Source organism: Ruegeria sp. BG6 (assembly GCF_056538465.1).
This window is the reverse complement of record NZ_JBQFTB010000002.1, coordinates 230,687-453,393: the sequence shown is the minus strand read 5'-3', so window position 1 is coordinate 453,393 and position 222,707 is coordinate 230,687. Positions and strand designations below refer to the sequence as shown.

Annotated in this window: 199 protein-coding genes, 1 tRNA gene and 1 pseudogene (1 of these 201 cut by a window edge); 112 read left to right on the top strand and 89 right to left on the bottom strand. The window is 57.5% G+C overall.

All coding sequences use genetic code 11. The features are described 5' to 3' along the window. The 3 genes from ACR0JW_RS06960 to ACR0JW_RS06950 form a co-directional block, all read right to left on the bottom strand. The coding region (locus tag ACR0JW_RS06960) for an NAD-dependent epimerase/dehydratase family protein (RefSeq protein WP_480713740.1) at positions 1 to 75 on the bottom strand (75 nt) is incomplete at its 3' end. 285 nt (positions 76 to 360) lie between these two features. Beyond that, positions 361 to 1,902, bottom strand: coding sequence for an acetolactate synthase large subunit (locus ACR0JW_RS06955; RefSeq protein WP_170824725.1), 1,542 nt, complete (start codon positions 1,900 to 1,902; stop codon positions 361 to 363). A 208-nt stretch (positions 1,903 to 2,110) separates the two neighbouring features. Beyond that, positions 2,111 to 3,079: a LysR family transcriptional regulator gene (locus tag ACR0JW_RS06950; RefSeq protein ID WP_170682687.1), complete on the bottom strand. Its 969-nt coding sequence runs from the start codon at positions 3,077 to 3,079 to the stop codon at positions 2,111 to 2,113. Between the two features lie 129 nt (positions 3,080 to 3,208). Between ACR0JW_RS06950 and ACR0JW_RS06945 the strand changes: the two genes are divergently transcribed. From ACR0JW_RS06945 to ACR0JW_RS06925, 5 genes are all read left to right on the top strand, one after another. After that, entirely contained in the window at positions 3,209 to 4,216 is a 1,008-nt protein-coding gene (locus ACR0JW_RS06945) for a TAXI family TRAP transporter solute-binding subunit (RefSeq protein WP_170682686.1), read from the top strand. 80 nt (positions 4,217 to 4,296) lie between these two features. Then, a complete protein-coding gene (locus tag ACR0JW_RS06940; protein WP_170824726.1) occupies positions 4,297 to 6,510 on the top strand; it encodes a TRAP transporter fused permease subunit in 2,214 nt (737 codons plus the stop codon). Between the two features lie 4 nt (positions 6,511 to 6,514). Continuing rightward, the gene (locus ACR0JW_RS06935) at positions 6,515 to 7,753 is read left to right on the top strand and encodes an NAD(P)/FAD-dependent oxidoreductase (protein WP_170682684.1); all 1,239 of its coding nucleotides are present in this window, start codon (positions 6,515 to 6,517) and stop codon (positions 7,751 to 7,753) included. Positions 7,754 to 7,781: 28 nt separating this feature from the next. Further along, on the top strand, positions 7,782 to 8,522 hold the full coding sequence (locus ACR0JW_RS06930) for an aspartate/glutamate racemase family protein (RefSeq protein WP_170682683.1): 741 nt from the start codon (positions 7,782 to 7,784) through the stop codon (positions 8,520 to 8,522). 332 nt (positions 8,523 to 8,854) lie between these two features. Then, positions 8,855 to 9,946, top strand: coding sequence for a peptidoglycan-binding domain-containing protein (locus ACR0JW_RS06925; protein ID WP_170682682.1), 1,092 nt, complete (start codon positions 8,855 to 8,857; stop codon positions 9,944 to 9,946). A gap of 591 nt (positions 9,947 to 10,537) precedes the next feature. Here the strand turns inward: ACR0JW_RS06925 and ACR0JW_RS06920 are convergent. Further along, positions 10,538 to 11,014 (bottom strand): Lrp/AsnC family transcriptional regulator, encoded by a 477-nt coding sequence (locus ACR0JW_RS06920; RefSeq protein WP_170682681.1) that lies wholly within the window; start codon positions 11,012 to 11,014, stop codon positions 10,538 to 10,540. 196 nt (positions 11,015 to 11,210) lie between these two features. Here ACR0JW_RS06920 and ACR0JW_RS06915 point away from each other — a divergent pair, with 196 nt between their 5' ends. The 3 genes from ACR0JW_RS06915 (at position 11,211) to ACR0JW_RS06905 (ending at position 16,907) form a co-directional block, all read left to right on the top strand. Beyond that, a complete protein-coding gene (locus ACR0JW_RS06915; protein WP_480713737.1) occupies positions 11,211 to 12,113 on the top strand; it encodes a pyridoxal-phosphate dependent enzyme in 903 nt (300 codons plus the stop codon). Continuing rightward, a complete protein-coding gene (locus tag ACR0JW_RS06910; protein ID WP_480713736.1) occupies positions 12,106 to 13,230 on the top strand; it encodes an amidohydrolase in 1,125 nt (374 codons plus the stop codon). Before ACR0JW_RS06915 ends, ACR0JW_RS06910 begins: the two co-directional genes overlap by 8 nt. A 356-nt stretch (positions 13,231 to 13,586) precedes the next feature. Then, positions 13,587 to 16,907 (top strand): adenylate/guanylate cyclase domain-containing protein, encoded by a 3,321-nt coding sequence (locus ACR0JW_RS06905; protein WP_170682678.1) that lies wholly within the window; start codon positions 13,587 to 13,589, stop codon positions 16,905 to 16,907. A gap of 50 nt (positions 16,908 to 16,957) precedes the next feature. Here ACR0JW_RS06905 and ACR0JW_RS06900 read toward each other — a convergent pair whose 3' ends face one another. The 14 genes from ACR0JW_RS06900 to ACR0JW_RS06835 all read right to left on the bottom strand — a co-directional run bounded on the left by ACR0JW_RS06900 (position 16,958) and on the right by ACR0JW_RS06835 (position 30,988). Beyond that, the gene (locus tag ACR0JW_RS06900; RefSeq protein WP_170682677.1) at positions 16,958 to 17,653 is read right to left on the bottom strand and encodes an RraA family protein; all 696 of its coding nucleotides are present in this window, start codon (positions 17,651 to 17,653) and stop codon (positions 16,958 to 16,960) included. Continuing rightward, on the bottom strand, positions 17,650 to 18,345 hold the full coding sequence (locus tag ACR0JW_RS06895; protein WP_480713735.1) for an alpha/beta fold hydrolase: 696 nt from the start codon (positions 18,343 to 18,345) through the stop codon (positions 17,650 to 17,652). The genes ACR0JW_RS06900 and ACR0JW_RS06895 overlap by 4 nt, the downstream gene beginning before the upstream one ends. Beyond that, complete coding sequence (locus ACR0JW_RS06890) at positions 18,342 to 19,466, bottom strand: cobalamin-independent methionine synthase II family protein (protein WP_170682676.1); 1,125 nt, start codon at positions 19,464 to 19,466, stop codon at positions 18,342 to 18,344. Before ACR0JW_RS06890 ends, ACR0JW_RS06895 begins: the two co-directional genes overlap by 4 nt. Before the next feature lie 102 nt (positions 19,467 to 19,568). Continuing rightward, positions 19,569 to 20,531 (bottom strand): cupin domain-containing protein, encoded by a 963-nt coding sequence (locus ACR0JW_RS06885; RefSeq protein WP_480713734.1) that lies wholly within the window; start codon positions 20,529 to 20,531, stop codon positions 19,569 to 19,571. Positions 20,532 to 20,682: 151 nt separating this feature from the next. Beyond that, positions 20,683 to 21,657: an ester cyclase gene (locus ACR0JW_RS06880; protein ID WP_170682674.1), complete on the bottom strand. Its 975-nt coding sequence runs from the start codon at positions 21,655 to 21,657 to the stop codon at positions 20,683 to 20,685. Continuing rightward, positions 21,654 to 22,673: a LacI family DNA-binding transcriptional regulator gene (locus ACR0JW_RS06875; RefSeq protein ID WP_170682673.1), complete on the bottom strand. Its 1,020-nt coding sequence runs from the start codon at positions 22,671 to 22,673 to the stop codon at positions 21,654 to 21,656. The genes ACR0JW_RS06880 and ACR0JW_RS06875 overlap by 4 nt, the downstream gene beginning before the upstream one ends. Then, positions 22,673 to 23,440: an SDR family NAD(P)-dependent oxidoreductase gene (locus ACR0JW_RS06870; RefSeq protein ID WP_480713733.1), complete on the bottom strand. Its 768-nt coding sequence runs from the start codon at positions 23,438 to 23,440 to the stop codon at positions 22,673 to 22,675. The genes ACR0JW_RS06875 and ACR0JW_RS06870 overlap by 1 nt, the downstream gene beginning before the upstream one ends. A 1-nt stretch (position 23,441) precedes the next feature. Beyond that, positions 23,442 to 24,491 (bottom strand): ester cyclase, encoded by a 1,050-nt coding sequence (locus ACR0JW_RS06865; protein ID WP_170682671.1) that lies wholly within the window; start codon positions 24,489 to 24,491, stop codon positions 23,442 to 23,444. 98 nt (positions 24,492 to 24,589) lie between these two features. Beyond that, complete coding sequence (gene hisD / locus ACR0JW_RS06860) at positions 24,590 to 25,927, bottom strand: histidinol dehydrogenase (RefSeq protein ID WP_480713732.1); 1,338 nt, start codon at positions 25,925 to 25,927, stop codon at positions 24,590 to 24,592. Positions 25,928 to 25,938: 11 nt separating this feature from the next. Then, on the bottom strand, positions 25,939 to 26,469 hold the full coding sequence (locus tag ACR0JW_RS06855; RefSeq protein WP_170682669.1) for an ester cyclase: 531 nt from the start codon (positions 26,467 to 26,469) through the stop codon (positions 25,939 to 25,941). 135 nt (positions 26,470 to 26,604) lie between these two features. Further along, positions 26,605 to 27,486 (bottom strand): carbohydrate ABC transporter permease, encoded by an 882-nt coding sequence (locus ACR0JW_RS06850; protein WP_170463829.1) that lies wholly within the window; start codon positions 27,484 to 27,486, stop codon positions 26,605 to 26,607. A gap of 9 nt (positions 27,487 to 27,495) precedes the next feature. Further along, positions 27,496 to 28,527, bottom strand: a complete 1,032-nt coding sequence (locus ACR0JW_RS06845; protein WP_170611510.1) for a carbohydrate ABC transporter permease — start codon at positions 28,525 to 28,527, stop codon at positions 27,496 to 27,498. 71 nt (positions 28,528 to 28,598) lie between these two features. Further along, the gene (locus ACR0JW_RS06840) at positions 28,599 to 29,843 is read right to left on the bottom strand and encodes an extracellular solute-binding protein (protein WP_170682668.1); all 1,245 of its coding nucleotides are present in this window, start codon (positions 29,841 to 29,843) and stop codon (positions 28,599 to 28,601) included. Positions 29,844 to 29,941: 98 nt separating this feature from the next. Then, entirely contained in the window at positions 29,942 to 30,988 is a 1,047-nt protein-coding gene (locus ACR0JW_RS06835; protein WP_170463835.1) for an ABC transporter ATP-binding protein, read from the bottom strand. A 162-nt stretch (positions 30,989 to 31,150) separates the two neighbouring features. Here ACR0JW_RS06835 and ACR0JW_RS06830 point away from each other — a divergent pair, with 162 nt between their 5' ends. The 5 genes from ACR0JW_RS06830 to ACR0JW_RS06810 all read left to right on the top strand — a co-directional run bounded on the left by ACR0JW_RS06830 (position 31,151) and on the right by ACR0JW_RS06810 (position 34,620). Next, complete coding sequence (locus ACR0JW_RS06830; RefSeq protein WP_170682667.1) at positions 31,151 to 32,152, top strand: ester cyclase; 1,002 nt, start codon at positions 31,151 to 31,153, stop codon at positions 32,150 to 32,152. Next, positions 32,149 to 33,039 (top strand): amidohydrolase family protein, encoded by an 891-nt coding sequence (locus ACR0JW_RS06825; protein WP_170682666.1) that lies wholly within the window; start codon positions 32,149 to 32,151, stop codon positions 33,037 to 33,039. Before ACR0JW_RS06830 ends, ACR0JW_RS06825 begins: the two co-directional genes overlap by 4 nt. Further along, a complete protein-coding gene (locus tag ACR0JW_RS06820; protein ID WP_170682665.1) occupies positions 33,036 to 33,512 on the top strand; it encodes a thioesterase family protein in 477 nt (158 codons plus the stop codon). The genes ACR0JW_RS06825 and ACR0JW_RS06820 overlap by 4 nt, the downstream gene beginning before the upstream one ends. A 382-nt stretch (positions 33,513 to 33,894) precedes the next feature. Continuing rightward, positions 33,895 to 34,236, top strand: coding sequence for an EF-hand domain-containing protein (locus ACR0JW_RS06815; protein ID WP_480713731.1), 342 nt, complete (start codon positions 33,895 to 33,897; stop codon positions 34,234 to 34,236). Between the two features lie 18 nt (positions 34,237 to 34,254). After that, positions 34,255 to 34,620 carry an SPW repeat domain-containing protein gene (locus tag ACR0JW_RS06810; protein ID WP_170682664.1) on the top strand — a complete coding sequence of 122 codons (366 nt, stop codon included), beginning with the start codon at positions 34,255 to 34,257 and terminating at the stop codon, positions 34,618 to 34,620. A 106-nt stretch (positions 34,621 to 34,726) separates the two neighbouring features. Here ACR0JW_RS06810 and ACR0JW_RS06805 read toward each other — a convergent pair whose 3' ends face one another. Next, the gene (locus ACR0JW_RS06805; RefSeq protein ID WP_480713730.1) at positions 34,727 to 34,858 is read right to left on the bottom strand and encodes a hypothetical protein; all 132 of its coding nucleotides are present in this window, start codon (positions 34,856 to 34,858) and stop codon (positions 34,727 to 34,729) included. A gap of 16 nt (positions 34,859 to 34,874) precedes the next feature. On the opposite strand from ACR0JW_RS06805, the gene ACR0JW_RS06800 reads away from it, so the two are divergent. Together ACR0JW_RS06800 and ACR0JW_RS06795 are read left to right on the top strand one after the other, a co-directional pair. Next, positions 34,875 to 35,945, top strand: a complete 1,071-nt coding sequence (locus tag ACR0JW_RS06800; protein ID WP_480713729.1) for a hypothetical protein — start codon at positions 34,875 to 34,877, stop codon at positions 35,943 to 35,945. Positions 35,946 to 35,947: 2 nt separating this feature from the next. Beyond that, the gene (locus ACR0JW_RS06795) at positions 35,948 to 36,511 is read left to right on the top strand and encodes an ABC-type transport auxiliary lipoprotein family protein (protein WP_170611523.1); all 564 of its coding nucleotides are present in this window, start codon (positions 35,948 to 35,950) and stop codon (positions 36,509 to 36,511) included. 182 nt (positions 36,512 to 36,693) lie between these two features. On the opposite strand, the gene ACR0JW_RS06790 is transcribed toward ACR0JW_RS06795, so the two are convergent. From ACR0JW_RS06790 to ACR0JW_RS06775, 4 genes are all read right to left on the bottom strand, one after another. Then, a complete protein-coding gene (locus ACR0JW_RS06790) occupies positions 36,694 to 37,944 on the bottom strand; it encodes an aminotransferase class V-fold PLP-dependent enzyme (protein ID WP_170682661.1) in 1,251 nt (416 codons plus the stop codon). Between the two features lie 211 nt (positions 37,945 to 38,155). Further along, the gene (locus ACR0JW_RS06785) at positions 38,156 to 38,743 is read right to left on the bottom strand and encodes a TetR/AcrR family transcriptional regulator (RefSeq protein ID WP_170682660.1); all 588 of its coding nucleotides are present in this window, start codon (positions 38,741 to 38,743) and stop codon (positions 38,156 to 38,158) included. 304 nt (positions 38,744 to 39,047) lie between these two features. Beyond that, positions 39,048 to 39,569: a DUF2141 domain-containing protein gene (locus tag ACR0JW_RS06780; RefSeq protein ID WP_170682659.1), complete on the bottom strand. Its 522-nt coding sequence runs from the start codon at positions 39,567 to 39,569 to the stop codon at positions 39,048 to 39,050. Positions 39,570 to 39,573: 4 nt separating this feature from the next. Beyond that, on the bottom strand, positions 39,574 to 40,482 hold the full coding sequence (locus ACR0JW_RS06775; protein ID WP_480713728.1) for a sterol desaturase family protein: 909 nt from the start codon (positions 40,480 to 40,482) through the stop codon (positions 39,574 to 39,576). A gap of 238 nt (positions 40,483 to 40,720) precedes the next feature. On the opposite strand from ACR0JW_RS06775, the gene ACR0JW_RS06770 reads away from it, so the two are divergent. Next, a complete protein-coding gene (locus ACR0JW_RS06770; protein ID WP_480713727.1) occupies positions 40,721 to 42,472 on the top strand; it encodes an adenylate/guanylate cyclase domain-containing protein in 1,752 nt (583 codons plus the stop codon). Positions 42,473 to 42,529: 57 nt separating this feature from the next. Here ACR0JW_RS06770 and ACR0JW_RS06765 read toward each other — a convergent pair whose 3' ends face one another. From ACR0JW_RS06765 to ACR0JW_RS06750, 4 genes are read right to left on the bottom strand one after another with little or no spacing between them, the layout of a single operon-like run. Continuing rightward, positions 42,530 to 43,510, bottom strand: coding sequence for a C45 family autoproteolytic acyltransferase/hydrolase (locus ACR0JW_RS06765; protein ID WP_170682656.1), 981 nt, complete (start codon positions 43,508 to 43,510; stop codon positions 42,530 to 42,532). Positions 43,511 to 43,515: 5 nt separating this feature from the next. Continuing rightward, a complete protein-coding gene (locus tag ACR0JW_RS06760; protein WP_170611537.1) occupies positions 43,516 to 44,967 on the bottom strand; it encodes a biotin carboxylase in 1,452 nt (483 codons plus the stop codon). 18 nt (positions 44,968 to 44,985) lie between these two features. After that, positions 44,986 to 47,730: an aminotransferase class I/II-fold pyridoxal phosphate-dependent enzyme gene (locus ACR0JW_RS06755; RefSeq protein ID WP_480713726.1), complete on the bottom strand. Its 2,745-nt coding sequence runs from the start codon at positions 47,728 to 47,730 to the stop codon at positions 44,986 to 44,988. 50 nt (positions 47,731 to 47,780) lie between these two features. Continuing rightward, positions 47,781 to 48,749, bottom strand: a complete 969-nt coding sequence (locus ACR0JW_RS06750; protein WP_170682689.1) for a carbon-nitrogen hydrolase family protein — start codon at positions 48,747 to 48,749, stop codon at positions 47,781 to 47,783. A gap of 479 nt (positions 48,750 to 49,228) precedes the next feature. Here ACR0JW_RS06750 and ACR0JW_RS06745 point away from each other — a divergent pair, with 479 nt between their 5' ends. Beyond that, positions 49,229 to 50,284: a tyrosine-type recombinase/integrase gene (locus tag ACR0JW_RS06745; RefSeq protein WP_170679215.1), complete on the top strand. Its 1,056-nt coding sequence runs from the start codon at positions 49,229 to 49,231 to the stop codon at positions 50,282 to 50,284. Positions 50,285 to 50,347: 63 nt separating this feature from the next. Here ACR0JW_RS06745 and ACR0JW_RS06740 read toward each other — a convergent pair whose 3' ends face one another. Together ACR0JW_RS06740 and ACR0JW_RS06735 are read right to left on the bottom strand one after the other, a co-directional pair. Further along, a complete protein-coding gene (locus ACR0JW_RS06740; protein ID WP_170679211.1) occupies positions 50,348 to 51,454 on the bottom strand; it encodes a ParB N-terminal domain-containing protein in 1,107 nt (368 codons plus the stop codon). Further along, entirely contained in the window at positions 51,451 to 52,758 is a 1,308-nt protein-coding gene (locus ACR0JW_RS06735; protein WP_170611545.1) for an AAA family ATPase, read from the bottom strand. Before ACR0JW_RS06735 ends, ACR0JW_RS06740 begins: the two co-directional genes overlap by 4 nt. A 462-nt stretch (positions 52,759 to 53,220) precedes the next feature. Here ACR0JW_RS06735 and ACR0JW_RS06730 point away from each other — a divergent pair, with 462 nt between their 5' ends. From ACR0JW_RS06730 to ACR0JW_RS06700, 7 genes are all read left to right on the top strand, one after another. Further along, positions 53,221 to 53,904, top strand: coding sequence for a DnaA N-terminal domain-containing protein (locus tag ACR0JW_RS06730; protein ID WP_480713725.1), 684 nt, complete (start codon positions 53,221 to 53,223; stop codon positions 53,902 to 53,904). A 704-nt stretch (positions 53,905 to 54,608) separates the two neighbouring features. Further along, positions 54,609 to 55,700: an ABC transporter ATP-binding protein gene (locus ACR0JW_RS06725; protein ID WP_170611548.1), complete on the top strand. Its 1,092-nt coding sequence runs from the start codon at positions 54,609 to 54,611 to the stop codon at positions 55,698 to 55,700. Next, positions 55,700 to 56,629, top strand: a complete 930-nt coding sequence (locus ACR0JW_RS06720; RefSeq protein WP_170611550.1) for an ABC transporter permease — start codon at positions 55,700 to 55,702, stop codon at positions 56,627 to 56,629. The genes ACR0JW_RS06725 and ACR0JW_RS06720 overlap by 1 nt, the downstream gene beginning before the upstream one ends. 3 nt (positions 56,630 to 56,632) lie before the next feature. After that, positions 56,633 to 57,442, top strand: coding sequence for an ABC transporter permease (locus ACR0JW_RS06715; RefSeq protein WP_170611552.1), 810 nt, complete (start codon positions 56,633 to 56,635; stop codon positions 57,440 to 57,442). A gap of 19 nt (positions 57,443 to 57,461) precedes the next feature. Beyond that, the gene (locus ACR0JW_RS06710; RefSeq protein WP_170679207.1) at positions 57,462 to 58,499 is read left to right on the top strand and encodes an extracellular solute-binding protein; all 1,038 of its coding nucleotides are present in this window, start codon (positions 57,462 to 57,464) and stop codon (positions 58,497 to 58,499) included. A gap of 205 nt (positions 58,500 to 58,704) precedes the next feature. Further along, a complete protein-coding gene (locus ACR0JW_RS06705; protein ID WP_170679205.1) occupies positions 58,705 to 58,941 on the top strand; it encodes a hypothetical protein in 237 nt (78 codons plus the stop codon). Then, complete coding sequence (locus ACR0JW_RS06700; protein WP_170679203.1) at positions 58,938 to 59,300, top strand: cupin domain-containing protein; 363 nt, start codon at positions 58,938 to 58,940, stop codon at positions 59,298 to 59,300. The genes ACR0JW_RS06705 and ACR0JW_RS06700 overlap by 4 nt, the downstream gene beginning before the upstream one ends. Before the next feature lie 17 nt (positions 59,301 to 59,317). Here ACR0JW_RS06700 and ACR0JW_RS06695 read toward each other — a convergent pair whose 3' ends face one another. The 8 genes from ACR0JW_RS06695 to ACR0JW_RS06660 all read right to left on the bottom strand — a co-directional run bounded on the left by ACR0JW_RS06695 (position 59,318) and on the right by ACR0JW_RS06660 (position 66,904). Further along, entirely contained in the window at positions 59,318 to 59,578 is a 261-nt protein-coding gene (locus tag ACR0JW_RS06695; protein WP_170611560.1) for a CBU_0592 family membrane protein, read from the bottom strand. 8 nt (positions 59,579 to 59,586) lie between these two features. After that, complete coding sequence (argE, locus tag ACR0JW_RS06690) at positions 59,587 to 60,735, bottom strand: acetylornithine deacetylase (protein WP_480713724.1); 1,149 nt, start codon at positions 60,733 to 60,735, stop codon at positions 59,587 to 59,589. A 117-nt stretch (positions 60,736 to 60,852) separates the two neighbouring features. Next, entirely contained in the window at positions 60,853 to 61,791 is a 939-nt protein-coding gene (locus ACR0JW_RS06685) for a LysR substrate-binding domain-containing protein (RefSeq protein WP_170679199.1), read from the bottom strand. A gap of 25 nt (positions 61,792 to 61,816) precedes the next feature. Then, positions 61,817 to 63,313, bottom strand: a complete 1,497-nt coding sequence (locus tag ACR0JW_RS06680) for an aldehyde dehydrogenase (protein ID WP_170679197.1) — start codon at positions 63,311 to 63,313, stop codon at positions 61,817 to 61,819. Between the two features lie 15 nt (positions 63,314 to 63,328). Next, the gene (locus tag ACR0JW_RS06675; RefSeq protein WP_170679195.1) at positions 63,329 to 64,003 is read right to left on the bottom strand and encodes a DUF1028 domain-containing protein; all 675 of its coding nucleotides are present in this window, start codon (positions 64,001 to 64,003) and stop codon (positions 63,329 to 63,331) included. Between the two features lie 84 nt (positions 64,004 to 64,087). Further along, on the bottom strand, positions 64,088 to 64,504 hold the full coding sequence (locus ACR0JW_RS06670; RefSeq protein WP_170611570.1) for a RidA family protein: 417 nt from the start codon (positions 64,502 to 64,504) through the stop codon (positions 64,088 to 64,090). 17 nt (positions 64,505 to 64,521) lie between these two features. Next, on the bottom strand, positions 64,522 to 65,799 hold the full coding sequence (locus ACR0JW_RS06665) for a flavin-containing monooxygenase (protein WP_170611572.1): 1,278 nt from the start codon (positions 65,797 to 65,799) through the stop codon (positions 64,522 to 64,524). 301 nt (positions 65,800 to 66,100) lie between these two features. Beyond that, positions 66,101 to 66,904 carry a helix-turn-helix transcriptional regulator gene (locus ACR0JW_RS06660; RefSeq protein WP_480713723.1) on the bottom strand — a complete coding sequence of 268 codons (804 nt, stop codon included), beginning with the start codon at positions 66,902 to 66,904 and terminating at the stop codon, positions 66,101 to 66,103. Between the two features lie 167 nt (positions 66,905 to 67,071). On the opposite strand from ACR0JW_RS06660, the gene ACR0JW_RS06655 reads away from it, so the two are divergent. The 6 genes from ACR0JW_RS06655 (at position 67,072) to ACR0JW_RS06630 (ending at position 73,266) form a co-directional block, all read left to right on the top strand. After that, entirely contained in the window at positions 67,072 to 69,141 is a 2,070-nt protein-coding gene (locus ACR0JW_RS06655) for an oxidoreductase (protein WP_170679192.1), read from the top strand. A 195-nt stretch (positions 69,142 to 69,336) separates the two neighbouring features. Continuing rightward, the gene (locus tag ACR0JW_RS06650; protein ID WP_170679190.1) at positions 69,337 to 69,699 is read left to right on the top strand and encodes a nuclear transport factor 2 family protein; all 363 of its coding nucleotides are present in this window, start codon (positions 69,337 to 69,339) and stop codon (positions 69,697 to 69,699) included. Between the two features lie 343 nt (positions 69,700 to 70,042). Then, positions 70,043 to 71,527: an FAD-binding oxidoreductase gene (locus tag ACR0JW_RS06645; RefSeq protein ID WP_480713722.1), complete on the top strand. Its 1,485-nt coding sequence runs from the start codon at positions 70,043 to 70,045 to the stop codon at positions 71,525 to 71,527. Next, entirely contained in the window at positions 71,524 to 71,934 is a 411-nt protein-coding gene (locus ACR0JW_RS06640) for a DUF4383 domain-containing protein (RefSeq protein ID WP_170824740.1), read from the top strand. Before ACR0JW_RS06645 ends, ACR0JW_RS06640 begins: the two co-directional genes overlap by 4 nt. Beyond that, positions 71,931 to 72,983: a hypothetical protein gene (locus tag ACR0JW_RS06635; RefSeq protein WP_170679184.1), complete on the top strand. Its 1,053-nt coding sequence runs from the start codon at positions 71,931 to 71,933 to the stop codon at positions 72,981 to 72,983. Before ACR0JW_RS06640 ends, ACR0JW_RS06635 begins: the two co-directional genes overlap by 4 nt. Then, positions 72,973 to 73,266 carry a hypothetical protein gene (locus tag ACR0JW_RS06630; RefSeq protein ID WP_170679182.1) on the top strand — a complete coding sequence of 98 codons (294 nt, stop codon included), beginning with the start codon at positions 72,973 to 72,975 and terminating at the stop codon, positions 73,264 to 73,266. Before ACR0JW_RS06635 ends, ACR0JW_RS06630 begins: the two co-directional genes overlap by 11 nt. Before the next feature lie 53 nt (positions 73,267 to 73,319). Here the strand turns inward: ACR0JW_RS06630 and ACR0JW_RS06625 are convergent, their stop codons facing one another. Next, entirely contained in the window at positions 73,320 to 74,360 is a 1,041-nt protein-coding gene (locus ACR0JW_RS06625; protein WP_170824742.1) for a LacI family DNA-binding transcriptional regulator, read from the bottom strand. Positions 74,361 to 74,473: 113 nt separating this feature from the next. On the opposite strand from ACR0JW_RS06625, the gene ACR0JW_RS06620 reads away from it, so the two are divergent. The 10 genes from ACR0JW_RS06620 (at position 74,474) to ACR0JW_RS06575 (ending at position 85,527) form a co-directional block, all read left to right on the top strand. Then, on the top strand, positions 74,474 to 75,985 hold the full coding sequence (locus ACR0JW_RS06620) for a tripartite tricarboxylate transporter permease (RefSeq protein WP_152459976.1): 1,512 nt from the start codon (positions 74,474 to 74,476) through the stop codon (positions 75,983 to 75,985). Continuing rightward, on the top strand, positions 75,982 to 76,437 hold the full coding sequence (locus ACR0JW_RS06615; protein ID WP_170679178.1) for a tripartite tricarboxylate transporter TctB family protein: 456 nt from the start codon (positions 75,982 to 75,984) through the stop codon (positions 76,435 to 76,437). The genes ACR0JW_RS06620 and ACR0JW_RS06615 overlap by 4 nt, the downstream gene beginning before the upstream one ends. Positions 76,438 to 76,480: 43 nt before the next feature. After that, positions 76,481 to 77,440: a tripartite tricarboxylate transporter substrate binding protein gene (locus ACR0JW_RS06610; protein ID WP_170679177.1), complete on the top strand. Its 960-nt coding sequence runs from the start codon at positions 76,481 to 76,483 to the stop codon at positions 77,438 to 77,440. A 60-nt stretch (positions 77,441 to 77,500) separates the two neighbouring features. Next, a complete protein-coding gene (gene sauS / locus ACR0JW_RS06605) occupies positions 77,501 to 78,922 on the top strand; it encodes an acylating sulfoacetaldehyde dehydrogenase (RefSeq protein ID WP_480713721.1) in 1,422 nt (473 codons plus the stop codon). After that, entirely contained in the window at positions 78,919 to 80,430 is a 1,512-nt protein-coding gene (locus tag ACR0JW_RS06600; protein ID WP_480713720.1) for a class I adenylate-forming enzyme family protein, read from the top strand. Before sauS ends, ACR0JW_RS06600 begins: the two co-directional genes overlap by 4 nt. A 736-nt stretch (positions 80,431 to 81,166) precedes the next feature. Continuing rightward, complete coding sequence (locus ACR0JW_RS06595; protein WP_480713719.1) at positions 81,167 to 81,964, top strand: inositol monophosphatase family protein; 798 nt, start codon at positions 81,167 to 81,169, stop codon at positions 81,962 to 81,964. Between the two features lie 4 nt (positions 81,965 to 81,968). Then, a complete protein-coding gene (locus ACR0JW_RS06590) occupies positions 81,969 to 83,669 on the top strand; it encodes a Na/Pi cotransporter family protein (protein ID WP_480713718.1) in 1,701 nt (566 codons plus the stop codon). 333 nt (positions 83,670 to 84,002) lie between these two features. After that, positions 84,003 to 84,830: a DeoR/GlpR family DNA-binding transcription regulator gene (locus ACR0JW_RS06585; protein WP_170619659.1), complete on the top strand. Its 828-nt coding sequence runs from the start codon at positions 84,003 to 84,005 to the stop codon at positions 84,828 to 84,830. A gap of 143 nt (positions 84,831 to 84,973) precedes the next feature. Further along, positions 84,974 to 85,168: an FAD-binding oxidoreductase gene (locus ACR0JW_RS06580; RefSeq protein ID WP_170611600.1), complete on the top strand. Its 195-nt coding sequence runs from the start codon at positions 84,974 to 84,976 to the stop codon at positions 85,166 to 85,168. A 14-nt stretch (positions 85,169 to 85,182) separates the two neighbouring features. Then, entirely contained in the window at positions 85,183 to 85,527 is a 345-nt protein-coding gene (locus tag ACR0JW_RS06575; RefSeq protein WP_170611602.1) for a RidA family protein, read from the top strand. 610 nt (positions 85,528 to 86,137) lie between these two features. On the opposite strand, the gene ACR0JW_RS06570 is transcribed toward ACR0JW_RS06575, so the two are convergent. Next, positions 86,138 to 86,926, bottom strand: coding sequence for a helix-turn-helix transcriptional regulator (locus ACR0JW_RS06570; RefSeq protein WP_480713717.1), 789 nt, complete (start codon positions 86,924 to 86,926; stop codon positions 86,138 to 86,140). Positions 86,927 to 87,017: 91 nt separating this feature from the next. Here ACR0JW_RS06570 and ACR0JW_RS06565 point away from each other — a divergent pair, with 91 nt between their 5' ends. Together ACR0JW_RS06565 and ACR0JW_RS06560 are read left to right on the top strand one after the other, a co-directional pair. Beyond that, a complete protein-coding gene (locus tag ACR0JW_RS06565) occupies positions 87,018 to 87,965 on the top strand; it encodes an ornithine cyclodeaminase family protein (RefSeq protein ID WP_170679165.1) in 948 nt (315 codons plus the stop codon). An 11-nt stretch (positions 87,966 to 87,976) separates the two neighbouring features. Then, on the top strand, positions 87,977 to 89,140 hold the full coding sequence (locus ACR0JW_RS06560; RefSeq protein ID WP_170679163.1) for an aminotransferase: 1,164 nt from the start codon (positions 87,977 to 87,979) through the stop codon (positions 89,138 to 89,140). A 113-nt stretch (positions 89,141 to 89,253) separates the two neighbouring features. Here ACR0JW_RS06560 and ACR0JW_RS06555 read toward each other — a convergent pair whose 3' ends face one another. Next, positions 89,254 to 90,126 (bottom strand): isocitrate lyase/phosphoenolpyruvate mutase family protein, encoded by an 873-nt coding sequence (locus ACR0JW_RS06555; RefSeq protein WP_170679161.1) that lies wholly within the window; start codon positions 90,124 to 90,126, stop codon positions 89,254 to 89,256. A gap of 101 nt (positions 90,127 to 90,227) precedes the next feature. After that, positions 90,228 to 90,899 (bottom strand): IclR family transcriptional regulator, encoded by a 672-nt coding sequence (locus ACR0JW_RS06550; RefSeq protein ID WP_480713716.1) that lies wholly within the window; start codon positions 90,897 to 90,899, stop codon positions 90,228 to 90,230. Positions 90,900 to 90,986: 87 nt separating this feature from the next. On the opposite strand from ACR0JW_RS06550, the gene acnA reads away from it, so the two are divergent. The 6 genes from acnA (at position 90,987) to ACR0JW_RS06520 (ending at position 98,347) form a co-directional block, all read left to right on the top strand. Beyond that, positions 90,987 to 93,575 carry an aconitate hydratase AcnA gene (gene acnA, locus ACR0JW_RS06545; protein WP_480713715.1) on the top strand — a complete coding sequence of 863 codons (2,589 nt, stop codon included), beginning with the start codon at positions 90,987 to 90,989 and terminating at the stop codon, positions 93,573 to 93,575. Then, positions 93,575 to 94,729 carry a PrpF domain-containing protein gene (locus ACR0JW_RS06540; protein WP_170679155.1) on the top strand — a complete coding sequence of 385 codons (1,155 nt, stop codon included), beginning with the start codon at positions 93,575 to 93,577 and terminating at the stop codon, positions 94,727 to 94,729. Before acnA ends, ACR0JW_RS06540 begins: the two co-directional genes overlap by 1 nt. Continuing rightward, entirely contained in the window at positions 94,726 to 95,220 is a 495-nt protein-coding gene (rraA, locus tag ACR0JW_RS06535; RefSeq protein ID WP_170679153.1) for a ribonuclease E activity regulator RraA, read from the top strand. The genes ACR0JW_RS06540 and rraA overlap by 4 nt, the downstream gene beginning before the upstream one ends. Before the next feature lie 36 nt (positions 95,221 to 95,256). Next, positions 95,257 to 96,243, top strand: a complete 987-nt coding sequence (locus ACR0JW_RS06530; protein ID WP_170679151.1) for a tripartite tricarboxylate transporter substrate-binding protein — start codon at positions 95,257 to 95,259, stop codon at positions 96,241 to 96,243. Positions 96,244 to 96,321: 78 nt separating this feature from the next. Next, positions 96,322 to 96,825, top strand: coding sequence for a tripartite tricarboxylate transporter TctB family protein (locus ACR0JW_RS06525; RefSeq protein WP_170679149.1), 504 nt, complete (start codon positions 96,322 to 96,324; stop codon positions 96,823 to 96,825). Position 96,826: 1 nt separating this feature from the next. After that, positions 96,827 to 98,347 (top strand): tripartite tricarboxylate transporter permease, encoded by a 1,521-nt coding sequence (locus ACR0JW_RS06520; protein ID WP_170679147.1) that lies wholly within the window; start codon positions 96,827 to 96,829, stop codon positions 98,345 to 98,347. A gap of 133 nt (positions 98,348 to 98,480) precedes the next feature. Here the strand turns inward: ACR0JW_RS06520 and ACR0JW_RS06515 are convergent, their stop codons facing one another. The 8 genes from ACR0JW_RS06515 to ACR0JW_RS06480 form a co-directional block, all read right to left on the bottom strand. After that, positions 98,481 to 99,044, bottom strand: a complete 564-nt coding sequence (locus tag ACR0JW_RS06515) for a TetR/AcrR family transcriptional regulator (RefSeq protein ID WP_170679145.1) — start codon at positions 99,042 to 99,044, stop codon at positions 98,481 to 98,483. Between the two features lie 5 nt (positions 99,045 to 99,049). Continuing rightward, positions 99,050 to 100,111, bottom strand: coding sequence for a flavin monoamine oxidase family protein (locus ACR0JW_RS06510; protein ID WP_480713714.1), 1,062 nt, complete (start codon positions 100,109 to 100,111; stop codon positions 99,050 to 99,052). 3 nt (positions 100,112 to 100,114) lie between these two features. Then, the gene (locus ACR0JW_RS06505; RefSeq protein ID WP_170679141.1) at positions 100,115 to 100,798 is read right to left on the bottom strand and encodes an SDR family NAD(P)-dependent oxidoreductase; all 684 of its coding nucleotides are present in this window, start codon (positions 100,796 to 100,798) and stop codon (positions 100,115 to 100,117) included. A 3-nt stretch (positions 100,799 to 100,801) separates the two neighbouring features. Further along, positions 100,802 to 101,470: a cupin domain-containing protein gene (locus ACR0JW_RS06500; RefSeq protein WP_170679139.1), complete on the bottom strand. Its 669-nt coding sequence runs from the start codon at positions 101,468 to 101,470 to the stop codon at positions 100,802 to 100,804. A gap of 44 nt (positions 101,471 to 101,514) precedes the next feature. Next, positions 101,515 to 101,844 (bottom strand): thioredoxin domain-containing protein, encoded by a 330-nt coding sequence (locus tag ACR0JW_RS06495; RefSeq protein WP_170679137.1) that lies wholly within the window; start codon positions 101,842 to 101,844, stop codon positions 101,515 to 101,517. A gap of 169 nt (positions 101,845 to 102,013) precedes the next feature. Further along, complete coding sequence (locus tag ACR0JW_RS06490; RefSeq protein ID WP_170679135.1) at positions 102,014 to 103,993, bottom strand: bifunctional 2',3'-cyclic-nucleotide 2'-phosphodiesterase/3'-nucleotidase; 1,980 nt, start codon at positions 103,991 to 103,993, stop codon at positions 102,014 to 102,016. A gap of 486 nt (positions 103,994 to 104,479) precedes the next feature. After that, positions 104,480 to 104,740 carry a hypothetical protein gene (locus tag ACR0JW_RS06485; protein ID WP_170679133.1) on the bottom strand — a complete coding sequence of 87 codons (261 nt, stop codon included), beginning with the start codon at positions 104,738 to 104,740 and terminating at the stop codon, positions 104,480 to 104,482. A gap of 67 nt (positions 104,741 to 104,807) precedes the next feature. After that, the gene (locus ACR0JW_RS06480) at positions 104,808 to 107,204 is read right to left on the bottom strand and encodes a DUF2235 domain-containing protein (RefSeq protein ID WP_480713713.1); all 2,397 of its coding nucleotides are present in this window, start codon (positions 107,202 to 107,204) and stop codon (positions 104,808 to 104,810) included. Positions 107,205 to 107,539: 335 nt separating this feature from the next. Between ACR0JW_RS06480 and ACR0JW_RS06475 the strand changes: the two genes are divergently transcribed. Genes ACR0JW_RS06475 through ACR0JW_RS06450 form a run of 6 tightly spaced genes read left to right on the top strand, consistent with a single transcriptional unit; the run spans position 107,540 to position 116,311 of the window. Continuing rightward, complete coding sequence (locus tag ACR0JW_RS06475) at positions 107,540 to 109,951, top strand: hypothetical protein (protein WP_170824746.1); 2,412 nt, start codon at positions 107,540 to 107,542, stop codon at positions 109,949 to 109,951. Positions 109,952 to 109,960: 9 nt separating this feature from the next. Next, positions 109,961 to 111,817: a GMC family oxidoreductase gene (locus ACR0JW_RS06470; RefSeq protein ID WP_480713712.1), complete on the top strand. Its 1,857-nt coding sequence runs from the start codon at positions 109,961 to 109,963 to the stop codon at positions 111,815 to 111,817. 13 nt (positions 111,818 to 111,830) lie between these two features. Further along, the gene (locus ACR0JW_RS06465; RefSeq protein ID WP_170611651.1) at positions 111,831 to 112,283 is read left to right on the top strand and encodes a hypothetical protein; all 453 of its coding nucleotides are present in this window, start codon (positions 111,831 to 111,833) and stop codon (positions 112,281 to 112,283) included. 21 nt (positions 112,284 to 112,304) lie between these two features. Then, on the top strand, positions 112,305 to 113,606 hold the full coding sequence (locus tag ACR0JW_RS06460; RefSeq protein WP_480713711.1) for a hypothetical protein: 1,302 nt from the start codon (positions 112,305 to 112,307) through the stop codon (positions 113,604 to 113,606). Further along, on the top strand, positions 113,603 to 115,102 hold the full coding sequence (locus tag ACR0JW_RS06455) for a Dyp-type peroxidase (RefSeq protein ID WP_170679123.1): 1,500 nt from the start codon (positions 113,603 to 113,605) through the stop codon (positions 115,100 to 115,102). Before ACR0JW_RS06460 ends, ACR0JW_RS06455 begins: the two co-directional genes overlap by 4 nt. A gap of 9 nt (positions 115,103 to 115,111) precedes the next feature. After that, complete coding sequence (locus ACR0JW_RS06450; RefSeq protein WP_170679121.1) at positions 115,112 to 116,311, top strand: catalase family protein; 1,200 nt, start codon at positions 115,112 to 115,114, stop codon at positions 116,309 to 116,311. A gap of 210 nt (positions 116,312 to 116,521) precedes the next feature. Here ACR0JW_RS06450 and ACR0JW_RS06445 read toward each other — a convergent pair whose 3' ends face one another. After that, the gene (locus tag ACR0JW_RS06445) at positions 116,522 to 117,412 is read right to left on the bottom strand and encodes a LysR substrate-binding domain-containing protein (protein ID WP_170679119.1); all 891 of its coding nucleotides are present in this window, start codon (positions 117,410 to 117,412) and stop codon (positions 116,522 to 116,524) included. On the opposite strand from ACR0JW_RS06445, the gene ACR0JW_RS06440 reads away from it, so the two are divergent. Further along, positions 117,396 to 117,590, top strand: a complete 195-nt coding sequence (locus ACR0JW_RS06440; RefSeq protein WP_170679117.1) for a hypothetical protein — start codon at positions 117,396 to 117,398, stop codon at positions 117,588 to 117,590. The genes ACR0JW_RS06445 and ACR0JW_RS06440 overlap by 17 nt on opposite strands. Here the strand turns inward: ACR0JW_RS06440 and ACR0JW_RS06435 are convergent. Next, positions 117,569 to 118,501 carry a M48 family metalloprotease gene (locus ACR0JW_RS06435; protein ID WP_170679115.1) on the bottom strand — a complete coding sequence of 311 codons (933 nt, stop codon included), beginning with the start codon at positions 118,499 to 118,501 and terminating at the stop codon, positions 117,569 to 117,571. The two genes, ACR0JW_RS06440 and ACR0JW_RS06435, sit on opposite strands and share 22 nt — an antisense overlap. After that, positions 118,495 to 119,106 carry a hypothetical protein gene (locus tag ACR0JW_RS06430; RefSeq protein WP_480713710.1) on the bottom strand — a complete coding sequence of 204 codons (612 nt, stop codon included), beginning with the start codon at positions 119,104 to 119,106 and terminating at the stop codon, positions 118,495 to 118,497. Before ACR0JW_RS06430 ends, ACR0JW_RS06435 begins: the two co-directional genes overlap by 7 nt. Positions 119,107 to 119,475: 369 nt before the next feature. Here ACR0JW_RS06430 and ACR0JW_RS06425 point away from each other — a divergent pair, with 369 nt between their 5' ends. The 4 genes from ACR0JW_RS06425 to ACR0JW_RS06410 all read left to right on the top strand — a co-directional run bounded on the left by ACR0JW_RS06425 (position 119,476) and on the right by ACR0JW_RS06410 (position 124,608). After that, positions 119,476 to 120,726: a sarcosine oxidase subunit beta family protein gene (locus ACR0JW_RS06425; protein WP_170679112.1), complete on the top strand. Its 1,251-nt coding sequence runs from the start codon at positions 119,476 to 119,478 to the stop codon at positions 120,724 to 120,726. A gap of 72 nt (positions 120,727 to 120,798) precedes the next feature. Then, positions 120,799 to 121,086 (top strand): sarcosine oxidase subunit delta, encoded by a 288-nt coding sequence (locus tag ACR0JW_RS06420; RefSeq protein WP_170679110.1) that lies wholly within the window; start codon positions 120,799 to 120,801, stop codon positions 121,084 to 121,086. Then, on the top strand, positions 121,083 to 124,043 hold the full coding sequence (locus ACR0JW_RS06415) for a sarcosine oxidase subunit alpha family protein (RefSeq protein WP_480713709.1): 2,961 nt from the start codon (positions 121,083 to 121,085) through the stop codon (positions 124,041 to 124,043). Before ACR0JW_RS06420 ends, ACR0JW_RS06415 begins: the two co-directional genes overlap by 4 nt. After that, a complete protein-coding gene (locus tag ACR0JW_RS06410; RefSeq protein WP_170679106.1) occupies positions 124,036 to 124,608 on the top strand; it encodes an aminomethyltransferase family protein in 573 nt (190 codons plus the stop codon). Before ACR0JW_RS06415 ends, ACR0JW_RS06410 begins: the two co-directional genes overlap by 8 nt. Before the next feature lie 121 nt (positions 124,609 to 124,729). Here ACR0JW_RS06410 and ACR0JW_RS06405 read toward each other — a convergent pair whose 3' ends face one another. The 7 genes from ACR0JW_RS06405 to ACR0JW_RS06375 all read right to left on the bottom strand — a co-directional run bounded on the left by ACR0JW_RS06405 (position 124,730) and on the right by ACR0JW_RS06375 (position 132,383). Beyond that, the gene (locus tag ACR0JW_RS06405) at positions 124,730 to 126,463 is read right to left on the bottom strand and encodes a thiamine pyrophosphate-binding protein (protein WP_480713708.1); all 1,734 of its coding nucleotides are present in this window, start codon (positions 126,461 to 126,463) and stop codon (positions 124,730 to 124,732) included. Between the two features lie 69 nt (positions 126,464 to 126,532). Then, on the bottom strand, positions 126,533 to 127,657 hold the full coding sequence (locus ACR0JW_RS06400; RefSeq protein WP_480713707.1) for an enolase C-terminal domain-like protein: 1,125 nt from the start codon (positions 127,655 to 127,657) through the stop codon (positions 126,533 to 126,535). 31 nt (positions 127,658 to 127,688) lie between these two features. Continuing rightward, positions 127,689 to 128,123 carry a universal stress protein gene (locus tag ACR0JW_RS06395; RefSeq protein ID WP_170679100.1) on the bottom strand — a complete coding sequence of 145 codons (435 nt, stop codon included), beginning with the start codon at positions 128,121 to 128,123 and terminating at the stop codon, positions 127,689 to 127,691. A 57-nt stretch (positions 128,124 to 128,180) separates the two neighbouring features. Continuing rightward, positions 128,181 to 129,494: a TRAP transporter large permease subunit gene (locus ACR0JW_RS06390; RefSeq protein WP_170611677.1), complete on the bottom strand. Its 1,314-nt coding sequence runs from the start codon at positions 129,492 to 129,494 to the stop codon at positions 128,181 to 128,183. A gap of 5 nt (positions 129,495 to 129,499) precedes the next feature. Further along, positions 129,500 to 130,027, bottom strand: a complete 528-nt coding sequence (locus ACR0JW_RS06385; RefSeq protein WP_480713706.1) for a TRAP transporter small permease — start codon at positions 130,025 to 130,027, stop codon at positions 129,500 to 129,502. A gap of 62 nt (positions 130,028 to 130,089) precedes the next feature. After that, complete coding sequence (locus ACR0JW_RS06380; protein ID WP_170611680.1) at positions 130,090 to 131,070, bottom strand: TRAP transporter substrate-binding protein; 981 nt, start codon at positions 131,068 to 131,070, stop codon at positions 130,090 to 130,092. 62 nt (positions 131,071 to 131,132) lie between these two features. Beyond that, positions 131,133 to 132,383 carry an NAD(P)/FAD-dependent oxidoreductase gene (locus ACR0JW_RS06375; protein ID WP_480713705.1) on the bottom strand — a complete coding sequence of 417 codons (1,251 nt, stop codon included), beginning with the start codon at positions 132,381 to 132,383 and terminating at the stop codon, positions 131,133 to 131,135. 96 nt (positions 132,384 to 132,479) lie between these two features. Between ACR0JW_RS06375 and ACR0JW_RS06370 the strand changes: the two genes are divergently transcribed. Next, complete coding sequence (locus tag ACR0JW_RS06370; RefSeq protein WP_480713704.1) at positions 132,480 to 133,226, top strand: GntR family transcriptional regulator; 747 nt, start codon at positions 132,480 to 132,482, stop codon at positions 133,224 to 133,226. A 52-nt stretch (positions 133,227 to 133,278) separates the two neighbouring features. Here the strand turns inward: ACR0JW_RS06370 and ACR0JW_RS06365 are convergent, their stop codons facing one another. The 4 genes from ACR0JW_RS06365 to ACR0JW_RS06350 form a co-directional block, all read right to left on the bottom strand. After that, on the bottom strand, positions 133,279 to 134,031 hold the full coding sequence (locus ACR0JW_RS06365; protein WP_170679248.1) for an aspartate/glutamate racemase family protein: 753 nt from the start codon (positions 134,029 to 134,031) through the stop codon (positions 133,279 to 133,281). Between the two features lie 85 nt (positions 134,032 to 134,116). Continuing rightward, positions 134,117 to 134,887 carry an enoyl-CoA hydratase-related protein gene (locus ACR0JW_RS06360; protein WP_170679095.1) on the bottom strand — a complete coding sequence of 257 codons (771 nt, stop codon included), beginning with the start codon at positions 134,885 to 134,887 and terminating at the stop codon, positions 134,117 to 134,119. A gap of 2 nt (positions 134,888 to 134,889) precedes the next feature. Then, complete coding sequence (locus tag ACR0JW_RS06355) at positions 134,890 to 136,203, bottom strand: hypothetical protein (RefSeq protein WP_170679093.1); 1,314 nt, start codon at positions 136,201 to 136,203, stop codon at positions 134,890 to 134,892. Next, positions 136,203 to 137,726, bottom strand: coding sequence for an amino acid adenylation domain-containing protein (locus ACR0JW_RS06350; protein WP_480713703.1), 1,524 nt, complete (start codon positions 137,724 to 137,726; stop codon positions 136,203 to 136,205). The genes ACR0JW_RS06355 and ACR0JW_RS06350 overlap by 1 nt, the downstream gene beginning before the upstream one ends. Before the next feature lie 255 nt (positions 137,727 to 137,981). Between ACR0JW_RS06350 and ACR0JW_RS06345 the strand changes: the two genes are divergently transcribed. The 6 genes from ACR0JW_RS06345 to ACR0JW_RS06320 all read left to right on the top strand — a co-directional run bounded on the left by ACR0JW_RS06345 (position 137,982) and on the right by ACR0JW_RS06320 (position 143,040). Further along, positions 137,982 to 138,800, top strand: coding sequence for a DUF6502 family protein (locus tag ACR0JW_RS06345; RefSeq protein ID WP_170679089.1), 819 nt, complete (start codon positions 137,982 to 137,984; stop codon positions 138,798 to 138,800). Positions 138,801 to 138,802: 2 nt separating this feature from the next. Beyond that, on the top strand, positions 138,803 to 139,687 hold the full coding sequence (locus ACR0JW_RS06340) for a DUF5666 domain-containing protein (RefSeq protein ID WP_480713739.1): 885 nt from the start codon (positions 138,803 to 138,805) through the stop codon (positions 139,685 to 139,687). A 103-nt stretch (positions 139,688 to 139,790) separates the two neighbouring features. After that, the gene (locus ACR0JW_RS06335) at positions 139,791 to 140,138 is read left to right on the top strand and encodes a hypothetical protein (protein WP_480713702.1); all 348 of its coding nucleotides are present in this window, start codon (positions 139,791 to 139,793) and stop codon (positions 140,136 to 140,138) included. 99 nt (positions 140,139 to 140,237) lie between these two features. Then, positions 140,238 to 141,437 carry a YcaO-like family protein gene (locus tag ACR0JW_RS06330; RefSeq protein WP_480713701.1) on the top strand — a complete coding sequence of 400 codons (1,200 nt, stop codon included), beginning with the start codon at positions 140,238 to 140,240 and terminating at the stop codon, positions 141,435 to 141,437. 44 nt (positions 141,438 to 141,481) lie between these two features. Beyond that, a complete protein-coding gene (locus tag ACR0JW_RS06325) occupies positions 141,482 to 142,153 on the top strand; it encodes a TfuA-like protein (RefSeq protein ID WP_170679083.1) in 672 nt (223 codons plus the stop codon). Beyond that, the gene (locus ACR0JW_RS06320; protein WP_170611700.1) at positions 142,150 to 143,040 is read left to right on the top strand and encodes a DMT family transporter; all 891 of its coding nucleotides are present in this window, start codon (positions 142,150 to 142,152) and stop codon (positions 143,038 to 143,040) included. The genes ACR0JW_RS06325 and ACR0JW_RS06320 overlap by 4 nt, the downstream gene beginning before the upstream one ends. Positions 143,041 to 143,247: 207 nt before the next feature. Here ACR0JW_RS06320 and ACR0JW_RS06315 read toward each other — a convergent pair whose 3' ends face one another. From ACR0JW_RS06315 to ACR0JW_RS06295, 5 genes are all read right to left on the bottom strand, one after another. After that, the gene (locus tag ACR0JW_RS06315; protein ID WP_170679081.1) at positions 143,248 to 145,692 is read right to left on the bottom strand and encodes an FAD-dependent oxidoreductase; all 2,445 of its coding nucleotides are present in this window, start codon (positions 145,690 to 145,692) and stop codon (positions 143,248 to 143,250) included. 8 nt (positions 145,693 to 145,700) lie between these two features. Then, entirely contained in the window at positions 145,701 to 146,582 is an 882-nt protein-coding gene (locus ACR0JW_RS06310; protein WP_170679079.1) for a choline/ethanolamine kinase family protein, read from the bottom strand. Position 146,583: 1 nt separating this feature from the next. After that, a complete protein-coding gene (locus ACR0JW_RS06305; protein ID WP_170679077.1) occupies positions 146,584 to 148,575 on the bottom strand; it encodes an ABC transporter permease subunit in 1,992 nt (663 codons plus the stop codon). Continuing rightward, on the bottom strand, positions 148,572 to 149,594 hold the full coding sequence (locus ACR0JW_RS06300) for a betaine/proline/choline family ABC transporter ATP-binding protein (protein ID WP_170679075.1): 1,023 nt from the start codon (positions 149,592 to 149,594) through the stop codon (positions 148,572 to 148,574). The genes ACR0JW_RS06305 and ACR0JW_RS06300 overlap by 4 nt, the downstream gene beginning before the upstream one ends. A gap of 78 nt (positions 149,595 to 149,672) precedes the next feature. Next, positions 149,673 to 150,617 (bottom strand): ABC transporter substrate-binding protein, encoded by a 945-nt coding sequence (locus ACR0JW_RS06295; RefSeq protein WP_170679073.1) that lies wholly within the window; start codon positions 150,615 to 150,617, stop codon positions 149,673 to 149,675. Between the two features lie 205 nt (positions 150,618 to 150,822). Here ACR0JW_RS06295 and ACR0JW_RS06290 point away from each other — a divergent pair, with 205 nt between their 5' ends. Beyond that, positions 150,823 to 151,608 (top strand): DeoR/GlpR family DNA-binding transcription regulator, encoded by a 786-nt coding sequence (locus ACR0JW_RS06290; protein ID WP_480713700.1) that lies wholly within the window; start codon positions 150,823 to 150,825, stop codon positions 151,606 to 151,608. 21 nt (positions 151,609 to 151,629) lie between these two features. Here the strand turns inward: ACR0JW_RS06290 and ACR0JW_RS06285 are convergent, their stop codons facing one another. After that, the gene (locus ACR0JW_RS06285; RefSeq protein WP_170679069.1) at positions 151,630 to 152,295 is read right to left on the bottom strand and encodes a GntR family transcriptional regulator; all 666 of its coding nucleotides are present in this window, start codon (positions 152,293 to 152,295) and stop codon (positions 151,630 to 151,632) included. A gap of 128 nt (positions 152,296 to 152,423) precedes the next feature. Here ACR0JW_RS06285 and ACR0JW_RS06280 point away from each other — a divergent pair, with 128 nt between their 5' ends. The 5 genes from ACR0JW_RS06280 (at position 152,424) to ACR0JW_RS06260 (ending at position 156,623) form a co-directional block, all read left to right on the top strand. After that, positions 152,424 to 153,368 (top strand): class II glutamine amidotransferase domain-containing protein, encoded by a 945-nt coding sequence (locus ACR0JW_RS06280; protein WP_170679067.1) that lies wholly within the window; start codon positions 152,424 to 152,426, stop codon positions 153,366 to 153,368. Next, the gene (locus ACR0JW_RS06275) at positions 153,365 to 154,078 is read left to right on the top strand and encodes a GltB/FmdC/FwdC-like GXGXG domain-containing protein (protein WP_170611714.1); all 714 of its coding nucleotides are present in this window, start codon (positions 153,365 to 153,367) and stop codon (positions 154,076 to 154,078) included. The genes ACR0JW_RS06280 and ACR0JW_RS06275 overlap by 4 nt, the downstream gene beginning before the upstream one ends. Next, entirely contained in the window at positions 154,063 to 155,487 is a 1,425-nt protein-coding gene (locus ACR0JW_RS06270; RefSeq protein ID WP_480713699.1) for an FMN-binding glutamate synthase family protein, read from the top strand. The genes ACR0JW_RS06275 and ACR0JW_RS06270 overlap by 16 nt, the downstream gene beginning before the upstream one ends. Next, on the top strand, positions 155,484 to 156,188 hold the full coding sequence (locus ACR0JW_RS06265) for a type 1 glutamine amidotransferase (RefSeq protein WP_480713698.1): 705 nt from the start codon (positions 155,484 to 155,486) through the stop codon (positions 156,186 to 156,188). The genes ACR0JW_RS06270 and ACR0JW_RS06265 overlap by 4 nt, the downstream gene beginning before the upstream one ends. Before the next feature lie 84 nt (positions 156,189 to 156,272). Beyond that, entirely contained in the window at positions 156,273 to 156,623 is a 351-nt protein-coding gene (locus ACR0JW_RS06260) for a hypothetical protein (protein ID WP_170679061.1), read from the top strand. Here the strand turns inward: ACR0JW_RS06260 and ACR0JW_RS06255 are convergent. Continuing rightward, positions 156,620 to 157,759 carry an FAD-dependent oxidoreductase gene (locus tag ACR0JW_RS06255; RefSeq protein WP_480713697.1) on the bottom strand — a complete coding sequence of 380 codons (1,140 nt, stop codon included), beginning with the start codon at positions 157,757 to 157,759 and terminating at the stop codon, positions 156,620 to 156,622. The genes ACR0JW_RS06260 and ACR0JW_RS06255 overlap by 4 nt on opposite strands. A gap of 92 nt (positions 157,760 to 157,851) precedes the next feature. Between ACR0JW_RS06255 and ACR0JW_RS06250 the strand changes: the two genes are divergently transcribed. From ACR0JW_RS06250 to ACR0JW_RS06185, 14 genes are all read left to right on the top strand, one after another. Further along, positions 157,852 to 159,144, top strand: a complete 1,293-nt coding sequence (locus ACR0JW_RS06250) for a glutamine synthetase family protein (RefSeq protein ID WP_170679057.1) — start codon at positions 157,852 to 157,854, stop codon at positions 159,142 to 159,144. After that, positions 159,144 to 159,410: a EutN/CcmL family microcompartment protein gene (locus tag ACR0JW_RS06245; protein ID WP_170611725.1), complete on the top strand. Its 267-nt coding sequence runs from the start codon at positions 159,144 to 159,146 to the stop codon at positions 159,408 to 159,410. Before ACR0JW_RS06250 ends, ACR0JW_RS06245 begins: the two co-directional genes overlap by 1 nt. Before the next feature lie 41 nt (positions 159,411 to 159,451). Next, on the top strand, positions 159,452 to 159,760 hold the full coding sequence (locus ACR0JW_RS06240; protein WP_117869464.1) for a BMC domain-containing protein: 309 nt from the start codon (positions 159,452 to 159,454) through the stop codon (positions 159,758 to 159,760). Positions 159,761 to 159,783: 23 nt separating this feature from the next. Further along, entirely contained in the window at positions 159,784 to 160,968 is a 1,185-nt protein-coding gene (locus ACR0JW_RS06235) for a hypothetical protein (RefSeq protein ID WP_480713696.1), read from the top strand. Beyond that, a complete protein-coding gene (locus ACR0JW_RS06230) occupies positions 160,968 to 162,347 on the top strand; it encodes an aldehyde dehydrogenase family protein (protein ID WP_170679053.1) in 1,380 nt (459 codons plus the stop codon). Before ACR0JW_RS06235 ends, ACR0JW_RS06230 begins: the two co-directional genes overlap by 1 nt. Continuing rightward, positions 162,344 to 162,967 carry a BMC domain-containing protein gene (locus ACR0JW_RS06225; protein ID WP_170611731.1) on the top strand — a complete coding sequence of 208 codons (624 nt, stop codon included), beginning with the start codon at positions 162,344 to 162,346 and terminating at the stop codon, positions 162,965 to 162,967. The genes ACR0JW_RS06230 and ACR0JW_RS06225 overlap by 4 nt, the downstream gene beginning before the upstream one ends. After that, complete coding sequence (locus tag ACR0JW_RS06220; protein ID WP_480713695.1) at positions 162,967 to 164,148, top strand: malate dehydrogenase; 1,182 nt, start codon at positions 162,967 to 162,969, stop codon at positions 164,146 to 164,148. The genes ACR0JW_RS06225 and ACR0JW_RS06220 overlap by 1 nt, the downstream gene beginning before the upstream one ends. Next, complete coding sequence (locus ACR0JW_RS06215; RefSeq protein ID WP_170679049.1) at positions 164,145 to 164,555, top strand: Rid family hydrolase; 411 nt, start codon at positions 164,145 to 164,147, stop codon at positions 164,553 to 164,555. Before ACR0JW_RS06220 ends, ACR0JW_RS06215 begins: the two co-directional genes overlap by 4 nt. A 96-nt stretch (positions 164,556 to 164,651) precedes the next feature. Beyond that, positions 164,652 to 165,932 carry an ABC transporter substrate-binding protein gene (locus ACR0JW_RS06210; protein ID WP_480713694.1) on the top strand — a complete coding sequence of 427 codons (1,281 nt, stop codon included), beginning with the start codon at positions 164,652 to 164,654 and terminating at the stop codon, positions 165,930 to 165,932. A 65-nt stretch (positions 165,933 to 165,997) separates the two neighbouring features. Further along, on the top strand, positions 165,998 to 166,849 hold the full coding sequence (locus tag ACR0JW_RS06205; protein ID WP_170679045.1) for a branched-chain amino acid ABC transporter permease: 852 nt from the start codon (positions 165,998 to 166,000) through the stop codon (positions 166,847 to 166,849). A gap of 2 nt (positions 166,850 to 166,851) precedes the next feature. Next, positions 166,852 to 167,799 carry a branched-chain amino acid ABC transporter permease gene (locus ACR0JW_RS06200; RefSeq protein WP_170679043.1) on the top strand — a complete coding sequence of 316 codons (948 nt, stop codon included), beginning with the start codon at positions 166,852 to 166,854 and terminating at the stop codon, positions 167,797 to 167,799. Next, complete coding sequence (locus tag ACR0JW_RS06195; RefSeq protein ID WP_170679041.1) at positions 167,796 to 168,527, top strand: ATP-binding cassette domain-containing protein; 732 nt, start codon at positions 167,796 to 167,798, stop codon at positions 168,525 to 168,527. The genes ACR0JW_RS06200 and ACR0JW_RS06195 overlap by 4 nt, the downstream gene beginning before the upstream one ends. Further along, on the top strand, positions 168,527 to 169,234 hold the full coding sequence (locus ACR0JW_RS06190) for an ABC transporter ATP-binding protein (RefSeq protein WP_170679039.1): 708 nt from the start codon (positions 168,527 to 168,529) through the stop codon (positions 169,232 to 169,234). The genes ACR0JW_RS06195 and ACR0JW_RS06190 overlap by 1 nt, the downstream gene beginning before the upstream one ends. Before the next feature lie 175 nt (positions 169,235 to 169,409). Continuing rightward, positions 169,410 to 170,243, top strand: a complete 834-nt coding sequence (locus ACR0JW_RS06185; protein WP_170679037.1) for a hypothetical protein — start codon at positions 169,410 to 169,412, stop codon at positions 170,241 to 170,243. Positions 170,244 to 170,284: 41 nt separating this feature from the next. On the opposite strand, the gene ACR0JW_RS06180 is transcribed toward ACR0JW_RS06185, so the two are convergent. Continuing rightward, positions 170,285 to 172,141, bottom strand: a complete 1,857-nt coding sequence (locus ACR0JW_RS06180) for an SLC13 family permease (RefSeq protein WP_170679246.1) — start codon at positions 172,139 to 172,141, stop codon at positions 170,285 to 170,287. A gap of 269 nt (positions 172,142 to 172,410) precedes the next feature. Then, positions 172,411 to 173,295 carry a LysR family transcriptional regulator gene (locus ACR0JW_RS06175; RefSeq protein ID WP_170679035.1) on the bottom strand — a complete coding sequence of 295 codons (885 nt, stop codon included), beginning with the start codon at positions 173,293 to 173,295 and terminating at the stop codon, positions 172,411 to 172,413. A gap of 190 nt (positions 173,296 to 173,485) precedes the next feature. Here ACR0JW_RS06175 and ACR0JW_RS06170 point away from each other — a divergent pair, with 190 nt between their 5' ends. From ACR0JW_RS06170 to ACR0JW_RS06155, 4 genes are all read left to right on the top strand, one after another. After that, positions 173,486 to 174,502: a TRAP transporter substrate-binding protein gene (locus ACR0JW_RS06170; protein ID WP_170611752.1), complete on the top strand. Its 1,017-nt coding sequence runs from the start codon at positions 173,486 to 173,488 to the stop codon at positions 174,500 to 174,502. Between the two features lie 62 nt (positions 174,503 to 174,564). Then, on the top strand, positions 174,565 to 175,128 hold the full coding sequence (locus tag ACR0JW_RS06165; RefSeq protein WP_170611754.1) for a TRAP transporter small permease: 564 nt from the start codon (positions 174,565 to 174,567) through the stop codon (positions 175,126 to 175,128). Continuing rightward, on the top strand, positions 175,128 to 176,468 hold the full coding sequence (locus tag ACR0JW_RS06160; protein ID WP_170611756.1) for a TRAP transporter large permease: 1,341 nt from the start codon (positions 175,128 to 175,130) through the stop codon (positions 176,466 to 176,468). Before ACR0JW_RS06165 ends, ACR0JW_RS06160 begins: the two co-directional genes overlap by 1 nt. A gap of 24 nt (positions 176,469 to 176,492) precedes the next feature. Beyond that, positions 176,493 to 176,981 (top strand): universal stress protein, encoded by a 489-nt coding sequence (locus ACR0JW_RS06155; protein WP_170611758.1) that lies wholly within the window; start codon positions 176,493 to 176,495, stop codon positions 176,979 to 176,981. 113 nt (positions 176,982 to 177,094) lie between these two features. Here the strand turns inward: ACR0JW_RS06155 and ACR0JW_RS06150 are convergent, their stop codons facing one another. After that, complete coding sequence (locus tag ACR0JW_RS06150) at positions 177,095 to 178,609, bottom strand: malonate--CoA ligase (RefSeq protein ID WP_480713693.1); 1,515 nt, start codon at positions 178,607 to 178,609, stop codon at positions 177,095 to 177,097. Between the two features lie 289 nt (positions 178,610 to 178,898). Here ACR0JW_RS06150 and ACR0JW_RS06145 point away from each other — a divergent pair, with 289 nt between their 5' ends. The 8 genes from ACR0JW_RS06145 to ACR0JW_RS06110 all read left to right on the top strand — a co-directional run bounded on the left by ACR0JW_RS06145 (position 178,899) and on the right by ACR0JW_RS06110 (position 186,883). Continuing rightward, entirely contained in the window at positions 178,899 to 179,156 is a 258-nt protein-coding gene (locus tag ACR0JW_RS06145) for a metal-sensing transcriptional repressor (protein ID WP_170611769.1), read from the top strand. 4 nt (positions 179,157 to 179,160) lie between these two features. Further along, positions 179,161 to 180,498, top strand: coding sequence for an MFS transporter (locus tag ACR0JW_RS06140; protein ID WP_170679031.1), 1,338 nt, complete (start codon positions 179,161 to 179,163; stop codon positions 180,496 to 180,498). Between the two features lie 137 nt (positions 180,499 to 180,635). After that, entirely contained in the window at positions 180,636 to 181,688 is a 1,053-nt protein-coding gene (locus ACR0JW_RS06135; protein ID WP_170679029.1) for a dipeptidase, read from the top strand. A gap of 30 nt (positions 181,689 to 181,718) precedes the next feature. After that, complete coding sequence (locus ACR0JW_RS06130; protein WP_170679027.1) at positions 181,719 to 183,314, top strand: ABC transporter substrate-binding protein; 1,596 nt, start codon at positions 181,719 to 181,721, stop codon at positions 183,312 to 183,314. A 44-nt stretch (positions 183,315 to 183,358) separates the two neighbouring features. Then, the gene (locus ACR0JW_RS06125) at positions 183,359 to 184,369 is read left to right on the top strand and encodes an ABC transporter permease (RefSeq protein ID WP_480713692.1); all 1,011 of its coding nucleotides are present in this window, start codon (positions 183,359 to 183,361) and stop codon (positions 184,367 to 184,369) included. Then, positions 184,366 to 185,280, top strand: a complete 915-nt coding sequence (locus ACR0JW_RS06120; protein ID WP_170611779.1) for an ABC transporter permease — start codon at positions 184,366 to 184,368, stop codon at positions 185,278 to 185,280. The genes ACR0JW_RS06125 and ACR0JW_RS06120 overlap by 4 nt, the downstream gene beginning before the upstream one ends. Next, complete coding sequence (locus tag ACR0JW_RS06115) at positions 185,277 to 186,143, top strand: ABC transporter ATP-binding protein (RefSeq protein ID WP_170679022.1); 867 nt, start codon at positions 185,277 to 185,279, stop codon at positions 186,141 to 186,143. Before ACR0JW_RS06120 ends, ACR0JW_RS06115 begins: the two co-directional genes overlap by 4 nt. Further along, positions 186,140 to 186,883 (top strand): ABC transporter ATP-binding protein, encoded by a 744-nt coding sequence (locus ACR0JW_RS06110; RefSeq protein ID WP_170679020.1) that lies wholly within the window; start codon positions 186,140 to 186,142, stop codon positions 186,881 to 186,883. The genes ACR0JW_RS06115 and ACR0JW_RS06110 overlap by 4 nt, the downstream gene beginning before the upstream one ends. Before the next feature lie 36 nt (positions 186,884 to 186,919). On the opposite strand, the gene ACR0JW_RS06105 is transcribed toward ACR0JW_RS06110, so the two are convergent. From ACR0JW_RS06105 to ACR0JW_RS06075, 7 genes are all read right to left on the bottom strand, one after another. Then, positions 186,920 to 187,678, bottom strand: coding sequence for a methyltransferase domain-containing protein (locus ACR0JW_RS06105; protein WP_170679018.1), 759 nt, complete (start codon positions 187,676 to 187,678; stop codon positions 186,920 to 186,922). Continuing rightward, positions 187,675 to 188,295 carry a pimeloyl-ACP methyl esterase BioG family protein gene (locus ACR0JW_RS06100; protein ID WP_170679016.1) on the bottom strand — a complete coding sequence of 207 codons (621 nt, stop codon included), beginning with the start codon at positions 188,293 to 188,295 and terminating at the stop codon, positions 187,675 to 187,677. The genes ACR0JW_RS06105 and ACR0JW_RS06100 overlap by 4 nt, the downstream gene beginning before the upstream one ends. Continuing rightward, complete coding sequence (gene bioA, locus ACR0JW_RS06095; RefSeq protein ID WP_170824759.1) at positions 188,295 to 189,578, bottom strand: adenosylmethionine--8-amino-7-oxononanoate transaminase; 1,284 nt, start codon at positions 189,576 to 189,578, stop codon at positions 188,295 to 188,297. The genes ACR0JW_RS06100 and bioA overlap by 1 nt, the downstream gene beginning before the upstream one ends. Further along, positions 189,575 to 190,195 (bottom strand): dethiobiotin synthase, encoded by a 621-nt coding sequence (gene bioD / locus ACR0JW_RS06090; RefSeq protein WP_170679012.1) that lies wholly within the window; start codon positions 190,193 to 190,195, stop codon positions 189,575 to 189,577. The genes bioA and bioD overlap by 4 nt, the downstream gene beginning before the upstream one ends. Further along, positions 190,192 to 191,325 carry an 8-amino-7-oxononanoate synthase gene (locus tag ACR0JW_RS06085; RefSeq protein WP_170679010.1) on the bottom strand — a complete coding sequence of 378 codons (1,134 nt, stop codon included), beginning with the start codon at positions 191,323 to 191,325 and terminating at the stop codon, positions 190,192 to 190,194. Before ACR0JW_RS06085 ends, bioD begins: the two co-directional genes overlap by 4 nt. Further along, positions 191,322 to 192,302 (bottom strand): biotin synthase BioB, encoded by a 981-nt coding sequence (gene bioB, locus ACR0JW_RS06080; RefSeq protein WP_170611795.1) that lies wholly within the window; start codon positions 192,300 to 192,302, stop codon positions 191,322 to 191,324. Before bioB ends, ACR0JW_RS06085 begins: the two co-directional genes overlap by 4 nt. A 188-nt stretch (positions 192,303 to 192,490) precedes the next feature. Next, the gene (locus ACR0JW_RS06075; protein WP_170679008.1) at positions 192,491 to 194,017 is read right to left on the bottom strand and encodes an ABC-F family ATP-binding cassette domain-containing protein; all 1,527 of its coding nucleotides are present in this window, start codon (positions 194,015 to 194,017) and stop codon (positions 192,491 to 192,493) included. 332 nt (positions 194,018 to 194,349) lie between these two features. Here ACR0JW_RS06075 and nadA point away from each other — a divergent pair, with 332 nt between their 5' ends. From nadA to ACR0JW_RS06045, 6 genes and pseudogenes are all read left to right on the top strand, one after another. After that, complete coding sequence (gene nadA, locus ACR0JW_RS06070) at positions 194,350 to 195,402, top strand: quinolinate synthase NadA (protein ID WP_170679006.1); 1,053 nt, start codon at positions 194,350 to 194,352, stop codon at positions 195,400 to 195,402. A gap of 8 nt (positions 195,403 to 195,410) precedes the next feature. Further along, a complete protein-coding gene (locus ACR0JW_RS06065) occupies positions 195,411 to 196,976 on the top strand; it encodes an L-aspartate oxidase (RefSeq protein WP_170824761.1) in 1,566 nt (521 codons plus the stop codon). Then, complete coding sequence (gene nadC / locus ACR0JW_RS06060) at positions 196,973 to 197,821, top strand: carboxylating nicotinate-nucleotide diphosphorylase (RefSeq protein ID WP_170679002.1); 849 nt, start codon at positions 196,973 to 196,975, stop codon at positions 197,819 to 197,821. Before ACR0JW_RS06065 ends, nadC begins: the two co-directional genes overlap by 4 nt. 183 nt (positions 197,822 to 198,004) lie before the next feature. Next, positions 198,005 to 198,080, top strand: a tRNA-Thr gene (locus ACR0JW_RS06055). A gap of 165 nt (positions 198,081 to 198,245) precedes the next feature. Next, positions 198,246 to 198,398, top strand: a pseudogene (locus ACR0JW_RS06050) (Arm DNA-binding domain-containing protein); the annotation flags it as partial. Positions 198,399 to 198,435: 37 nt separating this feature from the next. Continuing rightward, on the top strand, positions 198,436 to 198,870 hold the full coding sequence (locus tag ACR0JW_RS06045) for a phage integrase central domain-containing protein (RefSeq protein ID WP_480713691.1): 435 nt from the start codon (positions 198,436 to 198,438) through the stop codon (positions 198,868 to 198,870). Between the two features lie 195 nt (positions 198,871 to 199,065). On the opposite strand, the gene ACR0JW_RS06040 is transcribed toward ACR0JW_RS06045, so the two are convergent. Next, positions 199,066 to 200,922, bottom strand: a complete 1,857-nt coding sequence (locus tag ACR0JW_RS06040) for a S8/S53 family peptidase (protein WP_480713690.1) — start codon at positions 200,920 to 200,922, stop codon at positions 199,066 to 199,068. A gap of 216 nt (positions 200,923 to 201,138) precedes the next feature. Beyond that, positions 201,139 to 202,062 carry a phosphatase PAP2 family protein gene (locus ACR0JW_RS06035; RefSeq protein ID WP_480713689.1) on the bottom strand — a complete coding sequence of 308 codons (924 nt, stop codon included), beginning with the start codon at positions 202,060 to 202,062 and terminating at the stop codon, positions 201,139 to 201,141. Between the two features lie 66 nt (positions 202,063 to 202,128). Between ACR0JW_RS06035 and ACR0JW_RS06030 the strand changes: the two genes are divergently transcribed. Next, a complete protein-coding gene (locus ACR0JW_RS06030; RefSeq protein ID WP_480713688.1) occupies positions 202,129 to 202,368 on the top strand; it encodes a hypothetical protein in 240 nt (79 codons plus the stop codon). 317 nt (positions 202,369 to 202,685) lie between these two features. On the opposite strand, the gene ACR0JW_RS06025 is transcribed toward ACR0JW_RS06030, so the two are convergent. After that, positions 202,686 to 204,935, bottom strand: coding sequence for an adenylate/guanylate cyclase domain-containing protein (locus ACR0JW_RS06025; protein ID WP_170678993.1), 2,250 nt, complete (start codon positions 204,933 to 204,935; stop codon positions 202,686 to 202,688). A 1,261-nt stretch (positions 204,936 to 206,196) separates the two neighbouring features. Between ACR0JW_RS06025 and ACR0JW_RS06020 the strand changes: the two genes are divergently transcribed. From ACR0JW_RS06020 to ACR0JW_RS06010, 3 genes are all read left to right on the top strand, one after another. Further along, complete coding sequence (locus ACR0JW_RS06020; protein WP_170678991.1) at positions 206,197 to 207,636, top strand: alanine/glycine:cation symporter family protein; 1,440 nt, start codon at positions 206,197 to 206,199, stop codon at positions 207,634 to 207,636. After that, entirely contained in the window at positions 207,614 to 208,573 is a 960-nt protein-coding gene (locus ACR0JW_RS06015) for a glutaminase (RefSeq protein ID WP_170678990.1), read from the top strand. Before ACR0JW_RS06020 ends, ACR0JW_RS06015 begins: the two co-directional genes overlap by 23 nt. A gap of 266 nt (positions 208,574 to 208,839) precedes the next feature. Next, complete coding sequence (locus ACR0JW_RS06010; RefSeq protein WP_170678987.1) at positions 208,840 to 209,676, top strand: amino acid ABC transporter substrate-binding protein; 837 nt, start codon at positions 208,840 to 208,842, stop codon at positions 209,674 to 209,676. A gap of 559 nt (positions 209,677 to 210,235) precedes the next feature. Here ACR0JW_RS06010 and ACR0JW_RS06005 read toward each other — a convergent pair. The 6 genes from ACR0JW_RS06005 to ACR0JW_RS05980 form a co-directional block, all read right to left on the bottom strand. After that, positions 210,236 to 210,832, bottom strand: a complete 597-nt coding sequence (locus ACR0JW_RS06005; protein ID WP_170678986.1) for a M15 family metallopeptidase — start codon at positions 210,830 to 210,832, stop codon at positions 210,236 to 210,238. Positions 210,833 to 210,930: 98 nt separating this feature from the next. Continuing rightward, the gene (locus tag ACR0JW_RS06000) at positions 210,931 to 212,415 is read right to left on the bottom strand and encodes a caspase family protein (protein ID WP_480713687.1); all 1,485 of its coding nucleotides are present in this window, start codon (positions 212,413 to 212,415) and stop codon (positions 210,931 to 210,933) included. Positions 212,416 to 212,708: 293 nt separating this feature from the next. Further along, positions 212,709 to 214,124, bottom strand: coding sequence for an FAD-binding oxidoreductase (locus tag ACR0JW_RS05995; protein WP_170678983.1), 1,416 nt, complete (start codon positions 214,122 to 214,124; stop codon positions 212,709 to 212,711). 109 nt (positions 214,125 to 214,233) lie between these two features. Further along, entirely contained in the window at positions 214,234 to 214,491 is a 258-nt protein-coding gene (locus ACR0JW_RS05990; protein WP_170617216.1) for a DUF4242 domain-containing protein, read from the bottom strand. 26 nt (positions 214,492 to 214,517) lie between these two features. Beyond that, complete coding sequence (locus ACR0JW_RS05985; protein WP_480713686.1) at positions 214,518 to 218,117, bottom strand: adenylate/guanylate cyclase domain-containing protein; 3,600 nt, start codon at positions 218,115 to 218,117, stop codon at positions 214,518 to 214,520. A gap of 265 nt (positions 218,118 to 218,382) precedes the next feature. Beyond that, complete coding sequence (locus ACR0JW_RS05980) at positions 218,383 to 219,285, bottom strand: LysR substrate-binding domain-containing protein (RefSeq protein WP_170678979.1); 903 nt, start codon at positions 219,283 to 219,285, stop codon at positions 218,383 to 218,385. A 172-nt stretch (positions 219,286 to 219,457) separates the two neighbouring features. Between ACR0JW_RS05980 and ugpB the strand changes: the two genes are divergently transcribed. The 4 genes in view from ugpB to ACR0JW_RS05960 are tightly spaced (at most 60 nt apart) and all read left to right on the top strand, a layout consistent with a single transcriptional unit that may run on beyond the window. After that, complete coding sequence (gene ugpB / locus ACR0JW_RS05975; RefSeq protein WP_170678977.1) at positions 219,458 to 220,768, top strand: sn-glycerol-3-phosphate ABC transporter substrate-binding protein UgpB; 1,311 nt, start codon at positions 219,458 to 219,460, stop codon at positions 220,766 to 220,768. Between the two features lie 60 nt (positions 220,769 to 220,828). Further along, positions 220,829 to 221,710, top strand: a complete 882-nt coding sequence (ugpA, locus tag ACR0JW_RS05970) for a sn-glycerol-3-phosphate ABC transporter permease UgpA (RefSeq protein WP_170617192.1) — start codon at positions 220,829 to 220,831, stop codon at positions 221,708 to 221,710. 20 nt (positions 221,711 to 221,730) lie between these two features. Next, complete coding sequence (gene ugpE, locus ACR0JW_RS05965; RefSeq protein ID WP_170617208.1) at positions 221,731 to 222,567, top strand: sn-glycerol-3-phosphate ABC transporter permease UgpE; 837 nt, start codon at positions 221,731 to 221,733, stop codon at positions 222,565 to 222,567. A gap of 3 nt (positions 222,568 to 222,570) precedes the next feature. Beyond that, positions 222,571 to 222,707 carry the 5' portion of a sn-glycerol-3-phosphate import ATP-binding protein UgpC gene (locus ACR0JW_RS05960; RefSeq protein WP_170678975.1) on the top strand. 919 nt of this gene lie beyond the right edge of the window, so only the first 137 of its 1,056 coding nucleotides appear in the window; its start codon is at positions 222,571 to 222,573; its stop codon lies beyond the right edge, outside the window.

Genomic DNA, 222,707 nt, shown 5'->3' with positions numbered 1-222,707 from the left:
ATGCCCTTGCTGAACAAGTTCAGCGCTCAGCCGCGACCCGATAAAACCCGCGCCCCCCGTGATCAGAATCTTCATTAAGCTATCCACCATGTCTACAGATGGCGCGTCACTAGTTCATTAATACTTCGATTGCAATCGGGGCGCGCATTGCAGCCTGCCGTTCTGCCACGGTGGTTGCAGTATATCTGGCATGTCCCGAGGGGTTTGTTTTTGAGGTTCGAAACCGCTGTTCGCCACCGGTTCTTCTCGCTCTGTTCTACCCTCGCCTAACACGCCTTGGACCCAACAGGGTCAAACACCGCGCTCTAAGGTGTCGTATTCTTATGGCTCTCCCGAGGCGCGGCCACGTATCGGGCACCATCAGACGATCAGCTCGATCAAGAATGGACCGAGTCTTGCGAAACTGGCCTGCATCAGATCGCCAAGCTGGTCCAGATCGGTGGCCACTGCGGCCTCGACCCCCATGCCGTTGGCCAGATTGACCCAGTTCAGATCCGGTTTGCCAAGGTCCAGCATGTCCATCGCCGTAGGGCCCGGCGTTGCACCCACATTGCCGTATTCACCGATCAATATCTGGTACTTGCGGTTCGAGATGATGATCGTCGTGCAGGGCAGCCCTTCGCGCGCCTGTGTCCAGAGCGACTGAAGCGAATACATCGCCGAGCCGTCGGCCTGCAAGCTGATCACCCGGCGTTCACCTTTCGCCGCGATGGCGGCCCCGGTGGCCACCGGCAGACCATCGCCAATGGCCCCGCCGGCCAGATGCAGCCAGTCATGGGCCGGGGCCGCGAAGGTGTGCGGATAGAAAGCCCGTCCATATGACACGCTTTCATCCGAAATGATCGCATTCTCGGGCATCAAAGCGGCAACTGCCTGCGCCAGACCTTCCGGGCTGCAAGCGCCCGAAGGGGCCTCGGGTCGAGGGCCAGGATCAGGGATCGCGACGGCGGGCGCGTTCAGTTCATCCACCAGTGCCTGAAGCGCGGCTTCGGCGTCCTGGTCCGGGCGCGACAGACGAATGAAACGTGCGTCGTCGGCATATTGGGTCGAGGATTTCCCCGGATACGCAAAAAACCCCACCGGAGGTTTGGCACCGACCAGAATGATGGTCTTGAAATTCGCAAGCGTTTCGCGCGCCAGGTCGGTGTCATAGGGCACCCGCACCAACGGCAGACGCCCGCGTCCCCGCGCCAGATGCGGCGTGACGAAATCTGCCATCAGCGCCGCGCCGGTCGCCTGCGCCACCCGCCAGGCCAGGCTCTGCGCCGGGGTCAGCACACCGTGGCCTGCCAGCAGGATCAGGATGTTTTCCTCATCCCTCAGGGCGCGCGCGGCCTGAGCGACAGCCGCGGGGTCGATCCGGGCCGGGGGTGGAACCGGCAGCGGCTGGGCAACCTTGCCGCCCTCATCCCAGCTGGCATCCGAAGGCAGGATCAGTGTGGCGATCTGCCCCGGCATAGTTTTTGCCGCCTGAATGGCACGGGCCGCATCGGCCCCAACCTGATCGGATCGCGAACTGGTATGCACCCAGTTCGACACCGTGCGCGCCATACTGTCCGTGTCGGCCTGCAACGGAGCATCGTGCCTGGCATGATAGGTGGCCTGATCGCCCACGATATTGACTATCCCCGACCGCGCCCTGCGGGCGTTATGCAGGTTGCCCATTCCATTGGCCAATCCCGGACCGCAATGCAGCAAGGTCGAGGCTGGCTTGCGCGCTATCCGGTAATAGCCGTCTGCCATGCCAGTGACGACGTTCTCCTGCAGGCCAAGAACGCAGTGCATCCCCGGGATCTGATCCAGAGCCGCCACGAAATGCATCTCGCTGGTGCCGGGATTGGCAAAACAAGTGTCCACACCCGCCCCTAGAAGTGTTCTGACCAGGCTTTCTGCACCATTCATTCTCGCTCTCACCGTTCGAAAAGTCTCGCCTGCACATCAGCCTAGCGGCCTCAGCGGCCGATCAGAACCCGTTATGTGCCTTCAGTAATGCCTTTCCTAACTCCTGAACATGACAGCTTGTCGCCTGGACCGGCAGAGCACGATGAAGAGAAAACCGGCGTGATCGTCGCAAGGTATCTCGACGCCCGCCTTTGATGATCACGATTATTCAGTCTTGCTTGCCTTCGGTTTCATCAACCCATTCTGCACGGGGATTGGCCCCCACTTCCTCCAGTTTCTTCAAAACTTCGGCTTTCCAGCCTGCCTTGATGTTGAGCGCGAGCTGTGACGCCGGTCGGTGGTCAGGCTGAAGGATCGCGTATTCATATCTGAGCGGGTTTTCGAACGGCAAAAACGCAACCTTCCCCTGAGACAGCCCCAGTTCACGTTCGGTGGCAAAGGTCAGCGGATCAACGATTGTGCAACACTGACCCGAACTTACAAAGGGGATCAACGGAAGAAAGTACTGGCAGGTGACCGTCGGTTTGTAGTTTGCAGATTCGTCCTGAAACTCTTGCCGGATCTTACGCTGGAACGGATGGGTTTCGTGCAACCCGCCCATGGGGATCCCGTCCAGATCAGAAATCGTTATGCTTTTCCGGGACGCCAGAGGGTGCGCGCTGTCTATGGCGCAAAAACAGTCAGCCCGGATGAGTTCGGCTGAATATTGCGGTTTTCTGCCGGCAGAGTGTTCAAAATCAGCGAAACCAAAATCGATATTCTGGGTGCCTGCAAGCTCCATGATCTGGGGCGAACTGCGTGTGGACAGCGTGATGCGTATATTGGGGTTTTCCCCGACCGACTGGCTGATGAACCGCGGGAACAGAAACGCCGAAGGTCCGGGCATTGTGGCGATGTTCAAACTGCCGGAATGCCCTTTGATCAGCCCTTCCATGGTACTGGAAATCGTCGAAAGCCGATCCAAGATACCCGTAGTTTCCGCCAGAAGGTAATGCGCTTCCGGAACCGGCACCAGACGCCGCCCTTTGCGTTCGAACAACGTAAGACCCAAGTTCTTTTCAAGGTTCTTCAATGCCAAGCTGATCGCTGGTTGCGTGCGGTTCAGTTTTTTTGCCGTCTGAGAGATGGAACCGGTTTCCATCACTTCGCGAAATACGGTCAGTTGGGTAAGATTCATGTGAATTATATAAGCCAAATTTAAGTTTTGTGAAATATAACAAATTTGTATTTATGTGAATTCCCTCTACGCTGGCGGGATCAAATTTCGGGCAAACCGAATCCGATGATCCACAACTTGGAGGAAACGATGAGACTATCGAAATGCCTGGCAGGCATCGCTCTGGCTGGCGCGCTGGCCGCACCGGCGCTGGCACAGGACCCGACCTTTTTCCGCATCGGTACCGGCGGGGCTGGCGGAACCTACTTCCCCATCGGCGGCACAATCGCAAACGGGATTTCTGCCCCTCCGGGTACGCGCCCGTGTGAAGAAGGCGGCCAGTGCGGCGTGCCCGGTCTGATCGCGATTGCGCAATCCACCACTGCGTCTGTCTTTAACAATGCGGCCGTTCAAAACGGCGAGTTGGAGGCCGGTCTGGCCGCCGCCGACGTCACGCGCTCGATGTATCTCGGTGAGGGCAAATTCGAAGGCAAACCGCATCCTAACCTGCGCATCGTTGCTAATCTGTTCCCGGAAGACCTGCATCTGGTGCTGCCTGCCGGTCAGACCATCAACGACCTGAGCGATCTGGAAGGCAAGCGTGTTGGTATCGCGCAGGCGGGTTCGGGCACTCAGGTGGCCGTTCTGCAGATGCTGGACGCCTGGGGCGTCAACCGCGACAACATGGACGAGGCCGAGCTGAACAACAGCCAGAGTGCTGAACGTCTGGCCGACGGTCAGCTGGACGCCTATTTCTATGCTGCGGGTTGGCCGGTCGCCGCGATGGTTCAGCTGTCCTCGACCAAAGGCATGAACCTGCATTCCTTCGCGGACGAGGATCTGGCAAAGATCAACGAGATCATCCCGGCCTATATCCCCTCGGCCATTCCGGGCGGCGTGTATGAAGGCATCGACGCCGAGACCAAAACCCCTGCGGTCAGCGCGATGCTGGTTGTATCCTCGGACCTGTCTGAAGATCTGGTCTATCAACTGACCAAGGCCCTGTGGAACGACAACACCCGCAAGCTGCTGGACAACGGCCATGCCAAAGGCAAGCAGATCACACCCGACACGGCGCTGGACGGTGTCGAGGCGCTGGGTGTTCCGCTGCATCCAGGCGCTGAGAAGTTCTACAAAGAAGCCGGGCTTCTTCAGTAATCCGATCTCAGGAAACACAATCATCCGGTGCCCCGCTTGGGGCACCGGGTTCTCGAACTACGCGCAATCAGGGGGCCATCATGTCCGAGACACAGAAACTTGATGACCACGAGCTGACAGCCGAGGAACTGGCTGCCATCGAAGAACAATTCGACGAAGGCGCCGCCGTCCGGCAGGTTACGCCGACGACCGGCAAGGTTCTGCGTGTCGTTGCCCTGATCTTTGCATTCTATGAATTCTTCACGGCCGGGTTCGGCCTTCCAGCTGATCACTGGCACATGGGCATCTACCTGGCCCTGCTGTTCATTCTGGTCTACGCGACAATCCCGATTATCGGGGCCAAAAGCCTCTATGCGCTTAAAGTAAGCCGGTTCCGCATCGGCAACATCCCACTCTACGACCTGGTCTTCATGGCGCTGGGGATCATCGCTGCGCTGTATGTCGGACTCGCATGGCGCGGCATTCCGTTTCTCGGGATCGAGGAACAGACGTTCCGCATGGGCAACCCCAACACGTACGACGTGATTTTGGGCGTAATCATCATCCTGCTGGTTCTGGACATCGCGCGCCGTACTTTGGGCTGGGTGCTGCCGCTGATCATCTGTGTCTTTATCTCATATGCACTGCTTGGGCCTTATTTCCCTGGTCTGCTTCAGCACCCCGGTGTGAACTTCAAAACCTTCGTGTCGTCGATGTACTTCCCACAGGAAGGTATCTACGGCGTCACCCTTTGGGTTGTTTCGACCATCGTGTTCCATTTCGTGCTGTTTGGCGTCATTGCCCAGCGCACAGGGCTGGGACAGCTTTTCATCGACAACGCAACCATTTTGGCGGGCCGTTATACCGGCGGTCCGGCAAAAGTGTCGGTGGTATCCTCGGCGTTCTTCGGCACGATTTCGGGTTCTTCGGTGGCCAACACCGTTTCGACCGGCGCGCTGACAATTCCCAACATGAAGCGCCTGGGATACCCCGGCCATTTTGCAGGCGGGGTCGAGGCCGCGTCCTCGGCCGGTGGCCAGATCACTCCGCCGATCATGGGGGCGGCCGCCTTTATCATGGCCGAGTTCCTCGAGGTTCCCTACACCACCATCGTGATCGCGGCGATCTTCCCGGCCATCCTGCACTATGTCGGCGTCTTTGCCGTCGTGCACCTGATGGCACGCAAGCTGAACCTGAAGGGTCTGGCGAAAGAGCAACTGCCGCAGCTCAAGGCTGTCTGGACCGAAGGATGGGCCAATATCGTGCCCCTGATCGGACTGCTGGTGGTGCTGTTCACGGGCTACACGCCGTTCATGTCCGCCTTTTGCGGTATCTCGCTTGCCGTGATCGCGGGCATGTCGCGCCTGAAGCAACCTCCGACACTGATCTATGCAGCGGCGTTCCTTGCTTTCGTGCTTTGGAAGTTCTCGGAAGGTGGCTTCGATCTAACCATGACGGCTATTCTTTGCGGCCTGTCAATGATCGCTACACTTAACCCCCAGAAACGGATCGAAGTGCCCGAGATGCTGGCCGCGGTCGAACTGGGCGTGAAATACTCGCTGGCCGTGGGGGCCGCTGCCGCCGCTGTCGGAATCGTGGTGGGTGTCATCAATACCACCGGCATCGGGTTCCGCATCGGTTTCATGGTGACGCAGGGCGCGGGCAACCTGGCGGCGGATCTGTACAACATGATCTCGTTCGGCAGTTTCCAACTGTTTGCTATGGAAGACCTGCAGCTGTTCATCTCGCTGGTGTTCATCGCCATCGTCTGCATCCTGATGGGCGCAGGCATCCCGACCACAGCGTTATACATCATGCTGGTTTCGGTCGCACAGCCCGCGCTGGCGCAATTGGGCGTGCCGCCCATCGCCAGCCACCTGTTCGTGCTATACTACGGTGTGGTGTCCGAGATCACGCCGCCGGTCTGCACCTCGGCCTATGCGGCCGCGGCCATTGCCAATTCCAACCCGTTCCGAACCGGGCTGTCCGCCTTTACGCTTGGGCTTGGCAAAGTCATCGCGCCCATGGCCTTTGTCTATGCACCGGTTCTGCTGTTCGTGTCGTCAACCGGGTTCAATCTGTGGGAGTTCACGTACACTGCCGCCAGCTGCATTGCAGGGGTCATCGCCCTGTCCGCCGCGGTGGTGGGATATTGGCTAAAACCTCTGAACATTGCCTCACGCGTCTTGATGACATTGGCAGGCGTTATCTTTGTCGCGCCCAGCCTGACCGCTGATCTGATCGCGCTGGCCGTGGCCTCACCGGTCATTGTCACCCAGATGATCACCCGCGACCGCAGTCATTCCCCGGCATAACAACATGGCGAAAGAAGTCACCATCATCGGCGCTGGCATCGTCGGCATCTGTTGCGCGTTGTCCCTGCAGGAGCGCGGCATTCCCGTCCGGCTTTTGGACAGAAGCGAACCGGGGCAGGAAACCTCGTTCGGAAACGCAGGCGTTGTCTCTCCGTGGTCGATCATTCCACAGGCCGTTCCGGGGATCTGGAAAAAGCTTCCGGCAATGCTGCTGAACCCAAAAAGCGCGCTGTCTGTCCGGCTTTCGTTTTGGCCAAAGATGGTTCCCTGGGGTATGCGCTTTCTGGGTAACTCCGGCGAAAAGACGGTGCGTGAGATCTCGGATGCGATGGAGCTGTTGTGCCGTCCTTCCATTGATCTGTACCGGCGGCATCTGCAGGGCACCGGTCACGAGGATCTGATCACCGACAGCTTCTATGTCCACGCGTTCCGCCATCCGGAACAGGCTAATCTGGATGGGCTGGACTACCTCATTCGGCGGGAAAAGGGCGGCGACCTCGACCGCATCGATGGCGTAGAATTGCGGCGTATCGAACCTGCGCTGAGCCGTGATTTCAAGGCTGCCATTGTGATCAAGGGTCAGGCACGCGTCACATCTCCGGGACGGTTGGCTGCGGTTCTGGCCGACAAGGCCCGAATGCAGGGCGCAGAAATCGTCCAAACCGAGCTAAAAGGGCTGAGCCGTGCGCAGGATGGCGGCTGGCAGCTTGCCACCGCGCAAGGGCTCCTTCATTCCGACAAAGTCGTTCTGGCCGCCGGGGTCTGGTCAGCCGAAATCCTGAAACCCCTTGGCTTGTCGATCCCGCTGGTCGCCGAGCGCGGATATCATGTCGAGTTTCCAACGCCTTCCGCCAGCCTGAACAATTCGGTCATGGATGTGGACGCAAAAGTTGTCGCAAGCTCGATGCAGGGTGGCCTTCGTGTCGCGGGAACAGCCGAGTTCGCAAGCGTCGACGCGCCTGCCGATCCGGGAAAGGAAAAGACACTGACCGCGCAAGCCAAGTCCATAGTTCCGGACCTTGATACAAGCGGCGCAAGGTTCTGGATGGGGCGGCGTCCGTCCTTTCCGGACAGCCTTCCCGCAATCGGACCTTTGAACGGAAAAGATGGTCTCTACACGGCGTTTGGCCATTCCCACTATGGGTTGATGATGGCACCGAAAACCGGCGAGCTTGTGGCCGACATCATCTCCGACCGCAGCCCAAATATCGACTTGGACCCGTTTTCACTGGCCCGGTTTTGAACCTCTGATCCGAAAGGAGCTGACGACCATGCCAATTTACGAAGGCGGCCAGAACATCTGTGGGGCCTCGATAGGCGTTTTATGCCTAGAGAGCTATTTCCCCAAACCTCCGGGTCATATCAAGAACCCGTCCAGCCTGCCGTTTTCGGTGCTGTACGAAATGATAGATGGCGTTACCGTCCCTACCCTGTTGAAAAACCCGACCCCTGAACTGCTGAACCCCTTTATCGCCGGGGCACGGCGCCTTGAGGCCGAGGGTGTACGGGCCATCACCGGCAGTTGCGGTTTTCTGGCGCTCTTTCAAAAGGAACTGGCGGCTGCTGTTTCCGTCCCGGTCTTTGCATCCAGTCTGATACAGGTGCCATTGGCGTTTCACATGACCGGCGCAAATGCCCCAGTGGGCGTGCTGACCGCAGATGCGTCGGCCCTGACACCCAAGCATTTCGAAGGCGTCGGTGCGGCGGGCATCCCGGTCGCGGTACAAGGGTTGGAGGACAGCACCGAATTTGCCGAAGTGATCCTGCGCAACACGCGAACGCGTATGGACACTGATCTGATCGAAGATGAAGTCATGCAAGCGGTTCGCAACCTGAAGCGGCGGGACCCGGGCATCCGGTCATTGGTTCTGGAATGCACCGATCTGCCGCCCTATGCTGCGCGGATTCAGGAAGAACTGCAGCTTCCTGTTTTTGACCTGACAACACTGGCGCAGATGGCGCATTCCGTAAGCACGCGCAGTTCGTATTCAGGGATTATGCCCTGGTCTTGAAGGCCAGAATGCACGCTGTTGGACGTGCCAAAAGGCTCGAGATGGCGACGTTACAAGTGTCGGCTGCTTTCGCCGGCACACAAAAATAGTCGCGCACATCAGGACGGTTTTGATCCTGACAGATGGGCAATACCTGTTTGCGTGTTCGCGGCAGGCCCTCGGAAACAAGTCCGGTCCTGACAGGCTGTCCGACACCGCAATGACACTTGGCCCCGGCAGAGAAGATCGAATTCCGAGTGTCCCACAGAGCGGATTTGCATCGCTGGAAGGGGAACAATCGGCTACTCTGAACGCAAAGCTTCTGAACCTTGGAGACCTTCTTGCGGAGACGAATGCCAAATCTGACGTGCGACAAGACCTCGAAACGACGAGTTTCAACTCTGGCCTATGCCCTGCTGCTTTGGGTTTGCTTTCATGGGGTATCCACCGCTCAGGTTAACGACCCAGCGCAGTTGGCGGTCGCTGCGGATTGCATCCAAAAAACGATCTCAGGAAATCCTCAGATCGACGTTGAGATTGAATTCGAAGTTGGTCCAGCCGGTGACATCGTGGGGCTGCCGGTGATGACCGCGCCGGCGGCTGCCCGGTCCGCGCATCGCCAGTTCTACTTTTTCTTCGCGTCTGCGCTGGAGGGTTGCGCGCCGTTCCGGGATGGCCTTGAGCGCCAGAGTTACAAAGCCAAGTACAGCCAGGGCAACCTGACCATAACCGGTGCGCCAGCCGCACAGTCCGCATTGCTCCAGGAAACCCCGCCTGCGTTGAAACAGCTTCCGCCGCTTAGACCGCTGCCACCGCTGAAACCGGTGCCGGAAAATGGTACAGCTGAATCGGAAACTGCTTTGGCGCTGGACAAACAGGCGATCCGCGACATTCAGGCCCGGCTGAGTGTTCTGGGCCACGATCCGAATGGAATAGACGGTGTCATGGGTCGCGGGACCAGAGGGGCAATTCAGGCATGGCAGGCAAGCCGGGGCTTTCCGGCAACGGGTTACCTTTCAGCCAGCCAAATGGTAGCACTCAGGATCCAGTCGGAAGCGCAATTGCAGTCCTGGCTGGCGTTTCCCGACAACAGCGACCTCTACAACCCTCCGCCCCCGATTCCGATTGGGCCAACGGAAATGTCGGGGAACTGGCGTTTCACAACAACTTGCGGAACCCGCAGCAAAATCGGACAGCAAAAAATAACGGGTGCAATGAAGGTCAGACATGTCGGTGGCGGCAATTACACGGGTCAGGTGAAAACCTCGCAAGGGTTTACTGGGCGATTCAACGGCCGACTGTCGGGGCGTCGAATGTCGGGTGAGATTAACTATGGCTTCCTGCTGGGGCGTGTTCGCAGCAACGGGGTTGTCGCGGACCAAAAACTTGCAATCAGCGGACGCGATTCAAATGGTTGTTCGTTCTATGCGGCAAAAACCAGTTAGTACTGTTTTGACTTGGACTGGTTGCAACCGTCTTCACCAAACCTGACTTGCCTTCCCACACGTTCTCCCACCGTTGGTTGGGTCGCAAAGGCTGTCGTCTGGCACAGACGAAACACGAGAAACCGCGCCTACATTCCGGGATGTCTGGCTGCTGACCCGTGCAGATAAGGGCGGACGCGCATCCCTGGCAGCCATGAAGGAATGGCTGTCGGGTATTCCGTGGTCAAATCCGACATAACAACCGCCGTAGGTCAGCGTTCAGGCCGTCATGTTAGTTTCCCGGTTGAAAGTCTGGAAGTCGCAGGAGTCGCCCAGCCGCACCCCGCCCTTTGCAACGTCGTCCTCCGTGCACTTGGCAAGCAGCGTGTTCGAACCGCCACTGTGCAACAGGGTCGCAAGCCACTCCATTCATCACCCAAAGCAAAACGACGGCGATATGAGCGGCATTTGCGGTGGCTGATCGAAGCCGGCGATGAAAACCGAGTTCGCTCCCGAACTTTGGCGTGACTGACGCTTCCATATGGCTAGAGATTTCAACAAAGGTTGCCCAAGCCTTGCCGTACAGAGAGAACGACTTCACGAGGGCTTTCGTCACTCTGGCCTGTCGCCATCAACCGGAATACCCAATCCAATTTTTTTTCGGCCCATGACCACAGATGTTCGAAAGCGACGGACGTTTGAGTTGTCGAAAAACAGGCGCTTCGTAAGTTCCTGAAAATCATCCATGTCCTTTGCAGTGCAGACCAGACAGAAGTCGGCGTCTCCTGTGATGTAATAGCACTGCTGGACCATGGGCTCGGACTGCACCTGTCGTGAGAACGCGTCTATCTGATCCTGACGTTCGCGCTCCAGTTCAACCATGACAATGAAGCTCATCGCGACGCCAAGTTTTTTAGCGTCAACAATCGCCACTTCGGACAGAATAGCCCCCGAGGTTCTGAGCGCTTTCAGACGCCTTTGTACGGATGCGACAGACAAGCCCGTCTCTGACGCAAGGGCTTCGAGGCCCATCTTTGCATCGGCCTGCATCAGTTGAAGCAGCTTTCGGTCAAACTGATCGAGTTTCACACGACACCTTCATCATTTGGAGAAATTTTCCCGCAAATTTGGCAAATTTGACCATAATAGATCATCATTTATGCGTACAACCCTCTCCATGAAAAACTCAAAGATACTCGACGTCGCAAAACCGCTGGCTCTGCTTGCTGCATGCCCTGCCTACAGACCAAGCCCCTTGGAGACCCGCATTTTCCAGGGAAGACCGATGCTGATCAAGGACGAAACCGGCAGAATGGGCTTGGGCGCGTTCAAAGCCCTCGGCGGTGTTTATGCTGTCGCCAAGCTGATCGAAGCGCGCGTTGGCCACCCCTTAGAAGCAAACGCCTTTCTAGACGATGCGGTAAAGGACATCGCACGCTCGATGACTTTTGTTTGTGCCAGCGCAGGTAATCACGGCATGGCTGTGGCCGCTGGCGCGCGACTGTTTGGAGCAAAGGCCCGCATTCACCTCGCCAAAACGGTGCCCGAGGACTTCGCCATTCGTCTACGGGACAAGGGCGCAGAGGTAGTTCGGTCCGGCGACGACTACGAGGAAAGTGTTGCGGAAGCCATTGCCGATGCCGAGGCAACCGGCGCCATCCACCTCGCCGACGGCTCCTGGCCCGGATACACCGAACCTCCCCGGCTGGTCATGGAAGGATATACCGTCATTGCCGAAGAAATTCGGCAGGCGTTGGAGACCGCCGGAACCTGGCCCAGCCATGTATTTTTGCAGGCTGGCGTTGGCGGTCTGGCCGCAGGGGTCGCTTATATGATCCGGTCCAACTGGCCGGTTCAGCCAAAGATCATAGTCGTCGAACCGAATGCCGCGCCTTGCCTCAAGGAAAGCGCCATGGCGGGTGAGATCGTCACTGTCGAAGGACCCGTGTCAAACATGGGGCGGCTCGATTGCAAGACGCCGTCCATGTTGGCCCTGGATATCCTGAAACAATGCGCCGATGATTGGGTTACGGTCAGCGACCAACAGGCTTTGGACGCCGTAAAACAGGCCCAGGACCTGGGTTTCTCCACGACACCTTCCGGTGCGGCAGGTTTGGCAGCCTGCTTGATGGTTGAAACCGACCTGCCGCTGATCATCCTGTCCGAAGGAAGTGTGGCCGATGCTTGACCTCACCGCATTTCGTCGGGATTTGCATGCCAACCCGGAAACCGGTTTCGATCTTGACCGGACCTCTGGTCAGATCGCAGCAGCGTTGGAAGACGCAGGGCTTGAAGTCACCCGTGGGGTTGGCCGGACTGGTCTCGTCGCGACCCTGCGACGGGGGCCCGATGAAACTGCGATCGGCTTTCGTGCCGATATGGACGCCCTGCCGATACATGAGGCGACAAACTTGCCCTATCGCTCTGAAACGGAAGGCAAGTTTCATGGATGCGGGCACGATGGTCACAGCACCATGCTGCTTGGGGCCGCGCTGGAACTTGCGGCGGATCCATCATTGAAACGGACCATTCACTTCATCTTTCAGCCGGACGAAGAAAACGGAAATGGAGCCGCCGCGATGATCGCGGATGGTTTGTTCGACCGCTTCCCCATGGCCGCAATCTTCGGTCTTCACAACATGCCGGGAATGGAGCTTGGTCATTTCGCGACGCAGGCAGGGCCATTCTGTGCGTTTGAGGATAATTTCGAGATCCGTATTCAGGGTCGGGGCGGGCACGCTTCCATGCCCGAAAAAGGCATCGATCCGATTGTGGTCGGGGCCGCGATTGTGCAGCAGTTGCAATTGATCGTCTCTCGCTCACTTCCAGCCAGCGAACACGCCGTGGTTTCCATCACCGAATTCCTGACGGACGGTGCGCGCAATATCCTGCCCAGCAATGTAACAATGCGCGGGGACTGCCGAGGGTTCACCGGGGATGTGTCTGAAAGCATAGAGCGCAGAATGCGCGCGATTGTGGCCGGTGTCTGCGCAGCGCACGCGGCAGAGGCGCAAGTTGATTACTCGACTTCATTCCGACCACTGGTGAACGACGACAGGGCAACCGATTGTATTTCGGGCGCGGCCCGTGACGTTGGCAGAATAAACGCCAGTTATGGTCGGGTCGGTTTTTCGGAAGACTTTGCCGAGTTTCTTGCACATCGTCCGGGGGCATTCATCCTGATGGGTAACGGGGTTGAGGGGAGCAATGCGATGCCGCTTCACAACCCGTCATATGATTTCAACGATGATGCTATCCGCCATGGAATTGCGTTTTGGACCAACCTTGCACGCCGGGAGTTCTGATACGGAAGCTTGTGTTCAAGCACACGATCTGAACGGCGGCATTGTTACGCCGATCTTATATGGGTGATACGTCAAGCCAATGAAACGCTTCCGGATGAAGCGCAGGCATCCAAGGATTAAGGCAACCATTACAAGGGCCGTCAAAGCGCCCCGCCGAGAAGTTTATGTTGGGCCGGGTAAAAAAGGCGCATCGAAGCCCTTGACCCGTTAACAAAGTGGGCTTCTTCATTGAAAGAATATTTCCTAGGATGTCATCGTAAATTGTACCGAGTGTATTGAAAGCTAAGCTAACAGGGAGATGCCTGTTGTTGGCGCGCAGACATTGCGCCCTGCCACGACGGCAATGAAACCACCGAATGTCCGATATCGCGCTTTGGCTTGAGAAACACGGTTTGACCAAGTATGCCAAGGCCTTTGCCGAGCACGAAGTCGAGCTAAGCGATCTAACCGAATTAACGGACCAGGATCTTGTCACGATCGGACTTCCCCTTGGTCCAAGACGGCGTTTCCTGAAAGCGGTTCGTGTCGATGCAGAGGCCGGGCAAAGCCAGCCCAAGGGTCCTGACGGCCCGACAATCGTGGCCGAACGCCGGCAACTTACCGTAATGTTCATCGATCTGGTCGGGTCAACTGAAATTGCCCAGCGCGTCGATCCCGAAGATCTGGCGGAGATACTTCGGCTTTTCAAGGAAACATGCGCTGCGTCCGTTGCGGCCTTTGACGGCCATATTGCAAGTTATTATGGCGATGGAATCATGGTCTTTTTCGGGTTTCCTCACGCCCATGAAGATGATGCAGAGCGTGCCGTTCGTGCGGGGCTTCGCATTATCCAGGAAGTGCCGGATATCCGCACCCACGCGAAACTGAATGTCAGAATAGGGATAGCGACCGGATTGGTCGTCGTTGGTGATTTGCGCGGCGAAAAAATGTTTGAGGATGGAACCGCCATGGGCGAGACGCCCAATCTGGCCGCCCGTCTGCAGACTATGGCGGACCCGGGAACGCTGATCGTCGCTCCTAGCACGCAACAATTGGCGGGCGACGCTTTCAACTACGTTCTGCGCGGCGCATTCAAACTCAAGGGTTTCGCCAGGGAGGTTGAAGCCTGGCAGGTTACCGGAACGCGGGAAACCGTCAGCCGCTTTTTGGCCTTGGATGACGAGTTGCTCAAGCCTTTGGTCGGCCGCACCGCAGAGTTTGAGACCCTGAACGAAAAGTGGCAGTTGGCCACGAGCGGTAAGGGACAGATTGTGCTGGTGTCAGGCGAGCCTGGAATTGGCAAGTCGCGATTGGTTGAGGAATTACGACAGAGTATCGCGGGGGTGCCGCACACTCAAACTCGATACCAGTGTTCGCCTTACCATTACGCAAGTGCATTTTATCCCCTCATTCGCCAACTCGAAATTGCGGCGGGACTCCGTTCCGACGATTCAAGCGACGTAAAACTCAAAAAAATCTCTGCCGTTCTTGGCGATCAGACTGACCATGCCTTGAAGTTGGCAGCGTCGCTTCTGTCCGTTCCATTTGAAGATCAATTGGGCCCGTTGAATCTGACTCCGCAGCATCTCATGGAGCAGACGCTGGAAATGCTGTTGAGCAATCTGACGGCAGTGGCCGGGGAAAAACCGCTGCTGTTCCTGTTCGAGGATGCGCATTGGATTGATCCGACGACCAAGCTGTTGCTGGATCGGATCGTGGACCGGATTCATGACCTTCCGGTGCTGGTTGTCATGACATTCAGACCCGAGTTCGACCCGGGCTGGGCGCTGCAATCAAATCTTTCGAAAGTGGTTTTGAAACAGTTGGATTTCCATCAGGTCAAGAACATTGTGGATGAAGTCGCCAAAGGCCAGTCGATCTCGGACGAAATGTATGACCTCGTTGCGGCCAGATCCGACGGTGTGCCTCTATACGTGGAAGAAGTAACCAAAGACCTTCTGGAATCCGGCGGTTTGACCGAAGGAACAGACACGTATTCAATGGGTCTAGTTTCTCCGGCGAACTCGGTTCCCAGTGCCTTGCACGATGCGTTGATGGCGCGCCTTGACCGGTTGAGTTCGGCCAAGGAAGTGGCCCAGATCGGAGCTGTCATCGGACCTCAGTTTTCGTATCCGTTGATCGCCAAGGTGGCCCGTATTGAAGATACCGCGTTGCGCGCGGGATTGGAGCTTCTGCTGGATGCAGGGATCGTTACGGTTTCTGATGCCGATGATCATGAAACCTTCAGCTACCGTCACGCGCTTATTCGCGACACCGCCTACAACAGTCTTCTGAAAAGCGAACGCCGTGTTTTGCACGCTCGTGTTGCCCGAAGACTGGAAGACAAGGAGGTTCAAACGGGTGATGCTAGCCCGGAAATTCTGGCACACCACTACACGATGGCGGGCATGAACAAGGAAGCAATCGACTACCGGCATCTTGCGGGCCATCGCGCGGTTCAACGATCTGCCAATATCGAGGCAGGTACACAATTGTCCCTGGCGATTGAGCAGTTGGCGGAACTGAGCCAAAGCACCGACCGGGATCGAAAAGAAATCGAGATACAGGTTCTCAGGGCAGGTGTTTTGCGATCGACGGCTGGTATTGCCGCTGATGAAACCGGTTCTGTCTACTCAAGAATACGCGACCTTTGTGAACGCGTTGAAGAGACAGAACACTTGTTCCCGGTTTTGAACGGTTTGTATTCCTTTCATTTGGTGCGCGCCGAGTATGATTTGGCCAGAAATGTTGCTGGGCAATTGCTGGATCTGGCGCATTCGACTGGCCAGACGCAACATCAAATGGTGGCGCACCGGGCGATGGGCGCGGTGCTGTTCCACATTGGGGAGCTGGACCCGGCCTACGCGCATCTGAGCAAGGCGCTGGAGCTCTACAGCCGGGAACGAGATGGGCATCTGGCGTTTATTTACGGATCGGACCACGCCGCGATTACCTCATGTTTCCTAAGTCTTGCGATCTGGATGCGCGGTGCGCCGGACAAGGCGCTTGAAGTCCAGAAAAAAGCGGTCGCTGCCGCAAAGGACCTTCAGCACGCCCACAGCATCGCGCAGTCGCTGACCTACCTGTGCATGCTTCATCTTCTGCGCCGCGAACCGGAACAGGTTATCGAGGTTACTGATCAACTTGAGCAGCTTTCCTCCAAGCACTCTTTCACATTCATGACTTTGACGGCATCCCTCTGGCGAAGCTGGGTGGATGCCCATGTTTCACCCCAGCCGGAAACGATCCGCGCATTACGCAAGGCGTCAGAAGCATGGTGGGCCAGCGGCGCGGGAAACTACAAGCCGTTCTTTCTTACCTTGATTGCGGAGCTTACGCTGAAATCCGGCGACCGGGAAGGTGCGCTGGACTGCCTTGCCGAAGCACGCAAACACCACGGACTGACCAATGAGGGATGGGCCCAAGCTGAGACGGAACGGGTCTATGCCCTCGCATCTTCAGAGAATGGGGTCGCTGAAAACGAGTTTCGTGTGGCTTTGGAGGTCGCGCGACAACAGAATGCAAAGATGTTCGAACTTCGAACGGCATTGGACTATGTCAAGCACTGCCAAAAATACGGTCGAGCTGGCATTCCCACTTCCGATCTTCGTGCCGTTTTGCAAACGGTCACGGGCGGAGAGCATACAATTGACGTGAGCGATGCCTTGAAATGGCTTGATGAAACAACCGTCGGCTAACGCTCATCTGCTCAAGGTGACACGGACGGATAACCCGTCCCTTGCGCCTCCTAGGTTCGAGAGGCTTCAAACGCCACCCACGCTTTTTCAAAGGCGTTGAAATCGAACCCAGATTGACGCGCGGGCACCAGGATCAGCTTCTCAGTTTCAAGTAACTTGATGATCGCCTGCTCAAGCACGTCCACCACCTCGGGCGGAACCACCAATGCGCCATGCCGGTCTGCATGCACAAGGTCCCCGTCCCTGATTGAAAGTCCGAAGATCGACACCTGCGTTCCAACCTCTTTCACGTGCACGAAACCGTGGCTTGGCCCGACCGAGCCCGCCACAACCGGAAACCCGTCGGGCAAATCGCCGAGGTCGCGCATAACCCCGTTGGTTAATGCGCCACTGATGCCAAAACCCTTGTGGATCGTGGTGTTGATCTCACCCCAATAGGCGCCGATGCAATGCGGGTAATCCGTATCCTCGACCACGGTCACGACCGGACCGGTCCCCGAAGCCATGTGCCGGTAGTAGTCCATCCGGCGCTTTCGGATCACCTCCGGAGCCTCGGTCGGCGGGTTCACGGCGGCAATCTTCGCGGTGCGTGCATATCCCACCATCGCGCCCGCACCGGGATCAGAGCACAACATCGTGCCCCGGGTGAAATCATTGAACCCACGTTTGCCCTGCGCCACTTCGATGGCGTTGCAAACCGTGGGGGTATCGACCTTTTTCAGCAGGTCCAGCAGGGACTTCTTCATATCGCCTCCAGCCAGCGGGTCAGAGCCGCCGTGGTTTGTTGCGGTTGTTCCAAAGTCGGCAGGTGACCAGCCCGTTCGATAACCTCGAGCCGGCTCTGCGGCATCAACGCGTGCATCATTTCGTGCCGCGATACCGGACATAAGGCATCGTCGCGCCCACAAAGAACAAGGGCCTCATCGTTGAAGTTTTGCAGCGTTTCGCTTTGGTCTGGCCGATCTCGCAACGCTTTGGATTGATTGACAAAGACATCGGGACCAAGACCCTCTGCCATATCCATGCAAAGGTTCAGAATTGCAGCTTTGTCCGGGCCATCGGTCAGATAATTGGGTTTCATCTCGTCCGCCATCACGATGCGCAGGTCTCCTCGTTCGACAGCGGCTATCTGCGGACCGCGCCTGGCTTTAACCTCATCCGTTTCGGCCAAATGGTTGGTGTCCATCAGCGCCAGGCCCATCACACGGTCCGGTGCCTGCCGCAGGATTTCCATAGCCACGATACCGCCCATTGAGAGCCCCGCCACAGCAAACCGTTGCGGCGCGCAGGCCAGCACGTCTTTGGCAAGAGCTGCCATCGTGTCACGGCCCCCGATTGGCGCAGTCAGAATTGGAACCCTGCCCGACAAAGCCGCGATTTGGGCGCTGAAAAGTCGCGCGTCACACATCATTCCGGGCAACAGAACAAGCGGTGTCATTTGACCAATGCGGCCCCTTCGGCAAGCGCGCCCAGCTTGGCATAGGCGATGTCCGGGTCGACCGCACCGAAGCCGGCAAAAGTGCCAAAGCCGCAATCCGATCCCGCAATCACCCGGTCGCCCCCTACGATATCCGCAAAGCGTTCAACCCGCTGCGCGATCAGTTCGGGATGTTCGACAAAGTTCGTCGTGGTGTCGACGACGCCCGGCACCAGAATCTTGTCGGCTGGAATTTCGGCTTTGCGGTCACGAAACACGGTCCATTCGTGGGCATGGCGCGGGTTCGAGGTTTCGAACAGCACATAGCGCGACTTTGTCGACATCAGTGTCGAAAACACCTTGTCCATGCCGATATCGCAGCAATGCGGACCTTCGTAATTGCCCCAGCAAATGTGAACACGCACCTTGTCGGCCGGCACATCTTGCAACGCGTGGTTCAGCGCCTCGACATGCATGTTGGCGATTTTCAGGAACTCATCGTCGGACAGATCGGTGAACAGCATATGCCGTGACAGCGCAAGATCGGGGCAATCCAGTTGCAGATCAAGACCGGCACCAACAATGGTTTCGTATTCCGCCTTCATCGCGTCGGCCAGCGCTGCCAGATAGGCCTCGCGCGTTGGGTAAAAGTCGTTTTGCAGGAACAGGGATATCACCCCGGGGCTGGCCGCGTTCATGAAGCCGCGCGCCACCCCGTGTTCGGCCATCGCCGCCTTGAGATTGGCAATATCCTTCTGCAACTCATCCTGGCCTTTTGAACGCACCTCGCCCACACACATGGGCCGGGCATATTGCGGGGTTCCGCCGTCATTCGCCAGCCGCTGCAGAAAGCCCGGAAACATCTTGAGGTCCGCTGGCGCGTTGCGCGGGCTGTCACCGGCAAAGCCGGTGTAGCGGTCCTTGACATAGGTGGCGTACGAGATTTTCGAGGTTTCACCGTCCGATACGATATCAATCCCGGCCGCCGCCTGTTTACGCACGGTTTCGGACACGGCTGCGGTCATGCAGGTGTCAAATTCGGTCTGATCGAACGGCTCCTCCCGCTCGCGTGCGAAGATGAAGTCCACGACCTCCTGACTGCGCGGCAAGCTTCCCACGTGGGTGGTCAATATGCGGGTCATTTGTTCATCTCCCTTCGAAACTCAGTCCCGCGCCGGGACGGGTGCCCGACGCGGGGTTCATTCCGCACGCCCCAACCGGAAGGGGAACGCGCGCTGGCACCATTAAGCACCCGTCCAGGTCGCCCCGGCCGGATCATCGGTTGCAGTGATCCGGTACAGGCCCGCTTCGCCGGTCATCGAAGGCTCGGCGCTGTAGCTTTCGCCGGGCAAGGCCAAGGCAGTGTCGCCGTTCGACAGGGTGGTCTCAACATCGTTGATCCGGATGCGCCAGTGACCGCTTGCGGGCATCAATACGACCGGTTTTTCAGCCACGACCGCCTCGGTCACGGCCGAGCCGCGTGTCAGAAAATCAACCTCGAACCCGGGCTTGTCCTTGATCAGACCCTTTTCGCCGATCACAACCGCCGGCTTGTGCGCCGCCAGTGCCATCAGGTCCCAGTAGCGGGCGACATACTTGCCGATCACCGCGTCGACGGGAACCTCGGGGTACACTTTCAGTTCTTCTTCGGTCAGCAGCGGCATAGGCTGGACGTTGTGCGGCAGGTCCTCGCCCTTCTTGCGGTCGTACAGAACACCGTTATTGCCCAGCATCAAACCGTGTGCCTGCGCGTCCTCGATCACCTGCGGTGCCCAGGTCACGCCGCCACCGGCATCGTCGCCACCCAGCATCGACATGATCATCCCATAGTCCTGGCCCACATTCTCGAAGCCGCGGAAGATGCCCGTCGGGATGTTGAAGATGTCACCTTCCTCGGCGATGAATTCGCCTGCAGTGCCATAACGGCCCCAGAAGAACCGCCACCGGCCTTTGGCAACAAAGAAAACCTCGGCCGTGGTGTGACTGTGCAGCGAGTTGCGGCATTTCGGGGGCTGCCCCGCTGCGCCGATGTTGAACCCGATCTTGTCGGTTATGTGGACGTGCTGGTCCGGGCTTTCGCTGACCCCACCGCCGATGATGGTAAAGTTTTCTTTCTGGTCCGAGCCCGGCGTATGGGCGTCGATAAATGCGGTTTTGCAGGGTTTCAGCTCGCCATAGCGGACAATGCGGCTTTCGATGGTACTCATATCTTTCTTCCTTTTGCGGGGGGTTTGATCGGATCAAACCGTTCCACCCGGCGGGCGATTGTTCAGCCGCCGGGCGCGCAGGCTGGCGCGGTGGGCGTGGTAACGCCGCATCGCCTGCCCGGCATCCAGATTTGAGATACGGCACGGCATGCTAGAGATCGCCAGTTTTCAAAAGAATCTGTTTCCAGATCGATGTTTCGTCAAAAAGGGTGTATTCCCTGCGCAGACCCCAGGGGCCGAACTCGGCCTGGCTGATACCCAGAACAAAGACCTCGGCCCCGGTTGGAACGCCAAAGACGCCCCAGCCGTCGTGCTTGCCGTGCAGCGTCCAACGGATCGCGGCGCGCGGCGGCATCATCGGATCGTCGCGGCCAATCTGATGGTGAATCTTGAATTCTGCATTCGGGAACGAGGCGCGCAGGCCCATCCAGAACCGGTCCACCGGACCCCAGCTATGTCCTGTGGTGCCGCCGGGATATTCCGACAGGACGGCGCGGTCATACTCTGCCTCGATCACACCCATGTCGGCATTCATAATACGGGTCAGAATATCAGCGTATTTCTGACCCCAGTCGTTGTCATTTCCACGCCCTTTGTAAGGGCCGGGCTTGTCGTTTGAGGGCGTGTAGGGTTGCACGCATGCGTCTGGCCCACCTTCACGGGCGATCAGGTCTCGGGCGTATTCCTTGGGATCCCAGCCCATCTGCTGGACAATCGCGCTCTGGTCGCGGATCAGCCATTCGTCGTTGATCTGGTTGTTGATGGCGTGGCAATCGGCCAAAATCCGGTAAACCAGCTTTTTCCCTGTGGCCTTACCGTAAACGCCATCACCCAAATGGGTCGCCGTTGACAGCAACCGGTGCGAGGACAGCATCCCTTCTTCCGGGGTTCCGGACCAGATTACATCCTCGCCCAGAAGCGTACGGTCGGGAAACTCGGCAAGGGTGGCCATCGTGGCGGCGATAACGCCCTGATTGCCAACCACAACCGATCCCGGCGAGCGCACCACGATGTCCGGCGCGTAATAGTGATGCAGCGTGGCAATACCGCGATCCTCCCAGATCTCCTTGGTGATGCCGATGATGTAATCGGGAAAGTCTTTGAATTTGGGATCAAACCCCTTCATGTCTTCCATCCTTCAGGTATGCGGGCCGAGCCGCGAACAATAAGAGGTCCGTCAATCTCGACCCGGCGCGGACTGACATCAGGATCTTCGATTTTGCTGAGCAGAATATCGACGGTCTCAGCGACCATGCGGTTGGCGGGTTGGCGAATGGTGGTCAGGTTGTACGCTGGCCATGACGCCACGGCGACATCGTCATATCCGATGACCGAAACGTCGCCCGGGACATTCAAACCCAACTCGAACCGCAGCGTGTCCATCACGGAAATGGCCATGTGATCGTTGGCGACAAACACCGCATCAGGCGCATCGGAGTTGAACATCTTAAGCGTCGCTTGCCGGGCTTCTTCGGCCACAAAATTCCCGATTTCGCGGTCGTGCAGCGTGACCCCAGCCTCCTTCAAGGCCGCCACGAACCCGGCTTCGCGATCCCTCTGGGTCGAAGCACCTTCCCATCCGGCGATGTAACCGATCTTTTGGTGTCCGCCGGCCAACAGGAATTCGGCGGCCTTTCGTCCTCCGGCCACGTTGTCGGACGTAACTGACGACATGGCAGTATCGTCTTGCGCCCGATTGAACAGCACCATCGGTACGCCTGCGGTTCGGCAGCGGTCGGACAGATCCGACGACAGAGCAACCGAGGCCGCGATGATCCCGTCGACCTGAAAGTCGAGTATTTCCTCGACCACATTGTCGATATTTCCAGCCTGATGCGAGGCCATGAAAATCAGCACGTGGTACCCACGCTCCTGCAGCGTGTTTGTCAGCTTTTCCAGTGCCTCAGGATAGAATTGATTGTTCAGATAGGCGACAACAAGCCCGATGATCCGGCTTTTCCCGGACACCACGGCGCGGGCCAGAACGTTCGGGCGATACCCCAGTTCCTTGGCGGCCTTTCGCACTTTTTCCACGGTTTTCTTTGATGCAGATGCACCAGGGGTGAAGACCCGGCTGACCGCAGACTGGCTGACCCCTGCGAGGCGGGCGACTTCCAGTGATGTAACCTTTTGTGTCGCCATCAGTCCGCCGTCCAACCTCCGTCAACCATCAGCGCCGTGCCGGTCACCAAGGCCGATGCATCCGACGCCAGATAGACCACCGCCCCCATGATGTCCTCAATCTCACCCGGGCGACCCAGCTTGATCTTGTCCAGAATCCAGGTTCGTTTGTCCGGGTCGTCGAACGTGGACCTGGTCAGGTCGGTCATGATGAATGTGGGACAGATGGTGTTGACGCGGATCTTTGCGGACCCGAACTCCAATGCCATCGCCTTGGAAAACCCCTCGACCGCGAATTTCGACGCGCAGTACACGGCGCGTTCGCGGCCCCCGACATGACCCATCTGGCTTGAAATGTTGATCAGCGAACCGGGGCGGCCGGCTTCTAACAACCCTTTGGCAACGGCTTGGGTCAGGAAATAGGCCCCTTTGACATTAACGCCCATGACTGCGTCAAAATCATCAGGTTGCGTGTCCACGGCCTTGCTGTGGCGGGCAAGGCCGGCCGAGTTCAGCAAAATGTCGAAAGGTCCGTTTTGCGCCACGGCCGCGGCAGTGGCTGCAACGTCCGAGACGTCCAGCTCAAGTGTCTTGGCTGACCATCCGCGCGCTGACATCTCATTCGCGATGTCTTGCAACGCGCCAACGCGGCGCGCTGCCAATGTGACCTCAGCACCATGTTCCGCAAGGGCTACAGCGCAAGCCATGCCGATGCCAGATGAGGCGCCGGCGACCAGAGCGCGCTTGCCGCTCAGACTGAAACTTGGGGTGCTGGGGAATTGGGGCATATCAGACCTCGCCGACCGGGAACGGAATTGTGCCCGGAACACGTGCCTTGTTGAACTCGCGCAGGCGGGCAAAGACATCTACGCCCAGTTGGCGGTAGGCGTCCAGCAGATCGACCATCACCCAGTTTTCGCGGATCAGTCCATCCTCGAGCCGCCAGAAATCAAGGCTGCGCATGGTGATACGTTTGCCGGACGGCGCAATTCCCATCCAGCCATCATGCGTGACGGTCTGGATCATGTCCGGCCAACCGGTCACGGCGGCATAATCACCATCGCCAAAGAAGTGATAGGTGATTTCATCGACGTATTTGCCGCGGTCGGGCATACCGTTCAGAAAGGGGATCTGATGCCAGTTGCGGAAACCCGCGATACCACGCCCGGTTCCAATCCCGGCGGGGCCGTACCAGTTCATGCGCGGATGCCAGAACTTCTCCATCTCCATCACTTCGGGTCCACCCTGGCTGGGATGTTTCTTCAGATGGTCCAACATGTCGACGATATGGGCGCATGAGGTGTTTGACTTCGCTTCATCCCACGGACCTGGCACCATCCCGTCCAGCGTCGCTGGGCCGGGAATACAGAACTCCAGCCCCAGTGACGGAGCCATCGGCCAGGCCTTGGCCTGCATCATCACTTCGGGGATGTCCCAGAGCGTCTGGATTTCCACAACCTTGTCGCCTTCGAAGCGGTAGAATTCGTGGAACCGCATATGGGTCAGATGCCCCGTCGGCGGGATGTCCAGCCAGGGGGCGACGAAGGTACCAACGTAGTGGCCGCCACAGCCGACCCAATCATTGCCCTGTTCGGTCCGGCCACCCATCGCGATCCAGTCACGACGCTCCAGATCGGGCATGGATCTCTGCAGCGGCGCATAACAGGTGTCATAGAGTTCCTGCGGTCCGGTTAGGTCACCAAACGGGTGCGGCATGTGAACGATGGCATCCGGAGCGATCACCGCACCCAATGCCGCGCGAACGCCGGTTTCATCGAAGTTGTACATGGCCTCGCGCAGAGGCGCGATCAGGGCCTTGTGGGTAGAGTGTTTGTCCATTGCGAAATCTCGCATTGCTTTTACTGCTTACTTCAGAAATTCCGTGACGCCCGGGCCAACCCCGGGCGCTGGTTTGACAGCGATTTCCGCCGCGCCTGTCAGGAGGCCTCGGCCGTCTCGCGATACACAGCACCCTCGCCATATGGCACGTTGATGCCGCCAAAACGGCGAACGCGGATGTTGCACTGTTCGGCGTGGCCCACAAATCCTTCCAGTATGCAAAGCCGCGAACCATATTCGCCGACCATTGTTGCGGCCTCGTCCGTCAGAACCTTCTGATAGCTGTGGGTTTTCAGAAACTTGCCCACCCATAAGCCACCGGTATATCGACCCGCTTTTTTGGTCGGCAGCGTGTGGTTAGTGCCGATCACCTTGTCGCCATTGGCCACGTTGGTGCGTGGCCCGAGGAACAGCGCGCCGTAGCAGGTCATGTTTTCCAGGAACCAGTCATCGCGGTCGGTCATGACCTGAACATGCTCGGACGCGATGTCATCAGCCACTTGCAGCATCTCGTCATAGGTATCGCAGACGATGACCTCGCCATATTCCTCCCAACTGACCTTGGCGGTGCCGGCGGTCGGCAGGATGCCGAGGATGCGGTCAATCTCGCTCAGCGTGTCTTCGGCCAGTTTGCGCGAGTTGGTGACCAGAACGCAGGGGCTATTATAGCCATGTTCGGCCTGTCCCAGCAGATCGGTGGCGCAAAGCTCGGCATCGGCTGCGGTTTCATCGGCGATGACCATCGTCTCGGTCGGGCCCGCGAAAAGATCGATACCGACGCGGCCAAACAACTGGCGCTTGGCTTCGGCAACAAAGGCATTGCCGGGTCCAACAAGCATGTGAACCGGATCGATGGTTTCCGTACCGATCGCCATGGCGCCAATCGCCTGAATGCCGCCCATGACATAAATCTCATGCGCACCGCCCAGATGCATCGCCGCGATTACGGCCGCGTTCGGCTTACCCTGGAATGGCGGCGTGCAGGCGATGATCCGGGGAACACCCGCAACCTTTGCCGTTGCTACCGACATATGCGCCGAAGCGACCATCGGGAACTTGCCACCGGGCACGTAGCAGCCCACAGACTGCACCGGGATATTCTTGTGCCCCAGAATCACGCCGGGCAGAGTTTCAATCTCGATATCCAGCATCGAGTCGCGCTGCGCCTGTGCGAAATTCATCACCTGCTTCTGGGCGAATTTGATATCGGCCAGTTCACGCTCGGACAAAGACACAATCAGATCGTCGATCTGTTGCTGGCTCAGGCGAAAGCTCTCGGGCGAGTAGTTGTCGAATTTCTCCGATAACTCGCGAACCGCGGCATCGCCTCGGGTTTCGATATCCTTCAGCGTTGCCTCGACAACGGCGCGGGTTTTGGCATCGTCATCGGCCCGATCAGCCTCGGGTTTGCCGCGTTTCAGGTGTTCAATTGCCATTGTCCTAATCCTCAGTTTTCGGGCCGGGGCGGAACCTTCTCTCCCCGGTCAAATGCTTCCCAGCCTTCGCCATTGAACAGATCAACGCCCAGCTGCGCGGCAACGTGTGCAAAATCGACATTCACCCAATTGTCGACGATCTTGCCGTCAACAACTTTCCAGAAGTCCATGTAGCGGATCTCGACCCGCTTGCCGGTGGGGGCGATGCCCAGAAACTCGCCCGAATGTGTCGCCTCCTGCCGGCCAAAGGCTGCGGCCCACTCGCCCATGTACAGCCGGGCCTCGTCGATGCAGGTCTTGTCGGAAAACGCCGCCTGAAACGGGCGCTGCCAGTTTTCCTGAAATTCCTTCAACCCGGTCTTGGTGCCGCAGCCCTGGTTGCCCAGCCAACGGAACCCTTCCGCGAAAAACTCGCCGATATCGTCGATGCGGTGGTCGTTCAAACCGTCGACCATACCCTCGATCACGGCCCGGGTTTGTTCGGTTTTGCTCATGTCCGTGTCGCGTGTCAGCACGGCCTGTTCAGGGCGGGAACCCTTCATGTCTCTATTCCTTATCTGGTTGCCAAGAGGTTTTCTGTGTGGACGGGGAGGGTTAGTCGGCCGTCAGAAAATCCCTTGGCATCCGGTTGAGCGCCGGGTGGCGCGCAATGGCATTATGTCTTGCAGATGCGCTCATCAGCCCTTGACCGCCCCTGCTGTAAGACCGCTGACGATCTGGCGCTGGAAGAACAGGATCAGTACGAACAACGGGGCAGTGGCCGAAACCACGGCTGCGACCGCGTACATGACCTTGCCTTCAACCTGGGTTGTGCCCATGAAGCTGTTGATGGCGGGAATGATGGTCTCGTTCTCTTCACTCAGCAGCATCACGGCCACGGTAAAGTCGTTATAGGCCAGCAGGAAGCTGAACAGGCCTGTGGTGATCACGCCGGGCCACATGACCGGGACAATAACATGCCGGAAGGCCTGAAACCGGGTGCAGCCATCAACCATGGCGCTTTCGTCCATGTCCTTGGGAATGTTCTTGAAGAACGAGTGCAGCATCCACAGGGTAAAGGGCTGGTTGATCGCCACAAGCACGATGATGGTGGTCGGCAGGATGCCCCAGACATTCCACTCGAAGAACCACAGCAGGTAACCCGAGACCAGCGTCATATGCGGCATCGCGCGAAACACCAGCGCTGCCATCAGGATCCAGAACGCATAGCGGAAACCGGACCGCGCCAACGCATACCCCCCCAGCGTTCCGAAGGTCAGCGAGATCAGCACGGTGAAGAAGACCACAATGCCAGTGTTCTTGAAGTTGAACCAGAAATCTTCCAGAACCCACGCCCCGTGATAGCCGGCACCGGTAAAGGCGCTGCCGGTTTGCTCTATCGTGTTGGCCCCAGTCAGGGCGTTCATCCAGTTGGCCTTCGACAAGAAGTCGGCCTGTACCTTGAAGCTGCCCCAGAAGGTCCAGAAGAACGGGAAGGCAGCGATCAGCAGCCAGAGGGCCACGAAACCGTAAGAGAACAGCTTTAGCGGTGTCATGCGGGATTGTGCTTTGGTCGCCATGTCGTGTCCTCAGTGAGATTTACGGGTGAAGTCGCGCCAGGTGCGAACAAGCACCGGAGACATCAGGATGACCGCAAGGATGATGGTTATCAGCGAAGTCGCACCTGCTGAGGCATAGAGCGGATTGCCGCTTTCGCGCAGATCGTTGTAGATGATCCAGCTGAGCGACTGTGCGTGGGCCTCGGCTTTGAAGCTGACGATCGGCTCAAAAACGCGGAAGTTATCCATGATCAGCATGAGCGTCACAAACGAAACCAGCGGCATCAGGTGTGGAACGATCACATGGATCAAGCGCTGCCACTTCGTCGCGCCATCGATCTGTGCCGCTTCCATCGTATCATCGGGGACGGTTTGCAGACCCGCGTAGAAGGTGATGAAACTGAACGGCAGGGTATGCCACACGCCGTAAACCATCAGCATGGTCCATGTCAGAGCCGTCGACGCCTTCAGGCTGAGTGTCGGATCATTGAATATGCGTTGAATGGTGGCGCCGATTACACCATCACCATCGACCATCCAGAACAGGATCAGCGAGCCGACAAGCGGTGTGACAAGAAACGGCAGAAGCGAAATGAAGATCGCAACCCCTTTGAGCGCGCGGGGCAGGTTGTTGACGCCTACGGCAATGGCCAGCCCAAGGGCCAACACCAACGGCGTGACAATAAAGGTATAGGCCAGGGTGAATGTCAGGGCGCTGTAGAACGGCAGGTTATACACCTTAGCCCAAAAATCACCCAGGCTTTCAGAGCTCGCCCACGCTTCTCCGATCTCGGCAAAAGCCAGGTGTGAACGGTTGATGTATGTGCCCAGACCGTTAAACCGACCAAGGGGTTGTTCTGCGCGCAGCTTTGCAGTGGCCTCGGTGTCGACAGTGGTGGTCGGGGTACACCCAAATGGTCCGCAGCTTTCAGAAACCAGCAGAACCTGCTCATGCTCGACAAAGAGCGATTGGACGAAAACCGAGACGATCGGCAGAGCGATGAACAGGATCATCGCGGAAAGCGTGGGCAGAATGAACCAGAAAAAGGTGCGGTGCTTCATGGCGTACGTCCCAGTCTTTAGTCCGGAAAAAGATGAGGGGGGCAGATTGCGCCCCCTCAAGTCGGGGAGTGTTACTTGAGAAAGCCGGCTTCCTTGGCCGACGTCCGGTAGGCGGCTTCGACATCCGCCAACGCCTGTTCAGCGCTTTCGTCACCCTTCAGAAAATCCGCCAGCTCCGCACCAAGTGCCGCATGCAGAAGGCCAATTTGCGGGATCATCGGATAGGGCTTCGCACCACCGCTAACGGTCTCTGCAACCCCTGCTGCAGCCGGTCCGGGCTGGAACCCGTCAAGCAGCCAGACGGCATCATCGTTGTTTGCTGCAACCATTTCCGGGGTCAGGGCGCTGATCAGTGCAGCAAAGGATGCCTCGGCCTCTTCATCCGACACGTTGGATGCGATCGTGATACCGTCCCACCACAGCGTGGCAGATGGGATCGATCCGCCGCCAACGGTTGGTGCAGCCGACAAAACTGTATTCGAGGTCACCTCTTCGGTGGACCCTTCATCATCCAGAATTGGCGCGCCGCGCGAACCCCACATGACGGCCAGAGCCGCCTGACCGGATTCCCAGAGACCCTGCGTTTCGTTTGACGCGTGGGTCAGGTGGTCGGGATGAGCGTATTCCGCCAGAGCCTTCATGACTTCCAGTGCGGCCACGCCTTTTTCGTTGTTGATCGACGGCTCGGCCGAACCGGGTACAAAGAACTCACCGCCATGACCGAGATAGATCATGTTGAACACCTCGGCCAGGTTCCATCCGGTCTGAAGGTTCATTGCGATCGGATGTTCCATGATACCGGCAGCACGGATTTTCTCAGCGGCTTCAAGAACCTCTTCATAGGTGGCCGGGATGCCGTCGAAACCAGCTTGTTCTAGGATATCCTTGCGCGAGAACAGGTGCTGTGAGTTCGCCATGAAGGCCACAGCCATGACATTGCCATCGATGGTGATCAGCAGGTTCGGCGGGATGCTGTCTTTGTATTTTTCGACCAGATCGTTCAGCGGCCGCACCAGACCGTCGTTCATCAGCTGAGTCAACGTCGAGTTGGCCAGGATCACCGATGTATATTCCGACGGGTTCGGGGTCAGAGCGGCGTTCATGATCGAGCGCGCTTCGGTGGTGTGGTTGGTGTTGAATTCAGCCGCTGCCCCACCACAATTGGCTTCGGCGGCTCCCGCGACGGCGTGGATCGCCGGAAAGTCACTGGCCAGAATGCGGATCGATTGCCCCTCGGGGCCGCAATTGGCGGCATAAGCTGCCGAGCTCATCAGGCCCACAAAGGCGGTTGCTGTAGCGATTTTTCTTAGGAACATTTCTGTCTCCCTGTTGTTTTGAGAATTTGAGCGCGAGGCCCGTTCGCGCAAGAAGTTTTGTTGCCGGGGTTCGCCCCGATCATTGAGCAGGGCCGTGTTCAGATCCGGGCGCCGGTCTTGCCATCAAACAGATGGCAGATTTCGGCCGGAACCGAGATTGAAACCATGTCGTCGATCTCTGCCCGGAAATTCTTGTCTGCTTTCACCGAGATGAGGGCACCGCCAACGCGAACCGAAATCATGGTGGCGTCCCCCAGCAATTCCTGCGTGTAGATCGGGGCGTTGATCTGCCCTTGCCCTTCGGCAGCAAGGCCGGCATCTTCGGCCCGGAAGCCTAATGTCAGCGGGCCGTCCGGAGCGTTCAGCCCGGAAATTTCAACGTTTTTGGCCGTGAAGGTGCCGCCACGTGCTTCACCTTCCATCAGGTTCATCGCAGGGTTGCCGATGAAGCTGGCGACAAAAGTGTTGGCCGGAGTGTCGTAAATGTCGGTCGGGCTGCCAACCTGCTGCACCACGCCCTGTTTCATGACCACTACACGATCGGCCAGCGTCATCGCTTCGATCTGGTCGTGGGTCACATAGATCGTGGTCACCGCCAGTTCGTGGCTGAGGTTCTTGATCTGTGCCCGGGTAGACACGCGCAGCTTGGCGTCAAGGTTGGACAGCGGCTCGTCCATCAGGAATACGTTCGGCTCGCGCACGATGGCGCGGGCAAGCGCGACGCGCTGACGCTGACCACCGGACAATTCCGCAGGCTTGCGATGCAGGAAGTCGTCCAGTTCCACCATTGCCGATGCACGGCGTACTTTTTCGTCATGCGTGGACGGGTCGATTCCGCGGACCTTCAGCGGGAACCGGATGTTCTCGTAAACGTTCATGTTCGGGTACAGTGCGTAGGACTGGAACACCATCGCCACGTCACGATCCTTGGGCTCCATGTCGTTCACGCGAGTCCCGTCGATCAGGATGTCGCCCTCGCTGGCATCTTCCAGACCGGCGATCATGCGCATGGTTGTCGTCTTGCCGCAGCCTGACGGGCCAAGAAGAACCAGAAACTCCTTGTCGGAAATCGTCAGGTCAAAATTATCAACCCCCACAAAAGAACCCCAACGCTTTCCAACATTGCGAAGTTGAATTTCGGCCATTCTGCCCTCCCAGCTGGACCTAGCGTGCATACGTTTGCAAAAAGCATAGACAGCAAAAGAAACATCTGGCAAGTTTTTTTTGCATGCGCATGCAAAATCACCCCTTGCCATCCGTGGCATACAGCCCCATCCCAGCGCTTAGAGCACTGAAAGAAATTGAAAATGTCCTACGAAGCCCAAAAAGCCGTCGTCGTCGAGTACTACGAAGCACTCGGCAAGAACGGAGAATCGGCCGCCGCTGACGCGATGTCCGAGTTCTGCGCAGAAGAATACCTGTGGCGCGGATTTCATCCGTTTGATGAATTGCATGGCTCGGACGCAGTGGCACAGAGATTCTGGCAACCGCTAAGGCACAGCCTGCGGCATATGCAGCGCCGGATGGACGTGTTCATGGCCGGCCGAAACGAGATGGACGGATTTTCCTCGGTTTGGGTTGTTTCCATGGGCCATCTGATGGGGCTGTTCGACAATGCCTGGCTGGGCATCACCCCCACAGGCAAGATGGCGTTTCTGCGATATTGCGAGTTCAACAAGGTCGAGAACGGCAAGATCACCGAGACAGCGATGTATTTCGATATTCCTCATCTAATGATGCAGGCCGGGTTGCGGCCATTCCCGCCGCAGACCGCAGCTCAGCTTGTCCAGCCCGGGCCGATGACTCACGACGGTCTGATGTTCAGACCCCAACCCGCCGAGGAAGGAGAACGGACCCTGGCGGCCATCAACGCCATGATTTCCGATCTGGGCCAATGGGATAGCGGTCTCAGCCTTGAGGACGAGCTGCGGCGCACATGGTGCGAAGACATGATCTGGTGGGGTCCGTCCGGTATCGGTGCAACCTACACGATCGAGCGTTACGCACAGCAGCACTCAGGCCCCTTCCGCGCAGGCTTCGCGGACCGGTCGAAAACCAAGCACATTTGTCGGATGGCAGAAGGTTGTTATGGCGGGTTTTTCGGATGGCCGAATTTCACGGCCCGTCCCACCGGCGGGTTTATGGGGATGCCTGCCACCGACAAAGCTGCCGAGTTCCGGGTGATCGACATCTATCGCCGCAAGGGGGATAAACTTGCCGAGAACTGGATTTTCATCGACCTTCTGCATTTCTGGAAACAACAGGGTGTCGACATTCTGGGGCGCATGGCAAGGGTACCGCGAACATGACCGGCTGGATTGACGCGCATCACCACCTTTGGGATCTTACCGCGGTGCATTACCCATGGCTGATGGCGCGCGGGGTGGACAGGTTCTTTGGTGACCCGACACCCATTCAGCGGGATTACCAGTTGACCGAATTTCGCGCAGACGCCGCAGCCTGCGGCATCCGCGCTTCGGTGCATATCCAGGTGGGGGCCGAGAACGGTCTGGACGAAGCCAGATGGGTTCAATCCGTCGCCGACGCCTCCCCGGACTGGCCGATGGCGCAGGTTGTGTACTGTGACCTGACGTCGTCCGATCTGTCCGACCTACTGGACACATTTCAGACCCTGCCGACTGTGCGTGGCGTGCGCCAGATCGTCGGTCGCGCGCCCGGAGAGGACGCGCAAACCGGCACCAATGCTTTGCTGGACGATCCACACTTCCTGGCTGGCTTGCAAGAAGCCGGACAACGAAAGCTCAGCTTCGATCTGCAACTTATTCCTGAATTGATGGAGAAGACCGCCCGCGTTCTTTCGCAGGCGCCGGAGACGCCGATTGCGCTCTGCCATGCCGGATCGCCCCATGACCGCAGCCCAACGGGCCTGAAAGACTGGGCATTACAATTGCGCGTCCTGTCCGACTTACCGCATGTAACCTGCAAGCTGTCCGGTCTGGGCATGTTCGATCACACCTGGACCACCGACAGTATTCACCCCATCGTGGAAGTCTGTCTTGAACAATTCGGACCAGAGCGGGTCATGTTCGGATCGAACTTCCCGGTCGACAAACTCTACAGCGATTACGCGACGCTGGTGCAGGCTTACCGTGATCTGATTCCGGCTGAGGTTCAGGCGGCCGTATTCCATGATACTGCCGCGCGGTTTTATGACCTGAAGGCCCCAACGGCATGATATTCATCTTTGAAACTACCGTGAGGCCCGAGTGGATCGACTACAACGGCCACATGCGGGATGCCTATTACGGGCTGGTCTTCAGCCTTGCCGTCGATGCAATGCAGGATGAGGTCGGCTTTGATGCCGATTATCGCGCGCGCACCGGATGTACGATCTACCTGCTGGAAGATCACAAGTTTTTCCTGCGAGAAGTCAAGGAAGCGGACCGGCTTCGCATTGAAACCCGAGTTCTGGACTGTGATGAAAAACGCTTTCATCTGCACATGAAGATGCTGAACAAAGGTGAGCTATCGGCCGTTTGCGAGTTCATGGAGCTTCACGTCCGGCAAATACCAAGCCCTCATGCTGCACCGATTCCGGCAGACATCCTGCAGCGATTGCAGAAGGCGAAATTGCCAGATCGGGAAGCGGCAGAGCTTGAGTTCCGTTCACGCCCGATGACAACTGGGCGCATCCCCCGATCAACATGACTGCAAAATCAGTAAATCAGCTTGCAGGAAACTGAGGATTGGCGAACGATCCCGATCCTAATGAACGAGCACGCATACCTTCTAACCTTTTAGGTTCAAGGCTGATCCAGCCGGAACGTGAAACTCGCAGTCGATTGTCTGAGAAGCGCCCTGTTCGCAGCTTAGAATCAGGGTCCGTATCAACGGGATCCACGAAGATACAAAGAGCTTGGTTCTCACGACTCATCTATTCGATTATTCGATACTACCCGCGACAAAAATTCGTTTTTCAATACAATGCGCTCGTGCCATATACCCCGTGTAGCGCGAAAGTGCCCACACCAGATCGGACCGCCAATCAACATTTCTCATTTTGTAGTGGAGATCCCGAGCTGAGGAACCGTTGCAATCTGAAACCCGTGGAAATGCCGCCGACACCGGAGCGCTACACCAACCCCAAAATGGGTTTGCTGCCCATATTCTGACGGAGAACAAAATGAGTCGAGTTTCTATTGCTGCTCTGCTCTCATCGCTGCTTGCCCTTCCGGCATTCGCAATGCCCACTGATCTTGATGTCGATGGTGATGGACTGGCGTCATTGGCAGAGCTTCAGACGAAGTATCCTGAAGTGTCAGAAGATCTCTTTCTGGAGATCGACACCGATGCCGACGGCTTCATCAATGACGACGAATTGGTTGCCGCTGTCGACGCCGAACTTCTGCCAGCTTCTGCCGGGGATCAATAAACAACGGTCAACAGGGTCATGAGAAAACCAACCCCGCCCTATAAATGGCTGCCAGCGGCAACCGGTATCTGGTTGGTTCTGTCCCCCTTTGTCCTGTTCAGTCAGGAAACCCTTCTAAGGGGCATGGCTGTTCAAGAATCTGTCGCCTTCATGGCCTTTGGCATTGGTGTCCTGGTCATGTCTGGCGCTGGCGACCGGAGCCACCTTCTCGCACGGGTGGCTCCGGCAGCGGCAATCGGGGTTCTTCTGATCGCTGCGCCCGAGTTGCTGAGCTTCACTGACCATAATGTGGCAGTGGCAAATGCATGGCTGACGGGATCGGCGCTGATCGCGCTCGCCACTTGGGAGGTGCTGGCGAGCCGCAGATTGCGGCCCATCCCGTAAACCGGCGCGGGGCGGACAACTGCCCCGCGTTTTCCCTTTGGCCTAGCCGCCTGATTGCCCCCTCAGCAGAGAAATAACCAGGTCGCCGCTTTCGAACACCGGACCGCTATCCGCGCCCGCGCGTCCTTGTGCTTCCCTTGGCGGCATTCTTTTCCAGAAACTCGATGATCTTGCCCGCAACATCAATGCCAGTTGCCTTTTCCACGCCCTCAAGGCCTGGCGAGGAGTTCACCTCCATGACCACGGCGCCATGATTGGTGCGCCTGAATGCGGTCCTGGCCATACAGCCGACGCGTCTTGGCCTGCCAGATGAAGTTTCACCCGCTGCCGCGCTTGAGTTTCTGAAAACGCGGGCCGATGAGGGGATGCGCGCGCAACTGGCCTCTGCCAGCCTGCTTTCCGGTGGCTTGAAGGTGCAATTTGTCGACAACACCGATGATGATCCGTTCGACTGGAATGAAACCGCCGAAGGGATAACAATCCTGCCTACCACCCAGAGCGAAATCCAGTCGGGGGAAGCCTCGGTCGAGCGTGTTCTGACGCGTATCCAGGCGCTTCCGGTCGAAGAGTTGATGTCCAGTGCCGTCGCGTTTCTTGACACTGCCCGCGCTTTTGTGGCCAGCGACGCGATCCGGGAAACGCCCGAAGACCTGCGTAAGCTGCTGGCGGCGGCCACGGCGGTGGTTGAATCTGACGACGTTCGCTCGGTCGCGGGGAATATCAATAAACTGCTGGATCAGGTCGATGCAATGTTGACCGAACTCAGGACCGAGCAGGTCACACAGCGCCTGCTCGGCGCCGTGGATGCGGCGACAAACGCCATGGAATCCGAGGACACATCCATTGCCGGCCTTCCAGAGCTGTTGTCGAGCCTGAACACTCTGGCTTCACGGGCCAGTGCTTTGCCCCTGGACCAGTTGGTCACCGAACTGACCGGGATTGTCGCAACATTGGATGAGCTCATTCAAACCGAAGGCGTTCAGGACCTGCCTGTGCAACTGAATGCGACACTGGCCGAAGTCAACGCCGCTTTGGTCGATTTGCGCGAGGGTGGCGCGGTCGACAACGTAAACGCAACCCTGACCTCGGCGCGCAATGCCGCCGACGCAATTGCCATCTCGACCAGCGAACTGCCCGCGCTGGCCGAAAGAGCCAGCAAACTGATGGACGAGGCATCTGCCACCATCAGTGGATTCAACAAGGGTGAAGCACTCAGCCGCGATGCACGAGCGGCGCTGCGCGACATTCAGCAGGCGGCCAATGCCCTTGCGGCGCTGCTTCGAACGCTGGAACGCGATCCTAGCATATTGATCAAGGGACGATAGACATGCCGCTACAAAAATTCCTCACGTGCCTGAGCCTGGTGCTGTTGGCGGGCTGCGGCGGGCTGAACGACCGGGTTTCAGTCAATGAACCAACTTTGGAAGGCCGTGTCAGAATAGGCGTTTCATCGCTTGAGATCAAAGAGCCATCGCTGCCCGGTTACGCCGTGGCGGACGAGATTTCGATCGAGGTCGAAGGCGGTCTGCTGGTTACCGAAGGGTCGGTTCTCTGGGCGGACAAACCACCACGCGCGATTGCGCTGGAACTGACCCGTCATCTTACTGGCCTGACCAGAACTCGGATTGCATCCTCACCGTGGCCATTCGAGGAACCGCCTGCAGGAATTCTGGACCTGCGGTTTGAATCCTTCGTGGCACGGGCCGACGGCACCTTTTTTGTCTCAGGGCAGTATTTCCTGGGTCGGCTCGACGGGGGGCGAGAACGTTCGGGGCTGTTTGAGTTGGTTGAGCCAATCGGCGAACCGCTGAACAGCACCAACATCGCCAAGGCCCGGGGACGAGCCGTCGCAAACCTTGCCCGGTTCCTGGCAAGCAATGCACTGAAATAGTCCTTTGGCCGGGCTGTTGCCCATGGGACAAAGGGAACGCGCAAAGGGGTGAAGGCAGCCCAGATACGGGCGTTTTGAGGGCTTCATTCCAGCGCACCGCGCCCCAAACGGGCGCAAACCAGGCCTGCCCCAATCACTGCTGCCCAGGCATGTATTTTCAAAGGGCGTTCCCGCCTGCGGATTCAGGCGGCGATGGATTTCATTGCGCCCAGGAACTGGGCGACTTCGGCAACGCTGTTGTAATGGCACATTGACACGCGCACACAGCTGTCCATGCCAAGCGGAGTCAGGATGTTGCCAGAGTAGTGATCTGCCTTGCGCAGATGCGTTCGGATACCCTGCTCGTTCAGCATTCGCACCACATCGACTGAAGGCACACCCTCGACCCGCAGCGACACCAGACCTTCGCGCGCCGGGTTGTCGATGCCGCCCAGAATGGTCACCTTCTCCATCTCGGCCAGTCCCGGCAGGTTGCCGGTGCCGTGGATCATCGCGTCGGTCAGCGCCTTTTCCTGCGCGTGGATCGCCTCACCCGCGGCAACGAATTTGGCCCGCCGGTCGGTGGCGTCGCTGACCTGCTCGCCCAGCCACTCGAAATAGCTGACCACGTCGGACATGGTGGCGTAAGATCCGGTGTCGCGGGTCCCCATCTCCCAGTTGTCGGCAGGGCCATCCAGCAGGCTGTTATGCGGCAGCGCCGTCAGCCGGTCCGAGATCCAGGCAACCCCATAGCCATGGCGCGAAAACACCTTGTAGGGCGAAATCACATAGCCATCCACACCATAGGCCGTCAGGTCGATCCGGCCATGCGCGGCGTGCTGGATGCCGTCGACGATGATGTAGCATTCGGGCGCAACCGCCCGGATGGCTGCGGCCACGGCCGCCACGTCGACACCCATGCCTGTGACGGGTGAAGTATGAACGATGGTTGCAACCTTGGTGTCGGGTGTGACCTTTGCGGTATAAGCCTCGGCAGTCACGGTACCAGTGGCATTGTCATGCGCGACCAGTACATGGTTCTGCCCGGCGATACGCGCCCAGCGGTCACAGGCGCTGCGGGTGGCCGGGTGTTCCAGGGTCGTACCCAGAACCTGACCTGCGCCGGTGCCCAGACAGGCGTTCATGATCAGGCGGAACAGCAATTCGGTGCCACTTTCGCCCACAAAGAACTGCCCGCCGGGCGCATTCATGAACACGGCCATATCTTCCTTGGCCGTGTTGATCACGCGCACCAGTTCATGGCTGCCCGGGTTGTCACGCCCCTGATTGTCGGGAATGGCCGCATAGTCCTGCGAGGTTTTCACCACCGAGTTCAACGTCAGCGCGCCGCCAGCGTTTTCAAAGAAAATCCGGGGTCCCTGTTGCGGGCAATGGTCGATCTGGGCAAAGCGATCGCGGATCTGCTCAAGCAGCGGTGTGTTGATCTCGGGCATGGGGACTCATTCGTGCAAATTCTTCTGTCTGACATATATTGTTCGCGGGCCCAGTTTTCTCACAAAAAATGAATGGGCAATGCCTTTGCATTTTTTATGCTTCATCGGACGATCAGGTATCGGCAGCCCCGACCAACGAATACGGTGCCTGACTTTGGTAAGCTGGCACCCGAATTCCCGTGAACCTCCCTTTATTTCGATGCTGTCCCTCTCAAGGGCTTCCAAGCGACTGCGCCAACTTCACAGCCCCCAGATAGGCCGATCGACGCCAATCGGGCGGGGGGTTCAGCGCCGACAAGGCATCGGCCGTAAGATAAAGGTCGACGACTCCGTGCGCCACTGTCTGGACATCCTCCGGGTCCGCCGACGGATACTCTTTCTGGACAATTTGGCGGGCAAGCGCGTAGAACTCAGCCATAACACCCGTCAGAATTTGTCTGAGGTCCGGGTACTGTTCCACGACCATAACCAAAGCCTGATAAGCGTTGTTCAGACGTGTATCAGTTTCGCTGTCGTCGCTGAACAGGGCGTCCACAAAGTTCATTAGGCCCGGATAGTCCTGCAAGGCCGTTCGCAAATTCTCCAAAGAGATGCGCTGTTCTTCCACAACATGCAGGGCCAAGGCGCGTACCATCTCATCCCTGTTTCCAAGATGGTGCCGTATCAACGGCCGCTTAAGTCCGGATTCCTCCGCAATTCTCTCAAGCGTTGCGCCCTCAACCCCGAAACGGGCCACCAGCGTCATGAACGCATCCAGCACTTCGGCTTTACGCTGTTTCTGAACCGAGGGACGCCCCATTGGTATTTCTCCGTCTCTTCAATTTCGAACCGGGCGGATCCGTCCAAACAGACCGTCAACTATTCTGAACTGCCCAGTGTCTGGCATACCGGAACTATGCTTTTTCCAGCTATTTTTCATCAAGCGCAAAGCTGGCGTATGCGCATTTTGCCGCCTGCCTTTTGGCATTTGCAAGCCCCGCAGATACCCGAGGAAAGTGAGTAGCGCCCTGACCCGCTGATTGGCAGCCCGACCCCGGGGCAAAGCGGCGTCACCACACCGAAATGCCCCGGTTCGAGACAACCATAACCTACCGGCAGGATGATCAGAACCAACCCGTAAAATACTGATCTGGCCAGTAAAAGAACGCCAGATCCACCGGAATACCCGGGCTGATCAGTGAGTACTCGAATACAGGGTCATCGTAGAGATCATTCAACCCGGAAACCGCATAGCCTTCCGTTGGCGTCCAACTCTCATCGAGACCCATCTGATAGTCACTGTCTTCGTCATGAAAAGCCACCACGCTGTAGTAGTTGTCATTCAGGTCCGGGAAATCGACGCGCTGCGGTTCCGTGCTGGCGGGAAGCGTGACGTAGCCAGCCGCCGAGCTGAAATCAAACGCGTCAAAAGAAGCCGCGTTGTCAAAGGCCATGACAACAAACTGGCCTCTGTCGTTACGAGCACTGTGCAGGTTAATCACCAACCCACTGTCCGAAGACGTACCGGTCGAAGATGCCGATGTCCGGGGGATGTCAGTACCAAATCCCGAGGCCATCCAGGCTCCGCCGACGAACAGGGTTGTTGTTACCAGCGCCGCGACCATTCTCTGTGAATTTGAAGGCATGGCTTTAACCCCGTTTATCGCTTGCCGAAGCGTTGGCGCCTTGTTTTTGGGGTCGCCAGCCCGGCGGACCAAACAGAACCCCCAGCTTGTTTCGGAACCCCGGCATTCGCCAGGCGTCGCCAAAGGCGCGGGCAAAGCCATGAAAAAAGGCTACAAACGGATTGACCGAATTGATCGGCGTAACCAGACCGTAGGTGACCTCTTCTTTTTCTTCTTCGAACGTGCCGAACATGCGGTCCCAGATGATGAAGATTCCGGCGTAATTCTTGTCCAGATACTTGCGGTTGGACCCGTGATGCACACGGTGATGCGACGGCGTGTTCATTATGCATTCAATGGGTTTCCAAAGCTTGCCGATAACTTCGGTGTGCAAAGCGGTCTGGTAGAGTTGCACCAGCAATTCCGCGACCAGGACAACAAATGGATTAAAGCCCAAAAGCACCAGGGGAATATGAAAGAACAAGGGCCAAAACCCATCCAGCGGACCATGCCGGTAGGCTACCGAAATGTTAAAGAAGGGTGAGCTGTGGTGCACCGAATGTGTGGCCCACAAGATGTTTATCCGATGCAGGATACGATGCTCCCAATAATAGGCCAGATCTGCGAGGATCAGCACAATCAGGAACGAAGCCCATGTGGTGGGGATGTCAAAGAACGCATATTGCGACGCCCAGACATAGGCACCGACGTAGAAGCCGGCCATCAAAACAAAAGTGATCGCAAGGAAGAATCCCAGCGTGATGAAGTTGGTGACGGTATCGCCAACCATCTCGAAGGTCAGCTTTTTGCCAATCGCGTAACGTGCAAGTTCAAACACCAGAAATCCGATGGCAAAGACGAAAAACCAGTCGTCGATCATCGTCTCCCAATAGCTGATCTGGAAGTCGCTGACATACGTGTTGAGGAAGTCCATTTAGGTAGATCCTATTAAATTGTCTTTTTTGACAATTAAATAGTTTTAGCCCCGTGTCAAGTGGCCCCCACGCCAACGCTCTATCTTGATGCCGACACAGCCCTATCCATTGCGCTGTCTTGCGATCATGCTCGACATAGGTAATTCCTGAAAGAAACCGTTCGTCAAAACAGACACCTACCCATTACAAGTTTAGCAAATGCCCAAAGCTGGCCAGCAATCAAAAGTCCGAATTGGAATGTCAACGCTTCTGGCGCTGGCCATAGGCGGGTTGGTGGCGCTTTCGGTCAGCGCGGTGCTTCTGGTATCAACCTACGCCAATGTTCAAAACACGACTGAATTGTGGAACACCTCAGCCTCGATGATCGTCGAGGCCATTGAGGACAGGGTCGTTAGCCTGACGACCCCTATCGAGGAACTGGCGAACTCTCTCCAGAAAGATGCAAGTTCGGGCGACGTCGAATTGTCCAACACTGACTTTCTGAAGGCATATTTCAAGGGCGTCGCAGCCTCCGCCCCCTATCTGACGGACCTTGCCGTTGTTTACCCGGACGGCAGCCTCTTTGTGACCAGTCAAATCGCCGATTCAGACGGAATTTCCTTTGTCACCATCACAGAGCCCCCGGTGGATGGGCGATTGCGGTATCTTGAAGATATCAAAAATTATGAGAGCCTGTTCTGGAACGAACCGTTTTTTGAAGAAGGCAGGACGCATATTTCGGCCACCGTACCGGCGTATCGGGACGATGTGTTCCTAGGTGCCATATTTGTGTCTTCAACCGTGCATCATTTCTCGGACATCATCGATGAGTTGGGCAGCAAATTCGGCGCTACCGGTTTCATTCTCTATGGCGACAACCGCGTCCTGGCACATCCGAAGCTGCTGAACCTGTCCGGAAGTTCCTTAAGTCCGGACACGCCTTTGCATTCAATCGCTGCGCTCGATGACGCGGTGATCTCGCAAGTGCTAAAGCAAGACCCCGAGTTTCAGGGGGGCGACAGCTCTTTTGACGGCTACGTAGTGGAGAACGCAACCGGTGAGTACTTGGTTCTGACCAGTACTTTGGATGAGTACGGTTCGGAACCATGGGTCATTGGCCAGTACTCCCCGCTAAGCGATTGGAGCAGTCAATGGACACGCCTCAGCGACGCTGCCTTTGTCAGCATTGGGTTCTTAATAGCGTCAATGATTGCGGCGATTATGCTGGCCAGAAAGCTTTCGGCCCCTATCAAAAAATCAACGGAGGAAGCCATCAAGATCAGCGAACTCAATCTGGATCAGATCGACTATCTTCCCCCCTCTCGCGTTGAGGAGGTAAACCTTCAGGCCGTGGCATTCAACAAGATGCTCGACGGGTTGCGCTGGTTTGAAACCTATCTGCCCCGCACTCTGGTGCGGCAATTGTTGAATTCCGGAGACCCTGATGTTGTCAGGCCTCGCGAGGTCGAGCTGACTGTCATGTTCGCCGACATTGTGGGCTTTACGGCTGCGTCAGAAACGATGACACCGCAGGCCACGGCCGACATGTTGAACAACCATTTCGCGATTTTGAACCGTTGCATCCAGGCCGAAGGTGGAACACTCGACAAGTATATCGGCGACGCCGTGATGGCGTTCTGGGGCGCTCCTCAGGAACAAGTCGACCACGCCGAGCGGGCCTGTCGTGCAGCGGTGGCCATCAAGCACGCCCTGGCTGAGGCGAAAGTTGGCTATGGACTGAAGATTGCGATTCACACCGGTCCGCTCATCGTCGGGAACATCGGAGCGGTCGAGCGGATGAATTACACCGTGATCGGAGATACGGTTAACACCTGCGCGAGGATCGAGACTTTGGCCGGTGATCTTGCAACGGAAGAGCCAACCAACATCCTGGTCAGTGACGCAACTGCGCGACGCCTCAGCGCGTCGTTCCAGCTGGAACATGTCGGCGATTTCCATGTGAAAGGCCGGTCGAAACAGGTGACCGTCTACCGGGTCAATACTGAATAGATGATGGGATCAGTGGTACCGTATTGGAACAGCCCGCCCTGTCCGAACCGCTAGATTTCAAACCGGATCTCGTGGGTAGATGACCTGCAGACTGTCCATGTGAAATTGAGCAATGCTCTTTTTCCATCTCCGGCCCGGCCACAGCAGTTCGGCTGTCAGATCGTGGGGATGGTAGGCTGCGGTGTATAGGGTTCCGAACCCCTGATCGAAAGCCAGCGAATACAGCGGCGGCTTCAGGAAAGACCCGACAAAAACCTCTTTCGTCTCAGGGTGCAAAGTCAGGCGATGCAGCAAGAAACGCTCACGCTCGACAGTGGCGGTAAGACGTGCATGGCTTTTCCATTCCACGCGCTCCTGATGGTTGGTGGAAACAGCCGCATGTGTAAAAAGCGTTGGCCGGTCCGGTGCAAGAAACGCCGTAAAGAACTGCCGGTCCCGGTTCAGGACCGTAACGTTGTAGCTCATGTGACACGGGACCCGTAGCAGAACCTCTTTCGCCTCTTCCAGCGTCGAACACGTCTGCAACAGGTATCGCAGGATCAGGGGAACTCCAAAGCCTTCGCCGACCGCGCGGCGGCCACCGAATGTCAGGGAAACGGTTAGCCCTGCATCATTCATGCCATCCAGCAATCCAAACAAGCCATCCGAGGTGCCCATGACCTGACGCCCGTTCCATCCGGTCTTCAGGAAAATTCCATCAAAGGCCGACGGGTTGTAGTCGTAGTTCCGCACCATCAACGGTTCTGGCCCCTGCCAAATCGCCTGGCTGCACCCCGCCAGATAGCGCGGCGGGCAAAAGAAGCTCAGGAACCGCGCCTCCAGATCGCCGGCGCCAAAGGCCGCGCACAGCATGTCATACGGCTCGAGCATTTCCGGCATATATGTTTTCAGGGCATGGCGGCACTCGGAATATGTCGGGCGAGATGACAACCCTTCGCTTGCCCACCACTTAAGGTAGGCATTTCGATATTCGGAGAAAATCCCGGACAGTTTCTGTCCGGGTTTCTTTTCTTCTACGGCGCGAAAGGTTAGTTTCATGCACTCTACATAATCTTAAACGCCGGATCCTCAAATGCCTGAGCCGATGGCAGCGGACGTGCCGAGAACGCGTTCTTGATGCCATTGATCCAATGCTTCGACTTTGCCGTAAGCTGAAAACCCTTGGTCATCGACCGGCCGCGTGTGACCAGGATGCCCAGATCGGCCCCTTCGTACCGGTAGTCGCCAACATTCGATATCCGCAAAAAGAACGCTTCGTCTTCGCTTTCCACCGCGCGCCGGTGATAGTCGAACCGGTCGAACACCACCCGCCCGTCCGGCAACATCTTGTAGATCCCGGATTCCGGGGCATTGGTGATGATATCGACCGTGTCCTCGGTGTGCTTGATCACCATTTGCGACCAGGAATCGATCATGTCGGGATCGGCCCAGCGCGCGTTCAGCTCTTCGACACCCAGGTTGAACGGCTTTTTCGAGAACTCCAGCAGGTGAAACAGGAACAGCGGCGCATCAGCATGCGCGAAAGCCGCGTGGTTGGTCATCGAGGACGCGCCCGTGATCCGGGGGTTGAGCTCGCCCAACCAGATGTCGCCGGTCTTTTTGTCGATCAGGAAATCCAGTTCGAAATAGCCGCGATATCCTTCCTTGCGAAGTTGTTCGCCAAATTTGAACGTCAGTTCCCGCGCTTTCTCGCGCGTCTTCGGCGGGAACGCAGTCGAGAAAATCTCGTTTCCGCACCAGCCTCCGCGATAGGGGGTCAATTCCTTGAACCCGACGAGTTCCGTCATCAGGGGGCCGACAATCGTGCCTTCGGACGTGGCGCAGGCTTCGATCGCCGAACCCCGGCAATCGATGCGTTTCATGATTTTGATTTCGCCCTGGCCCACGATCTCATGTTCGTGTTTGCGGAAATCAGCCTCGGACTTGATGAAAAAGGTGGTGTGGCCCGAGTCTCCAAACGCACTTTGCAGGACAAGATCATCGCCGAGCCCCGCCTTTTTGCAGACCTTTTTCAACTGGTCATAGCTGTCGACCTTGGACAGCGTGTTGGGAACCGACGGGACACCCGCTTTGTTGCCGACCCGGACAGTTTCGATTTTGTTGTCCATCTTGGTACGCAGCTTCGCCTTGGGGAACCAGACCTCGCCGCCCAGTTCCTTAACCAGTTTTTCCGTCTTTTCGTCGAACATCAGGAAAACGAATTTCGGCTTGCCGCCGCGCGCCTTGACGTAATCGACAACTTCCTTGTGCTGAAGCAGATAGTTGTTGATGTCTTCGATCGACTGAAACTCGTCATGGGGAAGTTCGGAAGGAACCAGAACGTTGGGATGGCGTCCGTCAAAGCAATCCATGTAGCAGATGTACTTGAAATTCTTGACCCATTCATCCAGACCGAGCAGGTTGAAATTGGTCGCCGAGACAAAGTAGATCGGGTCCGAATTCGTGTGAAAGTAACGACGGATTTCCGAAATGTTCTTGAGTACCTTCTTGGGCATTTAACCTCTCCCCTGATATTATTTTTTGACGGACTCCAAGGCCTCTTGGGTAAACACGCGCAGACCCAGGTCTTCGCGGAAACCATGAATTTCACTGACGTCCAGCGCCCGCATGAATGACAGGATTTCCGGACTGATGACCTGACCGGGCACCAGAATCGGGAAGCCTGGCGGATAGGGAATAATGAAACTGGACGAGACAAGCTCTTCACCCGCTTCAAGCCGCGCCATCAGCTTGTCATCGGTCGGAATATAGTCGCAGTTGTCCTCGTCATAAGCGAGGAAAAACGCGGTCCGGATATCTCCTTCGGGCGTATCTGATCCATCCCTGAAGGCATCGTGGAACCGGCTGAAATCCGGCAACGGCGGCACGTCTTCGACCAAAGCCTGGACCCGGTTTTCAAATGACCTGCGTTCCATTTTCGAGGCATCGTCCAGAAGCTCGTCCAGGTCATTGGCAATTTCGACCAGTACTTCGATCAGGTAAGCGACCGAGGATCGGGTTGTCCCGATATTGGTCATGAACAGCACGGTGTTCCGCGACGTCTTGTTGATCTGGATGCCATATTTGTCCATCAGGATCTTGGTCTTGAACGTGTCGCCGTCCCAGCCTGTTCCACCCACGGCCAGCGTTATGCGCGTCGGGTCCAGTACAAATTCGTCCTGGCTCCACATGGTCCATTTGTCGACCCAGCCGTGATCGGGATCGTAATAGGCCTGTACGCCGCTTTCCCGGTATTCTTCCGGGATCATTTCTCCGGCAGTCACCACCTTGAAATACTTCTGCAAAACCGGATGGTCCGAGATGGCGCGCCGGATCGACATGGCTGTCTCGATCTGCTTTTGCACAAATTCGAACCCTTCCAGTTCGACCTGTCGGCGCCCCACGTCCAGGGAAGCGATGATCTGGTAGTTCGGTGAAGTCGAGGTGTGGGTCATGTAGGCCTCGTGGAAAGCCTGCTCCACCTCGCCTTTGAAATCCTGATCGTTGACGTGAATCATCGACCCCTGCCGCAATGACGTCAGAGTCTTGTGGGTCGATTGTGTGGCATAGACGCGGACGCGGGAATCGGGTGGCGGAACCAGCCGGGTCTCGAGCAGCTTTTCATGGCTCGCACCCTCAAGCTTTTCCTGCTGGGCCGCCCAGGCGCTGGCCGCTTCCGGCGTGCGCAGCGTTTGCCGCAAAACGTTGGCCACCCCCATGGCGGTACGCTGGCGGTAGGTCGGGTCAAACCGCGCAAAACCGAACCAGGCTTCGTCCCACAGAAAGATCAGGTCCTTCTTGATGGCCAAACACTCTTCCATGACACGCTGAACGTTGTAGACAACCCCGTCGAAGGTGCAGTTGGTCAACAGCACCATCCGGACGCGATCCAGCTTTCCGGCATCTTTCAGCTTCAACAGGGTGTGCTTGATCTCTTTCAGCGGCACGGCACCGTACATCGAATGTTCGTGCAGCGGATAGCTGTCCATATAAACGACGCTCGCCCCGGCGAGAACCATGCCGTAGTGGTGCGATTTGTGGCAATCCCGGTCGACCAGAACGATGTCGCCGGGTCGAACGACCGACTGAACGACGATCTTGTTGCACGTCGAAGTACCGTTGGTGGCAAAGAACGTGTGTTTCGCCCCAAAAGCGCGGGCGGCCATGTCCTGCGCTTCCTTGATCGGGCCGCGCGGTTCCAGCAGGCTGTCCAACCCGCCCGAGGTCGCGGATGTTTCAGCCAGAAAGATGTTCGACCCGTAGAATGCCCCCATGTCCTGAATCCAGTGCGAACGGCTGATCGATTTGCCGCGGCTGATCGGCATGGCGTGGAAAACACCAGTTGGCTGCTTCGAGTATTCTTTCAGGGCCGAGAAAAACGGGGTTTTGAATCTGCGATCGACGCCGCGAAGGATGTTCAGGTGCAGTTCCTGAAAATCCTCCTGATTGTAAAAGACCCGTCGGCAGCGGCCCAGGTCCAGCCCGGCAATATCTTCGGCAGAACGGTCTGTGACAAGATACGCGTCCAGTTCGGGTCGGATCTTCTCGATAAGCCGACAGGCCTCCGGTCCGTATTCATGCGGGTCAAGACCGTCAACATCCTCGTCCTCGCTGACACGCGTCAGGTACTGATTCAGGATCGGAAGATCGATCTTCGACTTGAGCGACAAGCCCGGCCGGATCACCACGGCCTGAACGTTGTAGTTGAACAGAACCCCGATCAGGGCGTCCTCCAGCGACGGAACAATGACCGGTTCATAAATGAAGGAATCTTCCAGCCGACGCATGCGCAGCAGGTTTTGCCGCAGGAATCTTTCCTGATGTTCAGTAACGTCATCGACGATCAGCACCTCGAAATATGGCCGCCCCAATGCACGGGCTTCTGGCGCAAGCGAGGCTTCGTCTTCATAATCTTCATTGTCTATTTCATCGGAAGACAGCGGAATCGACCGCCGCCTGTAAGCGCCCGACGTCAGCGCCCGCGCAATACGACGAACGCAGATCGACAGATCCTGAACATTGCCATTTTGCAGAAGACGCCGCAGATGCTCGAACGCGTGGATTCCGGGGAACGCCCAGTAAAGCTCGATCGGTTCCAGAACATCAAACAGATGCTCCGCCGTCGCCATCAGCTTCTGGCTCTGGCGTTTTTCCCGGCCATGAAGGGCGAGGCCTTCAGCCGCTTCGCGTAAGGCGCTCCATCGATCAGCCCGAAGTTGCGTGGCGCTGTAATAATCTCGTAGGGACGGCAACTTCTTCTTCTGCGAGTGCAAGTTCAATACCTGCCTCCTTTCTGTCGCGTCCGGATCAGTGCCGCCTCCTGATCCGATTAATCCGAACCTGTCTTTCCGTGTAAGACAGAAAGGTTAGGCGGCGTCAGCAAATCTCTTTCCGCTTCTTCAATCGAAGTTCTGGGGTCGGATGCCAGCAAACCGCGATCCGAGCCCTGCCGGGGAATTTCCAGCGGCCCGAGCGTGTTCAGGTAAGCATCGGCACCACTCGTGCGATCATAAACCGTGAAATCCGCGTCGCGATCCCGGAAGCTCTTGAGAACTTGCCCAAGTCCCTTGAGACCGGTTTCCCGTTGACGCCGCACCTGATCCAGATCGATTTCGATCGGGAACATGTCTTCCTGTCCGGCGGACTGATGCAACACTGTTGCTGATGGGTCGACCACCAGCGAACGACCGACGCCACCGGCCCCCAGGCCATTTACGTCAATGACGTAACACTGAAACTGCGCCGCCGTCGCCCTTGCAATGGCAAGTTCCGCTTCACGGTCAGTGGTCCCGGTCAGGACCGGGTGAAGCAGAACCTCAACACCCTGACTGGTCAGTTGCCGCGTCGTTTCCGGAAACCAAATGTCATAGCAGATGGAAAGGCCGAAGCGCCCGACATTCGGAACATCAAAAACACAGAAATCAGTCCCGGCCGAAATCCCGGCCTCATACGGGCGGAAGGGAAACATCTTCGAATACTTGGCGACAATTTCGCCGTCGGGATTGATGACGACAGACGTGTTCAGAATACGCCCATCTTCGGTTTTTTCGAACATCGACCCGGGGATCAGCCAAATACCGAAGCGGCGCGCATCCTCCTGAAACTGCAATATTGCGTCATTCGGGAACGGCTGCGCGAAACGGTCCAGTGGCCCATAGGGCGCAAGTTCGGAAAACAGAACCATCTGAGTCCATGGAAACCGGGCCATCAGAATTTCAATACGATGGCGCATCGCCTCTACGTTCGAATGAAGCGCTGCGACGTGCATCTGAACGCCGGCGATCGCAAATGGAGTCATATTGGGCATCTCTCCCGAGTAAGCTGTCTGATCACCTTATTTTCAGGTGAACCCCGTTACCAGCCTGTTTTTTTGAGCACCCCAGATTTCTGTCGCAAACTGTTTGATCGCTGGCACTCGTGAACTTAGCCGATGAGTGATTTAGGGAATTGGCAAGGTGACAGTCTGTTCGTGACTTGCGTCCATGCTGGGGTTTGTCGCCAATCTGCCCGCCCCGCCCCGGTCGGAATAGCAGCGCGATGATCGACAATTTTCCGGTCATTCATGTCGTATCACCCGATTGGCAAAATAGTCGTCTCGCTCCAATACATCGGCTTTTGAATAATTGTTGTTCGTATTTCCATCTTCTCATCATATGCGCAAAAGTTATATGTTTTGCTCACTACTCCGAACGCGGTTCCATGTGATCATTTATATCTGATAAGTATCGCTTATCGGATCAATTGAAAAGCGAACTGAATTGACGCAGAATACGCGCTATGAGTACCCCTGCCCCATATCTCCCAGCCTCTTCTCCTGCACTGTCCTCTGCAGATCAGGACGCGCTGACCGATCTCTATGTCCGCGGCACGCCGGAGAACACGTTACGAGCGTACGAGCGTGACCTGGTCTACATCACGGCCTGGAAGGCCGCTCGGATGGGCTCGATCCTCAACTGGCCCGAGAATGAAGAAACCGCCCTCGCCTTCATCCTCGATCATGCCCGGGATCTGAACGACGCGCCGGAAACGGATGTCGCCCGCCAGACGGCAGAAGCGCTGATTGCACAAGGGTTGCGCAAGTCACTGGCCTGCCCGGCCCCCTCAACGCTGGACCGGCGTATCGCCTCCTGGCTGGCCTTCCACCGGATGAAGAACCTTCCCAGCCCGTTTGAGGCGCCGCAGGTGAAGCAAGCGCGGGCCAAGGCACGGCGCGCCGCAGCCCGCCCCCCTGCCCCAAAATCCGCCCACCCCATCACCCGCGATGTGCTCGAGCAACTGTTGGCGACCTGCAGTGGCAGTCGTCGCGATTGCCGCGACCGGGCGATCCTGATGCTGGGCTGGGCCAGCGGCGGACGCCGCCGCTCGGAAATCACCGCGTTGATGCGCGAGGATGTATCCCTCAAGGAATTCGCCAAGAGCGGCGTCATCTGGCTGTCCCTGTTGGAAACCAAAACCACCCAGAAGGGAGAAACCCCCAGACTGGTACTGAAAGGCCGAGCAGCGCAGGCTTTAGTGCACTGGATCGAGGTTGGGCAGATCAAGGACGGCCCCCTCTTCCGCCCGATCTCGAAAGCTGATCGGGTGCTGAACCGCCGCCTTTCCCCCGACGCGGTAGCGCAGATCGTCAAGCATCGTTTGAAGCTGGCCGGTCTGCCCGAAAACTTTGCCTCTGCCCACGGTCTTCGCTCGGGCTTTCTGACCCAGGCCGCATTGGACGGCGCCCCGATTCAGGCGGCCATGCGACTGTCCCTGCACCGCTCAGTCGCGCAGGCGCAGAAGTATTACGACGACGTCGATATCGCAGAAAATCCCGCAACGGACCTTTTGGGTTAAAAAAAGGGGTGCTGGATTTTAGTCCAACACCCCATGGAAGTTTCACATGAGTTCTGTAGATTCTTACCCGTGGGTAAGATCATCCTCCTCTCGCAGGTATTCAATCATCGTTGCAATGGCAGCCTCCAGCCTCGCACGATCAACACGCGTAAAGTCCAGATCGTGCCTGATCTCCAACCGTCCACTCGAGGCCGAACACTTCGCAATCCCCGCGCGGCCAGACACCTGAAACGTCGTCTTCGCCCGGCGCGGCTTTCCGGGACTGTCCGGTTTCGGCCTGGCAACAGGTTCCGAGGCCTGTCCCAGAAACGACCGGAGAATCGCGACCTCTCGTGCGTTGTCCCTGTCGGGTTCGCTCATCAACGCAGTGCTGACTGCGCGGATCAAGCCCGGATCGGAATCAAGCTTGCGCTTCAGTTCGACCCCCACATTTCGCGGGATTTCATTTGGGTGATTCAGAACCTTGTCCAGCCTGGTCAGCAGGCTTGCGAATGCCCGAATATAGCTGCGCTTTGTGTAGCTTGCTGATTTGAAAAGAATCGAAACAGCCTTGTCCACATCCGCACAGTCATTGGCCGGATCCTCTGCGTAGGCCCGGGCCAACGCACCCATTTCCGCAAAGGAGATGTCCTTTCGGATCAGGTTTTCATCCACCATACGCCGATAGCTGCTGTCCAGATCAGCGGCGTCCGAAATGCCGGCCGGAATTTTTGCGTAGATGGAATCGCCGGTTTCTTCCAGCAACAAACGATAAGCAGAAAGGCGGCGCATCCCCTGAATCAGGTCAAATCGCCCGTCCGCGCGACGCTCCAGCCGGATCGGGTTGGAAAGACCGATTTCCCTGATCGACGCCTTCAACTCCTCCAATTCCGGATCCGGACCGGGTTTGCGATCGCGCGTCAGTTTTTCTGTAACGACGTCTGACAGGTCTACACGTTCCGTCACCAGCCCTTCGGCCCGCAGGCTCACCAGCTCATGCGCAAGCCTGTCGTTTTCTGCGCGAATGGCATCCTCGGTTGACTGCTGATCGCGCAGAGCACCAGCATTCTCCGAGATTGCTGCGGCCATCGGACCCCGCCGCTTCTCCAGAACTTGGTCCGGAACCTTACCCACGGGTATGTCTTCCATGGCGGGCATATCAATGTCGAACATTCTGCGTTTGCGGGTCATGCGTCATCCTCCAGCTTATCCCAGGCCGACAGCATGACGCCCCGAAACTCTTCATATACGTTGTCAAAGGTCGATCGTGCGCGGCGCCAGGTTTCCCGGGTCATCTCTCGGTAATCCATCTCGTAGACCGAACTGAGGAAACGACCGGATTGTTCGACTGCGCGGGTCATCTCGACCGGGTGCTCGGCCACGTGTTCCCCGAACACTTTTCGAAATGCGTCGAACATGGCGTGGTGCAGGGCGTTGCCGGGCTCATATCGCGTCAGCAGAAAGCGCAACTCACAGAATGTCTTGGGAAGCCCGATCTTACCCGTGGGTAAAGTTTTGTCGAACCCATAAGCGAGGTCTTCCAGAGCTTCAGCAAGCTGGCCAATGAACGAGGTCGTGGAGTCGTATTCCCAGTAACCCGGGCCGGATGGGACATACAGCATGTCTGCCGCAAACACTGCGTTCATCGACTGGTAGCCAATGGCAGGCGGGCAGTCGAACAGGATCAGGTCGTAAGAGTCATCGGGGATCTGGTCCAGATAACGCGATACTGCCGCAAAGAACGACCATTCCGGATTCAAGTGCCGGTACTGAGCCGAGGCAAACTCGACAAAAGCGGCGTTGGCGCAGGACGGGATGGCGTCGATGCTGGACCAGGACGTCTGCTTGATAAAGTCACCGATCCGCAGATCGCCGAGCCCCATGTCCGTGATCGATGGCGGCAACTCGCGGCGGGGCAGGGCGGTCCCGGATTCGGCGGCGGCGGGGCGGTTGTTCATCCGTTGGGTCTCGCGGATAAGATCACGCGCCATAATGCCCCAGACCGTAAAGTCTTCGGCAACATCCGTCAGGCCCATCGAATGGCTCAGTGTCGCCTGAGGGTCGAAATCCACCACCAGCACCCGGTAGCCATCCAGTGCCGCGGCATGGGCCAGATGCAACGCCACCGTTGACTTGCCCGCGCCACCCTTGAAATTCGCCACAGCGGCACGGATGGCGCGCTTACCGGCCGGGCGGGGCGGCATAAGGGTCTTGCGGTTCACCTTCAACCGCCGACGCAGCTCGTTGACTTCTTCCAGGCTGAACCATCTCTGCCGGCCATCCGGCTCCACCTCACCGCTGGGCAGGGTCGGGTCCGAGGCCAGCTTGCCCCGAAATGTGGATTGGTTGACCTTAAAGATCAGCTCCGACACTTCCCAGCTTGAGAACCGGCGGAGGGTCTTCTCCATCTCAGGGCTAAAGGTCTGCTGGCGAATCCAGCCCTGCAATTTGAGCGACTGATTACGCAATGCATTCAGGTCTTCGTGCGTGTACATGCCTCGGGTCTCGTTTCTTAGGACGTTAAATTTTGTGGTTTTCATATTTACGCTTGATTTGCAGCTTTGGCAAAAGAAATTATGATGGGATGACAATCTTACCCACGGGTAAGAAAACAAGGGCCATCGGCACGTGGGCCGATTCGATTCGCGACGCTGACGAGGGAAGGCGCTCGCCAGGGGGAACGCTCCAGAATTAGGGGGTCACTAAGTTCGGATATACAGCATTTAGGGGGACAAAGCGCCCAAATAAGGGGACAGACAGGGTGTCCCCCATCACCAATACTTCACCAATTTCTTTTCTTTTTTGAATGCTGGATTTGGATCCGCAGCCGCCCAAAACAAGACAGCTCTTGACAGAATCGATGCGCTGGACGCTAATTGGAACATCATCACGAAAAGCGTTGGAAAAGCGCGAGGCGGTAAGCAACCGCGTGAGGCAGATAGAGCGGTGAGGGACAGATGCAGGTTGCAAAACCGGTCGGGCGCAATGCCTCGGCCCTGAAATACGACATTCTGTCGGCGCTGTCCGTCCACGCGCTGTCTGGCGACAAGCATCGCCAGCGCAGTATTCTTCGCATAATGGTTCTGATCACCACCCGCTACAACTGGCGCAACAACGAACTGTCAATCGGGCGCGAGGAAATTGCGCGCCTGTGGTCTGTGGATGAACGGACTGTCAAACGCGAGATGGCCAAGCTGCGCGGCAGGGGGTGGATTTCAGTCAAACGACCGGCAGCACGGGGGCGGGTTGCGGTCTATGAACTGGATCTGAAGCAGATCATGATCGACACCGAAGAGATCTGGCCCACTATTGGCAGGGATTTTCAGGACAGGATGGGGCAGGCCCCTGCCGAAGAAACCAACATCATACCGTTCAAATCCAAACCTCCGGCTCCGGAATCAGGCGACGATGACGTCTGGCGGTCGGTCCAGGCGTTTCTGTATGAACGCGACCCAGAGCTTTGGTCCAGTTGGTTCCAGCATCTGGTCGAGGCTGGCAGGGCAGGGGGGGTGGCCACCCTAATTGCGCCTAGCCGTTTCATGGCGGATTACATTTCGCAAAAATGGACAACCCGCGTTTTGGCCGCGTATGCGTGTGTGGACCCTTCTGTCCGAACTCTGCGGATCGACGCTGCGGAATAAGTCAGCGAGGGCAGGCAAGACCGGCTGATAACCATACGGGTCACCGGCGTCGCCTGTGATTGCGCCAAGCGAAGGTTTTCTGATCATCGCGGTTGCGATGCGGAGCATTTGCGGAAATGTAATCAAAATTGGGTGGTGCGCAAAATGCCTGATTTTTGCGTATTAATATCTGACTGAAGCTGTAACGCATGTTTCCGGAGAAACCAGGAAGTTCCGTCGCACGTGGCCCGTCTCAGCCAACATGGCCAAGTCATGCCGGGCTTTTCTATTTTTTACAGTTGATCCAAATGGCCGGCTTCCGTGACGATACTGCGCGAAGAAAATGTCGGGCGTTGTCTTCAAGGCGATGGCCGCGTGCCCGGTGGTCAACGGTTCCTTGTACCCGTGTGAAAAACGGTCTTGGCCATTTAGCTGGTGTCTTGAGGAACGCTGTGTCGCAATTCGTCTGCCCTGCACGCGATGAGGGTCTTCCGCCCCGGGCTGTACCAATCCAAGCGGCAATCCGAGGTGCATTTCTGGCAGGTGAGGGGCCACGCGAACCACGGGGCAACGACCAGGCATTCCATTGGTAAATGCCTGCGTCGCATCAGGAAACAATAAATGATTAGGTTTAGCCTAATGTTTGGTGAGGAACTCAATTCTTCAGAGGTTTCGCCGCTCCGTATATACCTGTGCCAAATTTCGCGGTGCTTAGGGAGGCGGATGTGTCTGACAGTGGAAATGTCGCGATTGACGTGCGGGATGCGGTCAAGCGCTACGGCGACTTTACGGCGCTGAAGAGGATCTCACTGTCGATCATGGACAATGAGTTCTTTACGCTTCTGGGGCCGTCGGGCTGTGGCAAGACCACTTTGCTGCGGATGATTGCCGGGTTCGAGGATGTGACCGAAGGCGCCATTTTCCTGTATGGCGATGAGATTGAAAACCTGCCACCGAACAAGCGCCCGGTGAATACGGTGTTCCAGAACTATGCGCTGTTTCCGCATATGACCATTCTGGACAACGTAGCTTTTGGGCTTGAGATGCGCGGCGCGTCGAAGTCTCAGGCGCGCACGAAAGCCGGTGAAATGCTGGAACTGGTGCAGCTCAGCCAGTTTTCGGCGCGCAAACCCAGCCAGCTTTCGGGCGGCCAGCAACAGCGGGTCGCGTTGGCGCGTGCATTGGCGCCACAGCCCAAAGTGCTGTTGCTGGACGAGCCGCTATCCGCCCTGGACCTGAAGCTGCGCAAGGCCATGCAGCTTGAACTGAAGCACCTGCAGCGGGAAACCGGGATTACCTTTATTTTCGTGACGCACGATCAGGAAGAAGCGCTGACCATGTCCGATCGCATTGCGGTGATGTCAGCGGGTGAAATGCAGCAACTGGGCGCGCCGACGGATATCTATGAGCGACCGCGCAACATGTTTGTTGCCGATTTCATCGGCGAGACGAACCTGCTGGAAGTATCCGTCGACGGGCTCCGGGACGGTCGCGCGATCTGTCATCTGGGCGGCGGGCACGAATTGACCTGTGATCAGGTCGAAGGTGTCGGGGTGGGGTCTAAGGTTCACATGTCGATCCGGCCCGAGCGTCTGTACATGTCCGACAAACCGGTCGAAAGCGAAAGCCTCAAGGGGCGCGTGAAGGACAACATCTTTGTCGGCACTGACATCACCACGATCGTGGATCTGCAGGACGGACCCGATTTCGTGGTGCGCACGTCGAACTCTGATCGCGGCAACAAGCGCATCTTCGAGCCAGGCACCGAGATGTTCGTCAACATGGAGCTGGGGGCAGCGCGCCTCCTGGTGGACTGATGGCCGCCGGTGCAGCAAGCGGCGGCAGCGCAACGACCGACACCTATAAGGAGGCCCGCACTTGGCTGCTGTTGCCTGCATGGGTGACGCTGAGCATTTTGGTCCTGGCACCTGTGTTCATGATGCTGGTCTACTCGTTCCTGACGAAAGAGTTCCGTGGCGGCGTGATTTGGGAATTTTCGCTGGCCGCTTATGATCAGTTCTTCTTTGACCGTGGTCTGTTCGGGGATGAACCGCCCAAGATCGAATGGACCTACCTCACCATCTTCTGGCGTTCGATCTGGCAGGCGGGCGCGGCGACAGTGCTTAGCCTGGTGATCGGCTTCCCGACGGCCTATTTCATTGCCACCCGGCCTGAAAATATGCGGCCGGTCTGGGTGTTCCTGATCACGATCCCGTACTGGGTGAACCTTCTGATCCGGACCGTGTCGATGAAATTCCTGTTGCGCGACCAGGGTCCGCTGAATGACTTTCTGATCAGCATCGGCCTGATCGACAGCCCCCTGCATATCGTCAATACCAACTTCGCGGTGCAACTGGGCCTGTTCTATTCCTATCTGCCCTTCATGGTGCTGCCGATCTACGCGGCGGTGGAACGCTACAACTTCGCGCTGAGCGAAGCGGCAGCGGATCTGTATGCAACCAAGTGGACGACTTTGCGGCGCATTCTCCTTCCGGCGGTGAAACCCGGTGTGATCGCCGGATGCATCCTTGTTTTCGTTCCCTCGATGGGTTCCTTCCTTGCCCCCGACCTGCTGGGCGGCGCCAAGAACTTTATGATCGGCTCGCTGATCGAGGAACAGTTCAAGGGCAATGCCGGCAACTGGCCGTTTGGCGCGGCTGCGTCGATGATCCTGCTGACCATGGTTCTGATCCTGCTGATGCTGTTTGCACGGCAACAGGCCAAAGCCGAGAAAGCGGAGGGCTGACCGATGGCAAGCAAGCAATTCGACATCAAGTCCTATCGCGGCTTCAAAGGTATCACCCTGTTGTGTCTGATCGTTTTGTATGCGCCGCTGCTGGTCGTGACGATCTACAGCTTCAATGCCTCGCAATCGCTGACAAACTGGGAAGGTCTGTCGCTACGCTGGTATGCGGACGTGTTCACCGGACCGGAAAGCGATAAGTTCAAGCAGGCCGCCAAGAACAGTTTTATCATCGCCATCGTTGCAGCTACGGTGTCGACGTCAATTGCGACACTGGCGGCGACCGGAATGGTCCGGGGCGGCAGGTTCAAACTGCGCACCCTGTCATTCGGCCTGATCAGCCTGCCACTGATGGTGCCCGAGATCGTGACGGCCGTTGCAACCCTGATCTTTTTCAATTCGATCGGATTTGAACGCGGCATCATGACCATCCTGCTGGCTCATATCGCGTTCTGCATTCCCTTTGCCTATTTGCCGATCTCGGCCCGGATGCAGGGGATCGAGGACAGCTATGAACAGGCCGCGCAGGACCTTTATGCCACCAAGCGGCAGGCATTTACCAAGATTCTGCTGCCGCTGATGATGCCCGGTATCATCTCGGGCTTCCTGCTGGCCTTCATCGTCAGCCTGGATGACTTCATCATCACCAACTTTGTCAAAGGCGCGGGTGTTGAAACCCTGCCGACGGCGATCTTCGGTTCGGTCAAACAGGGTCTCAAACCCAATATCATGGCGATTTCGACCATGCTGCTGGCCGTGTCCGTCATCATGGTCACGATCAGCTACTTCGTCAGCAAAACTGACAACACGAAATAACCAACAGAGGGAGAACACAATGAAACATATGATGAAAAGCGGCGTCGCCGCGCTGGCCCTGACTTTGGGCGCAAATGCAGCGGCAGCCGAAGGCGAACTGGTTGTCTATCACTGGTTCGAATACATCCCGCAGGAGCTGATCGACAAATTCTCCGAGGAAACCGGCATCGAGGTGACCATGGACACCTACGATTCAAACGAGGCGATGCTCGCCTCGCTCAAGGCTGGCGGGATCGGAACCTATGACGTTTCGGTGCCGGGCGATTACATGGTGTCGATCATGGCAGGCGAGGGCATGCTGGACACGATCGAAGACGGCGAACTGAAGAACAAGGGCAATATCGAACCCGAATGGGCCGATCCCAGCTTTGACCCCGGCCGCAAACATTCGATCCCGTATCAGTGGGGCTCGACCAGCTTTGCCGTGAACCGCGACGTCTATTCCGGCGACATCCAGACCACCGACATCCTGTTCAACCCGCCGGCCGAGTTGCAGGGGCGGATCAACATGCTGGACAGCCAGGGTGAGGTCATGGCCATGGCGGCGCTGCACATGGGCATCCCGCAGTGTTCCACCGACCGCGAACAGCTCAAGGCGCTGAACGCCATGCTGCAAGAGGCCAAGCAACACTGGTCATCCTTCAACTCGGACACCGCCAAAGAGGTTTTGGTCTCGGGCGATGCGGCGGTCGGCCAGATCTATGACGGGTTCTCGGCCAAGGCGCGCGAGGAAGGCGCAAATGTCGAATATGCCTATCCGACCCAGGGCTATATCGCGTGGATGGACAATGTCGTTCTGCTGAAGGATGCGCCGAACCGTGACAACGCGCTGAAATTCATGGACTTCCTGCTGGAGCCGGAAAACATCGCCGCTGTTACCAACTTTGCCCGCTATAACGCGGGGGTCGCAGGCGTCGAAGAGTTCCTGGATCCCGCGCTCGCGACGCAACCGGAAAAGAACCCGCACGACAAGGTCGGCCCCGGTGTCTTTATCGAGGTTTGTTCGCAGGAAGTTCAGGCCGTCTATGACCAGATCTGGACAAATCTGAAGAAGTAAACTCTCCCCGTGCAATAAGCACCAATTTACCGGGCGGCCTGGTCGCCCGGCCTTTTATTCCATTGGTACTGCGCCGTGGTTGGACGGCAGCAGGAAAAGCGCGCGCTCGGTGGTGATGTCCAGCTTGCGATAGGCGCTTTTTGACCGTGCGCGACGCTGCATCCATGGTGGTGCAGGTTCGGCGCTGCCGTTGGGTGCGGCTGTTGTGCTGACGTCAAAAAAACCCGAAGATCACGTCTATCAGAACCTGATTGTGTGCGGGGACGAGTGGGAGGACGCAGGCGTCAAATCCGTCAGCCGGATCGGCGATTGCGAGGCCCCGTCGGTCTTTGCGGCAGCCGTCCATGCCGGGCACCGCTGGGCGCGGGACCTGGATAGCAGCGAGAGGCCGGTGCCGAAATTTCTGCCGATGCCACTGAGTTTAAAAAGGAGGAAAACATGACCAAACCTATCCGCTTGCTGGCCGATGGCCACCCCGAAACCGGCTTTGTCCCGTCTTCCCTAGTGGCTGACGGTGATTTCACCACCTCGGATAAGACCGAGACCATAAGCAGCTTTTTCGAAAGCCGGGACGAAAAGATTTCGGTAGGGGTATGGGAATGCGCGCCCTGTCGCGAGGATATCGAGGCTTATCCGGTGGATGAGATGATGACCGTGATCTCGGGTTCGGTCACGTTGACCGGATCGGACGGAGTGGCGCAGGTTTTTGGGGCCGGAGACACCTTTTTTGTACCCAAAGGCACGCCCTGTACGTGGGAAATCACGCAGACATTGCGCAAGTTTTACATGATTGCGGAATGACAGGCGCGCGGCGCGGGTTACCGTGCGCCGCGCAAGTTTCGCAAGACCGCCAGAACGGCGATGAAAATGAACATGACCTCGATCACGATTGCGCCCGGATTTGGCCGATGGATCAGGGAAATCATGACCAGTGATCCGCCCAGAATGTTCCAGGCATTGAAGGGTATCTTGTTTGCGGGAAGTACATTGCATGTCGCCAGATAGTAGACGCACACGATAATTGCCGACCCCAACAGGCCGATTCCGTCAACAAGAGTGAGGTCCTGCAGCAATTCCATATTCGATCTCAGTGGCTGATATCGGCCAGGATACGGTCCATCATCGCGTCACAGGCGCTGAGTTGCCCGAGGTCCAGATATTCGTCCGGCTTGTGTCCTTGCCTTTCCATTGATCCCGGCCCGCAAACGACGGTGGGAATGCCCAACTCGCTGAAAAACCCGGCCTCGGTGCCAAACGCGACCTTGGTGGTCGCGTTGCTTTGCGAAAGCTTCAGGGCATAGCCGATGACGGCATCCGTGTCGGGCACGTCCAGACCGGGATAGGCGTTATATTGTTCGACCTCGACGCGCGCCTCGGGGCATAGGTTTTGATACGCCGCACCAACTCTGTGGGCCGCATCCTGTATCTGGTCGAGGATATCTTTGCCGCGGTCCGATGCCAGATGCCGGTATTCAAAAGTCAGCTCGGCGCGATCCGCCACGATGTTCAAAGCCTTGCCGCCGGACATCATGCCGACGTGAAAGGTTGTGTAGGGAATGGAATATTCCGGGTCGATGTTTCCACTTGCGGCATAGGTTTTTTGCAGGGCGCGCAACTCATTCACGAAATCAGTCGCCAGGTGCAGCGCGTTGACGAATTTCGGCGCCAACGCCGAATGACCACTTTGCCCGTGGCAGACAGCCCGCAATGCTGCTTTTCCCTTGTGACCGACAGCGACCTGCATCTCGGTGGGCTCGCCCACAAAGCAGGCGCGGGGTTGACCCAGCATCGGTGCCAGCCGCTCCAGCATGTGCTGAATGCCAACGCAGCCGACTTCTTCGTCATAGGACAATGCAATCCTGAGCGGCTCGCGCAGGTTCGAGGTGCCCGTGCGGTCGGCCAAAGCCATGACCGAGGCCACATAACCCTTCATGTCCGTTGTGCCGCGCCCGTAAAGCCGGTCACCTTCGCGGGTCAGCCGGAAGGGATCCTTGGTCCAGCTTTGCCCTTCGACCGGAACGACATCCGTGTGCGCGGACAGCAAAACGCCATCTCCGTCTGGTCCCTTTTCGGCATAAAGACCGGTTTTTTCCCCACCGGGGTCGGTGATGCGGTGAACAGCAAAACCGCGCGCCTCAAGAAACGCTTCGACATAGCTGGCCAGTTCAAGGTTCGAGTTCTTGCTGACCGTATCGAAGCTGACCAGCTTTTCCAGAATTTCCAGCGAGGACGTCATACGCTTTGTGCCTGTGATTTGGATGAAAATACCCGTGTTGTGCACAGCCTATACGACCTGCAAAAAACATAAATCCGGGATTGGCGAAGCAGAGGTTAGGATAAAACGAAGCTGATATCAGCCCGCTTTCTGATTGCAGAGACCCGGGAGCGTGCCGGACTTCTCGGCTTGTTCACAATGCTGGACAAAGGCCTTCACCGTGTTGGTCTCATTCTCGGCGCGCGCTGTGAGCAACCCAAGATGCATCGGTCTGAGATCCCCTGCCAAAGGAACGAAGATCAGCTTTTTGCCATCGGGCGACAGCACATTCAGGGGGCGGATATTTGCGATCGAAAATCCGAAGCCATTGGCAACCAGGGACCGCATCACGGACATGTCGGCAGTGCGTTCCCCGATATTCGGTTTGATATTGGCATCCCGGAAGAAAGACAGGAAATACTCACCACTGAATGGCAGGTCCAATAACACCATCGGGCTGTCCTGAAGATCGGGAATCGTCAGCTCTGTGTGGTCGGCCAGCGGGTGGCCTTCACCCAGGACAACATATGGCGGCAGCTTGTGAAGGGGCCGGAATTCCAGATCGGCAGGGATATCCAGATCATAGGTCAGCGCGATATCCAGTTCTGCCCGGCGCAACTGGCTGAAGATTTCCGCCTGATTTAGTTCGCGCTGCTCGATGCGAACGTCGGGGTATGTGATCTCGAATTCCCGCCGCAATCCGGGCAGGACGATCTGCGCAAAGGTCATTAGACAACCCACAGAAAGGATGCCCTGAACCTTGCCGGTGATTTCACCTGCCAGCGTCGCCAGAAGTTCGGCCTCGCGCAGAACGAATTCGGTGCGTTCCATGAACTTGTGCCCGGCCTTGGTCAGTGACAGGCCCCGCGCGTGTTCGCGTACGAACAGATTGACACCGAACTCAAGCTCAAGCTGGGTGATCGCCGCCGAGATCGACGGCGACGAGACATTCAGTTTGTCGCTGGCAGCGGCGATGCTGCCTGCCTTTCCAACGGCCACAAAGTATTCCAGCTGCCGCAGCGTGTATCTGAAAGGCAATGGCGCATCCCCGCGTGGTTGCGGATCAAGCCGTGTACTTGATCCACGTGGTCTTCAAAGCAGTATACTTTTCAAGCGAGTGCAATGACAAATCCCGTCCGAAGCCCGATTGTTTCATGCCGCCAAATGGCGTTTGGGCAGACAGAGCGTCAACGGTGTTAACCGAAACGGTACCGACCATCAACTTGTCCGATACCCGGCAGGCACGGCTGAGGTTGTCGGTCCAGACCGAGGCCGCCAGACCGTAGATCGAGTCATTCGCCATGGCGACCGCCTCATCCTCGCTGTCAAAGGGAATGACCGACAGGACGGGACCGAAGATTTCATCGCGGGCCAGAGGGTTGTCGTGGCTCACGTCGTCAAAGATGGTGGGCTGAACAAAGCAGCCCTTGCCGTCGACGGTGACACGCTCGCCACCTGTCACCAGATTAGCCGATTTCTTGCCTTCTTCGACGAAACGGATAATGCCTTGCGTCTGCTTTTCGTCGACGATGGCGCCCATTTTCGAGGCCGGGTCCAGCGGATCGCCCGGTTGGGTTGCCTGCGCCCGTGCGATCAGCTTTTCGACGAAGGCATCCTTGATCGAGCTTTCGACGTACAGCCGCGAGTTAGCCGAGCAGACCTCGCCCTGATTGAAGAATATTCCAAAGGCGGCCATGTTGGCGGCGGTGTCCAGATCCTCGCAATCTGCAAAGACGAGATTGGGGCTTTTGCCGCCGGTTTCCGGCCAGACCTGTTTCAGGTTCGACTGCCCCGAATACTGCATGAACATCTTGCCGATGGCGGTCGAGCCGGTGAAGGCCAGGCAATCCACATCCATATGCAGACCCAGCGCGCGACCGGCCGTCGCGCCAAAGCCCGGCACGACGTTGAAGACCCCGTCCGGGACACCGGCCTCGGCGGCCAGTTCGGCCAGGCGCAATGCCGAAAGTGGCGATTGCTCGGCCGGTTTCAACACAACCGAGTTTCCTGCGGCCAGCGCGGCGGCGGCTTTCCACGTGGCCATGTCCAGTGGGAAGTTCCATGGGGTAACGGCGCCAACGACGCCAAGGGGGACGCGACGGACCAGTGCCAGATCGCCGGGACCGGTGGGGGCAACCTCGTCATAGACCTTGTCGATGGCCTCGGCATACCACTGGAAGAAATGCGCGGACCCCGGTGCGTCGATGGTGGCGGCATCAGTGACCAGCTTGCCCATGTCGAGGCTGTCCAGCAGCGCCATCTCTTCCAGATTGTCCCGGATCAGATCGGCCAGTTTCAGCATCACCGCCTTGCGGTCCCCCGGTGCCATGCGTGACCAACGGCCATCTTCGAACGCAGCGCGTCCCGCGGCCACGGCCCGGTTGACGTCCTCTTCGTCACATTCCGCAACTTTGGTCAGAACCGCGCCGGTGGCCGGATTGACGCTGTCAAAGGTCTTGCCAGAGGCGGCATCGACGAACGAGCCATTGATGAAGGCCTGCCCCCGAAACGACAGACCGGCGGCACGGGCTTTCCAGTCTTCGTGTGAATAGTCCAACATTCTGTCTCTCCCTGATTACTGGTCGCCGGGAACGCCGTAGGACGGCGCCTCGCGCGGGTCGAGTGCGCGCTGGATGTAGGCGTCCAGTTGTGGCCTGTAGATGTCCCAAGCGGTTGCAACAGCCTCGATGGGACAATCCTCGGTCCAGTCGCAGCGCAGATCGGCCACCGGCCAGCTAACTTTGTCGACAATCTTCAGGCCTGCGGAATGCACCGGACCGGCCTCGCCACCCGCAGCAAGTCCCGCGCGCATCGCGGCAATCAGGCGGTCGCCGATATGGCCCGAGGCCGAAAGGAACCCGTCGACGATGGCCTGCGGAATGCCGTCATTGTCCAGCAGGTTCCCGCCCGATGCGACGTTCTCGGCCTGCGCCTGTGTCCAGATACCAAGGCTGTTCGGGCCGGAGTGAATTGCGGTGCGCCCGGCCGTATCTACAGCCAGCACCTGACGGTATTCGATGAATTTTGCGCTGGCCTTCATGGCCTCGATAGCCTCGGGTGCGGTCTTGCCCTGTTCCATCAGGTCCAGCGTCAGCGGACCAAGGCTGGGGTCGGTCACGTTCTGCGTTGCGACCGCCCCAACTCCGGCGCGGGCAAAGGAACAGCGGGCCGCCACGGCGGGCGACGAGGATGAAATCGCTAAGCCGAACATTCCGGTTTCAGCGCAGCGGGCAACCAATGAAAAAGTCATTCAGGTCTCCTTGAATCACAGCAACCGGACCGCGCGTGAGAGCAAGAAAGGGACGCGGTCCGGTCTGTCGACTGATCGAAACGATCAGTCAGGGATAACGGCGGTGCCGTCGATTTCGACCAGCCATTCCGGACGCGCCAGCGCCTGAACCACCAGACCGGTCGAGACCGGATGAACGCCTTTGATGTATTCGCCCATGGTGCGATAGACGGCCTCGCGGTGGCGGACATCGGTGATGTAGACGACGACCTTGACCAGATGCTCCATCGAGCCGCCGCATTCCTCGATCAGCTGCTTGATGTTCTGCATCACCTTGTGGGTCTGCTCGACCGGGTCGTGACTTTCGATGTTGACCGCATCGTCCAGGTTCTGCGGGCACTGGCCACGCAGGTAGACGGTCTTGCCACCCTGAGTCACAACGGCCTGGCAAAGGTCGTTGTCGAGGTTTTGCTCGGGGTAGGTGTCAGAGGTATTGAATTTGCGGATACGTGTATGCGCCATGTCGGGGTCCTGTCTTCTTACTCTGCTGCGGGGGCAATGATGGCTGCTTCGCCGTCATAATCGGCATAGGCCCGCTGGATCGCGATCTGATCGGCAATGTATTTCGCATCGTGCCAGACGCCCCACAGGAAGGTCGAGCCGCGGCGTGACTGCCAGGGCAGGCCAAGGAAATACACGTCCGGTTCAACCGAAACCCCACGCTGATGGATCGGCGCGCCTTTGTTGTCGAAGGCATTGGCCTTGATCCAGCTGAAATCCTGACGGAAGCCCGTGGCCCAGATGATCGTGGTAATGCCTTCCTTGGTGAAATCGACCGAACCGAGCGGATTGGTCAGGCTGTCGGGATCGGCGAAGGCTTCGCGGGCCTCGGGTTCTTCCGGAAGATCAAGGCCGGTGCGGTCCACATAGGCGTCCGCCAAATCCAGCATTTCGTGATAATTGGCATCGCCAGCGGCCACATTGCGCTGCAAATCGTCGGCGAAGCTCAGAACGCCGTTCTCGAAGCTTTTTGTCATGCCAACCAGGGTAACGCCTTCGTTGCCAAGACGACGGAAATCCATTGTGTGCCCGCCATAGGCACCGCTGACCGAGATGGTCACGTGTTCGGTTCCCGGCTTCATCGCGGCCACGTCCCACAGGCCCAGAACGCCCAACCACCAGACGAAATCCCGGCCTCGATAGCGGCGCGGCGGGCGGTCATGCGGTCCGACCGACAGAAACACCTTGCGGCCGGCCCGGTTCAGCTCATCCGCGATCTGTGCGCCGGATGATCCGGCACCGACGACCATCACGGCACCTTCGGCCAACTGGCCGGGGTTCTTGTAGAAAAACGAGTGAATCTGGTCGACACCTTCCGTTTCCGGCACAATCGGCGGGATCACCGGATGCTGGAAAGCGCCCGTAGCGGCAACAATGCGCTTGGCATGGATTTCACCGGCCGAAGTTTCGACACGGAAGCCGCCCTCGCCGGGCATACGCTCGGCCCTGAGCGCCTCGACGCCTTCGCGGATGGGCGCGTTCACCATTTCGGCATATTCGACAAGATAGTTGGCCACCCGGTCTTTCGAGACAAAGGCATCCGGATCGTCGCCCTTGAACAGCAGGCTCGGGAAACGATCGTGCCAGGCCGGGCCGTTGGCGACCAGAGCATCCCAGCGACCGGTACGCCATGCCTCGGCCGTCCGGTTCTTTTCCAGAATGATATGCGGAACATTGTTGTTTCCCAGATGCTCGCTGAGCGCGATACCGGCTTGACCGCCACCAACAACCAGTGTGTCCGTTTTCTCGATGGGCATGTTTCGTTTCCCTTTGACTGTATCTCGGTCCGACACAAATGGCCGGGCAAACTCCTGGCTGAACTGGATAGGGTCTGACAGATGGTTCCTAATATGGAGGCCCTTGTAATCACCGATTTCGGAGGACGGCGTGCAGTCGTCAAAGTGACCATTGTTCGGGCGACGGTCACTTCGCGATTACAGCTTTCCGTGCCGATCCAGCACGCCTTGCGCGTTTCGTGAGGAACGTCCCACAAGTTGGAATTGGGCGAAATTACTGTCTAGCTTACCCCTAGTTAGGTTTTGGCTAATCTGGCAGGATTTACGCTTGTTTTGATTGCAGTTGGCCGTGATCGGACAGGTACGGTGCGATCAGATAAAACAGCTCTCCCTGCGAAGATATCTGGCATTTCCTGTAAAGCTGCTTGCGTATGACTTTGACGGTTTGCGGGCTGATCCCAAGCGTGAGGCCGATGGAAACAGACGAATGCCCCTGCAGGATCAAAAGTGCGATCTCAGCCTGCCTTGCGCTCAAGCTGATCTCGAGTTCCGAAGTCAGCCGGTGACGCAAAAGATCGACGACATCTTCCGGCGTGTCTGAGCCCTGCGGTCTGAGGTCCGACCAGTTCTGCCTGACCAGAGCGTTTACAACTGGGGCCAACTGCCTTGCCTGTTCAAGATCACGGGATGAAAACCGTGATGCGGTGGTCGCATCCCGCCCCAGACAGACGGTTATCGACACGCCCTGCGTCGGAGACGAGAAGAATGCGATCTCGTCGGCGAGCGTGGTGCGTTGATAGTAGGATTTGTAGTACTCGTTGCGATGAAACTGGTCCGGGGCAATGTCGCTTAGTCGGTACATCCCATCTGCCGCGTCTGCCGCGTGCAGGGAATAGAACGGGTCCAGCAGGTAGGCGCCCGTTACATAATGGCTGTTCATACGTTCAAAAACGCGCTTCTCGCTGGCTTGGGTCAGAAAGACCTCTGGTTGTTGGCTTTTGAAAAAAGCGACGATGGTCATGTTATCGATACGCAGGCAGGCGCCGAGCCAGTTTTGCAATCGCCGGGCAAACCCGGTGGTACCTATGGACAGGATTGTGTCTGCCAGAAGCTCTGGCTTGGGCATGTGGTCCACGGCGCTATACCTCTTTGGGGGTATATACCCCCTCGTGATCCGTGATCTACCATGATTGTCGAAATAAGGGGGTATATCCAGCGCGAAATACGCTCTGACCATCAGAATTTCGGCCCGCCACAGGGCAATACCGCCAGATGCCTAAGGGAGATCCAGCAATGCGCGATCCACGCTATGATGTTCTGTTCGAACCGATGAAGATTGGCCCGCTGACCGCCAAGAACCGCTTCTATCAGGTGCCGCACTGCAATGGCGGCGGCTATCGTGATCCTTCGGCTGCTGCTGCGATGCGGGGTATCAAGGCCGAGGGCGGCTGGGGCGTGATCTTTACCGAACAGTGCGAGATGCACCATACCTCGGAGATCACGCCGTTCATCGAATTGCGTTTGTGGGAAGACAAGGACATTCCGCAACTGCGCAAGATGTCCGAGAAAATGAAAGAACATGGCGCGCTGGCCGGGATCCAAATGGCCTATTCGGGCATCAACGGGCCGAACCTTTACACGAAAGAGGTACCGCTGGCACCGACCGCATTGCCGATCCGGACGTTCACCAACGATCCGGTTCAGGCGCGCGCACTGGACAAGCAGGACATCCGGGACCTGCGCCGTTGGTTCGTGAATGCGGCCAAACGGTCGCAGGATGCCGGATTTGACCTGATCTGCCTGTATGGCGCGCACGGGTTCGGGATTTTTCAGCACTTCCTGAGCCGGGCGACCAACCAGCGCAGCGATGAATATGGCGGCTCTCTGGAAAACCGGGCCCGGTTCAGTCAGGAAGTCATCGCTGACATGCGCGACGCTGTGGGCGACAAGATGGCGATCACGCTGCGGGTGTCGCTGGACGAAACCATCGGCGAACTTGGCTTCTCGAACGCCGAGGTGCGCGACTATGTCGAGATGAACAAGGATCTGCCCGATCTCTGGGATCTGGCGCAGGGCACATGGGAAGATTGCTCGGGCCCGTCGCGGTTCAAGGAAGAGGCGGCGCAGGAACATCTTGTGCGCGGCATTCATGAACTGACAGACAAGCCCATCGTCGGGGTAGGGCGGTTCACTTCACCGGATGTGATGGCCAGGATGATCAAGTCCGGAACGCTGGATTTCATCGGCTGCGCCCGCCCATCCATTGCCGACCCGTTCCTGCCGAAGAAGATCGAGGAAGGCCGGATCGACGACATCCGCGAATGCATCGGCTGCAATATCTGCATCACCGGCGACATGACCATGTCGATCAGCCGCTGCACCCAGAACCCGACCTTCATGGAGGAATGGCGCAAGGGCTGGCATCCCGAGAAGATGAACGAAAAGGGCGACAGCTCGAACGTGCTGATTGTTGGCTCTGGTCCTGCGGGACTTGAAGCGGCCTGGGCGCTGTGCCGCCGCGGATACGATGTGGCCGTGGCCGAAGCGCGGGACGTGATCGGTGGACGTGTCACCCGCGAACGCGCGCTGCCGGGGCTCAGCGCCTGGGGGCGTGTCGTGGACCACCGGGAATACCAGTTGCAACAGCGCCCGAACGTGGAGATCTACCGAGAGAGTGAGCTGGATGCCGACAGCATTCTTGAGTTCGGATTCGAAAACGTCTGTATCGCGACCGGATCCACATGGCGTCGCGACGGTGTTGCCCGTCAGCATGTCGTGCCAATGCCGATTGCAGATGGCGCCAAGGTCTATACGCCTGACGACCTGATGGATGGTACGATCCCTTCGGGCCGCGTGGTGGTGTATGACGACGACCACTACTACATGGGCGGCGTGCTGGCCGAGTTGCTGGCCAGAAACGGAGCGCTTGTCACGCTTGTCACGCCGTCAGCCTATGTCAGCGACTGGACGAACAACACGCTGGAACAGATCGCAATCCACCCGCGACTGGTCGAAGCGGGGGTCGAAATCGTGCTCAATCAGGGTGTGGCGGAAATCCACGCCGATCATGTGGTATCGAACTGTGTGTATACGGACCGCACCTGGAAGATCGAAGCCGATGCCGTCGTAATGGTCGCATCCCGGCTTGAGAACAACGGCGTCTACAACGCCCTGAAGGCGAAAGAGACCGATTGGGACGAGGCAGGCATCAAGTCCGTCAAGCTGATCGGAGACGCCAACGCGCCGGGGCCGATTGCATGGGCGACCTATGCCGGGCATCGATACGCACGCGAGCTGGACGGGCCGGATATTGGGGACGCCTTGCCCTTCCGCCGCGAGATCACGGAACTGGCAACGGATTGAGATTGGCGTAGGTTTGTTTGCCGCCACTCATCGGGCGATGGAGGACCTGAGGCAAAGCGACCTAAGCTGAGCCGATTGGCCTTCGTCGCCTTCCGCTTTTCTCGGGGCTTACCCGGTCCTGGCATCGCAGATGTGAAGCGACTCGGGCAACTGTGGTAGTCTGTGATCATCTGCGGGAAAACTCGGGAGGAGAAGATGTCAGTTCTGGACACCGTTAAAGCGCTCGATGCGGCAATCATTGAAGGGATCAACGCAAAGGATGCCGGCAAGGCAACCGCACCCTATGCCGAAGACGGCGCGATCATGCCGCCGGGCGCACCGACCATGTCAGGTCACACCGCGATCCGCGAGTACTGGCAGGCCGCAATCGACGGAGGTCTAAGCAACGTCGTGGCCAACCCGACCGGGGCGCATGTCAGCGGAGATTTTGCCGTCACCATGGGAACATTGACGGGCTCGATGGGAGGGCAGGACCTCTCAGGGAAGTACATTCTCTACTTCCAGAAAGGCAACGACGGCTGGAAGGTTCAGCGCGACATCTGGAACTTCGACGCCTGAACCAAGCAGTGCGGTTATTGTTCGTCACTTGCATGAAGCTGTCGTGATGTTCGTCAGTCGGCTTTGATCACTGGTTCCAAGGCGGCCTGAATATCCGCGCAGAAAGCCGCCACCGGCGGGTTCGAAAACGTGAGAGACCGATGCAGAGTTTCATGTCATCGGGCGGAATGGCGTGTTTCCTTCCAGGCATTTCGCACACGGAAATTGTCACTTGGTTTCATTTCTCTGCGGTGCCTTCCCTGCAGCCATGACTTTGTGAGATAACTCCTCCAAAACACGGTATTAGCTCAGCTGATTTCAGTATTGTTTTGGGTTTCCGCACCGACTGTGGGAGGAAGACATAATGAAGAATTTTACACGCCGTGCCGCGCTGGTCGGTGCCGGTGGTTTGGTGGGATGGGGATTGGCAGGCCTGTTTCGGGCGGAGTTGCCCACCTATGCAGGTGCAAACCGCATCGTCGCGCCGACCGGGGAGAACTACCTGAACGATGCAAGCGGTCTGTCGGCGACGCCGATCCACAAACATCTGCGGATTTCAGAGGGCGATCAGGAACTGGTTGCGGTGATCCGGCGAGAAATGTCACAGGCGCGTGCAGAAAGACGGCCCCTGAACGTCGGCGCGGCGCGTCATTCCATGGGGGGGCAAGCGATCCCGCGTGATGGCACGGCCATGACTTTTGACAATGCACGTATCGAACTGGATACGATCAATCAAAGCTATCGCGCCCATGCAGGCGCGCGGTGGTCGGATGTTATTGCGGCGCTCGACCCCCAGGGATGGTCGCCCAAAGTGATGCAATCCAACAATGACTTCGGCCTCGCCGCGACCTATTCGGTCAATGCGCATGGTTGGCCGGTGCCGTTCGGACCGATGGGATCCACTGTGCGGTCCCTGCGGATGGTGTTGCCGTCCGGCGATCTGGCGACCTGTTCACCAACCGAAAACACCGATCTGTTCAACCTAGCGATGGGGGGATACGGCCTTATCGGAGTCATTGTGGACATGGAGATCGAGATGGTCAGAAATGCCCGGCTGTCTCCGACATTTGATGTGATGGAAACCGGCGAATTTGCCGACCGTTTCAAGGCGGCAATCATGGATCCGGCAGTGACGATGGCCTACGGGCGGCTGAATGTGGAACGCGAGTCGTTCTTTCAAAAGGCGCTGTTGATCACCTATCGCGAGACAGAAGATCAAAACGATCTGCCGGCGGCCTCCGGTTCCGGATGGATGGCCCATGCGGCCAGCCGGATTTATCGCGCCCAGCTTGGCAATGAGACGTTCAAATCCTTCCGCTGGTGGAATGAAACCAGAGTTGGCCCGGCTCTGGGGTCAGGTGAGGTGACGCGCAACTCGCTGATCAATGAACCGGTGGTGACACTGGATGATCGCAACCCCGACCGGACGGACATTTTGCACGAGCATTTCGTCGGGTTTGACGCTTTCGACAGCTTTGTCGAGGCCTGCCGCGAGGTGATCCCGGCCTCGTATCAGGAGTTCCTGAATGTGACCCTTCGGTATGTGGCGCAGGACGATCAGTCCGTGCTGTCCTTTGCCCGTGTGCCGCGGATTGCTGCCGTCATGTCCTTCAGTCAGGAGCTGACCCAACGCGGTGAAGCGGATATGGCGCGCATGACCCGCGCGTTGATTGACCGGATCGTCGGGATCGGTGGGGCCTATTACCTGCCTTACCGCCCGCACGCCAAAATCGATCAGTTGACCGGCGCTTACCCGCGGGCAGAGGAATTTGCGAAAGCAAAGCGGGAACTGGACCCCGATCTGGTGCTGCGCAACAATCTTTGGGATCAGTATCTGGGGCAGTTATGAGCAATCTGCAAAAACTGTGTTTGGGGTATTTCGTGGCGCTCATGATCGCGGCGTCGCTGAACTATATCCCGGGCCTGACGGATGACGATGGGCTGGTTTTTGGCATCTTTGCGCTGGATATCTACGACGATGCACTGCATGTGGCTTCGGCCCTGTGGGCGCTGATCGCGGGGCTACTTTCACATCGGGCGGCGCGGACATTTCTGATCCTGTTCGGGCTGGCCTATCTGGGGGATGGGATATTCGGCATCTTCACCGGCTACGGGTTCCTTGATCTTGGAATATTCACCAACGCATCGCTGGGCACCGATTGGTCGCTGCCGCGGTTCCTTGCGAACCTGCCGCATCTGGCATTGGGCGGAATCGGCGTCTGGGCCGGGTTTCGCGGCGGAGCCGAGCGCGGGTGAGGCGGCTGTGGCGATACTGCAAATGGCTGTTTCTGGTGGTGGTGATCTGCGTTGCGGGATTGCTGTCGCCGATTGCCTATGTGGAAATCATGTGCCGGGGGTCGGGCCAGCCTGCCGCCTATGAGGCGCTGATCGATCCCGCCTTTCACCGACCCGAAACCCGGACCCTGATGACCTATCCGGAATGGCACATCGTTCATGCTTACGAGGATTACGCCACGGTCATCCAATCCGGTGATCCGCATGAGTACGGATATTTTCGCGCTGTCGGAGGGTTCTGGTCTTCGCTTTGCGCGCTGAGTGCTGCTGCAAGTTCCCATGGCGCGGTTGATGGCGCGACCAAGCAAATGGTCTATGTGATCGGGGTCAGTTTTTTCGCCGAATTGCTGCTCAAAGCCGCCTATGAGGAAACCTTTGGCCGGGTTTTCGCGGCGCTGCGCGGACAGACACGGGCGCCTTTGGATGATCTCTCGGCCAGCCAAGCCGCTGGCTATGCCAGGTTTTTGCAGCAGGTTCCGTGGTACAAATGGCGGTTTCGCGAGGATCGGGCTGATTTGAACGAACAGGCCACGGACAATTTGCGGGACCGTGAGCGGCGGATCGCCCTGGGGATCGAATACGGGGTCAAGGCCGCCTATGCGGATGTGATCGCCGATGCGGTGGCGCAGGTGGGTCAGGATGAACCGACCCTGCGGATGATTGTTGAAAATGCGGACCGTTCCCTGCTGGACAAAGAGGAGGGTGTTCATGTTCTGGCGGAGCATCCGCAGGGGATCGAAGTGGAAACTCCCCGATACCGCGCGTTGACCCTTCTGCTGCAACGCTGGGCGCGTGAGGGAGTGGATTTCGTAGAGATCGCAGGGAATGACGGCATCCTGTTCACAGTTCTGTCCGGTGATCCGGACATGGACGGCGCGATCTACAGTCGGTCACGGCAAGGGTCTGGCGATTACCGGCATCTGATGGTGGTGAAGGTTTCCGAATTGGCCGACCGGATCCGTGCATTAGATTTAGGAGAGCAGAAGCTGGAGCATATCCATGACTACTAGGTCTGTCCTGATTGCAATCCCTTCAATGCTGATCGGCTGGCTGGTCGTCATGCTGGTGACGGCCCTGTTGACGGACGAGGCCCCGGCCTATGTCGTCTTGTTCCCGACCGACGGGTTTCTGCAGTCCCTTCCGAACGAAATATCGATGATCTCAGCTTCAGTTGTCAGCGTTACACTCACGTCCGAGCAGGATGGCTTCGTGCCACTATTGTATCGGTCGGGGGCCTGGATAGTGCTGCCTGCGGGATTGACAGGCTGCTTGCCCATGCCGAAGGCAGATTGAGCAAGGCCCGCCTGGGATCACGAGGTCGTCTTGTCTTACTGGGCAAGAACCATTCAAACAGTTCGGGAAAAACGAGTGCTGGCAGTTGTTCCCCTGACAATGCATTCCAGTTCACAGCAGAGTCTGAAAGGCTCTGGTTCATCCGAGGTTATGTAGTCGGTGAACCTTTCACCGGCGAGCTTGCCGATGGTTTCGGCGGGGATTCGAATGGTGGTGAGCCCCGGTTCGACATCTGCGGATCCCTTGAAATCCCCGATACCGATGATCGAGAGGTCATCAGGAACCTTCAAACCTAGGCTCTGGGCCGCAAACAAAGCGCCCTGCGCGATGACGTCATTTCCGCAAAGCAGGGCCGTGGGACGAGAATGTTCCGTCAAAAGCGTCAGGGCGGCCTGTTTGGCCTGAGACACACTGTACGGAGCTTCCGACTCATGCTCGCTCGGGATGGATACACCCATTTCCTCAAGTGCATCATGCACGGCGGACAGCCGGTTTTGCGCACGGTCATTGCCGGTCGTTTTGGGGAAGATCAATCCAATGTCCCGGTGCCCCAAGGCCAGCAGGTGCTCGGTCGCAAGACGTCCTGCCAGTCGATTGTCTGCCCCAACACAGGGAAGGGCGGAATCCTCGGAATAGTTCCAGATCGCAAGCGCCGGGATTTTCTGCTGTTCGATCAGTCGGGCGGTGGCATCGGAATGTTCCAACCCAACCAGTGCCACGCCGTCGACGCGATGTTCCAGCAGCTTGCGAACCATGGCGTATTCCCGATCCAGGTCATACCCGTGCGACGCCAGCAAGAGACTGAAGCCGGCCTTGTCGATTGAATCCGAAAAAGCCTGAATGACTTCGGCAAAAATGGCGTGGTTGATTGTTGGCACCACCAGGCCGATTGTGCCCGACCGTTTTCCATGCATCGTCTGAGCCGCGCGGTTGCGGATGTAGCCCAATCGCTGAACGGCCCGGTTGATCTTTTTCCGAGTCGCAGGGTTGACCAGACTGGGGTGGTTGAAGGTGCGGGAAACGGTCGAGGGTGAAACTTTTGCGGCCTTTGCAACGGCCACGATATCCACCTTATCTTTTTGAAATTTAGCCATAAAACCCTCTCGCATAGTCGATTTTATGAAAACATTTGCAATACTATTTTCATCGCCTAACCTGATTTGTCAACAAAAGTAAAAGTGTGAACCGACGGGTTGGGAGGCCCTGAATGGAATTCATTTACTACTTCGGAGATGTGTTCACGCCGCTCTCGTTCCTGTTGCTTTTGGGTGGCACGATCGGCGGGTTGATCCTTGGGGCGACGCCGGGCCTGTCACCCACGATGGCGGTTGCGTTGCTGATCCCGTTCACCTTCCAGCTTGAGGCCGCGCAGGGCCTGATCCTGCTGGGCGCTGCCTATACCTCGACCGTTGCGGGCGGCGCGGTCAGCGCCATTTTGCTGAAAATCCCCGGAGCGCCTGCCAATATCGCCACGACGCTGGACGGGCACACCATGGCGAAACAGGGACAGGGTGCGCGGGCGCTGCAATTGTCCTTTCTCGCCTCGGCCGTCGGCGGGATATTTGGCGTTTTGCTTCTGATCTTCCTGACCCCGGTTCTGGCGAAATGGGCGCTGGCCTTTGGTCCGTCGCACCTGTTCTGGCTGGCCATTCTGGGTGTCACGGTGATCGGAACGCTGGATTCCGCGTCGGTTGTCAAAGGGTTGCTGTCGGGTTGCATCGGGCTGTGGCTTGCGACCATCGGCTTCGACGACATCATGGGCGCGCAGAGGTTCATTTTTCATCCCGCCTTGGGTGGCGGCATCAACATCATTGCCGCCCTGATCGGACTTTTCGCAATCCCGCAGGTTCTGACGATGTTCGCCAAAGGGCGCCACAATGCCGGAGCCGAGGTCATCGAGGTGCAGCGCCACTCGATAATGGCCGCCTTCCGGGAGTTGTTCAGCCGCACGCGGGCCCTGAGCATCGGCACACTGACAGGTTCGATCATCGGCCTGATCCCGGGTGTCGGTGGGCAGATCGCGGGCCTTGTGGCCTATGACCAGACCAAGAAGTTCTCATCCGAAAAAGACAAGTTCGGGACCGGTCATTCCGAGGGCGTCATTGCCGCGGAATCCGCCAACAATGCCATGGTCGGCCCGTCTCTGGTGCCGCTGCTGACCCTTTCGATCCCCGGAAGCCCCACTGCTGCGGTGCTGCTGGGCGGATTGCTGATCCACGGCATCTTCCCGGGATCAGACCTGTTCGACAACCACCCGGACGTGGCATGGACCTTCATCAACTCGATGCTGATCGGGCAGGTACTGATGTGCATCTTTGGCCTTTACGTTGCCGGTCTTGCAGCCCGTGTCGCGCAGGTGCCGCAATCGGTGATGGCTGCAATCGTCCTGGCGCTGTCCGTTTTCGGAGCATACTCGGTTCAGGGTTCGATGGGTGACGTCTATGTCATGGCCTGTCTGGGGATCGGCATGTTCTTTCTGGAACGGTTCGGTTTTTCCGCCGCGCCACTGGTTTTGGGCCTGATCCTGGGACCCATCGCCGAAGCCAACTTCATTCAGGGCGGAATGATTGCTGACGCCACCGTGGGCAAGGCCGCATACTTCCTGAGTGGCGGGTTGAACCTGTTCCTGATCGCCATTGTGCTGGCCTCGGTCGCTTATTCGGTTTGGATGGAGCTGCGCCACCGTCGCTACACCACCAAAGAGGAGGCACAGGCATGAACCGTTCGCAGCATGTATTCGGATCAGGTCTTGTCTTTGCGGTCGGCCTTTGGGTGACCTGGGTCAGCTACACCCAGCAACCGGCCGAGGCGTTCCTGTTCCCGCGTCTGATCGCAACCGTTTTTGTGGTTCTGGCCGGATGGACGTTCGGCAAGGCAGTCATGGGATTGTCCAAGGTTGGCAACGGCGTCACGCGCACGATGTTTGTCAACATGCTGCCGGGTCTGATCGTGACGCTGATCTACGTGTTCTGGGCGGCCAAGTCGCTGGGTTTTTACACCGCGACAACAATCGCCTTCTTCATTCTGTTGTCGATCTATGACCCGGCGCCGCATTCGGACGTCAAAAGCTGGATCCGGCGCGGGATCATCACGGGCGTCTTCGTGGCAGTGATGTACGGCCTCTTTTCCATGCTTCTCAACGTCTACACGCCAAGGGAAATTCTGTTCTGACCGCGCAAACAGCGGAAGAACCAAATCAGGGAGGAAACGCAAAATGAAACGATTGATAGCCGGGGCGGCTTTGGCCCTTATGAGCCTGACGGGTGCGGCGGCGGCCGAGGACTATCCCGAGCGGCCGATCATGATGATGGTCAGCTACGGGGCTGGCGGCGCGACGGACTTTCAGGCGCGGATCGTGACCATGACCGCCGGAAACGAGGACGCGCTGGGAATGCCCATCGCCATCATCAACAAGCCCGGCGCGGGTGGCCGCGTGGGCTGGAACTGGTTCGCCACACAGGCGGATGCAGACGGCTATACGCTGGCGGCCTACAATGTTCCGCATTTCATCGCCCAGTCGATCAAGGGTGGCGTGGAATACTCGACCGACAGCTTTGAACCCATCGCGAACTGGGGCGCGGACCCGGCGGTATTTGTCGTGGGCGCCGACAGCCCGTTCAACTCGATGGAGGATGTCATTGCCTATGCCAAGGAAAACCCGGGCAAGCTGACGGTATCCGGTGCCGGGTTGTTTGTGGGCCACCACATCGCGGCGCTGCAAATCGACAAGGCAGCCGGAACCAAGATGGCCTATATCCCGACCAAGGGTGGCGGTGCGGCGGCCATGAAGGCCGTGATTGCCGGTGAGGTCATGGGCGGCATCAACAACCTGTCCGATGCATTCCGCGCGCAGGAAGCGGGCAATGTCAAAATTCTGGGTGTCGCCGATCTTGAGCGCAACGCGTTTCTGCCGGATGTTCCAACGATGATGGAACAGGGGCTGGACGTGGACAACTCTTCGGTCAATTTCCGGGGTGTGATGGTGCCAAAAGGAACACCGCCCGAAGTGATCGAGAAGCTGGCCGCGACAGTACCTGAGATGTTTGCCAATTCGCGCGTCGCCAAGAAGATGGAGGCCGGCGGGTCGCCCATGCACATCATGACCCGTGACGAGGTGATCGAGATGTGGGGCCAGCGTCAACAAACACTGAACGAACTGCTGGCCGGTCTCTGACCCGGACATTCTAAAACGGGGCGGAACAGGTCCGCCCCGGTCAATCTATCGAGGACCAAGATGAACGCTCAGGACGGGATTGCCCCCGAAATTGCCGAAGTGGACCGGATCGTCGAACGGGCGCGTGCCGCTCAGTCTGCGTACGAAGCCAGTGGTAGTCAGGCGCTATATGACAAAGCGGCACTTGCAGCGGGATGGGCCATCATGGAACCGGAACGCAACCGGGCCCTTGCCGAACTGGCCGTGGAAACCACCGGCCTGGGTAATGTGCCCGACAAGATCACCAAAAACCACCGCAAGACGCTCGGGTTGCTGCGCGATATAGCCGAAGCCAATACGCACGGAATTGTCAGCGATGATCCGGTAACAGGTATCACCGAGATCGCGCGCGCCATCGGCGTGATTGGTGCGGTTGTGCCGTCGACCAACCCTGCCGCGACGCCGGCCAACAACATCATCAACGCACTCAAGGGTGGCAATGCCATCGTGGTTGCGCCGTCCCCCAAAGGTGTTGCGTCCTGTGAATTGCTGCTTGGCTACATACATGCCGAATTCGACAAGCTTGGGCTTAATCGCGATCTGGTGCAGATGCTGCCTGCGCCCGGGTCAAAGGCCAAGACACAACGGTTGATGGAGGCTGTTGACCGGGTGATCTGCACCGGAAGCCAAAACAACGTTCATCGCGCACAATCCTGCGGTACGCCGGCGGTGGCCGTTGGGGCTGGCAATGTCACGGTGATTGTCGACGAGACTGCCGATCTGCAGGCCGCAGCGGAAAAGACTACCGCTTCGAAATGTTTCGACAACGCGACCTCCTGTTCGTCCGAGAATGCGGTGGTCGTGGTGGATGCAGTCTATGACGCTTTCGTTGCGGCGATGGCAGCCGAGGGTGGTGCCCTGGTCCGTTCCTCGGAAGCAGGTGATATCATCGCCCGGCTCTGGCCCGATGGTCATCTCAGCCGTTCCGTCATCGCGCAGGACGCGGACAAGATGCTTGAAGCGCTGGGCATGGCGGGCAAGGTGCCCGAGGGAACTCGATATCTGGCAGTTGAGACTGACGGGATCGGCCCGGATCATCCCCTTTCCGGAGAAAAGCTTAGCCGGGTACTCGCGCTCTATCGCGCGGCAGATTTCGAAGAGGCCCGGACAATCACCGCCCGCATTCTGGCACATCAGGGGGCAGGGCATTCGATTGGCATTCATACAACGGACGACGCGCGCGCGATCGGGTTGGGCCGGGATCTGCCGACCTGTCGTGTTATCGTAAACCAGGCGCATACCTTTGCCACCGGCGGTAGCTTTACCAACGGGATGCCTTTTTCCCTGTCGATGGGCTGTGGCAGCTGGGGGGGAAACTCCATCGACACAAACCTGCATTGGCGGCATTTCATCCAGACCACCAAAGTCGTGCGTGAAACTCCGCCGCGGGAGCCCGCGCTGGAAGAGATTTTCGGAAAGTACTGGTCGGAGGCCGGGCAATGATCGACCCGCCCAAAGGAACCCTCCGTGACTGGCTGGACAAACGGGCAGCCGAGGGCGGAACCGGTTTCGTTTTTCCGGATGGCGCGAGCGACCTGAGCTGGCCCGAGCTGCGCGAAACAGCGCAAAGAATTGCGGTCATGTTGACCGGGTTAGGTGTCGAAAAAGGAGAGAGCGTCGCCATCCTTTATCCCAATTGCCGCGAAGCGCTGGAGGTCCTTTTCGGCGTCCTTTACGGCGGGTTCCGGGCGACGATGATAAACCTCGTCGCGGGGGACAGCGCGGTGGCCTATGCGCTGGACCACAGCGGTGCGCGCTATGGTTTTGTGCACCCCGAACAGGTGGATTTGTTTGAACGTACGGCCGACCCAGCGAAAATAACCGCGTTGAGAACTTCAGATGCGAAAGATGCCGATGGCGATCTGCACGACCTTTCGCCGGGCGATCACGCGCTTCTGATGTACACGTCCGGAACAACAGGGCGCCCAAAAGGCGTCGTTCACACCCATTCCAGCCTGTTGGCGGGCGGCTGGACCACGGTGGTTGCACATGAGCTGTCCGAAGCTGATCGCGGGTTTTGCGTTCTGCCAATCTACCACATCAACGGCCTGTGCGTGACGGTTATGGGAACGCTTGTCTCTGGCGGATCATTGGCCATGTGTGAACGATTTTCCGCCAGCCGGTTCTGGGAAAACCTTGGGAAGGCCGAGGCGACATGGTTTTCGGTGGTTCCGACCATCATTTCCCACCTGCTGCATTCCGATACAAAACCGGATGCGCCGACCCGCCATCGTGTGCGTTTTGGCCGTTCTGCATCTTCCGCTTTGGCGCCGGACGTGCAGCGTGCGTTTGAAAACCGTTTCGAAATCCCGATTGTCGAGACCATGGGGCTTACGGAAACCGCCGCGCAGATACTGTCCAATCCGTTGCCGCCCGGCATTCGCAAAATCGGATCACCGGGTATCCCTTTTGGAAATGAGGCGGATATTTTTGACAAGAACCTCCGGCCCGTACCACGCGGAGCAGAGGGCGAACTGGTCATACGCGGTCCGAATGTCATGCTGGAATATCTCCAGAACCCTGACGCAACCGCAGGCACATTTACACCCGATGGCTGGCTGCGGACCGGAGACCTCGCCCGTATGGATGAGGATGGCTACGTCTATGTCACCGGCAGGCTGAAGGAACTTATCATCAAAGGGGGCGAAAACATTGCGCCGCGCGAGATTGACGAGGTGCTTTATTCTCATCCCGATGTTGTCGAAGCCGCCGCCTTCGCCCGACCTTGTGCCAGCTATGGTGAGACTGTCGAGGCGGCGGTGAAAATTCGCGAAGGTTCCGCTTTGACGCCACTGGAATTGTCCAGGCTTTGCAATGCTCAGTTGGGCCATTTCAAGTCGCCCGATGAAGTTCATGTTTTGCAGGACCTGCCAAAGGGGCCATCCGGAAAAATCCAGCGAAACAAGATCCTCGAAATGATCAATGAAGAGACCAGCAAAAGGTCTGTTTGACATGCAGGTCGGGTGATCGAGTTTCATGCCGCTATCGGCTAACTCTGTTCCCAGATCGTGCTGCCGGCGCGTGGGTGCCAGCAGATCGGAAAATTCGAGCTCTGAAAAGTAAAACTAGCGCCAGCTCGTAGGCCCACTTTCGACGTAATCTGCGCGGTCACGGCCTGTGAAGCGTTGTTATACCGTTCGCTTTCGGTAATGAGTTGTCCGACCCGGCCAATATGGGGATCGGCTTCGGGTAAAAAGAGCGCTGGATCCTGCGACGTGTCGGTGTGGCCGACGGTGCGGGCGTTGTTTACACCCCATTTTCTACGCAAGCCGTTTCAGCCGGTTGGAAAGAGGCCTGTGCAATCCCCAAAAACCCACACAGTTATCGCGCAAACAAACAAAATCAGTACTTTTCACTTGTGTTGGAGAGAATTTGTGGGTTTATTATGGGGATTGATCGCGAAATGTGGGATTTTGATGCCGCAAATTGGCTATAGTCATAACCTTCAGGAACGGAGGGTTAGCTTGCCCGGATCACTGCAAAGCCATGATTTCTTCGAAGGGTCTGGCATTGTGCGTGGCACAAGATGGTGCGCCGAACAACAGGACCCTATCAACAAGCGGGCAAAGATTGCGGGCCCGGTTGTGAAAAACGTTCCAAGTGGCGTGGGATCGGACCTTCGGCGGGTTCTTTCGCAGTTGTTGTTTCACTAAGCCAAGACTCCAAAAGTAAACAGGACAGAAACGGATGCTGAATCCAAAGAACTCTCAAACGATCGAAACGGCAGAATTGGTGTCACACGCGATGAAGATAGCCGAATTGGCCAACAAGGCGGCACGGGGGTACTTTCGCGGCAGACTTGGTGTTGAGTTCAAGTCCGACGAAAGCCCGGTGACGCAGGCCGACAAGTGTGTCGAGGCGCAGGTTCGGGCCTACCTGGAACAACACTTTCCGGATCACGGCATCTTTGGAGAAGAACATGGGTTTGAAGGGCAGAACCGCCGCGAAGTCTGGATTATTGATCCGATCGACGGCACCCGGTCTTTCCTGTCGGGGCATCCGCTTTTTGGATTTCTGCTTGGGCATCTGATCGATGGTAAGCCGGATATCGGAGTGATCGGCATGCCTGCGATAGATGAGGTTTTCATTGGTGTATCCGGTCAGGGCGCGACAATGAACGGCAAGGAGATCGCGACTTCGAACCAGACGCGGTTGGATCAGTCCATCCTGTTTGTGAACGAAGGGGATAAGATCTATCGTGATCATCCGGCGTTATTCGCCAAGCTGATGCAGTCCGGTCAGACCAGGCGGTTCGCCTATGACTGCTACCCGCACGCGCTTCTTGCGGCGGGGCATGTGGACGCAGTGATAGACTATGATCTGCAACCTTATGACTTTCTGCCAGTGCTGGCGGTGATCGAGGCCGCAGGTGGGGTGATGACGGGCTGGGATGGTAAACCACTCGACCTGAATTCGGATGGTCGGGTGATTTCGGCGGCGACGCTCGAGCTGCATGCGGAAATGCTGGAAATGGTGAACGGATAGGATCATGGCGATTGTAAGCTTCCTCATCAGTCTGGCCGGAGCCACGATGTTGCTGCTTTACGCGGTGCGAATGGTGCGCACCGGGATCGAGCGCAGCTACGGGGCCTCTTTCCAGCGGGTCATGACGGGCCAGCGCAGCTATGTGCAGGCATCAATGGTCGGTCTTGCAATGGCGGTGGTCCTGCAAAGTTCAGCCGCAGTTGCACTGCTGACATCCGGTTTTGCCGCAGGCGGTTTTCTGGCTTTTCCAACCGGTCTCGCGATTGTGCTGGGGGCCGATCTTGGGTCGGCGCTCATTATCCAGGTCCTGTCCTTCAAGTTGGACTGGCTGGTTCCGTTGTTGCTGGCGATTGGCGGGTATCTCTTCGTCAAGACCGAGTCCAAAAAGCCCCGGCAACTGGGTCGCATCCTGATGGGTGTTGCGTTCATTCTGATCTCATTGCGCTTTCTGCGCGAGGCGATGGATCCGATCCGGGACAGTGCTTTTCTGCCTGCCGTCGCAGAATATCTGGCCCGAGATTACATAACCGCATTCTTGGTCGGCGGAGCGCTGGCCTTTGTCATGCATTCATCGGTCGCGGCGATCCTGATGTGTGTGACACTGGTTCAGATTGGCGCAATTCCGTTTGCCGCCGGACTGTCGCTGGTGTTGGGGGCGAATTTCGGCTCGGCCTTCATACCGGTTTGGTTGACCCGGGGGATGGAAATGCCAGCCAGGCGCATTCCGTTCGCCAATCTCGCGTTGCGTGGCAGTTGGGCCGTGGTCACCCTGTTTGCAGCTACTGCGGCTTTGCGTGCGGGTGTTTTGGGAGATCTGCAAGGCGGGCAGATGCTGGTCAATGCGCATCTGGCGTTCAACGCCTCGTTGCTTGTGTTGGCTTTGCCGTTCTGCGGACGTTTGCGTGCTCCGTTCGAACGGCTTTTTCCGGAACCGAAATCAGCCGAGGCGATGGTCCAGCCGGGCCGTCCGACCAGCGCGCTGGATATGCGCGATAGCGGCAGCCCCAGTCAGGCGCTTTCAAGTCTCAAGCGCGAGCTGTTGCGGATGAGCGATCTGGTCGAGTCGATGTTCAGGCCGTCGCTGGAGTTGTACCGCAGCGGTGACAAGGAGCAGATACGTGCTGTTCGGCTGGTGGATGAAGACGTGAACGACTGCTTGTCGGGCATCCGGAAATACGTGGCCGCCATTTCAGCCGAAGAGTTCGGCAGGCAAAACGCCAAGGTGGCCCGGGACCTGATGGAATACGCAATTCGTCTGGAAACCGCAGGCGATGTCGTTGCCAAGCGACTGACCGTTCTGGCCGCCGACATGCGCAAAAAAAGGGCCTCATTCTCGAAAGAGGGATGGTCGGAACTGGTCGAAATGCACGAAGGCATCCTGGCCAATCTGAAATTGGCCTCAAATGTGTTGATCTCGGACGATCTGGAAAGCGCCCGCCTGTTGAGCCTTGAAAAAACCGAGATCAAGCGGGCTGAGCGTGACAGTCGCAAACGCCACCTCAGACGTTTGCAGCATGGCAGCACGGAAAGTTTTGAGACCAGCGACATCCATCTGGAGACATTGCGCGCGTTCCGGGAGTTCAACAGTCACATCGCGGCCGTGGCTTATCCGATCCTGTATCGGAACGGACAATTGCTTGAAACGCGCCTGATCGAAGAAATGCCGCGGATGGAAAAGGATGCGGACACAGAGGCCGATGGATGACAGCACCGGTCGATGGCGGCTTCCGCGCCTTTTGCAGGACCTCAACGACAGCCCCGGCGGAAACGCCATCAATCTCACAAACCTCTTCAAAGCCGCGTTGTGATCTGAAACGGACCCCGCACGTTTGTTTCGGATTCATAGGCGCGTAACAGCGAAACAGAGCCGAACCAAAGGGCGGTCAAGCTGACACTCGACTTGTAGCTAAAGAACAAAGCGAGGCCCGGTGAACGAATTTGTTGGTATATGAGGATGCCCGAACAAAAAGGCGGAAATTGTCACAGAACAATTACTTGCAACGTGGAACTTTAGGCGAAACTGTGGTGAAATTTGATGATGGCTGACGACAGCGAAAACATCCCCCATCGCGGCCGAGAGCTGCTTGATGTGCTGGCGCGGCTGGGAGGCTCGGCGCGCAATACACAGATTGCGCAGGTCATGGACGTTTCGGAAGAAACTGTTCGTCGACTGGTCAAAGGCCTGGCAAAGAAAAACATGGTTGAAAGGGTGCACGGCGGGACCTTTCTGTCGCGTGCGCAGGATACACCAATGTTTTCCGGGGCGCTGGAACTCAACGCGGAAGAAAAGACGCTTATCGCGAAAAAAGTCAGTCAGATTGTCGAGGACGGCATGGTGCTGTTCCTTACGGTGGGGTCAACCATGACGCATGTCGCCGAGCAATTGCGCGACCGGAAAAATTTGACCGTGGTCAGCAATTCGCTGTCGGTTGTCGCATCGCTGGCTGATCACAACGGAACGCGTGCGGTTCTGGCCGGGGGAGAGGTAATTCGATCCGAACGCGGCAGTTTCGGTCGTGCCGCCGAGCAGCTTGCCTGCCAGTACAGCTATGACGCGGTAATTTGTGGCGCGGATGCCCTGTCGCTTTCCGGAGGGGTTCTTGCGCTAAACCCGCTGGAGGCTGAACTGACGCGCGCGTTGCATAACAACACCCGGCGCATGATCGTTGCGGTGGATCACACGAAGTTCGGAGAGAGAGCGGCCAATGTGGCCTGTCGGTTTGACCAGGTCACCGATCTGGTGACCGATGCTGCACCGCCCGAACCTTTTGCCGCGGCTTTGAAGGATGCTGGGGTCAAAATTCACATCACATCTCGCCGGGGTGGCAAAAAGAAGAAGAAAGGTAGCGGTGGCGCGATCACCTGACCTGTTACGCGATCAAAGGAAAACGAAAGCGCGCTTGCCTATGGGAGACAATAACAGACACTCCTGATGTCAGTTGTGGCCGTTGCCGAAAGCGCCGACAGAGATTTGGCAGGCAACGAAGGTGAGCCGGGTTGGAGACCTGCATGCCTGACAACCTGCCGGTCATCGGATCGGCCGCGGATACGCCGCGCGCCTTTCGCGCTTTCAGGATTTCAACGCATGGATTACAGATGGCTCCTGTCGTAGAGCAGGTTCTGGCGGATTTGATGACTGGCGGAGCAGGCCGTTTCAATCTATCGCCCTTCCGCATTGATCGATTTGACCGCAAGGTCCCTTGATGGAGAGATCCGACATGACAATCACCCGTATCGAAACCGGCCAACGCATGAGCAAGGTCGTCAAGCACAATGGTGTTGCCTATCTGTGTGGGCAGACTTCGGATGCGGCCACTGTGGCGGATCAGACCCGCGAAATCCTGGCCAAGGTCGAGGATCTGCTGGCCAAAGCGGGCAGTGACAAGACGCGAGTTCTACAATGCACGATCTGGCTCGCGGACATGGCAGATTTTGCCGAGATGAACGAAGTCTGGGATGCCTGGGTACCGGCGGGCCACGCTCCGGCCCGCGCGTGCGGCGAAGCCAAACTGGCGCGCGATGTTCTGAAGGTCGAGATGATCGTCACCGCTGCCTGCGACTGATTTATCAATCAAACCGTCTTGCCCAGACCATAAGGCATGAAGCGGTCGGTTGCGTTTGTCGTTCTTCGAAAAAGTTCACCGCCTTGGTTCTGGTGAAATGCGTTGGCCGTCAACGGAATAGGTGCCGGTGGGTGAGTGGCTGTTTAATTAAAGATCAATTCGACTCGGTTCTCTGAAGCCTGTATTTCGCCAAATGCGGGCAAAAACAGATCGTGGTCTTATGCAGCCAACCTTTCAAAGAATGTTGGAAAACTGAACCACTCTGCAGTGTATTTTCTTGTGTGTCGGCTAAATTACTCTGATTGACCAGTCCGGCGTGACTGAAACGCGACGCGCCATCCGAATAGGGTACCCTGAGATCATTCAGGTCGAAGTTCGTTTTGAGAATTTATTCACAAATGGCTTGGTTCCAAAATCTGAGTGACAAAAGGCAAGCATTCGAACCTCACGTTCAAGTTTAGAATGCCAAGGGAAGCGGCTGCACCGTGTCTCAAGTCGTCGATCATCCTTTGATCAGTCTCGAAAAAAATGCAGTACCACGGTCCGCGTCAAACCCGGAACTTTCGGTGCAATAACTGACGCTGTGATGGCACTTGAATGCCAATGGCCTTCATTCGTTGAACCCGAGGTTCAAGCCATCGACGAAGGCGTGAAATAGCTGAGATTGAGTGCTGATCCCAAGCTTTGCATACGCATTTCGACGATGTGATTTCACGGTCGGCATCGCTATGTTCAGTGTCTTGCTGATCGAAAGACTTGAATGGCCTTTCAGGATCATCTGGACAACTTCAGCCTCTCGCGCGGTCAGAACGTCACGGCCAAAAGACTCCGGTGAAGGTGATGGACGACCCGACGCTTGCGTCTGCTCTCTGGACAGCCGTAGAAACGCCAGCCGGATCAATGGCAGGACGGATCGCAAAACTTCCAGATCCTGCTGAGGGATACCGTCAGGCGTGGCTTTGCGGGCCAGGCTTACCTCACCCATGATCCCCTGGGGCATGTCGACCAGGACTGAAACTTCCTGCAGACCGAAGGGCCAGCCGGGCGTCCTGAATTTGATCTCTTCGCTCTCATCCGCGATGACATCCGACGTTGTCGCGACCCAGTTATCCGGTGCTAGATCGGCCATCCGGTATACCCCTGCGGCGATACCTGCCCGGATCGCATTGTGCACCGGGTTGAGCAGGTAGGTTCTGGAGACATACAGCTGAACCGCGGCCTTGGACGCTGGATTTGGGTAGCTATCCGCCAGATAAACCGGAGGCCCTGAGGGTCGGTTGAGCACTGCAAATGCCGCCTCGCACGGAAATAGGTATTCGACGGCCCGGATCAGGGCATCGCTTTTTGCCTGCCCGTCGATCACTTCAGAAATGGATTGGCTGAACTCCTTTAACTGCAAATCCGGCCTTCTTCCTACCGTTGTCTCATCCCTTGGGACGATGGTTTTACCATAATGTTACTGATACCGAACTCCGCAAAGGAGTATCAATATGCCGAACCCGCCGATTGTCCTCGATAATACAACGGTTTCAGAACACCTGGGCAAGCTGGATGTGGTCCAAGCGATGCGCACGCTGTTTACCGATCTTGGTGAAGCCCGTGCGGTACAACCACCGCAGACCGTGACCGAGTTTCCGGGGGGCGGCGATTTCATAACCTATCTCGGTGCGCTCGAGGGGGCCGGTGTGTTCGGGGCGAAGTTGTCGCCTTACCTGCCGCGCGCCAATGGACCCATCATCACCGCCTGGACTGTTCTGATGTCCATCGAAGATGGTCAGCCATTGGCGTTGATCGACGCAGGCGTGCTGACCACCGAACGCACGGCCGCCACGACCGCATTGGCGGTGGATGAGCTGGCACCGACGGGCCGCCCGCTGACGCTGGCCATCATCGGAACAGGTCAGGTCGCACAGGCGCATATGCGCCATGTGGCCGGTCTGCGCGACTGGGCAGAGGTGCGCATCTACTCGCCGGGTTTGGGTGAAAACGCAGATACTCAGGCGACATGGAAAATGCTGTGCCCTGACGCCAAGCTGGCCACGAGTTCCAGGCAGGCTATTGCGCAGGCCGATGTTGTCATGCTGTGCACGTCATCGGGTACACCCGTCATTTCCACTGATGATTTGGCGGTCGATGCGCTGGTGACTTCGATCAGCACCAATGTTGCCCGCGCGCATGAAGTTGATCCGACCTTTTTGGCATCCGCGCAGGTCTATTGCGACTACCGGGAAACAACCCCTGATGCGGCAGGCGAGATGCTGATTGCGGTGGAACGACACAACTGGAGCAAGACCGCGATCCTTGGCGATCTTGCGGAACTCTGTACGGGCAGGTGCCCGCGGCCAAAGGCAGGGGCTCCAGCCTTTTTCCGCTCTGTCGGGTTGGGGCTGGAGGACATCGCCGTGGCAAAAGCCGTTTTTGACCAGACTTCAGCCTGAGGAGAGCGCACATGTTCATCGAACCGTTCAAAGTCGAAATCTGGATGAATGAGTGGGAAACCCGCTGTACCTACAATCTTGCCGAAACCTGCGTGGCCAGCATCACGATCGATCAGCTGTTGCAACTGTCCGGACTTAATCAAAACGACTTGTCCGAACTGCTGCCAATGAAAATGACCTACGGTGCGATCGAAGGGTCAATCCGCTTGCGTCAGGCTATTTCAAATCTCTATGACGATCGCAACGTCGAAGATATCACCATTACCCACGGCACGATTGCGGCCAATATGCTGGTGCATAAGGCAGTGGTTTCGCGCGGGGACCGGGTGGTTTCGATTGTGCCGACCTATCAGCAACACTATTCGATCCCCGCCAGTATCGGAGCCGATGTTCAGATTCTGCCACTGCGCGCGGAAGACGCCTTCCTGCCTGATCTGGACCGGTTGCGTGAACTGGTAACACCGGAAACCAGACTGATTGCCCTGACAAACCCCAACAATCCGACGGGTGCGCTGATCGAACGGCCGATGCTGCAGGGCATCGCCGAGATTGCCCGTTCTGTCGGCGCATATGTCCTTTGTGACGAAGTCTATCGCGGCACCGGGCAGGAGGGCGACGGCATGTCGCCTTCAATTGTGGACATCTACGAAAAGGGGATCAGCACGGCGAGTACATCGAAAGCGTTTTCGCTGGCCGGGTTGCGCGTCGGTTGGGTGGTGGCCCCGAAAGAGGTGACCGAGCAGATCCTGATCCACCGTGATTTCGATACGATCTCGGTCGGTATGATCAACGATCACCTTGCTGCTATCGCATTGGAGAACCAGCATAAGGTTCTGGCCCGCAGTCACCGGATCACGCGGGGGAATCTTGCTGTGCTGGACGCATGGATTGCCACGCAGCCGCGCGTTGATTGGGTCAAACCCCGCGCCGGGACAACCGCGATGTTGAAGCTCGACATACCGATCAGCTCACGCGAATTCTGTGTCGAATTGGTGCAGACAACCGGAGTGATGCTGACCCCGGGCGACGCCTTTGACATGGAAGGTTATGTTCGTATCGGTTTTGCCAATGACCCCGATGTGCTGCGGGAGGGTTTGGAAAAACTGTCAGAGTATCTTATAAGCCGCTTTGGTCGCGCCGATGGTGGTTTCGTCGCAGACGTTTCGGAAGAATAAAGCCGGGCTTGGTGGTGCTGGTTTGACTATTGTTGTCCGGATGCAGCCTTTCGCTTGATTGGCAACACACTGGGTCAAAACGCCGATCAGAAACGGCAGGCCGCTATTGCGGATTATTCCGAGTAGCGCATCTCCATCTCGTCGTAATGCGCTTTCTGAACTGCGTTCTGACGGATTTCGAAACTTGCGACGGGTCCGCTTTCGTCCATGCGGCCGTTGGCCTGAAGCATCGACAGCGCGTCGTTCATGCCCTTCAGCGCGCCCTGCAAAGCGACATTGGCATATAGGACCAGGCCAAAACCCATTTCGTCCAGATCAGAGAATTCGATGATTGGAGTTTTGCCGCCAACAACCAGATTGATCAGCTGTGGCGTGCCTGTAAGCCGCTTGGGAATGCTGCGAATATCGTCAAGGCTGCGCGGTGCCTCGATAAAGGTGATGTCCGCCCCGTCTTCGATAAAGGCTTCCGCGCGTTCAATGGCGGCGTCGAACCCTTGGGTCGCACAGGCATCGGTGCGTGCGACAATAAGGAAGTTTGGGTCGTGCCGGGCGTCTGCTGCGGCCTTGATACGGTTGCGCGCCTCTGTCAGATCGACCACATCCTTGCCGGAGAAGTGACCGCAGCGTTTGGGATTAACCTGATCCTCAAGTTGAATGGCGCTGGCGCCGGCGCGTTCCAGCGTGCGCACGGTATGGTGGACGTTCAGGGCATTGCCGAAGCCCGTATCCGCATCAACCACAATGGGCAGTTCGGTGCTGTTGCGGATGGCCGATGTGTGCTGGGCGATCTCGGGCAGCGAGATAAAGCCCAGATCGGGCATGCCCAGATAGGTGTTGGTCAGCCCCGCGCCCGAGATATAGACGGCCTCAAACCCCAACTGGTCGATCACGCGTGCCGCAAGAGCATTGGCTGCGCCGGGCATCAGAACGGCTTTGCCCGTGTTCAGGCGTTCACGGAATGCTTTGTTGATCTCATGGTTCATCATCGGCGCGCTCTCCGGTTCAATGGTCTGCCTGCCTGCCTAGCGAAGCCTGCGGTACGAGGCAAGTTGCTGTGAGTTGCGTTCTGTCAAGTGAAACAGTGCCGTCAGCGTGTGGTCAGACTGCGCGCAAGACTCTCCAGCAGCGGGACCGTATTTGCCCGCGCCTCGGCATCGAATCTGTTGGCCAGACCGGACACTGTCAGGGCGCCGATGAGATCGCCGTTTGCATCAAAAACAGGGGTCGCGACAGAGGAGATGTTGGGATTTGTCTGACCGACCGAACTGACCGTGCCTTTCTTGTTGAACTTGGCCAGGTCACCGACATCCTCGCCCGAGAAATGCCTCAAGACCAGCCCGGAGGCCCCGGTGGACAATTGCAGGCGCATACCTTCCTCAACATGGAATCGCAGCAGGTTAGGGGAATTTTCCCTGTATAAACAGATACGTTCATTGCCCGAGCGGACATAGAACGAGGCGGTTTCCCCCGTTGCTTCAGCCAGGATTTTTAGCGATGGCGCGACGTGTTCGCGCTTGGTGAAATCGCGCCGGAATATCAACCCCAGCCGCCAGACGCTGGGGCCGACACTGAACATACCGTCACTATCGCGCTGGATGAAGCCATAGATCATCATCGAGTTGGTCAGCCGTAGGATCGTGCTTTTGTGCAGGCCTGTCTCTTCGGCCAACTCTGCAAGAGACATGATTGGGCGCTGTGTCGAAAAGGCGCTGAGGATGGACATGGCACGTTCGACGGATTCGGTTCTGTTCGCGGGCATAGCATTCTGCCAGGTGAAACGGGGTTAGATCGATCTTGCTGATATCCAGCCGCAATGTCTAGCTTGTCGGCAAATCAGGAGGCAACCGTGACAATCGCAACCTACAAACCGATCGCCAACACATCTTTTCGGGCCGTGGACTATTGCGGCCTATTGGGCCCCGAATTTCGAAAGCTTCCATACTCTCTAAGGGTTCTGGCGGAAAATGCTGCGCGTCATTCCGAAGGAGGCGCTGCGGCGCTGGATGTGCTCCGGCGCTCTGGCGAGGCTGTGCCGTTCCGTCCTGCACGGCTGTTGTTGCACGACATGCTGGGAATTCCGGCGCTAATCGACATCATGGCCATGCGCAACCGGCTGGAGGAGGTGGGCGGAAATCCGGACATGGTTGATATGAGCCTGCAGGTCGACCTGGTGATCGACCATTCCATGTCGATCAACCATTGGGCGGACAAGTTTGCGCTGGCCAAGAACATGGACCGAGAGTTTGAAGTCAACCGCGAGCGTTTTGCTTTTCTTAAAGCCTGTGAAGCACGGTTCCCCCGACTGCGGGTCATTCCGCCGGGGGGTGGGATTTGCCATCAGGTCAATCTGGAATATCTCGGTCAGACTGTTTTGCCATCCAACGAGACCCCCGATGTTCTGATCCCGGACTCCAGCCTTGGCACTGACAGCCACACGCCGATGATCAACGCGTTGGGGATCATGGGCTGGGGCATTGGAGGGCTTGAGGCCGAAGCGCTGCTGTTCGGTGAGACCACCCCGGTCAATGTGCCCCGCGTCATCGGGCTTGAGGTAACGGGCAACCCGTCCGACGATGTCACCGCCACTGACATTGCGCTGGTCATCGCCGAGAAACTGCGCGCCATCGGCGTGGTCGATACCTTTGTTGAGCTGTTTGGCACCGGTTATTCCGCGCTAAGCGTCGCCGACCGCGCCACCATAGCAAACATGGCGCCGGAATATGGTTCCACTATGGTGTTCTGCCCGGTTGACGAGCGCACAATCGGGTATCTGCGCCAGACCGGCCGCGGTGATAGTGCCACACTGGCCGAGAGCTACTGCAAGGCGCAAAACCTGTGGGTCGATGGCACGGATGCGGCCATTGAATACGAGCAGGTGGTTGAATTGAACCTTGATCAGGTTGGCCGTTCCGTTTCGGGCCCGTCCCGGCCGGAACAGCGGATTGACCTGTCCGCCGCCGCTGAGCGTCTGACTTTTGAGGGCGAAACGGACCGTCGGGTTCCGGTCCCGAATGCCGATCACGACATCGGTGACGGTGATGTGATCATCGCTGCGATCACCAGCTGCACCAACACCGCCAACCCGCGCAACATGGTTCTAGCCGGGCTGGTGGCCCGAAACGCCGTGGCGCGCGGCCTGACCGTCAAGCCACATGTTAAAACTTCGCTGGCTCCGGGTTCGCGGGTGGTGGCCAAATACCTGGCCGAAAGCGGCCTGCAGGCGCCGTTGGACGCCCTCGGGTTCGAAGTTGCGGCGTTTTCCTGTTCGACCTGCAACGGCATGTCGGGACCGCTGCATCCAGATCACGAAGCGGCGATCAAGGACAATGATGTCAAAGGGATCGCGGTCCTTTCCGGGAACAGGAACTTTGCCGGGCGCATTCACCCGCTGGCTTCGCGCAACATGATTGCCTCGCCGCCGCTGGTCGTGGCCTATGCGCTGATGGGTACGATCCATAAGGACATTACGACCGAGCCCCTGGGGGTGGACCGGGACGGCAAGCCGGTGATGCTGAATGATCTGTGGCCCTCGGCGGATGAGGTGACGCGGATTGTCGAGACTTATGTCACACCTGACGAGTTTCGCGACAACTACGCTGCAATTGGAGATGTGAATGACCAGTGGAACGCGATGGAGGTTGGCACCGGAACATATGAATGGGTGCCTTCGACCTATGTCTCATTTCCACCCTTTGTGAAAGGCATTCGCCCCGAGAACGCCGGAATCGAACCGCTGCGCGGCCTGCGTCCGCTGGCCATTCTGGGCGACAGTGTCACGACCGACCATATATCGCCGTCTGGTATCATCACGACCGATTCTGAGGCCGGACAGTTCCTTCAGGCAAAGGGTGTCACCCAACGCGACTTCAACTCGTTCGGGACCCGCCGGGGATGTTCGGATGTGGTTATCCGTTCGACCTTTGCAAATTACCGTCTGCGCAACGAGATGACCCCTGACAAAGAAGGCTCGTGGACCCGGATCGAGCCTGAAGGTGAGGTTACATCGGTCTTCAAGGCGATTGAGACCTATCTGGACCGGGATCAGAAACTGGTGGTGATCGGCGGCAAAGAATATGGCTGCGGTTCTTCCCGGGACACGGCGGCAAAGGCCCCCTGGCTTGCCGGAATACGCGCCGTGATCTGTGAGAGCTTTGAGCGGATCCACCGCTCGAATCTTGTAAACATGGGGATTGCGCCGCTGTGTTTCCCGGAGGGTGTGAACCGCAGGACGCTGCAACTTGATGGATCCGAGACTTTTGACATCGACTTCAGCGATGATCTGACCGACGCCAAACTGACCATCCACAGAAAGGATGGTCGCACGGATACCACGCCGCTGGATCTGCGTCTGTACAATGAAGGTGAGCGCGCAACTTTTGCCGAGGGCGGTCTGCTGCCGCGTGCGTTCCGCGGATTTCTGGCGGGGGCGGCGTGATGGCGGAACGTTTACGGGCCGCGTTTTATCGCGGCGGTACATCCAAGGCTGTAGTGTTCAACGGTGCAGATCTGCCCAGGGACCGGGCCGCGCGCGATCGCATATTTCTGCATGTCCTGGGAAGCCCCGACCCCAACGGGCGCCAGCTGAACGGGATGGGCGGCGGGTTGTCGTCCTTGTCCAAGGTGGTCATCGTCGAGCCTTCGGATCGTGACGATGCGGACGTGGATTATACATTCGTGCAGATCGCCGTGGACGAACCGGTCGCCGATTACGGCTCGGCCTGCGGAAACATGTCCTCCTGCGTCGGCCCTTTCGCGGTTGAGGAAGGCATGGTGCAGGTTGCAGCGGATCAAAGTGAGGTGCTGGTCCGCATATTCAGCACCAATACCAATGGCGTTTATCACGCGCGCTTTCCGGTGCGGGACGGTCAGCCCGTCGAACAGGGCACGCTTGAAATTCCCGGTGTGGCGGGAACCGGGGCGAAAGTGACGATAGATTTCCTTGCACCCGGTGGGGCCGGAACCGGCAAGCTGCTGCCGACGGGCAATGCGCTGGATACGCTTCAGATCCGTGGGGTCGGAGCGCTGGAGGTCTCACTGATCGACGCGGCCAATCCGGTAGTGTTTGTCCGCGCTGCTGATCTGCACAAAACCGCCACCGAACGCCCTCAGGATCTGGATGGTGATCCGGACTTTATGGCTCTGGTCGAAGAAATTCGCGTTGCTGGTGCTGTTGCAATGGGAATGGCTCCGTCGCGCAAGGACGTAAAACGCTCCAGCCCGAAAGTGGCGATGCTCGGTGCGCCCGCTGAGTTCACGGCGCTGGATGGCAGCCTGCACAAAAAGGACAGCCATGACATCAATGTTCGGCTCGTGTCGATGGGCAACTTTCATCGCGCGATTACTCTGACGGGGGCCATGTGCACCGCCGTTGCAGCCCAGATACCGGGCAGTCTGGTGCAAAGAATCGCGCAACCTGAGGGTCAGGAATTACGCATTGGAAACCCATCGGGTGACTTGCCAACCATCGCGGATGTCCGGCCAGGTCCGTCGGGACCCGAGGCAATATCGGCCGGTACTTTCCGCACACAGAGGCGAATTATGGAAGGGGCCGTCCTTTACCCACCCGAATTGATGGAGGAAGCGCATTGACCAGTTTCCAGACCAGCCGACCTACGACGGATCTGAGTGATGCCCATCCGGACAAGGTTCGCCCTGTACTGCAACGGTTCAACGATTACGGTGCAAAACGCAGCTTTTCGGGGCGTATTCATACTGCGGTGACGGCGGAAGATACCCGTCTGATTCAAGAGAAACTCTTTACTTTACAGGGAAATGGCGGTGTCATCGTAGTTGATGGCGGTGGGTCACTCCGAACAGCTATGTTGGGGGACATGATGGCGGAGAGGTTGATCGCCAACGGGTGGGCCGGGATCGTCATCAATGGTGCTGTCCGCGACAGCAAGCGTCTGGCGCAGCTCGACCTTGGCATCAAAGCGCTGGGCGTAACTCCGGTTCGGTCCGCCAAGACAGGGATCGGCGCAATAGACGTTCCGGTTGCCTTTGGCAGCGTGCTCTTCGAGCCCGGAAGTTACATCTACTGCGATGAGGACGGTATCCTGATTGCGAAGGAACCACTTTAAACAAAACAAGGAAATGTCAGCCAATGGGAGGAAATCATGGCAAAATTCAATCTAACCCGCAGGACATTTGCGGCTGCCGCCGTGGCGGCGGTTTCACTTGGCGCGCCGACACTGACGCACGCGGAACAAGTCGTTGAAAGTATCCACTTTCTGATCCCCGGCGGTGCCGGCGGCGGCTGGGATGGTACCGCGCGTGGTACTGGCGAGGCACTGACGGAATCGGGGCTGGTCGGATCGGCCAGCTACGAGAACATGTCAGGCGGCGGCGGTGGCAAAGCCATCGGTTATCTGATCGAAAACGCCGACAGCAACCACGGCACGCTTATGGTCAACTCGACCCCAATCGTGATTCGGTCGTTAACGGGCATCTTCCCGCAGAACTTCCGCGACCTGACCCTTGTGGCCGGGACCATCGGGGATTACGCGGCGCTTGTGGTCGCGGCAGATGGCCCGGTTCAGGACCTGAACGGGTTGATCGAAGCCTTCAACGCCGACCCGAACGGCGTTGCCGTGGGTGGCGGTTCTGTGCCTGGCGGTATGGATCATCTGGTCGCCGCCATGGTTTTTCAGGCGGCTGGTGCTGACCCAGTGGCCATGAAATACGTCCCCTATGACGGCGGCGGTGCGACCATGGCCGGATTGCTGTCGGGTGAGGTACAGGCCGTTTCGACGGGCTTCTCGGAAGCGGTGGAGTTGGCCAAGGCCGGTGAGGTGCGCATAATCGGCGTGACCTCTGACGAGCGTGTGGACGCTTATCCCGATGCTCCGACCATGAAAGAGCAGGGCAATGACACCACGTTCGTCAACTGGCGCGGGTTCTTTGCCGCACCCGGACTGCCGGAAGACAAGCTGGCGATGTATCAGGATGCGTTGACCAAAATGTACGACACGCCGGAATGGGTGGCAGTCCGCGATCGTAACGGTTGGGTCGATATCCACAACAACGGTGATGATTTCCGTACGTTCCTCGAACAACAGGAACAGGAAATCGGTGACCTGATGAAGAAGCTGGGCTTCCTCTGACGCGGCCTGTGACATCCCGAAAAACGGGTGCCCGGCTGTGTGCCGGACACCTCAAACAAGAAAGGGGAGGGGATGGAAATGGCACTGGATCGCTGGATTGCACTTGTCATTCTTCTGATCTGTCTGGCCTATGGCTATGCCGCCTATTTCACCATGGACGACCTGTTGCCGCCAATCATGCGGCGCAGCCCGATCTGGCCGTCGAGCTTTCCCAAAGTGTTGGCCATAGGTGCTATTCTGATGTCGGTGTCCATTATTCTGGGGTTGGAAAAAGCACCTGAGAAACAAGATGCGGCGGACATCAATCTGGCGAAGCTGCATGAATACAAGTTGGGTCAGGCGTTGCTGCTGGTGGCCTTGATGGTCGGTTATGCGCTGCTGCTGCGTCCGCTTGGATTTCTGGTCTCGACCTTCCTCTTTCTCACGGTGGGAAGCTTCATTCTCGGCGAGCGCCGGTACGTGCTGATGGTCATTGTCAGTGCCATTGCCGCGGGGGTGGTCTGGTATCTGGTGGAGGAGATACTTGGCATCTTCCTCAGCCCGTTTCCCGGATTTCTGAACGCGATGGCAAACGGAGGCTGACATGCTTGAAGGACTCATGATGGGCCTCGCGACGGCCTTTACGTTCACAAACATTCTGATGGTGATCGGCGGTTGTCTGATCGGTACCTTCATTGGCATGCTGCCGGGTCTGGGGCCGATGTCGATCATTGCGATCATGATCCCGATCGCGATTACCATCGGCGACCCGTCGGCCGCACTGATCCTGCTGGCTGGCGTCTACTACGGTGCTGTCTTCGGAGGATCGACATCATCGATCCTGATCAACGCGCCAGGGGTGGCCTCGACAGTTGCAACCAGTTTCGATGGCTACCCGCTGGCCCGTTCAGGGCAGGCAGGCAAGGCGCTGACCGTGGCCGCAATCTCGTCCTTTGCCGGGGGCACGATCGGGGCGGTGCTGCTGATGGTCTTTGCGCCGGCTCTGGCCTCGGTGGCACTGCTGTTTCATTCCTCGGAGTATTTCGCGCTGATGGTCGTCGGTCTTTCGGCCATTGCCGCCTTTGCCGGAACGGGGCAGGTCAGCAAAGCGCTGTTGATGACCTTCCTGGGTCTGATCATGGCGACAGTGGGCGAAGGTGTGCTGTTCAACGCGCCGCGCTTCACCATGGGCATCATGGACCTGCAGTCGGGCTTTGGTTTCATCACGCTGGCCATGGCAATGTTTGCTTTGCCGGAAGCGATCTACCTTGTTCTAGACCCCAACCGGTCGAAAACCGGGGATGGCGATAGTGGTGAAATCACGAACCTGAGAATTGACCGCAGCGAGGCGAGAAAGATAGCCCCGGTCATCGGGCGCCAGTCCATTCAAGGGTTCTTCATCGGCGTTCTCCCGGGGGCGGGGGCGACGATTGCCTCTTTCCTTGGCTATGCGGTGGAACGCAACATCGCGCCGAAGGAAGAACAGGAGCGCTTTGGCAAAGGCGAGATCAAAGGTATCGCCGCGCCGGAAAGCGCAAACAACGCCGCCTGTACCGGGTCGTTTGTGCCGCTTCTGACGCTGGGCATTCCCGGGTCGGGTACCACAGCGATCCTTCTTGGAGCACTGATCGCGCTGAATGTCAGCCCCGGACCGCGCCTGATGATCGACGAGCCGCAGATTTTCTGGGCCGTCATCATTTCGATGTATCTTGGAAATCTGGTGCTGCTGATCCTGAACCTGCCACTGATCCCTTATATCGCCAAGGTACTGGCCGTTCCGCGCAACTTCCTGATCCCGTTCATTTTGTTCTTCACGCTCATGGGGGCGTATATCGGGCAGAACAATGCGACCGAATTGCTGATCCTGGTCGGCTTTGGAGTTTGCGCGACGATCCTGCGCTTTGCCGATTATCCTCTGGCACCTCTGTTGATCGGGTTCATTCTTGGACCCTTGCTTGAGAACAACTTTTCGCGCGCGATGCAGCTTTACGATGGCATGAGCTTTATCTGGCAACGACCGATGACTTTGGGTCTTCTGGTTCTGGCCGTGCTGCTGGTGTTGCTGCCAAGCTTCCGCCGCCGGCGCGCGCGCGCGCGGGCCGAAGGGGTCGCGGATGGTGACTGATTTTCAAGTGTTTGTTTGGCCTGCGGGCCAAACAATCCGTCGTTGCTAGTTTGGATCACCGGCAGTGGACGACCGCATCTGGGTGGTTTGATTGAAGCGTTGCCGCGCCCGTGCGATCAGGACCAGGCCCGTGTCAGCATCTCGACTGTAGTATTGCCACTGCGTCATCAAAGGTTTGCGGGCTTTCCTCGGCCCGCGCGGCCAGGTGGGCGCCTTCCAGCAAGGCCAATGCGGCGCGCGCTTCCGCCCCTGGTTCACCAACGCCCGAGATCGACCCATCTGCCTTGCCCAAAGTAAAGACCCCTTCGATCCACAAAACCATCATGCTGCGGAATTCGCGAATTTTATCAGTGACTTCATGTGAAAGGCTTTCCCGGCTGCTGATCAACGAGACACACAGGCACAGGGTTTTCCCACCGTTCAGTGCTGCCCGATAGAGCGCGATCAAAGCGCTTATCCGCTCGCCCGCCGTGTCATACAACCGCTCAATCTCGGCGCAGCGGCCGGACATGTCGCTGTGGTAGCGGACCATCAACGAAATCGTCAGCGCGTCTTTGGTAGGGAAATGGTAATGGATCGAGGCTTTGCGGATGCCGACCTCTTTGGCAAGGTCAGCGTAGCTGAACCCGTCAAACCCTTTGCTGCGGGCGGCACGCTCGGCAGAATTCAGCAGAGCCGTCTTTGTATCTGTTTCCATGGCGTCTAAACCCTTTCCCTAAGCACCAAAGCCGCTGCCGTTTCTGCCGCTTCCAGCGCGCCTTCAAGATATCCCCCGAATTGCGCGGCTGTTTCCGTGCCGCTGAAAATGATCCGATCCCTCCAGACGCCCCGCATGGCTTGCGGCAATCCGTATCGCGGATGCGTGTATAGAGGTTGCAAGTCCAGGTCGGTAGAGGTGAAGAGGTCGAATGCCCAATCTTTGATGTAAAGCGCATTTGGATTTGCCGCCGTTGAGCCAAACAGGCGCACCAGTTGTGCAAGAACCTGCTGGCGCAACGTGTGTTCATCCGCGCGCATGTGTGGTGGAACGCCAATAAAGCCAAACAGCGCATAAGTACGGCCTTCGGCGGGCGAAGCGTCGTGTATTTCCACCATCGGCCCGCGCCTGCTCATGGCGTCGCCCGATAGTCCCGCCTCGCGCCAAAAGGGCGTGTGGTACACGGCAATCGCCTTTGCCTGTCCAGCCATCCAGGTCGCGACCTCGCGCATGGCGGAGCGAGTTTGCTCGGGTAAAGGTGGATTAAAGGTCAGCTCAACCGCGACGCGCGGGGGCAACGCAAGCACCGCACGCTGTGCGCTGATCTGCTGACCCGATTGTGTTGTGGCCAGCACTCCGTTTTCGGTTTGCGTCAGCGCGGTGATCCGGGTGGACAGGTGGATCATTCCGGCAGGCACTCGGGCTGCCAGTGCATCGATCAAGGCGGCAAGGCCGCCTTTCAGGCGAAATGACCCTTCCATCGATGAAAATACCCGGCCGCGCTCGACACGGCCATGCTCATCCTCGAAACTCAGCGCGCCGGTGCTGAATTGTTCGAACCGGTCCAATCCAAGCTGGTCGATCAGCGCGGCAATCCGGGGCTGACCCGGCCAGAACCAGGACGGGCCCAGGTCAAAATAACCGTCGCCCCGCGTTTCGGTCAGGATGCGCCCGCCAAGACGGGCGCGAGCCTCGGCCACCAGAACGTCCTGCCCCTGATCCATCAGTTGTGCCGCCAGGCTGAGACCCGAGAGCCCCGCACCGATGACAAGCGTATCCGTGCGCATGCCTCAGAACGCCTCACTCAAGGGGCGCAGGTCCAGCTCATGGGTCCAGGTCGAACGCGGCTGCTGCGCCAGTTGCCAATAGGCCTGCGCGATGTCTTCAGGTTTCATCATCTTGGCCGGATCCAGCCTGTGGCGATCACGCGACCGGGCTGTATCAATGATGCCGTCCAGAAGGACATGCGCGACGTGAACACCCGCCGGCTGGTATTCGCATGCCAGCGATTGTGTCAGCCCGCGCAGGGCAAACTTGGCCGAGGTGAAGGCCGAAAAACGTGCCCCGCCGCGCAGCGAGGCGGTTGCCCCCGATACGATCAGGGCACCGCCGCCGCCAAGGACCATCGGCTGCATCACCGATTGCGCCAGCACGACCAGGGTTTGCACCATCGAGGTCCATGTGCGCTGAAAGTCATCCAGCGTCGTTTCTGCGAAAGGCGCGACTACAAGCTCTGCGGTGTTGTGCACGACAACCTTTGGAGGCCCGTGTTCCGCGATCAGGTCTGCAATGATTGGTGCGGTCAGGTCCGGTTCGGACAGATCGACCTCGTGAAATGCGCCGACTTGGTTTTCCGGACGGCTACGGCCAAGACCAACCGCCTTCATGCCTTCAGCCTGAAAACGCGACACCAGGGATTGGCCAAGGCCAGCTCCCGCTCCGGCGACAAGCGCCAAGGGTTTTTGTTGGGTCATCGGTTATACCGCTGGTGGCCGGGCAAACGGCAGATGACCGGTCTTCATCCAGATTTTGGCGCCACTAGGCCCTGCAACGGCTGACAGGCTTTGACCTTCGGGCAGGCGCAGCCAGTCGTTCCTGACCAGTTCATCCCCGCTTTCTGTGACCGAGCCGTCGATGATCAGAACCTCGATGCCTCCTGTGGCATCCGAGGTCAGCGTCGCGCCCGCATCCAGATGGCTATAGGTGACAACCTCGCGCTCGTCTTTGTGCAGGACCGCCGTGGCGACGCCGTTTTCCGGCGCGGCCAGCTCATCCGCCATTGTCTTGCGGAACTGGTTGCGGTCCTCCATGTCGAATTGCCAGAGTTTGACAAAGATGGTGCACCCGGGCTCCGACCCCGGCGTATGTTGCGTGGTCGGGGGGTTGCGAACGTAGGTGCCTTCGGGAAAGTCGCCGTGTTCGTCCTGAAACACGCCATCAAGAACGATGAACTCCTCGCCCCCTGTATGAGTGTGGGCGGAAAAATGACTGCCCGGCGCATAGCGCACGATTGTGGTGGCGCGTGCCACCTCGTCTCCGATCCGGTCCAGCATCCGGCGCTCTACACCCTTCATGGGCGAGGCTTGCCACGCAAGCTGGTCGGAGTGAACTACAACGCGATCTGAGAAGTCCGAGTTTATTTCCATTGGTCCGATTCCTTCTGCGATGTGTGATGCCAACGACCCGGGGATCAACCCGCTACAGGTGGGCGGTTCGAAAGCTTGGCGCGCCAAGATTGCAGGCTTTTCAAGCGCTCGGGAATGTCCACCATTGCAAAATCGGCTAAGGCTTCATTGATAAATTCGGTGACCGCATGGCAGTGCGAGATGTATGTGCCACCCGCCAGTTCCGGGCAGGGTACCACGGCCTCGGGGTTCCTGGCCTTGAACGCCTTCGTGCAATGCTCGCCGCCCATCATATCCACGGGGACGAATTCAGCCCTGTCCTTGGCCCCATTTTCAGCAAGCGCGATACGGGCACAGGCAGGGTTTGGGAAAACTTCAACGTCATAGAATTTCATGAGGCCTGTCCCTTTGGGTGGATTAATCAACAAATAACTACCTATCAGTAGGTAGAGAAAAGTCAAGACACGCCCTCACACAGGCAGCTGTTACCTAGGAGACAGAGCAGGCTTCGAGATTAAACAAAGGGCGACCCATCGGCCGCCCTTGAGATTGAACTGTTGCGCATCAAAGCTTGATACGGAACGCTGCGAAGCCGTCGGCACCGTCGCCAGCGTCTTCAATGCTTACACCTTTGACATCGTTCATATAATCACGAGCCTTGGGCCCGGTTTCGAACAGGACGGTGGTCCCCTCAAGCGGGGCAAACGACCAGTTGGCGTCTGCCTTGGGGTCGATTGTTCCCTGCTCGACGATATAGCGAACGATCACATCGCGGTTTGTATCAGGAGCCTCGAAAATAACCGTGTCCCCCAAGGCGCCCGGGAAGGATCCACCGCCCGAGGCTCGGTAGTTGTTGGTGGCGATGATGAACTCAATGTCGTCTGTCACGGGCTCGCCGTTGAACTGAAGGTTCACAATCCGCGCAGCGTCGGGATTGACCTCTTCCCCCTTCGGACCAAAGCGTGAGGGTTGAGACAGGTCGATCTGATAGGTCACGCCGTCCATGACGTCGAAGTTGTAGGACGGGAAGCTTGGGTCCAGCAGGATCGCGTCCTTGGAACCGGGCTCGATCTGATTGAACATGCCTGCCGACCGTTCCAGCCAACCGCGCACCTGCGCCCCGTTGACCCGCACGGCCCGCACGGTGTTGGGGTACAGATACAGGTCTGCCACGTTCTTGATTGCGACATCACCAACCGGGACATCGGTGTAGTAATCTGGTCCACCCCGACCCCCGGCCTTGAAAGGTGCCGCTGCCGACAGGATCGGCAGCCCTTCGTGCTCGGTCCCCCTCAACATCTGATCAATATACCATTTCTGCGCGATCGAGACGATCTGGACCGAAGGGTCATCCGCCACAAGCGCAAAATAACTGTGCAGCGGAGCTGAGGTTTTGCCCACCGCGCGGCGGACATAGGCCAGCGTCTCTTCATGTTCTACGGCAACCGAATCCAGCACTTTCTGATCGTCACCGACAAGAGCCGTAATCGAGCGGTCTTCGTTCCGCTTCGAGATCGGGCGCGCTTCGGAGGTTGTGGTGACGACACGCCATTCGGATCCGTCGCGTTCCAGCAGCAGGTCCAAAATACCCAGATGCGAACCCCAGAATCCGCCCATCACGGCTGGTTTCCCCATCAGCGTGCCTTTCTCGACATCGATACCGGGGCGATCCGCAAAGGTTGGTGACGGGAAGACCAGGTGATTGTGCCCGGTCACAAGGGCGTCGATCCCGTCAACCCCTGCAAGTGCGACCGAGGCGTTTTCCATACCGTCAATATGGTCGGCTTCGCCAATCCCCGAATGCGATAGGGCGATAATCAGATCGCAGCCCTGTTCCTGCATTTCTGGGACATAGGCTTTGGCGGTTTCAACGATGTCGCGCGTCTCGACATTGCCATCCAGATGCTTGCGGTCCCAGTTCATGATCTGCGGCGGGGTAAAGCCGATGACGCCGATCTTGATCGGGTGTTTGGTGCCGTCGCCCATCTCAATCTCGCGGTCGAGGATGGTATAGGGCTGAACCAACGTCTTGTCCCCGAGCGGGCCGGCACCCTTTTCCTTAACCACGTTGGCCAGAACAACCGGGAATTCCGCGCCTGCAAGTGCTTTCTCCAAAAAGCTCAGGCCGTAGTTGAATTCGTGGTTGCCTAAGGTGGCCGCGTCATAGCCGACGGTGTTGAACGCCGTGATGATCGGATGGCTGTCGCCCTCGTTCATTCCGCGTTCATAGGCGATGTAGTCGCCCATGGGGTTGCCTTGGAGAAAATCGCCGTTGTCGACCAGGAGGGAGTTCGTGGCTTCTGACCGGATCTGATTGATGATCGAAGCGGTGCGCGACAGACCCACCGTGTCGCGAGGCTTATCAGCATAGTAGTCATATGGGAACACGTGGACGTGAATATCCGTGGTTTCCATAATCCGCAGGTGCGCCTGATTTCCGCTTGCTGCTGCCGAGTAGGGATGCAGCACGACAAGCGCTGCGCCAGCCGTGGTCGTGGCAAGAAACTGACGGCGAGAAAGGGCCGTTGTGTTTTTCATAGTCATGGGACACCTGTTGGGTTCGTGTTTCGAAGGTCTTCTGCAAGGTATTGGCTACAGTCTTGTGACAGCGGCCCGGGTCAGTCGAAAATAGTCAGAGCTAAAGGCTGGAAACCTCCAGACAGCTTAATGCAAAAAATTGCGCTTGTGTGATGTAGAATCGACTGCCACCGATCCGTGCTCAACTTTTTCTCTTCGGCAATCTGACCTGGACCCAGAAACTCCGATGCGAACGCACCATGCGACGTGTTGCCTGTTGATTTTCGTTGAGAGGGAGAAATGGCAAGTCAGCCGTGAGAACCATCCGTCCGTTTCCCGAGCGAAGTCGCGCCTAAGGTTTCAAAGACGGGCGCGGTAACAGAACTGGAATCGCCCCAATGGTTGGGCTTCTGGAGCGCATTTCTGTGTGCTACGACGATCTCGAAACTCGGTGCATGCCGTCAAATTTCCCTGAGACAGAAAACCAGTTTCTGCTGAAAAAATTCCAACTCTTCAGTTCTGGATCGAGGAACCTTCGAATTCGACCAGATACCCTCGCGCGGTCGAGACATGCCGGGCATCATCCCATTTGATCCCGGGCTGGTCTGAAAACTGGCAAAATCTTCCGAAATGCTCGTTTCCGTCATAGTTGTCGGGCTGGTGCCAGAACCAGTTTGTAAAGGCAACGGGTTCTGGGTAACTCAGTTGGGACTTTGCCTTTCGCGGCTGATTGCACTGCACCCAGGCACTAGGCGACAGTCTTGATTGCTGCACTTCTGCAAAAGCGGAGGGAGCGCATGTTGACGGTCAGAGCTTTGAAACAGTTCCGCTGCATCAAGAGTTATAGCGGCGGTTCCTCTGCAAGGATGCTGACACGGGCGGAGCCACCGTTGTTTGCATAGAAACCGTCAAAGGGCCAGATGATCGCGTCGTTCACGTACAGAAACAGCGGTCCGCTTCTCTCTGCCCGGATACGCGCCGTCATCGCCTTGGGTGCATCAATCGGATCGCAATTGCGTCCGTCTTCGGCGGCCATGTCGTCAAAGCATGAAATGAACGCCGTGGTTTTGTCTGTATAGTCGAACAGCGGCAAAATCGATTGGCCCTTCGCCCCGATTTGCGCGACCGGCTGGAACCAGTTTGCGCTCGAACGTCGTATCAGGCTGCCCAGTACATACACCCGTTTGTTGGTCTGGAACCCGGTCATCGGAACGCGTGCGCCTCTGTCGGTGAATGGATCTGTTTCCTCCAGCCTGATCCAGTATGTTTGCCCTTCGACAAGATTGACACCAGTCGGCCAGCAGACAGATTGGGGAGAGAACTCATCTTGCAGAACAAAAGTGCTTCCCGGTTCGATCACGTGTCCGGGGCCAGTGTCTGGGCACAGACTGCCGCTGACGGTGGTGAACATTAGGCTAATAACATGCACAAGCTTGAACACGCCGAGCAAGATCAAAACAGCCAAGACGACCTGCACCAGCTTGGGGCCCAGAAATGCATAAGCCGCATTCAGTGTTCGGCTGGATTGCAGCAAATTGCCCGTTCGAACCAGAAACCGGTCTGCCGGTTTTTGCAGATTGGTTTTGCGATCCAAGGTCCAGGCCTGCCGGGCGGTATCCTTTATCCGGTCCCGAAGCGCCGCGCCGGACAGAAACAGCGCCACAATTGCCAAGATGAGCGGTATCGAAAGCACTGGATGCTTCCACAGGGACTGTATCCAGGGCTGAACGATGCCGGGTGCGACGGACGATATGGAGTCGGGTAGCACGACGCCATCTGACCCGACCGGCGGTCGGCCAGGCTGCAACATGGCCCGGACGGGCTCGCCCGCCCATGGCAGGACCAATGCGAACAAAAGCAGACTGATGAACGAGATATTCGCGATCCTGCGCCACAAGACCAGTGCCTTGACCTGCTCGGCAACTTCCGCGTTGTGGTGCAGTGAAACCTGTTGTGGTTGATCGTGCGGCTGGAAATCGTCGTTCATCATCACTGGCGCATAGCCATCGCGGCCAGTCAGGATCTTTTGGACGACCGAGCTGTGCACGACAGGCTTGCCACCAAATGCCTCACCACTTTCAACGGGTCGGGGTGTGTAGCGGTAGGCCGATTTCAATCCGCTGCGTGAATCGTGAATCAACGCGTTTTTCGAGCGCCGGCTGTCAAGTTCGTGGACCTTTTCGTCAATGAAGATCAGGCCATCCTTTCTGGCTTCCTCAATCATCCAGATCAGCGGCTCAAGCGAAGCTTCATCGTCGGGATATCCGCCACCTATGTCGGCGTGGACACCGGCAAACCAAACCTCCTTGATCCTTGGCCCGTCCTTCTGATTGCCTGAGCCCTTGAGATCGAGTTGTGGAGTCTGATCAAATCGCAGCGGGTGATAGGTGCGTCTCTCATCATCCAGAGACAGGGCGTGGCAGACATGTTCTACGACCGGGCTGCAGACGCGGTTGCGAAAACTGATGGGCCATATCCAGAAATCGAACACCGCGCGCAGCTCTTCCAGCGGCACTCCATAAGCTTCGACCGTATCAAACAGGCCCAGGAACCTGATTTTGATCTGACCGGCGCAACGTTCTGGTTGCCTGGTTTGCAGAATCTCTGTCACCTGGACATGTTTCTTCTGTCTGCTGATGGTCCGTTTTGCCCACACACAAGCATCCCGGATGAAGCGCCCGATCGAGACGGTCGGGCTCATGCGAACTTTTCCTGTGCGAGGATCGCGAAATGGCGCGGTCTGCCGTCTGTAGGCACGCCACGCGCCTTTCGAGTTTCGATGCATTTCCGCGACGGAAGCGGTGGTCCCGTCGACTTCCCGGGGCATCAACCCTTGGGAGCTGATAAGTCCAGCCAGCGTACGCACAGTAAAGGCTCCACGGCTGAAGCCGAACATCCAGATTTCGTCACCGGGTTCCCAGTTCCAGCACAGGAATCGATACAGCTTTTGCACGTTTCCCGGCACGCCCAGCCCCGTGGCACCGTCAAACAAGCGCACCAGTCCAATCGATGACGTTCCGACACCCGGCATATAGCGCGCCAGTTGCGGGCTGGACTTCAGGGGACTAAGCCCGCGTTTGTCGATGGCTTCATAAAGCCGCCAGATGTTCGATGCCTGACCACCGAATGCGTTGCCTGTACCGTCAGCGAACACAATGAGCCGCTTGTTCGGTCGTGTGCGCGGTTTGCGCCCTTCAGGAAGGCCCGCTGCCGTCTTTGTGTCTTTATGGTCATCCATAACGCACCTTCGGACTAATCAATTCCCTCGCGCACCGGTGGCCAGGAGGAGGCAGTAGGCTCATCGGTGAAAAATTATCATGTCATTAAGACTTTGAAATAAAACATTAAAAGCCTCATCCGGTTTGCTGGTCAGACGACCGGAACACACTGTCATACGGTCCCAGAAACTGGTCACCAAAACGCGTCAGCCGCAAAAACCAGCCCTTTGATCCAGGCGCAAATACCCGGCTTTCCCTTCATGGTTGCAATAAATTCGATTCGGACCAACACTGATATGACAGTACCAACTGAGAGGTTGATGCCAATTTCTAGCTGAAGATTGGAGTTTGCCTGATGTTTTGTCGCATTATTTCGCTGACTTTTCCGGTCGCATTTCTGCCCGTTGCCGCCCTGGCGCAGCTTTTTTCAGGCCCGCTTGACGAGGCAATGTTGGTCGGACGAGACGAGACGACTTTCCCACCCGCGGACGAGGACTATTTCGCCGAGATCGACAACGGCATTCCGCTTGGCCCGGATGAAATCAAGGGTCGCAACATGTGGATGGTGTGGACCGGCGGCAACGATTTGCTATGGGATCGCCTGACGCGCGATACGTTCGGTCAATTTGATCTTCTCAAGACCCTGTCTTCGCATCCTGATCTGCCAGCGCAACGCGCCAATCGGTTCGAATATCTGGGTCTGATAAACGAACCCTGTTTCGATCAGGCGACTGGCCCGGATCCCGAACGCTATGGGCTCTGGCTGGACAAACGGCGTGACGATTGTGCCGCCGACCCCTTTGACAACGCCGAAAAATATCCGGGCGTTGAAATCGGTGCGCGGGGCCGCAACATGCCTGTCGGCTCATATTACGGTGAACCAACCGGCGTTCTGGGTCTTCGGTTATTCCCCAACCCGGATTTCGACGAACGCGCTGAGCGGCGTTGGGATCCCGAGCGTTTCTACAACGACCCCGATTACTATTTCGACAAGGATCTGGTCCGGCCCTATCGCGTTGGCATGTCTTGCGCCTTCTGCCATGTCGGTCCAAGCCCGATCGACCCGCCGGAGGACCCCGAAAACCCCGAGATGCGCAATCTCAATGCGACGGTGGGCGCCCAGTATTTCTGGTTCGACAAGGTGTTCGCGTGGAAGCCGGACGACCGGCAATACATGGTCCAGTTGATTCACACAGCGCGACCCGGATCGCTTGATACGTCGCTGGTGTCGCCTGACTACATCAACAACCCGCGCACAATGAACGCGATCTATCTGCTGGAGGAACGTCTGCGCATAGCCGAAAGTCTGGGCGAGGAACGCCTGACCGGGGGCGAGCGCGACAACATGCAGTTCCAGGATTTCGTGGATCAGGGTCCGCTGACACAGCTTTTTGAGCCGCCCGATATCAGCTTCAGCCCGCGCGTCCTGAAGGACGGCGCGGATTCGGTTGGCGCGCTTGGGGCGCTAAACCGGGTTTATCTCAATATCGGTCTTTTCAGTGAAGAGTGGACGCGGCACTTCAACCCGATTGTCGGAGGCCGCACGATCACGCCCATCGAGATTGAAACCGCGCAGAAGAATTCGACCTATTGGCGCGCGACAGAACTGCAGTCTCCGCTGACCGCTCTCTATTTCCTCAAGGCCGGACGTCCGGACTACCTGGCTGACGCGCCGGGCGGGGCAGAGCACCTGACCGAAGATGACGAGACGGTGAACCGGGGCAAGACGCTGTTTGCCGAAAACTGCGCCCGCTGCCATTCCTCCAAGTTGCCCGAAACGGCCTTTGCGGCCATGCCAGGCGGATGTTCGGGGCCGGGATACCTGCAGTGCTGGTCGAACTACTGGGAGCTAACCAAGACGGATCAATTCAAGGCAGAGATGACCGAAATCGTCAACGCCGACGATTTTCTGGAAAACAACTATCTGTCGAATGAGATGCGGATTCCGGTCACGCTACTTGAGACAAACGCCTGCAGCCCGCTGGCGACAAACGCCATCGAGGGTAACATCTGGGACAATTTTTCGTCCTCGACCTACAAGGCGCTGCCGTCGGTCGGCGAGATCGAGGTGCACCATCCGGTGACCGGCGAACCCTACATGTACGAAATGCCTGCAGGCGGCCGTGGTTACACGCGTGTACCTTCGCTGATCAGTCTTTGGTCGACGGCGCCGTATCTGTTGAACAACACGGTGGGCTATTATGAACCCGACCCGTCGGTCGCAGCCAGGATGCGCACCTTCGACGATGGTATTCGCAAGATGCTGTGGCCAGAACGCCGGCTGCGTGACAGTGAACTGGGCGACAAGGTGCCCGGGCTAATCGATCGCACGACCGAGCAAAGCTACCTGATGATCCCGCGTGGTTTCCAGCCCGACTTCCTGGTGCGCCTGTTCGAACCCTTCCGGGACGAACTGCCCTGGCTTTTCAGCGAAAACGGCGACATCGAACTGGGCCCGATCCCTGCGGGGACACCGATCAACCTGCTTGCCAATCTCAACATACGGCTGGACAACGCCGACTTGTTGGAACGGATCGAGCATGATTTCAGGCTCGCCCGGCTTGTCATCATGATCAAGCGGAACCTGAAGGATTTGCCCGACAATGCCAGCAATACTCAGGTGCGGGCCATGTTCGCTGATCTGGTCGAACCGCTTCTCGAACTCAGCAAATGCCCCGACTTCGTCGTCAATCGTGGTCATTATTTCGGAACCCGGCTGACGGATCCGCAGAAGGAGGATCTGATCGCCTACCTCAAACGTTTCTGAGGTATGAGCGTGGACGCGCCCATTTATGACTATGTCGTCGTCGGCTCGGGCGCGGGCGGCGGCACGGTTGCGGCCCGACTGGCCGAAGCGGGAATGCGCGTGCTTCTTCTGGAGGCAGGTGGCGATCCCCGTTCCGCACAAGGCGGAGTGCGGGGATTGGGCGCGGAAAACCGGTTGCCCGATGACTATGACGTGCCGGCATTTCATCCCTTCGCCACCGAGAATGAAGCACTGCGCTGGGACTTTCATGTCAGCCACTATGCCGACCCGGCCCTCCAGGCGCGCGATCCAAAGGCGGGGCCGGATGGCGTACTGTACCCACGGGCGGGTACGCTGGGTGGCTGCACGGCACATAACGCAATGATATTCGTTTACCCGCACCACGATGACTGGCGCCACATCGAGAAGCTTACCGGCGACGCCGGTTGGTCGCCGAAAGCGATGCATCAGATTTTCCGCCGGATCGAAAACTGCCGCCATCGCCCGATGCAAAAGGCGTTGAATGCAATTGGCATCGACCGGACCGGCCACGGCTATCGCGGTTGGCTTTCGACGGAAAAGGCGATCCCGCGTGCGGCCCTGCGCGATGACGACATCATGGACATGCTGCGTGCATCCGTTCGCGAAATGCTGGGTGATGGAGACAAGGTATGGCGGCACCTGCGCTGGCAGCTCAAGAGTGCGGCAGATCCAAATGACCTTGACCGGATCGACGACAATGCCGAGGGCCTGGTTTACACGCCGCTTACCACGCAAAACGGACGGCGTATCGGCACACGAGAGCGGGTGCTCGAAACCGCACGGCGTTATCCGGATTGTCTGACGGTCGAGCTTGACGCACTTGCGACCCGGGTTCTGTTTGATGATCAGAATCGCGCGACCGGGGTCGAATACCTCAAGGGAGAGCGGCTTTATCGTGCGCATGCAACCCCAAGCGACAGTCAGGGAATTCGACGGCGCGTGCAGGCTAAACACGAAGTTATTCTTGCGGGTGGCGCCTTCAACACTCCGCAATTGCTGATGCTGTCGGGAATTGGTCCGGCCGACGAACTGGCGCGGGCGGGTATTCCGCAACGCGTAGCGCTGGACGGCGTTGGTCGCAACCTGCAGGATCGCTACGAAGTTGCCGTCGTAAATCGCATGGCGGTGGATTGCTGGGAAAGCTTGACCGACTGCCGTTATGAATCCGGTGATCCGCTATGGCGGGAATGGCAGGACACCGGTAAGGGTCTGTATTCAACCAACGGAGCGGCGCTGGGCGTTATTCGGCGTTCGAGCCCGGACAAGAAGCTGCCTGATTTGTTCTGCATGGCATTGTTAGGGCGGTTCGCTGGCTACTACCCCGGCTATGCTGCTGATCTGGCGCGCAGCCGCAACCATCTGAGCTGGGCCGTCCTGAAGGCCCATACAGCAAATGCGACGGGGCGCGTGCGGCTGGCCTCGGCCGATCCGCGCGACCGGCCCCTCATCGAGTTCAACTACTTTAAGCAAGGCGGCGACGACGACCTGCAAGCGGTTGTCGAAGGGGTGAAATTTGTTCGCAACCTGACCGAGCCGCTGCGCCGCGACGGCCAGATCGAGGCCGAGGAAATTCCCGGCCCGGATGTCAAAACGGATACGGAAATCGCCCAGTTTGTACGTGACGAGTGTTGGGGGCATCACGCGTCGTGCAGTTGCGCCATCGGGCCGCCCGACAGCGGCGTGTTGGACAGCCGCCTGCGCGTACATGGTACAAAGGGGCTACGGGTAGCTGACGCCTCGGTCTTTCCGCGCATTCCGGGATTTTTCATCGCATCCTCTGTTTACATGGTCGGCGAAAAAGCCGCCCAGGACATTCTGGAGGATGCAAAACACGTCACTGTCTAGAAAGGGGGCCACTATGGCACATAGCATCGAGTCGCTCATGGATATGAGTCAGGAAGAACTGGACGAACTGTTTTCCAGCGTACCGGCCGGGGACATTCCCGACGGCGAAGCCGAAGGAACCGCCATTGTCGCCCCGGGCACGAAATTCACACCGCTGATCTCGCGCTTTATCAACAGTTTTGCCTGGCAAGGCAAAGTTTTCGACCAGTCGAAAGGGGTGCTGCGAAATCGGATCCTGCCGTTTGGGCTTAACGCCATACTGGCCAAGGTTTACAAGGACAAGAGCTGGCTCGATGGAAAGGAATGCATCGTGCTGGACTATTCCGACACTTCGCTTCTCGCACAATGGATCCGCGACGAAATCCGGGCCATCGGTCCTGGCCTCTATCTGGGTAAGGTCTATTGGGACGACAATCGCCTGATCGACTTCGCGCTGGATTTCAATGCTGACGCGATATCGTCCTAAATCTGGTAAACTGGCCCCGCCATGACACAGCAGAGCACCTTTCTGATTTTGGCCCCCATTGCGGAGGGACGCATCGAGGATTTGCGCGCGCTGCTGTCCGAGATGGTGCTTAAACCGGGGCTTGCGGATCCCAAGAACCCGATCGTGCCCTTCGCTGATTTCGATCGTTTGCACGTCGCGCGGTTCTTTCTTCCGCAAGTCGACACATGGCGGGACATTGAAGCTTATGGCGTCGAAGCGCGCGCCTTCCCGCCGCATCTGGCGTTTCTGGGCGATATGGACGGAGACCGGGACAGCTTTCTGGTTGAGATGGCAAATCACGCGGGCGAAGGGTTGCGTCGCATCTTTTCGCATTGCGAGGACTTCCGTGAAGGTACGGACCTGCGTGATTGGATGGCCCGGCACAATGTGGTCGAGGCCGCCAATTACGTAAACAGGCGCGGTCGCACGGTGCAGCAGATTCACGAGGAAGCCGCGCTTGCGCACGCTCTGAAATTGGAATTGCACGCGCTTATTGAGGCCCACGGGGCAAAAGATGCCATCCTGCTGCACGAGCGGTTGCAGGAATTTGTCTCGGCCGAACGGCGCGAAGGACGCCTGCGCCTGACGCCGAGGCGGTCACCTCCGCTACGGCGGGTTTTCATCGACTGGACCGAGAAAATTGGTGTGCCATTTGTACTTTTGGCGATATCGCCCATCGTTCTGCTGGCCTCGCCGCTACTGTTATGGCGCCTGCGACGACTTGAGCGTTCGGATCCTGAAATCCTGCCGCGCCCGGACGACACGCATATCGCTGCGATGGGCACTTATGAAGACCATGACGTCACCAACCCCTTTTCGGCGGTTGGCGATCTCAAGCCCGGTGGATTCCGGCGCGCGGTGACAACGGTTGCGCTGTATCTGTTGAATTACGCAGCAAGGCACATCTTCTCGCGTGGCTACCTCACCCGCGTTCAGACAATCCATTTCGCGCGTTGGGTCTATTTCGATGACAAGCGCCGTGTGATGTTCTGCAGCAATTACGATGGCGCATTGGAAAGTTACATGGACGATTTCGTCAACAAAGTTGCCTGGGGGCTAAACCTCGTGTTTTCGAACGGCGTGGGTTATCCCAGTATGCGGTTTCTGATCAAGGATGGGGCCGAGCAGGAGCACAAGTTCAAACGCTTCCTGCGGAACCGGCAGCAAGCCACACTGGTCTGGTACAAGGCCTATCCCGGTCTTACTGCCGTCGATCTCGACAGGCACTCGCAAATACGCGCCGGGCTGGAACGGCGGCCGTCCGGGCTTCGCGCGCTGCGCAAATGGCTGGCCAAGATATGAGCAAAAACAGGGATATCCAGACCACACAGGTCGATTTTTCGGACATGCAGGGCTTGACCCGGTTTGGTTATGGCAAGCTGCCCGAGGCCGAGTTTCTGCTGCTGACCGTTTCGGATGCTCGGATCGCCCGGGATTGGCTGGCAACTGCACCCATAACGTCGGCCGAGTGGTTGGATACCCCGCCCGAGGTCGCGCTTCAGGTTGCGTTTACGGCTGGCGGATTGCGCGCACTTGGTTTGCCGGACGAGATTCTGGCGCAGTTTTCGCAGCCATTTCTGGCCGGGATGGCAGGTGAAGCCAGCCGCATCCGAAGGCTTGGTGATTCCGGTGGAAACGCGCCGGAAAACTGGATCTGGGAGGGTGGCAAAGTCCATGTGCTGCTGATGCTCTATGCGCGCGAGGGCGGGCTCGGCCCTTTCAAGTCGACAATTCTTGAACACGCATTTCACGATGCATTCGACATCATCCAAGAACTGCCGACGCGCCTGAATGACGGCATCGAGCCTTTCGGTTTTGCCGATGGTATCAGCGAGCCGAAAGTGGATTGGGACTGGAAAAGCCCCCCACCCAAGCATGGTCGAGAGGCGTATTCAAATCTTATCGCACCCGGCGAGGTCGTTCTGGGGCATGTCAATGAATACAAGGAAGTCTCCTCCGGTCCGCTGATCACCGCCGAAGATGGATCAACGGCGCATTCCGGCGCGGCCTCGGGGGACAACGGCTTTGGACACAATGGCAGCTATCTGGTCATGCGCCAGCTTGAACAGGACGTGCCGGGGTTCTGGCGACATCTCGACTCGGTGGCGCATGGCGACGCCGCGCACCGCGAAGCGCTGGCAACGGCGATGGTGGGTCGCGCGCGGGACGGCACACCGCTGATAAAGGGCAGGCGCGAGATCGAGGGCGGGCGTCAGGGAAACAATTTCACCTACGAGGATGACATCGATGGCGTGGTCTGCCCAGTCGGCGCCCATATCAGGCGGGCCAATCCGAGAACCGGTGATCAGCCACCCGGTGTCACCAGCCGATGGGCCTGGATCACCAGCACGCTTGGGTTCCGCCGCAGGCGGGACAAGCTGCCGGGACGGCATGATCTGGTTGCGTCGACACGCTTTCACCGGCTTGTCCGTCGCGGGCGCGCCTACGGGCCGCCGCTGTCGCCTGAACAGGCGCTGTCAGGCGAAGGGGTCGATCAAGAGGCCAGGGGGTTGCATTTTGTCTGCCTTTGCGCCGATATCACGCGCCAGTTCGAATTTGTGCAGAACGCCTGGATGTCTTCGCCTTCCTTCGATGGGTTGCGTGGTGAGGCGGACCCGATTGTCGGCAGCCGCGAGCCCGTCGGCGGCGTGGCATCAGACAGTTTCAGTATCCAGCGTGCGACCGGTATCGCCGAGCGGCTGGACCACCTGCCGCAATTCGTGACCGTCAGGGGCGGCGGCTATTTCTTCCTGCCCGGCTTGCGCGCGTTACGCTTGCTCGCAGAACAGAAGGAATAGGAGATCCTCATGCGCGCTATCCTTCTTTTCATCCGCCGTTTTTTGCATTCACTGCTTCAGATCGGGCTGCACTTCGAACGCAGGTTGGAGCCATTTTTCCGCCCGCAGCTAAACCGCCTGGTGCGTGCACCTGCGGCGCGCTTTCTTCAGCGTCTCAAGAACCGCAAGCGCCCGAACCTTGGGCTTGGCCTGGCCGAGGAAAAGATATTCGACTGGGAAGAGGAGGCGCTGCAGACAATCATCGACGAGATGCGCGAGCAGATGAACCTGCATTTTCAACCCGGTGCCTACGAACGCGGTGGCAATACCAAAACACACGGGCTGGTACGCGCAACCTTTACGGTGAATCCCGATTTGCCCGAACACCTGCGTAAAGGCGTATTTGCAACCGAACGAAGCTATCCGGCCTATATTCGCTTTGCCGGGCCCGGCCCGGATGTGCCAGAAGACATTCGGGATGTCGGGTTCGGGTCAATGTCCGTCAAGCTGATGGATGTGCCGGGGCCGAAGCTGATGGAGGAGGAGAAATTCACTCAGGACTGGCCCGCCGTCGTCACGCCGACATTCGTGACGCCGGACGTGCGCGAGAATGCCAAGCTGCAATACTGGAGCACTATTGACGAGCCGATCTGGTATTTCCTGAACCCAAAGGATTCACACCTGATTGACTTCCTCATGCAGGGTCTGTGGAACGAGACCCAGTACAATCCGCTGGGCCAGCGCTACTTCAGTTGCGTGCCGTACCTTTTGGGCGAAGGGCAGGCAATGCTGTACTCATACAAACCATTGACCGATGTGCCGATGACCATCCCCGGCGTTCCGTTCGGGCGCGTGCCACCGAACTACCTACGGGACAACATGTCCCGCGCCCTGCGCGCGGGTCCGGCCAAATTTGAGATGCTGGTGCAGATCCAGACCGACCCGCACCTGATGCCGGTCGAGGATGCTTCGGTGCTGTGGCCCGAGGACAAATCGCCCTGGATACCCGTCGCGCGTATTCATATCCCGCAGCAGGAATTTGATACTCCGGCCCAGATGTCTTTCGCGCGGAACTTGCGGATCAATCCCTGGCATTCGCTGGCCGACCACCGCCCGCTAGGCAACCAGAGCCGGGCGCGGCGGCGAATGTATCAGGAACTGGCAGTCTTTCGTCAGCAAATGAACAAGGCCGCCCACATCGAACCGGACGGATCGGAGACGTTTGAATGAAGGTCGTCTGTTAGCGGCACTGTCGATGAGCGCCTTATCGAACAAGCTTTGACCGGGAGTTTGCCTTGGAGACCAGGTTGGTTGGAACCCTGATGTCGGACGAGGAATACGTTCTTTGCTTTCCTTACTCAGGCGGCCCGAGCAGTGACCACCTTCCTAAAGGTCATCATTTCCGCAACCTGACCATGTCGCCGCCAATTGCAGCATGATCTAGGCTGAGTTTGCCTTCTGGCGGGCAAGGTCCAGGAAGATCTTTGCCACCGCCGACAAAGGCTCGTTTTTGGACCAGAACAGGATGGCCTGAAAGCTAAGCGGCGCCGCAAAGGGCAGAACAATGCATCCAGGCATCGTTTTCAGGTAATCTCTGGACGATCCGACAATGGATACGCCCAGGCCGCGCGCGACCAGACGGCAGATCCCGTCCGTTGTCCGGGCTTCGTATTTCATTCGTCGCGTAACAGAATTGGCCTCAAAAAACCGATCCACTTCAAAGCGAAAGCGGGACAGGCCCATGTATGAGATAAAGCTTTCGTCCTGCAGATCGCGGGCTTTGATGATTTCCTTGGCCGCAAGCGGATGACCTTCGGGCAGCACGCAATAGGCATCGTCGTCATACAGCTTCAGGCTTTCAAAGGACGGGTTTGATGGCGGGCTTGTCTTGATGCCGAAATCATAGTTCTGCGACACCAGCCATTCGACAGTGTCGTCATTGGCTTCGAATTCCATGCGCGCCATCGCTTTAGGGCAGGTTTCCGAAAATTCCTTGATAAGATCGGGAGCCAGTTGTGACGCAAATGACGGGGTCGTAACCAGGCTGAGGCGTGCGTGGCCGAAATGGCGGATCGCCGTCGCAGATTGCTTGATATGTTCCATGCCGCTGACGGCCTGGCGGACTTCGTTCACTAGTAGCCGCGCCTCTTCCGTCGGAACAAGCGCCCTGCCAGAGCGCTGAAAAAGGCTAAATCCAACTTCGGATTCCAGATCCGAGACAAGCCGACTGACCGCAGGCTGCGAAATTCCGAGCACCTCGGCGGCTTCGGTCACAGTTCCGGTTGAAATCACTGTCCGGAACGCATCGATTTGTTTGAACGTTATTTTCATATCCTACGTGTGCCACCATCAGATCTGTTTTCGCAAGGATATTCAAAACGATAATATCGACGTGGCGATGACGCTGGTTCCGCAATCGAACATCGCCCGCGAAACACGAGTAACGCAAACGGGATTTGTGCGGTCTGGCAAGGTTTTGATCCGCACCTATTGGTGGGGGCAGGCCTGACGCAGATTGGACAGCGGATAGTCGTTGAACATCGCCGGAGCCATCCAGGTCAGAAAAGTGTCATCGTCAATCAGATCGGCAAATGCGGCCGTCATGACGCCAAGCTGCCTGACAAAGCCCGCTTCACGCTCGGGGTTGGCTTCGCCATGGGCGAAATCGCCCGGGTTTTCGATCAACCGGTTCGCCATCGACCGGATGCGTTCCGCTGAAACCGGATGGGTGTTTTCGCGCCTTCCACGGTCACTGGCCGGGTCGTGCCACCATGCGGCCTGATAGTACCAGAATATGCCCATGGGGTTTCCACCCAACCGTGCGAAATGATCCAGTGCGAAACTGTCGGCTTCGGCTTCCTGTAGACGGCTTTCTGCGCCTTCAACGCCGACCTGATGATCCAGCAGAACATGCCCCAGTTCATGAACCAGAATGAACTGAATTGCCGAAGAATAAATTTTGCCGCTCAGGTCATAGGTGTAGTTGTCGGCAAAGAGCCGGTCACGATCCAGACCAAAAGCGACAAGCGGGGCCGGCAGATCCTCGCCCGCCCGTAGAAGTCCTGCGAGGTAGGTCTGAATGTATTCCGTCGGGCAGTCCTGGGATTCAAACCAGGCGTGAAGCGTCGCGATATCATCGAAAAACCGTAACGAGGTCAATGGCATGTAGATTTCGCCATTTGCGGGTGACGCATAGAATGACATGGGGCCCGGTCCGCGTTCCGGGAAAAACAGCTGCACGTCACTGGCGCGGTCTCGAAACTGATCAGGCAGGCGTGGCACGATGTCCTGCCACATGACGGATTGAATCGTGGGAATTGCGCGGTCGCGAACGCGCTGAAGATCGGCAGGACTGTAGACGACTTCGGCCGCAAGACTGCCGGTCATCAGGACGTAGATGAGAATAACCAGCCTCAACATCCCGTGTGCCTGCCTTCAAATACCTCAAGCGCCGCATCGGAAGGGCGAACGCCTTCTGATGGATTTTGCGCCCAGCGTTCGAATTGCACCGAATTGCCCCAATCGTCCTGCCAGACCTGTTTCATCAACGACAGCTTGATTCCGATCAGGTCGCTTTGTGCCGAAGGGCGAACGGTTGTCGAATCCGCAAGGCAGTTCAGGGTCCAAATCTGATGGCGGGCCTGCTGGCGCGCATAGGCGTCGATCTCGGACGCCGCAACTTGATGGGACTGCTCGCTCAGAGATCCTGTGAAACTGCTGGGGGCGCTGCCTGATGCTGCGGCAACTTGTTCTTCCGCGGCGGTCTGCGGTGCTGCGTCGGAATAGGAAATGGGGTGCGAAAGACTGACCCACGCATACAGTATCACCGCCAACAGCGCGAAAACAGGGGTGGACAGGGCCATTGACCCGGCAACACCCAGCGGGCCACTGTCAGTTACCGTGATTTTCTGAACGGTTTTCCAGAATCCGACAAGAACAACCAGAGCGACGACAATGACTATTGCGGTCAGCAGCAATCGTTCGGACATTCGGAAGGCAATTATGGGGTTTAAACCTTCAAACATGTCTAAATCCTTTGTCTTATTGTGAAATCATACCACAGCTCCCGCCCTTCTCAAAAACGCTCATGTTCCCCGGCTACTGCGAACCGTGCCGAAACACAGGTCGAACATCAGCGAACGCAGTTTCTGGCGCTAAGATCTGCAGATCGGAATGGAACCAACCATCTTGACGACGCATGTGCGATTGCCCGCTTCTTGTGTTCGAGTACTCGATTTCCAATACTCGGAAGGTCAAGTCTCTTAACCGGCTTCTCTGAATTTTGACCCGAAAACGAAAAACAATGTCGCGGAATGACATGTGTTGGTCTTAGATTCGATGAGTATGGCCAAGCGGAACGCCAGACGGCGTTCCAAACGAGAACGAGGCAAAGCATGCGATATTCCGGCTTTCGGGTCATCAAAGAGGCTCTGACCGGGCACAAGGGCTGGGAACCGGCGTGGCGCGACCCTGAACCTCAGGGCCAATACGATATTGTTGTCGTAGGCGGCGGCGGCCACGGTCTGGCCACAGCCTACTATCTGGCTAAAGAGTTCGGCGAGGCGCGGATTGCAGTTCTGGAAAAGGGCTGGATCGGCGGTGGAAATGTCGGGCGGAACACGACGATCATTCGTTCGAACTACCTGCTGGACGGGAACGAGCCGTTCTACGAGTTTTCCCTGAAGCTTTGGGAAGGGCTGGAGCAGGATTTCAATTTCAACGCCATGGTCAGCCAGCGCGGCATTCTGAACCTTGTTCATACGGATGCGCAGCGCGATGTGGCACGGCGCCGGGGCAACGCGATGATCCTGAACGGCTCGGACGCGGAACTGCTGGATACAGCGGGTGTCAGGGCGATGTATCCATTCCTGAACTTCGACAACGGCCGCTTTCCGATCAAGGGCGGGCTTCTGCACCGGCGCGGCGGCACGGTGCGCCACGACGCGGTGGCCTGGGGCTATGCGCGTGGCGCGGATCAGCGTGGCGTGGACATCATCCAGAACTGCGAGGTCACTGGCTTTCGCATCGAGAACAGCAAGGTTCTGGGGGTCGAGACCTCGCGTGGGTTCATCGGGGCCAAGAAAGTTGGCGTGGCTGTGGCCGGGTCTTCAGGCCGGGTGATGGAAAAGGCAGGCATGCGTCTGCCAATCGAAAGCCATGTGTTGCAGGCGTTTGTGTCCGAAGGGCTGAAGCCTGTGATTGACGGTGTGATCACCTTTGGCGCGGGCCACTTCTATTGCAGCCAGTCCGACAAAGGCGGACTGGTCTTTGGTGGCGATATCGACATGTACAACACCTACGCCCAGCGGGGGAACCTGCCGGTGATCGAGGATGTTGTGGAAAGCGGCGTGGCGCTAATACCGGCGCTTGGCCGGGTGCGTCTGCTGCGCGCCTGGGGCGGCGTTATGGACATGTCGATGGATGGGTCCCCGTTCATCGACCGGACACATATCGATGGGCTCTATTTCAACGGCGGGTGGTGTTACGGCGGGTTCAAGGCGACCCCGGCCTCGGGCTGGTGCTTTGCGCATCTGCTATCCACAGACCGGCCGCATGATGTCGCAACCGCCTATCGCCTGGACCGGTTCCGCACCGGTCACATGATCGATGAGAAGGGGGTGGGCGCGCAGCCCAACCTGCACTGAAGAAGACATGAGCATTTTCTGCAAAACCGGTAACCGGTTCCGCGGTTCGAAAATGCGACAGGAGCCAATGCCTTGATTATCAACCATCCGCTTCTTGGGCCCCGCGATGCGCAGGAGTTTGTCTATCTCGGCGACGCTGCCCTGATCGACCGCCCCGACTGGCAGGCCGAAAATGCTGCCGAAGCCTTTCACGACTACCTCTATCTGCGCGACAACCCGGCCGGAGAGCATCGTGAGTTGTGGTATCACGAGCAAGGCGACCGGTCCTGGTTGGTGGTAACGCGCAACACCCTGACGCATGAGATCACATCCGTCGAACTGGCCCGTGATGTGGCCCGGGCAAGGGGGCGCGGCAAATGAGCGTACAGACCAACCGGTTGAATGGCGGTCTTGTCGATCAGACGCAGCCCCTGAGCTTCAGCTTTGACGGTAAAAGATATCAGGGTCACCCTGGCGACACACTGGCCTCGGCCCTGCTGGCCAATGGCGTGCGGCTGATGGGTCGGTCGTTCAAGTATCACCGGCCACGCGGGCCGCTGACGTCTGGATCCGAAGAGCCCAACGCGCTGGTCGAACTCCGCTCGGGCGCGCGGCAGGAGCCCAACACCCGTGCCACCGTGGCCGAGCTTTTTGACGGGCTCGAGGCAAAATCGCAAAACCGCTGGCCGTCGCTGAAGCGGGATGTGTTGTCGGTCAATGACATGTTCAGCAACTTCCTGACGGCGGGCTTTTATTACAAGACTTTCATGTGGCCGAAGGCGTTCTGGGAAAAGCTCTATGAACCGGCGATCCGGCGCGCGGCCGGTTTGGGCAGCGTGTCCGGACAGGACGACCCTGATGTATACGACAAGGGCTTTCTGCATTGCGATCTGCTGGTGGTCGGGGCCGGTCCGGCGGGCTTGATGGCTGCGCTGACGGCAGGTCGTGCGGGTGCACGAGTCATTCTGGCGGACGAGGATTTTGTCCTGGGCGGGCGCCTTAACGCCGAAAGTTACGAGGTCGGCGGAATGGCCGGATCGGACTGGGCAGCGCAGGCCGTGGCAGAGCTTTCGGCGATGGACAATGTACGCCTGCTGTCGCGCACCACCGTGATCGGGGCTTTCGATCATGGCACCTATGGTGCTGTCGAAAGGGTGGCCGATCACGTACTGACGCCCGGTACCGGGCAGCCCCGGCAGATCATGTGGCGGATTTATTCGAAACGGGCGCTGCTATGCGCTGGCGCAACCGAGCGGCCCATCGCATTTACCAACAATGATCGCCCCGGCGTGATGCTGGCCGGGGCAACCCGGGCCTATGCCAATCGCTGGGCAGTGACACCGCACGAACACATGGCGGTGTTTACCAACAACGATGACGGTCATCGCACGGCTGCCGACCTGATATCCAAAGGTGTACATGTCACCGCCGTGATCGACACGCGGGCCGACGCACCCGCGATCGAAGGGACGGAACTGTTCGCCGGTGCGCAGGTGATCAACAGCAAGGGCAGACTGGGTCTGGGGTCGGTGACGGTCCGTACAGCGAAAGGGTTCACCCGCGATATCATATGCGGCGGTCTGGCTGTCTCAGGCGGTTGGAACCCCAATGTGCACCTGACCTGCCATCAGCGCGGGCGCCCGCAATGGAACGAGGGTCTTGCAGCGTTTGTTCCGGGTGACGTGTTGCCGGTCGGAATGACGGTCGCCGGGACCGCGGCTGGCTTGATGTCGACCCACGGCGCGCTGAAATCCGGCGCAGAAGGGGCGGCGGCAGCACTGTCGGGCCTCGGGATTGCGGCGCAGGTCGGGGATATGCCGCAGGCCGAGGACGCACCGGTGAACCTGCAACCCTTCTGGTATGTGAAAGAGGGCAAGGGCCGCGCCTGGATCGACCAGCAGAACGATGTGACCGTCAAGGACGTCAAACTGGCGCATCAGGAGAACTATGTCTCGGTCGAACATCTGAAACGCTATACCACGTTGGGTATGGCCACCGATCAGGGCAAGACGTCGAATATGGGTGGCCTGGCGGTAATGGCCGAGATGACGGGCAAGTCGATCCCGGAGACCGGCACCACCATTTTCCGCCCGCCCTATACGCCGGTTGCGATGGGTGCTCTGGCTGGCCGGTCGGTCGGCAAACATTTCCATCCGACCCGAGAGACGCCCAGCCACAAATGGGCAACGGAACAGGGCGCGGTGTTCACCGAAGTCGGCGATTGGCTTCGGGCACAATGGTTCCCGCAAAAGGGTGAGACGCACTGGCGGCAATCGGTGGATCGCGAGGTTCTGCAGACCCGCAAATCGGTTGGTGTCTGCGATGTTACCACCCTGGGCAAGATCGACGTGCAGGGAACGGACGCGGCTGAGTTCCTGAACAGAATCTATGCCAACGGGTTCGCGAAACTGCCGGTTGGCAAGATACGCTATGGCCTGATGCTGCGTGAAGACGGCATCGCCTATGACGACGGCACCGCTGCGCGACTGGCCGACGACCACTTTGTGGTCACGACAACCACCGCCAACGCCGTTCTGGTTTACCGTCAGATGGAGTTTGCGCGGCAATGTCTGTGGCCCGATCTGGACGTGCAGCTGATCTCGACCACCGAGGCCTGGGCCCAGTATGCCGTGGCCGGGCCGAATTCCCGCAAGTTGCTGGAAAAGATTGTCGATCCGGGTTTCGATCTATCGAACGAAGCGTTCCCGTTCATGGCCTGTGCCGAGATCACCGTTTGCGGCGGTTGCCGGGCGCGTTTGTTCCGTATCTCTTTCAGCGGCGAGCTGGCCTATGAAATCGCCGTGCCCGCACGCTATGGCGATGCGATGATCCGCGCGCTGATGGAGGCGGGAGAGGAATTCGGTGTGGTACCCTATGGCACAGAAGCCTTGGGCGTCATGCGGATCGAAAAGGGGCATGCCACCGGCAATGAGCTGAACGGCACCACCACAGCGCTGAACCTTGGCATGGGCCGGATGGTCAGTAAAAAGAAGGACTGCATCGGCAACACCCTGAGCGAGCGCGCTGGGCTGAACGAGGAAGACGCTCTGCGTCTGGTGGGCTTCAAACCGGTGGATGCCGGCGACCCCGTGGTCGCAGGGGGCCATTTGATGACCAGTGATGGTCCGGTCGATGCGGCCCACGACCAGGGCTATGTCACTTCGGCCGCCTATTCACCGGTCCTGCACAGTTCGATCGGCATCGGGTTCCTGAAAAACGGTGCAGATCGGATGGGCGAGGTTCTGCGTCTGGTCAACCCCCTGGAGGGCAGCGAAGTGAAGGTCGAGGTGGTCAGCGCCCATTTTGTCGATCCCGATGGAGGACGTCAGCGTGCATAAACTGAAACCGCTCACACCGCTTGGAGGTGCCGAGCCCCGATCAGACGGCTTTCCCGGCTTGACGATCACGGAAAACACCTCGCGGGCGCTGGCGTCACTGACCGCACGTCAAGGGCATGAGGCAGCATGTGTCACCAAGGCAAATGAGTTGATAGGTGCGGCTCTGCCTGCGCCGGGCCAATCGGTGGCGATATCGGCCTTTTCGGCATTCTGGATTGGTCCGGACAGTTGGATGATCGACGCCGATCACGCAAGCCACGAGATGCTGGCAGTTGAGGTCAAGGCCGCTGTCGGAAACACTGCTTCGGTTGTCGAACAAACCGACGGCTGGTGCCGGTTTGACATTACTGGCCCGGCCGCCTGCGATCTGTTCGAACGGCTTTGCAATGTTGATATCCGAACCATGGAATCCGGTGCCGCAACCCGATGCTCGATCCACCACATCGGGTGCTACCTGTGGTGCCACGAGACCGGAACGTCCTTCTCCGCCCTTGGCCCTCGGTCCTCGGCCAAATCACTCCATCATGCCATTACTGAAATAGCTCAGGCCGTGTGCCGGGGCTGAGGCGATTTCGTTGTCCGTGTTGGCGCATGTCAGCACGCGCCAACCTAATACCTTTCTTACTATCTTCGGTGGAATAAGAAGGGTTTTGCACGGCCCCCGGCCAATGGGGCCGCGGCTTGAGTCAGTAGAAGTGCGGCAGGTTTTTGGCCCGCGCGGCGCGCACCCAGTTCGGGACGAACGGGACGATATTGTCCTGCGACGGAACCATGATTTCGATGAAGTTCGCTCCGGGGTTGGCGATCGCCTCAGACAGAACAGCCTCTATTTCTGACTCACTTGTGATTTTCGCGGTACGGAAACCAAACCCCTCGGCAACCTTGCAGTAATCCACACGGCCGAAGTCGGTGGACCACGGTTCATCTATTTCGTCCAGAAGGATAGCTTCGCCCCGGATCCAGCCGAATGTGTCGTTGCGGGTCAGGATAATCGTAACGTTTTTGCCGGAACGCTTGATCGACTCCATGTCGCCAATGACAAATCCGAACGACCCGTCACCGGTAAAGGAAATCACCGGACCGTCATTGGCATAGGACGCCCCCAGACAGGCAGGCACCGAATATCCCAGCGCCCCCATGGAGTAGTTGGTGATGTAACGGCGGCCCGGCTTTTTGAACGTCAGAAGGGCAGACGGGTAGATCGCGCTGACGCCCGGCTCCGACGTGATCACGGCGTCGTCCGGCATTATTTTGTCCAGCGCTTGGCTGAGCTTGACCGGCGAGATCGTCCCTTCGGGCATCGGGATGTTCGAGTTGAAGGCATTGTCGAGCGCGGTTTTCTTCATCGGGTTCAGATCGATCCTGTCGCGCTTCAGGTTCGGATGCTCGGCCCTGATGATCTCGACCATGTATTCAATGCTGGCCCGCGCGTCGCCGACCATGCCCACTTTGACGGGAAAGTTGTTGCCGACATGCGCCTCGGCAATATCCAGATGCAGAAAGGTCTTGGATTTCGGGTCCCCGTACAGCTTCCAGTGGTCGGTCGCAGCGCTGTCGGTGTTTGATCCGACAAAGAAGATCGTGTCAGCTTCAAACACGTACTGGTTGGAATACTCCATACCACCGCGCGCCCCGATGACGCGCAGCGCCAGTGGGTGATCTTCTGGGATAGTGCCTTTGCCGGGCGTTGTTGTGCCGACGGGAATTTGCAGAAGTTCCGCCAGTTCCAGAACTGCGTCGGAGGCTTTTGAGATCAGCCCGCCCTGGCCGCAGACAATGGCCGGTTTTTTGGCAGCCAGAAGAATGTCGATTGCAGCGCGGATTTTGCTGTGGTCGGCAACTGGGCGGTGCGCCGGGTATTGGCTGTATTCCGCCTCGGCATAGAGATCGTCAATCTCCGCCTCTTCTCCGAAGATGTTGATCGGCACTCGGATATGCACCGGTGCAGGGCGACCGGAGGTTGCGACACGAAAGGCCCGGCGTAGCAGGAACGGGATTTCCCTGGCGTTGGTCAGCACAAAGCTTTCCTTGCAGATACTGTCGTAGAGTTTGGTCTGATCGACCCCGGTCAGACCGTGTTTTTTGTCCTGATTGATCGGAATGTCCGAACTGAAAAAGATCACCGGAACCGAGCTGAGGAAAGCTTCGGTGATGCCGGGCGAACAATGGGTGACGCCGGGGCTGGGGGCCTCGAGAACGCATGGGCGCCCGGTGATCTTCGCATAGGCCTCGGCGGCGTAGGATGCGGTGCGTTCATCGCGGGTCAGGACGAACTCGATATTGCTGTGTTCACGCCATTCCTTGTACCAGCCGATGGTGGTTTCCCCCGGCAGGCCGAAAACATGGCGGACGCCGTGCAATTCGAGCATCTTCAGGATGATCTGGGCGCCGTTCATGCGCTTTGTGTCTTGGTGTTCCATGGGTAGGTTCCCTTTCCCGATCAACCACCGCACACAGTGCTGTATGCAGCCGATCCGAAGTTTTTGAGATTACGTCAAAGGTTCTGCGACAGCGTATTTTGTCAGCATGTCAGGATTGACCTGAACGCCCAGGCCCGGCCCGGTCGGAACGTGTACCCGCCCGTTTTTGACAGGGAAGGGTTCGATCAGAATGTCTTCGGCGGCGTAGTAGGTCGCCATGTAGAATTCGCATTGCAGGACCAGGTCCGGTACGGCGGCCATCAGATGGGCACCGGCGGCATGGGCCAGTCCCGTTTCGAACATGCAGCCACCATAGATTTCGATTCCGGCAGCACGGGCGATTGCCGCCACCTCCAGCGTCCGCCGAATACCACCGGATTTCATGATCTTGAGCGAGAAAATGTCCGCGATCCGGATCTGCGCCCCGTAAAGCGCGCCTTTGGGGTCAAACACGCTTTCGTCTGCCATGATCGGCGTATCGATTACATGCGCAATGTGGGCCAGGGCTTCACGTTCGTGCATCTTGACGGGCTGTTCGACAAATGTCGGGCGAAACGCCTCGAGATCCCGGATGCAGCGCACGGCGTCATAGGCCGGAAGACCCTGATTGTAGTCAATGCGGATGTCCGCCTCGTCGCCATAGATTTCGCGCAGTTTTTCACAGCGCATAAGGTCGAACCGATGGTCGGCAAAACCGGTCTTGAACTTGAAGATGCGCACGCCGTCTTCCCACATCGCGGCGATGTCATCGAGGTCCGCGTCAAAATCGGGGTTGGCGACCGAAAAGCTCATCCCCATGCTGTCACGCATTTTACCGCCGACCAGTTCGCAGACCGAAAGGCCGGTGATCTGGCCGGTGATGTCCAGCAGCGCCATTTCCAGCGCGGCCTTGGCCTCGGGGTGGCCGATCAGCACCTTCTCCGCCATGTTCATGTGCTTTTCGACCTGGACCGGGTCCTGACCGATCAGATGCGGGCGCAGGTGCACGTGAAGGGCGGCGGCGTTCGCCTCGGCGGTTCCGGTAAAGACAGGCCAGGGTGAAGCTTCGCCCCAGCCTGTAAGGCCGGTATCCGTTACCAACACCAATATCGCAACGTTAATACCTGCAACGTCGCCGCTGCCATGCGAATGGACAGCTTTGGCGGGGATCGAAATGCGATGAACGCGCAGAGTTTCGATTTTATGGTCGCTCACGTATGTCTCCGAAAGTGAGAGTTGATGGTGGTCAGTTCGGCCGCACGACCAGCACGCTGCAACGGGCGTATCGCGACACCCGGGCAGCGTTTGGTCCGATCAGAAAATCCCGGACCGATGGTTTGCTGGCACCGATCACGACGAAACTTGCTGACTGATCGTCGGCGTGGTTGATCAATTGCTCGTAAACGACACCGCGCAGCACCCTGGTTTTGTGTGCGACGCCGTGCCAATTGAAGTCGGCGCAATACGCGGCCAGATCATTCTCTGCCTCGATCAGTACCTGCTGGTGCATTTCTGCCGGGATGTAACCCTGAACATAGCTGAGCTCCTGATCCGGTATGACAAAGATCACCTCGACCGTGCTGTCATGGGATCGGGCCAGCGAAATCGCTTCGTGAACGACGTGGGCGTCGCTGTCTTTGTGCACAAGATCAACGGCTGCGAGTATTTTGGATCGGGTCATGACGTGGGTCCCCCCTGCTGTGACAGGCGAATATAAAGTGTGGAAGGGGCCGGCCGGTTACCGGCCAGCCGAGTTCCGCATATTGTCAGGCAGCCAGGTGGCCAGTTCCGGGAAAGCGATCATCACAAAGACCATCACCACCATGATCAGGAACAGCGGCAGGGCGGTCTTGGCGATATATCCCATCTCGTGCCGGGTGATCCCCTGCATAACAAAAAGGTTGAAACCAATCGGGGGTGTAATCTGCGCCATTTCCACAACCACCACGATGAAGATTCCGAACCAGATCAGATCGATGCCCGCGCCCTCGACCATCGGCTGCACAATCGCCATGGTCAGGACGACCGACGAGATGCCGTCCAGAAACATGCCGAGAATGATATAGAACAGCATCAGCGCCAGCAGCAGAGAGAAGCGCGACAGTTGCAACCCTTCGATATATTCCGCCAGCGCGCGCGGCAGTCCGGTAAAGCCCATCGCCAGTGTCAGGGCAATGGCACCCATGAGGATAAAGGCGATCATGGCCGAGGTTCGGGTGGCACCCAATAGGCTTTCTATGAAGGCCTCCTTGGTCAGCGATCCCTGCATGGCCGCCAGAATGAACGATCCGATAACCCCAATAGCGGCAGCCTCGGTTGCCGTGGCAAAGCCGCCATACATCGAGCCGATGACAACCAGGATCAACAGGATGATCGGGATGAGGAACCGGCTTTCGTTCAGTTTCTGCCCAAAGGTCATACGGTCGGAGATTTCCGGTACTTCATCACGGCGCAGAAAGGACCATCCAGCGACATAGGCCATGAACATGCTGGCCAGCACGATACCGGGCAGGATGCCTGCCATGAACAGTTTCGAAATCGATTGCTCGACGGCGACCCCGTACACAATCAGGGTCAGAGATGGCGGAATCATCAGGCCCAGCGTCGCCGCGCCGGTCAGGGTCCCGATGATCATATATTCAGGGTATTCCCGTTTGCGCAGTTCCGGGATCGACATTTTGCCGACGGTGGTGAGCGTAGCCGCTGAAGAACCGGACACGGCAGCAAATATGGTGCAGCCGACGATATTCACGTGGACCAGGCCACCGGGTAAACGTTGCATCCACGGGCTCAGACCCCGAAACATGTCCTGCGATAATCGACTTCGGAACAGGATTTCGCCCATCCAGATGAACAGCGGCAGCGCCGTCAGTGTCCAGCTTGAGGATCCGGTCCAGATACGGGTCAGCATCGCGTCGCCAGCCGGGCGTGATGTGAACATCTCAAGTCCAAGGTAAGCCACGCCAAACAGCGCGAGGGCGACCCAGACGCCTGTGCCCAAAAGCACAAACAGCGCGAACAGAAAGATGGAGACGAGGTAGAATTGTTCCACTGGGCTTACTCCGCGTGCACATCGACCCCGGCGGATCGAATGTTGTCCTTACCCGTGAAAAGGGTACTGATCAGGTTGTCGAAGGCGCAGATTGCCAGCAGGACCGTGCCGATGACCATCGACATCTGCGGGATCCAGATGGGCCACGCGTCCTGCCCCTGGCTGATGTCGTTGAAGCGATAGCTTTCATAGGTCAGTTTGATGGCGTAGCGCGCGAACAGATATGTCAGGTAACTGGCAACTGCCCAACACCAGATTTCCCCAAATCGCCGGAACCGTCCAAGCGCGTTCAAAAGCAGGTTCACCCGAATATGGCTGCCGCTGTTCAGCGCATAGGGCAGCGCCAGAAACGACGCGGCGGCCATGCAATAGCCGGTGAAATCTGGTCCACCCACGACAACCTCACCCACCCATCGAGAGATCATCTGCATCGAGACGAAACACAGGATCAGGATCAGAAAGACAGCGGCGACATATCCGGCCCAGCGGTACAGAGCATCCAGAACAACGCGCAACAGATTGAACAGCGCCACGGCAATTCTCCTCTTGTGCGCCCCGACGCCGGATCGGCATCGGGACATGTTTCAGGCAGGGATTATTGGGCAGCCTTGAAGGCATCGACGATTTGCTGACCTTGTTCGCCGGCAGCTTCCAGCCATTCGGCGGTCATGGTCTCGCCGATGGCGCGCAGTTCAGCGGCCAGTTCATCGCTTGCGGGGCCGGTGGTCATGCCGTTCTTGCCCAGCTCGTTCACGGTGAACTCGGTGTACTGGATCGAACGCCAGTCGCCTGCATATTCCGCGGCAAGGGCACAGCCGTTCACAACGTTCTTGGTCGCGTCATCCAGGCCGTTCCAGGCATCCATGTTCACCAGAACATAGTTGCGCGGCATCCAGGCATCCACGCCGTAGTAATGCGACAGGCTTTCCCAGACTTTGCGGTCGTAACCGGTGGACCCGGACGAGACCATGCCCTGTGCCACACCCGTCGCAAATGCCTGGCTGATTTCTGCGGCTTCGATCTGCACCGGCAGCATCCCGGCAAGCTCGGCCATGCGGGCCGAGGCAGAGTTATAGGCGCGGAACTTCAGACCTTCGGCATCGGCCAGTTTGTTGACCTCGCGGTCGAAATACAGACCCTGACCCGGCCACGGCACCGAATACAGCAGATGAAGGTTCTGTTCGGCCAGCAGTTCGGACAGCGGGCCTTTGGCCACATCCCATAGCTTTTCGGAATCCTCGAACGAGGTCGCAAGGAATGGAACAGAGTCAAAGCCGAACAGCGCGTTTTCGTTCTGGTGACCGGACAACAGACGCTCACCGATGTTGACCTGCCCTGTCTGGATTGCGCGTTTTATTTCCGCACCCGCATAGAGCGAGCCGCCCGGGTGGGTTTGAATGGTCAACTCACCCGCCGTTCCCGTGGTCACGCATTCAGCAAACATCGCACCGGTGGCCGAGTGGAAGTTGGTGGCCGAATAGGCCATCGGCATATCCCAGGTTTCAGCATTGGCCGATACCGCTGATACGGTGGCTACCGCGACACCAGCGGCAATTTTGGTGATTGTATTTGGCATTTCAAACTCCCTTGTTGCCTATTTTCGGCCCCTGATTTTCAGGGGCGTTTATGGTCGTTTCTTCAGAACCGCTGCGGATCGTAGACGGTCAGATCAATATTGCTGCGCTCTCCGGTCACCAGCCCGGCCAGAATGCGTCCGGTTTTGGGCCCGGCGGTCAGGCCAACATGATGATGCCCGAACCCGGCCAGAACTCCGCTATGGCCAATCTCTCCGATCAACGGCAGGCTGTCGGTCGGGGCAGGGCGATGGCCCAGCCAGCTGTTCATGTTTTCGAACCTGAGGTGCGGAAAGCTTTCCTCGACCTTGCGCCTGAGCAAATCAAGCGGCGCCTTTGAAGGCCCGGCTTTCAGCCCGCCAAATTCGACGACACCGGCACAGCGTAGCCCATTTGCCATCGGGGTGGCGACAAATTTGCCGGTGGTGATCATCAACGGGGTCGATGGCCCGTTTTCCGCCTCCGCGAATTCAATGTGGTAACCACGCTCGGATTCGAGCGGCACGGACAGTCCAAGCTTTTTCGCCAACGGACCGGACCAGACACCGGTCGCCAGAACAACATTGGAGCAGGGCAGCGTGCCGCTGTCCGTTATCACGGCCGTTGCCTTACCGTCAGTGAACACGAAATCTGTAACCTCGGCCTGACGGATCGAAGCCCCCAGTTTTTCGGCTTCGATCGCCAGCGCGGCCACGTATGATCCGGGACTGCGTGAAAATCCGTGATCATGCATTACGGCCAGAAGTTTCAGATTTTCCGACAGGTTCGGTTCGAACTCGCGAACGGCGTCCCCTTCCAAAACCTCGGGTTCAAAGCCTGCGGTTTGACGCAGCATCCACGTATAGCTGTCCGCTTCGAAAGCGGCGCGGTCGGGATAGGCGAAACTGTAGTCCGAGGTTTGGACCCACTGCGCGGCATCTGTTCCCTTAGTCAGGGCAAAGTGCTGCTCGACCGAGTCCGAGGTCAGCGGAGCCAACCCGGCAGCAATTCTCCGGGTGTCCTTGTCGTTGGCATGTGACAGGTATTTTGTCAGCCATGGAACAAGCCGTGGCAAATAGGACCAGCGCAGAAACAGCGGGAAGTTCGGGTCCAGGGCCATTCGGGGACTTTTGAGAACCAGTCCCGGCGCCGTGACAGGGGCGACTGAGCATGCAGCCAGCACCCCGGCATTGCCATATGACGTCGCCCTGTCATCCCCTGGCGGGTTGCGGTCCACGATGGTGACGTCGACGCCCTTGCGGCGCAACCAGATAGCGGTCGAGACACCGACGATCCCGGCGCCAATTACGACGACTTGTTGAGCCTCAGACGTCATATCATCCCATTGCGGCGAGAATCATCGCCCCTTGCATCGTATTCCAGCCTGTATACAGTACTGTCGCAATCTGTGAAGACAAATGTTTCTTTTCCCGTGCGCTTTGATAGAACGGGCAAAATCCGAACTGTTGGGTATGAGATGTCCAAATCCGAAGGAAGCGTAGAACGCGCCTACGAGGCGTTACGCAAGAAGGCGATCAGTTTCGAGTTCATGCCAGGTGAGCGCCTGAACGAGACCGCGTTGACAAAAACCCTTGATGTCAGCCGCACCCCGCTGCGCGAGGCATTGAACCGGCTTGCCGCCGAAGGGTTCCTGACTTTCGAGCTTGGCAAAGGGTTTTTTTGCCGCCCACTCAGCCCCGACAAGATTCTGGAACTTTACCAGCTACGATGCGCGCTTGAGACCGAGGCGCTGATCCGTACCATTGAAGGAGCGGATGACAACGCAATAGCCGAGGTTGTCGCCTATCTGGACGAGGCCGAGAAATCCTATTCTGTTTGCAGCGATCTGAATGTTCTTTTGCGCATGGACGAAGAGTTTCATGTCAAGCTTGCAAGTCTGTCGGGCAACAATGAACTGGTCCGGCTGCTGTACAACGTGAACGAACGCATCCGGTATGTAAGGATGATAAACTTGCGGCTGCTGCGTGATCGTCGGGATACGCCGGACTATGATCACTCTTCCTTGTCACAGCATCGCATCATCCTGAATGCGGTGAAGGCACGGGACAAAGACGCCGCGATCGCAGCTTTACGGCGTCACATTGAACGCCGCAGTGAACAGACGGTCGAATTGGTGCGCGTGGCGTTTTCCCAACTCTACGTTCCGGGGAACTTATAGACCCACAGTCCTGCCCAACTGTATCATGCAGCGGGGTCAGGATGTGCGATGTCTACCTCGCCAACCCAAGCAGTGGATCATCCAGTTCCGGGGAAAACCGATCCGGTACAAGCGAGTCATGAAACCATTTCAGGAAGGTGTAGATCGAGAACACCGGCAGCCCGGTCAGTTTGCAGACATCCGCCGCGTAAGGCGTCATATTGGTGCATTCCAGCAAGATTGCACCGACATCCGGATGTTCTGTCACCAGTTGCCGTGCCGCATCAAGCATATCCAGTCGGCAGGCCGCAAAATCGATTTTGGGGGCATCTCCCAGGATATCACGGGTAAACGCCCGACCACCCTCGGTGCCCACGACCGGAGTATCAGCCGGCACATTCGCGGCAGCCAGATGGGCCGGCGTCAGCGTTTCTTTCGAGATCGTCAGAATGCCCACGCGTTTTTCGGGGGGAAGCATTGCCTGAATCATGGGGGCCTGCATCAAAGAGGATGTGGCAACAGGAACCCGTACCGCCTCGGCCAGCTTGTCCTGAACAATCGACAGAAAACCGCAATTTGTCGTGATACCGTCGCAGCCTGAGGCAACCAAGTCTTTTGCGGCTTCGATGAAAAGGTCCACCAGTTCCCGTGCATCATTGCGCACCACCAGCTCGGGCGTGGCGCTGCGCACGACGCGGTACTGTACCGGGAAAGGCCAGGTCAGCGCATTTCCGATGTCGCCGGGAATGCGCGGAAACTGCGTTTCAAGCATAAGAATGCCAAGGTTGGCTCCGTATACCGTTTTTCCACCGTAACAGGTCTGCATGGCGTGGCCCCACTGGATGCAACTGTACGCATAGCTGTATACAATTTTTGGAAAGTCAATCCCGATCTTGCCCGATCGTTGGAATTCAGGCGGAATGGAACCGGGGCTCTCTCTTTTCCAGAAACGCATTCATGCCTTCCTGTTGCGCCGGCAATCCATAAAGGGCGTGGTACATCTGCCGCTCATAGCGAAGACCGGCATCCAGCGTGCTATGTTCGGCCATGTTTACACAGGCGCGTGCCATTTCTGCGATGTCAGGTGCATAGCCCGAAATGGTTCGTCCTACATCCTGTGCGGTTTGTTCAAGTTCTTCGGATGGTACTACGCGGCTGATCAGACCCATCTGAAGCGCCTCCGGCGCATCCACCATTCGACCGGTCAGGATCATGTCCATCGCCCTGGCGCGTCCAACCAGCCGGGTAAGGCGCTGCGTGCCGCCGATACCAGGAATACAGCCGATCTTGATTTCAGGCTGGCCAAATTTTGCGGTGTCCGACGCCAGGATGACGTCGCACATCAGGGCAACCTCGCACCCGCCGCCCAACGCGTAGCCGCCAACAGCTGCAATCTTTGGCAGTTTCAGTGCGGCGAACCGGTCCCAGCCGCCAAAGAAGTCACTGGCCTGCATGCTGGCATAGGTCTGAACCGCCAATTCGCTGATGTCAGCCCCGGCCGCAAAGGCCCGCTCGTTTCCGGTCAGGATCAGGCAGCCGATTGCCGGATCTTCCTCGAAGATGGTGGCCGCGTCCAGCACCTCATGCATGACCTGCGAATTCAAGGCGTTCAGTCGATCCGGCCGGTTGAAGCGGATTGTGGCAACACGCCCGTGGATTTCCGTCTGAATTGTCTCATACATGATCAACTGTCCCAGATTGCGCCATAGGCGGGGATGCCCAGGCTTTCCATGTCGTGCACGACTTTGCGCGTAAGCTTCTGGTTCGAAATCACGATGACAGCCTCGGCGTCGCTGTCACGCACCGCCTGCAAAGCCAATGCGGAAAGGTTCGGTTTACCCCGTTCATCGGTGTCCCAGATCAGAGGGGTGTCAGTATGCGCTTCGATCTCGTCAACCAACGCGTTCCCATAGGTCTTTCGGGGGCTTCGGGTAGACCAAATCAGCCTGTTTGGCACATCACCGGCCAGAAGATGAGGCAGGATCGGACCAATTCCGGACCCGGTACCGACGTAAACGACCTTTTTGAACAGAACCTCAATGCGGGCCACGCCAGATGTCGTGATGCCTTTGACCCAGACCCTGTCAGGCGGGTTGTCGATGAATCGTCCTGTCCAGTCTCCGGCCCGGCTGATTGCCAGCCGGTAGCCTTTCTGGTTCGGGGCCGGGATATTGGCGAAAGAGTGATACTCTCCAAACGGTGTGTGACTGATGGCGTTGGAACTGCCGGGAAACGGTGTGTCGCCGTATTCGAACCGGGCAATCACCGCATGGTTCGACGGTTTGACAATATCAACCTTCACCCGTTTCAGCGTCAGCCAAGGAGACAGGATCGACAGTGTGATCAGGCAAAGCATCCAGAGCGCTGTGCTGTGCAACAATGCATCGCCAGTGTCAGAACTTATTGACACCGTCTGAGCCCAGAACAGCGCCAGGACGGTCCATCCGATGAAGCGATGGATTTTCTCGAACATATTATGGAAGCGGGCTCGGATCGGTCCCAGCGCCGAAACCACCATGACGGTCATCAACACGACCATGGCGGCGCTTAGCGTCAGTGTCAGGCCCGAGGGCGAAGCCGCCTCTGCACCCCTGTTCGCGATCATTCCAAACAGCAAGAACCCGAACCAGATCGTGCCCGCAACGGTACATCCTGAATGCAGTCCGCCAAAATGAAAGACCTTACCGGCACCCCAGCGAATCCACAAAGGCCAGGATGCCGGAACCCGGGTCGCCAGCCAGAACAATGCGTTGACCACCCTTTGCTGCCGGATCAGGATACCGATGCTCAGGTTGATCAACGCCATGTCCGCGATGAGGTGCAGCGCGTACTCACCATCATGAAACCACTTGCCCTGGTGCAGCCCCATCACGAAAACACCCAGATTGACGACGGCAACCAGCGCCGCCAGTCGCCGATATTCCATCAGCGCAGGGTGCCGTGTGACCCGCCGCCAGTTCAGGCCCCGGGATTGCAGATTTGTGGTTTGAGTTGTCATCACTTCAGCTCCGTCCCGGTTTGCGCGATGTGGTCACGGGCGAGTTGCTTCAGCATGCGCTTGTCCAGTTTGCCGCGTGGTGTCCGTGGCAGGGCGTCCATCGGCATCACCACAGCCGGACAGCAATAATAGGGCAGACGGTCCGCAACTGATCGCGCCGCTCGCTTGGGGCAGGCGGAAGCAGGCGAGATGAAACTTACCAGATTTCGGCTGTCATATTGCAGCGTCACGGCCTGTTGGCAGCAGGGCGACTGTTCGAGCGCGCCTGAGACGCTGTCCAGTTCCACCCGAAAGCCGCGTATCTTGACCAGATCATCAACGCGGCCGAAATGTTCGAGCTCTCCATCGGCGGTCCAGCGGCCCAGATCGCGGGTGCGAAACATCATATGGCCAGGGCGAAACGGATCAGGGCGGTAACGCTCATCCGTCAGCTCAGAGTTGGCGAGGTATCCGTTTGTCACGCAATCCCCACCGGCCCACATCTCACCCTTCTGGCCAATTGGCAGGGCGCGCAGGTTTTCGTCCAGAATGTAGACCGTGTTGTTGGGTGTCGGACGACCTATGGACAGGATCTGTTTGCCGGGGTGATGCGGCTCGGCCGTGTTTATGATTGTCGTTTCTGTCGGGCCACAGGAATTGTAGAATGTGCAGAATGCCGACCACCTGTCGGCAAGAGGGCGTGGGCAGGGTTCTCCGGCCACGGCCACGGCTTTGACCTGTTGGCATCGTGTATGATCCAGCGCGTTCAGGATTGACGGCGTGGCGATCAGAACATCCACCTGCTCAGCCGTTTCCTGAATGGACTTGCCGCGTATGACCAGCGTTGCCCCATTTGACAGCGCCCCCAGTGTTTCCCAGGCGGCCATGTCGAAAGCGATGGATAGTATCTGTCCAACCTTCATGCCCGGGGACATTCCCAGATCACCGGGCGCGGTCAGCAGGACATTCGCCAGATTGGCATGGCTGACCTGAACGCCATTGGGCACACCTGTCGTACCTGATGTAAACAGGATCATCGCAAGATCTTCGGGTCGCGCCCGGTATCGGGTATCCGGGGCTGGGGCATCCAGGAGCGGGTCGAACATGACCGTGTCGATGGTGATCAATGTCTGGTTTGCCGATACGGGCACCTGATCCGCCAGGTCACTGAGGCTGAGCAGAACGCGCGCGTGCGTTACCTCGGCCACATGCCGGAGCGTTTCGGGAGGCGCAACGCCGACATGCTGTGGTACATACGCAGCACCCAGTTTGATCGCGGCCACAATGCCAACCACCATTTCGATCGAGCGGTGCAAAAACAGGCAGACTGCATCGCCACGTTTCACACCATGGGCGCGCAATACGGCGGCCAGACGGTTGGATGCCTGGTCCAACGTACGGTAGTTTATTTCGTGCCCACCGCAGTCGATGGCGACCGAGTTTGGGTTCCGCTGCATTTGATGCTGCAAGGCTTCGGCAATTGTGGCGTGGCGTGGTTCCGCCTTGGGGCCCCAGCCGAAGTTTCGAAAACGGACCTGATCCATAGGGCTGAGATGGCAGAGGACATCTGGCTGTTGTCGAAGGGGCAATTCTGAGGAGCTAAGAGGGGTAAAATTGCTTGAAGCTGAGATGTTGATTTCTTGCATGACAATTTCCTATCGGTTCAGGGGTCACACAATATTGATAATGGGAAAATTTCCCATTATGACTCACGATTGATCACGAAATAGTCACGAAAGCGTTGAATGTGTTAATGCGTGACAGATGTTATCCGCCAAAGGCCTTTAATGAGTAGCGCAATGTCGACGACCCCCAAGACACCTCTTGAATCCGCGTTGCCAGCCTTGCTGGAGCCTTTGGCACAGGCGATGGTCGCGCATGGCGTCACTGTTGGCAGCGCGACCGAGGCGCTGAAAAAGGCGTTGCTGAAAGCGGTTGAAGACAGTTCAGACACACCTCTGAGCGACAGCCGCGCCAGCCTTTTGACGGGGCTGCATCGCAAGGATGTAAAACGCCTGCGCAATCTTGATGATGAAGCGCCGGAAAAGCGCAGTTGCAGTGCGGCCGCGTTGGTGATCAGCCATTGGGCGACATCACCCGAGTTTCAGGACAACTCCGGTGAGCCGCGAGAACTGCGGCGAAAGGGCAGCGAGGGTGGGCCGGGATTTGACGATCTGGTTCGGCTTGCACGTATCGACATGGCCCCGGGTACCGTTCTGAAAACCCTGCTTGACCAGAATATCGTCGAACAAGGACAGGATGGGGATTTGCGTCTTTTGACCCACGCCTTTCTGCCATCGGGCGGCGGGGCGGAACAGGTCGCAGCGTATCAGGCGACATTGTCGGCACATCTGTTGGCCGCCACGCAGAACCTGCTGGCGGAGCCGGGCGCGCGGCGGAACTTCGACCGCGCTGTCCGGTATTCACATCTCTCAGAGGCCTCGATCGAAGAGTTGCGAAAAGTATCCGATGAAAAGGCACAGGCGTTGTTGCAGGAAATTAACGCGCTGGCCCGATCCCTGCAGGACAAGGATCAGGGTAAGGGCCACTCGGGCCGATTTGCGACGGGCGCTTATGTGATGCCCTTGCCGGACAAAGGCAGGGATAAGAGTGAGTGACCATGTTCTTGTTTGCCCGTGCCTTGTCCGCAATCCTGACAATCCTGATACTGACCTCCCCCGCCGGCGCAGAGGGTAGCGAAGAGCGGGAAGGCGGGATAATTGGCACCGGCATCGCCGGAACGATTACGCATCTCGGCAGTATCCATGTGAACGGGTTACGCATTCAGATTGACGATCAGGCATCCGTGGCAGGTTCGGTTCCGGCAATAGCCACCGGGTCACTTCAACCGGGGCACACGGTCGCGATCACAGCCGAGCGTAGGGGTGATGGTTGGCACGCAAGGCAAATCCGGCAGGTTCTGCCGGTCGTCGGCCCAGTATCAGATGTCAAAGGCGGAACCCTGACCGTGCTTGGCACCCGGATTGAAGTCGCAGATCAGAAACCGGACGTGCAAGTGGGAGACTGGGTCGCGATCAGCGGTTTGTGGCAAGGGGGGCACCTGCTGGCCTCTCGGGTCGAACGGCTAAACGGCACGGATCATCAGGCCCGGCTGAGCGGAACCTATCTGGGTCCGGACCCAAATGGCGATATCGTCATCGGAGGCAGCAAGATCACCGGGATCAGACCAAAGCACCTGGAACCCGGCGATGTGATCCGAGTGTTCGGTATGCCGACGTCGGACGGGATCGAGGCCAAAAGGATCGAAACCGGCTTGTTTGATGGTCCTGTCGGGATTGTGCAGGTTCAGGGGTATTTATCCGTTCCGAAACCAAGTGGTCTTTACACGGTTCTCGGCAGCGGGCTTGTTTCGTACACCGACAGGCCCGAGATGATTGATCCCAACAGCCAGGTCATCCAGTGCGGGCAGGCGGGGCAACTCGGTGTGGACAGCACGAATACAAGCCGTCAATCGGACCGGATCCGGGCCGATCTTGGCTGCTGATCCATTCGTGATTTTGGCCGTTTTTTGTGGTAATAGGGCGCGTCGCCAATTCCGGGTGACATCCAAAGGATCAGGAGACCCAATTAACCCAAGGAGCTACTTCATGTTGGATAATCAGACTATTGTTCGCGCGCCAGATGGCAGGCTGATCTCAATCGGTCGGACAGGTGTAAAAGTGGAAACACCGGTCAAGGCATCGACCGGAATTTCAAGATCACCGGAAATCAACGCTAGTAAGCCCCGTTCCAGTCCTGCTCAGGTTGGCGCCAAGATCGATCCAATGCAACTTGGTGCGAGAATTGATCCGGCGCAGCACGGCGCAAAGATTGACCCCACCCTATTTGGTGCAAGAATCGACCCAACCCAGCATGGTGCGAAAATCGACCCGACCCAGTGCGGAGCCAAGATCGACCCGTCACAACACGGCGCCAAGAATGATCCGGCAGCCTAGGGCTAGCAGCTGGATCAGAACGCCAACCCCGGCGTTCTGGTAACAGGCCCGGGAATAAAACCTGGATCAGATCCCGGGCCTTGTCCTTTCCGGCAGAGATTGGTTTTGAAGCAGTATTTCGAAGGCACACACAGGGTCCGCCCGCCGGGCCAGACCGTTGACCTGATGCGCGATCTGTTCCCCGTTTTCGGGATAACGCGCATCGCGGATGTCACCGGGCTCGACCGGGTTGGGTTGCCGACAATCGTCGTGTGTCGGCCAAATTCCCGCTCGATGGCTGTATCGCAGGGGAAGGGGGCCACTTATGATGCTGCCGTCGCCTCGGCGGTGATGGAGTCCATAGAGATATTTCATGCAGAGCGTATCATCTTTCCGGTAATTCACGCCTGTTATGAGGACATCCGGTATACGCACAATGTCGTTGAGCCGGATCTTCTGCCGCAATGCAGGGGAAGACAGTTCGATCCCTTTCAGCCGATATTGTGGCTGGAGATGAAAGCGCTTGGGGATAACTCCGGGGCCTGGGCGCCATATGAACTGATACACACAAATTACACACGGCCTTTGCCGCCCGGCAGTGGGTTTTTCCTTTCAAGCTCCAACGGTTTGGCGTCAGGAAACACCTTTGCCGAAGCCGCCTGCCACGCCTTGTGCGAAGTCATTGAACGCGACGCCATAGCGCTATGGTCGCAATTGCCCTGGACAGATCGTGACGCGCGACGCGTCGACCAAGACACGATTTGCGACGGCTCACTTCTTGCTATTCTGGAAAAATTCCAAGACGCGGATATTGATGTGGCAATCTGGGACGTCACTTCGGACATTGGTGTGCCGATCTATCTGGTCTGGACATGCGAGAAAGGAAACCTGCCGGTTCTGCTGCCGCGGCCCTCGGTCGGTGCCGGTTGCCACCCGTGCCGTGAAATCGCATTGTCCCGCGCGCTGACAGAAGCCGCACAGGAACGGCTGACGCTGATCACCGGTTCCCGCGATGACCTTTCAAAAGAGTTCTATCGCGAAATGGAATTTTACGAGACAATCGCAAGGCCCGGAAAGCTTGAGTTCGGGTCAAGAAAATCGCAGGACACAGCAACCCCGGATGATGATCTGGATCAGATATTAGCGGGCTTGCAGAATGCTGGACTTCACGACGCATACATCATCGACATAACCGCGGACTATGTGGCCAAACATATTTCGGTGGTCCGTGTGCTTGTTCCGGGACTGGAAGGTCCAAGCGACGACCCGCGCTACGCAATGGGGGTGCGGGCGCAAAGACAGCTGGAACCGGCCCAATGACCATATTCGTATTTTGCGGCCCCACGATCCGGAAAAGTGAAGCATTGAGTATTCTTGACGCTGAATACCTGCCACCTGCTGCACAGGGGGATGTGATGGCCGTGATAGCGCGCAACCCCCATGCCATCGGTATCATTGACGGGTACTTTCAGCTGACACCTTCGGTCTTACACAAGGAAATACTTTGGGCGCTTGACCAAGGCGTTCACGTTTTCGGCAGCGCCAGCATGGGAGCGCTAAGAGCCGCCGAGCTTTGCGATTTCGGCATGAAGGGGATCGGGCGCGTTTTCGAGGATTACCGCACCGGCCGGATTACACGGGACGACGAAGTCGCCCTGAACCACGGACCCGCCGAACTGGGTTATCCCGCATTGTCTGAACCATTGGTGAACATCAAGGCCACGCTGGCGGCTGCGTTGGAAAACGGGGTCATTTCACAAGAAACCGCAGCAGCTTTTGAAGCGCATATGAGCCGGACATATTTCTCACACCGTTCCTATTGCAACATGATCGTATACGGTCGTCAAAAAGGGTTTGATCTAAAGGAACTCGCCCGTTTTGAAGACTGGCTGGACCATGGCAAAGTCGATGTAAAGAAAGCTGATGCGGTCGAAATGCTAACCTTCATGAAGGACTTCCTGAAGCAGAATCCGGGCAGGTTTTCGTCGCAGTTTTATCTGGAACGCACTTCGGTTTTCGACCAGGTCGGCCAATGAGCGCCATGCTTCGTCAGTTTCAAGGGAGCGCGCGCGGGATAATCTTGTTTGCGCTGGGCGTGTTTTTCATGTCCGCGCTGGATGCGGTCGCAAAAATGCTGGCCCAGACATATTCTGAGCTTCAGGTCATATTCTTCGAAAGCGTGTTCGGGCTGCTGTTTTTCTTCGGGATCATCGCCCCGTCGACCTGGCGTTCGATGGTATCGCCACGGTGGCCGCTGATGATTGGCCGAGGCTTGCTGACCTTGGGAACGATGTATTTTTTCATTGCAGGTCTGAAGGTACTGCCTCTGGCTGAGGTGACGATCATCTTCATGGTTTCCCCGATCATTTCAATGTGTCTGTCTTCCCTGTTCTTTCGGGAACACGCGAGCGTCCTGCAGGTCTTAGCGGTGGTTGCCGGAGCTTTGGGTGCATGTCTCATTATTCGCCCGCCGGGCGTCGGCATGAACATGGCCGCTTTGCTGCCGCTGGCCGCGGCTTTTTGCAGTGCTTTCGGTCTTGCGGCGGCGCGCGCCCTGTCCCGCCGCGACACGCCAGAAGCAATCACGGGCTATGAATATCTGACGATTTTTCTGGTCGCTGTCCTTCTGGTTCCGGCTGGGGACCACCTGCCCGAGACGCCGGATTTGTGGCTTGTTGTTCTACTCGGGCTGTTCGGCGCCTTATGCGTGTATTGTCGAACGAAAGCGTGCTCGGTTTCGCCGCTCAGCTTGATGGCACCGGTTGAGTACTCCGGGATGATCTGGGCCATCATCTTTGGCTATGCGATCTGGAACAACCTGCCGGATTTCTGGGGATGGGTCGGGGCAGGGCTGATCGCAATTGGCGGCTTGCTGCCAGCGCTTCCAATTGGTCAGTCCGCCAGGAAGGAGAACCGACTCTGATGCAAAACTTGTCGCCTGTCTTTCCGGTTCGGACGGGTATCGGTTTTTCGGTTTTGGTCGCTCAGCAACCTCGAAAGTTCAGTATGAAGTTCCGGCGTCGCGGCGGAAGTTACTCCGCCGTCTGAAGCCAGTATCGGCGCTTGGCCGTTCCCTTCTGTTGTTACGTTACCGGTACCACAAGGTCTTAACCTTCCGGTATCGTCGCTTTTATGCTTTGACACGTTCCATTTTCGGATCGTACAGCGGCTGCAAAGTGACTTCGCAGGGAACGCGTTGGGTAGCGACCTCCAGCTCGTACCTGCCGGATGTTACAAATCCCGGGTCGACCCCCTCGGGGTTGCGGACATAGCCGTAACCGATGGATTTGCCCACGGTGAAGCCATGGCCACCCGAGGTCAGCCAGCCGACGCGCTTGCCGTCGCGATAGATCGTCTCGCGGCCCAGCAGAATAACATCCGGGTCGACGGTGAAACAGGCCAGCATCTTTTTGACGCCTTCGGCCCTTTGTTTTTCCGACGCAGACCGGCCTTTGAAGTCGACGTTCTTGCGCAGCTTCACCGCCCAGCCCAGCCCGCTTTCGAATGGCGTGTGGTCAGGGCCGATTTCCGCACCCCAGGCGCGATACCCTTTTTCGAGCCGCAGCGATTCAATCGCCCGATAGCCTGCGTTCACCAGACCGTGCGGCTGGCCCGCAGCCATCAGGGCGGAATAAACCGTCTGGGCATATTCCACCGGCAGGTGCAGTTCCCAGCCAAGCTCGCCTACATAGGTCACGCGCAGTGCCTTGACCGGGCACCCGGCGATGCCGATTGTGCGGATCGTGCCGAACTTGAAGCGGTCGTTCGAAACGTCATCGCGCGTGACCTTCGCCAGAATATCGCGCGCTTTCGGGCCCATCAGCGACAGCACGGCATTGGATGAGGTGATATCAAAAAGCTGACAGTTGAGACCTTCGGGGATATTGCGGCTGATCCAGTCGAAATCATGGGTGGCAAAGCCGGTGCCGGTGACGATGTAAAACTCATCATGCGCGACGCGGCCCACGGTCAGGTCGCACTCGATCCCGCCCTTGTCGTTCAACATCTGCGTATAGGTCAGCGCGCCCACGGGCTTGTCCACGTCATTGGCGCAGATCCAGTTCATAGCGGCCAGCGCATCCGGACCCTTAAGGGCGAATTTGGCAAAAGAGGTCTGGTCGAACAGCACTGCCGCCTCGCGCGCGGCTTTGTGTTCGCGACCCACGGCACTGAACCAGTTCTGACGGCCGAAGCTGTATTCATCCTTCGGTGTTTCACCCAGCGAGGCATCGGCGTACCAGTTCGGGCGTTCCCAGCCCAGTTTCTCACCAAAGCACGCGCCCTGATCTTTCAGCGTGTCATAGAGCGGAGATTTGCGGCAGGGCCGCCCCGAGTCGTGTTCTTCATGCGGCCAGCCCATCGTGTAGTGTTTGCCATACGCCTCGACCGTGCGGGTGCGCACCCAATCGGTGTCGAAATGCGGGCGGCCAAAGCGGCGGATGTCGGCGGACCACAAATCGAAAGGCGGCTCGCCCTTGTGGACCCATTCCGCCAGCGCCATGCCCGCCCCACCGCCAGCGGCGATGCCGAAGGCGTTGAAACCCGCACCGACGAAGAAGTTGCGCAACTCTGGCGCTTCACCGATGATGAAATTGCCGTCGGGCGTGAAGCTTTCAGGCCCGTTCGTCAGCGTTTTGACACCCGCATTCTCTAAAGCGGGAACACGACCAAGGGCCAGCTCCATCAGTTGTTCGAAATGATCGAAGTTGCTGTCGAGCAGCGTGTAGTGGAAGCCCTGCGGGATGCCTTTGGTTGCCCAGGGGATCGGGTTTGGCTCGTACCCTCCCATGACCAGCCCGCCGACCTCTTCCTTGTAGTATGTCAGCCGGTCCGGGTCGCGCAGGGTCGGCAGGTTGGAAGGCACGTCAAAGGGTTCCGTCACCATATATTGATGCTCCATCGGCACCAGTGGCACATTGACGCCAAAACGGCCGGCAAATGTGCGGGTCCACTGACCGGCACAGCAGATCACCTTTTCGCATTCGATCCGGCCATGTTCAGTGATCACCGCACGGATCTTGCCATCTTCGATTTCGATATCGGTGACCTTGGTGTCCTCGAGTATCTTCGCTCCGGCCATGCGTGCGCCCTTGGCCAGCGCCTGAGTGATGTCCGAGGGGTTCGCCTGACCATCCGTCGGCAGATACGCCGCGCCGATCACATCAGAGACGTCCATAAGCGGCCACAGGTCCTGCGCTTCGGAAGGGGTCAGAAGCTGCATGTCCAGACCGAAGGAATGCGCCGTTGTGGCCTGGCGTTTTACCTCGGTCCAACGTTCTTCGTTACAGGCCAGCCGCAGGCCGCCGTTCATCTTCCAACCGGTGCCGAGCCCGGTTTCCTCTTCGATCTTGTTGTACAGATCGACCGAGTAGCCCAGCAACTGCGTGATATTGGCGTTCGATCGAAGCTGGCCCACCAATCCCGCCGCGTGAAATGTCGTACCCGAGGTCAGTTTCTTGCGCTCCAGCAGCACCGTATCTGTCCAGCCCAGCTTGGCCAGGTGATACGCGGTCGAGCAGCCGATGATCCCGCCGCCGATGATGACGGCTTTGGCTGTTTTCGGAAGGTCGGTCATGTCTGTCCTCAGGTGTTTTTGAAGTCTGTCAGGGCCGCGCGGAACCGCGCGAGGTTTTCGGCTGTGTAGGCTGCGTAGTCGAAGTCGATATCCGAAGTGATTTCGGACACCATGCTCCACATCGTTTCGCGCAGCAGCGAGGCGCATTTCATGGCCGTGTAGCGATGGCGCAGATCGCCAGTGACGGGGGTTTCAAAATATGTCTCCAGCACCCAATCTTCCTGTTCGGGCGAAAGGCCGTTGTTCGAAGCCAGCCCGCCCAAGTCAAAGAGCGGCGAGTTAAACCCGGCATAGTCGAAATCGATCAACCAGAGGCGGGCACCGTCGTCCAGAAAGTTGCCGCAGAGCAGATCGTTGTGGCCAAAAACCATGTCATATGGTCCCGCCTCAGCATCGAGCCCGTCACTGATTTTCACCAGATCCGGTAGCAAAGCCGAATGGGTGCTTCCGCGTTCCTTGAGTGTAGCTGCGTAGTCACGGATGACGTGGAAGACCCAGAACACCAGCGACGGGCCGCGCAGATGCTTGGGGACCTCGATATGGCAGGCTTTCACCAGGTCCAGAACACGCGGCAGCGTGTCGGGGTGGCGAATGTCCTCTTCGGACAAGGTGCGGCTTTCGATGAACTCCAATACCGTCAGATGACCTGTGGCGTGAACCACGGCAGGCGAAAGCCCAGCCGCATGGGCCGCTCTGTTGGCCGCCAGTTCATTGAAGCGCATCACCTGATGCAGGGGGATATCGTCTCCGACACGCACCACGTAGGAACCGCTGTCGTCGGTGATCTTGTAGTTTATGTTGGTGATGCCGCCGGTCAGAGGCGTGGCCTCAATATCTCCTTGCCAGATTGGCAGATCGCGGATGCGGGTCATCAGATCGGATTGGCTCATGTTAGCTCTCCAGTCCAAAGCGGATACGGGCCTGCCGGGCACCTGCATTGATCAGCCTGTCCGCAATGATGGCGATGAAGGCAATCGACAGACCAGCCACCAGACCCCGACCGGTGTCGGCCTTGGTCAGTGCGATATAGACCTCTTGCCCCAGATCGCGGGTACCGACGAGCGCGGTGATGACCAGCATCGACAGGGCCAGCATGATCGTCTGGTTGATGCCCAGCAGAATTTCGGGCAGGGCCATCGGCAGGCGGATATGGCGCAGCAGTTGCGTGCGGGTACAGCCAGAAACCAGCCCGGCCTCGATCAGGTCTTCGCTGACCGAACGCACACCGTGCGCGGCATAGCGTACTGCTGGGGCCATTGCGTAAAGCACGATGGCGATCAGTGCGGTGAAGTCGCCGACCCGAAACAGCATGACCACCGGGATCAGATAGACAAAGCTGGGCAGAGTTTGCAGCGTGTCGATCAGCAGATTGATCACCGTTCCGGCGCGTTTGTTCAGGGCCGCCAGCACGCCCAGAGGCACTCCGATCAGGGTTGCCAGAATGACCGATGCCCCGCAGAGGTAAACCGTCACCATTGCCTTCGACCACAGGCCCGAGACAAGGATCAGCGAGGCCATACCGCCGCACAGCAGCGCCAATCGCCAGCCGCCTGCGTGCCAGCCCAGCAACGTCAGCATGGCAATGGCCCAGGGCCATGGGATGCCCAGCAGAACCGTCTTGATCGGGATCATGAACCAGGTCAGGAAAAAGACCTTGATCGCCTCGAACGTGTCGAAATAGTTGACGTTCAGGTATTCGACAGTGTTGTCCCAGAAGGCACCCGTGGTGATCGTCTGGCTTTCGGGATATTCCAGCAGCAGGGGTGAAAACTGGCCCAGAACACATGTAACGACCAGCAGGATCAGCACGAGAACTGTCCGCCGATGGCGGGCGACCCACGAGCCCGGCGCCTCATGACGCACCTGCCCCATCCGTTCGGCAAAAGCCTGGCTCAGCCGGTCCACCGCGATGGCCAAAACAACGATGGCGATGCCAGCTTCGAACCCTGCGCCTATGTCCAGACGGCGCAGCGCGGCGAGGACGTCGAACCCCAGCCCTCCGGCCCCGATCATCGAGGCGATGATGACCATGTTCAGCGTCAGCATGATCACCTGATTGACACCCACCATCAGGCTGTGACTGGCCGAGGGCACCAGAACGCGCCACATCAGTTGCCGCTGTGTCGTGCCTGCCATGCGCCCGAAGTCCTGAATCTCGGGGTCAACGGCTTTCAGTGCCAGCGTCGTGATCCGAACCATCGGAGGCGTGGCGTAGATGATTGTCGCGACCAGAGCCGAGATCGGACCAAAGCCGAACATGAACAGGATAGGCACCAGATAGGCGAAGATCGGGATCGTCTGCATCAGATCCAGAATGGGTGAGATGATGCGTTCGAAGGTCGGGTGGCGATAGGCGATGATGCCGGTCAGCAGCCCCCCACCCGCGCCGATCGGAACTGCAATCAGAACCGAAGCCAATGTGACCATTGCGCTGTCCCATTGGCCAAAGACCGCAAGGTAGATGAAACAGCTACCAACCAACGCGGCCAGTGCCCAGTCGCGGCAATACTGGCCCAACGCGATCACTGCGGTGATCACCACGATCCAGCTGATGGCGGGCAGAATGACCTGAGCGTCATTGCCCAAACCGCTGACGAACCCATTGGCAAGCAGCGCCAGAACAAAGTTGTAAGGCTGTTCAATCAGCCAGGCGATGGCACGTGTGATATCGGTGAACGAAACCGGCCCGATGGCCGCGTCCTCGATCAGCCAAGTCATGGCAGAGGAAATGTAGGTTTTGAACGGGATCACCCATGCCGAAGGAAATTTCGTCAACCAGCGGGCATCCATCACCTTGCCCAGATCGCGTCCGAACCAACCCAGCAGGATCGTTACCAGAACAAGCGTCAGGATGACAATCTGGCTGCGGTTCAGGCGGATCATGCCGCATCTCCGCCGCCGAACAGCACACGCGCCACGGCCTTGCGATCTATCGCGCCAACAATCTGGCCGTTTTCATCCGAAATCGGGATTGGGGTGTCCGATGCAATGATCCGTTCTGCCACGTCTGACACACGGGTTGATTGCGGTATGGGATCGCCATCGCCACTGGCCCCCGCGATCATGACGCCGCCGACGGTCAGCACTTTTGAGCGGGGAATATGGCGGGTGAATTCGGCCACGTAGTCGGTGGCGGGATGCATCACCAGCTCTTCCGGGGTGGCGATCTGGATCACTTGGCCATCTTTCATGATGGCGATGCGGTCGGCCAGACGGACGGCTTCTTCGAAGTCGTGTGTGATAAAGACGATGGTCTTGTGCAGACGTTCCTGCAGACGCAGGAATTCATCCTGCATCTCGCGCCGGATCAACGGATCCAGGGCCGAGAAGGGCTCGTCCAGAAACCACAGGTCGGGTTCCGTCACCAGCGAGCGGGCGATTCCGACGCGCTGTTGCTGTCCGCCAGAAAGTTCGCGCGGGTAGTAGTCCTCGCGTCCTTTCAAACCCACCAGTTCCACTACGTCGCGCGCTTTGGCCGTTGCCTCGGCTTTTGGTTTAGCCTGAATGGTCAATGGGAACATGACGTTTTGCAGAACGGTCAGATGCGGCAACAGGGCAAAGTGCTGGAATACCATGCCCATCTTGTGGCGGCGGATTTCTATCAGCTCTTTCTCGTTGGCGCGCAGCAGATCGGTGTCATCGAAAAGAACTTCTCCGCCCGTTGGTTCGATCAGCCGTGACAGGCAACGCACCAAAGTCGACTTGCCCGATCCGGACAGGCCCATGATGACGAAAATCTCTCCCTCGGTGATTTCGATATTGGCGTTGCGCACCGCCCCGATGACGCCTGCGTTGCGAATCTCATCCGCCGATGGGTTCGGGTTTTGCCGCAGCAGCGATTCCGCATTTGGACCGTACAGTTTCCATACATTACGGCAGGACAGTTTTGTCTTGGGGGTCATCTGGTGTGTCCAGTCAGAGAATGGAAAAGGCCGGAACGGGTGGGGAGAGGGAGCTTGCCCGCTCCGGCAAAAGGCGGATTACTTGGAGATCCAGCCGGACCAGCGGTCCTTGTTGGCGCCCATCCAATCCGCAACAACCGTATCGATTTCCACGCCTTCCAGATCGGCCTTTCCGACCATCGCGCTCATTTCATCGTTGTTGATATTGTAGGCCTCGATGATGTCATAAGCCCCGGGCCATTTTTCCTGCAAACCGGACCAGGCCGCTTTCCAGATCGGACCACGCGGCTTGCCGCAGTCGTAGGCCAGGTTCGGGTTCACACCGACTGACGGATCGCTGTAGCATTCGGCCGAGAAAGGCGGAAACTCCACGAACTCGCCGTCATATTTCGCGGGCGCCCAATGGGGTACGTAAACCCACAGCATGATCGGGTCTTCCCGCTGATAGGCGGATTCCAGTTCTGCAAACAGGGCCGCATCGGTTCCCGCATGGACAACTTCAAACTCCAGCTCCAGCGCCTCGACACGCTCTTCGTCAAATCCGCCCCAGGTTACAGGGCCGCCAACGTAGCGCCCGTTTGGTGAAGTCTCGGCCGTTGCGAATTCTTCGGCACAATCTTTCAGCGCTTCCCAGTTGGGCAGACCCGGGCAGCGGTCTTTCATGTAGGAGGGATACCACCATTCCTCGATCGCCATCAGGCCGGTTTCGCCGACATTGACGACATTGCCGGTGGCGGTCGCCTCGTCCAGAGCCTCGCGTCCGGTGGTTTCCCAGATTTCCATCGCCAGATGCAGGTCGCCGGTCTTCAGACCTGCGAATTGTGCGATGTAGTCCGCCTGAACGTATTCGACGTTGTATCCCGCCTCTTGCAGGATCGAGCCCATGATCTTGGTGTTGATCAGCTGACCGGACCAGTCGTGCAGTGTCAGTTTGATCGGGTCGGTCGACTCTGCGGCCCATGCCGCCGAGGTCACGCCGGCAGCTGCCAAGGCAAGTGCACAGAGTCCCAGATTGCGTTTCATCATACCATCTCCCTGTCGTGGTTTTTTCTGGTGAATCGGTGGTATTCCCTCCAGACGACCATATCGTGGGGTTTTGTGTCAATAAAAACCACGTAAAGCCACATAAATACTTAAATCATGCCAATCAAACTGTTGATTTTTCGTGTGGCGTTGCTTTCTGTGGGTGTTGTGATATGCCTGAATGCCACTTCAAGATCGATATCCAATGCCCGAAAAGATGAATCTAAAGACGACCAACCAACGCGAAGAAGAGATCCTGCGAGAGCTGTTTCAGGCCGGCGGATCGTGCCGGGTAAGCTTTCTAGCCAATCAACTGGGCGTCACGTTGGAAACCATCAGACGCAATGTTCGCAATCTGGAAGAGCGCAGTATCGTGCGAAAGGTCCATGGCGGTGTGCACCTGGTCGAAGACTTGCTGGAACCAACGCTGGAAAGCCGTCTGGACAAAAAGGTCGACGCCAAGGAAAAACTGGCCAAGGCCGTTGCGAAGATCATCAGCGATGGGGATTCCGTGTTTCTTGATATCGGATCGACCACGGCCTATGTCGCAAGGGCTCTTAGGGATCATAAGGGTCTGTTTATCGTCACCAATTCCGTTTTCGTCGCCAATGAACTGGCCTCAAGAAACAACAACAGGGTTTTCATGGCCGGTGGCGAGTTGCGCCCCCACGATGGCGGCGCGTTTGGTGTGGAGGCTCAGGACCTGATCAAGCGGCTGAACGTCAGGTTTGCGGTTCTGTCGGCAGGCGCGGTCAACGCGGATCTGGGCTTCATGCTGCACGATCTGCAAGAGGCCAATCTGGCTCGTATTGCGATTGACCGGGCACAAGTTCGCGTGGTGGTGGCAGATGGCGAGAAGCTGGGTAAACGCGCACCGGTCACTTTGGAGGCCTCGGGCAAAATCGATCTGTTTTTCACGGACACCCAGCCGTCACAGGAGATTCGTTCAATGCTCGCGCTGAACGAAATTGATCTTGTCGTACCCGATTAAAAATGTGCCCGCGACGCAGCCCTATTTGGCTTCCTTCAGGCCCTCGATCTGCAGATCGAAGCCGGCCTGAATATGCGCGGTGAATGTCTCGAGCGCTTCGGTTGCATCGCTTGTTGCGATGGCATCGACAAGCGTCAGATGGTCCCCCAACGATTTCGAAATATCCACGTTTTCAATCGCGGAAAACAGGTGAAAGGCCATCGCCTTGCCCCAGATCATGTCGAACATATCCAGCAGGAATTTATTGCCTGCTTCAATCATGAAGGCACGGTGAATCCGCCGGTTTGCAATGAAGTAGTCCCGGGTCGAGCCGTTGATCAAATCCTCTTCGCGGCGAATCAAGTCTCGCAGCCGGTCCAGTACTTCGGGTTCCGCGTGAACCGCCAGAATGCGCGCTGCTTGCCCTTCGATGGCTGCACGCGCCTGATACAACTGCCTGACCTCGGCCTGATCCATGCGCGCCAGACGGAAGCCGCCGCTGGCGGCAACTTCCAATACCCCTTCGGTTTCCAGCCGCATCAATGCTTCACGGACCGGTGTACGGCTGATATTCAGTTCGGCCGCCAGCTTTTCCTGCACCAGCCGGTCTTCTGCTGAAATCTCGCGGCTCATGATGGCCTCGACCAGCTGATCGTAAACCTCGTCAGCCAGTCTTCTGCGTTGAGTTTTAATTTCTTTCAGAGCCACTCGGAGCCTCTCTTTCCGCATTTTGTGAATTCTGTATTCAAAAAAGCAACCGGTGCCAAGGCGATTGGGCTTGCTATTGTTCGTGTACTGTATACAGTATACAGACGCGAATGAACAGGGAGCTCTTCATGTGTGGAATCGCTGGAAGGATTCTGGCCGCGCCCGGTAAGGTTGGGGCGGACCTGGTAGACCTGATGGACGCGCAGGAACATCGCGGCGCGGACAGCACCGGGTTTGCAATCTATGGGCCACCAAGGGAAGCAGGATACGTTCTGCGGGGCATGGGGTTCAATAAATCCCGGCAAAGTTCCGATCTGGATGCTTTTGAGGCAGTGTTGAAGGATCACGGCTCGGGGTTCCTATCCGACCCAAAAATTCTGACGGATGAAAATCAGCACTATTGCTTTCGGATGGAAATCTCGGACCCTGCGGATTTGCAGGCTTGGGTCCGTGATGCGGATGAATTGACCGACCGGATCGAAATTCAGTCCTGCGGACGCAGTCTCGAGATCATCAAGGATATCGGCGGAGCCGAGGCCGTGTCCGAGAAACACGGCGTGCGCGACATGGTAGGGACCCATGGGCTGGGGCATGCGCGGCTGGCCACCGAAAGCTCGGTTCTGCCAAACGCTTCGCACCCGTTCTGGGCGCGGCCTTTCTCGGATGTGGCGATTGTCCACAACGGGCAGATCACGGACTATTTCACGTGGCGCGACAGACTGACCCGGATGGGCTATCGCTTTCTGACCGAAAATGACAGCGAACTGATTGCGGTCTGGGTCAGTGACCAGATGAAGGCAGGCCTGACGATGGAGCAGGCGCTGAAGAAGTCGATCACCTCGATCGACGGGGTTTTCACATACATGATCGCAACGCCGAACGGGATTGGCTTTGCCAAGGATCGCTTCGCCATGAAGCCGCTGGTCGTCGTCAACCGCAACGGCGATCTTGCCGCCGCGACCGAGGAGCAGGCGGTGCGTCGGGTGATGACCGAGGAATGCGACGTGATCAATTACGACGGCCCGTCGCTGACAGGTATCTGGGGTGTCGGAAACCGGAGCCTGGCGGCATGAGCGAGGTAGCAAGGCAGATGGATGAGATCGTCATAGAAGTCGGGAAACGGCATATTCGCGAAGTGAATCAGGACATCATGGCAGCGTGTGCCACAGGGCGTCCCATCCGGGTGGTCGATACGTTGTCGCGGCATAATCTGGGTGTGGGGTTGCCGGACAATGTGGACATCACGTTCGAAGGGTCCGTTGGCTACTACTGCGGCGGGTTGAACACCGGAGCAAACATCACGATCGAACGCAACTGCGGCTGGGCCGTGGGCGAGGGAATGGCCAAGGGCCACATAACCGTTGGCGGCTATGCGGGCATGTCCTGTGGGGCTGCAATGATCGGCGGCACGATCCATGTCAAAGGGGACGCTGGGCCACGCGTCGGCGTTGCCATGAAGGGCGGAAATATCGTGGTGGAAGGCAAAATCGGGTATCAATCCGGTTTCATGGCGCATTCCGGGCGGATCATTGCCTTGGGCGGAGCGGGCGAGTCCTGTGCCGATGCCCTGTGGCAAGGAGAGGTTTGGGTGGCGGGCGAGGTCGACAGCCTTGGCGTCGATGTCGATGTACTTGAACCGACGGCCGAGGAAGTCGCCGAGGTCGACGCCATTCTTGACCCGCTCGGGCTTGTCGACAGTTCACGGAACTGGAGAAAAATGGTGTCCGGTCAACGTCTTTGGTATTTTGAAAGCAGGGATGCAAGCGCATGGCTCATGATCTGAGTAAACCCTATGACTACCCGTTCGATGTCGCCCCGGAAGAGGAAATCCGGTTTCGCGACACGGGCGCAATTGAAGGCCGCCCGGCTGGGGTGCCGTCCTCGTATGACGAAGGCGGATCGACGCGATGGACGCCCGAGGCGATCTCCGAGGTGCACGCGCTGGCGCAGTTGGGCCGCTATCAGGTTCGCGGCTACAACACGTTCAACAAGCAGATGCCAACCTTTGACGATTTGACATTTGTTCCGGCGACCATGACCCGTCTGCCGTTGGAAGGGTATCGAGAGAGCTGCGACACCACGACCGTTCTGGGTGGTGGCCGCGGCCTGGTTGAACGCCCTCTGGAACTCAAGATTCCGATCTACATTGCATCCATGTCGTTCGGCGCGCTGTCGGCGTCAGCCAAGGCATCGCTGGGCTATGGGGCCTCGAAAGTGGGCACCATGACCTGCACGGGCGAAGGCGGCATGCTGGAGGAGGAGCGCGAAGCCTCCCAACGCCTTCTCTACCAGATGTCGCCCGCCCGCTATGGTGTGGATCTGGATCACCTGCGCCGCGCGGATGCGCTGGAAATCGTCGTGGGGCAGGGGGCCAAACCGGGAACCGGCGGCCTGCTGCTGGGCATGAAGGTCAGCCCGCGGGTCAGCCAGATGCGGACACTGCCCGAAGGGGTGGATCAGCGTTCGACCATCCGCCACCCGGATTTCCTCGGAGCTGACGATCTGGCGGTAAAGATCGAGGAATTGCGGATCGCGACCAATTATCAGGTGCCGATTTTCATCAAAATGGGCGCGACCCGTCCCAGGTTCGACGTGGCGGTTGCGGCCAAGGCAGGCGCCGATGTCGTGGTTGTTGACGGGGCAGAGGGCGGTACCGGGGCATCCCCCGAATTGCTGCTGAATCACACCGGCATTCCGACCATGAGCGCCATTCGCGCCGCACGCGAGGCTCTGGACGATTGTGGTATGACTGGCAAGGTATCACTTGTGGCGGCCGGGGGTATCCGCTCGGGAGTGGATGCAGCCAAATGTCTGGCATTGGGTGCCGATGCGGTGATGATTGGCAACGCAGCGATGGTCGCGCTTGGGTGCAACAGCCCCAGGTATCTTGACGACTACACCGCTTTGGGGACATCGCCCGGTGCATGCCATCATTGCCATACAGGCCGGTGTCCGGTCGGCGTCGCAACGCAGGACCCTGAACTTGAGGCGCGCATGAACCCCCATGCCGGTGCGGAACGTATCGCCCGGTACCTGACGGCCATGACGATGGAGATCACGGCGCTGGCCAAGGCTTGCGGCAAATCCTCGGTCCACAATCTGGAAACCGAAGACCTGCGCGCACTCAGCTTTCAGGCGTCGGCCTTCACCGGGGTCAAGATGGCGGGCATCGATCGGGCTTTCGACTGGTGAGGATCGCCCTGCTTGAAATGACCAGCCACCCGCTGCCGCTGCTGGAGGGTTTGCCGAGAACCGCACAGCAGATCCGCGAGTGGATCGAACCGCATTTGCCGGAAGCAGAGTTCTTTGTGGCGAATGTCGTGGATGGTGCCGCTCTTCCGGCGTTGTCCGATTTTGAAGGGGTCATTGTCGGAGGTTCCGAGTTCGGCGTTTACGACGATACGGAGTGGATGCAGCCCCTACGCTTGTTCCTGCAAGACTGTCGGGACCAGAGCAAACCTGTCTTCGGAATTTGCTTCGGCCATCAGATCATGGCCGATGTCTATGGCGGAAAGGCGGAAAAGGCGGTGATCGGCAACATTGTTGGCTGTCGCGCCTTTGACTACGGAGGCGGTAATCCGGACGCTTATGTCTGGCATCAGGATCAGGTGACCAAGGTGCCCCCGACGGCTCGGGTGACGGGTTCGGCTGATCACTGTCCTGTCGGGGCGCTCGATTACGAGTTTCCTGCCCGGTCGGTTCAGTTTCATCCCGAATACACGGCGGAACATTTGCGCGACCTGTTCATTCGGGGTCGCGACATCATTGTGACGGCAGAGGATGCGGATGCCGGCCTGGCAGCGCTCAGGACAGCGAATGTTCCGGGCGATCTGGCCGCGTCGCAGGCTGCAGCTTTGTTTCGGGGAACATATCGGACTCAGCAGAGCGAATAGCCGGCAGCACCATTTGATCCTGATCAATTCTCCCGTGAGCTTGTCATGTATACTGAATACAAGGCAGGGCAAAGGAGGTGTCAGATGTCCGGTTACTCAGGTTTCTTTCAGTCCATTGCGCGGATCGTTGGCGCGCCCCGCACGGAACATGTGGACGATCGCGAGTTGTCAGATCTGGGGCTTTCCCGCGCGGATTTGGCGATGCTGCGCTCGGGTGCGCCACAGGCACGCGAGCGCATCCTTGCGATGGCTCGGCAGTTCGGGTTGACGGAAGATGACCTGAACGCGCACGCCAACCTTGGCCTGGAGCTTGCCGAAAAATGCGGCCATTGCCTGCAGGCGGAAACATGCCGCGACGCCATTCGGGCCGGAGCCCGGCTGCCGCAGGCAAAATGTCCCAATGCCGGCTTGTACCGCGCCTTGTCCGAAGTTTAGCGGCCGCTTGGGCTTTCTTTTGGGCTGAGTTTTCTGCGTCCGGCGACCCTGAACCGGTCAGCCGTGCCAAAATCTTTCATGCCGACACCTGCAGCGAATTCGGCAAAGACCGGCGCATGCTTGAACAGATGCCCTGAGCATCCCCCGGCAAATAACACGTTGTCATGTTCCGGGTGCCAGTCGACGATAAAATGAGTATCCGGTGTCAGGATGATCTGGTTGAACTTCGAATCTACGACACGCTCGCCTTCCAGCCCCGGCAAACGGTGGCGAATATAGCTGCGTGTGCGACCCAGCGTTTCCTGACGGATCAGGCGTTCGTCGTTGTCCAGGTCGATCTTGTCGGGGATCACGACAGCCGCCTTGACACCAGACCCCTCGGACGAGGGCAGGCCAAATGACCCCTGACCATGATCGATCCAGCAGGGCATTCGGCTCATGTCAAAATCCTCGGACCCATCTGGCGTCGAGGTGTAAAGGACATTGACGCCAACCACCGTCGATATCGGCTTGATCGTTTTGGGGAACATGTCCGCCATCCAGGCGCCGGTCGCAATGACGATCAGATCAGCCTCAAGCGGTTTGCCGTCCAGCGTCGGACGCTCAGAGCCGTCCGTGGTGACACGACCCCGCTGCACGATTCCCCCTGCGCGCCTAAACAGATCCAGTCCGGTCAACACGCAGCGATGGGCCATCAGCATTCCGGCTTCGGGCTCGAACAGTGCATATTCGATATCGGACACCCGAAACTGAGGGAACCGCGATTCGATCTCGTGCTGATCGAACTTGTAGTAAGGCACGCCAACCTTGTCGAAAGTCTGCGCGGTTGCGTCTTCCCAGTCACAATGGCCGCCAGTGGCCAGAATCAGGGCACCACATTCATACATCAGGTTCTGTCCGCTTTCGGCCTGCAGCTCGAGCCAGCGCAGGCGGCTTTCGCGCGCCCATCGGGTATAGAACTCATCCCGTCCCGATATGGCGCGGATCACCCGGTTGTAATCCGTTGAAGATGCACGGGAATGACCAGGTTCCCACCTGTCGATCAATGTCACCGCCTCGCCCCTTCGTTGCAGTGTGAGCGCCGCCATGACGCCGACGATGCCGCCCCCGACAACGATGACCGAGCTTTTGGACATGACGCAGATTTTCCTTGTTTCTGGATTGTCTTTGTGAATACTGTATACAGAATACAACATTTATAAAGCTAAAAAACAGGGAGAGCGCATCAATGAGTTCGGGGTTTGATCTGCCCGAGGGCACGCATACCGTCATTCTTGGCGTCGGCGATCTGAATGGCATCATGCGGGGCAAGCGCATTCCGGCCAGCCATTGGGATCATGTGTGCAACAGCGGCAATGCGCTCTCGATTGCCTTGATGGCAATCGATATGACCTGCGATGTCTGGGACACGCCCTATGTCAATTTCGACAACGGCTATCCCGACATGCATGTTTTCCCGATGACCAAACCGGTTGCTGTTCCGTGGGAGCCGGGCGTGGCGGTCTGCTTTGGCCGCGCCGAAGGTATGGACCACAAGCCGGTGCCCATTGATCCGCGCCAGGCTCTGGTGCGTCAGATCGAGCGCGCGCGCGACATGGGCTTCGAGGTCAATGTCGGCACCGAGCTGGAATTCTATCTGCTGGACCCTGAAACCGGGCAGCCGCGTGACAGCGGAATTCAGGTCTATGGTTTGGGTCGGGCGGCAAGAATGGAGCATATCGTTGGGCCCATTCGTCAGCAGATCAATGAATGCGGCATTCCGATCGAACAGTCGAACCCGGAATATGCCGCGGGCCAGATCGAAGTGAACATTCGCTATGGCGAAGCGCTGGCTGCTGCAGATCGCGTTGTTCTCTTCAAGTCGCTGATCCGCCAGTTGGGCATCGCCCACGGGTATCTGGCGACCTTCATGCCCAAGCCGTTCTTTGATCAGTCCGGCAACGGCTTTCACACGCATTATTCGCTGTGGAAGGACGGAAAGAACGTCTTTGCCGAAAATGGCAAGATCAACGACACAGGTAAGTCCTTCATCGCCGGGCTGCAGAAGCGGATGTGCGAAAGTGCGATCTGCGGTAGCGGAACAGTCAATGGTTACCGTCGCCGCCAGCCGTATACCTTCTGTCCGATCAACGCGAGCTGGGGATACGACAACCGCACAGTCGGTATCCGCATTATCGAAGGATCCGACAGCGCCGTGCGTGTCGAAAAACGCGATGCCGGTGCGGATGCCAATCCCTATCTTCTGCTCGCTGCCGAAATCGCCGCAGGTCTGGACGGGATCGAGCAAGGACTGACCCCAACCGACCCCACAACCGGCAACGCATACGAGGATGGCATTGGTGATCCCATTCCGACCGATCTGCCAACCGCCATCGAACTGGCGCGCGGGTCCGAGTGGCTGCGCGACGTAATGGGCGAGATGCTGTGGGAACTGGTCTTGCAGCAAGCCGAACGCGAGCTGGAGTTCTTTAATCAACAGGTCACTCAGGTCGAGCTTGACCGCTATCTGAGGACATTCTGATGCACCTCGGCAAGGTTGCGGGAACGGTTACGGCAACGGCAAAGGACGCCAGATTGGTCGGTCTGAAACTGCTGGTGACAGACCTGATCGACAGCGATGGAAATCTGATCGACCCGGCGCGCGTCGCAGCGGATACATGCGGTGCGGGCGTGGGTGACACGGTGCTGATCGCGACAGGCTCGGCCGCACGAATGGCGGCGGGGTTGTCCACCGCTCCGGTGGATCTGGCGATTATCGCGGTGGTCGATCGCGTTTCAACGAGCTGAAAGACAACACACAAATCAATAGCCTTCGGAGGATAGGAAAAATGGCGAAACCAGTGGCAGGGCAGATGGCCCTGGGCATGATCGAAACCCGCGGTCTTGTTGGGGCGATCGAAGCAGCGGACGCAATGGTCAAGGCGGCCAGCGTGGCGATTGTCGGCCAGACCAAAGCTGGCGGCGGTCTGGTGACAACCCTTGTGCGCGGCGAAGTCGGCGCCGTCAAAGCCGCAACAGATGCGGGCGCAACGGCAGCCAACAAAGTTGGTGAAGTGGTGTCGGTCCACGTGATCGCGCGCCCGCATGATGAGCTTGAAGCCATTATCGACGGGCTCGGCGCCGGATCTTCGGCCTGATCCATCGCCGCTAAGGAGACATTATGTCAGCCGGATTTGAGGATTTCACCCGTGCGGTGACGCGGGGCGCCACCCGCGACGCCCCTGTCGCGCGCAGCATTGAGCGTTTTGCAGTGCTGGGCGGCGGACCGGATGCCCGCCTTTTGGCAGCGCTGTGTCTGGCTGAAGGGGCCGATGTCACACTGTTTTCGGCCTATGGAGCCGAGCTTTCGCTGCTGACCCAATCTTCGGGCATTGGTATCAGGGGTGACGGTCCTGTCGGCACCTATCAGGTGAACCGGGACGGGCCATCGGTGCAAACAACAGCGGAACTGGATGCCGCTGTTCGGGACGCACAAGTGATCTTTCTGACCGGACCCGTTCACAAGCAGCGTACCTATGCCATGGTTCTGGCTGATCACCTGAGTGACGGCCAGGTTTTGGTACTGGCCCCCGGGCGGTCTCTGGGCGCTGTCGAAGCCGCCTGGATGCTGCGCATCGGGGGGTGTCGGGCGGATGTAACGCTGGTTGAAATTCTGGGTTTGCCCTACTGGTTCAGCGCCGAAGGTGCTGGGCTAACCCTGTCCACAGCCGCACCAATGGCGGCGGCAACGCTGCCCCGCGGCCGCAACAACATCCTTGAAGCTCTGAACCGTTTTCTGCCGAACCTTCACCCGGTGGGTTCTGTCCTGGCTTCCGGATTTCGTGACCTGTCCGCGGCCGTGGAAATACCCGCCCTGACCCTTGGCGGGCAGGGGATGGGCAACGGCGGCCCCGATGTTCCGATGGGGGGTGTTCCGCTGGAGGCAAACCAGACTTTTGCCTCGCTCATCGGCACCGATCAGATCGCCGTCATCGAAGGATTGGCCGAGGAACGGAGACAGGTCGCGGCTGCATTTGGAGTCCGAAACCTGCCGGAAACGTCGGACTGGATCGCCACCTTTGCCGGGGCTGAACGGGGGTCGGGTTCCCGGCCTGTGCCGGATCGACAGGCCGCACGCCACCTGATGCGTGACGGTGTGCTTGGCTCGCTTGTCCCGCTGGTGTCTGCTGCAAGGTTGGCCGGTCAGCCCGTTCCTTTGACAGAAAGTCTGATCACCATGACAGACCGTATTCTTGGCGCTGACGTCGCGGCGGCAGGGCGCAGGCTTGAAACCATCGGAATAACCGCAGGCGATGTCGATCAGGCGCGTCGTATCTTTGACACTATTGCCACTGGAGCCTCGTGATGGACGCAGATCTGAAATCCATCGCCGCCGCGCGGCGCGCTGCCGAAACGGCGTTTGAGGCTTACCAGGCCTTTCTCGGGACCGATCCGGCACAGGTGGATGCCATCGTGGACGCCATGGCCCGCGCCATTGAACCCGAGGCTGAACGGCTGGGGCGGCTGGCGGTCGAGGAAACCGGATACGGCAATGTCCCGGACAAACGGGTCAAGAACCTTTTCAACGCCCTGTCAGTTGCGGATTATTTGCGGGATGTAACGACATTGGGCCTGTTGTGGCGGGATGATGCCACAAAGGTCGCGGCCTTTGGGGAACCGATGGGCGTAGTGGCCGCCCTTATTCCGGTCACCAACCCGACCTCAACCATCATCTACAAAGTGCTGTCAGCAGTGAAAGCGGGCAACGCAATTGTCTGCGCGCCCCATCCGCGTGGCGTGGGGTGCGGGATCGAAACCGTCCGCATCATGGCGCGGGTGGCCGAACAGATGGGTGCACCCAAGGGGCTGATCCAATGCCTGGATGCAGTGACCATTCAGGGCACGGCCGAGTTGATGAAGCACCGCCGCACGTCGGTTGTTATGGCGACAGGTGGTCCGGCTATGGTCAAGGCCGCCTATTCCAGCGGCAAGCCGACATTGGCGGTCGGGGCGGGCAACGTGCCGTGTTATGTGCACAAATCGAAGGCGCGCGATCTTGCGGAAGTGGCCGAAATGATCGTCACATCGAAAAGCTTCGACTACGGCACCGCCTGTGTCAGCGAACAGGCCGTGGTGGCCGACCCGGAAATTTCCCGTGACCTGCGGCATGAACTCAAGCTGAAGGGAGCTTATTTCTGCACCCCGGCCGAGGCGGATCGACTGGCGAAAGTGATTTTCAAGGGTGCGCGGGCAATGGACCCCGATAGGGTCGGGCAAAGCCCGCAGGCCCTGGCCGATGCCGCCGGTTTCTCGATTCCGCCGCGCACCCGTTGTCTGGTCTCTGAAGAAAGCGAAGTGGGTTGGCAACGCCCGCTATCGGCGGAAAAACTGAACCCGGTGCTGGCTTTCTACGAGGCGAAATCCACTGACCACGGCATCGAACTGGCGCAGTCCATCGCGCGGTTCGAAGGTTGGGGACATTCTTCGGTCATTCATTCGGACGACCCCGAGGTTGTCGCCCGCTTTGCCACCGTACCCACGGGACGCGTGCTGGTGAACACGCCGGGGATCATGGGTGGCATGGGCTATTCCACAGATCTGGAGCCATCTTTCATGCTGGGCACTGGCACGTGGTCGGGGTCGATCACGTCGGACAACGTGACGGCCCTGCATCTCATCAACATCAAGCGGGTCGCTTATGAAAGCAGACCCTGGCGCGACATTTATGAGGAGTATGGCGCATGAGCGAGATCACGATCCGGGCGCTGATGCAGATCGACAACCTGCAACCGAAATTCGCGGCCTACAACGGCGCGACGGTGCAGGGTTCGGTGCCTTTGTCCGGGGACACAGTGCTGATCGGAGAGTTTGCACCGGGCAACGGGGTGTTTTCGTTGATCGATCGCGCGCTCAAGGCGTCTTCGGTAGAGGCAACAACGCAGATGGTGGAACGAGAGTTCGGGTTTTTTATCCTGCGCTCCCCTTCAAATGCCGAGGTGTCTGCGGCCCGCGATGCGATGCTGGCCGAACTTGGGGCTTCGATGTCGGACCGTCTGAAGCCCGCAATCAGTTCGACTCAGATCATCACAAGCGTTGAACCTTATCAGGCGCAATTGCTGAACAAATGGCGCAAGGGCGCTCTCATCGTTCCCGGACAAACACTGGGGATCGTCGAATGCGCGCCAGCCGCCTACATCTCGATCGCCGCGAACGAGGCGGAAAAGGCAGCCGAGATCGACATCGTCGAAGTGCGCGCCGTGGGCCGGTTTGGCCGCCTGTTCATCTCGGGGTCGGAAAACTCGGTCAAAACCGCCGTCGAAGCGGCAACCCGCGCCATCGAGGCGGTGGACGGGCAGGCAGGCTGATGGCTGCTTCGCGGGTCATAGGCTCGGACGCGGTCGAGGACGCGCGCCGCCGTGGCAGGATCGTGTTCGAAGTTCTGCCCGGCGACATCGTCACGGCGCTGGCCCGGGAAACGGCGGAGCGCATCGGCATCACCTTGGTGGACGGACCGCTGGAGCGACCACAGGCACCACGTACAGATGGTGCCGTTTCGATGCGCCGCGTGCTCTATCGTCGTTCACCCAAATGGGTTGCGCCTGCGCGGGCACCGCGCAAGGCGCGCAGGCTGGGCAAGCTGGCGCTGATCGGTGCGGGCGGCGTTGGTGGCAATATCGCACATCTGGCAGCGATGGCGGATATCGCGGAAGAAATCGCCCTGATCGACATTTCTCCGGGTCTGGCAGCTTCGACAGCGCTGGACCTCAATCACACATCCGGCATCACTGGTGCCCGTGTCCGATGCGTCGGAGGGGAATCTCTGGATCTGGTGGCAGGTGCCGAGGTGGTAGTCGTAACCGCCGGGCGCGCACGCCGCCCGGGCATGACCCGTGCTGACCTGATTGATGTGAACGCGCGCGTGATCCGCCAGTCGGCAGAAGCGATCCGTTCAGCCGCACCAAACGCCATCGTGATTGTCGTAACAAACCCTCTGGATGAAATGACGGTCGAGATGCTGCGGGCCACAGACTTCGCGCGCGAACAGGTTCTCGGCATGGCGGGAACACTGGACAGCAGCCGGTTCCGCAACGCACTTGCCATGGCCGCGGGGGTCTCTCCCGCTGATGTCGAGGCCTTTACCCTTGGCAGTCACGGTGACGAAATGGCGCCGATCCCCAGTCGCGCCCGGATCAAGGGACGGGCGCTTGAGGTCTTTCTGTCACCGCATCAAATTGAAGCATGCGTACAGGACGCGATCACAGGCGGCGGGCAGGTCGTCGCGCTCAAGAAATCCGGTTCGGCGACGATTGCCCCGGCCCATGCCTCGATTGAACTGATCGATCACATCAGGGGCGCTCGGTCCGGTCCGGTTCCGGTGTCTGTGATGTTGCAGGGCGAATATGGAATTGATGGCGTGGTGCTGGGCGTGCCCGCACATCTTGGCGCCGGTGGACTAGTCGAGGTCGAAGAACTGCGCCTGACGGACCAGGAACAGGCAGGGCTGCAAGAAGCAGCTGATGCGATCCGGCTGAGGCTGGGTCTGTGACCCTTCGGTCGTGGAAGTCCGGCGGGCGGTTTGAAGAGGTCGCATCGTATTCCCGCGCCAAGCGGATCGGACCATTTGTCTGGATCGCCGGGACGACCGCGATTGAACCAACAGGGCGTATTCATGCGCCGGGCGATGTGGGCGCGCAAACACGTTACATTCTGTCCCAGACCGAAGATGCGCTTAAGGCTGTCGGGGCAGAGTTGCGCCATGTGGGCCGGGTGCGCGCATACCTGACCGATCTGTCAAAAGCGGGTGAATTCGCGCGTTTGCACGGAGAGTATTTCAAGGGTATCGATCCTGTTCTGACCGCTGTTCAGGCAGGTCTGACCCAACCCGGTCTGATGGTGGAAATCGATGTGGACGCCGTGATCCACGATGAAAGCGGTAAAATCGGCGGATTCTGAACATGAGTTTTCAAGAAAGGATTTGATCGATCCATCTTCTTGTGTACTGTATACAGAATACAAGAACGGCATAATGAGACACAGGGAGCAAAACTGATGACCAAGACAGCGCTACTTAGCGGAACATGCATCGCGCTCATGGCCTCGACGGCCGGAGCAGAAATTAAGGTTGGGTTTATTGGGTCGCTGTCCTCGGACACCGGGCTGTCGACCCTTCGCGGGGCAGAAGTCGCGATTGAGGAGCTTAACGCCAATGGCGGCGTGATGGGCGAGCAGATCGCGCTGGTTTCTGCCGATACCGGGCAGGATCCGACCGAAGGCGTGCGCGCCTATGAATACCTGGCCGAGACCGAAGAGGTTGATTTCATCATATCGGGCTCGATTGACGATGTGTCGCTTGGCTGGCTGCCCCGGATGCAGGAATACCGCATTCCGACGCTGGACACCTGGACATCCTATATCGGCATCATCGACATGGTGGTCGAAGATCCCGAGGGCATGGCGCCCTATTTCATGAACATCGCCTCGGACGAGGCGTTGGCCACGCTTTACATCAATTTCGGCGCGGATGTCCTGAAGGAAAAGATGGGCTGGGATTCCGTTGTCATTCTGGCCGAGGACACCGCCTTTGGCGAAGCGATCACCGGACTTGTGACCGAAGCGCTTGCACCGGTCGCTGGGATCGAGGTCAAGGATATCATTACGTATGACGTGGCCACCGTCGATTTCGCGCCGATCTTCAGCCGTGCGCAGGATACAGGGGCCGACTTCATCTATCAGGTCTCGTCCGTAAACTCTCAGGTTGTGTCGTCGCAATATGTGAAATTGCAAGTGCCGATGGCGATGACGGGCGTCAACGTATCCGCGCTGGGAATGGAGTATTGGGAAGACACGGGCGGCGCCGGTGGCGGTATCTCGACCCTGTCCCCGATCCCTTCGGTTGGGTTCAGGCTGGATCCGGCAAGCCAGGCTTTTGTCGATACCTATCAGGCCAAGTATGACAGCCGCCCGCTGCTGCCGCATTTCAACGGGTTCAACGCCTATCACGGTCTTAAGCAGGCCATGGCTGCTGCCGAAGAGGCTGGCGGTTTCGACAATGTCGAAGGCTGGGCCGATGCGATGAAGAAGCAGGATCTGGTCCTGGAGATGGATGGTCAACTGTGGTTGCGCTATGCCTTTTGGGGCGATGATGAGGTCGAACCCGTAACCGGCCGTACCTATCCGCATAACATCCGCTTTGATCTGTCCGAACCGTTTGATGACGCCGCACCGTCCATGGTTGTCGTGCAGTGGTACGAGGACGGAACCGCCGCTGTTGTGTACCCAGAGAAATACGCGACGGGCGAGTTTACCCTGCCAAGCTGGGTCAAAAACTGATCCGGTCGTTCACATAGCTTGAACCGGGCGCGCGACAGCGTGCGCCCGCAGCCAGGGATACCTCAATGTTGCAGATACTGATCCAGGGGCTTTTGCTCAGTGGTCTCTATGCGCTTATCGCAATGGGTTTCACGCTGATCTTCAGCATAGGGCGTGTTCTGAATCTGGCGTATGGCGCCTATCTGATGGTCGGTGGGTACATCTACTTCTGGGTGTCGCAAACGCTGGGGATGCCCAAGCTCTTGGGTGTTGTCGTGGCTGCCGCACTGGGCGTTCTGATGGGTATTCTGAAGTACCGCCTGATCGTGAAAACGCTCAAAGGTGATCATGTGGCGGTCGAAATATCGACGCTGATCCTTGCCGTGGTAATACAGGCCGGGATCGTTCTGGTCTTTGGCGACAGCAGCAAGATCCTGCTGCCCATCGTTCCCGGAGTGATCAACGTTGCCGGAGCGTCCGTCACCTACAACATCCTGATTGCTACGCTCATCAGTTGGGCCATTCTTCTGGGTCTATACGCGTTCGTGCGGCTCACCCATACCGGGCGGGCAATGCAGGCGGTTTCGATGGACGCCAAGGGGGCTGCTATCTCGGGGATCGACCCGGACCGGATCAACCTGATCACCTGGGGCATCTCGGGGGCATTGGGGGCACTTGGCGGTGTGTTCTTTGCCAGTTACACGCAGCTTTCGCCATCCATGTGGGTCGCCCCGCTGATCATCTCGGTGGCCGTTGTCATCGTGGGCGGAATTGGGTCGATCATCGGGACCTTGGTTGTCGCACACATCGTCGGCTTTCTTGAAGTCATCGTGGTGGCGACCCTTGCGCCCGAGTTGCGCGGTGTTTTCACCATGCTGCTGATCATTGGTGTTCTGGTGACCCGGCCACAGGGCCTGTTTGGCCGTGAGGAGTTATAAAGATGGGGCTGCGCTGGTTTCACTTTGCCCTCTGGGGTGGTCTGATTGCGGGTATGTTCCTGTTGCCTCAGGTCGTTTCCAACGGAACACTGCGTACGATGATCTTTGCCAACTACTTGGCGATCTTCGCGATCAGTTGGGACGTGCTGTCCGGGCGAACAGGATATGTGAGCTTTGGCCACCCTTTTCTGATCGGCATCGGAGCGTACACGACCGCCATTCTTACCAAACGGTTTGATGTGCCGGTTGAAATCTCGATCCCGGCCGCGGTGCTGGTCACCATGGCCGCCGGACTGCTGGTGCTGCTGCCTGCGCTGCGTATTCGCGGAAGCTATTTCGCACTGGTTACACTGGCCTTCATGGAGCTGCTGTATCAGCTGGTGCAGGTGATCCGCCCGGACCTGACCGGCGGAACGCGGGGTATGTCAGGTATTCAGACCCTGACCCGGGGCGCAGCAAACGGGTACTATCTGTCGACGGCCCTTATGCTGAGCGTCGCCGTCAGTATGTGGCTGCTGATGAAAACCCGGTTGGGCACAGCGCTGGCAGCGATCGGCATGAACGAGGAAAGCGTGCGCGGCTCGGGGCTCAGCACCACACGGCTGAAAGCGTTTGCCTTTTTGACCAGCGCTTTCATAGCTGGGCTGGGCGGGGCTTTCTATGTGCACTATCTGGGATCACTGGCCCCACGTGCGCTGTTTGACATCAACTTCCTGTTTACCATCATCGTTGCCGCACTGCTGGGCGGTACATCGACCATCATTGGGCCGATGATCGGCGCATTCTTCATGACCTTCCTGCTGGAATACCTGCGGCCGGTCCTGCCGGGGGCCGAGCGGTATTTTGTCTACGGCGCTATCGCGCTGATCCTCTACATGTACCAACCCAAAGGGTTGGTGGAACTGGTGCGGCGCGGATTCACCCGGCTGCGGAAAGGGGGTGTGGCGTGACTGCGGCACTGGAAGTTTCCCATCTGATCAAACGCTTTGGCGGGCTGGTGGCCACGAACGGTCTGTCCTTTTCCCTCAAAGAAGGGGAATCTCTGGGTCTGATCGGTCCGAACGGCGCGGGCAAGACCACCGTGTTCAGCCAGATCATGGGCGAGCTGCGACAGAACAGCGGCACGATCGAACTATTCGGGCAGGAGATCTCGGCCCTGCCCACGTCCCGGCGCATTCGGGCCGGCGTCAGCCGCACGTATCAAATCCCGCGGCCCTTCGGCGATATGAACGTGGCCGAGAATATCCGCGTGGGCCTGATGCCTGACAATATCTGGCGCATGATCACCAAATCCCCTGACATGGATCGGGAACGGGAATTGGCCTTGAGCGTCGGCTTCACCGAGGCCGACCTGCAACGGACACCGTCCGAACTGGCCATGGGCGACCTGCGCAAGCTGGAAATGGCGCGCACCATGGCCACCGCGCCGCGCGTGATGCTGCTGGATGAGGTGTTTGCCGGTTTGACGGTGGGGGAAATCGCGCAGATCTCGGACCTCATCCAGTCCATGCGCAAGGACGGCATGACTTTTCTGATCGTCAGTCACGATCTGCCCGCGCTTGAACCCCTGATCGACCGTGCCATTGCAATTGAGCGGGGAACGATGATCGCCGAAGGCACATTCACCGAAGTGATGAATGACAAGGCCGTGCAGGCCTCGTATCTGGGGGGCGCCTGATGTCCTATCTGGAAATCGAAAACCTGTCCGCATTCTACGGCAAGGCGCAGGCGTTGACAGATATCTCGATCACGGTCCAGCCGGGCGAGATCGTTGCCGTCGTCGGTCCGAACGGTGCGGGTAAATCCACCCTGCTGGACAGCATAATGGGGATGGTCAGAACGGAAGGCGATATCCGGCTGCGCGGCCACAGTCTTGCAGGCCGATCACCGGCCGAAATCGTGCGCCACGGCGTCGGTTACGCGCCCGAACGGTTCAACCTGTTTCCCTACATGTCGGTGCGCGACAACCTGATGGTGGGCGCCTATACCGCCCGCGATGATATCGAAAGCAATCTGGACATGGTCCACAAGCTGTTCCCGCGGCTGGCCGAGCGGGAAGGGCAGGAGACCTCAACCCAGTCCGGCGGCGAACGGCAGATGGTGTCCTTTGGACGGGCCCTGATGACCAGCCCCGAGTTGCTGTTGGTCGATGAGCCAACAATCGGTCTGGCCCCGAAAATCTGCCTTGAGATCGCCGAGGTCGTGCGTCAGTTAAACAAAGAATACGGCCTGACCGTGGTTATCACCGAACAAAATGCCAACTTCGCCCTGTCGCTGGCCAGCCGTATTTACGTGCTCGAGTCCGGCCGCATGCAAACGTCCGGCACTGCGGACGAACTGCGGAACGACAAAAGGCTGCTCGAAGCGTATTTCGGCGGGCACTGAATCCGATCGGTTCGGTTTTGCGTGCTGTCTCGGCGACAATTCCTCAGAACTACTATTTCTGACCCGGGTTTTGGTGTTGTCTGCTGCACGGGTTCTGTACCAAATGGGGTGGGTACCGGCGCTCGGGCGTCGAGAACACCCGACTGGGCGCGGTACAGAAGGATGGGAACAATACATGTCGGAAGAGTTCACGGCTGCAGAAAAGCGCAGGCTTGAAAAACGAGTTCGTGCTGAACGGGTCATGGGCGATAACGGTCATCTGTTCGACCATCCGGTACCCGCTGAACTTCTCACGCCGTATTCCAATGGTGACAATACCGAGCTTGAGCAGATCCGCGTCCAAAGGAAATATATCAATCGTGCCAACAACATCCGAAGGTGCTGGAACAGGTTCCAACTTTACCTTCCCGAGTTGATGTACCCCGAAGAACCGCAGGACATATTCGAGATGTCGACGGCGCATGGCGGTATGCTCGAGGTCGCCCGGCACTTTGGCCATACCGTTTTGGGAAATGATTTTCCCAATATGCTCAACAACAAACAAACTGAACTGGCATCCACGCATCGTCGCCTGAACGACGAGACGTTTGTGTGCGAAACCGACAATCACGGCATTCAGATCCCAAAAGACCACAAGGTACACGACTGGCCCTATCGCCCGATTATCGAAGCAATCGATATTCCAATGACTCTGTTTGACGCTGGGCACACGCCCTATCCATTGGCGGACAAATCAAAGGACGTGCTGATTTGCATGCAGTCGATCGAGCACTATTGCCACCCTCAGGACTGGATGCTGATACTGGACGAGTTTTGCCGCATCACCCGAAAGACGATCCTGATCATGCTCAACCCCGTGATCGGTCATTTCGCCAATGATCCGTTTTACACAGAGTGCTTCGAGAAAGCGCGACACGATCTGCATATGTATCGTCGAAATGGGTTCCGGACCACATCGTGTCATATCCACTGGTCGCAGGTGCTTGTGTTCAAAATCACGTCCGTCTGAGGAAAAAGACCTGCAAGGCCGTCACTGAAATGCCTGTAAAATCAATACAGGACGTTGAGCATGAACAGAGACACGAACAGGAACAGGACTGTCATGACTCCGCCGGATCGCACGAAATCCATGACCTTGTAGCCTGCCGGACCCATGATCAGGGCATTCACCTGATGGGTCGGAATGATGAAGCTGTTCGAGGTCGATATGGCAACGGTCAGCGCAAAGACCCCCGGATTGCCCCCTGCGGCAACCGCGATTGAAACCGCAAGGGGCACAAGCAAGACGGTTGCCCCGACATTCGACATTACCAGCGAAAAGGCTGTGGCCAGTATTGCCACCCCAGCCTGAAGCGCCCAGATGGGCCAGCCGTCCAGAATGGTCATGATCTGCTGCGCAATCCATGCGGCCGTCCCGGTATTCTGCACAGCCTGACCAAGCGGTATGAGACAGGCAAGTAGGAAAACGGTGTTCCACCCAACTGCGCGATATGCCTCGTCCACACTCAACACGCGGGTCAGCATCATGCCGGCCGCTCCGGTCAGCAGGCATAGCGACAGCCGGACGTCGGTGAACAGGATCAGCGACAAGGAAATGGCGAAAAAGGCCAGCGCCCAACCGACCTTTTGCGGCCGCAACTCGTCCTGCGGAAAGTCCGTGGTCACAACGACAAAATCCGGATCGCGCTTGATCCGCATCAGGTTGTCCCATCGGGTATGCGCGACCAGCATGTCACCGGCGTGAAATGCTTCAAGGCCGATCTGGGTTGACTCATGATCATCCGTCTCGACATGGCTGAGCGTTTCTTCCCCGCGATGGATCGCCAGCAACGACATGCCATAGGTCTTGCGGAACAAAAGCTCGCGCGGGCATTTGCCGATCAGCTTGCTGTCCGGGGTCACGACAACTTCTGCGATCCCGGCATTGGTGGGTGCAAACTCTTCGACGAAGATATCCAGTTCAGGCAGAACAGTCAGACCGAACTTCTGCGCGAACTCCTCGACCACCCAGCGACGCCCGATGATGGCCAGCCGGCAAGGTGCGGCAATCTCGGCGGTCAGAACCTGCACCATCGAGGTTTTCCCGCGATAGAATGTCGAGATGATGTAAAGGTGGTTCTCGTGGTTGATATCGGCCAGAATCTGCCCCACCAGGGGGCTGTCCTCGGGGACGATGACCTCAAAAACGTCTGCCTTGAGACCGTAAACCCTTTGCAGATATTCTTGCGTGCCTTGCCCGGTCCCTGTTGCATCAGACGCGCCTTCAGTCGGCAGTACCCAGCGCCCCAGCAAAAGAAAATATGCAATACCTGTCAGGATCAGGGCCATGCCGATTGGAGTGACTGAAAAAAGTCCAAACGGTTCGATTTTCTGCCCTTCGGGCAACCCGTCATTTGCGGTCAGAATGAGGTCATTCAGCAAGATCAGTGGGGAAGAACCGACCATAGTCATGGTGCCGCCCAGAATGGCGCAAAAACCCATAGGCATCAGCAGTCGCGACAGCGGAATGCCAGACCTTGAGGAAATTCGGCTGACAACCGGCAAAAACAAGGCCGCCGCGCCGACATTCTGCATGAAAGACGAGATCACTCCGACAGTGCCTGACACGATCGGCAAAACCCGGTTCTCGGCTGTGCCGCCGTATTTCAGGATGACGGCAGCCACTTTGTTCATGATGCCGGTCTTGTCCAATCCGGCACCGACGATCATGACCGCGATGATTGAAATAACGGCGTTTGACGCGAACCCGTCGAACAGTCGAGAGACATTTGCCAGATTTTCCAGCCCGGGCGCATAACTGAGAAGGCCGACGATGACCAAAACCAGTATGGCGGAAAGGTCAATTCTTACGATTTCGGAAACAAACAGGAAAACGGTGAAGGCCAACAGGGCGCAAACCACACCCATCTCGAACGTAAAGGTTACTTGTTCCACAAAGTTCACCGGGAAATTGTATTTTGGTCTTTAGGGAACACTTAACTTATTGGGCTAGCCTTGTCATGAAGTTTCGCCAGCCATGGCGGAAACGAAATAAAATTATTTCAGCGTCCTGAGTCTTGAACAGGTTGATATACTGCTTGATCCACCCACTCAGGCACTGTGCTCTCAATGGTGAAGAAACCGATCCCGCTAACTTTGGGTGGTCGAATTAAGTAACCGGACCGGCATTTCATAGCCTACCTGTCATGAGCGTCTTTCAGGCACTCAAGAAACACGTTCAACCTGCGCCCTTGCGAAGCGCTTTTGCGCACGATTGCGGCCATGCTTGAAATATATTCCGCGGCTTCGCATCTGACTTCCCGGACTTGACCAGCTTCCACGAACGGCTGTGCCTGATGGGTCGGCAAGAAGCCTAGATAGCAACCGGAAAGGATCAGAAGCGCTAACGCTTCTTCGCTTTGGACAAAGGCAGACTTTCTCAGTTTCAGTTTCTGATGGATCGACATGTTGGGTGAGTTAAAGCTCAGGCCCGCGTAGGTGTACTTTCGAAGCTCACTTAACTTGAACTCAGTTTCTGCACGCTGAAACAGCTCGTGCTTCCGGCCGCAAAACAGGCGCATGTCTTCGGTATACAGCGGTGAATAGTTCAACATCGGCGATTGGCGGTGCAATGGAACGATGCCCAGATTGAATCGACCGTTTATGACACCTTCTTCGATCACGTTGGGCGGTTCGACCGAAATATCGAGCGTGACGCCCGGCGCCCGGTTTCGGAATAGTCGAATTGCCTCGGACATTTCGGCATCCGGGTTGGAGGAAGACCGGTCAAAGATTGCAATCTTCAACTTTCCCGCCATTTCGGCGCGAACCTCACCGATAATGTTCTGAAATCTGTCGATTGAGGCAAACAGGCTGTCTGCGGACTTCAGGACATGTTGGCCGTCGGATGTCAGCGAGAACCCGGCGGGCCCGCGATGGCATAGTTTCAGGTTCAGGCGGGTTTCGAGATCCGAGATGTGTTTGCTGATAGTTGAACGCCCGATGTTGAGTTCAAACTCGGCGGCGGTGAACCCTCCGCAGGCAACCACGGTTCGAAAAATCTGCAGCAACCGAATGTCCACATCCGAGATGCGCGTAATGGCGAGTTTCTTTGGAATTGAAAGGTTTCCTTTTGTCGAACTTTACGTAGATTACTTTGTATTACCTCAACGGTTTTTGCAACTTATAACTCGCCCACCGGTGACTCCAGTTTGCGCCATACTCACAGGCGCAGGAATGCGATGCCATCGTCACAAATAAGGTGGAGGACTTATGAAACTCATCAAATCATTCTCATCTGTCGCGTTGGCTGCCACGTTTGCCGCCGCGACCTTTGCCGCGCCGGCCATGGCGAAGAACTTCAAGATCGCCGTGGGCGACAGCGGCGGTTCCAGCCAGGAGGCAACCGGCCTTGCCTTCAAGGAAAAACTCGAGGAGCTGTCGGGTGGCAATCACACCGCAACTCTGTTTCTGAACGGCCAGCTCGGGTCCGAACAGGACACCGTGAACGAAGCAGCAATCGGCACGCTGGACATGTCGTTGCTGGCGATCAACAACGTCACGCCGTTCTCGCCGACCGTAGGTGTGTTCACGCTGCCCTACGTCATCCTTAGCCTGGAGGACGCCGAAACCCTGACCCAAGGCCCCATTGGGCAGGAACTGACCGAAAACACGATCAATGATGCAGGCGTGCGCATCATCGCCTGGACCTATACCGGTTTCCGCGTTTTGACGAACTCCAAGAAGCCGGTAAAATCGGTTGCGGATCTGGAAGGTCTGGTCATCCGCGTTCCCAAGAACGAGATCATGATCGACACCTATAAGGCGTGGGGCATCAGCCCGACACCGATGGCCTGGTCCGAAACCTTTGCCGGTCTGCAAACCAAGGTTGTTGATGGTCAGGACAACCCCTACACCACGATCAACGCGATGAAGTTCTACGAAGTTCAGGACTATGTGACTGAAATCCGTTACATCTTCTCGATCGAGCCTCTGATCATTTCCGAGCAGGTATTCCAGGGTCTGTCGGCCGAAGATCAGGCTGCTGTACTGGAAGCCGGGCAGTATGCAACCCAGGCCTCGGCCCAATTCCTGCGCGACAAGGAAGCCGAGATCAAAGCGCTGCTGGTCGAAAAGGGCATGGAAATCCATGTTCCCGAAAACGACGAGGCAGAGTTCATCGAACTGGCAACCACAGCGGTCTGGCCGAAGTTCTATGAAAGCATCGGTGGTGTTGAAAAGCTGAACGCCGTTCTGGCCGCCATCGGCCGCGACCCCGTTTCGGAATGAAAATAGTATGAAACAAAGGAAAGCGCCTGACTGGCGCTTTCCATTCTGAGGGAGAGGGACCGATGAAAAACTTCTGGGGAATAGTCGACAACATAGAAAGCTACATCTGTCGGTTTCTTCTGGCAGTCTTTGTATGTCTTTTGTTTTTGCAGGTGGTCGTAAGGACAGTATTCAACTTTTCTTTCTCGTGGGTTGAAGAGCTGTCCGTCTATATGTTCGTTTGGTTCGTGTTTTTCGGCGCCAGCTATGCGGCCAAGATGGGTGCGCATAACCGCGTCACTTTTCAGTTCAAGTTTTTGCCCCCTCGCGCGATCAAATATATCGAGGCTTTCGCGGATCTGTTCTGGATCTGCTTCAATGTCTACTTCGTCTACCTGGCGATCGACTTCATCTTCAACCGCATGAACCGGTTCCAGTCCTCCCAGACCCTGGGGTTCCACCTAAGCTGGGTCTACATCGTTTTGCCGATCACCTTCACCCTGATGACCATTCGTATCCTTCAGGTGAACTACAAGAAAATCATTCTGGACGAAGATCTGCGTGATCCTGACGCGATCGATCTGGAAGAAGTCCGCGCAGACCTGGGCGCTGACGTGGACCACACTGACATTGGGGAGGCAAAATAATGGGCAGTGAAATCGTATATATCCTGTTCGGCGGCTTCCTGTTGCTGTTGTTCATCGGCGCGCCGATAACGGTCGCGCTTGGCGTTTCGACGATGATCACCTTTCTCGTCCTGGACGAGAATCCGATCAAATTTGTCCAGATTGCGTTCACGTCCGTGGGTTCATTCCCGCTCATGGCCCTGCCGGCGTTTATTCTGGCGGGCGCATTAATGGAAGCCTCGGGCCTGTCACGGCGACTGATCAATGTTGCCGAAAGCTTTGCTGGTCCCTTCACCGGCGGTATGTCGGCGGCAACAGTTTTTGCCTGCCTGTTCTTCGGCGCGATTTCGGGTTCAGGCCCGGCGACAACTGCCGCCGTCGGCATGCTGATGATCCCGGCCATGATAGATCGGGGATACGGACGCAACTATGCTTCGGCGATCACTGCATCGTCCGGAGGGCTGGGGATTGTCATTCCGCCGTCCATCCCGCTGATCATCTTCGGCATTGCCGCGCTCGGCATGCCAGCCCCGCCAGAAGCTGTTGCCGAACATGGCACCTTCCAGACCGTGTCCATCCCGAAACTGTTCATCGCCGGTTTCATGCCCGCCTTCGTGATCGCCGGCAGCCTTTTGCTGATGAACTACATCCTGGCCAAAAAGAGCGGCTATAAGGGTACGACCGAGGGCTGGTCCATGCGTCATATCTGGTGCGAAATGTATCGCGGCTTCTGGGCCCTGATGGCCCCGGTGGTGATCCTGGGCGGCATCTATTCGGGCTTTTTCACCCCGACCGAGGCGGCGATCGTCGCGATCTTCTACACACTGGTTGTGGGCGCATTCATCTACCGCGAACTCAGCTGGGAAAAGCTATTCACCTCGCTTGAAACCACCACATGGCTGACGGGGCGCGTGTTGCTGATCATGTTCACAGCAACGGTGTTTGGCCGGCTTCTGGTCGAAAACCAGATCCCTGCACTGATCGCCGAAGGCATGCTTTCCGTCACAAGCAACATCTATGTGATCTGGACGCTGGTCATCCTGTTCCTGCTGTTCGTTGGCATGTTCATGGAAACGCTGGCAACCATTCTTATCCTGGTTCCGGTGATGCTGCCTGTGGCCTACAGCGTCGGCATCGACCCAATCCACTTTGGTGTCGTGATGGTGTGTACGCTGGGCATCGGTTTCCAAACCCCACCATTGGGCGAAAACCTTTTCATCGCATCCGGTATATCCAATATATCAATCGAGAAGATTTCCGTTGCAGCGCTGCCGTTCGCCTTCATCAATACGGTCGCCATCTTCATCATAGCGTTCTTTCCCGAAATCTCGCTATGGCTGCCGCGGGCGCTTGGGTATTGAGTGCGGACAGAAAGGAACTGAACCATGTTACCTCAGATCAAAGACATCCTGTTCGCAACGGATTTGTCCGAAAACGCCAACAATGCGTTGCGCCATGCCCTGAGCATGGCGCGCGCCCATGGGGCGAAAGTCCATGTTTTGCACGTGACCGAGCCTCTGACACAGGACGCCATCGTGACGATGCGAATGTTCATTCAGGATGATGCATCGCGCAAAAAAGCGATCCGGGACCGCCACGCTTCGGTGAAGGAACTGCTGAAAGAGAACCAGCAGAAGTTCGTGAAAACCCTGACCGAAGAAGGTAAGGAGGCTTACGCGTCTGTCGCCTCGGTGGAGCTGGTTGACGGGCATCCCGCCGAGTCCATCCTGCAGCGCGCGCGCGAGCTGGATTGCGGCCTGATTGTCATGGGCACGCACGAGCAGGGCACCGGACACACCTTCATCGGGACGGTCGTCAAACGGGTGCTGAGACGCTCGACAATTCCAACGATGGTGGTGCCCAACATCACCTGATAGGGGTGTTCAGACTCATCGTGAAGACCTCAGAATCTTCTTTTCACAGCGGTTGGGTTGAGGTTCTTCCGATGGTACGCGAAGGCCCCTAGGGCTCTTGCGGGGTGATCGTGTCACAAGCCCGCGAACAGGTCTTTGAATTGCGCGCGTAGCGCGTTCTTCTGAACTTTGCCCATCGTATTGCGCGGCAACTCATCCAGTTGGATCAGTTTTCGTGGGTGTTTGTAGCGGGCCAGACCGCTGCTGATCGCGGCCTGTATCGCTTCCAGATCGGGGTGCGCGTCCGGTTCCGCAACAATCACACCGACCACGGTTTCACCGAAATCCAGGTGCGGCACGCCGATGACTGCGCTTTCCAGAACACCCGGCTGGTCGTCCAGCGCCAGTTCAACCTCTTTTGGATAGACGTTGTAGCCTCCCGAAATGATCAGATCCTTGTTGCGCCCGACAATGTGGACATAACCGTCTTCGTCTATCCGCCCCAGATCGCCGGTGATGAAGAAACCATCCTCTCGCAACTCGGCGGCAGTTTTTTCCGGCATCTGCCAGTATCCGCAAAACACGTTGGGGCCGCGCACCTCAATCACGCCGATCTCGCCCTGGGGCAACGGACTGCCTTCTGCGTCGCATACCTTAAGCTCGACCCCCGGAAGTGGGAATCCCACCGTCCCGGCCCGCCGTTCACCGTCATAAGGGTTGGACGTGTTCATGCTGGTTTCAGTCATGCCATAGCGTTCGAGAATGCGATGGCCCGTGCGGTTCTCGAACTGAACATGTGTATCGGCAAGCAGCGGGGCCGAGCCTGAGATGAACAGGCGCATATGTGCGGTCAATTCCTTGGTGAAACGCGCGTCATTCAGCAGTCGCGTGTAGAAAGTCGGAACACCCATCATCGCCGTGGTCGTCGGCATCAGTGTGATGATGTTGTCCAGATCGAACTTGGGCAGGAACACCATACGGCTGCCAGCGATCAGAGAGACATTGGTCGCCACGAACAACCCGTGAGCGTGAAAGATCGGCAGCGCGTGCATCAACACATCGTCAGGCGAGAACCGCCATTCCTTTGCCAGCGTCCGGGCATTGGACAGCAGGTTGTTCTGCGTCAGCATGGCCCCCTTGGACCGGCCAGTTGTGCCGGAGGTGTACAGAAAGACCGCCAGGTCGTCTCCTGTACGATCCACAGTTGCAAAGCTGTTCGGCATGGCGGCGGCCTGTTCCATCAATGTGCCACTGCCATCGGCATTGAGGGTCACAACGCTGGCCCCCATCGGAGTACTGACAGACTTCAGTTGGTCCTCGTTCTGTTCGTCACATACGACCAGAGATGCGCCGCTGTTTTCGATGAAATAGGTCAGTTCCTCGACCGTGTATGCCGTATTGAGTGGCAAAAACACCAACCCGGCTTGAACACAGGCAGCGTAAAGGGCAAGCGCCTCGGGCGTTTTTTCGACTTGCACCGCGACCCGATCACCGGGTTGCAACCCCATCCGCGCAGTGACATTCGCGATCTGCGCCGCTGTATTCAAAAAGCGGCGATAAGAAACCACCCTGCCATCCGCAAGATGCAGGAACGGTTTGTCTTTGTCCGCATGAATTCCGAACAGGCTGTCATAGAGTGGGTTTGCCAAGAAACTGACCTTTGTATTCGCGATGCAAGAGACTTATCGGCTGAGAATTTCTAGCTCAACGAAAATAGTGGAGCAGCGCGGGATTTTGGGCCGCGTTTCAGGTGGGCTCACGTGTCATCAGGGACAGAGCCATAAGAAGCCATAAGGCGGGCATTCAACAGTGGAAATGAAGTTGTTCGACGGCCCGCAACTGTTCCGACGGTGGCCATTTGTCGAAGTATCGGGACCCGTTCGACAAGAAAGACAGATCGATTGACGATATCCCCCGGGGGAGGATAAGGTTCGCCACATGACACACATCCACTCAACCCATCCGGCAATCATTGCGCGACTGAAAAGGGCCGAAGGGCATCTGTCCAAAGTGGTTTCGATGCTGGAACTGCAGCAACCTTGTTCCGACATCGCCCAACAATTGCACGCGGTCGAGAAAGCGATCACAAACGCCAAACGAGCTTTGATCCATGATCATATCGATCATTGTCTGACGGGTGGCGACGATCCGGAAGGAGCCGTGGAAGAGTTGAAAACAATCAGCAAGTACCTGTAATCCGATGCTTTCAGTTCTTAGAAATCGCACCTATCGCCATCTTTTCTTCGCCCAGATCGTGGCGCTTTCGGGCACAGGTCTGGCCACTGTTGCACTTGGCTTGCTTGCATTCCAGCTGGCAGGGGATTCGGCGGCGCTGGTGTTGGGAACGGCACTGACCATCAAAATGGTGGCCTATGTCACGATCGCTCCGATTGCGGCGGCATTTGCCGAGCGCGTCGATCGGAGACGAATGCTGGTGGTCCTCGATCTGATCCGGGCCGCGGTTGCCATGACCCTACCATTTGTATCAGAGGTCTGGCAGGTCTACGTTCTGATCTTTGTCCTGCAATCGGCATCGGCCGGGTTCACACCCGCCTTTCAGGCAACGATCCCCGACGTTCTTCCTGATGAACGAGACTATACCAAGGCGCTGTCGCTGTCGCGTCTTGCGTTTGACATGGAAAGCCTGCTGAGCCCGATGCTGGCGGCGGCGCTGCTGACCGTGATGAGCTTTGACAACCTGTTCTGGGGCACCGGCATCGGGTTTGTCGCATCGGCGCTTCTGGTCGTCTCTGTGCTGCTGCCGTCGCCAAAGCCGGCAAAGCCGCGCGGCATTTACGATCGGACAACGCGCGGGATGCGGCTATATCTCAGAACGCCACGCCTGCGCGGCTTGCTGGCACTGAATTGGGTCGCCTCGGCCACTGGCGCGATGGTCATCGTCAACACCGTTGTCATCGTGCGTGGCGATCTTGGCCTTTCAGAAAGCGCTGTCGCGGTTGTCTTGGCGGCGTTCGGGGCAGGTTCCATGCTGACCGCATTGACCCTTCCGCGCCTGCTGAACAGCGTGCCCGACCGAAAGGTGATGCTGTTAGGGGCGATGCTGAGCATCCTGACCCTGTTCACTTTGGCGCTGACATCATTGGCAACGCCGCTGTCACAAACCGCTCTGATGGTCGGCTGGTTTTTGGTTGGTGCGGGATATTCCGCGATACTGACGCCGACAGGGCGGCTGCTTACACGGTCGGCGCATCCCGAAGACCGTCCGGCAATCTTTGCAGCCCAATTCACTTTGTCTCACGCCTGCTGGTTGGTCTTCTACCCTGCGTCGGGCTGGCTGATCACCGCGTTCGGCACTGTTGTCGCCATGGTCTCGCTGTCTGCTCTGGCTTTGTTCGGTCTTCTGGCGGCCGTGCGACTATGGCCGGCCGATGACGGTCGACCCGTCCGTCATGACCACCCGGATTTGCCGCGTGACCACCCACATCTACAGGGCGATGAGCCTCATCAGCACGTGATCATTATTGATGATCTGCATCCGAGGGCTGATGGGCAGACAAAGGCAAAAACCGCCCTATAACCTGTTGGCGTCCCCAGAAGGCATTCATTTTATTGCAATCCCTCCGAAAGACATTTCCGGAGTTTTGGATTTTTTTGTTGCAAATTGATACTAACCAGCGGAACCATGCTCAGAACGCGTAGTCCAGGGTTTTCGAGATGCCGCCATTCGCCATTGACGGGCACAATGACGTTTTAAGCAAAATTGCCGGTTCGAATGCCTCGGATCCTCTTGCGCTTTTTTGTTCCGGAAACGGGGACTGGCATCTTGATCGTCCAAGAATGAAGGCCGGCGGATTGCTGGGCGGTTTCTTCGCCATTTGGGGGCCATCCGAAAACGATACGATCGACTATGATGGCCTGATGGCCGGAGCGACCTATGACGTGCCGTTGCCACCCGAATTGCCACAAGATGCGGCGATGAGACGATCGGTTGCATTGGCAAGCAGTCTTGTTCAGCTTGAGCAACGCGGGGCGCTGCGCATTTGCAAGAACGCGGCGGAGTTGCGCCTAACCTGCGAGTCCGGCGAAATCGGCGCAATCATGCATATGGAAGGGGCCGAGGCGATTGATCCGGACCTGAAAGCGCTCGACCTGTTCTATGCCGCGGGCCTCAGGTCGCTTGGCCCAGTCTGGAGCCGCAACAACATCTTTTGCGACGGCGTTCCGTTTCGCTTTCCCGGATCACCCGATACCGGCGGTGGACTGACCGAAGCGGGAAGATCGCTAGTCGCACGGTGCAACACGCTTGGTGTTCTTGTGGACCTGTCGCATATCACCGAAGCGGGGTTTTGGGATGTCGCCGAAACGTCGGATGCGCCGCTGGTGGCCACACATTCCTGTGCCCATGCCATTTGCGCAAATTCCAGGAACCTGACCGACGCGCAACTGCGCGCAATCGGCGAAAAGGGCGGTGTCGTGGGGATAAATTACGCGGCCCAGTTCCTGCGCGCAGACGGTCGTCGCGACCCGGATGTGCCGTTGGATCAGGTTCTGGCCCATATCGATCATATGATCAACGTCATGGGCGAAGACAGTGTGGCCCTGGGCTCGGACTATGACGGTGCCACGGTGCCCAATGCCCTCGACGGCGCAGAAAAGCTGCCTGCATTGCTGAACGCGATGGAGGTCCATGGATACACACAAGATCGGATCACGAAGATAGCCAACGGAAACTGGCTGCGCGTGCTGACCGACACCTGGGGCGGGTAGACCCGAGCATAATCAACAGGGAGTTAGACTATGAAGTTATTTTCCAAACTTGTCGGCACCGCAGCTTTTGCGGCGACACTGGCTGTGGGTGCACCGGCCGCGTTTGCCGAAACGCCGCCCAGCATGCTGGTCATGGCGATGCGTATCGATGACATCACGACAGCCGATCCGGCACAGTCGTTTGAATTCACCGGCATGGAGATGACGCGCAACATTTATGGCAAGCTGGTCAATTACGATCCGCTTGATCTGGACGCCGGGTATCAGCCGGATCTTGCGACCAAATGGGACGTGTCCGAGGACGGAAAGACGATCACTTTCACGATGCGTGAGGGCGTCAAGTTCCACTCCGGCAACCCGGTGACGGCGGAAGATGCGGCGTACTCGCTGCGCCGTGTCATCAAGCTGAACAAGACACCGGCCTTCATCCTCACTCAGTTCGGTTTCACCCCTGAAAACGTTGATCAGATGATCCGCGTGGAAGATGGCAAACTGCTGATTACGACGGACAAGAAATACGCGACATCCTTTGTGCTGAACTGCCTGACAGCCGGTGTTGGCGCCATCGTCGATATGAAGACCGTCGAAGCCAACGCCGTGGATGGCGATATGGGCAACACCTGGCTGGCGACAAACTCGGCGGGTTCCGGTCCCTACATGCTGACAGGCTGGAAACCGAATGAAAGTTATTCGCTGCAGTCCAACCCTGATTACTATGGCGGTGCCCCTGCCATGGAACGCGTCATCACCCGCCATGTGCAGGAAAGCGCGTCGCAGCGGCTGTTGCTGGAGGCAGGCGATATCGACATCGCACGCAACCTGAACCCTGAAGACATGGCCGCGGTCGAGTCGAACGCCGATCTGGACATGTACGCGGCCCTGAGCGGTCAGATCATGTATTTCTCGCTGAGCCAGAAACACCCCGAACTGTCGAACCCAAAGGTGATGGAGGCCATAAAGTACCTGATTGATTATGAAGCGATGGCCGATAGTTTCCTCAAGGGTGACTGGGCGGTTCACCAGAACTTCCTGCCGGCAACCTACATGGGGTCGGTCGACGACAATCCGTTCAGCTATGATCCGGAAAAAGCCAAGGCATTGCTGGCCGAGGCCGGTGTTTCGGGGATTGAGTTCGAAGTCGGTGTGCGCGAGGCGCAGGAACGTATCGAGATCGCACAGTCCATCCAGAACACGCTGGCCGAGGCCGGGATCACCATGAAGATCACTGTGGGGACCGCCAAGCAGGTGCTGACCCGGTATCGCGCCCGTGAACTGGACGCCTATCTTGGTGCCTGGGGGCCGGATTACCCCGATCCGCAGACCAATGCCGGAACCTTTGCTTGGAACCCTGACAATTCGGACGAAGCCAAGGCCACCGGTATTCTTGCTTGGCGCAATTCCTGGAACCCCGGAGAATTGACGGCAATGACCGATGCGGCCAAGATTGAACCCGACACGGCAAAACGGGCCGAGATGTACGAGGAAATCCAGGCTATATTCCGCCAGACTTCGCCCTTTGCAATCATGTTCCAAAGGACTGAGAGATCCGGGATCGGCAGCAACGTCACCAACTGGAACCTTGGCGGTGCGGTGTCCGAAGCCGGTTACTTTGTCGTAACCAAGTAATGAGCGACATGACAAATTCCGAGAGGCGCGGGCTCGCGCCTCTCATGCACGTCTTAAAAACAACCCTTCTGACGATCGGATCGATTCTGGTGACGATGCTGGGATTGTTATTTGTGACCTTCATCATCGGAAGGGTGATGCCGGTCGACCCGGTGATAGCGATAGTGGGTGAACGCGCCACGCAGGAAGTTTATCAGGAAACCTATGAAATGCTCGGGCTCGATAAGCCACTGCTTGTCCAGTTCTGGTACTACCTGTCCGACGTCGCCCGGCTGGATTTTGGAATTTCCTATCTTAACGCGCGCCCAGTGATTGAAGATATCAAGCGGGTTTTTCCCGCAACACTGGAATTGGCCACCCTGGGTGTTCTGGCGGGTATTCTGGTCGGCGTGCCGCTGGGCATTGTCGCGGCCGTCAACCGGGGTAGCTGGATCGATCAGATTGCCCGCTTCATCGCGTTGGTGGGATACTCAATGCCGATCTTCTGGCTGGGCCTGATGGGATTGATGATATTCTATGGCAAGTTGCGATGGGTCGGTGGCCCGGGGCGCCTGGATATTTTCTACGAGGACATCGTGCCGACGCGTACGGGTATGATCCTTGTCGACAGCCTGATTGCCGGCGACATGACGGTCTTCTGGAATGCCGTCAGCCATATTATCCTGCCCGCGCTGCTGCTGGGCTATTATTCGCTGGCCTATATCAGCCGCATGACCCGCAGTTTCATGCTGGAGCAACTCAGCGCGGAATACATCCTGACCGCCCGTGTAAAAGGATTGCCCGAACGTATCGTTATCTGGCGTCACGCCTTTCGCAACATCCGTGTGCAACTGATCACCGTCATAGCCCTGTCTTATGCGGGATTGCTGGAAGGGTCCGTGCTGACCGAAATCATCTTCAGTTGGCCAGGCATCGGCAGCTATATCACCACGGCGCTTCTGAGTGCGGACATGAATGCCGTTCTGGGTGGAACCGTGGTTGTCGGTTTCTGCTTCATATTGCTGAACGTCACAAGCGATCTGCTTTACAAAGTTCTGGACCCGAGGGCCAAATGACCACTCAAACGCTACGGCAATGGCTTCTCTCGGAAGAACCGGAAAGCAGGGTACAGGCCCGCCTCGCCTCCATATACAACGGATGGCTCACGTTGCGCGGTAATGTCATGGCCATGATCGGTTTGGTCATCATTGTGGCGCTGGTACTGACCGCCCTGTTCGCGCCACTTCTGGCACCGCATGATCCGTATGTTCAGGACCTTGGCAAACGTCTGCTTCCGCTTGGGACAGAAGGACATCTGCTGGGGACGGACAGCCTCGGGCGCGATATCCTCAGCCGCCTGATTTTCGGTGCTAGAATAACGCTTTACATCGTGGCACTTGTCGCTCTTATAGCGCCGGTTTTAGGGCTTCTGGTTGGCACTGTGGCAGGATATGTCGGCGGAATCGCCGACCTTGTCCTGATGCGGATTACCGATATATTTCTGGCTTTTCCCCGGCTGGTTCTGGCCCTGGCCTTTGTGGCCGGTCTGGGCGCGGGGATCGAAAACGCAGTTCTTGCAATATCGCTCACCGCATGGCCGCCTTATGCACGGTTGGCGCGCGCCGAGACGCTGACGATCAGATCGCAGGATTATATCAGTGCCATTAGGCTGCAAGGGGCCGGTCCGTTCCGGATCATCACGCGCCACATCTGGCCGTTGTGCATCAGTTCACTCATCGTTCGGGTCACGCTGGATATGGCAGGGATCATTCTTGCGGCGGCCGGTCTTGGATTTCTGGGTCTCGGCGCGCAACCGCCCAGCCCGGAATGGGGTGCGATGATTTCCGAGGGGCGCCGTTTCATCCTGGATCACTGGTGGGTCGCCACCATGCCGGGGCTGGCGATATTCATCGTATCGCTCGCCTTCAATCTGCTGGGCGACGGATTGCGTGACATTCTTGACCCCAAACAAGGGGGCCAGGGATGAGCGAGCATTTGCTGGATGTGCAGAACCTCTGGGTTCGGTTTCCGTCCCGCAGGGGCGTGTTCGACGCGGTGCGCGGGGTCAGTTTCAGCCTTGGGCGCGAAAGACTGGGGATCGTCGGCGAAAGCGGGTCCGGTAAGTCCATGACCGGGCGGGCAATCCTGCGCCTGGTGCGCAGCCCGGGTCTTGTCGAGGCGGACCATATCAAGCTGCACGACATTGACCTGCTGAGGTTGTCCGAACCCAAGATGCGCGCTGTTCGCGGCAGCAAGATTTCCATGGTCATGCAGGATCCCAAGTTCAGCCTGAACCCCGTGATGACCATCGGTGCGCAGATGATCGAGGCCTATCGCCAATCCACCGGCGCCGGGCATTCAACTGCCCGAACGCGCAGTCTGGAAATGCTGGACGCCGTTGCAATCCGAGACCCGGAAAGGGTACTTCGCGCTTATCCGCACGAGATGTCCGGCGGCATGGGGCAAAGGATCATGATCGCCATGATGCTGGCCGCAAATCCCGAAATCCTGATTGCCGACGAACCGACGAGCGCGCTGGATGTTTCGGTCCAGCGTCAGGTGTTGAATATCATGGACGATCTGGTGCGCGAGCGTGGAATGGGGCTGATCTTTATCAGTCACGACCTGAACCTGGTGGCGGAATTCTGCGACCGGGTGCTGATCATGTTTGCGGGGCGCATTGTCGAAGTCTGTGATGCCGACAAGCTGTCTGAGGCCAAACACCCATATACTCAGGGACTTCTGAATGCCTTGCCCCGTCTGGATGAGCCGCATGAAAGGCTTGCGGTTCTGAACAGGGACGAAGCCTGGGCCGATGCGCCTTCGGTCAGCGGACAGTTCAAGCCATGAGCATGATCGACATACACAATCTGAACGTCTGGTTCGGAACGGGAAGGGATCGGGTGGACGCCGTGCGCAGCGCCTCGCTTTCTGTCGCACAGGGGCAAAGCCTGGGCCTTGTCGGCGAAAGCGGTTCGGGCAAGTCGACAATATTGCGGGCGCTGTCCGGCCTTGTACCCGGCTGGTCCGGCAGAATGCATGTCAACGGTGCCGAACTCGGCCGACATCGCTCGCGCGAGTTCTATCAGACGGTTCAAATGGTCTTTCAGGACCCCTATGCCTCGCTTCACCCCCGCCAGACCGTCGATCAGGTTCTGTCTGAAACCCTGCGTCTACACGGCATGACCGACATTGACCGCCGGATCGAGGATCTTCTTGCCAATGTGGATCTGGGCCACAGGTTTCGTTTTCGGTATCCGCATCAGCTGTCAGGTGGCCAACGCCAAAGGGTTGCAATTGCACGGGCGCTGGCGGCCGAGCCGGATGTGCTTTTGCTGGACGAGCCGACCAGCGCGCTAGACGTTTCAATTCAGGCCGAGATTCTCAACCTGTTGACGGACATACGCGCCGAGCGATCCCTGACATATCTTATGGTCAGCCATGATCTGGCGGTTGTCGGGCATTTGTGTGACCACATTGCCGTGATGAACGCTGGCCAGATCGTCGAGCATCTGAGCGTCGAGCAACTGCGAAGCAGATCCGCCCATCATGCCTATACCCAGCAATTGATTGCCAATTCCTACATCTAGGCCATCTGTCTTGTTCGGTCCGGGCACAAAGGTGACTTAGACCGGTTTTCGTGCGACGATCCAGACTGAATGATAGGTCAAGGGTACGCCGGCGTCGGTCCCGAACCGGCGGGTGTAATCTGTTGAAAACCGCAACAGATCGGATTTGGTCCAGAACTGTTTGGCCCGCCCGTTGACCCCGGTTTGGCGCAGATGTTTAAGCGCAAGACGCGGTGACGCGAAGTGCAACTGCTGCACATGCTCGCCCGATGTCACAAGTTCCATTTCAGTTTGGACTGAAGCAACCAGATCCTCGGAACGGCACAAACCCGGTGCCCCTGCGGACGAGCCGATTTGAGCGAGCTCATGATACTGCTTTGGGCCAAAGCCCGAGACTGCCAGCCAACCACCCGGCGCAAGCGCGTCTGCGGCTCTGCGCAAAAGTGCAGCCGGATCCGCCAGCCACTGGATCATTGAGGCAGAGGTGATCAGATCAGGCCGGTCGGGCCAGTCTACCTGCAGCGCGTCCCCGCACAGGAACGTGGCGGCGGCCGTTTGTGCAGTCATCCCGGCTTCGGGCGCCAAATCGTTGAGGATCAGGTCTCCAATAACAAATGCATCGCGCAGCTTCTGTGTCAAAAGCCCGGTACCGCAGCCAAGTTCCAGGACTGAGGAAAAGTGACCCGGCGCGCCGCAATCGCGCAGGTCCGCTACCAGTCGCTCCGCGATTCGCCCCTGAGGACCCGCGGCCTGGTGATAGGTGTCAAAGCTACGGCTGAAGCTGCGCTGAACCCGGTCTGTCAAATGCGCCATCATGTGATCCACTCCGCCCAGCTTTGCCCGGCCCGAAACGGAACATGTGGCCCCGAAACTGGGCGAACAGCCTTGCCTTGCCGCGCCCATGCTGCCTTTTGGGCGCCGGTCGGGATGATCCGGTCCTTTTCAGGTATCCAGACGCGATCAAAGGCACGTTCCGGGGCTGGACCCCGATCAATGATGCAATGCAGCTCAGCCTGCGCGGCCTCGATGTTCAGGGCAGGAGCGGGGCCTTGCAAACCGGCGCGACGGCAAAATTTCGAAAAACTGTCTGCCGTAAGGCCATCGGCTGTCGCGCGTATCATTTGGGGCGCTATTCCGGTTTCCGCATCCGCTGGCGACAGCGTTCCACTGACGGCGACAAGACGCGCGGGTGAAAAGCCAGTCATTGCCATCCAATGCGCGGCGGACGCGACACCGAAAGAAAAAGCAATCAGATCAACGCGGTCATATTGCGCGAGTTCGGGCAGGGCATCATCCAAGTGACGGTAGTCATCCACCAGCAGGACATCGTCCTGTCCCGTCAGTTCTGCAAACGGGGCCGCACCCAGCGCCCAGCCACCAAAAACAAGGATCAGCGATGATTGTTCCGACCGGGATAACCACTGGCGTTTCATTACGATTCCCTGGCCAACGCCACCATCGCAGCGGTGACTTTGCTCAACTCGTCCGGTGAGATGATGTAGGGTGGCATGCAATAGATATTCCGCGCAAACGGGCGCAGCCAGACACCGGTTTCCGGGGCCTTCCTGTGCGCGACAGAGGGATCAACCCAATTCTCCATCTCGATGACGCCGATCGCACCCAGAACCCGGACATCCGCCACTCCGGGCAAATTCCGCGCGGGGGCGAGTTCATGTGCCATCTGCTGTGCGATTGCGTGCACCTCGGCGCGCCAGTCGCGCCGGGACAGTTGGTCAAGGCTGGCGGCACCGGCGGCACAGGCCAGCGGATTGGCCATATATGTGGGGCCGTGCATCAGCACACTGGCTTCGCTTTCACCGATCCCACGAGCCACAGGTTCAGTGGCGACTGTGGCCGCCAGAGTGATATGACCACCTGTCAGCGCTTTACCAAGGCAAAGAATGTCCGGCACGACGTCAGCCAGATGCATCGCAAACAATTCACCGGTGCGGCCGAAGCCTGTGGCGATTTCGTCGAAAATCAACAAAACCCCGTATGCATCGCATAGCGCCCGCGCGCGCTTTAACCAGACCGGGTGATAAAAATACATGCCGCCCGCGCCCTGAACCACCGGTTCCAGGATCAGTGCGGCAATTCGATTGCCTTTGGTCTCCAGCAACTCCTCAAGTGCGCCAAGGCCATTGAGGGCCGTGTCGTCAGACCAGTCCTGATCCAAAGTGATCTGTGGGCGGGGCAAAAAATGCTGTATCGACAATGCGCCCCGAAACAGCCCGTGCATACCGTTGACGGGGTCGCAAACGCTCATCGCCTTCCAGGTGTCGCCATGGTAACCGCCGCGAATGGTGGCGAATTCCGTGCGCTCGGAACGACCCATTGCCATCTGATATTGAACAGCCATTTTGAGGGCGACTTCGATCGCGACCGACCCGCTGTCGCTGTAAAAAATGCGGTCCAGACCATCCGGCAACAGGCTGATCAGCCTGCGGCCCAGTTCCACGGCGGGTTCGTGGGTCAGGCCGCCGAACATGACATGCGGCATTCGCGCCAGCTGATCCTGCATTGCGCTGATAATGGCAGGGTGCCGATGCCCGTGAACTGCGCACCACCATGACGACATAGCATCGATCATCTGTGTGCCGTCTTCCCGAGTAAGCCAGACGCCCTCGGCCCCGGTGATGAGGTGCATCGGGCCGGGGTTCAACACATTGGTGTAGGGATGCCATAGATGGCGTGCGTCGAATTCCAGTGGGGTCACAGGACGCTCCGGATAGCGTTGACATCGATGGCTTCAAAGGCCGCTGACAGCGTGTCGTGTGACAGATCGTCGATTAGCGGCAGCCGGCCCAGATGGCGGACGTTACACATTTCGACGATGGTTTGTTCTACTTCGGGTTCCGCATCGCCGATAAAGGCCGCGCCGACCACGGTGCAGCCCGCGTTGCGTAGCGCCATCAGGGACAGGGTCGTATGGTTGATCGTTCCAAGCGCGGTACGCGCGACAAGCACCACCGGCGCCTGCCAGTGGGTGAACAGGTCCAGAAAGAAATGCCTGCGGTTTAGCGGCACCATGACACCGCCTGCGCCCTCAACAACCAACGGGCCGTCAACCTCCGGCAGTGCAAGCTGCGACAGGTCGATTTCGACACCCATATCCTCGGCGGACAGGTGCGGGGATGCAGGCATGTTCAACCGATAGGCTTCCGGCAGCACTTCAGCCCCCGAGAGAGTTGCAACGATTTCGCTGTCGGTTGCATCCTCCAACCCGGATTGAACCGGTTTCCAATAGCTGGCGCCAAGCGCCGCCGTCAGGCCTGCGGCAAAGACCGTTTTGCCGACACCGGTGTCGGTTCCTGTCACGATGACAGCGCTCATGCCGCTTTCCTCTGGTAACGGTTCAGCGTTTCGAACAGGGCGCTGATTTCCGCCTTGCTGACATTGCCGGTGATAGAGATACGCAACCTCGAAGTGCTGCGCGGCACGGTCGGCGGTCGAATACCGCGCACATCGAATCCGTGTGCTGCGAGCGTGGCCGCCATTTCCATGGTTCGCCCGTCATCCCCCAGAATGACGGGTATGATCTGGCTGTTCAGAACGTCGTTCGGCACGCCAAAACGCCGTGCTTCTGCATGGGCATGCCGCAGGCGTTCCTGCGCCGCGTCAATCAGCGAGCTATCCGCCTTCAGCACGCTGATCATTGCCCGCACCAGCGCTGCGTTAAAGGGGGAGGGGGCGGTTGCAAAGATGAAAGGGCGCGCGCGGTTGATCAGGGCGTCGATCATCACCCTTGATCCGCAAATCAACCCGCCGGCAACACCAAGCCCCTTGCCGCAGGTGTGCAGCGTCAGCAGTTCCGCGTTCAAGCCATGCGCCAGCCCTTTGCCCTGCGGGCCGAATACGCCTGTGGCATGGGCTTCGTCCACAACAAGGATCGCGTCATTGGCGCGGGCTAACTCCGACAATTCTGCCAAAGGCGCGAAGTCGCCTTCCATGGAATAGATGCTTTCAACGGCAATCCAGATCTGACCGGAGCCTCCGGCCGAATGCCACTCGGCGATTACACGCCGCGCATGGGCGACATCGTTATGTGCAAACTCCAGGGTCGCGGCGCGGCCCATGCGCATGCCTTCATGCGCGCTGGCATGAATCAATGCATCATAGAGAACCAGATCTTCTGCGGCGGGCAGGGTGGAAAAGATCGCCTGATTGGCCTGAAACCCACCGCCCATGAACAAGGCGGATTCGGCCTGGAAGAATGCGGCGGCTTCCTGTTCCAGCGCTTCATGCTCAGGGTGATTGCCCCGCAACAGGCGCGACCCGCCGGACCCCAGCGGAACTCCGCGGTCCAGCGCGTCTTGCGCCGCCACCTTCAGCATTGGAGACTGCGCCAGCCCCAGATAGTCATTGGAGGCGAAATCCAGGCCGCAACGAGGTGCGAGCACCCTATAGCGGTGCCGGTTGTTCAGAACATCCAGCATGGATTTCAGGCGGTCCAATGCCTTCATTCAGCCGCTTCCACGCAGCTCTGCCCAGCCACCGTTTCGACCTGCAAACCGAGTTTGGCAAACAGGATGGCGTCAGTATCTTCCTCGGGGTTTTCCGCAGTCAGCAGGGTTTCGCCCACAAAGATCGAGTTTGCTCCGGCCAGGAAACACATCGCCTGCATCTCATCGCTCATCTCACTGCGGCCAGCGGACAGACGCACGTAGGATTTTGGCATCATGATGCGGGCGGTTGCAATTGCGCGTACAAAGTCGATCGGATCGATTGGCTTGGCATCGGCCAGCGGTGTGTCTTCCTGTGGCATCAGCATGTTGATCGGCACGGAATCGGGCGCGGGGGACATGTTGGCCAGCGTCACCAGCATATCGACGCGGTCCTGAATTTCCTCGCCCATGCCAAGGATGCCACCCGAGCAGACCTTGATTCCGGCTTCCTGAACCCGGTTCATCGTGTCGATCCGGTCCGCGAAAGTGCGGGTTGTGATTACTTCGGAGTAGTACCGTTCGGACGTGTCGATGTTGTGGTTGTAATAGTCCAGACCGGCATCCCGCAAACGGACGACCTGGTTGTCGTCCAGCATGCCGAGCGTCATGCATGTTTCCATGCCAAGGTCGCGCACGCCCTCTACCATGGCCACAAGCGCGTCCATGTCCCGTTCCTTGGGCTCGCGCCAGGCGGCTCCCATGCAGAACCGAGTCGCGCCGCCATCCTTTGCCTTGCGCGCCTCGTTCAGAACGCGCTGAACCTCAATCAGTTTTGACGCCGACAGCTTCGAGCCGTTTCGAGCGGACTGAGAACAATATGCGCAATCCTCGGCGCATCCGCCGGTTTTGATCGAGAGCAGCTTGGATGTCTGGATCTTGTTTGGATCAAAGTTTTCGCGGTGAACCGTCTGAGCGCGAAACAGCAAATCCATCAAAGGCATGTCGTACAAGGCTTGCGCGGCCTCGCGGGTCCAGGTGGGGGTCGATTGATCCATTTTATCGATACTTTTCCTAGGCGTCTGTCTTTCCGGCTTTTATTATTGATAAACCCAAAAACTACAACTGGAATCTCCCATGTGGAATGGCATTCAGGCGAAAACCAGCGAATTGAAAGCGTTGCGAGCCAACACGGCGCTGCAGTGCAGCGCCGCGCCGCGGAAACGCACGCAAAATAGTATGTTAGTCAGTCGTCCGCGCCACCTTGACTTTGGTCAGGCAGGAACGTGTCAGGGCTGTCTACTTCTTCAAGTTTCCGGTTTTTGATCCACCAGAACCGGTTTCCTACATTCCGCAGAAAACTTCGGTCGTGACTGACCAGCAGGCAGGTTGCGTCATGTTCCGTCAGTTCGGCCTCAAGCGCCTCTTGCCCGTCTATGTCCAGATGATTGGTCGGTTCGTCGAGCAAATAGAAGTTAGGTGCCTTTAGCCGCAGCATCAGCATCGCCAGCCGGGCCTTCTGGCCGCCGGACAACGCCCCAATTTTTGTGTCTTGCATCTGGTAGTCAATTCCGGCCCCTGCCAGGACCGAACGCGCCCTCTGATCGCCGATGGAAAACTGTGCCACCACCATAGCCAAAGGAGTTTCCGCATCATCCAGTTGGCTCAGATGCTGATCGGAAAAGCCGGGAACAATAGACGCTGCGCATTTGATGCCATCTTCGGCCCCTGCCAGAGCTGCCTGTATCATCTGGATTAAACGTGACTTGCCAGCACCGTTCGCGCCAAGCATCACAACTCTGTCCCCGCGCGCAATCCACTTCCGGCCGGTCTTGAAAAGTAATTGCCCGTTTGGCGAGCGAACAGGCACATCATCCAAAAAGACAAGCGCCTTGGCATGAGTGCCGCTGTTCGCCAGCCGGATATCGCCTGCAGATTGTTCGTGGTGAACGTGACCGATTGCCTGTTCCAGCTTGTCGGCCCTTAGTAACAGCTGTTTGGTTTTGGTCAGCAACAGATCAGAGCCGGAATTCACACCAACGTTCTTCAGTTTTGCCGCCTGACGACGAAGCTGCCGGGCCTTGTTCAGTTCAACGGTTTGCTGCCGCCCATCGGCTGCGTCAGATTCTGCAAGGGCTGCACGTGCCGATGAGTATGACGCCGAAAACACGCGGGAATTTTCGGGGCGCAAAAACAAGGTACGATTGGTCGTGGCATCCAGAAACGCCCGGTCATGCGAGGCGATCACAACCGGCACGTCGCACGGCAATGCGCCAAGCCAGTTTTCCAGCAGCGCAATCCGGTTAAGGTCAAGGTGGTTGGTCGGCTCGTCCAAGAGCAGCAGGTCCGGTCTGGTGATCCAGACCGCGGCCAGCATGGCAGTGCGCTGCCATCCGCCGCTGAGATCGCGCAGCGGCCTGTGATGCAACTCATAGGGGATCTGAAGCTCATCCAGCACGACATCCACGCGCCAGCTTTCATAGTCCGCCTGCTCTGGTGGCAGGCCCGCCAGGACCCAATCGTGCAAGCTGTGCGCCAGCGCACCGGTCGGAATGTCCTGTTTTACGTGTCCGGCTCGCAAGCCGCGAGCGCGGGTAACCTCTCCGGTTGTTGGCTCATGGTCGCCCGACAGGCATGCAAGCAGCGTGGACTTGCCGCGTCCGTTTGCGGCCACCAGACCGATCCGGTCGGCTTTTGATATGGTCAGGTTGAGGTCAGAAAATAAAGTCGTGCCAAGGGTCACGCCCAAGGCATTGATGTTGATGACAGTCATGGAAATCTCGCACCCAGAAGGTATGGCCGCACAGCGGCTTTGAGCAGACCGTCGATGAAAGGTGTCTCGGGTCGGCCCTGTAAACGGATCTACAGGGCGAAACGGGGACCGTGCTGAAGTCGGCGGATGATACGCATGTTCAGCTCGTGCCCTCCTTTTGTTGGTTGTTACCTTTGCGTCAGGCTAGGAAAACTGCGGGCGGTTGGCAACCGCCTTGGCCATCCATCGCAGAAAATTTGGGTCAGTTTTGCCGGTTCACGTTGACGGTAGCCATTCTGAAGAAAATCGAATAATCAGAGCTTCACGACGTCATCAGGCAGAAAAACAGTCCCGTGTTCGACCTACCCGCGCAGCGCGCGCATCTTTCCGAAAAATATGACCTCAACCCATCGCCGGAACTGGCCGCTAGCATGGCAGACATTTATGCGCGCATGTCCCGCGTTGTGTCCCCGGCGGACTGGGCAATCTATGCCCCTTACGTGAAGGCGATCAATGATCTGAAAGCCGAGCGGAATGCGGTCGTCCTGGGCCATAACTATATGACGCCAGAGATTTTTCACGGTATCTCGGACTTTGGGGGTGACAGCCTTCAACTGGCGATCAAGGCGACCGAGGTCGAGGCAGATGTGATCGTGCAATGCGGCGTGCATTTCATGGCGGAAACCTCCAAGATCCTCAGCCCGGAAAAGACGGTACTGATGCCGGATATGGAGGCGGGATGTTCGCTTGCCGAGTCCATTACAGCCGAGGGAATCGCGGAAATGCGCCGCCGCTATCCAGGCGCACCGGTTGTGTCCTATGTGAACACGACCGCCGAGGTCAAAGCCGCATCCGACATCTGCTGCACCTCGTCGAACGCGGCGCAGATCGTGGCCGCGCAGGACAGTGAAACGGTCATCATGACGCCGGACCAGTACCTGGCCCAGAATGTGGCACGTGACGTGCCGCAAAAGAACGTGGTCTGGTGGGAAGGGTCCTGCATCGTTCACGAACAATACAGCGCCAGCGATCTGCGCGATTTCCGTGAATGGAATCCCGGTACGCGCCTGATTGCGCATCCTGAATGTCCACCGGACGTGGTGAATGAGGCCGACTTCTCCGGATCGACCAGCGGCATCATCAAGTATGTCACAGAAGAAAAGCCCGAGAAAGCACTGCTGATCACGGAATGTTCGATGGCGTCGAACATCGCCGATGAATTGCCCGAAGTCGAATTTGTCGGGCCGTGCAATATGTGCCCGTACATGAAAAAGATCACGCTGGAAAAGGTGCTTTATGCACTCGACACGATGACCGGTCAGGTCGAGGTTGACGCGAGCATTGCCGAAAAGGCGCGGTTGTCCGTGCAGCGAATGATCGACCTGTCCCGCAAGCTGGGTATTTGACCCAGCCGATGCAGGAAATTGTGACTCCAAGGGTGGTCATTATCGGCGCCGGGCTGGCCGCCGTTTACGCCGCGTTGAAACTGGCACCACGACCCGTTGTCATGATTTCGCCCGAGCCGCTGGGGTCAGGGGCCAGTTCCGCATGGGCACAAGGCGGGGTCGCCGCTGCCATGGCTCCGGGTGACAGTCCTGAAGCCCATACCGAAGACACCATCCGTGCCGGGGCCGGGTCCGTTCTGCGTGAGGTTGCCGAATACGTGACCCGCTCTGCCCGCGACCATGTTCTGGATCTGACTGATCTGGGTACTGATTTCGATCGCACGCCGGACGGGGCCTATATTCAATCCCGCGAGGCCGCCCATTCCGCTGCGCGCGTGGTGCGGGTGAAAGGGGATCAGGCAGGCGCGGAAATCATGCGCGCTCTGATTGCCGAATTGCGCCGGACCCCGTCGGTTCAGGTGATCGAAGGGGTTCAGGCCATCGGGCTGGAAAGCGACGGCAAACATGTAAGCGGCGTCTACCTGACTGCTGCCACCGACAACGGCGCCAAACCAGTGCTTCTGCGCGGGGCCGCACACGTTCTGGCGACTGGCGGGTCCGCGGGGTTATACGCCCAAACCACCAATCCGGCGCGTATTCGCGGGCAGGGGATCGGCATGGCCGCCCGTGCCGGGGCGCGAATAGCTGATGCTGAGTTCGTCCAGTTTCATCCGACCGCAATGGATGTCGGCGAAGATCCAACGCCTCTGGCCACCGAGGCATTGCGCGGTGAAGGGGCGGTTCTGATCGACAAAGCCGGGAAGTGCTTCATGCAAGGGGTTCATGCAGATGGTGATCTGGCGCCCCGCGATATTGTTGCCCGGGCAGTTTACTTGCAGGCGCAATCCGGACAGCGGCCTGCGCTGGACACAAGGGCGGCCATTGGTGTGGAAATCACAACACAATTTCCGGCCGTGACCGACGCCTGTATTCGCAATGGGGTGGATCCCGTTTCCCAACCGATCCCTGTCACGCCCGCAGCTCACTACCACATGGGGGGTGTTGAAGTAGAACTTAACGGCCGCAGCACCCTCACAGGGCTTTGGGTTTGTGGCGAAGCCGCATCCACGGGCCTGCACGGAGCCAATCGCCTCGCCTCAAACGGGTTGCTGGAGGCTCTGGTCTTTGCGCGCACCTGCGCGCAAGACATCGCAGTCAATACGCCGGCAGAACCTTGTCCCAAGGTTGCGATACACTTGTCCACGGGTGATCCGAGGGCAGAGGTCCCGGCGGTTTCAATTCTGCGGCGGGTCATGACGGATTACGTGGGCGTTGTTCGGAACGGCAAGGGATTGCACCGGGCGCTGTCCGAAATCGCCAGGCTCGAAAAACAAAACGCGGCGTCGGCCAGTTTTCTGAACATGACTGCAACCGCCACCCTGATTACCGCGGCCGCGCTGATGCGCGAAGAAAGCCGCGGCGCGCATTTTCGGTCCGATTTTCCACAGACAGATCCCGGCCCCGGCAAACGATCAGCTTTGACACTCGGCGAGGCCGTGACACTACGCGACCGCATCGCAAAGGTTCCACAATGACAATCCCGACAGTGCCTGACATGATCCTGGAGCCCCTTGTCCGGGCCGCATTGATGGAGGATCTCGGCTCCAATGGCGACATCACCACCCTGACCGTTATTCCGGCAGGAACGCAGTACACGGCCCGTCTCAACGCGCGCGAAGACGCTGTTGTTTCCGGAATGCAGATCGCGGAACTGGCTTTCCGCCTGGTCGACCCGTCACTTCAGATTACACCGCTTGTTGCCGACGGACAGCGGAGCGCCAAAGGTGAAACGCTGATGGAAATCAGGGGCAGCGCCGCCTCGATCCTGTCCGGAGAGCGCGTCGCGCTGAACTTTGCCGGACGTTTGACTGGCGTGGCGACAAAAACAGCGGCCCTTGTGGCGGAAACCAAAGGTACAAAGGCGCGCATCACCTGCACCCGCAAGACCACGCCCGGGCTGCGTCTGGTCGAAAAACAGGCGGTCCTGCATGGCGGCGGTTTCAATCACCGTTTTTCCCTGTCAGATGCAATCCTGATCAAGGACAACCACATCGCCGCCGCCGGTGGGATCGCCGCCGTTCTGCGGGCTACGAAATCCCGTGCCTCACACATGATGAAGGTCGAGATCGAGGTCGACCGCCTGGATCAACTGGCTGAAGTCCTGGATGTCGGTGGCGCGGATGTGGTTCTTCTGGACAATATGCCCGTGGAAACCCTGGAAAACGCGGTCGAGATGGTCGACGGACGTCTGGTAACCGAGGCGTCGGGCAACGTAACCCGTGAAACGGTAGCAGCAATCGCCGCCACCGGAGTGGACTATATCTCTTCCGGCGCGCTGACCCATTCCTACCGGACAATCGACCTAGGCCTGGATTTCTGAACTGGGCTCATCCCGTCTCAAAAAGCTAACAGGCCACACAGGGTCGAGAGCACAGCGGCCACATCCGAGTGAGGAGCGCAAGTTTTTCTCAAAACGCCCCATCTCAGATTGACGTTCGCTTCGAATTGACTAGAAAAGGCCGTCACAGTCCGGCCCAATACAGGGCTTGGCGAACATAACTAGGCCGCTGTAGCTCAGCTGGTAGAGCACGTCATTCGTAATGATGGGGTCGGGGGTTCGAGTCCCTTCAGCGGCACCACTTTAACATCCAGTTTCGCCTGATTCTGACTGATAGTAGCTTGTAGTTGCAGGATTTCTACTGTCAGATTGTCCGATGTTGTCCTGCTGCGTGCGCTAAGATCTACCCCCCAAATGGGGTACCGAATAGGGGTACGTGCCACACGATGACTGGAATGTACCCCCAATGCCTGTCTTGAGCGACGCACGGATTCGGACTCTGAAACCCAAGGAAAAGCCCTACAAGAAAGCCAACTTTGACGGACTTTATTTGCTGGTGAAGCCGAACGCTTCGAAACTCTGGCGCTTCAAGTATCGTTGGCTTCAAAAGGAAAAGCTGCTGGCGCTGGGCAGGTATCCTGAAGTGACACTAGCTGATGCGCGACGGAAACGGCAACGCCCGCAGCCTGATCGCAAATGGCGAAGATCCTTCCAGCGTTCGCAAAGACAAAAAAGCCAGAGAAGAGGCAGAGAACAACGCTACCTTCTCCAAGTTGGCAGCAGAACTGATGGAAAAGAAGCGCAGCGAAGGCCGTGTCGAAGCAACGCTGACAAAGACTGCCTGGCTTCACCGGCTACTTTCCGCAGACATCGGGAAAATGCCGATCGCGAAAACAGCAGCACGGGATATTCTGGTTCCGCTGCAGAAGATGGAAAAAAGGCAATCACGAAAGCGCCGTACGGATACGGTCTGCTGCCGGTGCTGTCTTTCACTATGTCATCGCCCTAGGACTGGTGGACAAAGATCCGACATACGGTTTGAAGGATGTCCTGATCCGACCCCAAGTGCAGCACCGCGCGGAAATCACTGATCCGGCGCAGGTCGGTGCACTGCTCCGGGCTATCGACGGGTTTGCCGGTCAAAGAGCTACGCGTCTCGCGTTGTAACTGCTCGTGTTGACTGCCCTGCGCCCCGGAGAGATGAAGTCCGGACTTCGGACTCTTGTGCACTATTGTCTGTCCTCTGCTTGCTGAACACAATAGTGGACCAGTTCGATTGGGTAGGCTCAGGGCTTTTCACGAAGAGGAGGTATGATCGCGCGTCCTTTACCTCTTTTTGACTCCGGCGGTGGCGGCGGCAATGGATCGTCTGCCGTAGACTTTGCCTCTATTTGGGCCTTATCTAGTAGAAGTTGTGTGACCAAGCCGGTCGCCATGCTAGTGCCCGAATATCTTCGCACCGAGCCGCTGTAGTAACCTGCCCCCAACAGGCCGCGCCGAATCCGGCTCCGGTCGCCGGGTGCCGAAGTCGTGGGTTTTTTCGTGTCTAGCGCTCCGTTCTGCGTGAATGTGAAACCTTCACCCGAATAAGGCGACATTTTTCGATCGAACATAAAATGCGCTGCGACGACAGTGGTGTTATTGCCGGTCGCGATATCGCTGAGAGTGCCGTCCCGATCCACGGAACCCGCCTTGCGGAACCGACGAACACGATTGTCCAAATTGTCCTCTAGGCTGTCGCCGCGTAGGGAAGGCCCTTCCAGATAAGATTGCCGCGCGCCAGTCTTTTCGCCGCGCAATGGGTCATCGCGCTCGACCCAGATCATGACTTCTTCACCAGCGTGGATCAAGTCTCCCTTACCCTCTAGCGTCAATTGCCACACCCCGGCGAGGTCAGGCCGGCCGCCTTTGTAGTAGCCGCTATCGCGATGGACGGCATTGTGGCGCACCGCCAGAGTAATCGCAACACGTTCGTGCAGCCCAAAAAATAACGAATCGGTTTCGATGTAGAGGCGCGCCAGAACTTCGCAGCCTTCAGTGTACTCGTAGAACTTGTTCTTTTTTAAGTCGCCAAAGCCGAAAACTCTTGCCTGATGCGCGCCGGGCGGATTGACTGTCAGCTTCAACTTATGCGGATCCGCGCCCTCGGGCAGCCAAATCTGCAAGATGCTGAATGTTCCGTCGCCCGGCTGGATGCGCCAGTCGACGGTTTGACTGCCTCCGTTTATTTTATCGTCGAGGAACCGCGCGTGAAGGTTCGACTCCCGCGTGTTCCCGGCAGCAACATTGACAGCCTTGATCTGCGGGAGGTTCAGCAGCCCGTCGAGATACCACTCGAATTGGCTGAGCCCATCATGGCGTCCGGAGACCGCGCCGAGACTTAGATTGACGTGGATTTCGGGGTTGGTGATCGCGCCAGCAGCTTCCAAAGCTGCCACTCGCTCCAAAATACGGGACATTGCGTAGTAAACGAACCCGAACAGGAACGCGCCGTGGGTTTGCGCAACAGCCCATCGCGGCAGCCGGGCCGCAAAGATCGCGACGTCGTCAGGAACGGCGGGATTCGGATTCGGGCGTCCGGCCGCTTGATCGAGAACATGCGCCCCGTGCGACCGCATCAAAGGCGGCAGATTCCGATCTGGATTTATTGGATAAGCAGTGCTGCGATAGCGTCGGTAAGCCTCTTCTTCAGAGGTCTTTTGGGTCGCTAACGTGTTGAGAATGGTATTGATGTCCGACCGGTACAATTCGGTTGTCACGTCTGCATCCATGTCCCAGAAATACTGGATCCGACTCTGCGTTGGCCCACTGCGGAATCGGTCGTGAAGGAACGGAATGTCCGTGTCTATGATGGCTACGATTTTGCTTGGAATAGAGTTTGGAACCCGCATTCTTTCCGGCAAGGAAATCGCGTCGGTGAATTCGAAAGCCTCGACGCCAGGTGGAAAAGGGGCACCGACGGCCGTGGCTATGATAGACGCATCCGTTCTGTTAATCTCCTCAAGAGCGTACTTGATGCCATCAACTGTATCTTGGTCCGACCTAAACAAACCCGGAAGTAAGTACGGAGGTTCATCAAGGATTCCAGACACAAATAGCGAATCTATTAGTTCCTTTTCGATAAGGATATGTTCTGCGAACAAGTCAAGAAGTTGGTAGAATTCTTTTTGAATGTCAGGAAGTAAACTGCTCGCTGGTAGCCATTCAAGAAGGACGGGTACCAAAACTACCGGTTGTACGCCGCAATTCCGAGGCGGGTTCACGACCGGAAAGGGAAAGATCAGCCAATGCAGGTACGCGTGTTCGTCGAAAAGGGGGCCTAGTGCTAGATTTCCCGCTGTGCTCCACGACGGCATGGGTCAGACCCACTCTTCGCGGGCAAGTTTCCAGAGTTCACCCAACACACCGTCGTCTCCTGAGACCGGCAGTGGATTTACGCCGCCCGTATTCTGCCAAATCAAATCCCAGATTCTGTCGTTGGTGAAGTCGGGCCCGGGGTCGTCCCCTGTCGGTGGGTTGGCAAAGAAGCCCCCCGGGTCAAAACTTCGAGAGACCCAATTGCCAATTCCAGCGCCAGCGGAACTCGCTTTCATTCGGTCCACGAAATAGCGGCCCAGCGTCAAACCGAGATGCGCGCCCGCGCGGCTGTCAACCGGATAGTGCACGCCCGCGATGGTGCGGTTGTTGGCAATCCTGTGAGCGAGAATCCGCAACTGGTTGATCTTCTTGGTGGCGTCGATTTCAAGACCCGGAGTTCCGCTGGCTTCGTTAATTAAAGTAGCCAACGTGAACGCGATTACATGCGCCTCGGTGGCGTGTCCGCTTGGATATGCAGAATGGTTCGGGGTCGGGATCATTGGCTGGACCTGGGCCGACAACTCATGCGGTCGGCGCACGGCCATCGCGTGCTTGAAACGCATCTCGATTTTCACCGTGGTGCGCCAGATACTTCCGATTAACTCCATGGTCATCGGTGTGCGGGCCCAGTCCACAAAAGCAATAGTCTGAAAAAAGCTGAAAACATCTCCGATCTGGGCAAGAATTTCCCCTTGACGGTCGGCTCTGAGGTCGGCCCAGGCAATGATCTGTACAAGTTGGCGCTTAAACTGCTGCTCTGTTGGCCTAGTCATCCAGAAAATGGGCACGTTGGCTCCGCCCGCTCCTGCTTCAATAGTAGCGAATGTGTCGCGGTCGATTGGATCGCGATGCCATAGAGATGCACGTGGCGGAGTATCTTTGGTCAGGACAAACTGTAACGGCTCTGCCAATGCAAAATCGAACACCAGTGCCCGAACCCAAGGCGCCCAGAGCTTAAGGTTTTTGTGGTCGCCGGGAACGCCGATTTCGTGATGCTTGAAGTCCCCACCCGGAGGAACGTAAGTCCCGACAATCCCATCGCGCGTAGTCAACTGGCCTCCGGAGAGCCATGCGCTGACGCCAACGCCGCCTACACCACCGACGCCTCCAACGCCGCCTACACCACCGACGCCTCCAACGCCGCCTACACCACCGACGCCTCCAACGCCGCCTACACCACCGACGCCTCCAACGCCGAATGTGCCCCACGCGCTGCGACAGGGTTCTTTTAACCAACTTTTGAACATTTCGCCCCCCGTGAATAAGAGTTTGAATATGGCCTGCAAAAAAAAATGTAATTTATCTCTAGTTTACATATATCCGCGAAAAATTCGACAAAAAAGGGATTTGGACCGAAGCTATGGTACATACTCAACTTCGCAGAGGTAATTTTCCACATTTTTTTGGCATCTTTTTTTTGGCTCATTGCACGAAAAGACTCCCAATCCTGGCGGCATCGTTTGGGTCAAATAGGCAAGAATTGCGATCCTGTCAGACCCTAATAGCGTAGTCAGATTTACTACAACTTTGCGGGGCGTAGCACGAAACGTCAGGGCAGTTTCGGCAAGTTATCGAGGTCTAATAGCCCTGAAATTCGCAGCGCAGGTACAGGATAGTCCGGATCGGCGAAATCACTAAGCTCAAAGCCAGGCTCTAATTTGCGGAGGCGTTCGAGTGCGCTTCGCGCGCGCTCATAGTCGCCCTTAGAAATATAAGCGACGAGCAGATATCGAAGCGCTGGTCGGAATTCTGGGGACACCGCATTGACCGTCTCGCCGATAGAAATGCCCTCGTCGACATGTCCGGACAATATTGCAGCTATGCAGGTTACGCAATCGACTAGGTGTCGGTAGGGTCCTTCCCCTGAAATTGCACGGGCTCGAAGAAGACACTCATATGCTCCCGCGTACTCATTGCGGTAGAGCTTTGCATTACCAAGAAATGTCCAACCTAAGATGCTATTGGGGTTTAGTCGCAAGCTGCGCTCGGCCAACTCGTGAGAGACTTCAAATTCTTCCAGGACAAAACCATAGATGTTTGACGCAAGCGCCAGAACTACCGAATTATGCGGCTCTAGTTCGATGGCTCGGCGTATCAACGACCGTGTCTCGTTTTTCAGCTCCGTTTTGTTTGTTGAACGACGTTCACCCACGGTGAAGCATGCCAGAAAAGCCTGCCAAGCGAGGTAAATTCCGCGAGGTTCTTGTTCGAAGCAGTCCTGAAAACTTTTCCTCAGTACATTGTATTCGGAGCCTTTCGTCTTCAGCATTTTCTGGACTGGACTAAAGAACAGACTCGTGTACCCTCCCTTCAGACTTGGATGTGGCCACTCTGCCAGCGCGTCTATCGTTCTGTCCACGCCTTCGTTGACGATCCTTGATATCTGAATATCGGTTTCATGAGCTCCTTTCCTAAGCAGTTTGGTGGTTATTTGCCACGAGATGTTGCACATAGGCCCAGACACGAGTTGCAAACGAGTGAACAAGAAATCGCCGGCTTCGCTTTCTGCGAGTTCTAGTCGAAACGCACTTTTGGATAATTCGGTTTTTGGGCTGTCGGCCCAAACGATTTCAACTGAGCCAAATTCGGAGACACCGTTTGCGATCGATTGCAGGATGTACGTACCATAGACCTCCACGCCGGCTGACGACGAAGCAAGCTCCAGTATAGGTCTGTTGAAATCGACGTCATCCTCATGCGCTCCTAAATCTTGCAGCGGGATCTGCGTTCGGCGGTCGCTTACCCAGTCATTGAATTTGGGATCATGAACAACTAGGCCGTCAAGAAACTCCAGTCCGGAGCGTGAAGCATTGGCACGCGCTCTGGTATCATGCCAATCTGATTTCGTGCGCTTCGAATCCAACCAAACCGAACGTCGATCTGCTCCAAGGACATCGCGGAACGGACCAAGCGCACGGCGAATTTCAGTCAGGGTTTTTCGCAGGTCAACACCGCCTTTTTCCGACTGTTGATCCGACCACAGTTTTTCTTGCAGGCTGATACGGCTGCAAGAAAGGTTGGGCGCATCTAGAAGCACAGCAATCATACCACGCGCCTTCATTGATTGCGGTGTCAAATCAAGGCCGCGTGGCCCCCTAATTCGAAAAGCGCCCATTACTGATACGAATATGCCATCGAAATATTCGTTTTTTGTCTTTCCGATTTTTTCAGCGATGGGGGCTTCGGCACCCCCACTGCCAAAAAAAAGTTGCTCCCGACTTCCGGTCAAACTGTTAGCGGACTCTACGACTCTCTGCGGCTGTCTGGAGAAAACCAGATTCCGGCCATCAGGGACCCAGCGCCATACTTGTAATGGGCGATCAATGTTCTTGACGTTTTGCGCACCCAAATCTTCGAATGTAAAGCCGGTGCGGTCGCGAACCTCTTCGTAGACTTTGCCAGATACACTTATCCCGCCCGGTTCGGACATCTCTTCGAGGCGCGCAGCCACATTCACACCGTCACCGTAGATATCGTCTCCATCAATAACCACATCGCCAAGATTTATGCCGATGCGAAATTCGATTCGCCTTTCTTTTGGAAAGCCGGCGTTGTGATCGATCATCGCTTTTTGTGTTTCAACGGCTGCGTGTACAGCATCCACTACGCTTGGAAACTCCACCAACATACCGTCGCCCATAAGCTTTACAATTCGTCCGTGATATGCAGCAATTTTGGGGTCGACTACAGCTGCGCGTATCGATTTAAGGGCAGCTATCGTGCCTTCTTCGTCTGAACGGACCAAACGTGAGTAACCAACAACATCAGCGGTCAGAATAGCTGTGAGACGGCGATCCATTAACTTGACCCTCATTTTGAAGGTTATCGACGAAGGACACGGAAATCTATTTTAACTTAATAGTAAAAATAGACGCTCAGCGGTAGCCCGAAGTCGAAATCGTCGGAAGTGCGAGCGGGGCGCGGACTGGTATACGGACTTATGCCGAACTTTGTGTTTGACGGGCAACCCAGTACGCTCAACTGGATCAGATTGAAGATATGCGGTCAAGGAATCCAGAGAATATTGCGCTGAAACTATCTATCGCCCTGGGAAAGCCAGTCCACGATTGCGCTACAAGCGCAAGAGGACACTAAACTATCTGATGGGCGAAGTGTCCAACACAGGTGTCAAAAAATGGCAGCGACATTATTAGTGTGCTCGTAAGTTGTCACGTACTCTAAGGCACTATAGCAAAGGGATGCTTTGTCCCACTTAGCTGAAAATACTTGGTGAATTGCAGATGTTGCTATCGCGCCAAACCTGACATTTAAGTTGCGTTCGGCAACAATCGTTGCCGAACGCAACCAACGATACTGCGAAACCACCTCAGCCACTCCGGCTCGGGCGGTTTTTGCCTTTGTATCAGACACTACGGAAAAAATACCGACAGGATCTCCGTAAAGATCGTTATCATACCATCTTCAGAGGGTGTCAGCACGAATTTTTCGATGAGAACGGGCAGACTGTCGACGGCCTTCTACCTCTTGCTTGGCAATCGACTTGCTATTGTTACAGGTGCCCCTGTTGCGTGCAGTTGAGCACCCAACGTGGGTCTGCTAGATCATCGACATGCCTCCGACGCAATGTCCGCAGATAACCACCCTGGAAAGCAGGCAGCGCGGGCGTCGAGCATTGCCCAGGAAGCCGCTGCGGATTCCCCGTTCGCCGCCAAACCTACGTCAGCCTTGTCCGCGTGGCAGCCGTTGGTGTTGTGCAACGTTGGGTCTGCTATACGTCTTCAAGCGGACATTGAAGCACACGGCCACTAAGAGCCGTTCGGAGCCCAAATTGCACTTAACTACCGTGCTCGCAAAAACACCGAGGCGGTAGTAATGGGCCCGAAGCGGCCGTTCGTTGCACTTGGTTTGAGCGACTGCCAGGCGGACTGCCCACTGGCTACGTCGCTATAAGTTTGTGGCTTAATTTCAGTGATCCCCGCGCCAACCGCCGGGAGACTGCGCAGCATATTCCTGACAATTGTCGCATCTTCGTGCATGATGAAAAACAGGCACACTATTTTTGCCTTCCGGGAAGTGTTTGAATTCTCAAGAGGCGCACAATGGAAATATTTGTTAACGGCATAAACACGGTTCTTTGGAACTACGTATTGATTTACGGACTTCTTGCGACCGGTATCTTTTTTACAATTCGTCTTGGCGCACTTCAGTTTCTCCATTTTGGGGAAATGGTGCGCGTGCTCACTTCTGCAAAGAGTACAGACAAAAGAGGTATTACTCCTTTTCAAGCCCTGACAGTGAGCCTGGCTTCACGTGTCGGTACTGGTAATCTGGCTGGCGTAGCCGTGGCCCTGACCTTGGGAGGTCCAGGCGCCATCTTTTGGATGTGGATCGTGGCATTGGTTGGAATGGCCACGGCTTATTCTGAAAGTACTTTGGCCCAACTCTATAAAGTCACATCGTCCAACGGAAGGTTCAGGGGAGGTCCCGCGTTCTACATGGCCAACGCCTTGAATGCGCCTTGGGCTGGAGTCATTTTCTCGATCTGCCTGATAGTCAGCTTTGGTTTGGTTTTTGTTGCCGTCCAATCCAACTCGATTGCTGAAGCTTTCGAGGGCGCGTTCGGGCTGAACAAGTTGGTCGTTGGCATAGCGCTTGCTGCAGCCGCAGCGGTAGTAATATTCGGTGGAATAAGAACCATCGCAAAGTTTGCAGAGATTGTCGTACCGCTTATGGCGGGTCTGTACCTCTTGCTTGCCTGCGTTGTCGTAATCCTGAACATTTCCGAAGTACCCGCTATGTTGTGGTCGATTGTTGCCGGGGCATTTGGCCTTCAGGAAGCTGCCGGAGGCGTGACAGGAGGTGTCATGGCTGCAGCACTTAACGGCATCAAACGGGGGCTTTTCTCAAACGAAGCGGGCATGGGTTCAGCACCAAACATTGCAGCAGTCGCCACACCTGATCCTCACCACCCTTCCAGCCAAGGATTCGTTCAGGCATTTGGGTGTTTCGTGGATACGATTTTGGTCGCAACGGCCACTGCATTGCTAATACTTCTATCAGGCGCAATCGAAATTGATGGGCCTACCGGAATGCGACTTACTCAAGACGCGGCGGCGGTCCATCTTGGCGAAATCGGCCGCCACTTTATCGCGGTTGCTATCGTCTTTTTTGGTTTCACATCCATCCTAGGTAATTACTCATATGCCGAAAACGCGATGACATTCCTAAAATTGGAAGGGAAGCTGCCAATTTACGTCCTGCGATTGGGCTGTCTCGCAATGGTTGTCTGGGGCGCTGTGCAAGCTGTTGCCACAGTGTTCAATTTCGCGGATGCGGCCATGGGAATAATGGCAACCATCAATTTGGTTGCGATACTGCTGCTGTCCGGCACCGTCTATAAACTGACGGTAGACTATTTCTCGCAACGCCGGCAGAACCTTGAGCCTCGCTTTGTTGCCAGCAAATTTCCCGAGCTTAGTAAAGGCGTAGATCACACTGTCTGGACGGAGGAGATCCATGCCGAAACTCAAAAACACTGACGGCGAAAAGCTTCAGGAAGTCTTGGACGATATTGCAGATCGCATAGCCGGCATGTCTGACAGGGGGAAAGTCGCGCAGTATATTCCAGAACTCGCCACAGTCGATCTGAACCAATTCGGCATTGCCGTTGCACCCGTCAACGGTGCGTTAGTGTCCGCTGGAGATGCTGGCAAACTCTTTTCGATTCAGAGCATCTCAAAAGTGTTCTCGCTTACAGTGGCGCTGCAACGGGTTGGCGCCACTTTGTGGCAAAGAGTTGGCCGGGAACCATCTGGCGATCCATTCAATTCCATCGTTCAGCTAGAACACGAGCGCGGAATCCCAAGGAACCCGTTTATCAACCCCGGTGCGATCGTAGTGGCCGATGTTCTGCTCGAAGACCGCTCTTCTGACGAGGCCATCAACGACCTATTGAAGTTGTGCCGAGAGCTTTCAGAGGACGACTCGATTGAGGTCGATTCGTCAGTTGCGGAATCTGAGATGCGAACTGGATCCAGAAACCGTGCGCTTGCCCATTTTATGCAGGCGGAAGGGAATCTTAAGGCGCCGGTAGAGGATGTTCTGTCTCTGTACTTTCGCCAGTGTAGCATCGCCATGTCTTGTGAACAGCTGGCTTTGGCAGGTCGATTTCTTGCCGCAGCGGGTCAAAATCCGGCCAACGGCTCTGCAGTATTGTCGGCGCAACGAGCAAGAAGAGTTACTGCACTGATGATGATGTGTGGATCATACGATGCTTCGGGTGAGTTCGCCTTCCGTGTTGGCCTTCCAGCGAAAAGCGGCGTAGGCGGCGGCATCTTGTGCATTGTACCTGGTATCGCATCTGTAGTCGCCTGGAGCCCTGGGCTCGACTCAAAGGGCAATTCTCATTTGGCAACCATCGCATTTCAAGAGTTGGTCCGCGCGACAGGGTGGTCTATCTTCGGACCAAGTGCGTAACCGAAGTTGGGTGAACTGGGTTCAAGTGAATTGAATTTTGCTTCAATGACCGACAATGAACACCAGGGAAGTGAAACCTGTCTCCCAATTTCCAAGTTCAATTCTGCCACGTTCTTTTCGCAGAGAAATACTGCAAGGTGGTTACACAGTCCTCGCCTAGGAACGATATACGCCACGTTTGTACTGCTAGGATTTGTAGGTGGCGGTATTGCGTAACTAAAGGCAGGCAAATTTCAAAACGTGCCTCGGCTAAAGAAGGAAAACCCATGCGCTTGCTTTCAGTACTTTTTGTTTCGGTTCTATTCACAACCGGCGCAGTTGCTCAGACAATCGAAAGAATAACAAAAAATAACGAAATCCGATTTGGTTTTCGAACAGATGCTGCTCCATTGTCTTACGTTAACGACCAAGGTCGGCCGTTTGGTCTGTCACCATTAATTTGCGATCAAGTAGCGCAGGCTGTTGCGAAGAAACTGGATCTAAAGGACTTAAACGTTCAGTTCATTCCGGTCGACTCCAAGGATCGTTTCGACAAAGTTGCCTCCGGAGAGATAGATATACTTTGCGGGGCAGCGACTATCACGCTTTCTCGTCGCGAAATTGTTGATTTCTCAATCCCTACCTTTGTTGATGGTACTTCCATATTGTTACCAATCGAGGCTGAGGGCACCATGAGCGCACTCGCGGGGAAAAAGGTTGGCATGAGAAGCAGCACAACAACTGAAGCCTCCGTACAGAATACATTTGATGCCGCAGGCATCGACGCCAGGATGGTTCGGTTTGCTTCACATCCAGACGGAATCAAGGCGCTCCGAGACGGTAAAATCGACGCGTATTTTGCAGATCAGTCGATTTTGCTAGTCAACTACATTGCTGCGGGATTGAAAGGCAAATTCAAGTTATCCCAAGAAATTCTGACGATAGAAAAGCAAGGGTTAGCCATCGCGAGGGGCGATGATGACTTTCGACTGATCGTTGATACTATTCTGTCCGAAATGTATGCCCGGGGCACTATGGAAGAGATTTTTCGCACCGCGTTGCCAGGGATCGAGCCCAGCGAAGCTTTAAAAGCTCTGTATATTATTGCGCCTACTAATCCTTGAAACGCATCACGTGGAACATGTTTGTTGCGATTTAATTGGCCATTGCAATGGAGGCCGGTTTGCCCGCGCAGCGGTCATTTAGGAACTACTAACGACCGGCCGATTAGGTTCGACTGCGACAAACAGGCGAGGCAATGCGGTAGCGGTTTTTTATAGTTAATTCGCCTCCCAAAACGGGCATAGTCACATCAGGCAAGGGCTCAAGACATATCGTTCGCTGCTTTTTGCTTCAGCGGCTGGTTGCAGCCCAAGGCGGGCTTTGAAGTTCGAGCATCACAATTCCAGCTTTGCCGGCTGCTGTATATTTCTATGCTACGAATCCAGACATCTTAGTAGCGAAATACGTTTCGGTGCTTTGAAGGAAGCGACGGTCGCTCAATCAGGGTAGGCGCTGTTCGCGAATTGCTGGACCGGATCAAACCGCACGGCCTGACAAGAGGGCAATTGGGGCTCAGCATGGGCGGTGCCCGGACAAACGTTTGGGTCCAGAGTTACCGTTGGCGTGTGCTACCGCGTTCCGAAGCGTTCAAGAGCGAAGGTTGGAACTAGCTCTCGGATTTCAACGTTCCCCGATGATCGGAAAATCGAAGGTCGTGCCTTTGAACGGTTCATCTCTGTACCGGAAATGCCACCACTCCTTTGCGAAATTGCTGAAGCCGAACCTATCCATAGTTTCGATAAGGAATTTGCGGTTCTTCTGCGCAGTTTCGGAGATGGCCGTGCTATCGGAATGGCTCAGCGGATCGAAGAAATCGAACCGTGTTCCCATGTCAAGGTAAGCGGGTTTTCCCAAAGCCGTACGCGCCAAAGTGAGGTCGACGGTCCCCCCAGAGGAATGGCCTGATCGGTGTGCAACGTAACCTTTAGCGATAAGCTGACTGGCCTTGATGTTAGGGTGGTAACGACGATCGGACCAGTCATTGCCCGACACGTATGCCACCATGTCGGAAACCGCACGGGCAGGGCGGTAACAATCGAAGACAACAAGAGTGAGCCCCATCTCGCGGATTTCCGTCTGAATGGAAGAAAGCGCCTTGGCAGCCTGCTCGACGAGGATACAGGATGGAGTGTGATAACCGTTCAGCGGCCTGCCGACGAAGTTGTTCCCGACTGCATACCGAATGTCCTCGACGATCGTTCCGTCAATTTCATGCAAAAATACAAAGCCATCTGGCAGGCCCTGCGAAAAACAAGGACGGACAGCCGCCAGCAGGACGCAAACAGCACCCGTGATTGACGCCGAACGCAGGCACCTCACTGGAGTTGCAACTCGCTGATCGCGGTATCGCGGTACTTCGTCCCTCTGTGAACACCTGTGAGTGTCAAAGTGACCCAGGCGATTTCGCCCAGTTGGGGCAGATCCAAGACTTGGTAACCGCCCTTGTCGGCCACTTGGATTTCACTGCTGAATCCGGTCGAGGTCTGAACATTGAAGGATTTGACTCGATTGTTCTTCGAATAGACCCCCTGATTTTTGTTGTATCCGTTGGCGATCACGATCTGATTGACTAGGGTAGGCTGATCGAACGCAAACCGAAGAACCTCGCCAATACCGTCTCCTCCACCGCCTTCGACCCAGGCAGTGCTCATGTTTCTATCAGCAAGGTTGTTGCCCCTGTAGGTATTGCCGGATTGGTCGCCGAGTACCGACGACACGCATAATGTGCCCGGAATTGCGCCAAAAAACTCGGTGTAGCATTCCTGGATGGGAGTATCCGGCAACGGCAAATGTCGGATAGTTTGATCCTGTTTCTCATCCAGTTCGGCAAGCGCCGATCGTGCCAGCGCGACATAAAAATTGTCGGGCGTGTCCTGGTATTCGTTCAGAAATGCCGTCCAGGCGGCCCGGCTGTTGATCTTTTCTGCCAGCGAGAACTTCTGAGCGATCGCGTCGCCAGCCGGTTCAGGCTGCACGGAACCGGAACTCATCGCCGTGTCAGCGGGCTCCGAATGAAAAAAGAAGTCTCCGACGATCGAGCTGGTTTCCCATGGCGTCTGTCTGTCGCCGGTCGCCGCCAAAACTTCGCGCCTCGCCGATTTGAAGACGGATTCAATCGTCCTTCCGCGACCAGAAGCAATCGCCTTGGTCAGAGCGCTTGTGTAGGGCGAATTTCTTCCACTTCCGTCAAGAGCAACATCTCCGGGCGCCGTTGCATATGCGATCAGAGTGCCCTTTGGGGCATCCACCGGTGCCAGCCCCCTGGCTGCGGAGCGTGAAGAACCCGCGAACGGATTATTGCGGCAGGCATCCAGTATCACGATGTTAATGTCTGCGTTCGACGAGTTCATAACCTGCAGGAAGTCGTTCACATTCACCGCTTCAAGATCGATCTCGTCCTCATCAAGTATCCTGGCGTTGACAGGAACCAGATAGTTTTCACCGTTCACCTGCACTCCGTGACCGGCGTAAAAGAACAAGCCCGCATCGACATTCTCGCGCCTCAGGCTTCGGCCGAACTCAAGCAGCGCACGCTTCATTGTCGATTGATCCGCGTCGATCAACTGAGTGACCGAAAACCCGGCCCCACGCAGTGTATCGCTCATCGATAATGCGTCGTTGCCCGGATTGGCCAGCTTGGTGGTGTAAGCGTAATCCGAGTTCCCGATCACAAGCGCGATCCGCTCACCAGGTCCGGTTTTCGATTCAAAGGACATCGCTCCGCGTTCATCTGCAAAGGCAACTGAACAAGCAAAAGCAAAGAGCAACAGAACAGCTGAAGCCACGTTTAGGATTCGCATTGAGATCAACGCCCAGCCTTTCCTGCTTTCTTCCTCTCATGGACACTATCCATTTTGATCCGCTCGCTCCAGCATCCTCTGAAATATGTGCGATCAGTCAATTGATTAGGAAGAGGCAAGTAGCTTTGGATGCTGCTTGTCCTCGACCAAAAGACCAAAAAAGCGCTGAACTGCAGCCGACACTTTCTGGACTTTAGTGGGCACCCGCGTAGAGCCCCAAACCAATAGTTCGCACGAAACATCAAGCTCAGGAGTTCTACGCCGGTCGGAAAAGGCAGCGCAATCGGATGGCACTAAGTAGGCAGGATGTTGTGATTGACCCTGAAAAGATTACTAGGATCATAGTTGCCTTTGATCTTTGATAGCTTCTCGCCATGCGCGCCGTACGCGCAAGTCATATGATCCGCTTCGTCCTCTGGCATGAAGTTCACATACGCGCTGCCAGTCGAATGTGGTCGCATCTGTTCATAAAGCCTGCGCGCCCATTCAATGCATTCTCCGTCCTTGCCAGGATCTTCCCAACGCGTGTGAACATTCATGATGAAATGCGCCGATCTTTCCGGATACGCTGTCGCGCTGGATTCAACGCGGGCCATTGCACCACCCACATGGGCAATGAAGACTTCGCACGCCGGGTCGGGAAGGCTGGAAATTGTCTCCAGCAGACCCGCTATCGCATCCGAGGATAGCGCATCGAAATCATGGCTTTTCCAATAGTTCCGGGCCCCGGGCGTCAACAAGGGGTCAAAGGCGGCTTGCCAATCCACGAACTTGTGCGGTGATATGACATCGGCAATCGGTTCGCCGAGCGCACGTAAAGGTGACATCGCCTTTTCACCCTCGCCCATCGGTCCACTATAGCAAGCCGCAAAGATCAGCACTTCCCGCCCATGCCATTCCTCCGGCAGGAAAGGCAGAGGCGGTGCTTTGCGCATCACGCTCCAGACGGTCAGTTCATCAGGGGAATTGTCTGCAATGGCCGCAAATTGGGCAAGAAGCTCCGGCGCTTTTTCGATCGGATGTACGATCAGGCCCGACAGAACATCGGGTCCGAGGTCGTGCAACTGGAACTCGAAGGAAGTGACGACCCCGAAATTTCCACCCCCACCGCGGATGGCCCAGAAAAGTTCAGGGTGGCTCGTGGAAGAGGCCGTTACAATCGCGCCGTCTGCAGTCACGACTTCTGCCGAAAGCAGGTTGTCGATTGTCATGCCGAATTTCCGGGTGGTCCATCCAAAGCCGCCGCCCAAGGTCAGGCCTGCGATACCCGTGGTCGAGTTGATGCCAACGGGAACGGCAAGCCCATGAGCCTGAGTTTCGCGATCCACGTCGCCAAGCAGTGCACCCGGCGCAACCCGCGCAGTCTTGTTGACCGGATCCACGTGTACGGACCGCATCTGGGACAGATCTAGCATTACGGTCTCGTCAGCAACGGCATGACCTGCAATCTGATGCCCGCCGGACCGGACCGACATCATGAGGCCTGCGTCTCGGACAAAGTTCACTGCCTTCTGGACATCGCTCGCCCCCATGGCGCGGATCACAAACCCGGGATAACGCTCGAACATACTGTTCCAGGTCGTCCTTGCGTCTTCATATTCCGAAGTTCCCTGCAGGTAGACACCGCCACGAAGTGAGGCATCCAGCGCGTCCAGCGCTTCCTGATCCACAGTTGCTGTGCTTCCGTCGAGTGTTTTCAGGTCATACATGCTTAGGCCTCCCCATTGTCAGGTCAGGCTTCTTGCACGGCTGCCTCATGTACTTATGAAGCCCTTCACGAAGGAGCTACGTTCTTTCAGGTAAAAGACCGGCTGACGGTCAGGCGAATATGCCCGGATCGATCTGATCCACAGGTGTTATGACATCGGCAGGAATGTTCAGGCGCTCGGCCGCCTTTCTGAGGCTCTCCTCATCAGGGGCTTCATACAGGCAGTATGTTTTGCGCTTGTCTGCGCTCAGGAACGAGAAAATCCACTCGACGCCAACCTCGTCATTGATCTGCTTGATGTGGATTTTGTCATCGTCGGTGACGTTCAGTTGCTCGGCGAATTGTCTTTCTATGATGTACCTTGGCATGATGCTCCCCCAAGCATGGTATGGCCTTAACTGGCTGTTCCTTCGAGCTTTGACCTCAAGGAAACCATACTCAATTTCTGTGAAATTGCCAACGCTTCCCCTTCCAGTTGAAACGCCAGCTTCAAATCACTCGCGCTACCCCGGCGCCGTAGCGCGGATGCGTAGGCTGCCTTGCTATGCGCAATCCAGGGCGGGCATTTCATGTGCGTGTCTATTTCGATAGCCTTTTCGAACATCCTTTCGGCAGTATCCCAGTCCTTCAGCAGCGCGGCCAGACTGCCAAGGCGTCTCGCAGCAGCCCCGGTGCAAACTGTGGTTGCCCCAGCGGTGATCGTCAGCTCTTCGTATGGGGCAAGCATGTCAAAGAGGGTCTTGGCATGCTTAAGGTTCTCAACGGCGACGCAAATGTCGGCAAGATAGGACAATGTGGTCGAATACATGGCATCCGGTGGAAGATCGAAGCCATTTTCTGCCATTTCGTTCAAAATGCGTTCGGCTGGTTCTGTATATCCCAACTCTGCCGCGATCAGGCCAAAGCCCGGTTTCCAGGAAATATCATCGGGGCTGTCCGTCATCAGTTTTTTGATCACCGGCGCGACCTCGTGCAGACGGTTCTGTTCGCGGCGGATGGTGAACATCTGAACACCGAAGACGCCCTCAACGTGTTCGCCGTGGGTCTTCCGACCTATCTGCACCGCCTCGGTTGCATGCTTTTCGGCCTGGTCAAAATCGCCGTCCATAATTGCAATCATGGCGCGTGCGTGTTTCTGGACCCAGTAGAGCTGCAGATGGTTTTCCTTTTCCGAGTTCTCCGCCAGCAATTCGAGCGATTTGTCCATCAGGTCTCGGTCGGCCATTTCGGCTCCGACAAACAGGCTGAGTGTCCAATTTCGACCCTGATCAATACTTCCCAGGTTCTCGGCCACCCGATGCATGGCATCGAGGTTTTCACGCCAATGGCGTGCCTCTCTTCCTTTGCGCGCGACAAACGGCGCGCCAAAATGCATCATCATCACAGAGAACTGGGATTTGTAATCACCCAGTCTCGCGGCCAGTTCCATGGATTGCTGGCCAAAACGCACGCCCTCGGAAAGCTGGCCAGCAAACATGTGCGCGCGCGCAAGTTGGCTCATCAGCCTGCACCGGCGAACTTCGTCATGGTCGGGCAGGTCCTTCAGCGCGTCGTCACAAAGTTCAATTGCCTCGCTGTATTTCTCGCTCGACATCATACACGAATCCGCAAAGTGGTTGGCCGCATCTGCAGCGAGCTCTACGTCACGTATGACACGGGCTGCGTCCGAAGCAGCTTTCAAGACCGCTATACCCTCTGGCAACTGACCCAGGCTGTCATGGCTGCGACCGATCAGTATTTTGCTTTTGATCGTTTCAGCACTGTTCTCAGGTCCGAGATTTTCTGCTGCCTTGAGTGTTTCCCGGGCGTTGACCATCGCCTCTTGACTAGCGGATCGCCCGAGGGCCATTTCAGTCGCAGTGCGCCATTTTTCGAACGCAGCGGGCCATTCTTCGGCCTCTGAAAGATGGCGGGCGACCAATTCGGGTCTGCGTTCAATCTCAGCGGATCGCATCTGCAGCAAAGCGCGCGCCACACCTGAGTGCTGCTGTCTTCGGGTAGAGCTCAACATAGACTGATAGGCAGTGTCACGAATAAGGGCATGTCGGAAAACGAAATGCCCACGATTATGCCCGCTTTCAAAGATCAGGCCGGTACGAGAAAGCTCTTCGAGACGCTTGATGATGTCGGCTTCATCCAGGCTCATTGCGGCACTCAATATGCTCGGCTCAAACTCTCGACCAATGACGGATCCCGTAAGCGCGACTTGTTTGGCCTCTGGTGAAACCGCATCGAGCCGCGCCATCAACGCACCTTTCAAAGACGACGGTATGTGGATTTGTCCCTGCTCTCCGGCTTCGACGATTGCGCGGGTCAGTTCCTCGACGAACAAAGGCACGCCATCCGTCTTCTCAACAATTGCGGCGATCAGCGCATCGTCCGGATCCTGACCGGTAATATTGCGAACCAGATTGAAGACATGAGCTGAATCAAACCGCCTCAGCAAGAGGGTCTGAACGTGCGAGGCTCCATCGTCACGGGCCATTTCCCAACCCGGTCTGTGCGTTATCAACATCATCAGGGGAAGATCGGTGCAAATCGCTTTGAAACGCTCCAACAGGGCCTGCGTCGAAGGATCGATCCAATGAGCATCCTCAACGCACAAAATAACCGGACGCACGTTTGACCGAACCTGAACCGCGTGGATCAAGGTTTGAATTGTTAGGTCGCGCTGCTCCTGCGGCGTCAAGTCGAGTACTTCTCGAGCGAGCGCGCTACGAGGCGCGACCAAGGCGGCGAAAACAGGCAAGACCTTCTCCCAGTCCAAGCCTTTTCTGCCCTCCAGCATCTTCCTGACATGGTCGAGGATCAGATTGTCATCAAAGTCAGGTTCAACATCCGCGTCCTGGGAAATTCGCTGCGTAACCGGGTGGAAAGGACTGCTGGTCAGATAAGGGGAACAGTTCAGTCTTATCACATCGGCTTCGTCAGTTGCGGCGACTTCTGCAAGGAATTCCTCTGTCAGGCGCGATTTTCCAATTCCGGCCTCGCCCGCCAGAAGGACAACCTCCCCATGACCGCTTTTGGCGCGTTGCCACGACTGCAAAAGGATCCCTTTTTCGTAATCCCTGCCAATCATGGCGCTGCCGGCGTCATTTCTGTGTGAAGCGCGAAAACGGCTCTCCGCGCTGCGCTCCGAAACTACTTTCAACAGAGTGCGTGGTTCTCTGAACCCCTTGAGTTCGGTTTGCCCAAGAGATTTGAACTCAAATATCTGATGCAAGGCTGCTTCGGTTTCTTCAACAGACAAGACGACTGAGTTTGGTTCTGCATATTCCTGCAACCGAGCCGCAAGATTGACGATCGGGCCGGTCATTGCGCCTTCTTCGTAAGTGTTTTCTCCGACCGTGTCGCCGACCACCACATCACCACTCGCAACGCCCAGCCTGACCGACAAACGCTCGCCGTCCGGCGTTTTAAGTTCTTTGACCCGTCGAACAGCCTCAAGACCGGCCTTTACCGCGCGAACAGCGTGATCTTCATAGGCCGTTGGCCAGCCGAAGAACACCAGAAGGCCATCGCCCAGATATTTCGCGACGTAGCCGCCATATCGGCTTACCGCCCCTGCGACGGCATCCTGGTAATTCTGCAACAGACGCCGCATGTCTTCGGGATCCAGGCGATTGGTCAGTTCTGTCGAGCCAACCAGATCAGCAAACACGACTGTTAAATGTCGCCTCTCAGCGGCTGTTTGTGTTGTAGATCTTCTTTTCGATGGACTTCCACTTTCAGCCTCATCAGAAACAAATTCCTCATCCTTCTCATGGACTTGCCCGTCCGCTGACTGGGGTGAAGTGGGCAATTTCTGTTGGCCACCCAGTTCCCGAACCGCAGCGAGAATGATTTTTCGATGACCCAGGCTTACCCCAAGCTCCTTGAGGTCGTCGCTTGTCAACAATGGCAGAACGCGCGCATCGATATCGTTTTCCGCAAAAGCATCTGCGTACTGACTCAATCCGAGATCACTTAGCCACTTGTCAATTTCGACCGACATATTTGGATCATGCTGAGGTATGGGGCGCTAATCAAGAAAACGCTATCAACGCGGAATGATTTTTGGCAGCCATACGCCTGTATAGCTTTTGATGGAAATGAAAAAGATCTGGTCAGAACGCGGTGGTATTGAGAAACCGTCTCTCTCATGGAGCGCAATTGCTGCATTGCCGCGCAAAACTCTTTTTTACGGCATATAGATTATTTGGTGCAGGTATTACCGCCAACCCAAGTTCGCTTTCTTGGTTCTGTGGTCATCGGCTGACCTAATCTGCCTCATACGGCCCTAGGCTTTCCCTAAACTGTTCGATGAATTCCAAAGTCACAAGTGACGGTTGCTTTAAAATCGGGCGCACCAGCGAAAGGGTGTGCGGCAACACTGGCTTGAATGGTCGATAGCTTAATCCTCGAGATGTGTATTGGACGGCGTCAAGTTTACTCACGACAGATACGCCAACGCCTTTTACGGCCAACTCGCAGGCCGCCGTGAACTGCCTGACTTCGATATGTGAATTCAATTCGACATTGGCATTTTGAAACGCTTTCGAAAGCCGTCCGAAAAAGTCGCTGTCGCGTCGTGTGTGGATGAGTTTGCTATTTTCAAGATCCGCAGGTGTAACTTCGGAGAGGTTTTCCAGGTCATGTCCGGTCGGGAATACGCAAACTGTCCGGACGTCGATATTTGTGCTTTCGACCGCCGGGTGACCATTAAAGCTGTCTGTGATTCCGAAATCATATTGTTCGCCGATCATCCATTCGAGAATGCGTTCTGGTCTGTCTGGTTCGATCGTCAGGGTGACACCAGGCCGATTTTCCAGAAATCTGGAGACGACATCGGGTAGGTGGCTGGTGGCAAATCCGGGCAGGCAAGCGACTCGGATGTGCCCTGCTTTGCGTTTTGTGATGTCCTGACTGACATCCGAGATTTGCCTCATAAGCTCGAGAACACGTTCGACGCTGGGCAAGAGGTAACGAACCTCCTGCGTCGGCACCAATCTGCCTTCCCGGCGATCAAAAAGCTGGAACCCAAGGGACTTTTCAAGATCCGACAGCAATCTGCTGACAGCAGGTTGGCTTACCCCCAGATCATTCGCGGCTGCTGTGACAGAGCCGTTGGTGGTCACTGCCATAAGGGCTTCCATTTGCCGGACTCTCAGAATTTGACTCATTTCCGATCCTAGTCTGCTGCCTTTGTGCATAACATTGTGTTATTTTTTTATCCAGCAGATAAAGCTTGAATTATATTTCTGTAACGCTAACGTCGTGAAATCGTCATGTGTGCCGTTTACGCGTAGCGGTCGGTATTCAACGAAGCATCGAACCTGATGCATGGGAGGAATCATGAATAAGAATCTGCTAGGCGCTCTTGCCTTAACAATTGCCTTGTCCCCGGTGGCGGCAATGGCGCAAACCGAAGTTCAGTTCTGGCATGCCTTCACCGGTCGACTGGGTGAACTTGTGAAAGCGCAGGTCGAGGAGTTCAACGCCAGCCAGGATGAGTTTGTCGTGGTCGAAAGCCACAAGGGCAACTACTCGGAAACCTTGAATGCGGGGATCGCCGCATTCCGTGCCGGTGAACAGCCGCATATCCTGATGGTGTTCGAAGTGGGCACGGCAACGATGATGTCGGCCGAAGGTGCAATCAAACCGGTCTATGAAGTGATGGCTGAAAGCGGCGCGTCCTTCGATCCCGACGCATATATTGGCGCCGTCAAAGGGTACTATACGACAACTGACGGTGACATGCTGTCGTTGCCCTTCAACTCTTCCACGCCGGTTCTGTGGGTCAATCGCGACGCCATGGAAGCGGCCGGTGTCGACCCGGATACGGATCTGTCGACCTGGGAAAAAGTTGGCGACGTTCTCGAGCAGCTCAAGGCTGGTGGTGAAGACTGCCCACTGGTGACAGCATGGCAAAGCTGGATCCATCTCGAGAATCTGTCGGCTTATCACGACGTTCCGTTCGCCTCGAAGGACAACGGTTTTGCCGGCCTGGATACCGAGCTGATGCTGAACGGTCCGGCGCAGGTCGCACACCTGACGGCAATGGGTGACTGGGCCAAGGATGGCAAGTTCATCTACACCGGGCGCAGGAACGAAGGTGGGGCAAACTTCCGGGCTGGCGAATGCGCTTTGTTTACGGAAAGCTCGGCCGGTTACGCCGGCATCAAGGCAGAGGCTGAGTTCGATTTCGATGTGCGCCCGCTGCCCTATTGGGAAGCTGTCACGAGCGAGCCGCAGAACACCATTATCGGTGGCGCATCGCTTTGGGTGATGGAAGGTCATGACCCTGAAGAATACAAAGGCGTCGGCGAATTCCTGAGCTTCTTGTCGTCGTCCGATGTGCAGGCGGCCTGGCACCAGGACACTGGCTACCTTCCGATCACGGCTGAAGCTGGTGAAGCCACCCGCGCCGCGGGTTTCTATGACGAAAACCCGGGAACTGATATCGCGGTGATCCAGATGACTGCGAAGGAGCCGACCGCGAATTCGAAAGGTCTGCGTCTGGGATCGTTCGACCAGATTCGCGGCATCATCGACGAAGAGCTTGAGGCCGTTTGGTCCGGTGAGAAGACCGCTCAGGAAGCGATGGACAGCGCAAAAGAACGCGGTGACGCGCTACTGCGCCGGTTCGAATCCGCCAATCAATAAACCACAATCCGATGCGGGCTCTACAGAGCCCGCATTCTCTTTCTTCGGTGGACCATCAGGATGGAAAAACGCGTCACTTTTCGCGGCTGGCTGTTGCCATTGGCGCTGATCGCCCCTCAGGTCATCATTTCCGCTGTATTCTTTTTCTACCCTGCCGGTCAGGCTGTTTGGCAATCTCTGTTCATACCTGATCCGTTTGGCCTGTCGTCCCAGTTTGTCGGGCTAGGCAATTTTGAGTTCCTGCTGAGCGACAAGTTCTACCGCGCCTCTTTCGTGACAACAGCAGTGTTTTCGACGCTTGTCACGCTGTGCTCGATGATCCCGGCCTTGTTTCTGGCGGTCATCGCAGACCGCCTGATCAAGGGGTCGGGTGTCTATCGGACGCTGCTGATCTGGCCCTATGCGGTCGCGCCCGCGGTGGCAGGTGTACTGTGGCTGTTTATGTTCAACACGCGCGTGGGTGTCGTATCGTGGTACCTCGGCCAGCTTGGTTATGACTGGAACCACGTTCTGAATGGCACCGAGGCTATGGGGCTTGTGGTTGTCGCCTCTGCCTGGGGACGCATCAGCTATAACTTCCTGTTCTTTTTCGCAGCGTTGCAGTCGGTCCCAAGGTCGGTGATCGAGGCTGCGGCAATTGACGGTGCGCGCTTCTGGCGCCGGTTCTTCACGATCGTTTTGCCGTTGCTTTCGCCGACGGCGTTCTTCCTGCTGGTGGTGAATGTCGTCTATGCCTTCTTTGAAACATTCGGCGTCATACACACAATCACTGGCGGCGGGCCACAGCAGTCGACGACTATTCTGGTCTACAAAGTCTTTTCGGATGGGTTCGTCGGACAGGATCTTGGTTCGTCTTCGGCACAATCTGTCATTCTGCTAATCGTCGTTGGCCTGCTGACCGTCATCCAGTTCAAATACGTGGAAAAAAGGGTGCACTACTGATGGCAACCCAACAACACGGAATGGTCGAAAAACGCGGCATGGGGATCTGGTTGACTCATGCCATGATGATCCTTGGCGTCTTGATCATCTTCTTCCCGATCTGGCTGGCATTTGTCGCCTCTACTGTCACCCAACCTGAGATCGTGTCACCGCCCATGCCGTTGGTGCCGGGTGATCAGTTCTGGGAGAACTACAAGGCCGCGCTGTTTTCCGGCGTGAATGTCCCGGTTGCGACGATGCTGTTCAACAGTCTCGTGATGGCCATTGGGATCGCAGTGGGCAAAATCGTGATTTCACTGCTCTCTGCCTTTGCGATTGTCTATTTCCGCTTTCCCGGACGGACGACTTTCTTTTGGCTGATCTTCCTGACGCTTATGCTTCCGGTCGAGGTTCGTATCGTGCCGACTTTTGAGGTCGTCGCAGGGTTCGGAATGCTCAACAGCTACTATGGGTTGATCTTCCCCTTGATCGCCTCGGCCACGGCAACGTTCCTGTTCCGGCAGTTCTTTCTGACAATTCCAGATGAACTTGCCGAAGCAGCCCGCGTAGATGGGGCCCGACCGATGCGGTTCTTCATCGATATCGTGGTGCCCATGAGCCGCACCAACATCGCGGCGCTGTTCGTGATCCTGTTTATCTATGGCTGGAACCAATACCTGTGGCCGCTGCTGATCACGACTGATCCAGAAATGAATACCATCGTGATGGGCATCAAGCAGATGTTCCCGTCCGGCGATGATGTGGCCGAATGGCCGGTCATCATGGCGACGTCCATTCTGGCGATGATACCGCCTGTCATCGTGGTGGTGTCGATGCAAAAGCTCTTTGTCCGCGGCCTTGTCGATAGCGAGAAGTAAGAAATGGCAACAGTATCCCTAGAGAATGTCAAAAAGAGCTTTGGCCCGACGGATGTGATCCACGGTATTGATGTCGATATCGCCGATGGTGAGTTCATCGTGATCGTCGGCCCCTCTGGCTGTGGTAAATCCACGCTGTT

Bases quoted from the DNA above. Each gene is read 5' to 3' on its own strand.
- ACR0JW_RS06955 (WP_170824725.1), bottom strand. From the start codon at position 1,902: ATGAATGGTGCAGAAAGCCTGGTCAGAACACTTCTAGGGGCGGGTGTG.
- ACR0JW_RS06950 (WP_170682687.1), bottom strand. From the start codon at position 3,079: ATGAATCTTACCCAACTGACCGTATTTCGCGAAGTGATGGAAACCGGT.
- ACR0JW_RS06945 (WP_170682686.1), top strand. From the start codon at position 3,209: ATGAGACTATCGAAATGCCTGGCAGGCATCGCTCTGGCTGGCGCGCTG.
- ACR0JW_RS06940 (WP_170824726.1), top strand. From the start codon at position 4,297: ATGTCCGAGACACAGAAACTTGATGACCACGAGCTGACAGCCGAGGAA.
- ACR0JW_RS06935 (WP_170682684.1), top strand. From the start codon at position 6,515: ATGGCGAAAGAAGTCACCATCATCGGCGCTGGCATCGTCGGCATCTGT.
- ACR0JW_RS06930 (WP_170682683.1), top strand. From the start codon at position 7,782: ATGCCAATTTACGAAGGCGGCCAGAACATCTGTGGGGCCTCGATAGGC.
- ACR0JW_RS06925 (WP_170682682.1), top strand. From the start codon at position 8,855: ATGCCAAATCTGACGTGCGACAAGACCTCGAAACGACGAGTTTCAACT.
- ACR0JW_RS06915 (WP_480713737.1), top strand. From the start codon at position 11,211: ATGCTGATCAAGGACGAAACCGGCAGAATGGGCTTGGGCGCGTTCAAA.
- ACR0JW_RS06910 (WP_480713736.1), top strand. From the start codon at position 12,106: ATGCTTGACCTCACCGCATTTCGTCGGGATTTGCATGCCAACCCGGAA.
- ACR0JW_RS06905 (WP_170682678.1), top strand. From the start codon at position 13,587: ATGTCCGATATCGCGCTTTGGCTTGAGAAACACGGTTTGACCAAGTAT.
- ACR0JW_RS06900 (WP_170682677.1), bottom strand. From the start codon at position 17,653: ATGAAGAAGTCCCTGCTGGACCTGCTGAAAAAGGTCGATACCCCCACG.
- ACR0JW_RS06895 (WP_480713735.1), bottom strand. From the start codon at position 18,345: ATGACACCGCTTGTTCTGTTGCCCGGAATGATGTGTGACGCGCGACTT.
- ACR0JW_RS06890 (WP_170682676.1), bottom strand. From the start codon at position 19,466: ATGACCCGCATATTGACCACCCACGTGGGAAGCTTGCCGCGCAGTCAG.
- ACR0JW_RS06885 (WP_480713734.1), bottom strand. From the start codon at position 20,531: ATGAGTACCATCGAAAGCCGCATTGTCCGCTATGGCGAGCTGAAACCC.
- ACR0JW_RS06880 (WP_170682674.1), bottom strand. From the start codon at position 21,657: ATGAAGGGGTTTGATCCCAAATTCAAAGACTTTCCCGATTACATCATC.
- ACR0JW_RS06875 (WP_170682673.1), bottom strand. From the start codon at position 22,673: ATGGCGACACAAAAGGTTACATCACTGGAAGTCGCCCGCCTCGCAGGG.
- ACR0JW_RS06870 (WP_480713733.1), bottom strand. From the start codon at position 23,440: ATGCCCCAATTCCCCAGCACCCCAAGTTTCAGTCTGAGCGGCAAGCGC.
- ACR0JW_RS06865 (WP_170682671.1), bottom strand. From the start codon at position 24,491: ATGGACAAACACTCTACCCACAAGGCCCTGATCGCGCCTCTGCGCGAG.
- hisD (WP_480713732.1), bottom strand. From the start codon at position 25,927: ATGGCAATTGAACACCTGAAACGCGGCAAACCCGAGGCTGATCGGGCC.
- ACR0JW_RS06855 (WP_170682669.1), bottom strand. From the start codon at position 26,469: ATGAAGGGTTCCCGCCCTGAACAGGCCGTGCTGACACGCGACACGGAC.
- ACR0JW_RS06850 (WP_170463829.1), bottom strand. From the start codon at position 27,486: ATGGCGACCAAAGCACAATCCCGCATGACACCGCTAAAGCTGTTCTCT.
- ACR0JW_RS06845 (WP_170611510.1), bottom strand. From the start codon at position 28,527: ATGAAGCACCGCACCTTTTTCTGGTTCATTCTGCCCACGCTTTCCGCG.
- ACR0JW_RS06840 (WP_170682668.1), bottom strand. From the start codon at position 29,843: ATGTTCCTAAGAAAAATCGCTACAGCAACCGCCTTTGTGGGCCTGATG.
- ACR0JW_RS06835 (WP_170463835.1), bottom strand. From the start codon at position 30,988: ATGGCCGAAATTCAACTTCGCAATGTTGGAAAGCGTTGGGGTTCTTTT.
- ACR0JW_RS06830 (WP_170682667.1), top strand. From the start codon at position 31,151: ATGTCCTACGAAGCCCAAAAAGCCGTCGTCGTCGAGTACTACGAAGCA.
- ACR0JW_RS06825 (WP_170682666.1), top strand. From the start codon at position 32,149: ATGACCGGCTGGATTGACGCGCATCACCACCTTTGGGATCTTACCGCG.
- ACR0JW_RS06820 (WP_170682665.1), top strand. From the start codon at position 33,036: ATGATATTCATCTTTGAAACTACCGTGAGGCCCGAGTGGATCGACTAC.
- ACR0JW_RS06810 (WP_170682664.1), top strand. From the start codon at position 34,255: ATGAGAAAACCAACCCCGCCCTATAAATGGCTGCCAGCGGCAACCGGT.
- ACR0JW_RS06805 (WP_480713730.1), bottom strand. From the start codon at position 34,858: ATGGAGGTGAACTCCTCGCCAGGCCTTGAGGGCGTGGAAAAGGCAACT.
- ACR0JW_RS06795 (WP_170611523.1), top strand. From the start codon at position 35,948: ATGCCGCTACAAAAATTCCTCACGTGCCTGAGCCTGGTGCTGTTGGCG.
- ACR0JW_RS06790 (WP_170682661.1), bottom strand. From the start codon at position 37,944: ATGCCCGAGATCAACACACCGCTGCTTGAGCAGATCCGCGATCGCTTT.
- ACR0JW_RS06785 (WP_170682660.1), bottom strand. From the start codon at position 38,743: ATGGGGCGTCCCTCGGTTCAGAAACAGCGTAAAGCCGAAGTGCTGGAT.
- ACR0JW_RS06780 (WP_170682659.1), bottom strand. From the start codon at position 39,569: ATGCCTTCAAATTCACAGAGAATGGTCGCGGCGCTGGTAACAACAACC.
- ACR0JW_RS06775 (WP_480713728.1), bottom strand. From the start codon at position 40,482: ATGGACTTCCTCAACACGTATGTCAGCGACTTCCAGATCAGCTATTGG.
- ACR0JW_RS06770 (WP_480713727.1), top strand. From the start codon at position 40,721: ATGTCAACGCTTCTGGCGCTGGCCATAGGCGGGTTGGTGGCGCTTTCG.
- ACR0JW_RS06765 (WP_170682656.1), bottom strand. From the start codon at position 43,510: ATGAAACTAACCTTTCGCGCCGTAGAAGAAAAGAAACCCGGACAGAAA.
- ACR0JW_RS06760 (WP_170611537.1), bottom strand. From the start codon at position 44,967: ATGCCCAAGAAGGTACTCAAGAACATTTCGGAAATCCGTCGTTACTTT.
- ACR0JW_RS06750 (WP_170682689.1), bottom strand. From the start codon at position 48,749: ATGACTCCATTTGCGATCGCCGGCGTTCAGATGCACGTCGCAGCGCTT.
- ACR0JW_RS06745 (WP_170679215.1), top strand. From the start codon at position 49,229: ATGAGTACCCCTGCCCCATATCTCCCAGCCTCTTCTCCTGCACTGTCC.
- ACR0JW_RS06740 (WP_170679211.1), bottom strand. From the start codon at position 51,454: ATGACCCGCAAACGCAGAATGTTCGACATTGATATGCCCGCCATGGAA.
- ACR0JW_RS06735 (WP_170611545.1), bottom strand. From the start codon at position 52,758: ATGTACACGCACGAAGACCTGAATGCATTGCGTAATCAGTCGCTCAAA.
- ACR0JW_RS06730 (WP_480713725.1), top strand. From the start codon at position 53,221: ATGCAGGTTGCAAAACCGGTCGGGCGCAATGCCTCGGCCCTGAAATAC.
- ACR0JW_RS06720 (WP_170611550.1), top strand. From the start codon at position 55,700: ATGGCCGCCGGTGCAGCAAGCGGCGGCAGCGCAACGACCGACACCTAT.
- ACR0JW_RS06715 (WP_170611552.1), top strand. From the start codon at position 56,633: ATGGCAAGCAAGCAATTCGACATCAAGTCCTATCGCGGCTTCAAAGGT.
- ACR0JW_RS06710 (WP_170679207.1), top strand. From the start codon at position 57,462: ATGAAACATATGATGAAAAGCGGCGTCGCCGCGCTGGCCCTGACTTTG.
- ACR0JW_RS06700 (WP_170679203.1), top strand. From the start codon at position 58,938: ATGACCAAACCTATCCGCTTGCTGGCCGATGGCCACCCCGAAACCGGC.
- ACR0JW_RS06695 (WP_170611560.1), bottom strand. From the start codon at position 59,578: ATGGAATTGCTGCAGGACCTCACTCTTGTTGACGGAATCGGCCTGTTG.
- argE (WP_480713724.1), bottom strand. From the start codon at position 60,735: ATGACGTCCTCGCTGGAAATTCTGGAAAAGCTGGTCAGCTTCGATACG.
- ACR0JW_RS06680 (WP_170679197.1), bottom strand. From the start codon at position 63,313: ATGTTGGACTATTCACACGAAGACTGGAAAGCCCGTGCCGCCGGTCTG.
- ACR0JW_RS06675 (WP_170679195.1), bottom strand. From the start codon at position 64,003: ATGACTTTTTCATTGGTTGCCCGCTGCGCTGAAACCGGAATGTTCGGC.
- ACR0JW_RS06670 (WP_170611570.1), bottom strand. From the start codon at position 64,504: ATGGCGCATACACGTATCCGCAAATTCAATACCTCTGACACCTACCCC.
- ACR0JW_RS06665 (WP_170611572.1), bottom strand. From the start codon at position 65,799: ATGCCCATCGAGAAAACGGACACACTGGTTGTTGGTGGCGGTCAAGCC.
- ACR0JW_RS06660 (WP_480713723.1), bottom strand. From the start codon at position 66,904: ATGCCCAAGCCAGAGCTTCTGGCAGACACAATCCTGTCCATAGGTACC.
- ACR0JW_RS06655 (WP_170679192.1), top strand. From the start codon at position 67,072: ATGCGCGATCCACGCTATGATGTTCTGTTCGAACCGATGAAGATTGGC.
- ACR0JW_RS06650 (WP_170679190.1), top strand. From the start codon at position 69,337: ATGTCAGTTCTGGACACCGTTAAAGCGCTCGATGCGGCAATCATTGAA.
- ACR0JW_RS06645 (WP_480713722.1), top strand. From the start codon at position 70,043: ATGAAGAATTTTACACGCCGTGCCGCGCTGGTCGGTGCCGGTGGTTTG.
- ACR0JW_RS06640 (WP_170824740.1), top strand. From the start codon at position 71,524: ATGAGCAATCTGCAAAAACTGTGTTTGGGGTATTTCGTGGCGCTCATG.
- ACR0JW_RS06630 (WP_170679182.1), top strand. From the start codon at position 72,973: ATGACTACTAGGTCTGTCCTGATTGCAATCCCTTCAATGCTGATCGGC.
- ACR0JW_RS06625 (WP_170824742.1), bottom strand. From the start codon at position 74,360: ATGGCTAAATTTCAAAAAGATAAGGTGGATATCGTGGCCGTTGCAAAG.
- ACR0JW_RS06620 (WP_152459976.1), top strand. From the start codon at position 74,474: ATGGAATTCATTTACTACTTCGGAGATGTGTTCACGCCGCTCTCGTTC.
- ACR0JW_RS06615 (WP_170679178.1), top strand. From the start codon at position 75,982: ATGAACCGTTCGCAGCATGTATTCGGATCAGGTCTTGTCTTTGCGGTC.
- ACR0JW_RS06610 (WP_170679177.1), top strand. From the start codon at position 76,481: ATGAAACGATTGATAGCCGGGGCGGCTTTGGCCCTTATGAGCCTGACG.
- sauS (WP_480713721.1), top strand. From the start codon at position 77,501: ATGAACGCTCAGGACGGGATTGCCCCCGAAATTGCCGAAGTGGACCGG.
- ACR0JW_RS06600 (WP_480713720.1), top strand. From the start codon at position 78,919: ATGATCGACCCGCCCAAAGGAACCCTCCGTGACTGGCTGGACAAACGG.
- ACR0JW_RS06595 (WP_480713719.1), top strand. From the start codon at position 81,167: ATGCTGAATCCAAAGAACTCTCAAACGATCGAAACGGCAGAATTGGTG.
- ACR0JW_RS06590 (WP_480713718.1), top strand. From the start codon at position 81,969: ATGGCGATTGTAAGCTTCCTCATCAGTCTGGCCGGAGCCACGATGTTG.
- ACR0JW_RS06585 (WP_170619659.1), top strand. From the start codon at position 84,003: ATGGCTGACGACAGCGAAAACATCCCCCATCGCGGCCGAGAGCTGCTT.
- ACR0JW_RS06580 (WP_170611600.1), top strand. From the start codon at position 84,974: ATGCCTGACAACCTGCCGGTCATCGGATCGGCCGCGGATACGCCGCGC.
- ACR0JW_RS06575 (WP_170611602.1), top strand. From the start codon at position 85,183: ATGACAATCACCCGTATCGAAACCGGCCAACGCATGAGCAAGGTCGTC.
- ACR0JW_RS06565 (WP_170679165.1), top strand. From the start codon at position 87,018: ATGCCGAACCCGCCGATTGTCCTCGATAATACAACGGTTTCAGAACAC.
- ACR0JW_RS06560 (WP_170679163.1), top strand. From the start codon at position 87,977: ATGTTCATCGAACCGTTCAAAGTCGAAATCTGGATGAATGAGTGGGAA.
- ACR0JW_RS06555 (WP_170679161.1), bottom strand. From the start codon at position 90,126: ATGATGAACCATGAGATCAACAAAGCATTCCGTGAACGCCTGAACACG.
- ACR0JW_RS06550 (WP_480713716.1), bottom strand. From the start codon at position 90,899: ATGCCCGCGAACAGAACCGAATCCGTCGAACGTGCCATGTCCATCCTC.
- ACR0JW_RS06540 (WP_170679155.1), top strand. From the start codon at position 93,575: ATGGCGGAACGTTTACGGGCCGCGTTTTATCGCGGCGGTACATCCAAG.
- ACR0JW_RS06530 (WP_170679151.1), top strand. From the start codon at position 95,257: ATGGCAAAATTCAATCTAACCCGCAGGACATTTGCGGCTGCCGCCGTG.
- ACR0JW_RS06525 (WP_170679149.1), top strand. From the start codon at position 96,322: ATGGCACTGGATCGCTGGATTGCACTTGTCATTCTTCTGATCTGTCTG.
- ACR0JW_RS06520 (WP_170679147.1), top strand. From the start codon at position 96,827: ATGCTTGAAGGACTCATGATGGGCCTCGCGACGGCCTTTACGTTCACA.
- ACR0JW_RS06515 (WP_170679145.1), bottom strand. From the start codon at position 99,044: ATGGAAACAGATACAAAGACGGCTCTGCTGAATTCTGCCGAGCGTGCC.
- ACR0JW_RS06510 (WP_480713714.1), bottom strand. From the start codon at position 100,111: ATGCGCACGGATACGCTTGTCATCGGTGCGGGGCTCTCGGGTCTCAGC.
- ACR0JW_RS06505 (WP_170679141.1), bottom strand. From the start codon at position 100,798: ATGACCCAACAAAAACCCTTGGCGCTTGTCGCCGGAGCGGGAGCTGGC.
- ACR0JW_RS06500 (WP_170679139.1), bottom strand. From the start codon at position 101,470: ATGGAAATAAACTCGGACTTCTCAGATCGCGTTGTAGTTCACTCCGAC.
- ACR0JW_RS06495 (WP_170679137.1), bottom strand. From the start codon at position 101,844: ATGAAATTCTATGACGTTGAAGTTTTCCCAAACCCTGCCTGTGCCCGT.
- ACR0JW_RS06490 (WP_170679135.1), bottom strand. From the start codon at position 103,993: ATGACTATGAAAAACACAACGGCCCTTTCTCGCCGTCAGTTTCTTGCC.
- ACR0JW_RS06480 (WP_480713713.1), bottom strand. From the start codon at position 107,204: ATGGATGACCATAAAGACACAAAGACGGCAGCGGGCCTTCCTGAAGGG.
- ACR0JW_RS06475 (WP_170824746.1), top strand. From the start codon at position 107,540: ATGTTTTGTCGCATTATTTCGCTGACTTTTCCGGTCGCATTTCTGCCC.
- ACR0JW_RS06465 (WP_170611651.1), top strand. From the start codon at position 111,831: ATGGCACATAGCATCGAGTCGCTCATGGATATGAGTCAGGAAGAACTG.
- ACR0JW_RS06460 (WP_480713711.1), top strand. From the start codon at position 112,305: ATGACACAGCAGAGCACCTTTCTGATTTTGGCCCCCATTGCGGAGGGA.
- ACR0JW_RS06455 (WP_170679123.1), top strand. From the start codon at position 113,603: ATGAGCAAAAACAGGGATATCCAGACCACACAGGTCGATTTTTCGGAC.
- ACR0JW_RS06450 (WP_170679121.1), top strand. From the start codon at position 115,112: ATGCGCGCTATCCTTCTTTTCATCCGCCGTTTTTTGCATTCACTGCTT.
- ACR0JW_RS06445 (WP_170679119.1), bottom strand. From the start codon at position 117,412: ATGAAAATAACGTTCAAACAAATCGATGCGTTCCGGACAGTGATTTCA.
- ACR0JW_RS06435 (WP_170679115.1), bottom strand. From the start codon at position 118,501: ATGTTGAGGCTGGTTATTCTCATCTACGTCCTGATGACCGGCAGTCTT.
- ACR0JW_RS06430 (WP_480713710.1), bottom strand. From the start codon at position 119,106: ATGTTTGAAGGTTTAAACCCCATAATTGCCTTCCGAATGTCCGAACGA.
- ACR0JW_RS06425 (WP_170679112.1), top strand. From the start codon at position 119,476: ATGCGATATTCCGGCTTTCGGGTCATCAAAGAGGCTCTGACCGGGCAC.
- ACR0JW_RS06415 (WP_480713709.1), top strand. From the start codon at position 121,083: ATGAGCGTACAGACCAACCGGTTGAATGGCGGTCTTGTCGATCAGACG.
- ACR0JW_RS06405 (WP_480713708.1), bottom strand. From the start codon at position 126,463: ATGGAACACCAAGACACAAAGCGCATGAACGGCGCCCAGATCATCCTG.
- ACR0JW_RS06395 (WP_170679100.1), bottom strand. From the start codon at position 128,123: ATGACCCGATCCAAAATACTCGCAGCCGTTGATCTTGTGCACAAAGAC.
- ACR0JW_RS06380 (WP_170611680.1), bottom strand. From the start codon at position 131,070: ATGCCAAATACAATCACCAAAATTGCCGCTGGTGTCGCGGTAGCCACC.
- ACR0JW_RS06375 (WP_480713705.1), bottom strand. From the start codon at position 132,383: ATGACGTCTGAGGCTCAACAAGTCGTCGTAATTGGCGCCGGGATCGTC.
- ACR0JW_RS06365 (WP_170679248.1), bottom strand. From the start codon at position 134,031: ATGCAGACCTGTTACGGTGGAAAAACGGTATACGGAGCCAACCTTGGC.
- ACR0JW_RS06360 (WP_170679095.1), bottom strand. From the start codon at position 134,887: ATGTATGAGACAATTCAGACGGAAATCCACGGGCGTGTTGCCACAATC.
- ACR0JW_RS06355 (WP_170679093.1), bottom strand. From the start codon at position 136,203: ATGACAACTCAAACCACAAATCTGCAATCCCGGGGCCTGAACTGGCGG.
- ACR0JW_RS06350 (WP_480713703.1), bottom strand. From the start codon at position 137,726: ATGGATCAGGTCCGTTTTCGAAACTTCGGCTGGGGCCCCAAGGCGGAA.
- ACR0JW_RS06345 (WP_170679089.1), top strand. From the start codon at position 137,982: ATGTCGACGACCCCCAAGACACCTCTTGAATCCGCGTTGCCAGCCTTG.
- ACR0JW_RS06340 (WP_480713739.1), top strand. From the start codon at position 138,803: ATGTTCTTGTTTGCCCGTGCCTTGTCCGCAATCCTGACAATCCTGATA.
- ACR0JW_RS06335 (WP_480713702.1), top strand. From the start codon at position 139,791: ATGTTGGATAATCAGACTATTGTTCGCGCGCCAGATGGCAGGCTGATC.
- ACR0JW_RS06320 (WP_170611700.1), top strand. From the start codon at position 142,150: ATGAGCGCCATGCTTCGTCAGTTTCAAGGGAGCGCGCGCGGGATAATC.
- ACR0JW_RS06315 (WP_170679081.1), bottom strand. From the start codon at position 145,692: ATGACCGACCTTCCGAAAACAGCCAAAGCCGTCATCATCGGCGGCGGG.
- ACR0JW_RS06310 (WP_170679079.1), bottom strand. From the start codon at position 146,582: ATGAGCCAATCCGATCTGATGACCCGCATCCGCGATCTGCCAATCTGG.
- ACR0JW_RS06305 (WP_170679077.1), bottom strand. From the start codon at position 148,575: ATGATCCGCCTGAACCGCAGCCAGATTGTCATCCTGACGCTTGTTCTG.
- ACR0JW_RS06300 (WP_170679075.1), bottom strand. From the start codon at position 149,594: ATGACCCCCAAGACAAAACTGTCCTGCCGTAATGTATGGAAACTGTAC.
- ACR0JW_RS06295 (WP_170679073.1), bottom strand. From the start codon at position 150,617: ATGAAACGCAATCTGGGACTCTGTGCACTTGCCTTGGCAGCTGCCGGC.
- ACR0JW_RS06290 (WP_480713700.1), top strand. From the start codon at position 150,823: ATGCCCGAAAAGATGAATCTAAAGACGACCAACCAACGCGAAGAAGAG.
- ACR0JW_RS06280 (WP_170679067.1), top strand. From the start codon at position 152,424: ATGTGTGGAATCGCTGGAAGGATTCTGGCCGCGCCCGGTAAGGTTGGG.
- ACR0JW_RS06275 (WP_170611714.1), top strand. From the start codon at position 153,365: ATGAGCGAGGTAGCAAGGCAGATGGATGAGATCGTCATAGAAGTCGGG.
- ACR0JW_RS06270 (WP_480713699.1), top strand. From the start codon at position 154,063: ATGGCTCATGATCTGAGTAAACCCTATGACTACCCGTTCGATGTCGCC.
- ACR0JW_RS06260 (WP_170679061.1), top strand. From the start codon at position 156,273: ATGTCCGGTTACTCAGGTTTCTTTCAGTCCATTGCGCGGATCGTTGGC.
- ACR0JW_RS06255 (WP_480713697.1), bottom strand. From the start codon at position 157,759: ATGTCCAAAAGCTCGGTCATCGTTGTCGGGGGCGGCATCGTCGGCGTC.
- ACR0JW_RS06250 (WP_170679057.1), top strand. From the start codon at position 157,852: ATGAGTTCGGGGTTTGATCTGCCCGAGGGCACGCATACCGTCATTCTT.
- ACR0JW_RS06245 (WP_170611725.1), top strand. From the start codon at position 159,144: ATGCACCTCGGCAAGGTTGCGGGAACGGTTACGGCAACGGCAAAGGAC.
- ACR0JW_RS06240 (WP_117869464.1), top strand. From the start codon at position 159,452: ATGGCGAAACCAGTGGCAGGGCAGATGGCCCTGGGCATGATCGAAACC.
- ACR0JW_RS06235 (WP_480713696.1), top strand. From the start codon at position 159,784: ATGTCAGCCGGATTTGAGGATTTCACCCGTGCGGTGACGCGGGGCGCC.
- ACR0JW_RS06230 (WP_170679053.1), top strand. From the start codon at position 160,968: ATGGACGCAGATCTGAAATCCATCGCCGCCGCGCGGCGCGCTGCCGAA.
- ACR0JW_RS06225 (WP_170611731.1), top strand. From the start codon at position 162,344: ATGAGCGAGATCACGATCCGGGCGCTGATGCAGATCGACAACCTGCAA.
- ACR0JW_RS06220 (WP_480713695.1), top strand. From the start codon at position 162,967: ATGGCTGCTTCGCGGGTCATAGGCTCGGACGCGGTCGAGGACGCGCGC.
- ACR0JW_RS06210 (WP_480713694.1), top strand. From the start codon at position 164,652: ATGACCAAGACAGCGCTACTTAGCGGAACATGCATCGCGCTCATGGCC.
- ACR0JW_RS06205 (WP_170679045.1), top strand. From the start codon at position 165,998: ATGTTGCAGATACTGATCCAGGGGCTTTTGCTCAGTGGTCTCTATGCG.
- ACR0JW_RS06200 (WP_170679043.1), top strand. From the start codon at position 166,852: ATGGGGCTGCGCTGGTTTCACTTTGCCCTCTGGGGTGGTCTGATTGCG.
- ACR0JW_RS06190 (WP_170679039.1), top strand. From the start codon at position 168,527: ATGTCCTATCTGGAAATCGAAAACCTGTCCGCATTCTACGGCAAGGCG.
- ACR0JW_RS06185 (WP_170679037.1), top strand. From the start codon at position 169,410: ATGTCGGAAGAGTTCACGGCTGCAGAAAAGCGCAGGCTTGAAAAACGA.
- ACR0JW_RS06180 (WP_170679246.1), bottom strand. From the start codon at position 172,141: ATGGGTGTGGTTTGCGCCCTGTTGGCCTTCACCGTTTTCCTGTTTGTT.
- ACR0JW_RS06170 (WP_170611752.1), top strand. From the start codon at position 173,486: ATGAAACTCATCAAATCATTCTCATCTGTCGCGTTGGCTGCCACGTTT.
- ACR0JW_RS06165 (WP_170611754.1), top strand. From the start codon at position 174,565: ATGAAAAACTTCTGGGGAATAGTCGACAACATAGAAAGCTACATCTGT.
- ACR0JW_RS06160 (WP_170611756.1), top strand. From the start codon at position 175,128: ATGGGCAGTGAAATCGTATATATCCTGTTCGGCGGCTTCCTGTTGCTG.
- ACR0JW_RS06155 (WP_170611758.1), top strand. From the start codon at position 176,493: ATGTTACCTCAGATCAAAGACATCCTGTTCGCAACGGATTTGTCCGAA.
- ACR0JW_RS06145 (WP_170611769.1), top strand. From the start codon at position 178,899: ATGACACACATCCACTCAACCCATCCGGCAATCATTGCGCGACTGAAA.
- ACR0JW_RS06140 (WP_170679031.1), top strand. From the start codon at position 179,161: ATGCTTTCAGTTCTTAGAAATCGCACCTATCGCCATCTTTTCTTCGCC.
- ACR0JW_RS06135 (WP_170679029.1), top strand. From the start codon at position 180,636: ATGCCGCCATTCGCCATTGACGGGCACAATGACGTTTTAAGCAAAATT.
- ACR0JW_RS06130 (WP_170679027.1), top strand. From the start codon at position 181,719: ATGAAGTTATTTTCCAAACTTGTCGGCACCGCAGCTTTTGCGGCGACA.
- ACR0JW_RS06125 (WP_480713692.1), top strand. From the start codon at position 183,359: ATGCACGTCTTAAAAACAACCCTTCTGACGATCGGATCGATTCTGGTG.
- ACR0JW_RS06120 (WP_170611779.1), top strand. From the start codon at position 184,366: ATGACCACTCAAACGCTACGGCAATGGCTTCTCTCGGAAGAACCGGAA.
- ACR0JW_RS06115 (WP_170679022.1), top strand. From the start codon at position 185,277: ATGAGCGAGCATTTGCTGGATGTGCAGAACCTCTGGGTTCGGTTTCCG.
- ACR0JW_RS06110 (WP_170679020.1), top strand. From the start codon at position 186,140: ATGAGCATGATCGACATACACAATCTGAACGTCTGGTTCGGAACGGGA.
- ACR0JW_RS06105 (WP_170679018.1), bottom strand. From the start codon at position 187,678: ATGATGGCGCATTTGACAGACCGGGTTCAGCGCAGCTTCAGCCGTAGC.
- ACR0JW_RS06100 (WP_170679016.1), bottom strand. From the start codon at position 188,295: ATGAAACGCCAGTGGTTATCCCGGTCGGAACAATCATCGCTGATCCTT.
- bioD (WP_170679012.1), bottom strand. From the start codon at position 190,195: ATGAGCGCTGTCATCGTGACAGGAACCGACACCGGTGTCGGCAAAACG.
- ACR0JW_RS06085 (WP_170679010.1), bottom strand. From the start codon at position 191,325: ATGAAGGCATTGGACCGCCTGAAATCCATGCTGGATGTTCTGAACAAC.
- bioB (WP_170611795.1), bottom strand. From the start codon at position 192,302: ATGGATCAATCGACCCCCACCTGGACCCGCGAGGCCGCGCAAGCCTTG.
- ACR0JW_RS06075 (WP_170679008.1), bottom strand. From the start codon at position 194,017: ATGACTGTCATCAACATCAATGCCTTGGGCGTGACCCTTGGCACGACT.
- ACR0JW_RS06065 (WP_170824761.1), top strand. From the start codon at position 195,411: ATGCAGGAAATTGTGACTCCAAGGGTGGTCATTATCGGCGCCGGGCTG.
- nadC (WP_170679002.1), top strand. From the start codon at position 196,973: ATGACAATCCCGACAGTGCCTGACATGATCCTGGAGCCCCTTGTCCGG.
- ACR0JW_RS06045 (WP_480713691.1), top strand. From the start codon at position 198,436: ATGCGCGACGGAAACGGCAACGCCCGCAGCCTGATCGCAAATGGCGAA.
- ACR0JW_RS06030 (WP_480713688.1), top strand. From the start codon at position 202,129: ATGCTTGAAGTCCCCACCCGGAGGAACGTAAGTCCCGACAATCCCATC.
- ACR0JW_RS06025 (WP_170678993.1), bottom strand. From the start codon at position 204,935: ATGGATCGCCGTCTCACAGCTATTCTGACCGCTGATGTTGTTGGTTAC.
- ACR0JW_RS06020 (WP_170678991.1), top strand. From the start codon at position 206,197: ATGGAAATATTTGTTAACGGCATAAACACGGTTCTTTGGAACTACGTA.
- ACR0JW_RS06015 (WP_170678990.1), top strand. From the start codon at position 207,614: ATGCCGAAACTCAAAAACACTGACGGCGAAAAGCTTCAGGAAGTCTTG.
- ACR0JW_RS06010 (WP_170678987.1), top strand. From the start codon at position 208,840: ATGCGCTTGCTTTCAGTACTTTTTGTTTCGGTTCTATTCACAACCGGC.
- ACR0JW_RS06000 (WP_480713687.1), bottom strand. From the start codon at position 212,415: ATGCGAATCCTAAACGTGGCTTCAGCTGTTCTGTTGCTCTTTGCTTTT.
- ACR0JW_RS05995 (WP_170678983.1), bottom strand. From the start codon at position 214,124: ATGTATGACCTGAAAACACTCGACGGAAGCACAGCAACTGTGGATCAG.
- ACR0JW_RS05990 (WP_170617216.1), bottom strand. From the start codon at position 214,491: ATGCCAAGGTACATCATAGAAAGACAATTCGCCGAGCAACTGAACGTC.
- ACR0JW_RS05985 (WP_480713686.1), bottom strand. From the start codon at position 218,117: ATGTCGGTCGAAATTGACAAGTGGCTAAGTGATCTCGGATTGAGTCAG.
- ACR0JW_RS05980 (WP_170678979.1), bottom strand. From the start codon at position 219,285: ATGAGTCAAATTCTGAGAGTCCGGCAAATGGAAGCCCTTATGGCAGTG.
- ugpB (WP_170678977.1), top strand. From the start codon at position 219,458: ATGAATAAGAATCTGCTAGGCGCTCTTGCCTTAACAATTGCCTTGTCC.
- ugpA (WP_170617192.1), top strand. From the start codon at position 220,829: ATGGAAAAACGCGTCACTTTTCGCGGCTGGCTGTTGCCATTGGCGCTG.
- ugpE (WP_170617208.1), top strand. From the start codon at position 221,731: ATGGTCGAAAAACGCGGCATGGGGATCTGGTTGACTCATGCCATGATG.